The organism is Streptomyces olivaceoviridis (genome assembly GCF_014650115.1).
Classification (GTDB): domain Bacteria; phylum Actinomycetota; class Actinomycetes; order Streptomycetales; family Streptomycetaceae; genus Streptomyces; species Streptomyces olivaceoviridis.
The window spans coordinates 171,335-402,020 of sequence record NZ_BMUI01000005.1 but is presented as its reverse complement, the minus strand read 5'-3'; the positions used below and the strand labels follow the sequence as shown (position 1 = coordinate 402,020).

Below are 230,686 nucleotides of genomic sequence, written 5' to 3'. Positions count from 1 at the left end.
CAGCCCTGGGTCAGCGGCTCCTCCTCGTCCGGCAGCAGCAGCGTGCTGGACAGCAGCGGCTCGCCCAGCTCCGCCAGCAGCGCCTGGGTGACCACGTGGTCGGGGATGCGCACGCCCACGGTCTTCTTCTTCGGGTGCTGGAGCATCCGCGGCACCTCGCGGGTGGCCGGCAGGATGAACGTGTAGCTGCCCGGCGTCGACGCCTTCACGGCCCGGAACACGTCGTTGTCCACCCGGACGAACTGTCCGAGCTGCGCGAAGTCCCGGCACATCAGGGTGAAGTGGTGCCGGTGGTCCAGCCTGCGGATGGAGCGGATCCGGTCGATGCCGTCCCGGCTGCCCAGCCGGCAGCCGAGCGCGTAGCAGGAGTCGGTCGGGTATGCGATGAGCGCCCCCGAGCGGACCGCGTCGGCGACCTGGCCGATGCTGCGCGGCTGCGGGTTCTCGGGGTGCACGTCGAAGTACTTCGCCATCTGCCGAGCTTATGCCGTCCCGGGGCGCCCGACGGATACCTATGACCTCATACCTGTTTGACATGGGTATGAAGCCATACCTATCGTTGCGGTCGTGTCCTCCCTGCCCGGATCCAGCGCTCCCCAGCGGGACGTCGACCGCGTCGCCCCGGCGCTCGCCGACGCCCTGCCCGCGCTGCACCGGGCCCTGGACCGGCTGGTCGCCCGCGACTACGCCCTCCCCAAGCCGCCCGAGGGCCACCTCAACCTGCTGCGCCACGTCGCCGAGCACGAGGGCGCCACGGTCCGCGAGGCCGCCGACGCCCTGCTGATGAAGCCCAACAACGTCAGCGCGCTGGTCTCCCAGCTCACCGAGCAGGGACTGCTGGAGCGCCGGCAGGACAGCACCGACAAGCGTGTCGTCCGCCTGCATCCGACGGCCGTGGCCCGGCGCCGCCTCGGTGAGGTGCGCGCCCTCCAGGTCTCCCATCTCACGGAGGCGCTGCTCTCGCTGACCGAGGGCGAGATGGACGCCCTGGGCTCGGCCCTCGGCGCTCTGCATTCACTGACGCGCGGGCTCCGTTCCGCTGCCCACTGAGCCGTAGCCCCCTACGGCGCCGGCGCCCGTGCGTGCCGTCGCCGATCGCCGGGGCGTAGGCCGTCGTGGGTGTTCTCCGCCGTCACCACCACACCCCTGCACCAGACGAGGCTTCGCCATGCCGTCCACCTCCGTGGATCACTCCGCCGTGCCCGCGTCGCCGGCGCCTTCCGCACCGCCCACGGCGCCGGACACCGCCGCCGCCCGGCGGCGCTCCAACCCCTGGCTCACCCTCTGCGCGGTCGCCTTCGGCCTGTTCATGGTCCAGCTCGACGGCTCCGTCGTCGCGATCGCCAACCCCGAGATCGGCCGCGAACTGCACGCGTCCACCGCCCAGTTGCAGTGGGTGACCAACGCCTACCTGCTCGCACTCGCCGCCACCCTCATCCTCGGCGGCAAGCTCGGCGACCGGTTCGGCCGGCGCACCTTCTACCTCGCAGGCGTCGCCGGATTCGCGCTCTCCTCCGTCGCCATCGGCCTGTCCGGCTCCATCACGGGCGTCGTCGCCTTCCGCGCGCTCCAGGGAGTCTTCGGCGGCCTGCTCATGCCGAACACCCTCGGCCTGCTGCGGGCGGTGTTCCCGCCGCGCAGGTTCGGCATGGCGGTGGGCATCTGGGCGATGGTCTCGGCCGTCTCCACGGCCCTCGGCCCGATCGCCGGCGGTCTGCTGGTGGAGAACGTGAGCTGGGAGTCCGTGTTCTACATCAACCTGCCCATCGGCGTACTCGCCTGCGCCTTCGGCGCGTTCGTGCTGCCGCAGTCGAAGAATCCGACCGGACACCACCGCTTCGACGTCACCGGGGTCGTCCTGCTCGCCCTCGGCCTGCTGAGCGTCGTCTTCGGTGTCGTCAAGGGTGAGACCTGGGGCTGGGCGTCGGCCGGCACGTGGGGCGCGATCCTCGCGGGTCTGCTCCTGCTCGTCGTCTTCGTCCGCCACGAGACCCGTGTCGAGCACCCGCTGCTGCCGATGCGGCTCTTCCGCAGCCGGGACCTGACGGTCGGTGCGGTCATCACCGCCCTCAACTTCTTCGTCATGCTGGGCGTGATCTTCTTCGTCATGCTCTACTTGCAGAACGTGCGCGGCCTGACGCCTGTGCAGGCAGGGGTCCGCACCCTCCCGCTGAGCCTCGCCTCGCTCGTCGCCTCCCCGCTCGGCGCCGCCCTGACCGAGCGCTTCGGCGCCCGCTTCTGCATGCCGCTCGGCATGCTGCTCCAGGCGGCGGCCTGCTTCACCATGCTCAGCTGGTCCGGCGACTCCTCGTACACCACCATGTGGCCGCCGTTCGTCGCGCTCGGCCTCGGCGTCGGCATGGTGCTCTCCGCCTCCTCCGACGCGGTCGTCGGCAACGCGCCGGTACGGGACGGCGGTGTGGCCGGCGGACTCCAGGCCACCACGCTCCAGATCGGCGGCGCCCTCGGCACCTCCGTGCTGGTCTCCGTCATCAGCGCCCGCGTCGGCGCCACGCTGCGGCCCGAGCTGACCGGCGCGGGCGTGCCGCAGGCCCTGGCCGCAAAGCTGGCCGAGGCCAAGGACGCGGTGGCGATGGGGGTGGCCCCCGTCTCCGGCACCATGCCGAACCCTCTCCGGGCGGCCGTGACCGAGGGCAGCGCACGGGCTTTCATGAACGGCCTGCACACCGCCGCGGTCCTCACCGGCACGCTCTGCGTCCTGGGCGCGGCCCTGGCGGCGGCCGGGATGAGGCGCGGGGGGACCGCCGAGGCGGAGTGAGGGTGCGGTACGGCGACGAAGGGGGCGAACGGGGTCGCGCCGGGCGGCCGGACACCGGGGGAGTTCCGGCGGTGGGTCCGGACGTGCCGGGCCTCGCCGGACCGGCCCTGGCAATCAGCCGGGGTTCGTCCGCGTACTTCCCGGATTCCGGGGCATCCGACCTGTGAGTCGCCCAGGGCCTTCCCCCCGCCCCGGGCGCGGCGTCTCCGCCGGCGGCCACCCCCCCCCAGGCCGCCGGCGGAGCCATGTCCGTCGCACCGCCCGGCCGGCCAGGGCCTCTCCCGGCCCTATCCGGCCGCCGGTGCGGCCGGCAGGTCGAACACGTGTCGCGGAGAGATGATCCGCGTGATCGCCCGGCCGAACAGTGTGCTCGGTTCCTGGCCGCGGTGGTCGATGTCGGTGTCGAGGAGGACGACGAGGGTCGTGCGCGTCGCCGGGAGGTAGACGGTCAGCGACTCGTAGCCGGGCAGGGAGCCGTTGTGACCGATCCAGCCCCGTACGTCGAAGATGCCCAGCCCGTACCCGGCGCCCGGGACCGGGGTCGCCGGGGTGATCAGGCGCTGCTTCTGCGTGGCGGGGCTGATCAGGCGTCCGCCGTCGGGCAGTTCGCCGGTGGCGACCGTGGGCGCCCAGACGCGCAGGTCGTCCAGTGTGGAGATCATCGCCCCGGCGGCCCAGCCCCAGGACGGGTTCCAGCCGGCCGCGTCGGCGACCTTCCCGTTCGCCGTCTGGTCGGTGTAGCCCTGCGCGTGCGGGGCGGGGAACTCGCTGCCCCGCGGGAAGAGCGTGTGCCTCATGCCGGCCGGGCCGAGGATGTGCCGCTCGACGTAGTCCCCGAGGTGCCGGCCGCTCTCCCTCTCCACGACCAGGCCGAGCAGAATGAGACTCGTGTTGCTGTAGGAGAACTTCTCGCCCGGCGGGAACAGCACCGGATGCCTGAAGGCGTAGTCGAGCAGCTGCCGAGGTGTGAAGGGGCGTCGCGGGTCCGAGGTGAGCGCCTTGAGGAAGCCGTCGTCCTCCGAGTAGTCGAACAGCCCGCTGCGCATGCCGGCCAGCTGGCGCAGCGTGATCCGGTCGCCGTCGGGCACGCCGCCGACGTACGTGCCGATCGTGTCGTCGAGGCCGACCTTTCCCTGGTCCACCAGTTGCAGCAGCGCTGTCACGGTGAACGTCTTCGTCTCGCTGCCGATGCGCGTGTACAGGTCCGGCGTCATCCTCCGGCCGGTCGCCGTGTCGGCGACGCCGAACGAGCGGACGTAACTCTCCCGGCCCGGTGTCCAGATGCCGACGGTCACGCCCGGCACGTTCGCCTCCCGCATCACCCGCCGCACGGTCGCGTCCAGTTGGCGGGTCACGGCGGGGGAGAGGGCGCGGACGTCGGGCTCCGAGGCCGACAGGCCGGGCGGGACGGCGACGGACGCGGCCGGTGCGGGCCCTGCCGTGAGCGGCGCGCACAGCGTTCCCACCAGTACGGCGACCACGGCTCCCCGGCGCAGGCGTACGGACGTGGGCGGCATGGGCTGACTCCAAGCACGTGGGAGGCGAGACCGTGCGCGGGGCGGACGTCGACGCCCGGACCACCTCAGCATAGGAGCGCCCGGCACGCGGCGCGCGCCGGACGAAGCGCCCCCTGCCCCGGCCCAGGACACCCCGGACCGACGTCATCTTGTCCGACGGGTGGAAGGCCTCGTTCGGGCGATGGAGTCACCCGACCCGGTGAGCGGGCGGTGCGGGGCGTACCGGTGGCGGGTCCCGGGCGTTGCCCCGGCATGAACCGCTTGGACTGGATGGACCGGATGGAGCGCATGGACCGGATGCGCCGGCTGCGTCAGATGGACCGTACCGGGGAGCCGATCTACGCCGGGCTCGTCGCGGAGTGGCGGGCGCAGGGGCGGACCGTCCCCGCCGAGCCCGACGCGCTGTGGGCGGCCCTCTCCGGCCGCACCCACGGCGCCCGGCGCGAAGCCCGGCACTTCTGAGCCGCTACCGGTACTGCCCGCACACCGGCGTGAGCACCGCCAGCGTGCCGTTGGCCTGTTGCAGCGCCTCCTCCAGGGCACCGGGCGCGTGCAGCGTGCCGGTGCCGTCGGGCGGCACGAGCCACTCCAGGGAGCGCGCGGGCCGGTAGGGCGGCGGTGCGGTGACCCAGGAGCCCTTGGTCGCGTACCGCAGCCCGGCGCCGATCCAGCCGCCGGACGGGTCCGGGGGGAGGAAGAACCCGACCCGCCCCGCCGCCGTGTCCACCAGCGTCGGCCCCGGCACCGGCAGGCCGGGCCGCCACAGCAGGTCCAGGGTGAGCAGTCCCAGCCGGTCGGGGACGCTCAGCACGTCCCAGAAGCGGCCCGCCTCCAGCAGTGCGATGCCCTCGCCGTGGTCCCATTCCCATTTGCAGGCGCGCGGGTCGGCCGACGCCGCCGCCAGCCACTCCACGCCCCGCGTCCACATCGTGTTCGTCATGCACTGCTCCGGATGTCCTCGCTCGCCTGCCCGAGGGCAGGGAACGGCCGTGACCGGGCACATCGTGCGTCCGCACACCAACCCGGCATATGCATGGTTGTAGATATTTCTATGTGGCGGAAGGGGTGGCGCGCCCTGGCGTTTGAGGCGGGACGTTCGAACTCCGCGCGTCGGTTCGTCAGTCGAGGCACGGGGACGCGTCACCCGTCCAGGGGGCGGAGCGGACCCGGCGCGCACGATTCGTGTGTTACGGCAATCGAATCGAGCGTCAGCTCTTGAGATCGGCATTGTTTCCGTCGTACGCTCGCGGCATTCCCTCCCCGTCTCTGTCGAGGTGTCCCATGGACCGCACGCGTCTGCCCGCCCTCCTGGCCCGCGAGAGCGCCGAGGCCGAACGCCGCAACCCGCGCTCCCGGGCGGCGTACGCGCACGCCGACCACCTCTTCGGCCGGGTGCCGATGACCTGGATGAACAAGACCGCCGGTGCCTTTCCGCGCTACCTGGCCGGGGCGCGGGGCGCCCGGGTCACCGACGTCGACGGGCACACGTACATCGACTTCTGCCTCGGCGACACCGGCGCGATGGCCGGCCACTCACCCGCCCCCGTCACCGAGGCGGTGCACCACCGGTACGCCGAACTGGGCGGGGCCACCGCCATGCTGCCCACCGAGGACGCCGAGTGGGTCGGCGCCGAACTGACCCGGCGCTTCGGCCTGGCCCGCTGGAGCTTCTCGCTCACCGCCACCGACGCCAACCGCTGGGCGATCCGGCTCGCCCGGGCGGTCACCGGTCGGCCGAAGATCCTCGTCAACAGCTACTGCTACCACGGCAGCGTGGACGAGTCGCTGATCGTCACCGGCCCGGACGGCACCGGCACCGCCCGCCCCGGCAACGTCGGCGCGCCCTGCGACGTGACGCTGACCAGCAGGGTCGCCGAGTTCAACGACCTCGCCGGACTGGAGCGGGAGCTGGCCCACGGTGACGTCGCCGCCGTGCTGATGGAGCCCGCCCTCACCAACATCGGCATCGTGCTGCCCGAACCCGGCTACCTCACCGGCGTCCGCGAGCTGACCCGGCGGTACGGCGCCCTGCTCGTCAACGACGAGACGCACACCTTCTCCGCCGGGCCCGGCGGCTGCACGGCCGCCTGGGACCTGGAACCCGACCTGCTCACCATCGGCAAGGCGATCGGCGGCGGCATCCCGGCCGGCGCCTACGGGCTCTCCGCCGAACTCGCCGACCGGCTGCTCGGCCGCACCGACCTGGATCTCGTCGACATGGGCGGCGTCGGCGGCACCCTCGCGGGCAACGCGCTGTCGGTCGCGGCCACCCGCGCCACCCTGGAGCACGTGCTGACCGACGAGGCGTTCGCCCGGATGGCGACCCTGGCCGAGCGGTTCGAGGCGGGTGTCCGGGCGGGGTTCGAGGCCCACCGGTTGCCCTGGTCGGTCAGCCGGCTCGGCGCCCGCACCGAGTACCGCTTCACCTCCCCGGCCCCCCGCACCGGCACCGAGTCCGCGGCGGCCTCCGACCCGCAGCTGGAGGACTTCCTGCACCTCTACCTCGCCAACCGGGGCATCCTGCTGACCCCGTTCCACAACATGGCGCTGATGTGCCCGGACACCACCGAGCGGGACGTCGACACCCACACCGAGGTGTTCGCCGCCGCGCTCGCCGAACTGGCCGCCTGAGGAAGAGAGCCGGACGGGATGAAGGACATGGACGACATCGACCGGGCCATCCTGCGCGAACTCCAGACCGACGGCCGTATCGCCTACGCCGACCTCGGCCCCAGGGTCGGGCTGTCGGCCTCGGCGGCCCGGCAGCGGCTGCAACGGCTGCTGGACACCAAGACGGTCCAGGTGGTCGGCGTCACCGACCCGATGGCCATGGGCGGACAGGCCATGGCCCTGCTCGGCATCGGCGTCGACGGCGACCCCCGGACCGTCGCCGATACCCTCGCCGAGCGCCCCGAGGTCGTCTACTCGGTGCTCACCTCGGGCGGTTTCGACCTCTTCGCCGAGGTGGTCGCACCCGGCCCCAAGGCGCTGCTCGACTTCGTGAACGACGTGGTGCGCCCCATCGAGGGCGTCCGCGAGAGCCGGTCCTTCCCGTACTTCGGCATCCACACCCACCGCTTCCTGTGGGACGTGGGCTGACCGGCTGGGACGACGAGGTCAGGCGGCGGGCAGCCCGGGCGTCAGCACCAGCATGGTGACGTCGTCGCGGATCGCGTAGCGCCGCCGGGCCAGGTCCGCCCACACCGCGCCGGGCAACTCGGCGGACGGGGTGCCGTCCAGGGCGGCCAGCCGCTCCGGCAGCGGGTAGAAGGCGCCGGTGCCGTCCCGCGCCTCCCACACGCCGTCGGAGGCCAGGAACAGCCGGTCACCCGGTCCGAGCGCCACGGTGGCCCCCTTCGGCGGATCGACCCCCAGGAGCCCGATGCCCAGCGGCGGACCGGGCGCGACGGTCACCTCCCGGGCCCGTCCCTCGTGCAGCAGGACCGGCACCGGATGGCCGCAGGCCACCAGCCGGACCGCGGCCGTGTCCGCCGCGAACTCCAGCAGCAGGGCCGTCGCGAACAGCTCCCCGTCCCGGACGTCCGCCGTGTCCGCCACGAGCCGGCGGTCCAGCCGGGCGGCCACCGACTCCAGGTCCGGCTGGTCCAGGGCGGCCTCCCGGAACGCCCCCAGCAGCGACACCACCGTCGCGACCGCGGCCAGCCCGTGCCCCCGCACGTCACCCATCACCGCGCGCACGCCGCACGGCCCCTTCCGCACGTCGAAGAAGTCGCCGCCCACCAGCGTCCCGTCCTGCGCGGCCCGGTAGAAGGACGCGCACCCGACCCGCCCGACCCGGTCCGGCAGCGGGGGCAGCACGGCCCGCTGCACCGCCTCGCCGATCGCCCGCTCGGTGTCGAGCTGGGCGTCCCGGTGGCTGCGCACATAGGACACGAACACGCTCAGCGCGGCCACGAACGCGATGGTGAGCACATCCGTGTTGCCGGGGAGGTTCAGATGGGTGGCCGGTACGTTCAGCACCACGATCGCGCCCACACCGAGCAGACCGGTCATCACCGGGCCGTAGGACAGGACCGCCAGCGGCGGGATGGCGCCCAGCAGGAAGCCGAGATCGCGCGCGTGCGGCGTGACCAGCGTGGCCGAGCCGACGGCCGCGAGCAGCAGCACGGGCAGCACGCGGACCCACCACGGCGGCGGCGCGCCCCGCAGCCAGCCCCGATCCTCCCGGTCCCCGCGCGGCGACCGGCCGCGCACCGATTCCACATCCCCAAGTTACGCCGCCCCCGGCGTACCGCGCCGCGCGGAGGAACCCGCGGCATGCCGCGCGGGGACGCCCCTCGGAAAAGGGTGGACCCCGGTCGGCCGAACCCCTAGCCTGTGATCATCACGCCCGGGACGGACGGACGAAGGAGGCGAGTGTCATGTGGACCACCACCATCCAGCGCTCCCCCCTCCCCGTGCCGTGGGCGTGTCACGTCTGATCCGACCGGGAGCGCGCACACCGCACGCATCCCGGAGGATTCCTTGACCGACGTGGTCATCCGCACGCTCGACGAGAGCAGTGCCCACCTTTTCCGCACCATGCCCGACCCGCTCGCGCTGAGCGAGAAGCACCGCGGCACCCGCTACCGCCCCGACTGGCAGCGCATCGCCCTGCGTGACGGCCGTACCGTGGCGCGCGCCGCCTGGTGGGGCCGCCCCGAGGACCCCGAGCCGCTCGTGATCAACTGGTTCGACGTCGCCGAGGGCGAGGAGGAGGCGGGTGCCGAGCTGCTGCGGACGGCGCCCTGGACAACACCCGAACTCGAACTCGACCTGCCCACCGGCTGGCGCGACGACCCGCTGCGACGGGACGCGGTGGCCGTACGGGAGAGTGCCGCGCGCCAGGCCGGCTACACCCCCCTGGTGCAGCGCTTCCTCTACCGCTGGACCCCGGACCGGGGACTGCCCGAGCGGCCCGGACGACTCCTGTTCACCGCCGAACCGGACGACGACGTGTTCCTCGACCTGCTGCGCCGCATCAACTCCGGCACGCTCGACGCCCACGCCCGCCGGGCCATCGAGCGGGGCGGCGTGGACCAGGCGGCCCGGGAGGACCTGGAGATCCTGCGCTGGTTCCCGTCACCGCGCGAGTGGTGGCAGATCGCGCGCACCCCGGAGGGCGACCCGGTCGGCATCCACATCCCGGCGCGCAACCCCGGCGGGCCGTGCGTGGCCTTCATCGGCGTGGTGCCGGAGCACCGGGGCCACGGCTACGCCTACGACCTGCTCGTCGAGTGCACCCACTTCCTGGTCGGACAGGGCGCCGAGTTCATCGCCGCCGCCACCGACCAGGGCAACGTCCCGATGGCCGCGCACTTCACCAAGGCCGGCTATCCCGTCGTACGGGAACGCGTCAACTACTGGACCGACCACGAGGCCACGGCCGGGTGACGCGCTGAGGGCGCGGTGACCCGCGGCGCCGGGGAGCGGGACCGGCCCCCTGCCCGGCGCCGCGGCCGGTCATTCCCCGCCGTCCGCCAGCCGTGCCTCCGCCGTGGCCAGGATCTCGGTGACCCGGAGGCCGAACGCGGCGTCGCAGGGGTGCGGCCGGCCCGTGCGGGCCGCCCGCACCAGCGCGTCGGCGGCCCGGGAGAGCGCGGGGACCGCTCCCTCGGAACTCCCCGGCAGGAGCGTCACGCCCGCCTCGCCGCGCAGTTCCACGTCGGCCCCGGCCGCCGCCGGCGGGGCGGTCAGGCTCAGCGTGAGGGTGCTCGACGCGCCGGTGGAGTGGTCGAGCACCAGGTGCACGGTGTCCGCGGGGCCGTGCGCCGCCGCCACGACCTGCCGTACGTCGCCGAGGACCGGCAGCAGCACCGACAGGGCGTGCGGGCCGACGTCCCACAGCGCGCCCTTCTCCCGCCGCCACGGCGAGGCCGCGAACGGGCTGTCGCTCGTGAACACCGCCCCCAGCCACTGTGCCCGTGCCGTGAACCAGCCCGCCACGGCCGCCTGTTCGTCGATCCAGGCCTCCGGCTCCTTCTGGAAGCGCGCGGTGAAGAACACCACCGACGCCACCCCGGCCTTCTCCACCGCCTCCACGACGGCCCGCCCCTCGGCGACCGTCACCGCCAGCGGCTTGTCCAGCAGCAGATGGCGGCCCGCCTGTGCCGCCCGCACCGCCAACTCGGCCTGCACGGACGGCGGCAGGGCCACCGCCACCGCGTCCACGTCGGCCAGCAGCGCGTCCACGTCGGCGTACGCGGCGACGCCGTACTGCTCCGCGAGCTCCGTGGCCGCCTCCGGCCGGCGCCCCCACACCCCGGCGAACTCCAGGCCGGTGTGCCCGGCGAGGGCGGGGGCGTACGCCGCCTTGGCCCACGGCCCCGTTCCCAGCAGTCCGATGCGCATGTCGCGTTCCTTTCTCCGAGCCGGTCCCGGCACCCTCACGATGCCGTGCTCCGGTCGCCGTCCGCGCTCCCGCGGCCGGCATCGCCTTCTTCGGCCAGCCACTGCGCGATGGCCGCGGCGATCGGCTGGCCGGTGTCCATCTCCACGAAGCCGAACTGGCCGGACTGGTTGCACTCCAGGAACCACCAGATCCCGTCGGCGTCCTCCGCGAAGTCGAAGGCGCCGTACGCCAGTTCCGCGCCCGCCATGTAGCGCAGCACGCCCTCGGCGACCCGCGGCGGCACCTCGGCGGGCAGCCAGGGGGAGACCGACGGGGCGAAGCGGACGTCCACGTCGTCCGGACGGGCGTCCGGGTCGGCGGGCTTGCGCGCGGCCAGCAGCGTGTCGCCGACGACGGTGAGCCGGATGTCGGCCCGTTTGGCGATCCGCCGTTGCAGCAGGGTCGGGCCGAAGGCGACCGCCGTGAAGTCGGCGTCCGGCGCGACCCGGCTGGTCGGCACCGCCCTGGGCGGCTCCTGCGGGTGCGCCCCGGAGACCGGCTTGACCACCAGGTCCGGGAAGCGCTCCGCGAACTCCCGAGCCGCCTGGGGGAACGTCGTGATGAGGGTGGCCGGCACCGCGAGGCCGCTGCGCTGGGCCAGACGCAGCTGCCAGGGCTTGTGCCGGGCCCGGCGCGCGGCGTCCGGGTGGTTCATCCAGCGGGCGTCGGTGCAGCGCAGCATGCCGTACAGCGCCTGCGACGACTCCTCGGTCAGCCAGGCGGACGGATGGGCGGCGCGGGCGGCCGGGTCGCCCGGCCTGCGCACCCAGACGGAGCGCAGGCCGTTCATGCTCACCAGGCGCCCGCCGACGGACAGATGTCCCCGGCAGACGCCTCGTACGTACTCGCCCGACAGCGCCACCCCGTTGGTGAGGTCGGCGGGGTCGAGCCGGACGACGGGCACGCCCGCCTCGCCCAGCCGGAGGACCACCATGTCCGCCGTCACGTCCTCTTCACTGGTCAGGATGAGCACGGTCATCTGTGGAAGCCCGTGGTTCAGTCGTCGAAGTGCGTCTTGGAACCGGCGGTCGAGGTCGTGGTCCCGAGTGCTCTGAGGGTCGCGTGGTCGGTGGCGGCGATCCGCCCGTCCGGGAGGACGTTCAACTGCAGTCCGGAGTCGTACGCATACGGAGCGGTGACGTCCAACTGCACTGCGGGCCGCGCGTAGTTGAGCGTGAACGGTTGCATGGTCTCTCCCTGATTCGGCTTTCACGTCCTTATACGAGTCGAACGGGTGATTGGTTTCCTCACGGTGAGTGAGCACCCTTCGGAGGGGTTCCTTCCGGGTCATCGCGCGAGCGCGCCGCGTGCCGCCGCCAGCGCCTGTTCGGCGTAGCCCCGCCCGAACAGCACCGCGTGCACCAGCAGCGGGAAGAGCTGGTGCAGGCCGACCCGGTCCCGCCAGCCGTCGGCCAGGGGCGCCGCCCGCCGATAGCCGGCGAGCACCCGGTCCAGGTACGGGCAGCCGAACAGATGGAGCATCGCCAGATCGGTCTCCCGGTGCCCGCCGTGCGCGGCCGGGTCGATCAGGCGGACCTCGCCGTCGGCGCCCCACAGCACGTTCCCGTTCCACAGGTCGCCGTGCAGCCGGGCGGGCGGCTCGGCCGGCCCCGCCAGCTCCGGCAGCCGTGCGCAGACCCGCTCGAACACCGCCGCCTCGCCCGGCCGGAGCGTGCCGCGGTCGACCGCGCCGCGCACATAGGGCAGCACGCGGTGCTCGGCGTACCAGCGGGGCCAGTCGGTACCCGGTGTGTTGCGCATGGGGGCGAGGCCGATGCGGGCGTCCTCGGGCCCGTCGGGCGGCGGGGCCCCGAAGTGGGGTGCGCCGGCCGCGTGCAGCGCGGCGAGGGCCCGGCCGAAACGCAGCGCCGCCTCGGGGTCCGGAGAGCCGGTGGGCACCCGCTCGGTCACCATCCAGTGCTCGTCGTGCCCGAGTACCGACGGCACCCGGACCGCGTCCGCCGCGGCCAGCCAGCGCAGCCCCGCCACCTCGGCGCGCACCGCCCCGGGGCCGTCGCCACGCTTGACCATGACCGGGGTCCCGCCGTCCAGCAGCACTTCGGCGGGCGAGCCCGACGACCGCCGGGCCCCGCTCACCGGGCGCCCGGTGAGCCGGGCCGCCACCTGTCTTGGATCCTCGTCTCGGTTGACCACGGCCCCAGCGTACGACCCGTGATCGAGGCCGCTCACCTGGCACTTCAACCGTTGACACGACTGTTCTCAGCCGAACCCAGGCGACCGCCACCCGTGCTGATCCGGCACGGCCGCCGCGTGGGTGCCGCGTCGCCACGCCGGGTGCCCGCGGGTGCCGACGCGAACCCGCGCCCGCATCGCCCCGCGGTTCCCGCCCGCCCGCCCGGCAGCCGGGCCCCGCGCTCGCCCTCCCGCCGGGGCGCGTCCTGGGCCCGGTGCCCGGAGCCCCCCTCAGCGGCCGACGGGGTACGTCACCCGGGTCAGCCCCACCGGATTCCCGGCCGGCAGCAGGCCCGACTCCCCGACCGTGCGGGCCAGCGGCTCCAGCAGCGAGGCCAGCCGTCCGCTCCGCTCGGCGCCCAGCGCGGCCCACGGTCCCTCGGCCGCCGCGTCGGTGAGCGCCTCGGCCTCCGCACGCAGGGCCGCGCCCGCCGGCGTCAGCGTGCCGTCCGCCGTGAGCCGGCCGTCCGCGCGCAGCCCGCCCACGGCCGCCGCCCACTCGTCCTGCGGCCACTTCCGGGTCTCGCGCAGGAAGGCCCCGTCGGACTCGCCGGCCGCCGCCTTGAGCACCATGGCCTCCACCGGTCCGAGCCCCAGGCCGACCAGCACCGCCACATGGGAGTCGCCCCGCTGCTCGCGCAGGGTCGTCAGGGCCTGCCACAGACGGGCGGTCGGCTTGGCCGGCCGTTCCAGCGCCTGATTGGCGGCGCCCAGCACCCGGCCCGTGGTGTCCGCGCCCGCGGCGGCCTCCCAGGCGAGGTCCGCGGCCTCCGTGAACGCGGCGGAGCCGACGGTGTCCGCCCCGAACAGGCGGGTCATCGCCGCGTCCATCGCCTCCAGCCGGGCCGTCAGCGCCTGCGCCGGGGTGGCGTACGACCAGGCGTCCGGCAGCGCCCGGGACACCCGGGCCGGGTGGAAGACGTAGAAGCAGCTCGTCACCACGGCCGGGGCCGCGGCGCCGAGCGGGGCGGCGCGCAGCGCGAAGTAGCCCATCCAGAACCCGCGCAGCCCGAGCCCCTCCGCGGCCCGGCGTGCCTCCGGTGCGAAGTACACGAGACCGTGCACCGGTTCGTACCGCTCCCACAGGGCCCGCGCCATCCCGTCCGCCACTGCTTCCTCCCGCCGCCTTGACGTGCTGTCGGCACCAGCCTGCGTTATGACAGTGGTCATAACAAGAGGGTGGCGGGCCGGAAGGGAGGAGGGCGGCCGGGAGGGCTCACCGGGCGGGGACCCGGATCCGGCCGATGGCGTTGCCGAGCAGCTCGGTGAACCACACGGCCCCGCCGGGCCCGGCCGTCAGCCGCAGCGGCACCTTCTCGCCGCCGTCCGGCACCGCGAAGGTGGTGATGGTGCCGGACGCGGTGATCCGGCCGACGCGGCCGGCCTGGTCGGCGTACCAGACCTGCCCGTCCGGCCCGCGCGTGATGCCGCCGGGCAGGCTGTCCGGGCCGGGCAGCGGGAACCGGGTGACGTGCCCGGCGCGGTCGACGCGGACCACCGCCTGCCCGCCGGACGTGGTGAGCCACATGCCGCCCGGCCCGGCGACGATGCCGCCCGGGAATCCGGAGGCCCCGCCGGGCAGCGGGAACTCGGTCAGCTGTCCGGCCGGGGTGATCCGCCCGACCTTGCCGCCGCTCAGCTCGGTGAACCACAGCGCGCCGTCGCCGCCCGCCGCGATGGAGTGGGGGGAGGCGTCCGGCGTGGGCACCGGGTACTCGGTGATCCGCCCCGCGGTCGTGATGCGGCCGATCCGGTTCCCGGTCGCCTCGGTGAACCACAGCGCCCCGTCCGGGCCGGGCACGATCCCGGCCGGGCCGCTGCCGGCCGCCGGCAGCGGCCCGGCCGTGAGCAGCCCGGCGGGGGTGACGCGGCCGATCCGCCCGGCGGTGGTCTCGGTGAACCACAGGGCCCGGTCCGGCCCCTGGACGATCTCGGCCGGGCCGGTGTCCGGGCCCGAGGTCGGGATGTCGGTGACCGTGCCGTCGGCCGCCATCCGCCCGATCCGTCCGGCGCCGTGCTCCGCGAACCACAGCGCGCCGTCCGGACCGGCGGTGATGCCGACGGGCGCGGCACCGGCCGTCGTGGTCACCGGATACTCCGTCACGGTGTCCGCCCCCGCGCGGGCGGGCGCGGCGCCGGCGGTGCCGGCGAGCAGAGCACCGGCCCATGCGGCGGCCGGCCATCGGACCCGTCGCCCGTACCGGGGGTTCGTCGGCATGGAGTGCCTCCTTCGGGCGGCGCTGCACGGGGAGGGGGGGGGAGGGCGTACCCGGCTGCCGTACGACGGGCTCACCCCGGCAGGCGTGGACCGCGTCGGCGATTGACCCGGACGAGGGGTCCCGGAGCCGGTGCGCTGGGGCAGACGGGTGGCGTGGTGACCCGGCTGGGCGGCTCGGATGGTGGGAGCCAGGGGCCTCACTGACGGTGGTTCATGTCGGGGCCGGGTCCATCCAGCTGATGAGGTATCCGCTGCCCGGTCACGGCGGAAGGACATCACTATGCGCTCTGCCCGCATGCTCCTGGCAACGGCGACTGCCGCCGCCGCCCTATCCTTCGCCGCACCCGGCGCCGCGTTCGCCGTAGCGGCCGGGCACGACGGCGGCGGCCGGGACGGCTCCTCGTACAGCAAGGAGCAGGACAGCGAGTCCGACGAGGACGAGGGATCCGGCAACGACGAGGGATCCGGCAACGACCAGGACAAGGACTACGGCAACAAGCGCGGCGGCGGCGAGGAACACGACGGGCCGCGCGGCGGAATGCACACGGGTGGCGGAGCGCTCGCCACGGTGCGCGGCCAGGACTGGGGTTCCAGCGGTGACAGCCGGTTCGACCCCGAGAGCTACCGCGACAAGGACGAGGACGAGGGCGGGGACGACAACGGCGACAAGGGCGACCGAGGCGAGAAGGGCGAACGGGGCGAGAAGGGCGAACGGGGTGAGAAGGGCGAGAAGGGTGACTGGGGCGGCGGCCACGACAAGCCGCGCGGCGGCATGCACACCGGTGGCGGCGCGCTCGCCACGCCCGGTGTCACCGCGGGCGGCCTCGCCGTCCTGGCCGTAGGCGCCACCGGTGCCTACGCACTGCGCCGCAAGAAGGCCGCACAGCCGGCGTCCTGACGGGCCGTACGTCCAGGGGCTGCGGACGCCGCCGGTGCGCCCCGCGCGCCGGCGGCCCGCGCCCCCCGTGCCCCGCCGGGACGCCGGTCCCGGCGCCGTCTTCCCCGCCCTGATCCCCGTGCTGCCGTGCCCGAGTGAGGTGGTGTCCGATGGCAGCAGATCCCTCTTCCCCGACCCCGTCAGGACCGGCAGCGGACGAGCAGCGCGCCGGCTACGGCGGGCGGCTGACGCTGTGGGGTGTGGCGGCCGTCTTCCTCGCCGTCAGCATGTTCGGCGGTCACCAGCAGCCGGACGACAAGCCGGAGGCGCACCGGGCCTCGGGCACCGGTGCCCCGCCGGCGACCGACTCCCGGCAGGCCGACGACGCGCTGCCGAGGTCCGCACCGACCCGGCTGCGCATCCCGAAGATCTCCGTGGACGCCCCCTTCACCTCCCTGGAGCTCGGCGACTCGGGCCAGTTGCAGCCGCCGCCCGCCGCCGACACCAATCTCGTGGGCTGGTACGCCGACGGTGCCGCGCCCGGCGAGCGGGGCACCGCGGTCATCGCCGGACACGTCGACACGGTGACCTCGCCGGCCGTTTTCGCCAACCTCGACGAGCTGGAGCCCGGCGACCGGTTCTCGGTGCAGCGGGCCGACGGGCGCACGGCGGACTTCGTCGTGGACAGCGCCGAGACCTTCGCCAAGGACGACTTCCCCAGCGAACGGGTGTACGCCGACGCGTCGCGCCCCGAGGCCCGGCTCATCACCTGCGCCGGGGACTACGACCGGACGGTGCGGGACTACACCGACAACCTGGTGGTCTTCGCGCACCTGGTGTGAGGGGGTCCGGCGCGAGCCGGGGGACCGGACCCCTCCGGTCAGGCGGCGCGGTCCGCGAAGGGCCCGTCCCCGGCGAACGCCAGCGCCGCGAACCGCTCGCCGATGCGGCGGTGTCCGGCGGCGTCCGGGTGGAGGCCGTCGGGCAGCGGCAGCTCGGCGAAGTCGCCCTCCCCGTACAGCTCGCGGCCGTCCAGGTGGTGCAGGGCCGGGTCCCCGGCCGCCCGCTCGCGCACGATCCGGGCCAGCTCCTGCCGGACGACCCCCAGGGTGAGCTTCCCGGCCGCCCGCTCGGCCGGATCCCCGGCGGCCTGGTACCGCAGGCGCCCCTCGCCCAGGGCGGTCAGGTCCATGACGGTGGGACCGGGCGTGTCCTCGTGCAGCGGGCACAGGACCGGCGAGACGACGAGCAGCGGGGTGTCGGGGTGCCCCTCGCGGACGGTGTCGAGGAAGCCGTGCACGGCGGGGCCGAAGGCGCGCAGCCGCATCAGGTCGGTGTTGACCAGGTTGATGCCCAGTTTGACGCTGATCAGATCGGCGGGCGTGTCACGCAGTGTCCGGGCGGTGAACGGATCGAGCAGCGCGCTGCCGCCGAGCCCGAGGTTGACCAGCTCCACTCCGCCCAGGGACGCCGCGAGCGCCGGCCAGGTGGTGGTGGGGCTCGCCGCGTCCGAGCCGTGGCTGATCGAGCTGCCGTGGTGCAGCCACACCCGGCGGCCCCGGTCCGGCACGGGCGCGACGGGGGCGTCGGCGCGCAGCGCGACCAGCTCGGTCGTCTCGTTGTGCGGCAGCCAGATCTCCACGTCCTTGACGGTGTCCGGGAGGCCGGTGAAGCGCACGGTGCCCACCGGGCCGGGCCGGTGCCGGGCGGAGCCGGTGCCCAGGTCGATGGTGAGGGTGTCGCCCTCGGCGAGGGAGGCGCTGCCGGCCGGGCGTCCGTCGACGAGCAGGTCGTACACGCCGTCCGGACGCGGCGGTGCGCCGACATAGACCCGCTTGGTCGGCAGGGTGTCCAGCTCGACGGTGGTGGCGCGGGTGCGCAGGGCCAGCCGTACGCCGGAGGGCTGGGACTCCGCCAGGGCCAGCTGCGGGTCGGCGCACTGGGCGCGGGCCCGGGCGGGCAGCCGGTGCGGCAGCAGGCCGTGCGCGGTGCGCTCCAGTTCGAGGGCACCGCGTATCAGGCCGGCGGTGAGGGGGATGGTGAGCATCGTGTCTGCCTGCGTTTCGAGGGGGGTGCCGTGGGGGCGCGTGCGGTTCAGGGCTGGGCGGGCCAGTTGCGCAGCAGGGAGTCGAGGGCGTCCAGGATCCGGGTCCACGACTCCTGCGAATCGGGCGCGCTGTGGCTGAAGCCGCCGGCCGTCTCCAGGCTGACGTAGCCGTGGAAGACGCTGCCGAGGAGGCGGACCGCGTGGGTCTGGTCCGGCTCGGTCAGGTCGTAACCGCGCAGGATCGCCCGGGTGAGCTGCGCGATCCGCACTCCCGCGCTGCCGGCCGCCGTCTCGGCGTCCAGCGGGTGGCGGGCCGCCGCGTAGCGACCGGGGTGCGCGCGGGCGTAGTCGCGGTAGACGTGGGCGAAGGCGCCGAGGGCGTCCTTGCCGGACCGGCCGGCCAGCGCCTCGGCGGCACGGTCGGCCAGCTCCGCGAGGGCGAGCAGCGCGATCCGGGTCTTGAGGTCCTGCGAGTTCCTCAGGTGCGAGTACAGGCTCGCGACCTTGACGTCGAACCGCCGGGCCACCGCGGACACCGTCACCTGGTCGAAGCCGACCTCGTCGGCCAGTTCCGCGCCGGCCCGCACCAGGCGTTCGGTGGTCAGCCCCGCACGCGCCATCACTGTCTCTCCCGTCTGTCGAAAGCCATTGTGCATTTTCCTAAGGGTTTTAGGCAAATGGAATCTCTGCTTAGGCAGGCTCGGCCGCCCGTGGACTCCCGGGGCACCAGCGAGAACGGGCCGGTGAACGCCTCCTGGATCGCCCGAGCCCCCTCGGGGCCCGACGTCGCCGCCCGGGAGGGCAGAATGGAACGCTTCGGTCCGCCGGTCGTGAGCACGGCAGGCGACGGCTGAGGCGGACCGGCGTGGTCGGTCCTCGGTGCGCGAGGGTACGGGGGGCCGGAATGGGCGGGGAGTGGAGCGATGGATTTGGAGTTGCGGCACCTGCGGGTGCTGTGCGCGATCGCCGACGCGGGCAGCGTGGGCCGTGCCGCCGCACAGCTCGGCTACTCGCAGCCGGCCGTCAGCACCCAGTTGCGGCGCATCGAACGCCACCTCGGCGAGCCCCTCTTCGAGCGCGGGCCCGGCGGGGTCCGGCCGACCCGGTACGGTGCCGAGGTCGTCGAGCAGGCCCGGGACGTCCTCGCGCGGGCCGCCGCGATCGGGCACCGCCCGCCCGCCGCCCGCCCCCGCGGCACCCTGCGCGTGGCCGCGACGAACTCGCCCATGCTGTCCGGCACGGTCTCCCGGGTCCGTGCGCGGCTGCCGGAACTCTCCCTCTCGGTCACCAGCGTCTACGCGTCCTCGCGGATCGTCGAACTGCTGGAGGAGGGCGCGGTGGACGCGGCCATCGCCGCCGACTACCCGGGCATGGAACTACGGCACTCGACCGCCGTACGGCACCGCGGCATCGTCACCGAGCCCACCTTCGTCGCCCTGCCCGCCCGCCACCGGCTCCGGCAGAGCGCGCAGGTCCAGCTCGCCGACCTCGCCGAGGACGCCTGGTTCGTGACCCCGGACGACGGCGCCGGCTGGCCGGGGGTGTTCTACGACGCCTGCGCCGCGGCCGGGTTCACACCGGTGACCGTCCATGAGTGGCTCGGCGACCAGACGCAGCTACAGAGCATGATCGCCGACGGCCTCGGGGTGTCCCTGGTGCAGCCGACGCTGCGGCCGATCCCGCACGTCACGGTCAAACCGCTGGCGGGCTCCCCGCTCTGGTGCCGCTATGTGCTGGCCTGGCGGCCGGACACCGTCACCGACGACACCGTGGAGACCCTCTTCCGGTCCGCCATGGACGCGTACCGCGACCTCGTCGCCCAGGCCCCGCACCTGCGTACCTGGGCCTCGCGCACCTGGAACGTCACCGGGGCGTAGTGGCGGGTCAAGGATGCGTCGCGGTGTTATGAGCGGCCAGTGCCATGTGCTATGTCACACGCCATTGTTGGGTGCGGGGTGCGCTGGAACAGTGCCTCACACGCCTCGACACCCCACAGAGGCGCATCCCTTCGTGGAGGAATCCCGATGCGCTATCGCTTCACGCTGCCCGGACGCGTGCCAAGGGGCACGGCCGGCCGCATCGCCGGCGCCGCCGCCGTCTGCGTCACCCTGGCCGGCCTGCTGTCCACCCCGGCACTCGCCGCCCCCCGGCCGCACACCGCCACGGCCACCGCACCCCGGGCACACCGCTCCGTGCCGTCGCCCGCCGCCGCGTCCACCGTCGCGACCGAGCGCCCCGCGATCCAGGCCCGGCGGCTCAGCCCGGTCCAACTCCCGCCGCAGCAGCCCCCGTCGACGAAGGACGCCGGGCCGCACACGGCGAAGAGGGCCTCCTGCGTCCCGGCCGACTTCGGCAGCCGTACCGGCTCCGCCCTCGTCTCCTACGTCAGGGCCGCGGCCCCGGACTGCGTCAACACCCTCTTCGCGGTCACCGGCACGGACGCGCGCGACATCTTCCGCCAGGACCAGATGCTCACCGTCGCCCACGCGTTAACCAGCACCGCCGGGCAGTACCGCGGCGACAACTCCGGCAGCCTGCTGCAACTGGTCCTCTTCCTGCGGGCCGGCTACTACGTGCAGTTCAACCACCCGGGCGACGTGGGCGCGTACACCTCCAGCCTCACCACCGCCGTCGCGAGCGGCATGGACACCTTCTTCGCCCGCCCCCACTCCCGCGACGTCACGGCGGCCAACGGCGACATCCTCGGCGAGACCGTCATCCTCACCGACAGCGCCGACCAGCAAGGCCGTTACCTGGACGTCTACCGGCGGCTGCTGAACGGCTACGACAGCTCGTACGACGCGATCGACAGCATGGTCAGGGCCGTCAACGACGTCTACACACCGCTGTGGCGCGGCAACTGGAACCCGGAGTACGTACGCGCGGTCGAGACCGACCCGCGCATCATCGACACCCTGTACGACTTCGCGCTGGCCCACACCGACCGGCTCGGCACCGACCGGGCCTTCCTGGACTCCAACGCCGGGATGAACCTGGCCCGTTACACCGAGCACCCGGGACTGCGGGACACCGTGCGCCCGTTGGCCAAGGACCTGCTGGACCGGACGGGGATCACCGGCCCGACGGCCGCGCTCTGGGTGGCCGTGGCCACCCAGGCGGACTACTACGACCAGGCCGACTGCTCCTACTACGACGTCTGCGGCCTGCCGGAGAAGCTCGACAGGGCCGTCCTGCCCGTCACCCGGCACTGCGACGCGAACGTCACCCTCCGCGCCCAGGCGCTCACCGCCGCCGACCAGGACGCCGCCTGCGCCAGTGTGCTCCGCCAGGACGCCTACTTCCGGTCGGTCGTGGGGGCCCAGGGCGCGATACCCGGCCAGTACGCCTCCACGGTCCGAATCGTGGTGTTCGCGAGCCGCGCCGACTACCAGACCTACGCCGGCGCGATGTACGGCGTCAGCACCGACAACGGCGGCATCACGCTGGGCGGCGATCCGTCGGACCCGGCCAACGAGCCGACGTCGATCATGTACCAGAGGGACTCCGACGACGGCTTCCCGGCCCGGATCTGGAACCTCAACCACGAGTACACACACTTCCTGGACGCCCGGGACGACATGAAGGGCGACTTCGCGCGGCAGATCTCCGTGCCGGACGTGTGGTGGATCGAGGGCCTCGCCGAGTACGTCTCCTACGGCTACCGCGGTCTCGCCGACGACCAGGCGGTCCAGGAGGCCGGCCGGCACACGTACAGGCTGAGCACCCTGTTCGAGAACACCTACGACAACAGCGACGTGACCCGCACCTACCCGTGGGGCTACCTCGCCGTGCGCTACATGGCCGAGCGGCACCCCGACGACATCCGGCGCATGCTCGCCCGCTTCCGCGTCGGTGACTACGCCGGCGGATACGCCGTCTACCACGACGGCGTCGGCACCCGCTACGACGCCGACTTCGACCAGTGGCTCACGGCCTGCGCCGCGGGCGCGTGCGGCAGGCCCGCCCCGGCCTGACCGGACCCGCCCCGCGCAGTGGCCGCCGACCGCGAACCCCGGTCGGCGGCCGTACGCGTACGCGGGACCCGGGCGGTCAGACCGCCGGCGCCGGGTACGTCGGGTACTCCACGCCGGACACGTGCTGGACGACCCGGACGACCTGGCAGGAGTAGCCGAACTCGTTGTCGTACCAGAGGTAGAGGATCGCGTTGTCCCCGTCCACCTTCAGCGCGCCGGCGTCCACGATCGAGGCGTGGCGCGAGCCGATGAAGTCGCTGGAGACCGCGTCGGGCGCCGTGATGAAGTCGATCTGGCGCTTGAGCGACGAGGTCAGCGACACCTCGCGCAGGTGGTCGTGGACCTCCTCGCGGGTGGTCTCGCGGGCCAGCTGGAGGTTGAGGATCGCGATCGACACGTCCGGCACCGGGACGCGGATCGAGCTGCCGCTGATCTTCGCCTTGAGGTCGGGCAGCGCCTTGGCGACGGCGGATGCGGCACCGGTCTCGGTGATGACCATGTTGAGCGGCGCGGAGCGGCCCCGGCGCTCGGACTTGTGGTAGTTGTCCAGCAGGTTCTGGTCGTTGGTGAACGAGTGGACGGTCTCGACGTGGCCGCGCAGCACGCCGTACTCGTCGTCCATGGCCTTCAGCGGCGGCACGATCGCGTTGGTGGTGCAGGAGGCGCAGGACAGGATCTGCTCGTCCGGCTTGATGGTGTCGTGGTTGACGCCGTGCACGATGTTCGGGACGTCGCCCTTGCCCGGCGCGGTCAGCACGACCTTCTCGATGCCGGGGCGCAGGTGCTGGGACAGGCCCTCGCGGTCGCGCCACTTGCCGGTGTTGTCGATGAGGATGGCGTCCCGGATGCCGTACTCGGTGTAGTCCACGTGCGACGGGTCGTCGGCGTAGATCACCTTGATGGCGTTGCCGTTGGCGACGATCGTGCTGCTGCCCTCGTCCACGGTGATCGTGCCCTGGAACTGGCCGTGGATGGAGTCGCGGCGCAGCAGCGAGGCGCGCTTGACGAGGTCTTCGGCGGCCCGGCCGCCGCCGCCGCGCACGACGATGGCGCGCAGCCTGAGGCCGTTGCCGGAGCCGGCCTTCTCGATCAGCAGGCGGGCGACCAGCCGGCCGATGCGGCCGAAGCCGTACAGCACGACGTCACGCGGCTCGCGGCGCTCGATCTTGTCGGCCCCCGTGGCGCCGGCGACCGCCTCGGCGGTGAACTCCGCCACGCTCAGGCCGCGGTCGTCGGCCTTGTAGGTGGTGGCCAGCATGCCGAGGTCGATCTGTGACGGCCCGAGGTCGAGGGCGGTCAGGGCCTGGAGGAACGGCATGGTCTCGGTGACCGACAGCTCGGCGCCGGCGATCTGCCGGGCGAAGCGGTGCGTCTTCAGGATGCTGACCACCGACTTGTTCACCAGGGAGCGGCTGTGCAGCAGGACGGTCACGTCCCGCTCGCGGTGCAGCTTCCCGATGAGCGGGATCATCGACTCCGCGATCTCCTCGCGGATCTTCCAGTTGGTGAACGAGTCGTCGTTGACAGTCACAGATCCATCTTTCGAGCTAGGCAGCGCTCATATGATAACCACACCCTTGTGGGCCCCTTTGAAAGGGTGAGCGGGGCCGGTGACGCGTCCGGACGCGTGAAAACCGGGGGAGGGGCGGCGGAAACCCGGGTCGCGCGTTGCACCTGCCCACCGGCGTGCCCAAGGTCGACGCCGTGAGCACCTCCTCCGTCCCCCGGCCCGAACCGACGGCCCCCTCCGGCCCCCTGAGGCGCCCCCGGCTGCCCCGGCCGACCGGGCCCGGCCGGCCGCAGGGCGTCCTGCCGGCGCTCGCCCTGTTCGCGGCCGTCCGGCTCGCCGGGCTCCTCACGGTGATCCTCACGAACGAACTCCGGGGACAACCGCTGGTCAGGAACCTGGCCCACGCCTGGGACTCCCGCTGGTACCTGCACATCGCCACCCACGGCTACGGCCACCTCGTCTGGATCTCCCCGCAGGGCGCCGTCCAGACCGACTGGGCCTTCTTCCCCCTCTATCCGGCGCTCATCCGAGCACTGACCACCGTCCTGCCCCTCACCCCGGGCCGGTCCGCCCTGCTCATCGCCTGGACGGCCGCGGGCGTGGCCGCGTACGGCGTCTACCTCGTCGGCCACCATCTGTACGGCCGGGGCGTCGCCACCACACTGGTCGCCCTGTGGGCCGCCCTGCCGCACGCCGTCGAACTGACCATCGCCTACACGGAGTCGCTGTTCGCCGCGCTCGCCGCGTGGGCGCTGTACTGCGTGCTCAGGGGCCGCTGGCTGTGGGCCGGAACCCTGGCCGCGCTGGCGGGCCTGGCGCGGCCCAGCGGATTCGCGGTGGCGGTGGCCGTCACCCTGGCCGCCGGGCACCAGGCGGTGCGGCAGCGCGGCCGGGCCCCCGCGCGGCTGTGGGCCGGAGCCGTGCTGGCCCCCCTGGGCTGGCTGGGCTATGTGCTGTGGGTGGGGAGCCGTACGGGAGACCTCCTCGGCGGCTACTTCACCGTCCAGCGCGCCTGGGACTCCCGCTTTGATTTCGGCGCCGGCTCGGTGCGCTTCCTCAAGGCCCTGTTCCTGCACGGCGGGGGCGTCGTCTACCCGGTGGCCCTCCTGGTCGTCGCGTCGGGCGTCCTGCTGTTCGCCCTGCTCTGCCTGGAGCGCCCCCCGCCGGCCCTGGTGGTCTTCGCCGGCCTCCTGGTCCTCCTCGTGGTCGGCGGCTCCGGCTCCTTCTCCTCCAAGCCGCGGTTCCTGCTGCCGGCCTTCCCGCTGCTCGTCCCGGTGGCACGCGCACTCGCCCGCACGTGGTGGCTGCGCCCGCCGGCGGCGATAGTCGTCTACGGCGCCCTCACCCTGGTCTCCCTGCTGTGCGGCGCCTATGTGACGGCGGTGGCCCACTCCCCGCTGTGAGCCACCGGCCCGCGACCGCTGGGGCGGTGCGCACCGCTGGCGCGGCTTTCGGCGCAGCGCGATCGGGCACAGACGGCCGCGCGCGAGACCTCGGACGGGGGAGACACGAGATTTGCAGATTCGGCCGTCTCAGATTGAACTCGAGGGCTAGGGTAGAGACATCCGAACGCATCTATGGATGCGTCAGGGTGAGGTCGGTCAGTGGTCCGACCCGGACGACCCCCGCGCCATGGTGACGGCATCTGCGGGGGCCGCCCTCGACGGGTCAGCGACCGCGCGTGATCCAGACCAGGAGGTCGTGCAAGGTGGTTGCAGCCACCGACGCCGAAAACTGGTCGAACCAGGTCCACGCGCGGTTGCTGGGCCTGGCGGACCGGTACCACGCGCGGACGGCTCGGACGGCTCGGGTACATCGCCGATGTACCTTCGCCCCCGTGGATCGCAGCACCTCACCGAGGTGCAACCATGCGAGCCGCATAGCTCCCCCTTTCTCTCGTTGATAACAAGTCGTCCGAGAGAAGGAGTTGGACCCACCGGAAGTATGTCTCAGTCATCGATCGCCATGGGGCTGTTCGGCAAAACAACCGCCGAACCCGCCTCCGGCGGGTCGCGGACCGTGTCTCAGCAGCGCGGGGCCTGGCGGCAACCGGTCCCGTCCGTGCGGGTGCGGGAGGACATGGCGCCTGGTGATGTCCCTGCTTTCGGGGAGGGGGCGCCGGCCGGGGCTGGGTGACGCAGTTCGATGGGCGGCGGGTCCGGCGGCGTGAACAGCTCCCGGGCTCCGAGGAGGGCGAGCAGCCGGTCGACCATGCGGTTGCCGACGCGGATGACGACCGTTTTGCCCTGGGTGTCGGCTCGCTGTCGAAGCTCCATCAGTACACCGAGGCCGGCGCAGTCGCAGAAATCGAGCCCGCCCAGGTCCAGGTCGAGGCCGTGCTCCGACGCGGCGAGTGCTTGGTGCAGGCCGGGGCGGAGCCGGTCCGCGGAGTCCAGGTCCAGCTCACCCAGGACCTGGACGCGGATCCGGCCCCCGCGCGGTGTGCAGGAGGCGGTCGCCAGGCCGGTCGGCAGGGGCCTGTCCGGGGTCTCCCGGCTTCCCGGGCAGGGCAGGCCGGGCCCGCCGGCGAGCTGGGCCTGGTGGATGCGGTGGTACATGGCTTTCTCCCGCATGTGTGCGCAGGGGGCTGACTCAACGCTGCCCCCTCACCCGGATGTACGTCAACTAATACACGAATCTCAATACGTGTTTTTGAGTGCATGAATGTCCAGTCGCTAGACTCGGGGCATGGATGGAGTGCCTGAGTCGCACAGCGGGTGGACCTTCCTGACGAACCATGCCCGCGTGCTTGCGGCCGTCGCGGACAACCCACATGCGCGCATCCGGGACATCGCCGCGCGCTGTCGGCTCACCGATCGCGCTGTGCAGAAGATCATCGTGGACCTGGAGCAGGATGGTTACCTGTCTCACACCCGGGAGGGGCGCGGCAACACCTACCGGATCGATCCCAGCAGGACCCTGCGGCATCCGGCCGAGGCGGGAATCGGCCTCACGGTGGCCTCGCTCCTGTCGATGCTCGTCCGGGACGAGGCACAGCGTTCGGGGCAGCCCGATTCGACCGGCGCGATGACGGTCTGAGGGCACCCACCGCACGTCGGCCGCCCCGCGACCGGCCAGGAGGACGTCGTCGCGGAGGCGCCGTGGGGCGTGGCGTGCCGGCCTCGCAGAGGATCACCGACCCCCGAAGCCGGCCGACACGCGCGCGGACCGCCCGGATTTCCGCTTTCGCGCGCGGGACGATGGACGCCGGCCGTCCGCCGGGTGTGGAACCCGCGCCGGCCGTGATGACATGATCAGCCGGAGTACGACGGGGGAGGCGCCGCCGATGAGGCTGCACACGCACGAGTGGGGGACCGGCGACCGGGTCGCCGTCCTCGTGCACGGAATCATGTCCGACCACCGCACCTGGCACCGGGTCGCACCGGTCCTCGCCGGCAAGGGCTACCGGGTCATCGGCGTGGACCTGCGCGGGCACGGCGCGAGCGGCCGGGGCGAGTACAGCCCCGAGACCTGGGCGGGCGACCTCGTCGAAACCCTCCCGGAACGGCCGGAACTGGTCATCGGTCACTCGCTCGGGGCCATGGCCCTGGCCGGCGCCGTCGAACGGCTGGCGCCCGCCCGGGCCGTCTACTGCGACCCCGCCTGGGACCTGCGCCGGAAACTGGTCGAGGCATCCGCCTACTTCGCCGCCTTCAAGTCCGCGAACCGCGCGATGGTCAAGAGCCTCAATCCGCGTTGGGACGACGCCGACGTGGACGTGGAACTGGCCACGCTCGCCGACTGGGACCCCGCCTCGGCCCGCGTCCTGCCGGGCATCTACGCGGTCAGCCGCACGCCGGCGCGTCCGGTGGTGCCCTCCCTGGTGGTACTGGCCGGCGTCGGCGAACTCGTACGGCCCGGTCTGGACGAGGAGTTGGTGCGACGGGGCTTCGAGGTCCGGACGGTCGAGGGAGCCGGGCACTGCGTCTACCGTGACGACTTCGACGGCTTCATGGGCGCGCTCGACGGCTGGGTCTGAGGGGGCTCAGGCCCCCGGCGCCGTGGGGATCGGTCGGCGCGGGTCGAAGACCACGCCGGCGAAGCGGGCGTTCGCGGGCGCCGAGCGGCCGGGGGCGAGCCGCAACGCCGACCCCTTGCACCTCTTCTTCGTGTAGACGACGAGCGGATTCTTCGTCCCGTTACGGGCGCCGCGCGCCTCCTGGGCCATGGCGAGGCACTTGCCGTCCGGGGGGTTGTCGATGGCGTACGCCTTGCCCCGGGGCCCGGTCCAGACGAACGTGCCGTCGGCGGCGAGCGCGGAACCCGTGGTGGTCAGGGCGAGGGCGAGACCGCCGAGTACGGCGGCCAGCGGACGGCACAGGCGCAGGGGCGCGGCCGTCCTTGGCATGGGGGAGTCCTTCGGCGCGAGGGAGTCCTTCGTCGGGCGGGGTGGGGAAGAGGCGGACCGAGGGGCCGCAGCCGCAATCTCCCACCCCCGCCGCACCGGGCCCCGGAGCCGACACGGGCACGTCCGCCGTCCGGGGGACGGCGCCCGACGCGGGAGGACGCCCCGCTGTGTGCTGTGCGAAGCCCGCGAATCGGGGTAGACGGGGGACGCCCGAGGAAAGGACCCGTCTCATGACGACCTACGTGATCAGCGTCCCCGGCACCTTCACCACCGGGATCGAGGCCGACACCCGCTCCCGGCTGGCCAGAGCGCTCCGGCCCGCCGATCCGCACGGCACGCACATGGGCAGCGCCGAGGACCTGGACGCGCTCAGCGTCAACGACGACAACACCTTCACCCTGCGTCTGACCGTGGAGGCGGACACCGGCCGGCACGCCGAGGAGGAGGCCCGCAGGCTAGCGGACTCCGCGCTCCAGCAGGCGGGACTGGACGAGCGGACGGCACCGCTCGGGCCCGCGGTGATCACCGGCATCGACTCCGAGGTCCGCTGACCGCGAGCACGGCCGGGACTCCGGTCGGGCCGGGGTCCGGGCCCGGCCGGCCACCCCCGAGGCACGATCATCATATTTAGGTAAAATTTAGACGTTTGCCGAGAATTCAGGCGACCGGCCCTCCGAGGGTCACCCGTCCCGCCGGAAGTGATCGATGCCCCGCAAGCGCACCATGGACGAAGGCGACGAGCTGCTGGCCAGACTCGGCTCGCTCACCGCCCAGGCGCGCCGGCGCGCTGAGCTGCAACGCACCCAGGTCGAGCTGGCCATCGCCCTGCAACGCGGCATGCTCCCCCGGGACCTGCCGACCGCGCCCGGCCTCCATCTCGCGGTGCGGTACGCGCCCGCCAACCTCGGTCTCAACGTGGGCGGCGACTGGTACGACGCCTTCGCCATGCCCGACGGCCGGATCGGGCTGTCCATCGGCGACGTACAGGGCCACAACATCGAGGCCGCGGCCTTCATGGGCCAGGTCCGGGCCGGACTGCGGGCGCTCGCCTCGGTCACCGGCGATCCCGGGGACCTGCTGGCCCGCACCAACGACCTGTTGCTCTCCCTGGGCAGCGATCTGTTCGCCACCTGCACCTTCATGCGGCTCGACCCGGCCACCGGGGTGCTGGAGAGCGCCCGGGCCGGTCACATCCCCTCCGTCTGGGCCACGGCGGACGGGAAGTCCGGCGTGATCGACGACGAGGGCGGACCGCCGCTCGGCATCGGACAGGGCATCGAGTTCCCGGTCACCCGGCACCGGCTCACCACCGGCGGGGTCTTCGTCCTGCTCACCGACGGCGTCGTGGAGGGCCCGTCGCTGAACATCGAGGACGGCCTCGACCAGGTGGTACGGCTCGCCGGTATCGCCGCCGTCGCCGCCCTGGAGGCCCGCGCGCTCGCCGCGGCCGTGATCAAGGGCGCCGAGAGCGTCGGGCACGAGGACGACGCCGCCGTCCTGGTGGTGGGCCTGGACGGCCCCGCCGCACCGGCCTGAGCGGCTCCGTGTCCGGCCGCCATCAGCCATCGGGCCGGGCCGCCGACCGCCTCGCCTCGCCGACCGGCGGCCATCGGTGTGAGATTGCTGCTGTGGTGGGTTTCGAGGAGCTGCGCCGGCCGGGCGTCCGGGTGGTCCGACTGCTTGCCGTCGCCGCCTGCTACTACGCGGCGGCCCGGCTCGGCCTGCTGTGCCAGCTGACCGTCGAGGGCGCCGTCGTCACCCCCGTCTGGCCGCCCACCGGCGTCGCCCTCGCCGCGCTGCTCATCCTCGGCCTGGGCTGCTGGCCGGGCATCACGCTCGGCGCCTTCTTCGCCGTCCTGTCCCTCACCACACCCGAACCCGACGTGCTCGGCATCCTCTTCGGGAACACCGCCGCACCCCTGTGCGCGGCACTGCTGCTGCGCCGGGCCGGCTTCCGCACCGACCTCAGCCGGCTGCGCGACGGCCTCGCCCTCGTGTTCCTGGGCGCGTTGGGCGCCATGCTGGTCAGCGCGTCCGTCGGCGTCGGCGTCCTCGCCCTCACGGGCAGCGTGCCCCCGCACAGCTTCTGGCCCGTCTGGCTCGCCTGGTGGGTGGGCGACGCGATGGGTGTCCTGCTGGTCACCCCGCTGCTGCTGTTGCTGCACGGCGCCCGCAGGCCGCTGCCCCTGCGCCGCTGGAAGGAGGCGACCGCGCTGGCCGTCGTCGCCTGCGCCCTCGTACCGCTGGCCGTGTACAGCTCGCTCAGCCTGCTCTTCCTCGTCTACCCGCTCATCATCTGGGCGGCCCTGCGGTTCCAGCTCGTCGGCAGTGTGCTCTGCGCCCTGCTGACCTCCGTGGTGGCCACCGTCGCCGCCACGGACGGCGTCGGCGCGTTCGCCGGGCTGAGCCGGACCGAGATCATGGTGAAGCTCCAGGCCTTCAACGGGGCCATGGCCCTGACCGCGCTGCTGCTGTCCGCCGTGATCATCGAGCAGCGCAACACCCGGAGCTCGGTGGAGAAGGCATGCCAGGAACTGGTGGAGGTGCTGGAACACCTCACCGCGGGCGAGGCACCGCCGCCCCGGCCGCCGACCGAGGCCGACGACATCGACGACCGGCCGTGGCCCACCGGGACACCCTGACCCTCCGGTGGCCCCGGTGAGCCTTCCGCGGGCCCCTCGCCGCCGTGGCTGTCACCGCTCGGAGCGGTTCACCGGCCCCTCGTCGTCACTGCCCGGTTCCGCGGCCGGCGTCCCCGCCGACGGGGCACGGTGCTCGCGGGACGGCGGGTGGGCGGCACCGGTGGCGCCCACCCGACCGCCGCCGGTCGTGCCGTAGCCGCCGGGAATCCCCGGCGGTGTGTCCGCGGCGGCCTGCGCCTCGCTGATGTGCCGTCGGGCCCGGACGTTCGCCCGGCGCTCCGGGTACGGGTAGTCGAACGGCTCGGATCCGGCGCGCTCGCGGTCCGCTTCGCGCTGCCGGCGCGCGGCCCGCTCGGCCGCCGTCGCGTTCTCGTCCTGTCGCTTGCGCTCGTGGTCCTCCATGCGGCGCCGAGTACCCGGGCGGTGGCCACCGCCAACGTCCGTCCCGGCGTGTCGGACGGCCCGCCGGGGGCACTGGGAGACGATGGGCCGAGTCCGTACGGGCACAGGGCCGGACCGGGAGGACAGGGGCGGCATGGAACAGCGGCCGGTACCAGCAGGGGCAGCCGAGGACGGCACGCTCGGCGCGCCCGTGACCACGGACCCGCCCCGGCAGCGGGACGCGGCCGACGACGCACGCCGCCGCATCCCGCGCACCGACGCCCTCCTGCGCGACCCCCGGCTCGCCGAGGCGGTCGAACGGCTCGGCGCGCACCGGGTGAAGGCCGCCGTACGGCAGGCGCAGGAGCGGGCCCGCGCGGGCGGCATCCCACCGGAACAGGTCCCGCAGACGGCCCTGGACCTGCTGCCCGCCGCCGCGAGCGGCCTGCGCCCGGTGCTCAACGCCACCGGGGTGCTGCTGCACACCAACCTCGGCCGGGCCCCGCTGTCCGCCGCCGCCCGGCAGGCCGTCCAGGAGGCGGCCGGTCCCACGGACGTCGAACTCGACCTGGCGACCGGTGTCCGGGCCCGCAGAGGACGCTCCGCGCTCGCCGCGCTGCGCGCCGGGGTGCCGGCCGCCGGCGCCGCGCACGTCGTCAACAACGGCGCCGCCGCGCTCGCCCTCGCCGCCACCGCCCTCGCGGCCGGCAAGGAGATCGTCGTCAGCCGCGGGGAGATGGTGGAGATCGGCGACGGCTTCCGCCTGCCCGACCTGCTCGTCTCGACCGGCGCACGGCTCCGCGAGGTCGGTACGACCAACCGCACGGCCCCCGCCGACTACGCGGCCGTCATCGGACCGGACACCGGGTTCGTGCTGAAAGTGCACCCGTCCAACTTCCTGATCACCGGGTTCACCCGGTCCGCCGAGGTCGCCGACCTCACGGGCCTCGGCGTGCCGGTCGTCGTCGACATCGGCTCCGGGCTGCTCGCGCCGCACCCGGCCCTGCCCGAGGAGCCCGACGCCGACACCCAGCTGCGCGCCGGCGCCGCGCTCGTCACCGCGAGCGGCGACAAACTGCTCGGCGGACCCCAGTGCGGGCTGCTGCTCGGCCGGGAGGACCTGGTCCGCACCCTCGCCCGGCACCCGCTGGCCCGCGCCCTGCGCGTCGACAAGCTGACCCTGGCCGCCCTGGAGGCCACCCTAACCGGCCCGCCCACCCCCACCGCCCTCGCCCTCACCGCCGACCCGGCCCGGCTCCGGGCCCGCGCCGACCGGCTCGCCGCCGGGCTCGCCGCCGACGGGATCGACGTCCTGGCCGTCGAGAGCGCCGCGACAGTCGGCGGCGGAGGTGCCCCCGGCGTCACCCTGCCCAGCGCCGCCCTCTCCCTGCCCGAACCGTACGCCGCCGCGCTGCGCACCGGCCGTATCCCCGTCGTCGGCCGCCTGGAGACGGGCCGCTGCCTGCTGGACCTGAGGGCGGTGCCCCCGGAGGACGACGACCGGTTGGCCGAGGCCGTACGGTCCGCGCGGCCGGTGACGGAAGGGCGGGGAAAGTGACGGGGGAGGCGTGCGGCGGCGCACGGCATCCGGGGCGCCCCCGGAAGAGCGGGCCGTCGTGGGCGGCACGGTTCGCAGTCCCCGTGGAAGGGCGGACGGTGTGATGCTGGTCCTGGTGGAAGGGCGGGCATGATGCGCGCTCCGCGGGGAACGACGGGCACGACGGGTGGCACCCCGCGACGGACCGGTGGCGGAGTGGGCGGCGCGCTGCCGGGGACCCGTGGCACGGCCGACGGCCTGATGCGGTGCCGGTATGGCGGGGCGGACGGCACGTCAGGCCCCGTGGCAAAGGGGGCGGTATGACGCCGTCCCCCGGTAGCGGCATGGGCGGCACCTTGCCGAGCCCCCGTGGCACGGCCGACGGCCTGACGCCGGCACCCTGCGAAGGGACGGGCACGATGCCGGCGCCCTGCGAAGCGAGGGGCACGATGCCGGCCCCCCGCGGAAGGGAGGCGTGATGCGCGTTCTCGCGACCGCCGGGCATGTCGATCACGGTAAGTCCGCGCTGGTCCGGGCCCTCACCGGGATGGAGCCCGACCGGTACGAGGAGGAGCGGCGCCGGGGGCTCACGCTGGACCTGGGCTTCGTCTGGACCAGGCTCGGCGGAGACCACCTCGCGTTCGTCGACGTACCCGGTCACGAGCGGTTCGTGCCGACCATGCTGGCCGGTGTCGGCCCCGTACCCGCCGTGCTGTTCGTGGTCGCCGCCGACCAGGGCTGGCAGCCACAGTCGCAGGAGCACCTGGCCATCCTCGACGCGCTCGGCGTCCGGCACGCCGTCCTCGCGGTGACCCGCAGCGACCTCGCCGACCCCGAGCCGGTCCGCGCCGACGCCGTCGAGCGGCTGGCCGGTACCTCCCTCGGCAAGGTGCCCCAGGTCGCGGTCAGCGCGGTCACCGGCGCGGGACTGGACGAACTGCGCGCCGAACTGGCGCGGATGGCCGCCGAGTTGCCCGCGCCCGACACGGAAGCCGACGTACGCCTGTGGCTCGACCGGGCCTTCACCGTCCGGGGCCACGGCACCGTGGTGACCGGCACCCTCGGCGCCGGCACCCTGCGTGTCGGCGACCGGCTGGTCACCCCGGACGGATCGGCCGTCCTGCGGGTGCGCGGCCTCCAGAGCCTCCAGGAGGAGCGGACGGCCGTCGGCGCGGTGGCCCGCGTCGCCGTCAACGTCCACGGCCAGGGGGACACCACCCTGGGCCGCGGCCAGGTGCTGCTCACCCCGGACCGCTGGCTGAACACCGAGGTCGTCGACGTACGGGTCACCGGAGAACCGGTGACCGAGCTGCCCCGGTGCGTCACCCTGCACATCGGAACGGCCGCCGTACCGGTGACCGTCCGCCCGCTCGGCCCGGACACCGCCCGGCTCACCCTGCGCCGGGGGCTGCCCCTCCGGGTCGGCGACCGCGCGGTGCTCCGCGAACCCGGCGGCACCCGCCCGCCCCGCGGCGTCACCGTCCTCGACGTACGGCCGCCCCGGCTGGCCCGCCGCGGCGCCGGCCGCGCCCGCGCGGCCGAGCTGGAGACGCTGACCGGCCGTCCGGACGGCGCCGCCGAACTGCGCCGCCGCAAGCTCGTCCGCCGCGCCGACCTGCGGGCGATGGGCGTCCCGGCGCCCGGCGACCCCGTCGCCGGGGACTGGCTCGCCGACGCGGCGCACTGGAACCTCCTCAAGGACCGGCTGGCCGGCCACGTCCTGGAACACGCCCGCGCCCACCCGCTGGACCCCGGCCTGCCCACCGAGGCGGCCCGCCGGCTGCTCGGCCTGCCCGACCGCGCCCTGGTCGACGCGCTGGCGGCGGCACAGCCCCGGCTCCGGGCGCGGCAGGGCCGGCTGTACCCCGCGGACAGCCCCGGGCCCGCCCTGCCCGCACCCGTCCGCGCCGCCGTGGACGCCCTGCGCCGGGACCTCGCCCGTACCCCGTTCCGCGCCCCCGAGGCCGGGCGGCTCGCCGAACTGGGCCTCGACCGCCGCGCGTTGGCCGCCGCGGCGGCAGCGGGAGTCCTGCTGCGGATCGCCGACGGGATCGTGCTGCTGCCCGGCGCGGACGCCGACGCCGCCGCCGCCCTGCGAGCGCTGCCCCAGCCGTTCACGCTCAGCGAGGCCCGGCGCGCGCTCGACACCACCCGCCGCGTCGCCGTACCGCTGCTGGAGTTCCTGGACGCCCGCGGGTACACGGAACGCGTCGACGAACAGCGCCGGCGCTGCCGTACGGGGGAGGGGAACGGAGGCGGACGGGAATCGAACCCGCCTGCCCGAGATCCTCGGGCACCTCGGTTTTGAAGACCGGGAGGGCCACCAGGCACCCACACGCCTCCACCGCTCGTCAGGCTACTGCCCCAGGAGACCACCGGTATGACAACGACACCGGCCCATCAGGCGCCCGTACGGCTCACGCAGTTCGCCCACGGTGGCGGCTGCGCCTGCAAGATCCCGCCCGGGGAGCTGGAGGAGGTGGTCGCCGGGCTGACCGCACCGCCGCTCGCCGGCGGCGACACCCCGCTGCTCGTCGGCCTCGCCACCGGCGACGACGCGGCCGTGGTCACACACCGGGGGACCGCCCTGGTGTGCACGGCCGACTTCTTCACGCCGGTCGTGGACGACCCCTACGACTGGGGCCGGATCGCCGCCGCCAACGCCCTGTCCGACGTGTACGCCATGGGCGGCCGGCCCGTGCTCGCCGTCAACCTGCTCGCCTGGCCGCGCGACCGGCTCCCGTTCGACCTCGCCCGCGAGGTGCTGCGGGGCGGACTGGACATCGCCACCGAGGCGGGCTGCCACATCGGCGGCGGGCACAGCGTCGACGACCCCGAGCCCAAGTACGGCATGGCTGTCACCGGCATCGCCGATCCGGCGCGACTGCTGCGCAACGACGCCGGCCGCCCCGGGCTGCCGCTGTCGCTGACCAAGCCGCTCGGCATCGGTGTCCTGAACAACCGGCACAAGGCCACCGGCGAGCGGTTCGCGCACGCCGTCGCCACGATGGCGGCCCTCAACCGGGAGGCGTCCGAGGCCGCGCTGGCCGCCGGCGCCGAGTGCGCCACCGACGTCACCGGGTTCGGCTTCCTCGGCCATCTGCACAAGCTGGCCCGCGCCTCGGGCGTCACGGCCGTGGTCGACACCGCCGCCGTCCCGTACCTGGAGGGCGCCCGGGAGGCCGTACGGGACGGGTACGTCAGCGGTGGCACCCGGCGGAATCTGGAGTGGGTCGCGCCGCACACCGACTTCGGGGACACCGACGAGGACACCCGGCTGCTGCTCGCCGACGCCCAGACCTCCGGCGGACTGCTCGTCGCCGGAGAGGTGCCCGGAGCACCGGTGGTCGGGGAGCTGGTGCCGCGCGGAGCCCACTCCGTCGTGCTCAGGTAGGACCCCTCACACCGCGAAGCTCACCCCGCTGCCCGCGCGCACACCGCTCACGGCTCCGTGCCCGTGTGCTCGTCGATGCCCGCCCGGATCCGGTAGGCCCGCACCAGCGCCAGGACCGCCGGACCGCGGGGTCGCCGGCCCGGGCGGATGTCGACGGCGAACGCCTTCGTCTCCTGGATGTGTGTGTTCGGGTCCAGGGACAGGTGCAGCAGCTCGTTGGCCGCGTCCCCGGTGCTGTAGCCGTTCGGGCCCCAGTGGTACGGCAGCCCCACCTGGTGCAGCCGGCGGCCGTGCACGGTCAGCGGGGCCATCCGGTCGGTGACCAGCACCCGCGCCTCGACCACGCCCCGCGCGCTGACGATCGTCGCCCAGCCGGTGTGCGCCAGGCCCCGCTCGGCGGCCAGCTCCGGGGACACCTCACAGAAGAACTCCGGCTGGAGCTCCGCCAGGTAGGGCTGCCAGCGGGACATGCCGCCCGCCGTGTGGTGCTCGGTGAGCCGGTAGGTGGTCGCCACGTACGGGAACACCCCGGAGCCGGGCTCGTCGCCGCTCGGCTGGTAGCGGTTGTCCGGGTGCGGCGGCAGCAACTGCCGTACCGGGTTGCGCTGCTGGTCGTACAGCAGGTTCGGGAACGGGGAGTCCTGCGGCTCGTAGTGGGCGGGCAGCGGTCCGTCGGTCAGGCCGGACGGCACGTACAGCCAGGCCTTGCCGTCGGCCTGCATGATGAACGGGTCCGTGCCGGACAGGGCCTCCGGCCCGCTCGCGTCCTCGGGCGGCTCGTGGTCCGGCGCCTTGTCCTTCTTGAAGTCGGGGACGTCGTGCCCGGTCCACTCGCGCTTGTCCGGGTCCCACCACACCAGCGCCTTGCGCTCGCTCCACGGCCTGCCCTCCGGGTCGGCGGACGCGCGGTTGTACAGGATCCGCCGGTTGGCGGGCCAGGCCCACGCCCACTCGGCCGCCACCCAGTCCTGCTCCCGGCCCGGCTTGCGGCGAGCCGCCTGGTTGACGCCGTCGGCGTACACACCGCAGTAGATCCAGCAGCCGCAGGCCGTCGAGCCGTCGGGCTTCAATTGCTCGTAGGAGGAGAGCGGATTCCCCTCGGCGTCGCGGCCGTTGATCTCCGCGAGGACGGCTTCCGCGTCCGGTTCGGCCTGCCGGCCCTTCGTCGGGTAGTCCCAGGTCAGGTCGAGCACCGGCCGGTCCATCTCGTCGCCGGACCCGGCGAGCTTGCGCCGGATGATCCGCCCCAGGTGGTAGGCGAACCACAGGTCGCTGCGCGAGTCGCCGGGCGGTTCGACCGCCTGGTGGTGCCACTGGAGCAGCCGCTGGGTGTTGGTGAAGCTGCCGTCCTTCTCGGTGTGCGCGGCGGCCGGCAGGAAGAACACCTCGGTGCGGATGTCCTCCGTGCGCAGCTCCCCGGTCTCGATCTCGGGGCCGTCCTGCCACCAGGTCGCCGACTCGATCAGGGAGAAGTCGCGGACGACCAGCCAGTCCAGGTTGGCCATGCCGAGCCGCATCAGCTTGGAGTTGGCGTTGCCCACGGCGGGGTTCTCGCCGAGCAGGAAGTAGCCCTTGCAGACGCCGTCCAGCTGGGCCATCGTCGTCTCGTACGTCGAGTGCGAGCCGGTCAGCCGGGGCAGGTAGTCGAAGCAGAAGTCGTTGTCGGCGCTCGCCGCGTCACCCCAGTACGCCTTGAGCAGGCTCACCACGTACGACCGCATGTTGCCCCAGTAGCCCTTGTGCGCGGCCTCGGCCTCGATGAAGGCGTCCAGGTCCTCGTTCTGGTGGGCGTGCGGCATCGGGATGTAGCCGGGCAGCAGGTTGAACAGGGTCGGGATGTCCGTGGACCCCTGGATGGAGGCGTGACCGCGCAGGGCCAGGATGCCGCCGCCGGGACGGCCGATGTTGCCGAGCAGGGTCTGGAGGACGGAGGCTGCCCGGATGTTCTGCACCCCGACCGTGTGCTGCGTCCAGCCGACCGCGTAGGCGAAGGCCGTCGTCCGGTCCCGTCCGGAGTTCTCCGTGACCAGCTCGCACACCTGCCGGAAGACGTCCTGCGGCACCCCGCAGACCTGCTCGACCAGCTCGGGCGTGTAGCGGGCGTAGTGCCGCTTCAGCACCTGGAACACACAGCGCGGGTGGGACAGCGTCTCGTCCCGTTCCGGTTCCCCCTCACCGATCGCCGCGCCGCCGGCGCCGTGGGCCTCGCCGCGCGCCGCCTCGGACACCGATCTGCCGCCCCGGGTGCGCTCCTCGTACTCCTGGTCGCGCTCCCCGGAGGGCGCCTGCACCTCGGTGCCCTCGTACTGCCAGCTGGTGTTGTCGTAGCTGCGGGTGTCGGCGTCCAGGCCGGAGAAGACGCCGGCCAGGTCCTCGGTGCCCCGGAAGTCCTCGCGCAGGATCATCGGCGCGTTGCTGTACGCCACGATGTACTCGCGGAAGTACTTCTCGTGCCGGAGCACGTAGTTGACGATCCCGCCGAGGAAGGCGATGTCCGTGCCCGCGCGCAGCGGCACGTGCAGGTCGGCGAGCGCGCTGGTGCGGGTGAACCGGGGGTCGACGTGGATCACCTTCGCACCGCGGGCCTTGGCCTCCATCACCCACTGGAACCCGACCGGATGGCACTCGGCCATGTTCGAGCCCTGGATGACGATGCAGTCCGCGTGTTGCAGGTCCTGCTGGAAGGTGGTCGCGCCGCCGCGGCCGAACGAGGTTCCCAGACCGGGAACGGTGGAGGAGTGTCAAACACGCGCCTGGTTCTCGATCTGGATCGCACCCAGCGCGGTGAACAGCTTCTTGAGCAGGTAGTTCTCTTCGTTGTCGAGCGTGGCTCCGCCGAGGCTGGCGATGCCCAGGGTGCGCCGGGTGCGGGTCTGGTCGACCTCCCACTGCCAGCCGGACCGGCGGGCCTCGATCACCCGGTCGGCGATCATGTCCATCGCCGTGTCCAGGTCCAGCCGCTCCCACCGCGTGCCGTGCGGGCGCCGGTAGAGGACCTGGTGCTCGCGGGCGTCGCCGGTGGTCAGCTGGAGGCTCGCCGCGCCCTTGGGGCACAGTCGTCCGCGTGAGATCGGGGAGTCCGGGTCGCCCTCGATCTGGGTGACCTTCTCGTCCTGCACGTACACGTTCTGGCCACAGCCGACCGCGCAGTACGGGCAGACGGACTTCACCACCCGGTCGGCCGAGGCGACCCGGGGTGTGAGCCGTGCGCTGCGTCCGCTCTTCGCGGCGGCGCCGCGACCCAGCGGGTCCGTGCCGGTGAGCTGGCGGTACACGGGCCAGGAGTCGATCCAGGTGCGTACGCCCACGGCTCCTCTCCTCCCGCTCGGTCCCCCGATTGTCCCGCAGCCTGGTGGACACGGCATCTTCGGCCGTGATCGGCGACGGGGTACCCCCGCCGGGCCCGGCCAAACGGATCCGGCAGGTGTGAGTCCGGCGTCCCGGGGGACTCCGCGCGTGCGGGGTGTCGGCGGACGGACCGGACAGGGTGCCCGTAATGTCCGGGTGGTCACGGTCCCGAGCGAGTGACGGGTGCCCGACAGGGGCGCGGGGGGCGTGCTCCCCGGGGCGATCGGCCTGCTGCCGGCCGCGCTCTGCCTGGTCTACGGCCGCTGGCTGCTCGTCGTGGCCGTGCCGCTGCTGATGCTGTCCGTCGCCCTCGCGGTGCACGGGACGACGGCGCGGGAGAAGTGAGGTGTCATGGAGCACGCGGCGCACGCGGCGCCCGCCTCCGTGGCGGCGACGGCCTGGCCGGCCGTCCTCGTCGCCGCGGTGGTCCCGGCGGCCGTCCGTTGCCCGCGCCACTCCCCGCTCCGGGAGCGGATCGGCGTTCCCGCGGGCGTGGCCCTGCCCCTGCCGGTCCTCACGCACGTCTGGGCCGTCCTCGGCGAGCCGTGTGCCTCGCACCACCCCGCGGGGCACTGGTCACCGAACCCGTCCTGCTCGCGACCGCGGTCCTGTTCCGGCTGCCGGCCGTCGCCCGCACCCGGCACGGCTGGACGGCCCGGGCCGCTGCCTCTACCTCGTCCTCGCCGCGCCGGTGCTCGACCTCCCGGCGGTCGGCATGGTCGCCACCGGCCACACCGCCGCCGGGCTCGCCATGATCGTGGGCATGCTGCCGGTCGGCATCGCGGTCGTGGCGGTCACCTGGTCGTGGGTGAACCGCGAGGAACGCGAGGCCCTGGCCGACGAGGCCGCCCACCTGGGAGGAGGAGATCCCGTTGCCTGGTGACGGACGCCCCCGCGTCCTCCTGTTCGACGTCAACGAAACCCTCACCGACCTGACCCCGCTCGCGGCCCGGATGGCGGAGACCGGGCTGCCGGAGCAGTCGCTCCCGGCCTGGTTCGCCGGTGTGCTGCGGGACGGGATCGCCCTGAGCCTGGCCGGGGGCCACGCCCACTTCGGCGACGTGGCCCGCGACGGACTGCGGACGCTCGCGGCCTCGGCACAGGGCGTGGCCGACCCCGAGGCGGCGGCGGACCACGTCCTCGCCGCGCTGCCCCGGCTGCCCCTCCACCCGGACGTCCCCGACGGCGTCCGGGCCCTGCGCGCCGCCGGGTACCGCCTGGTCACCCTCACCAACGGCTCCGCCGGCACCACCCGCGCGGTCCTCGACCGGGAAGGACTGACCGACTGTTTCGAGACACACCTCGACGTCGAGGCGGTGGGCCGCTGGAAGCCCGCCCGGGAGTCGTACGCCCACGCCGTGACAGCCGTGGGCGTTCCGGCCGACGAGGTCGTCCTGGTGTCGGTGCACCCCTGGGACATCGACGGCGCGGCCCGCGCCGGCCTCGCCACCGCCTGGCTGCGGCGCACTCCCCAGCCCTATCCGGCCACCCGGCTCCCCGCGGCCATCGAGGCCACCGGCCTGCGCGACCTGGCCGAACGGCTCGGCGCCCAGGGGCGGCTGATCGACGGGGAGGGCATCGGCTGAGGCCCGGCCGCCCGTGCGGTACGCCACGGGCGGCGGACGGCACCGTCAGCGGCCCCGCGCCCGGAGCCTCTCCCGCTGCGGGACGACCGTGTACCGGGGATCCTCCGCGGAGGCCACCCCGGCGTGGAAGACGCCGAAACGCAGCGCCGCCGAACCGGTGAGGAGGGCCGCTCCCGCCGCGACGGCCGGACGCCGGTCGCGCACCCGGGCCGAGAGCAGGGCCAGCGCGGCTCCGCCCGCCGTCAGCGCCTCCGACGCGCGCAGCAGCCGATGCGCCCTTCCCTGTTCGAAGGGCTCCGCGGTCAGCCCCATCCGCCGCTTCATCACCTGGAAGGTGCCCAGTTCCAGCACCGCTCCCAGCGCCGCCATCCGCCGCGCCGGTCCGGCCTGTGCGGTGGGCACCGCCAGCAGGGCGAGGCCGGCGGCCGACGTGGCCGCCGAACCCGCGAACACGAACGGCAGCTGCCGGTAGCCCTCGTGCCAGGACGGCACCGCCGTGTCCGAGAGCAGCACCGCGGTGTAGGTCGCCACGGCCGGGCCGAGAACGGCGGCACCCGCGGTGGCGGCCGAGCCCACCAGCCGGTACCGGCCCGCCACCTCGGTCGCCGCAGCCGCCAGGGTCAGCGGCGCGTACCCACTCAGGATCCAGGAGCCGACGCTCATCGGCGACGTGGGCTTGAACACCCGGAGCATGTTCAGGAACCGGGCCGGGCGCCCCAGGTCGTGCACCAGCGCCGCCAGCGACAACGTGATGGCACCGGCCGCGCCCAGCTTGGCCACCCTGCCGAGTTCCGCCCGCCCCGTGGCCGCGGCTCCCGCCGCCAGCAGCGAGGAGGCTCCGGCCAGCCCGCCCAGGTACAGATACCCGGCGATGTCCAGCGGCTTCCAGGTCGGCTTGTTGAGGACGGGCCTGCCGTAGTACGACGAGAACTCGGCATCCGGCACCATCGGCTGCTCGCCCCGCCCGCGCCGCCGCCGGCGACGCCCCGCGCGCACTCCCGTCGGTGCCTGACGGCCGGGCCGCGCGTGCCGCACCCCGTCCCGGGTCACATCGGATTCGCTCATCGCGGCCTCCGCACGAAGCTGCCGGCGGCGAGCGCGACCAGCGAGACGGCGGCCAGCGCCGCGTGCCGCCACATGGCGGGCAGGTCCCGGGTGGTGACCACCGGGTCCGGTGGCAGGCCGTACACCTCCGGCTCGTCCAGCAGCAGGAAGAACGCGCCGTCGCCGCCGACCCCGTCCTGCGGGCTCTCGCCGTACAGGCGGGCGTCGGTCACGCCGGCCGCGTGCAGTTGTGCCACCCGGGCCCGCGCGCGCTCCCGCAGCTCCTCCAGCGGGCCGAACTGGATGGAGTCCGTCGGGCAGGACTTCGCGCAGGCCGGTTCCATGCCGACGCCGAGCCGGTCGTAGCACAGCGTGCACTTCCACGCCCGGCCGTCGTCCTTGCGCTGGTCGATCACGCCGTACGGGCAGGCCGGCACGCAGTAGCCGCAGCCGTTGCAGATGTCCTCCTGGACGACGACCGTGCCGAACTCGGTCCGGAACAGCGAACCCGTCGGGCACACGTCCAGGCAGGCGGCGTGCGTGCAGTGCTTGCACACGTCGGACGCCATCAGCCAGCGCAACTCCGTCCGCCCGTCGGGGGAGACGGGCGAGATCTCCCCGGCGGGCGCGCCTTCGGCAGCCCGGTCCGGCGGGGGAGCGGTGGCGCCCGGCCCCGGGGAGGCGGCGCCGGTGCCGAGCCGGGACGCGGCGGCGAAGACGTCGATGTCGTCGTGGTCGTCGTGGTCGTCGTGCGCGACACCCGGCTCCTGCCCGGCCAGCGGCTTGCGCTGCTCGATGAAGGCCACGTGCCGCCAGGTGTCGGCGCCGAGGCCCTGTGTGTTGTCGTAGGACATGCCGGTCAGCAGGAGCCCGTCCTCCGGGACGGCGTTCCACTCCTTGCACGCGACCTCGCAGGCCTTGCAGCCGATGCACACCGAGGTGTCGGTGAAGAAGCCCATGCGCGGCGGGGCGTCCGGATAACCGGCCGCCCCGGCCACGTCCGGCTGCGGCCCGTACAGGAGGTTCCCGTGGCCCTCAACGCCGTCGCTCATGCGGTGCCTCCTCGTTCATGACTCGTCACCTTGCCCGGGTACCTCGCCCGGCGCGGTCCGCACGACCTCGACCCGGCGTTTCTCCCAAGCGGTGGCCGGCATCTCCACGCTCTTGGCGAAGTACCAGCGGCTGGGGGCGTTGCGCGGCCGGTGCCGGTGGAACCGGCGCCAGGACTCCCCGCCCTCGGCGCGCGGCCGGGGCGTGTCCCGCAGAGGATGTGGCAGGCCTCCTCGCGGGACTGCGGCGTGTGCGCCTCCTCGTAGCCGCCGCCCGCCGTGCGCCGCACCTCGCCGGCCGCCCCGCCTTCCAGGATCCTGCGCCGGTCGGCCGCTTGCAGCCCCAGACGGGCCCGCTTGGTGACGGGGTAGGTCACGAACGGCACCACGAACAGCGTGGTGCGGAACATCCGGGCCGGCAACTCCACCTCGCCGCCCCGGCGCCCCGGACACCGCCCGTCGCCCGGCCCGTTCCGCCGCCCCCGCGGCCGCCCGCCGAGGAGGACCTGCGGCGCGCGGCCGATGTGCTCGACGGCGCCGGGAAGGCCGTCGTCGTCGTGGGGGACGCGGGCCGCCCGGCGTCCCGCCAGGCGGTCGAAGTGGTCCGGCTGCTGGGCGCCGGGGTCGCCACGACGGCCCTGGCCCGCGACGCCCTGCCCGACGCCCTGCCGTACCTGGCCGGTGTGGCGGGCCCGCTCGGCAGCGAGGCCGCCGCGACCCTGCCGCGGGAGTGCGACACGCTGCTGCTCGCCGGCGCCGAGGACCTGGGCCCCGCCGTGCTCCCCGGTCCCGGCCGGTGCCGGATCGTCACCGTGGACCGGGAGCCCGATGACTGCCCGCTGGAAGGCGGGGCACCGGCCGTACGGGTGACCGGCGACGTCACGGCCTGCCTGGAAGCACTCGCCCCGCTCCCGCGCCACACCGCGGACCGCGCCTGGCGCACCCGGGCCGAGCGGCTCGTGGGGGCCTGGCGGGATGAGGGGGCGGCCAGGTCCCGCCGCTGCTTCGGTACGTCGGTGGCCCCCGCCCGGTCGTCGCCGAGCTGTCGGACCGGTTGCCCGACCGGGCCGTCGTCACCGACTCCGGCACCTCACTGGACTGGTGGACCCGCCACCTCCGGCTGCGGCCCCGCATGCGGTCCCTGCTCTCGGGCCACCTCGGCCTGCCCGGCGCGGCCGTCCCCTACGCCGTGGCGGCCCGGTTCGCCGCCCCCGACCGGCCGGTGATCGTCCTGGTCGGCGACGGCGCCCTCCAGGGCGGCGGCCTGAACGAACCGCTCACCGTGCGCCGCCATCTCGACCGGCTGGCCGCCCTGCCCCGCTCGTGTTCTGCGTCTTCGGCAACGGCGATCCGAACCGGCTCACCTGGCAGCGCAGGGCCGCGGCCGGCGATCCGCTGGTCCCGCTCTCCGCCGAGGTCCCCGCCCTGCCGTACGCCGAATGCGCACGCCTGGCCGGACTGCCCGCCGTCCGCCGCGACCGGCCCCGGTACGGCGGCTCGGTCTGGGCCGACGTGGTCGCCGGACGCGGACCGCTGCTGCTGGAGTCCGTGGTGGACGGCGAGACGCCGGACTGGGCGGCCGGGGTGGGCACGGCGGACCACTCCCGCCCGGCCCCGCTCCGCACGCCCCCGGCGACATTCCTGCGCGTGTCCGGCTGAGCGCACCCGCGGCCAAACCGCTGCGAGTACCCGGTTGACGCACCTTCACACCTGTGAGCGGCCGGTGAATTTCGTGGTCGCCGGAGGTCGGCCGGATGCTTTGTCCGAGGCCGTGAAGGTGGGTTAGCCTGCGGCGTATTTTTCTCATCATGCAAATCCGTGAACTGCGGAAATGCACACACCAACGGCCGGGCGGCGCTGTGCTCCCGGCCGCGGTTCCGAGCCCTCGCCGCGGGGGCTCTTGGGGAGCGGATCGAGGGTGCGCATGGCCGGCAAGGCGACCGGGACGACCGAGGCTGTCCCGGGTGACCACGAACTGAGAATGCTGCTCGCGGGGCTGACCGCCGTGCGCGACGGGGACTTCGGCACCCGGCTGCCGGACGACTCCACCGGGCTCATGGGCGACATCGCCACCGTCTTCAACGGCATGGTCGACCAGCTGTCCGTGTTCACCTCCGAAGTCACCCGGGTGGCCCGCGAGGTCGGCACCGAGGGCACCCTCGGCGGTCAGGCCCAGGTGCCCGGTGTCTCCGGCACCTGGGCCGACCTCACCGACTCCGTCAACGCGATGGCGGGCAACCTCACCACGCAGGTGCGCGACATCGCGCAGGTCGCCACCGCCGTGGCCAAGGGCGACCTGTCCCAGAAGAACGACGTGCCCGCGCGCGGCGAGATCCTCCAGCTGAAGGAAACCGTCAACACGATGGTGGACCAGCTCTCGGCGTTCGCGGACGAGGTCACGCGGGTGGCCCGCGAGGTGGGCACCGAGGGCCGGCTCGGCGGTCAGGCCCAGGTCCCCGGGGTCGCGGGGGTCTGGCGGGACCTGACGGACTCGGTCAACTTCATGGCCGGGAACCTGACGGCGCAGGTGCGCAACGTGGCCCAGGTGACGACCGCGGTGGCGCAGGGTGATCTGTCGCAGAAGATCACGGTGGACGCGCGGGGCGAGATCCTGGAGCTGAAGAGCACCATCAACACGATGGTGGACCAGCTCTCGGCGTTCGCCGACGAGGTGACACGGGTGGCCCGCGAGGTGGGTACGGAGGGCCGGCTCGGCGGCCAGGCGGACGTCAAGGGCGTCAAGGGCACCTGGCGGGACCTGACGGACTCGGTCAACTTCATGGCCGGGAACCTGACGGCGCAGGTGCGCAACGTGGCCCAGGTGGCCACCGCGGTGGCGCAGGGTGATCTGTCGCAGAAGATCACGGTGGACGCGCGGGGTGAGATCCTGGAGCTGAAGAACACCATCAACACGATGGTCGACCAGCTCTCCGCGTTCGCCGACGAGGTCACGCGGGTGGCCCGCGAGGTGGGTACGGAGGGCCGGCTCGGCGGGCAGGCCCAGGTGCGCGGGGTCGCCGGCACCTGGAAGGACCTCACCGACAACGTCAACGTGATGGCCTCCAACCTCACCGGCCAGGTCCGCTCCATCGCCCAGGTCGCCACCGCCGTCGCCAAGGGCGATCTGTCCCAGAAGATCACCGTCGAGGCCAAGGGCGAGGTCGCCGCCCTCGCCGATGTGATCAACACGATGGTCGACACCCTGTCGGCGTTCGCCGACGAGGTGACCCGGGTGGCCCGCGAGGTGGGCACCGAGGGCCGGCTCGGCGGCCAGGCGCACGTGCCCCATGTGGCCGGCACCTGGAAGGACCTCACCGACAACGTCAACTCCATGGCCAACAACCTCACCGGCCAGGTCCGCAACATCGCGCTGGTGACCACCGCCGTGGCCAAGGGCGACCTGTCGAAGAAGATCGACGTCGACGCCCGCGGCGAGATCCTCGAACTGAAGACCACCATCAACACGATGGTCGACCAGCTCTCCGCCTTCGCCGACGAGGTGACCCGGGTGGCCCGCGAGGTGGGCACCGAGGGCCGGCTCGGCGGACAGGCCGAGGTCGAGGGCGTCTCCGGCACCTGGAAGCGGCTCACCGAGAACGTCAACGAACTCGCCGGCAACCTCACCCGTCAGGTTCGCGCCATCGCCGACGTCGCCAGCGCCGTCGCCGAGGGCGACCTGACCCGCTCCATCACCGTCGACGCCTCCGGCGAGGTCGCCGACCTCAAGGACAACATCAACTCCATGGTGGAGTCCCTGCGCGAGACCACCCGGGCCAACCAGGAACAGGACTGGCTCAAGACCAACCTCGCCCGGATCTCCGGCCTCATGCAGGGCCACCGCGACCTGCCCGTCGTCGCCGAACTCATCATGGACGAGTTGGTGCCGCAGGTGTCCGCCCAGTACGGTGCCTTCTACCTCGCCGACGAGAGCGACTCCGGACCCGAGCTGCGGCTTGTCGGCTCCTACGGCCGGCCCGAGGAGGACACCCGGCCCGTCCGCATCACGTTCGGCCGCTCCCTGGTCGGCCAGGCCGCGCGCAGCCGCCGTACCATCGGCGTGGACGAGCTGCCGCCCGGATACGTCACCATCTCCTCCGGGCTCGGACAGGTAGAGCCGACCGCGCTGCTGCTGCTGCCGATCGTCTTCGAGGAGCAGGTCCTCGGCGTCATCGAGCTGGCCTCCGTCACCCCGTTCACCACCGTCCAGCGGGACTTCCTCCAGCAACTGGTGGACACCATCGGGGTCAACGTCAACACCATCGTCGCCAACGCCCGCACCGACGAACTGCTCCAGGAGTCGCAGCGGCTGACCAGCGAACTCCAGTCCCGCTCGGCCGAGTTGCAGGCCCGGCAGGAGGAACTCCAGCGCTCCAACGCCGAACTGGAGGAGAAGGCCTCGCTGCTGGCGGAGCAGAACCGGGACATCGAGGCGAAGAACCTCCAGATCGAACAGGCCCGGCAGGAACTGGAGGCACGCGCCCAGCAGCTGTCGCTCGCCTCCAAGTACAAGTCCGAGTTCCTCGCGAACATGAGCCACGAACTGCGCACCCCGCTCAACAGCCTCCTTATCCTCGCCCAGTTGCTGGCCCAGAACCCCTCCCGCAACCTCACCCCGAAGCAGGTCGAGTACGCGGGCATCATCCACTCGGCCGGCTCCGACCTGCTCCAGCTCATCAACGACATCCTGGACCTGTCCAAGGTCGAGGCCGGCAAGATGGACGTCAGCCCCGAACGGGTCCCGCTGCGGCAGCTCATCGACTACGTCGAGGCCACCTTCCGCCCGATGACCTCCCAGAAGAGCCTGGACTTCACCGTCACCACGGCCCCCGGGGCCCCCGCCGACCTGCTCACCGACGACTCCCGGCTCCGGCAGATCCTGCGCAACCTGCTGTCCAACGCGGTGAAGTTCACCGAGCAGGGCGGTGTCGAACTGCGCGTCGAACCCGTCGGCGACGACGAGGTGCCCGCCGGCGTCGTGCGCGGCGGCGCGGTCGTCGCCTTCCGGGTGAAGGACACCGGCATCGGCATCCCCGAACAGCAACTGGAGACGATCTTCGGCGCGTTCCAGCAGGCGGACGGCACCACGAGCCGCAAGTACGGCGGCACCGGGCTCGGTCTGTCCATCACCCGGGAGATCGCCCACCTGCTCGGCGGCGCCGTCACCGTGGACAGCACCCCCGGCAGGGGCAGCACGTTCACCCTCTTCCTCCCGGTGGCCCGGCCGGACTTCGACGAACTCCTGCGCAACGGCCGCTCCGTCCTGAAGACCGGACAGGAGGCCGTGGACGAGCCGGACGGCCCCGTCCAGCAGCGTCCGCCGGTCCTCGCGCGGCGGGAGCGGCCACGCCGCCTGCTCGTCGTCGAGGAGCGCCCGCGCGGACTGCTGACGCTCGTCGCCGAGAGCGTCGTGCGGGATCTGGAAACCGGCCGCACCGACGGCGACGGCACTCCCGTCGACATCATCACCGCGGTCGGCGCCCAGGAAGCGGCCGGTGCCCTCGCCGCCGAACCCTGCCACTGCGTCGTCGTGGACCTGGGCGTGCCCGACGGGGAGTCGGCCCGGTTCCTGGAGGCGCTGCGCGCCGACTCGGCCCTGACCGGTGTCCCGGTGCTGGTGCACGGCTCGCACCGTACCGAACCCCTCGCCGAGGACGCCGCGGGCGGTTCGCTGGAGTACCTGTTCAGCCTGGACGAGCTGCGCGAACGGATCGCGCTGCACCTGTCCGCCGAGGAGCCCGGCGAGGTGCTCACCCTCGTCCGCGGGGACGAGACCCAGCACACCGCGCCCCACCTGATCGACGAGCACACCCGGGGCCGTACCGTCCTCGTCGTCGACGACGACGCCCGGAACCTGTTCGCGCTCAGCGGCATCCTCGAACTGCACGGCTTCCGCGTCCTGCACGCGGAGAACGGCCGCAAGGGCATCGAGACACTGCTGCACAACCCGGACGTCGAACTCGTCCTGATGGACGTGATGATGCCCGAGATGGACGGCTACACCGCCACGGCCGAGATCCGCAAGATGCCGCAGTACGCCGACCTGCCGGTCATCGCCGTGACCGCCAAGGCCATGCAGGGCGACCGGGAGAAGAGCCTCGCCTCCGGCGCCAGCGACTACGTCACCAAACCGGTCGACACCCATGACCTCATCGCCTGTGTCCGGCGCTGGCTCCCCGCATGATCACGGCCATGAGCACGGCACAGTGCGCCCGCCCCTTCGCAGGCCGAGGAGTACCGATCCGGTGAACGCGTACGAACCGGGCACGCCCGCAGGCGTGCCCGCCCCGCTCCCCGCCGCCGACGCGGTGTCGTCCGGCGTACCCGCCACCTCCCCGGTCGGCCGGCTCGCCGCCACCGTGGACCGGCTGCGCCGCGAGGTACAGGTGGCGCAGGCCGAGGCGGAGGGCCGGGCGCTGGTCGAACTGGCCAAGGGCATCCTGGTCGAACGCCTCGGCTGCGGCCCCGCCCAGGCCGCGCGTCAGCTCGCCGAACTCACCGAGCAGGCGCAGGTGACCCCGCTGGAGTTCGCGGTGGAGGTCATCAACCAGGCGGCCCGGGACCGCGTCGCGGAGGTCACCGAGGCGTTCCTGTCCGTCGCCGCGGACCCGTCCGGGCCCGTCGCGGAGTCCGCCGCCGTACGGCTGCGCGCCGCCGAGAGCGGTCTCCTGGCCGCCCACGACACCCAGGCGATGGCCGACTCCCTGCTCGACCACGCCCTGCGCCCGCTGGGCGCGGTCGCCGTCGCCATCTGGTCGGCCCGCTCCGACGGCTCGCTGACCCTCGCGGGCAGCGCCGGTTTCCCGCCGGGCGAGGCGGCCCGCTGGCACTACGTCCCGCCCGACGTGGCCACCGTGGCCCGGCGGGGCCTGACCGAGCCCGACGGGCAGTGGCTGCCGTCGCTCGCCGGGTCCGGGCTGCCCACCATCGGCCGCCGCGAGTACGCCGACGGCGCCCGCATCGCCGTACCCGCCGGGGCGGGCGGCCGGATCCACGGCGTCCTGGAGATCGCCTGGCCCAAGCCGGAGGAACCGCTGCCGCGCCCCGTCCTCCGGCAGGTGGAGGCCCTCGCCGAGCTGTGCGCGCACTCCCTGGAGAGCTTCGTGCCGCCGCCCGGCACCGGACCGGAACCCGGGCTGCTGCCCGACGTGGTCGAGCTGATGGACCTGGCCGACGGGCTGCACGACCCGGCCCTGGTGCTCGTGCCGCACCTCGACGACACCGGACAGCTGGTCGACTTCCGCATCCAGCACGTCAACAGCCGCTTCCTGGACCCGGCGGGCCGGCCCCGGGCGGTCGTGGGCGGCGCCCTGCTGCTGGAGGCCTACCCGATGGCCGCAGGCGACAGCGAGCTGTTCCAGCGGGTGGAACGGGTCTACGCCACCGGCGAGCCGTTCCGCGCCCGCCGGATGCGGCTGACCGCCCTGGTCGACCAGGTACCGCTGTCCGCCGTCGCCGACATCAGCATCAGCCGGCACGGCTCCGCCGTGCTGCTGATCTGGCGGATCGAGGACGAGACCGCGCGGCTGGCCAGCCTGCTCCAGCACGCCCAGCGGCTCGGCCGGATCGGCGGTTTCGAGGAGAACCTGCTCACCGGCGAGATCACCTGGAACGGCCAGCTCTTCAGCCTGTACGGCCGCCCGCCCACGAGCCCCCCGGTCGCGCTCCAGGACCTGCCGGCCCACGCCCACCCCGACGACGCCGTCATCCTCGGCCGCTTCCTGCGCACCGTGCTGCACCACCGCAGGCCCGCCTCCGCCGCGTTCCGGCTGCTGCGCCCGGACGGCGTGACCCGGCACATCCGGGTGGTCGCCGAACCCGTCCTCGACACCGGCGGCCAGCTCTTCGGCGTCCGCGGCGCCTACCAGGACATCTCCGCCCAGCACTGGACCGAGGTCGCCCTCGCCGCCACCCGCGACCAGCTGGCCCACACCGAGCAGCAGGCCGTGGAGCGCAACCGGCTCACCCTCCAGCTCCAGCACGCCATCATGCCCCCGGCCCAGGCCCCGCTGCGGGTGCCCGGCCTCCAGGTGGCGGTGCGCTACCGGCCCGCCGAGACCGAGCACCTGGTCGGCGGCGACTGGTACGACGCCGTGGTGCTGCCCTCCGGACTGGTCCTGCTGTGCGTCGGTGACGTCGCCGGGCACGGTATCGAGGCGGCGACCAGCATGGTCGTCCTGCGCAACGCGCTGCGTGGCCTCGCGGTGACCGGCGCCGGCCCGGCGCAGCTGCTGTCCTGGCTGAACATCGTCGCCCACCATCTGACCGGCGCCGTCACCGCGACCGCCGTGTGCGGCCTGTACGACGGCGAGCGGCGGACCCTGCGCTGGGCGCGGGCGGGCCATCTGCCGCCGGTGCTGGTACGGGAGGCGGACGCCACCGCGCTGCCCCCGGTCAAGGGGCTGCTGCTGGGCGCCGTCCCGGAGGCGCGGTACGAGGAGACGGAGGTGCAGCTGGCCGCCGGGGACACCCTGCTGATGTACACCGACGGCCTGATCGAGCGCCGGGACCGCTCGGTGGAGGAGTCGCTGTCGCATCTGCTGGACACGGCGCGCGCGGCGCCCAGCACCCTGGACCAGAAACTGGACCGGCTGCTCACCTACAGCAGGTCGGACACCGACGACGACACCTGCATCGTCGGCATCAGGGTCGCCTGACGCTCCCGGCCCGGCGGGTCAGCCGGCGTCCGGCGCCACGAGCGGCACGGTCGCGGTGACCCGCTTGCCCCGGGACAGCCAGGTCACCTCCAGGCCGCGGGAGACCATCGCCACGAGGTGCAGACCGTGGCCGCCGACCCGCCGGGGATCGGGGGGACGCCGGCGCGGCGGCTCCTCGGAGGTGTCCGTGACGGAGATGCGCAGCGCGGTGGCGTCGGGCAGCAGCTCCAGGCGCAGCGCGCACGGGCCGGGCGCGTGCTTGGCCGCGTTGGTGACGAGCTCGCTGACGACGAGCTGGGCATCCTGCACCGGCCGGCGCCCCGGTGTGGGCCGCGCCCGCGCCAGCAGGGCCGCGACGGCGTCTCTCGCCTCGGCGATGCTGGAGACGCCGGTGTCCCAGGTGCGGCTGTAGCGCAGGGGCGCGGCGCGGTCCTGCGTCGTCGCGTGGGTCCTGAGCGGGATGTCCATACCTCGTTGCCCTTTTTCCTCTGGGGTCAGGGGCCCTTCCTGTGCACAGGGGGGTCGTTGCCGTCCCTGCCCGCTTACCCGCAGGACGGCCGGTCAAGGGGACGTCACCGAGGAATCCTCCGGATGCTCACGAAGCCCTGCTGAGGGGTGGCGCGGCGGTGCGGGAACACAGCGGAACGGGCCCGGGAGGCCCGCTCGCGCGGGATCTCCGGACCCGTTCCGCTGCCGGATCGCTCTTCGGTCCTGCTCAGCGCTTGAAGACGTCCTTGGCCTTCTCCTTGGCCTGCCGGGCGTCACCCTTGGCGCCCTCCATGCGGCCCTCGGCCTCCACGCTCTCGTTGCCGACGGCGCGGCCCGCGGCCTCCTTGACCTTGCCCTTGGCCTGCTCAGCCTTGGCCTTCGCCTTCTGGTTGCCGGCCATCACCTGTCACATCCCCACATCGACGCGGTCTCTGGTCGCCATCCGAATTACCGCTGTGCGGCCGTCCAAACCACTGTCCGCATCAGGGCTCGCGGCGGCGCCGCACGAGGTGCCGTACGACGAACGCCGCGAGGAGGACGGCGACGGCGATGAGGACGTACAGCTGGTAGCGCCGGATCTCGTCGTAGATCGCGGTGACGTGGCTGCCCGCGAGGTAGGCCAGGGTCGTCCACAGGCCGACCCACAGGGCCGCGCCTAGGGCGTTGAAGGCGAGGAAGCGGCGCCAGTGCATGCCGGTCGTGCCGGCGATGACGCCGTTGGCCTGGCGCAGGCCCTCGACGAACCGGGCCACCGTCACGATCTTGCCGCCGTGCCGGGTGAAGAACGCCTCGGCGGCCTCGAACCGCTTGGGCGTCAGGAAGACGTACTTGCCCCACCGGTGCACGAAGGCCCGCCCGCCGAACCGGCCGATCAGGTAGCCGAGGTTGTCCCCGGCGACGGCCGCGGCGAACGCGATGACCGCCACGGTCACGACGTTCAGCCGCCCCGTGCCCGCGTACACCCCCGCCGCGAGCAGGATGGTCTCGCCGGGCGCGGGGACGCCGAAGTCCTCGACGAAGACCACCGCCCCCACGGCCCAGTAGCCGTAGTGGCCGAGCAGTGGCTCCAGGTGGGCCAGCGGTCCGGGAAGCGGAGGCGACATGCCTCCACGGTACGTCGGTGCGGCGGTGCGGTGATCAGGGCCGGCTGACCGAGGCTGCCTGGTCCTGCTGGTCGTGGCTGTCCCGCTGGTCCCGCGCGGTGGTTTCCGGGCCGGCCTCGGCCTCCGGTGCCGTGTGCCGGTCCCGGCGGCCGGTCAGGCGCCGGGCGAGCGGCTCGGTGTACCGGGCGGTCAGCGGGCCGAGCACGACCAGGAGCAGCACGTAGGCGGTGGCCAGCGGGCCGAGGTCGGAGTCGATGCCGGAGGTGACGGCGAGCCCCGCGATGACGATGGAGAACTCGCCGCGGGCGACCAGGGTGCCGCCGGCCCGCCACCGGCCCCGGGCCGAGATGCCCGCGCGGCGGGCCGCCCAGTAGCCGGTGGCGACCTTGGTGAGGGTGGTGACGACGGCCAGGGCGAGGGCGGGCAGCAGCACCGGCGGGATGCTGGCCGGATCGGTGTGCAGTCCGAAGAAGACGAAGAACACCGCCGCGAACAGGTCCCGCAGCGGGGCGAGGAGATGGTGGGCACCCTCGGCGACCTCCCCGGACAGGGCGATGCCCACCAGGAACGCGCCGACCGCCGCCGAGACCTGGAGCTGCTGGGCGACACCGGCCACCACCAGCGTCAGCCCGAGCACCACCAGCAGCAGCTTCTCGGGGTCGTCGGTGGAGACGAACCGGGAGATGTGCCGGCCGTAGCGGACCGCGACCAGCAGCACCAGGCCCGCCACGCCGAGCGCGATGGCCAGCGTGACGCTGCCGGCCGCGAAACCGGTCCCGGCCAGCAGGGCCGTGACCACGGGCAGGTAGACGGCCATGGACAGGTCCTCCAGCACCAGGATGCTGAGGATCACCGGCGTCTCCCGGTTGCCGATCCGGCCGAGGTCGCCGAGGACCTTGGCGATGACGCCGGAGGAGGAGATCCAGGTGATGCCGGCCAGGACGACGGCGGCGATCGGGCCCCAGCCCAGCAGCAGGGCCATGGCGGCGCCGGGCAGGGCGTTGAGGGCGGCGTCGACGATCCCGGCCGGGTACTGGGTCTTCAGGTTGGAGACCAGATCGCCGGCCGTGTATTCGAGCCCCAGCATGAGCAGCAGCAGGACCACGCCGATCTCGGCGCCGATCGCGACGAACTCCTCGCTGGTGCCGAGCGGCAGCAGACCGCCCTCGCCGAAGGCGAGTCCGGCCAGCAGATACAGCGGGATGGGCGAGAACCGCAGGCGGGCGGCGAGCCGGCCCAGCAGCCCGAGGCCCAGGATGATGGCGCCGAACTCGATCAGGAAGACCGCGGAGGAGTGCATCCGGATCACTCCCGCCCGAGTATCGCGGCGGCGGCGTCGACGCCCTCGCGGGTGCCGATGACGATCAGGGTGTCCCCGCCGGCCAGCCGGAAACCGGGGCCGGGGGAGGGGATCGCCTCGGCGCGGCGCAGGACGGCCACGATCGACACGCCGGTCTCGGTGCGCATCCGGGTCTCGCCGAGCAGCCGTCCGTTCCAGTGCGAGGTCCCGGACAGCTCGATCCGCTCGGCCACCAGGCCCAGCTCCGTGGTGGAGAGCAGGGTGGGGCTGTGGTGGGTCGGCTTCAGCGCGTCGACCAGCGCCTCCGCCTCCTGGCCGGTGAGATGGACCGACAGGGCGCAGGCGTCCGGATCGTCACGCTGGTAGGCGCTGAGCGTGCGTGAACCGTCCCGGTGGGCCACCACCGACAGGTGGCGGTGTTCGCGTGTCGTCAGGTCGTACCGGACGCCGATACCCGGCAACGGTGTCCTGCTGGTGCGTGCGGCGCTCATGGTGCCCCCCTGCCCGGCTTGAATGTTTCTTGGTGAAACTTTTAGCCGAACCCTACCCCGAAGGGTGATCGTCCGGGGGAGGGGGCGGAGCGGGCGGGGGGCGGGGTGCTATGAACCGGAGACGGCGGCCCCCTCGTCGACGGCGGAATCGGGCTGGCAGGAGTGGCACAGCTCGTGGTCCCCGTCGCGGGTGACGACGGTTCCCCAGCCGAGGCACTGCTCGCAGTCGCGGGCGAGGGCCAGATCAGGGCGGGGCGGGTTGCGGTGGGCTCCGTGCGCCATACGGTGAGCGGCTCCTTGCGGTCGCGGGGCGTGGTGCGCGGGATGCGGGCGATCGGAATGACGTCCGTTATGTCCCACTTATTCCCCCATGTCAGTGATAAATGTCATGGGTGCCACCGCGATGTCATGCAGTGCCGGTCAGCCGAGGTTCCCGAGCCGGGCGTCGCGCCACAGGTCCACGCCGCCCTCGGTCGCGTACCGGTCGATCTCGGCCAGCTCCTCGTCGCTGAAGGACAGGTTCTCCAGCGCGGCGACGTTCTGCTCCAGCTGTTCGACCCGCGAGGCGCCGATGACGAGCGAGGTCACCCGCTCGTCCCGGAGCGCCCAGGCCAGCGCCAGCTGGGCCGGCGTCTGCCCGCGCCGGGCCGCGATGCCGTTCAGGGCGCGCAGCCGGTCCCGCAGGTCGTCCGTCAGCCAGGAGGCGTCCAGGGACGTGCCCCGCGCGGCCCGCGAGTCCGCCGGGACGCCGTCCAGGTAGCGGCCGGTGAGCAGGCCCTGGGCGAGCGCCGTGAAGCCGATGACGCCGAAGCCCTCCTCCTGGGCCGCGTCCAGCAGGCCGTCGGTCTCGATCCAGCGGTTGAGCATGCTGTACGACGGCTGGTGGATCAGCAGCGGGGTGCCGAGCTCGCGCAGGATCGCGGCGGCCTGCCGGGTGCGTTCGGCGTCGTAGGAGGAGATGCCGACGTAGAGGGCCTTGCCCTGGCGGACGGCGGTGTCGAGCGCGCCCATGGTCTCCTCCAGCGGCGTGCTCGCGTCCAGCCGGTGGGAGTAGAAGATGTCCACGTAGTCGAGGCCCGTCCGGGCGAGCGACTGGTCCAGGGAGGCCAGCAGGTACTTGCGGGAGCCGCCGCCCTGCCCGTAGGGGCCGGGCCACATGTCCCAGCCGGCCTTGGTGGAGATCACCAGCTCGTCGCGGTAGGGCGCCAGGTCGCGCTTGAGCAGCCGCCCGAAGTTCAGCTCCGCCGCGCCGTAGGGCGGGCCGTAGTTGTTGGCGAGGTCGTGGTGGGTGATCCCGAGGTCGAAGGCGCGCAGCGCGATCTCGCGCTGGGTCTCGAACGGGCGGTCGTCGCCGAAGTTGTGCCAGTAGCCCAGGGACAGGACCGGCAGGTCCAGTCCGGAACGGCCGGTGCGCCGGTAGCGCATGGTGCCGTCGTAGCGAGCGGGGTCCGCGACGTACGTCATCGGGTCTTCTCCGGGTGGTGCCGTAGGGGTGCCCCGCGTGTGCGCGCGGGCCCGTCCACCCTGCTCCGGGGCGCCGCGCAAGTCCAACCGCCGTCCCGGATGGGATTGAGCGGTTCCGTTTCTGAATCGGACACAGGGGCAGGCGGTGATCAACGGAGCGAGAGCAAGGAGGCGCTCATGAGCGGTGCGCGGCCCGGCGGCGAACGGGAGGACCAGGAGGGGCGGCGGGTACCGGGGGCGGTGGCGCGGCTGCCGCGTCAGGTCCGGGAGGAGCTGACCCGCAGGCTGCGCCGCAAGCGGGGCGCCTTCCGCCCGGACGACGTCCAGGTCGTCGAGCCCCCGCTGCTCCGGCGCGCCGTCGGCGCCTCCGCGCTCGGCAACTGCATGGAGTGGTTCGACTTCGGCGTCTACAGCTACCTCGCCGCCACCATCGGCAAGGTCTTCTTCCCCGGAGCCTCCCCGGCCGCCCAGGTCATCTCCTCGTTCGCGACCTTCGCCGCCGCCTTCGTCGTACGGCCCCTCGGCGGGCTGGTCTTCGGTCCGCTCGGGGACCGGATCGGGCGGCAGAAGGTGCTCGCCACCACCATGATCATGATGGCGGCCGGCACCTTCGCCATCGGTGTGATCCCCGGCTACTCCACCATCGGCCTCGCCGCGCCCGTGCTGCTCCTGCTGGCCCGCATGGTCCAGGGCTTCTCCACCGGCGGCGAGTACGGCGGAGCCACCACCTTCGTCGCCGAGTACTCCCCGGACCGCCGGCGCGGCTTCCTCTCCAGCTGGCTGGACTTCGGCACCTTCACCGGCTACGCCCTCGGCTCGGCCCTGGTCACCCTGCTCAACCTGGCCCTGACGGACGAGCAGATGCTCTCCTGGGGCTGGCGCGTGCCGTTCCTGATCGCCGGGCCGCTCGGCGTGATCGGCCTCTACATGCGGCTGAAGCTGGAGGAGTCCCCGGCCTTCCAGCAGCAACTGGACGAACACGAGAAGACGCTGGCGCAGGAGTCGGCGGGCGGCGAGTTCAAGGACATCATCAGGAACCACTGGCGGCCCCTGCTCGTCTGCATGGGCCTGGTGCTGCTCTACAACGTCACGAACTACATGGTCACCGGCTATCTGCCGACCTACCAGACCGAGACCCTGCACCGCTCCAGCGGTTCCGCGGACGTCCTGGTGCTCGTCGGGATGGTGTGGATCGTCGTCCTGATCACCTTCCTCGGCCGGCTCAGCGACCGGGTCGGCCGGCGCCCGCTCTACGCCGTCGCGGCGGCGGCGATGATCGTGCTCGCCGCCCCCGCCTTCCTGCTCATCAAGGCGCACGGCACCTGGCCGCCGATCCTCGGGGTGCTGCTCCTGGCCACGCTGCTGGCCTGCTTCGCCGCCCCCAGCGCGGCCACCCTGCCGGCCCTGTTCCCGACCGCCGTCCGCTACGCGGCGATGGGCATCGGCTTCAACATCGCCGTCGCCGCGTTCGGCGGCACCACCCCGCTGGTCACCGCCGCGCTGGTCGACCTCACCGGCGACGACCTCATGCCCGCCTACTACCTGATGCTGGCCGGCGCCATCGGCCTGCTCACCGTGCGGTTCCTGCCCGAGAGCGCCCAGGTCCCGCTCAAGGGCTCCCAGCCGATGGTCGGTTCGCGGGAGGAGAGGCGCGAACTCATCAGCGCCTCCCAGGAGTTGTACGCCCTCGCGCGGGAGCGGGGTGAGGCGCGGCGCGGCTGAGCCACGGCCGCGCCGGGAGGCTTGTCCGATCCTACGAACTTCCGGTCTGCCGGGTTACCGGCCCGCACCGCGTTTGATAGGAAACTTTCCTACCAGTACTGGTGCGGACCAACTTCCCACCCCCCACTCCCCCTTGGAGCCCCTGTGGTGTACGCAGACCGCGAAGCGGAAACCCCGGCGAGCCCCGCCGGCCTCTCCCGTCTCTCCCGCCGGACCGTCGTCGCCGCGTTCGGCGCCGTCGCCTCGGGCGCCCTGCTCGGAGTCTCCCGCGCCGGCACGGCCTCGGCCGCCGCGCCGGGGCTGGACGACCCGGCGAAGAAGGAGATCGCCATGAAGCTGGTGTCGAGCGCGGAGAACTCCTCGCTCGACTGGAAGGCCCAGTACAAGTACATCGAGGACATCGGCGACGGCCGCGGCTACACGGCCGGCATCATCGGCTTCTGCTCCGGCACCGGTGACATGCTCGACCTCGTCCAGCTCTACGCCGACCGCAAGCCCGGCAACGTCCTGGCGAAGTACCTGCCCGCCCTGCGGAACGTCAACGGCACCGACTCGCACCAGGGCCTGGACCCCAACTACCCCACGGACTGGCGCAAGGCCGCCCAGGACACCGCCTTCCAGCAGGCCCAGAACGACGAACGCGACCGCGTCTACTTCAACCCCGCCGTCGCCCAGGGCAAGACGGACGGACTGCGCGCGCTCGGCCAGTTCATCTACTACGACGCCATCGTCATGCACGGCGACGGCGACGACCCGACCAGCTTCCGCAACATTCGCAAGCGCGCCCTGCGCAGCGCCAAGCCGCCGGCCCAGGGCGGCGACGAGACGACGTACCTCAACGCCTTCCTGGACGCCCGGGTGTGGGCCATGAGGCAGGAGGAGGCCCACAGCGACACCAGCCGCGTCGACACCGCGCAGCGGGTCTTCCTGCGCAAGGGCAACCTCGACCTGAACACCCCGCTCGACTGGAAGGTCTACGGCGACAGCTACCACATCGGCTGACCTCCGCCAGGAGGCGTACGGCAGGCCGGCGGGCACGGACTCCGGTACCGGAGAACGCGGCCCGGCGGCCCGCCGTGCCGTGACGCGCTGGATCACGGTGGCGGCCCGCCCGGCGGCCCCCGTGGCCCCCTGTCCCGGCCACGCCGACGGACCTGCCTGCCGGACGGGCGGCACGCGCGGACGCGGGACCGTGGCGACCAGCGGAGGTCCGGACCACGGGCCCGGCGGGCCAGGGACGTCCCGGCCGGTGGGGCGCACTCGCATGGCATGCCCCCGGCGAGGAAAGATGGGCGGTGAGCGAACGACCCACCGAAGCGGAGGAACGGACTCATGGCGCACGAGCGCGCCGGCCGGCCGGCCGGTCCCGAGGACCTTGTCGACGTGGCCCGGCTGGTCACGGCGTACTACACGCTGCACCCCGACCCGGCCGACCCGGGACAGCGGGTGGCGTTCGGCACCTCGGGCCACCGCGGCTCGTCCCTGGCGAGCGCCTTCAACGAGGACCACATCGCCGCCACCAGCCAGGCCATCTGCGAGTACCGGGCCGCCCAGGGCACCGACGGACCGCTCTTCCTGGGCGCCGACACCCACGCCCTGTCCGAGCCGGCCAGGGCCACCGCGCTGGAGGTGTTCGCCGCCAACGAGGTGACCGTCCTCATCGACAGCGCGGACGGCTACACGCCCACGCCAGCCGTCTCGCACGCGATCCTGACGTACAACCGGGGCCGCACCAGGGGCCTCGCCGACGGTGTGGTCGTCACCCCGTCGCACAACCCGCCCGCCGACGGCGGCTTCAAGTACAACCCGCCGAGCGGCGGCCCGGCTGCCTCCGACGCCACCTCCTGGATCCAGGACCGCGCCAACCAGATCATCACGGGCGGCCTGAAGGACGTACGCCGCCTGCCGTACGCCCGCGCGCTCGCCGCGGACACCACCCGGCGGTACGACTTCCTCGGCACGTACGTCACCGATCTGCCCGGCGTCCTGGACCTGGACGCCGTCCGCGCGTCCGGCGTGCGCATCGGCGCCGACCCGCTCGGCGGCGCCTCCGTCGCCTACTGGGGCCGGATCGCCGAGCAGCACGGCATCGACCTGACCGTGGTCAACCCGCACACCGACCCCACCTGGCGGTTCATGACGCTGGACTGGGACGGCCAGATCCGCATGGACTGCTCCTCGCCGTACGCCATGGCCTCCCTCATCGAGCAGCGCGACCGCTTCCGCATCGCCACCGGCAACGACGCCGACGCCGACCGGCACGGCATCGTCACCCCGGACGCGGGCCTGATGAACCCCAACCACTACCTCGCCGTCGCCATCTCCTACCTCTTCCGGCACCGCGACCAGTGGCCGGCCGCGGCGGGCATCGGCAAGACGCTTGTCTCCTCCACCATGATCGACCGGGTCGCCGGGGACCTCGGCCGCCGGCTCGTCGAGGTACCCGTCGGCTTCAAGTGGTTCGTGGACGGACTGGTCGGCGGCGACCTCGGATTCGGCGGCGAGGAGTCGGCCGGCGCGTCCTTCCTGCGCCGGGACGGCTCGGTGTGGACCACCGACAAGGACGGCATCATCCTCGCCCTGCTCGCCTCCGAGATCACGGCCGTCACCGACAAGACCCCCTCGGAGCACTACGCCGACCTGACCGCCCGCTTCGGCGCACCCGCCTACGCCCGCATCGACGCCCCCGCGACCCGCGAACAGAAGGCGCTGCTCGCCAAGTTGTCGCCGGCGCAGGTCACCGCGGACACGCTGGCCGGGGAGGCGGTCACGGCCGTGCTCACCGAGGCGCCCGGCAACGGCGCCGCGATCGGCGGCATCAAGGTCACCACCGAGAACGCCTGGTTCGCCGCCCGGCCCTCGGGCACCGAGGACGTCTACAAGGTGTACGCCGAGTCCTTCCTCGGTGCCGACCACCTCGCCCGGGTGCAGGAGGAGGCCCAGGCCGTGGTGCTGGGAGCGCTCGGCGGCTGAGCGGGCGGCGGGGCGGTCTCCCGGTCCCGGGCCGCCCCGCCGCTCCCGGCTCAGTTCCGTCCGCGTCCCCGGTCCAGGCGGTCCAGCACGGCCTCGGCCATGGCGGCTTCGCCCTTGGCGTTGGGGTGTGCCGGGGCGGCGGGGGAGGACGGTTGCAGCGGCTCGATCCAGCGGTCCGCCGGCGCCTTGCACATGTCGTGGCCGACCGTGGGGCCGTACGTGTCCACGTACTCGGCCCGGTTCACGCCGGCCACCAGCCGCAGCATCAGGTTCAGCCGCTTCTCGGTGTCCCGCAGGTAGGCGAAGTCCTGCTGGGCGAAGGGGACTTGCGGGAAGCAGCCGCTGCCGTCGTCGGGCAGGAGGTCCGGGTAGCCGACGACGACCACCCGGGCGTGCGGCGCCCGGGCGTGCACGGCCCGCAGCACCCGGCCGATCTTCGGCGCGGTCCGCACGACGGTGAGGGCCAACTGGTCGTGACCGGAGGCCGTGTAGGAGCGCTCGCAGGGGTTGCCCGCGGGGTCCTGGGCGGCCAGGCGGGCGCAGGTGGTGATGATGGAGCCGAAGCCGACGTCGTTGCCGCCGATCTGCACCGTCACCAGGTCCGTGTGCCGGTCCAGGGCGTCGAGCTGGGGCGGGTTGGTGCCCTGCGCCTGCCACATCTCGGCGGTCGTCGCCCCGCCGCAGCTCACGTCCGTGAAGGCGGCCACCTGCCGCCGGGCGGCCACGAGCGAGGGGTAGTTGCGGTCCGAGCGCGCGCAGTCGGCGTCCACCTGCCGGGGGATTCCGGGGCCCGAGGTGTAGGAGTCGCCGAGCGCGACGTAGGCGCTCGCGCGGCCGGGTCCGCCGGGGTGCGCAGCGGCCGGTGCCGTGCCGGCGGCGACGAGGGCGCAGCCGCCCAGTGCCGCTCCGAGCACGGCGCTCCGCCGCCGGCCTCTCGCCCCGCCCGCCGGATGCCTGCCGTTCGCCATGAGTCCTCCCCCTGAGCCCGCTGCGGCGCGCGGCGGCACCACCGAAGAGCGGCCCTCGCGCGTTCGACCGGGCCTGTATACCGTCCGGTAGGTCCCGCCGACCAGAAGCGGGACGCGACGAGTTCAGGGGGGAGGGGCGGGCGACAGCCTTGGGGAGGGGACGGTTCAGACCCCGGACACCTGTTCCGCCGGGGCAGACGTCTGGAGCGGGGACGCCGGCTGGAGCGCGGCCGTCGTCTGGAGCGTGGCCGTCGTCTGGAGCAGGGAGTCGTCCTCCGGGCGCGCGCCGGAGAGGCGGTGGCGGGCGGCGATGAGGGCCATGTCGACATCCCGGGTGCCGGTGGCCACGCACAGCGTGTAGGAGATGTCCGCCAGCCGCTGCCGGGCCTCTGGAGTGCTCTCCTCGGCGCCGAGCAATGTGAGGGCCTCGTACTGGGCGATGAGGTCCTCCAGTACCGCGGGGTGGGCCATGAGCATGCGATCCGCCTCTCTGATGGGTCGCCGATGTACGAAGTCGCAGCGCGAATACCCGCGCATCCGCCGCGCATTCCCCCAGGCGCCCCTTGAGGCACAGTGGTGTGAGCGACTGGATACTCACATGAAGCCAAGGCGGGCCGGCATCTCGCAGGCGTACGTCTGCTGGCTCTTCCCGAACAAGGAGCTGCTGTTCACCGCCGTGGTCGAGCACTGCTTCGTGCGGGCGCGGACCTGTCCGGAGCGGGCCGCGGCCGAGGCGCGGGGCTGCTCCCCGGAGGCGGTGCTCGGCGCCATGGGGGACGCCTACGCGCGGCTGGCGGAGTACGGGCACGGCGCCTCGGGCGGCGGCGAGGAGCAGGTCCGGGAATTCTTCGCACGGGGCATGCTGTGCCACCTGATTCGGCGCACGGCGGTGTGCCCCTGCGTCACCCGGTCGGGTGCTCTCCGCCCGGGATGTGCCGGATCAGGGCACGCCGCCGTGATCTTTCCGTGATCATGCCCCCTGTGAGTCTGCAACGTCGAAGTGCCCTGAGCCGGCGGGTCGTTCCGGCCGTACTCGGCACCCTCAGTGTCCTGTCCCTGCTGTCCGCCCTGCCCGCCGCAGCCCAGCCGGCGCGGCGGGACCACCGGCCCGCCGCACCACCGCCCCGGCAGGTCACCGCCGCGGAGGCGCGCACGGACGCCCGTCTCCGCTCCCTCCGCGACCGGCCCGCGGCCCTGCGGGAGTTCTTCCGGCAGCTCCCCAAGGGCGGAGACCTGCACAACCACCTCTCCGGCGCGGTGTCCACGGAGTACCTGATCGAGTTGGCCGCCGAGGACGGGCTGTGCGTCGACACCGCGACGCTGACCGCGGTCACCCCGCCCTGCGGCGCCGGAACCCGGCCCGCCGCCGACGCGCGCACCGACCGCGCCTTCCACGACGCGCTGGTGCGCGCCTGGTCCATGCAGGACTTCCCGCCCGACGAGAGCGGGCACGACCACTTCTTCGACACCTTCGGCAGGTTCGGCGAGGTCACCTGGCGCCACCGGGGCAAGCTGCTCGCGGAGGTCGCCGACACCGTCGTCCGCAACAACCAGTCCTATCTGGAGACGATGGTCACCCCGGCCTCCGACGGCGCGAAGAAGCTCGCCGCCGAGGTCGGCTGGGACGACGACCTCGCCGCGCTGCACCGCGAACTGGTCGCGGGCGGCAAGCTGGACAAGCTGGTCGCCGAGGCCCGCGAGGAGGCGGACGACGGCGACGCCGAGTTCCGCGCCACCGAGCGGTGCGGCACCCCGCAGGCGCGGCCCGGCTGCGGCCTCACCGTCCGCTGGATCTCCCAGGCCTCCCGGGGCAGCGCCCCGGAGCGGGTCTTCACCCAGCTCGCCCTCGGCCTGCGGCTGGCCGAGGCCGACCCGCGGTTCGTCGCCGTGAACCTCGTCCAGCCCGAGGACTCGGACACCTCCCTGCGCGACTACAGCCTCCAGATGCGCATGGTCGGCTACCTGCGCACCCAGTACCCGAAGGCGCACGTCACCCTGCACGCGGGCGAGCTGTGGCCCGGGCTGGTCAAGCCGCGGGACCTGAAGTTCCACATCCGTCAGGCCGTGGACGTCGCCCGCACCGAGCGGGTCGGGCACGGCGTCGACCTGGTCCACGAGGACGACTGGCGGCGCACGGTCCGCACGATGGCGGACCGTCAGGTGGCGGTGGAGGTGCCCTTCTCCAGCAACGCCCAGATCCTCGGCGTCAAGGGAGCCGACCACCCCTTCACCACCTACCGCCGCTACGGCGTCCCCGTCGTCCTCGCCACCGACGACCCCGGGGTGTCCCGGATCGACATCAGCCACGAGTACCAGTACGCCGCCGCCACCTACGGCCTGCGCTACCCCGAGCTGAAGGACCTGGCCCGCGCCTCCCTGGAGTACGGCTTCCTGCCGGGCGCGAGCCTGTGGCAGGGCAACCCCACCGCCAAGGGGTACCAGCCGGTCCCGGCCTGCCGTGCCGAGCACCCCGGCCTCCCCGTGCGCGGCGCGGCCTGCCGGCACCTGCTCGCCGACAGCGCCAAGGCCCGCCTCGAATGGCACCAGGAGGCCGCCTTCGCCGTCTTCGAAAGGACGCACAGGGGCTGATCCCGGTGCCCGGTGCCCGGTGCGTCGGTGGCGGAGGTCGCCGACGTGCCGGTGCCGCGCCGGCGCCGGGTGGCCGGCTGGGCCGAGGGCACCGCGGCGGACTACCGGGAGGGTGTCCTCGTGGCCCGGTCCCGGACGCCGTGGTCGGCCGCCGGTCGCGCCGGGGGGACCAGCCGTCCCCGATCGGTCCTCGTCCCGCCCCCGTACCGGGTCGGATTCCAGCGGTGGCCGGTGGGAACGGTGTGGAAAGCTGGGCGGGTCCGCGTCCGCGCAACGGGAGGCAACCACCCGCATGGCCGTCATCCACCACACGACCCTCAAGCCCAGCAAGACGGAACTGCTCGCCGACTGGCTGCCCAGCCGCCCCTGGTACCGCGGCGGCCCGGCGGCGCCCGTGCTGGAGAAGTCCGGCGGCTTCCGGCTGGACGACCCCGAGGGCGAGGTCGGCATCGAGTTCATGGTGGCCACCGACACGTCGAGCCCCGGGCGTACGGCCTATCTGGCACCGCTCACCTACCGAGGGGCGCCGCTGGAGGGCGCCGAGCACGCGCTCGTCGGCACGATGGAGCACGGGGTGCTGGGCACGCGCTGGGTGTACGACGGCTGCCACGACCCGGTGCTGGTCACCGAGTTGCTGGCGCTGATCGAGGGCAGGGCGCGGGCGATGGCCCAGAGCATCACGGACACCCCCGACCACGAGGTGACCCGCTCCTACGGCGGCGCGGCCCTCGGCCCGCACCGCTTCACGCCCGAGCCGGCCGACGGCGAGGACGGCACCCGACTCCCGGTGCCCGGGGGCCTGTCCCTGCACGTCCACCGTGTCCTCACCCCCGTCGCCGAGAACCCGCCGCTGCCGCCGCGGGACGCCCTCGGCCATGTGGCGACCGGCTGGCCGGGCCCCGACGGCACCCGTCTGCGGGCCGTCTTCATGACGCTGCGCACCCTCTGATCCCGGCGGGCGCCGCCCGCGGGCCGGCGGGCGGCGCCCGTGACACGTCACGCAGCGGGCACCCCGCCCGCTGGTCTGGCATGGACCGGTCAAATCTGTCACTCTTTCGGCAGCCCGCGCCCCGACCCACAGGGGCGCGCGCCGCACCTGAGCACAGCGATCGCGCGAGCCCCACCCCGGCCGCCCCGGCGCACCCCAGCCGGCCGGGCGGTCCTTCGAGCAGGCCGGACCCCGGCCGCCGCAAAGGAGTAGCGTGTGAGACCGACCCCCCACAGGGCCCTCGGCGTCGGCGCGGTCACCGTCGCCGCGCTGGCCGCCCTCTTCCTCCCCGGCACCTCCGCCGCCGCCCGGCCCGCCACTGCTCCCGCCGCCTGCACCCCGGCGCAGGTGGTCGCCAACGGCGGCTTCGAGAGCGGCACTTCACCGTGGACCCAGTCCGCGTCCACCGTGATCACCAGCCGCTCCGGGCAGACCGCCCACGGCGGCAGCTCCTACGCCTGGCTGGACGGCGCCGGCGGCACCCGCACCGACACCCTCGGCCAGAGCGTGACCGTCCCGTCCGGGTGCGGCGCCGCCACCCTCACCTTCTGGCTGCACATCGACACCGCCGAGACGACCTCGTCCACCGCCTACGACAAGCTCACGGCCAAGCTCGGCGGCACCACGCTGGCCACCTACTCGAACCTGGACGAGAACACCGGCTACGTGAAGAAGTCGATCGACGTGTCCTCGTTCGCCGGCCAGACCGTGAACCTGTCCTTCACCGGCACCGAGGACTCCAGCCTCCAGACGAGCTTCGTCCTGGACGACATCGCCCTCGACACCTCGGACGGCACCACACCACCGCCGGCCGACTCCGCACGGACCCCGGCGGCCCCGTCGTACACCGTGAACCTGAGCAGCGACACCAGCGGCACCGTCTGGACCGGGCGCGAGAGCGTGACCTTCACCAACGCCTCCGCCACCGCGCTCGGCGAGGTCTACCTCAGGCTGTGGGACAACTACCACGGCAGCTGCGACGCGATGCCCGTCAAGGTCGGCAACGTCACCGGCGGCACCGCCGGCGCCCTCTCCGTCGCCTGCACCGCCCTGGAGATCGACCTGCCGAGCCCGCTCGCCCAGGGCCAGAGCGCCACCATCGGCTTCGACCTCGGCATCACCGTGCCCAGCGGCGCCGACCGCTTCGGCCACGACGGCGCGTTCAGCTTCGTCGGCAACGCCCTGCCCGTCCTCGCCGTCCGCGACGGCGCCGGCTGGCACCTCGACCCGTACACGAACAACGGCGAGTCGTTCTACTCCCTGGCCGCCGACTTCAAGGTCACCCTGGACCACCCCAGCACCCTGCTGGTCCCGGCCACCGGCACCTCCACGGACACGCCCGGCTCCAGTGGCCGTACCGTGACCACGGCCACCGCCTCCAAGGTCCGTGACTTCGCCTGGGCCGCCGGCCCCTTCACCAAGATCTCCGGCACCTCGGCCGCCGGCGTCCCGGTGAACGTCTACTCCGTCTCGGGCATCAGCTCCACCAGCGCCCAGTCGATGCTCAGCACCGCCAGGACCGCGGTCGACGCCCACGCGGCCCGGTTCGGCGCCTACCCGTACGGTGAACTGGACGCCGTCATCGACAACAACTACTGGTTCGGCGGCATGGAGTACCCCGGGTTCGTGCTCGACGTGGTCAGCACCACCGCGCTCACCCACGAGATCGCCCACCAGTGGTGGTACGGCATCGTCGGCGACGACGAGTACACCAGCCCCTGGCTGGACGAGTCGTTCACCGACTACGCCACCGACCTCGCCCAGGGCAAGACCGGGAGCAACTGCTGGAGCGGCGTCTCCTGGGCCTCCAGCGCCGAGAAGATCACCAACTCGATGGCGTACTGGGACGCGCACTCCTCCCGGTACTCCACCGTCGTCTACGGCTACGGCAAGTGCGCCCTGCACGACCTGCGCCGCGTCCTCGGGGACACCGCCATGGCCAAGCTGCTCAAGGACTACGCGACCGCGCACTGGTACGGCGTGTCCACCACGGCCGAGTTCAAGGCGGCGGCCCAGGCCGCCACGAGCACGGACCTGACCTCCTTCTGGACGCAGCACCGCATCGAGGGGTGACGGGCACCCACACGGGTTGAAACCGGCCGCGGACAGCCTCGTTGGGCGCAGCCCGGAGTGCGCGAGGGCCCGGCCCCGGGTCGGATGGATTCCGTGCGAATCCCCGTACTCCGCTCCCGTGGCCGGTCCCGCCTGTGCCTCGCCGGCACCCTGACCTGCCTGCTGCTGTTCCTGTCCAGTCCCCCGGCCGCGTCCGACGCGACCGGGGGAGCGCCCGTGCGCGGCAGCGCCTACATGGGCATCGGCGTCCTCGCCCACGACGGCGAGTCCGGCGATCCGCCCCCGGACCCCCGCGCCTCCCAGACGGAGGGAGTGGACGTCTCCAGCCACCAACTCGACGTCGACTGGCCGACGCTGTGGAACGACGGCACCAAGTGGGCGTACACCAAGGCCACCGAGGGCACGTCCTACACCAACCCCTACTTCACCCAGCAGTACGACGGCTCGTTCGACATCGGCATGGTCCGCGGCGCCTACCACTTCGCCACCCCGGACACGGCCGGCGGCGCCGCCCAGGCCGACTGGTTCGTGGAGCACGGCGGCGGCTGGTCGAACGACGCCCGGACCCTCCCCGGCGCCCTCGACATGGAGTGGAACCCGTACGGCGACTCCTGCTACGGCAAGTCCAAGAGCGGCATGGTCAGCTGGATCCGGGACTTCCTGGAGCGCTACAAGTCCCGCACCGGCCGGGACGCGGTCATCTACACGGCGACCAACTGGTGGGTCGAGTGCACCGGTGACTACGCCGGCTTCGGCGAGACCAACCCGCTGTGGATCGCGCGGTACGCCTCGACGGCCGGGCCGCTGCCGGCCGGCTGGACGTCGTACACGATGTGGCAGTACACCTCCAGCGGCAAGACGGTCGGCGACCACGACCGCTTCAACGGCTCGCAGGACGGGCTGCGGGACTTCGCCACCGACGACACACCGGACGCGCAGGCGCTGCGGACACCCGGTTCCGGGGCGGTGGCACGGTCCTGATCCCCGGGTGACGGACGGACCGCCGGGCACCGGGCACGGGCCGGCGCTGGTTAGGCTCGACGCGTGCCGCATGTCGAGATACTCCAGTTGCTGGTGTCCCCGGTGCACCGCCTCGCGGGCCGGCCGGGCGACGGCCTGCCCGAGCTGCCGTCCGGTGAACTCGTGACGACGGCCGAGGTCCGCGCGGGCCTCGGCATCGTCGGGGACCGGTACTTCAACCACCCCGCCCACCGCAACGCGTCGATCACCCTCATGGCCGCCGAGCGACTGCCGCAGCCGGGGCCGTACCCGGCCGACCTGCTGCGGACCCGGCGCAACGTCCTGCTGCGCGGGGTCGACATCGACGCCTACATCGGCAGGACCGTCTTCCTCGACTCCGGTTCCGGACCGGTCGAACTGGAGGTGCGCAGCGCCGCCCGGCCCTGCGCCTGGATGAACACCACCCTCGGGCCCGGCGCCCAGCGGGCCCTGCGCGGCGGCGGGGGAGTGCGCTGCCGGCCGCTGACCGACGGCGTCCTCACCGTGGGCCCGGCCGTGTTCGGGGTGCGCGAACCAGGGGGCCCGGCGCCCGGCGCATGAGCGCGACGACCGAGTGCGGCCCTGGGGAGGGCGCCGAGGCGGCGACTGACCGGGGCCGCGCTCACCTGCCCGAGGCGGCCAACTGGTCGGCCAGCCGGTGGGCCTGGGCGAGCAGCGCGCCGTAGGTGGCGACCTCGTCGGGGTCGTCCGTCGTGGAGCGGACCAGGTCCCGGCGCAGGTCGCCGAGCGTGCCGCGCAGCCGCGCCACCGCCTCGCGCAGCTCGTCCTCGCACTCGTCGCCGAACCGGCTGTGGCTGTAGAGCCGCAGCGCACGGGCGGTCTCGCACAGGAACTGCGCGTACTTCTTCGCGAGCCCCGGGTGCGGCCGGGACGCCGAGCGGTCCTCGGCGGCGGCCTCCAGCACCGTGCGGGTCACCCCCGCGGTGTGCACGGCCGCGTAGTCCAGCACCACCAGCGCGTCGTCGTACCCCTTCCCGGGCAGCGGCAGGGCCGGCTTGCGGCGCCCGCGCAGGTTGACGCGCAGGCTCTCCCGGCTCCACTCGACCGCCGAGCGGGCCCGCTCGACCAGTCCGTGCAGCCGCAGCGCGCGCTGGTGCCAGGCGTCGGCCTCCTCCGCGTCCCAGCGGCTCTCGGCCAGTCCGCCGGCCACGTCCCGCAGGATGTCGTGGGCCTCCTCGGTCGCGTCCCGCAGCACGGCACGGGTGTCGCGCAGATACAGCGGCGGCCGGACCAGCGCGTTGACGGCGATGCCGACCACCGCCCCGAACAGGGCCTCGGTGAGCCGGGCCGTGGAGGTGGCGACGGTGACCGAGCCGTTGGTGAGGACGAACAGGGCGCCCGTGGCCGCGTAGATGCCCTGACTGCCCAGCCTGCGCCACTGGCCCAGCAGCATCACCAGGGGGAGTACCACGGCCATCGCGGCCACCGTGCTGTGCATCAGCAGTCCGACCGCGGTCGCCGCGACCGTGCCGGCCGCGATCGCCGCGAGCTGTTGCAGGCCGTGCGCGATCGACCGGTACACCGTCGACTCCACCAGGACGACCGCGACCCACGGCGCGACGAACGCGACCGGTGCCCGCAGCCACCAGCCCGCCACCGCCCACGCCACCCACGCGGCCAGCGCCGCCTTCACCGCCTGGACGGTCAGGTCCCGCTCCCGGCACGGTCCCGCGCAGGCCCGCCGCACCGCACCCGCCACGCCCGCCACGCCACGCCGTACTCCTTGCCAGGTCAGTCGTATCCCACGCACGGCGCCCCGGGTGCCACCGTTGGCGCCGCCTCATGCCACCGGGACCGGAACGGGTCAGGCGCGGTCGGGGGCCGTCCGTGCCGCCTCGCTCCAGGCGGCCTCGCGCAGCAGGCGCAGACCGTTCAGGCCGACGAGGACCGTGGAACCCTCGTGGCCGAGGACGCCCAGCGGCAGCGGCAGCGTGCCCGCGAGGTCCCAGACGACCAGGCCGGAGATGAACACCGCCGCGACGACGAGGTTCTGCACGACCAGGCGGCGGGCGCGGCGGGAGAGGGCCACGACGGCGGGCACCGCGGCCAGTTCGTCGCGCACGATCACCGCGTCGGCGGTCTCCAGCGCCAGATCGGAACCGGCGCGGCCCATCGCGACACCGGTGTGCGCGGCGGCCAGCGCGGGCGCGTCGTTGACGCCGTCCCCGACGACCAGCACCCGGCGGCCGGCGTCCTGCCGCTCCCGCACGGCGGCCACCTTGTCCTCGGGCAGCAATCCGGCCCGGACGTCGTGGATGCCGACCTCGCCGGCGAGCCGGGCGGCGGCGCGCGCGTTGTCCCCGGTCAGCAGCGTCGGGCGGGCCCCGGTCAGCGCGGTGAGCGCGGCGACGGTGACGGCGGCGTCCGGCCGCAGCCGGTCCGCGACCCCGAGCACCCCGGCCGGAACGCCGTCCACCACGACCAGCACGGCGGTCCGGCCACCGGTTTCGAGCCGCGCGACGAGGGAAGCGGCGGCGCGGTCCGGTGCCTGCCGAGTGGTGACCGGGGAAGCGGTGGCGGCGGAGTCGTACCGGTCCGCGTGCGACGGCCCGGTCGGCGTGCCGTCGTCCGGCGTCTCGCTCGTCCCGTTCAGCAGACGGGCGGGCGCGCCCACCGCGACCGTGCGGTCCCCGACCGCCGCGGTGACGCCGACGCCCGGTGCGGACCGGAAGCCGAGGGCGGTCGGGACGGCGAGGTCACGGGCGCGCGCGGCGTCCACCACGGCCCGGGCCAGCGGGTGCTCGCTCGGATGCTCGGCCGCCGCCGCGAGCGTGAGCAGTTCCCGCTCGCCGAGACCGGCACCGGGCAGCGGTACGACGTCCGTCACCCGTGGCGTGCCCTCGGTCAGGGTGCCCGTCTTGTCCAGCGCCACCGCGTCCACCTGCCCGAGGCGTTCCATCACCACCGCCGACTTGACCAGCACCCCGTGCCGGCCCGCGTTGGCGATCGCCGACAGCAGCGGCGGCATGGTCGCGAGCACCACCGCGCACGGCGAGGCGACGATCATGAAAGTCATGGCCCGTAGCAGCGACCCGGTCAGCGCGGCACCGAAGGCGAGCGGCACCGCGAACACGGCGAGCGTCGCGGCGACCATGCCGAGCGAGTAGCGCTGTTCGACCTTCTCGATGAAGAGCTGGGTCGGCGCCTTGGTCTCGGACGCCTCCTCCACCATGCGCACGATCCGGGCGATCACCGAGTCGGCGGCGTCCCGGCCGACCCGCACCCGCAGCGCGCCGGTGCCGTTGAGGGTGCCGGCGTACACCTCGTCGCCGGGCTCCTTGGCGACGGGCAGCGGTTCACCGGTGATGGTGGCCTGGTCGACCTCGCTCGTCCCGTCCAGCACCCGGCCGTCGGCGCCGATCCGCTCCCCGGGCCGCACCAGCACGGTGTCGCCGACGGTGAGGTCCGCCGGCGCGACCGCCTCCTCGGTGCCGTCCGCGCGCAGCCGGGTCGCGGTGGCGGGGGCGAGGTCGAGCAGGCCGCGCACCGAGTCGGCGGTCCGGACGGTGGCCAGCGCCTCCAGCGCCCCGGAGGTGGCGAAGATGACGATCAGCAGGGCGCCGTCCATCACCTGGCCGACGGCCGCCGCACCGAGCGCCGCCACGACCATCAGCAGGTCGACGTCCAGGGTTCGGTCGGCCAGCGCCCGCAGCCCCGCGCGCGCAGGCTCCCAGCCGCCGGCCGCGTAGGCGAGCGCGTACGGCACGCCCCAGGCCCAGCCGGGCGCGCCGGTGAGCTGGAGGGGCAGGGCGAGCAGGAACAGCACCGTGGCCGCCGCCGCCCAGCGGGCCTCGGGCAGTGCGAGGACCCGGGTGCGGCGCCGGGGTGCGGCGGGCTCGGCACGGGCGGCCCCGGTGGACAGGGGGCGGCGGTCGGCGAGGACGGAGGGCATGGCGGGGGGACCCTTCGGCGGGGTGGACGACGGGGCAGCGGGGCCCACCATACACGTACATATGAAGAACCTTTCAAGTGTCGTCTGTATGATGACTGCCATGGGCCATGGAGCAACTCCCGCGCGGACGGCGGTTCCCCGTACACGCCTGGACGCGGACAGCGCCACGCGCGTGGCGACCACGCTCCAGGCCCTCGCCACTCCGTCCCGGCTCCTGATCCTGTCCCGGCTGCGCGAGGGCCCGTGCGCGGCCACCGAACTCGCCGCCGAGGTCGGCATGGAACAGTCCGCGTGCTCGCACCAGTTGCGCCTGCTGCGCAACCTCGGCCTGGTCGTCGGCCGCCGCCAGGGCCGCTCGGTTATCTACGCCCTGTACGACGGCCATGTCGCCGAGCTCCTCGACCAGGCCGTCTACCACATCGAGCACCTGCGGCTCGGCCTGAGCGACGGTGCGGACGCCGGCCTGCCGGAGGAGACGCCGTCCGGCACCGCGCGTTAGGGGTTCACCGGAAGGTCTCCGCGGGAGGTCTGCGCGGCGCTTCCTCGTCCGCTTCGGCGCGGCCCATCGCCCGACTCGCGGAACGGGCCGCCACAGGGCCGGCCAGGTGCAGCCAGTGGACGGTGGGGCCGTGGCTGTTCCGGCCGTAGGACGTGGTCTCCGTCCGCTCGGTGACGGTCGGTTCGGGCCGGGTGAGGGCGTGGGTGCGGGCGGGTCGAGAGGCCGACGCCGAAGACCGGGCGGAGCGGCGCGGGCATCGGCGACACGCAGCCCGACCCGGTGATCCGGGCTCCCGATGAGCTGTCTCCATCCGTGCGACGGCCGAGCGGACCGGTACCTGACCGGCTGAACCGGCGCCGGGACAGGCGTGCGGGCCCGCCTGCTGTCCGAGCTGGGACGAGGCGGCTGCCCGTCACCCCAGGCTCGGCGGCGTCCAGTCGGCGTGACGCAGGATCGCCCGCGTCGTCGCCCGGGACGGGGCGAGGCGCAGCCCCGTGTCGCGCAGGGCGACGGCCAGGGGGTGGGACAGTTGCTGGCCGAGCCGGCCGGCCTGCCGGGCGGCTCGGGCGACCGCCTGGGCGCGGGGGCGGCGCTCGGCGTCGTACCGGGTCAGCGCCGCGCCGACCGAGGCATCCCCGGCCAGCGCGGCGGCCAGGGTGACCGCGTCCTCCAGGGCCTGGCAGGCGCCCTGGCCGAGGTGCGGCGTCATGGCGTGCGCCGCGTCGCCCAGCAGCGCCACCCGTCCCGCGGTGAACGACGGCAAGGGTGTGGCCAGTTCGTGGATGTCATGGTGCAGCACGGCCTCGGGCCGGGTGGCGGCCAGCAGCGCGGGGACCGGGTCGTGCCAGTCGCGGAAGCGGTGGCGGAGCATGCCGAGCGGGTCGGCGTGGCGGACACCGGGCGGCGCGTTGAGCACCGCGTGCCATTCGGCGCGGCCGTCGGTGAACGCGATGTGCCCGAACTCGGCCCCGGCGCCCCAGGTCAGCTCGAAGTCGGTGGCCACCTCCAGCGGGCCTTCGGTGAGGGCCCGCAGCACCGTCGAACCGGCGTACACGGGACCGGGATGGTCCGGGAACAACTGCCCGCGCAGCCGGCTGTGCACGCCGTCCGCCGCGACGACCAGGTCGGCCTCCAGGACGCCGTCCCCGGCCGGCACGCCCACCCGGCCGGGGGCCGAGAGGTCGAGCGTGTCCACGGTCGCGCCGACGAGCAGGCACTCCTCGGGCAGTGCCGAGCGCAGCAGACGGTGCAGGACGGCGCGCGGGATGCCGACGATGGGGGAGCCCAGCTCGCGCTCCAGCAGGGCGCCGTCCATGCGCGACAGCCACCGGCCGGCCGGGGTGCGCGTACCCCCGGTGTACTGCGGGCGCGCCGCCGCCCGGACCGCCGCGCCGACGCCCACCGCGTCCAGCGCGCGCAGCCCGTTGGCGTGCAGCGAGATGCCCGCGCCCGCGTCGGCCAGGACGGCGGCCCGTTCCACCACCCGGACCTCCCAGCCGATCCGGCGCAGGCCAAGTGCCGCGGCCAGCCCGCCGATACCGCCCCCGACCACCACCGCCGTGCCGCCCATGCCGGCCCCCTCCCATGGGTTTCTACATCTGTAGAAGCACCCTAGCGCGCTGTTCTACGGATGTAGAAGGCGGGTGCAGAAAGCGGGTGTAGAAAGAGGGGGTGGCCACAGACCGACGTACTCTCCTCGCCGACACGGCGATCACCGTGCTCGCCGACAGCGGCATGCGCGGGCTGACGCATCGCGCCGTGGACCGCGCCGCCCAGCTCCCGCCCGGCACCACCTCCGCGTACTACCGCACCCGGCAGGCCCTCCTCACCGCGCTGGTCCGGCGTCTGGTGGTGCTGGACCAGGCGGAGCTGGAGGAGAGGGGCGCCGCCACGCCCGTACCGCGCACCGCCGACGAGCTGACGGCCGGCATCGCCGCGCTGGTCGCGCAGCGGCTCACCGGCGAGGGGCGCCGGCGCTCCCTCGCCCGCTACGCCTGCGCCGTCGAGAGCGCGCACCACCCGGAACTGCGCCAGATCCTCGTGCCGCGCGAGAACCAGGGGCGGCGGGTCGTGCGCGCCTTCCTCGCCGCGCAGGGCGTCGCGGACCCGGAGGAGCGCACGGTGACCCTGCTGACCTGCGTGGACGGGCTGGTCTTCGACCGCCTGGTGCACGGCGGGAGCGTCCGGGAGGAGGAGATCCGCGGCCTGGTCGCGGGCGCGCTGCGCTGAGCCGTACGGCGACGGCGCCGGGCCTTCCCCAGCGGCCACCGCGGGGCCCGTCACGTCACGGAGGCACCGCGCGCAGCGCCCGCAGGACCGCCCAGACGACCGAGACCAGCGGGACCGCGACGACGGCGCCGATCACCCCGGCGACGATGCTGCCCGCGATGACCGACACGGCCACGACGAGCGGATGCAGCCGCACCGCCCAGCTCATCACCACCGGATGCAGCACATGCCCCTCCAACTGGCCGATCACCACGATCAGCACCAGCACGCCGACCGCCGTCAGCGGACCCCGCCCGGCGAGCGCGACGATCGTGGCGACCCCCAGCGCCACCGGCGAGCCCACCAGCGGCACGAACGCCGCGAAGAACTCCAGCAGGGTCAGCGGCAGCGCGAGCGGCACCCGCAGCACCAGCAGGACCACCCCCACCAGGACGGCGTTGGTGGCGGCCACGATGATGATGCCGCGCGTGTAGCCCGCGAAGGTCCGCCAGGCCGCCCGTCCCGCCCGGTCCCACACCGGGCGGGCACCGCTCGGCAGCAACTGGTCCCGCGCCCAGCTCCACAGCTGCTCGCCCGAGTACAGGAAGAAGACCGAGGCGAACAGCGCCAGCGCGGCGCCGGTGACCAGCTCCACCACCCGGCCCAGCTCGCTGACCGCGCTGCTGAGCAGAGCCGCCCGGTGTGTGGAGACGTAGTGCGTCACCTGGCGCTGGAGCCCGGCGAACGCGTCCGCGCTGAGCCGGAACGGCGGCCGGTGCAGCCACTCCTCGATGCGGTGGACACCGCCCCGGAACTCGTCCGCCAGCCGGGCGGACTCACCCGCCACCGCGCTGCCCACCAGCGCGAGCAGGCCCAGCAGCAGCACCAGACTGCCCACCAGCGCGATCGCCACGCTCAGCGGCCTCGGCAGGAACCGGCTCAGCAGATCGGTCGGCGGGCGCAGTACGGACGTCACGACCAGCGCGAGGAACAGTGCGACGGCGATGAGCTGGAAGCTGCCGAGGAGGCTGAAGACGCCGTACACGACGGCCCCGACGAGGATCAGCCGCCAGGCGTAGGCCGCGGCGACCCGCAGCCACGGCACCGTCCGCTCGGCCGGCGGCACCGGCGGCTTGGGGCGGGTGACGGACGGCAGCCGAACGGAGTACGCCGGCCGGCTGCCCGGCACCGCGCGCCCGGCCCGGCGCCCGCCGCCCGGCCTGACCACCCGCCGGCGCGCGTCGCCCACCACCGCTCCCACCTCCGCTCCGCCCTGCGAGGCACCCCCGCTGACAGCCGGTCACCTCCACAGCACCGTAAGCACAGGACGCGGAAGGGGCGCGCCGAACGCACCCGGGAGCCGCGGCGGCAGGGCTCGCGCGTGCGCTGCTCGCGGTGCTCAGTCCGCCGCGGTACGGGCTGGACCGGGCCGAGGTCCGGCGGCTGGTGCGGCCCCGGGCGGCCCGTCGTGCACGGCACCGTCGGCCGGGGCGGGCAGGCCGTCACCGAGCGCCAGGGGCTCCTCGCTCCGGCGGTAGCGGACGATCGCCTTCCCGAGCTCGATCCGCTCCGGTTCGGGAAGCGTGCCGCCCTGGGCGTAGGCCAGGATGTGCTCCGCGACCGTGCGCAGTTCGACGTTCGTGCGCTGGGAGACGTCCCGCAGCGCACGCCAGGCCTCCTCCGGGGCCATCCCCCCGAGGACGACGACGGCACCGATCGCCTGGTCGATCACGGCGTGCGAGGTCACGGCGCGCTGAAGCTGCCGGTTCTCTTCCTGCAATCGGTGGTACTCCGACGTCAGCTCGGTGGCCGAGAGCAGGACCAGCGGCTGGTGCCGGGAGAGGGCGAAGAAGGCCATGGAGCACCTTTTCGGGTGGGGGCGTCACAGCTACGCCTGCCCCCGGTGGGCGCTTGCACACGAATCGATCCAGCCCCGCGCACCCCGGTCACGCTGTGCGCGCGGTGCGGCGCACCCGGCCCAGGACACCCGTCACCCGGCGCCGTCCCGACGGCTGTGAGCCCGGCTCCCCGTGGGCCCGGCTCCGCATGACGGCCCCCTGGGCCCGGCCCTCCGCGGGCCCGGCTCCCCGTGGGCCCGGCCCCCCGTCAGCCCGCTGCTCGTCACTCGGGGTGATCCCGGCTCCCCGTCGGCCCGGCCCCGCGTCCGCCCGCGCCTGCTCCGGCACCTGCGTCAGTCCGGCCCCCCGGTGTCCTGGACCGCGCGCTCCACCGGCAGCAGCTCGCGGATGTCGGCCGGCAGTGCCCCGTCCATCCGCTCGGTCAGCTCCGGCGCGAGGGCGGCGTCGAGTACCTCCATCACGGCGGCGGCCTCCCGCAGCGCCGTCTCCTCGTCGGTGCCTGCCCGGGCGGCGACGCGTCCGGCGAACGCCGTCAGCCCGAACCGCTCGGCCGCCGTACCGGAGTCCGGCCCGGCGGACGCGTCGACCGCCTCCCGCATGGCCGCCGCCATGTCCGGCGGGAGCTGGGCGGCCACATGCCGGGCCAGCCCGGCCGGCAGCCGTTCCGCCAGTGTGGCCACGACCGCGTGCGCGGCCCGCTCGGCCGTCCCCCGGTCGGGCAGCTGGGCCAGCGCCTGCACCTTTCCGATCATCTCGTCGTGCCGCATGAGACCGGTCCCTTCCGCACGAAGTGCCGACGGTACGCCCGCCCGTCCCCCGGCGTAGCGGCACCGGGCGAGTACCCCGCACCCGCCGGACTACAAGGCCGTCACCGCCGTGGTCCGGCCTCAGCTCTCCGTGGCCCGCTGGGTCCACGTCCACGCGTACTGGAGCCAGTCCGCCACGGTCAGCGCGCCGAAGCCCCCGCACACCAGCCGGGTGAGCCGGGGCGACGCCGCGTAGGAGCACACCAGCGCCCCGGTGGTCCAGGCGGCGACGCAGAACGGGCAGGACACCAGGTCACCGACCGCGCGCCGGAGGCCGTCGCCGCGGGGCTCGTCCATGACCTCGCTCGCCTCGCCCTCGTCCGCGCGCCGGGTGAACGGCGCCCGCAGAAAGCTGGTGATCTTGTCCTTGGCCAGGACCCGCGACGTCTTGTACGCGGCGGCGCCCAGCAGCGCGACGTCCCAGGGCGGCACCTGCTGCGGCAGACGGACACCCCGGCGCCGGGCCAGCACCGCGAAGGTGCCGGTGCCCGCCAGGAACACGGAGGCGAGGGCGGCGTAGCCCCCCAGGGGGACCTCGTCCTGGTCGTCGTAGCGTGCGGCGTCCGTGGCCATGCGACCTCCCAGCCTCGCGGTGCGTCGTGCGCCCTGCTCAGGGCGCGCGACGAGTTCCCCGGTCCGCCGCTCCGACACGTGACGTTCCGCCCCGCGGGGAGTATCGTATTCATCGCATGATGAATTACTGCTCTCGACGAGGAAGGGCAGAACCGCCATGGAGAAGACCACCTGCTGTGTCGTGGGGGGCGGCCCCGCGGGCATGGTGCTCGCCCTGCTGCTGGCCCGGGCCGGGATCGCGGTGACCGTACTGGAGAAGCACGCCGACTTCCTGCGCGACTTCCGCGGCGACACGGTCCACCCGTCGACCTTGGCGCTGCTGGACGACCTCGGTCTGGCCGGGGAGTTCGCCCGGCTGCCGCAGCGCCGGGTCCGCACCGTCCAGCTGCCGCTGGGTGCCGGCCGCTCGCCGGTCACCGTGGCGGACCTCTCCACGCTGCCCGGTCCCCACAACTACGTGGCGATGGTGCCCCAGTGGGACCTGCTCGACCTCCTCGCCGACCAGGCCCGCCGCGAGCCGACCTTCGAGCTGCGGACGAACACGGAGGCCACCTCCTTCATCGTCGAGTCCGGACGGGTCACCGGGGTGCGCTACCGCGGCTCCGACGGCCGCACCGGCGAACTGCGCGCCCTCCTCACCGTCGCCTGCGACGGACGCGGATCACTGGCCCGCGCCCTGCCCGAACTGGGCCTGCACCACTTCACCTGCCCGATGGACGCCTGGTGGTTCCGCCTGCCGCGGCGCGAAGGCGACCCGAGCGGGCTCGTCGGCGGGGCCGGTGCGGGGTTCCTCACCGCGATGATCGACCGCGGTGACTACTGGCAGTGCGCCGCGCTCATCCCCAAGGGCACCGACGCCGAGCGCCGCGCCGCCGGCCTGGGCCGCTTCCTCGCCGCCTTCGCCGAGGCCGTCCCCTGGATCGCCGACCGGACGCACACCCTGCGCTCCTGGGACGACGTCAAGCTCCTCGACGTCCACCTGGACCGGTTGCGCCGCTGGCACCGCCCCGGTCTGCTGTGCATCGGCGACGCCGCGCACGCCATGTCCCCGGTCTTCGGCATCGGGATCAACCTCGCCGTGCAGGACGCCGTGGCCACCGCCCGCCACCTGGTCGGGCCCCTGCGCCGGGGCGCCGTGGGGCTGCGTGACGTACGCGGTGTGCAGCGCCGCCGCCGCCCCACCACGGTCGTCACCCAGGCGCTGCAACGGGCGGCCCACGCCCGCGTCATCGCGCCGGTCCTGAGCGGCCGGCCGCCCCTGGGCGGCGCGCAGCGGGCCCGGCGCCTGGCGGGCCTGCTCAGCGACTCGCCGTGGCTGCGCCGCCTCCCCGCCTACTTCATCGCCTACGGCGCCCTCCGGGAGCGCCCGCCGGAGGAGGCGGTGCGCCGGCGGACGGCGGGCGGAGGCCCCCGGTGAGCGCGGGGGGCGCGAGCGGGTTCTCCCGGCGAGTGGGTCACGTCACATATGACCTGGTACGCACCCCCTCCCGGCCGTGCCCGGCGCGGGGCTACCGTTGCGAGGAGCCCCTGTACCCCCCTCGCACCTCGGACGGCCCGGCTGTGCTCACTGATCTGTCCCCCCTGATAGCCGCGACGGCACGCTGGCTGACGGTCGCCTACCCGCCGTGCGGCGGCGCGCTGGCCTCCGCGCTGTGCGAGGCGCAGGCCCGGCAGGCGGTGACGGTCGCCGCCTGGCTGCGGTACCCCACGGCGATCGACGCCGGCCTCGTCACCATGGCGGGCCCCGGAGGCGCGGCCCGCCTCGACTGGATCGCCGGCGCCGAGCGGGCCGGCGAGCACCCGGCCGAGGACTGGGCCTGGCGCACCTGGGTGGACGAGGTCGTGGCCAGCTGGGCCGCCGCCCTGCTCACCGACCCCGAGCTGGCCGAGCTGGCCGTCGCCGCACTCGCCGGGAGCGAGCACGCCGCGACGCCGACCGAGTTCCGCCGGCTGCTCACCCCCGACGACGGCGACCGCGGCGCGGCGGCCCTGCTGCGCCACCCCGACCTGCTGTGGCCGGTGGCCGAGCTGCACCACGACCAGCTCGTGGACCGCCTCGCCCCCGGGGAGACCCTCGCGGCCTGAGACGGCGGGGCCGGCTCACCGGCACCGTACGACACCGGCCGGTCCCGGTGTCGTACGCCCCGCCCAGGGGTACTCGCGCAGCCGATGCGGGAGCCGCCCGTCGCGGGAAGGGCCCGGCCATGACCTTCAAGAACCCCGTCCAGCGCGGCGGCCCGCGCCGCGGCCGGTTCGAGCAGCTCGCCGAATACGCCTCGAACTTCACCAGCTCACCGCTGTTCTTCCTGTTCTGCCTGCTCCTCGTCAGCTTCTTCGCCGCCTCCCACGTCGCCCATCTGCCGCTTGAGGTGCTGCTCCTCGCGGGCGAGTCCATGACCGCGGTCACCCTGCTGCTCCTGGCCCTGCTGAAGAACTCCGAGATGCGCGCCGAACACGCGATCCAGCGCAAGCTCGACGCGATCGCCGCCGCCCTGCTGGAGGCCCACCAGGACAACCGGAGCCAGGCCTTCGAGGACCTGCGGAACGCCATCCGGATGGAGGAAGAGACCTGACCGGGGCCGGCGAAACGCCGCAGCGGTCCTTCCCGGCACCCGGACGAGCGACGACCATGCCGTGTCATGAACATTCTGCTCGTCGCCAGCGCGTTCAACAGCCTCTCCCAGCGCCTGTACGCCGAACTGTCGGACCTCGGGCACCAGCTGGACGTCGTGCTCGCCGCGCACGGCCCCGACCCGGTCCGGGCCGCCGTGCGCGAGCTGCGCCCCGACCTGATCGTCGCGCCGATGCTCAGGACGGCCCTGCCCGAGGACGTGTGGCGGGAGCACACCTGCCTGATCGTGCACCCCGGCCCGCCGGGTGACCGGGGCCCGTCCTCGCTGGACTGGGCCATCGCCGACGGGGCCGAGCGGTGGGGCGTGACCGTGCTCCAGGCCGAGGCGGCGATGGACGCGGGCCCGGTCTGGGCGGCCGAGCCGTTCCCCGTCCCCCCCGTCGGCAAGAGCGACCTCTATCGCAACGAGACCTCCGACGCCGCCGTCACCGCCGTCCTGACGGCCGTACGGCGCTACGCCGACGGCGCGTACAAGCCCCTGCCGCAGACCGACGAGTCGGTCACCGTCGTCTGGCGCGACGGCTTCCGGCAGGAGCGGCGGCGGATCGACTGGGAGCACGACGACACCGACACGGTCCTGCGCAAGCTCCGCGGCGCCGACTCCCAGCCCGGCGTCCTGGACGAACTCCTCGGCCACGAGGTGTTCCTGCACGGCGGGCACCCCGAGGACGAACTGCGCGGCCGTCCCGGCGCCCTGCTGGCCCAGCGCGCGGGCGCCGTCTGCCGGGCCACCCGCGACGGCGCGGTCTGGATCCCGGAACTGCGCCCCCGCAGGAACTCCGGCGACCCGGCGCCCTTCCGCCGCCCGGCGGCCTCGGTCCTCGCCGCGTACCGGTCCGGCCTCGCCCTCCCGGAGGTCTCCGCCCCACTGGACCTCCCGCCCGGCCGGCGCACCTGGACCGACATCCGCTACCGGCAGCACGGCGACACCGGCTTCCTCGCCTTCTCCTTCCCGGGCGGCGCGATGAGCACCGACCAGTGCCGCAGACTGCTCGCCGCCTACACCGAGGCGCTCACCCGCCCCACCCGCGTCCTCGTCCTCGGCGGCACCCGCGACTTCTTCTCCAACGGCATCCACCTGAACGTCGTCGAGGCGGCCCCCGACCCGGCCCAGGAGTCCTGGACCAACCTCAACGCCATGGACGACCTGGTGGAGGCCGTGCTGCGCACCACCGACCGGCTGGTGGTCGCCGCGCTCGGCGGCAACGCGGCGGCCGGCGGCGCCATGCTGGCCCTCGCCGCCGACCAGGTGTGGTGCCGCACCGGCGTCGTCCTCAACCCGCACTACCGGCGCATGGGCCTGTACGGCTCCGAGTTCTGGACGTACACCCTGCCGCGCCGCGTCGGCCCGGAGCAGGCCGAGCGGCTGACGACCCAGGCCCTGCCGGTCAGTGCCGCGACCGCCGCCCGGCTCGGCCTCGTGGACCGGCTGGTGCCGGCCGCGCCGCGGGACTTCACGGCCGAGGTCGAGCGACTGGCGACCGGGCTCGCCGCCGTCCCGGACCTGCACCGGCGGATCGCCGCCAAGGCGGCGGCCCGCGCCGCCGACGAGCGGGAACGTCCCCTCGCCCGCTACCGGGAGGCCGAACTGGCCCGTATGCACGCCCTCTTCTTCGACCCCGAGGCCCCCTACCACGCCCTGCGTTCGGCCTTCGTCCGCAAGACCCCGGGCGGCTCCGCCCGGCCCCTCGCCCAGGCCATCGGAGGCACCCGGTGACGCCGCGCCTCCTGGTGGCCGGCGTCGGCAACATCTTCCTCGCCGACGACGCCTTCGGCCCCGAGGTGATCCGCGCGCTGGAACACCGCCCGCTGCCGCCCGGGGCCCGGGTCCACGACTACGGCATCCGCGGCCTGGACCTCGCCTACGACCTGCTGTCCGGCTGCGCCACCGCCGTCCTCGTCGACGCGGCCCCGCGCGGGCACCGCCCCGGCACCCTCTCCCTGATCGAGGCCGAACCCCCCGACGGGACCGTCGCGCCCGAGGCCCACGGCATGGACCCGGCGAAGGTGCTGGCCCTGGCCGCCCACCTGGGTGACGAGCCCCTGCCCCGGGTCCTCGTCCTCGCCTGCGAACCCGGCGTCCTGCCGGACGACGACGACCTCCTGCCCGGTCTCAGCGCGCCGGTGCGGGAAGCCGTCGACCGGGCCGTCGACGCGCTGCACGCGCTCGTCCCCGCCCTCCTCACCGACCCCGCCGGCCCCCTGCCCCCGTTGGGCTGCCCGGTGGAATCCGGGACCCCGCACCCGGCTGCGCTGCCCGGCACGGCGCCTTGGGCGGCCGAAGATCGGTGAGACCCCCGGGCCGCACCGGACGCGGCCCGGGCACCACCGCACCCGAGGAGCAGCGCCCATGTGCCGGTCCGACGTCAAACAGGCCGTCCTGGCGAAGAACGACGGCCTGGCCGCGAGCCTGCGCGACGACCTCGCCCGGCAGGGCGTCACCCTGGTCAACCTGCTGTCCAGCCCGGGCAGCGGCAAGACCGAACTCCTCGCCCGGGTGCTGGCCCGCGCCGGGGAGCGGGGCGTCCCGGTGGCCGCGCTCACCGCGGACCTCGCGACCGAGAACGACGCCGTCCGGCTCGCCCGGTCCGGCGCGCCCGTCCAGCAACTGCTCACCGACGGGCTGTGCCACCTGGAGGCCCGTCAGGTCGGCGCCCGGCTGACCGGCTGGCTGCCGCCGGACACCTCGGTGCTGTTCGTGGAGAACGTCGGCAACCTGGTCTGCCCCGCCGCGTACGACCTCGGGGAGACCCTGCGGATCGTGCTGATGGCGGTCACCGAGGGCGAGGACAAGCCGCTGAAGTACCCGACCGCGTTCGGCTCCGCCCACCTCGTCGTGATCACCAAGACCGACCTCGCAGGGCCGGCCGGCTTCGACGAGAGCCTCTTCCACGAGAACGTGCACCAGGTCAACCCGGGCGTGGAGATCATCCGCTCGTGCGCCCGCACCGGCACCGGCGTCGGCGCCCTGCTCGACCGCGCCCTCGCCGCCCGCGACGGCGCCCCGCCGCACCGCCCCCCGCTCGCCCCGCACCCGCACCACCACCCCGCCTCCGCCCCCGCCTCGTGACCGCGCCCGTCACCCGCCCGGTCCGCCGCCGGATCACCGTGCGCGGCACGGTCCAGGGCGTCGGCTTCCGGCCGTACGTGCACCGGCTGGCCGCCGGGCTCGCGCTGACCGGGTTCGTGAGCAACACCGCGGACGGCGTCCTCATCGAGGTCGAGGGCCCGCCGGACGACGTGGACCGGTTCGCCGGCCGGCTGACCGAGCAGCCGCCCCCGCTCGCGACCGTGACCGGCGTCGGCTGCGAGGACGTCCCCGCCACCGGCGCCACCGGCCCCTTCACCATCCGCCCCACCGAGCGCTCCCCGGGCCGCACCCAGCTCCCGCCCGACACCGCGACCTGCGCCGACTGCCTGCGCGAACTCGCCGACCCCGGCGACCGCCGGCACCGCCACCCCTTCGTCACCTGCACCCACTGCGGCCCCCGCTTCACCATCGCCACCGGGATGCCGTACGACCGGCCGGCCACCACCATGGCCGGCTTCCCGATGTGCCCCGCCTGCGCCCGCGAGTACGGCGACCCGGCCGACCGGCGCTTCCACGCCCAGCCCGTCGCCTGCCCCGACTGCGGCCCGCGCCTCACCCTCGTCCCGGCCGCGGGCCTCGGTGTCCGCCCGGCCCGGGACGCGGAGGCCCTCGCGACGGCACGGGCGCTGCTCGCCGCCGGGCGCATCGTCGCCGTCAAGGGCGTCGGCGGCTACCACCTGGCCTGCGACGCGACCGACGCACGGGCCGTCGCCACCCTGCGCCGCCGCAAGGAGCGGGGCGGCAAGGCCTTCGCCGTGATGTGCGCCGACCTGGAGACGGCGGAACGCCTCGCGGTGCTCTCCGCCGCCGAACGGGCCGCGCTCACCAGCGCCCGCCGCCCCATCGTCCTGCTGCGCCGCCGCACACCCGCGGACGGTGTCCGCCTCGCCGACCAGGTCTGCCCGGACAGCCCGCACGTCGGCCTGCTGCTGCCCTACACCCCCGTGCACACCCTGCTCCTCGGCCTGCCCGGCGACCCGCCCGGCCCCCGGGTCCTGGTCATGACCAGCGGCAACCGCTCCGGCGAGCCCATCGTCACCGACGACGCCGAGGCCCTGACCCGGCTGGCCGGACTCGCCGACGCCTGGCTCACCCACGACCGGCCCATCGCCTCCCCCTGCGACGACTCCCTGCTGCGCGTCCGGCCCGACGGCACCGAACAGGTCCTGCGACGCTCCCGCGGCTACGTCCCCCGCCCCCTGCGCCTCCCGCTCCCGGTCCGCCCCACCCTCGCCACCGGCGGCGACCTGAAGAACGCGCTGTGCCTCGGGGAGGGCGACCAGGCCTGGTTCGGGCCGCACATCGGCGACCTCGGCGACCTGGCCGGCCTCGCCGCGGCGGAGCGCGCCGAACGGCACCTCACCCTCCTGACCGGGGTCACCCCCCGGCTGGCCGCCGCCGACCGCCACCCCGGCTACCACTCGACCCGCCGGGCCGCCCGGCTCGGCCTGGGCGAGCCGGTGCTGGTCCAGCACCACCACGCCCACATCGCCTCGGCGATGGCCGAACACGGTCTCGACGGCCGCACGCCCGTGATCGGCGTCGCCTTCGACGGCACCGGCTACGGCGACGACGGCACGGTGTGGGGCGGCGAGATCCTGCTCGCCGACTACACCGGCTACCGCCGCCTGGCCCGGCTGACCCCCGCCCCGCTGCCCGGCGGCGACACCGGGGTCGCCAACCCCTGCCGGCTCGCCCTGGCCCGGCTGTGGGCGGCGGGACTGCCGTGGGAACCCGGACTGCCGAGCGTCGAGGCGTGCACCGAGACCGAACTCGCCGTGCTACGGCAGCAGTTGACGCGCGGACTGGCCTGTGTGCCGACCTCCGGCATGGGCCGGCTCTTCGACGCCGTGTCCTCCCTCGTGGGGCTGTGCCACCGCGCCGGCTACGAGGCACAGGCGGCGCTGGAACTGGAGGCGGCGGCGCTGGACGCATGGGACGCGGACAAGGGCGCCTACCCGTTCGGCCTCACCCCGCTGTCCGGCACCGGGGGCGGAACCCCGTGGCGCCGGTCGCCCGGCCGACGGATCCCGGCGGCCGGCTGGGAGATGAACCCGGCCCCCGTCCTGCGCGCCCTGCTGCGCGACCGGGCCCGCCACACCCCCGTTCCCGTCCTGGCCGCCCGCTTCCACCGGGGCGTCGCCCGGGCGGTGGCGCACCTGTGCCGCCGGACCCGGGCGCGGACCGGCCTCACCACCGTCGCCCTCACCGGCGGCGTCTTCGCCAACGCCCTGCTGGAGGAGGAGACCGCCGCGCTGCTCACCACGGCCGGCCTCACCGTCCTGCGGCACGGCGAAGTCCCCCCGAACGACGGCGGTCTGGCGCTCGGCCAGCTGATGGTCGCGGGAACAGCAGCCCACCACGAGACGGAGTGACCCATGTGTCTGGCAGTGCCCGGCAAGGTCGTGTCCATCGACCACCGTGCCGACCCGCTCACCGGCCTGATCGACTTCGGCGGCGTACAGAAACAGGCGTGTCTGGAGTACCTGCCCGACATCCAGGTGGGGGAGTACGTCATCGTCCACGTCGGGTTCGCGCTCCAGCGCCTGGACGAGGAGTCGGCCCGCGCGTCCCTGGAGCTGTTCGGTCAACTGGGGCTGCTGGAAGAGGAGTTCGGTGACGCCTGGGAGCAGGCGGCACGACAGGAGAGCGGGACGGAGGCCCGGTGAAGTACATCGACGAGTTCAACGACCCCGATCTGGCGCGCCGGCTGCTGGACGAGATCCACGCCACGGTCACCCGGCCCTGGGCCCTGATGGAGGTCTGCGGCGGCCAGACCCACTCCATCATCCGCCACGGAATCGACCAACTCCTGCCCGAAGAAGTGGAGTTGATTCACGGCCCCGGCTGCCCGGTGTGCGTGACCCCCCTCGACGTCATCGACAAGGCCCTGGACATCGCCGCGCGCCCCGACGTCGTCTTCTGCTCCTTCGGGGACATGCTGCGCGTGCCCGGAACCGACCGCGACCTGTTCCGGGTCAAGGGCGAGGGGGGTGACGTACGGGTCGTCTACTCACCGCTGGACGCCGTGGAGCTGGCCCGCAGACACCCCGACCGGCAGGTCGTGTTCTTCGCCATCGGCTTCGAGACGACCGCCCCCGCCAACGCCATGGCCGTCCACCAGGCCCGCCGCCTGGGCCTGGCCAACTTCAGCCTGCTGGTGTCGCACGTGCGGGTCCCCCCGGCGATCGAGGCCATCATGGCCGCCCCCGCCTGCCGGGTGCGGGGCTTCCTCGCCGCCGGGCACGTGTGCAGCGTGATGGGCACCGCCGAGTACCCGGACCTCGCCGCACGGCACCGCGTCCCGATCGTCGTCACCGGCTTCGAACCGCTGGACATCCTCGAAGGCGTCCGGCGGGCCGTCCACCAGCTGGAACGCGGCGAGCACCGGGTGGAGAACGCCTACCCCCGCGCCGTGCGCGACCAGGGCAACCCGGCGGCCGTCCGCATGATCGAGGAGGTCTTCGAGGTCACCGACCGCAACTGGCGGGGCATCGGCAGCATCCCGGCCAGCGGCTGGCGGCTGTCCGAGGCGTTCCGCGCGTACGACGCCGAGCACCGCTTCGACGTCACCGGCATCCGCACCGAGGAGCCCGCCGTGTGCCGCGCCGGCGACGTCCTGCAAGGGCTGATCAAACCCACCGAGTGCGCGGCGTTCGGCACGGCCTGCACCCCGCGCACCCCGCTCGGCGCCACCATGGTCTCCAACGAGGGCGCCTGCGCGGCCTACTACCTGTACCGCAGGATGACCGACAGCCCGGCACCACAGGGATCCCGTATCCCGCGCGAGGAGATGAACCCCGTTGGCTGACCTCGCCACCACGGACACCGCCCCCGTCGACCCCGCGACCTGGACCTGCCCCGCACCCCTGCGCGACCAGCCGGTCGTCGTCATGGGCCACGGCGGAGGCGGCGCCCTGTCGGCGGAACTGATCGAGCAGGTCTTCGCCCCCGCCTACGGCAACCCCACGCTCGCGGCGCTCACCGACTCGGCCGTCCTCGGCCTCGGCGGCGCCCGGCTCGCCTTCTCCACCGACTCCCACGTCGTACGCCCCCTGTTCTTCCCCGGCGGCAGCCTCGGCGACCTCGCCGTCAACGGCACGGTCAACGACCTGGCGATGAGCGGCGCCCGGCCCACCCACCTCTCGGCGGCCTTCATCCTGGAGGAGGGCGTGGAACTGGCCGTCGTCGGGCGCGTCGCCCGCGCCATGGGCGACGCGGCCCGGGCCGCCGGCGTCACCATCGCCACCGGCGACACCAAGGTGGTCGAGTCCGGGCACGGAGACGGCGTCTACGTCACCACCGCCGGCGTCGGCCTGGTCCCCGAGGGAGTCGACATCCGCCCGCAGCGCGCCCGGCCCGGCGACGCCGTCCTCGTCAGCGGACCGATCGGCCGGCACGGGGTGGCCGTCCTGAGCGTCCGCGAGGGCCTGGAGTTCGGCGTCGAGATCACCTCCGACACCGCACCGCTCGCGGACCTGGTGGCCGCCATGCTGGCGGTCACCCCGGACATCCACGTGCTGCGCGACCCCACCCGAGGCGGCCTCGGCGCGTCCCTCAACGAGATCGCCCGCGCCTCCGGCACCGGCGTACGGCTGCGGGAGCGGGCCGTGCCGATCCCGGAGGAAGTCGCGAACGCCTGCGGCTTCCTGGGCCTCGACCCGCTGTACGTCGCCAACGAGGGCCGGCTCGTCGCCTTCGTGCCCCCCGAGCACGCCGAGGCCGTCCTGGCGGCCATGCGCGCCCACCCGCAGGGCACGGGCGCCGCCCTCATCGGCGAGTGCGTCGCGGAGCACCCCGGCATGGTCGTCGTCGCCACCGGTCTCGGCGGCACCCGGGTGCTGGACCTGCCGCTCGGCGAGCAGCTGCCCCGGATCTGCTGAGAGAAGCCCCCGGCCCCGCCGTCAGGCCGGGGCCGGGACCGGCCGCACGTCCGTGATCTCCAGCTCCCGGCCACCGCGCAGCTCCTGCGAGGGCCGGTCGCAGCGCGGGCACCAGAAGAACGGCGGCATGCCGACCGCGAACTCCTCGGCACACCCGGCGCACCAGGCCCGCGCCGTCACCTGCTCCACGACCAGCCGGGCCCCGGCGAGCGCCGTGCCGTCGCGGGCCACCTCGAAGGCGAAGTGCAGCGCGTCCGGCACGACACCGGCCAGCTCCCCGACCCGGACGGTCACCGACGCCACGCCGGCCGCACCGTCCGCGCGGGCGATCTCCGCCGCCTGTTCCACGATCGCGGTCGCGATCGACAGCTCGTGCACGGCCGGCTCAGCGCGGACGCTTGGCGCCGGACCGCAGATTGATCATGCGCCAGATGCGCACCTCCCGGACGATGCCCGGCAGTTCGAGGACGAGCAGCCCCAGCGTGAGGGCGCCGAGCGCGACACCCTGCGCGATCAGCACACGCCGTGCCGTCGTCCCGGTCCGCGCCGGCGCGCCCGTCCTTCCCGCCGGCCGCATCCTCATCGCGAAGCCCTTGTGGTGTCTCATCCTGTTCCTCATCCCGGGGAGATGTTCGGCATGATCTTCATGATGGCGTTGTGCCGCTTCCAGTGGATCCCGGTGGAACGGCGCGCGTCGGAGGTGCCGTCCTCGTGGTGTCCGGTCTGGTGCTTGTACGGCCCCCTGTTGCCCTGGTGCAGCCCGCGCACATGCACCGGTGTGTCGGGCTTCGCCTGGGGGCGGCCCACTCGGATGGCGCTCATCGCTGTCGTCCTCTCGTCAGGCCCTCACGACCGCTCGGTGAGCTCCGTGAAGAACCGCTCCACGGCCGGCCAGACCCGGCCGCCTCCGGCGAGGCCGCGCCACTCCCGGCGGACCAGCGCGACCATCCGGAAGCAGTCGTCCACCGGCACGATCCAGTGGTGGTCCAGGCCCCGCACGGTGTTCACCAACAGAGCCTCCACCTCGGGCGCCATGGTCGCCAGCGGAGGACACGCGGCGCACATCCGGGCCCAGCGGTCCGCCTCCACCTCCCAGCGCATCGCCCCGGCCGGGCTCGGCCCCTGCGCGGTGACCGTCCCGTCCGCGCGCGGCACGAAGAACACCAGCCCGACCGGCACCCCGAGCGGCCCGGTGTCCACCGGCTCCAGCCGCACCCGGCGGCTCGGCACCAGCAGATACCGGCCGCCGCCCGCACCCTCACCGGCGAACAGCACCGCGCACGCCCCGCAGGCGCACAGCAGTTCCTCACGGTCGGCGGCGTACAGATGGCGGTGCTCCTCCGGCACGGCCTGCGCGCACAGGTCGCACCGCTCGGGGCCGTCCCGCCCGGCGGCCGAGCGGATGACCCGGGCCAGCGCACCGTCCGCCCTCACCGCGCCTCCCGCACCAGCAGCGAGTCCAGCGGTACGAAGGCGGGGGCGGCCGGCGCGGACAACTGCTCGACCGCCGTCAGCTCGGGGGCGGCCGTCAGTACGGCCTCCCGTACGGCGTCGGCGACCGTCGGCCCGCCGCCGCAGCCGGACCCGCAGCCACCCGCCTCGGTGACCCGCACCCGGGCCACCTGCCCGTCGACGCCGACCAGTTCGACGTCGCCGCCGCGCTCGCGCACCGCCGGCCGCAGCCGGTCGACGGCGCGCTCGGCCCGCCGCGCGGGCGGCTCGGGGTGCAGGTCGTGCAGCACCAGCAGATGCCCGAGCAACTCGTCCTCGGCGAGCCGTGCGGCCGGCCGCGCACCGGCCAGGTCGAGCATCCGGGCCAGCGCCTCGCCGTAGATCTCGGTCAGCACCCGCACGGCCTCCACGGCGGTGGCCGCCGCGGGGCCGGGCGCGGACTCCAGCCCGGCCAGCAGCTCGTCCAGCCGGGCCAGCCGCGCCTCGACGGCCGGGTCCGCGAGTCGGCCTGCGTCAGCCATGGTTCGCCCCGTACGTCGGCGAGTGCACGGTGGACAGCGTCCTGCCCTTGCCCATGTACATGTGCACCCCGCACGGCAGACAGGGGTCGAAGCTGCGCACGGTGCGCATGATGTCGACGCCCTTGAAGTCGTCGGGGCCGTTCTCCTCGAAGATCGGCTGGCCCTGGACGGCGTCCTCGTACGGGCCCGGGGTGCCGTAGATGTCGCGCGGGCTGGCGTTCCACGGGGTGGGCGGGTACGGGTGGTAGTTGGCGATCTTCTGGTCCCTGATCACCAGGTGGTGCGAGAGGACACCGCGCACCGCCTCGTGGAAGCCGCAGCCGATCGCCTCGTCCGGCACCTCGAAGTTCTCGAAGATCTTCGTCTCGCCGGCCCGCAGCAGCTCCATCGACTCCTCCAGGAACTGGAGGGCCATGGCGGCGGCGTAGGCGACGAAGTAGGGCCGGGCGCGGTCCCGTTCGATGGTGTTGCTCCACTGGGGGATGCGCCACTCCAGGGTGGTCTCCGGCAGCTCCTCCCCCCTGGGCAGGGAGATGCGCACGCTGTTGCCGGTGGCCTTGACGTACGGCGTGTCGACCAGGGCGCTCAGCGCGGTCGACCACAGCCGGGCGAGCGGGCCGCCGCCGGTGTCCAGTGCCAGGTGCTGACCGGTCTCGGGGTGGTACCAGCGCGGGCTCATCACCCAGCTGTAGTTGCCGGCGAAGTCCCGCTTCTGCGGCACCGGGACGGTGGTCTGGTTCCACGGGTGCCGCATGTCGACGGGGTTGCCCAGCGGGTCGTGGGTGACGAACGGCTGCTCGTTGACCCAGTCGTCGTAGAAGGAGCTGCCCAGCAGGACGCGCAGGCCGAGGTTGATGTCGATCAGGTTGTTGGTGACCAGCTTGCCGTCGACGATGATGCCGGGGGTGACGTACATCGCCTTGCCCCAGCGGTTCATGTTCTCGTACCGGTAGTCGACCACGTCCGGGTTCTGCCAGGCGCCCCAGCAGCCCAGCATGATGCGGCGCCTGCCGACCTCCTCGTAGCCCGGCAGGGCCTCGTAGAAGAAGTCGAAGACGTCGTCGTTCATCGCCACCGCCTTCTTCACGAAGTCGATGACGCGCATCAGCCGGGCGAGGTAGTCGGTGAAGGTGTTCGGCTGCGGCATCGTGCCGACGCCGCCCGGGTACAGCGTGGAGGGGTGGACGTGCCGCCCCTCCATCAGGCAGAACATCTCCCGGGTGACCCGGCTGACCTTCAGCGCCTCCTTGTAGACCTCGCCCTCGAAGGGGTTGAAGGCCCGCATGATGTCGGCGATCGTCCGGTAGCCGTGGATGTCCCCGCGGGGCGCGTCGGTGCGCTCGGCGCGGGCCAGCACACCGGGGTTGGTGGCCTTGACCATCGCCTCGCAGAAGTCCACGAAGACCAGGTTGTCCTGGAAGAGCGTGTGGTCGAACATGTACTCGGCCGCTTCGCCGAGGTTGGTGATGTTCTCGGCCATCCGCGGCGGCTTGACGCCGTAGGCCATCTGCTGGGCGTAGTTGGAGCAGGTGGTGTGGTTGTCGCCGCAGATGCCGCAGATCCGGGAGGTGATGAACCCGGCGTCGCGCGGGTCCTTGCCCTTCATGAACACCGAGTAGCCCCTGAAGAGCGACGAGGTGCTGTGGCACTCCACGACTTCCTGGTTGGCGAAGTCGATCTTCGTGTAGATGCCGAGGTTGCCGATGATCCGGGTGATCGGGTCCCAGGACATGTCCACGATCTGCGCGGGCTTGCGCCCCGTGACCCGGGTCGGGTCCTCGGTGGTCGTCATGTCGCTTCCTGCCCCTCGTTCGTCGTAGGCGTGGGTGGGGTGGGTGCCGGCGCTCAGGCACGCCAGTGCGGGTCGTAACCGGTGGTCAGTTCCGGTCCGTTGTGGCGCCACTTGGGTTCGCGGTTCACCGCGACGCTGGTCAGACCGCGCAGCCGTCGGATGACGGCGCCGTACGGCTTGAGCAGCGCGGACGACAGGGCACCGCCGGTCGGCTCGTCCATGAACGGCATGAACGCGTCCGGGAAGCTCGGCATGGTGCAGCCGATGCAGATGCCGCCGACGTTCGGGCAGCCGCCGATGCCGGCCATCCAGCCGCGCTTGGGCACGTTGCAGTTCACAACCGGCCCCCAACAGCCGCTCTTCACAAGGCACTTGGGGGAGTTGTAGTCCTTCGCGAAGTCCGCCTGCTCGTAGTACGCGGCCCGGTCGCAGCCCTCGTGCACCGTCTTGCCGAACAGCCACTGCGGACGCAGCATGTGGTCCAGCGGGGGCGGCGGCGCGGCACCGGCCGCGTGGTAGAGCACCCAGATGAGGGTCTCCATGAAGTTCTCCGGCTGGATCGGGCAGCCCGGCACGTTCACCACCGGCAGCGCGCCCTGCGACCTGAAGTCCCAGCCCAGATAGTCCGCGAGGCCCATGCAGCCGGTGGGGTTGCCCGCCATGGCGTGGATGCCGCCGTACGTGGCACAGGTGCCGGCGGCCACCACCGCCCAGGCCTTGGGCGCCAGTTGGTCGATCCACCAGTTGAGGGTCTGCGGCTCGCCCGTGTCCGGGTCGTTGCCGAACGAGGTCCAGTAGCCGTCGCCCTCGATGATGTTCTGGTTCGGGACCGAACCCTCGATGACGAGGATGAACGGCGACAACTCCCCGCGCGCCGCCGCCCGGTAGGGAGCGAGGAAGTCCTCGCCGCCCAGGCTGGGGGAGAGGACCTTGTTGACCAGGTTCACTCTCGGCAGGCCCGGGATGAGTCCGGCGACCAGGTCCTCGATGCCGGGCTGGCCGGCGGCCGTCATGGACACGGTGTCGCCGTCGCAGCTCATGCCCTCCGAGATCCAGAGGATGTAGATCTCGTCGAACCCGTTCCCGCGCGCCTCGGACCGGCCGGGTTCACGCGTCACTTCGGTGGTGCCGCTCTGAGTGGTCATGTCGTCGGCCTCCGCTGGAGTCGGTCTCGGAGTCGGTCGTAGGCCGCGGCCAGGGGAGCCGCGAGGGTCAGGGCGGGTGGCTGGTCGGGGGCGTGCGGGTGCGGGCGGGTCGGCGCGCCGGCCTTGGCCTGCCCGATCAGCTCGCCCAGCCGGTCCAGTTCCTGCTGGGAGACGGCCTGCCGCAGCCGGGGCATGAGGGTGCCCTCCTCCTCCTGGATGTGCTCCGTCACCTCACGGCGCAGTTCCGCCACCAGTTCGCCGGTCCGCCGGTCGCCCTCGCCGAGCCGGTCGAGCGCGAGGAGGGTCTGCTTCACCCCCATGTGCTCGCTCAAGTGCTCGTCGATCTCCCGGTCGCCGTCCGGCAGCACCTTCCTGGCCAGCGGATACAGGAGCATCTCCTCCAGGGCCGCGTGCTTGGACAGTTCACGCACCAACAGCTCCACGACACCGCGCCGCTGCCGGTCGGAGGCCGCGGCCTCGTAGTCGCGGAACAACTGCTCGACCATCCGGTGGTCGTGCTTGAGGACGTCAAGGGCGTCCATCGAACCGTCCCTCCTCCGGCCCGCCGGCCGGACGCTCGGGTGGCCGCGGGGACTGCGGCCGGATCGGCCGGCCCGGACCCGGTGGGGCGTCGGGGCCGAGCGTCTCGACCTCGTCGGGCCGGAAGTAGTGGAAACGGCCGTACCAGCCGTGGAGTTCGGCGGCCGGATCGTCGTCGACCGTGACCGCCAGGTGCGTGCTGCCGTCCACGTCGTGGAAGACCGCGGCCACCCGCGCGGTGCGCCCGGCCAGGAACATGTCCTGGGCGTCGGCGCCCCGGCCGCGCGGACACAGCCGCACCCGGCTGCCGCCGCCCACGGGCACGCCGTCCACCAGCACGGTGTCCGTCGCCGGGGACAGCCCGTCGTCGCCGCCCTCCTGCCACCAGACGGGCCGTTCGGCGGCAGGGGCCGGAGGCCGTTCGGCGGCGGGGGTCCGCGGGGTCAGGGAGCGGATGGCGCCGTGCAGCCGGGAGAAGACCTCCCGGGGCAGGGTGTCCACCCGGTCGAGGATCCGCGCGGCCCGCGGGTCGGTGGCCCGGGCCTCCGCCTTCTCCTCGTCGGTCAGCAGCATCGTGCGCAGCGTGAGGATCTCGTCGATCTCCGCCGCGTCGTGCAGATCACCCGGGCTCTCCGGCGCCACCTGGGGGTGGTCGGGGAGGATGATCGGCGCGGAGAGCAGCAGCGTACCAGTCGCCCCGTCACCGCTCGGGGACCGGGGCGGGGCCCCGCCCAGCACCGGGAACGTGAACGCGTTGCGGCAGCCGCGGACCTGCTCCGCGAGGGCGGCCGGCGGATCGATCAGCGACACGAACTCCACCCCGTCACCGGTGAGGAGGGTGTGCGTGGCGAGCAGCGCCTGCCCCAGCACCGCGTTCCGGGGCGCCCGCGGGTCCGGCGCGTCACCGGTGTTCTCGGTACGCACCCGCAGCCGGTACAGCCCGGGCCCGAGCGGCTCGGCCGTGACCGTGGTCGCGGCCCGCACCTCCCGGCGCCGGCGCACCGTCCGCCCCGCCCCCGCCGGCAGCGGCTCGTACTCCGCCCCGGCCGGCGCTCCCACGGCGACCGCCCGGCCCTCCCGCGACAACTCCTCCAGCGGCAGCACCAGTTCGGTCTCGCGGGGTACGGCCTCCTCGAACGACAGGTGGGCGGTCCCGTCGGCCGTCCGCAACGACTCGACCGGGCGGTGCGCCCCGTCCCCGTCGGCCGCCTCCACCTGCTTGTGCTGGAGTTGCAGGTACCGCACGCGCACCCGCACGGCCGCGTCGGCGCGCCGCACCCGCAGCAGGCACTCGGTCCGCTGGTACCAGGAGTCGGCGGAGCCGGAGACACCGGGCGTGACCGGCCCGTCCCGCTCCACCCAGTTCCGGGGCGGCAGCACCCCGAACTGCCAGCGGACCCGGTTCTTCGCCGAGGACCGGCGGTACGGATAGAGCAGATAGCCCTCGTACAGCACGGCGTCCGCGACGGCACTCAGCTGCGCACAGGCCCCGCCGGTTCCGTTCGCCATGCCCTCTCCTCGCCACTGGTGTGTCCGTGGACCCCACCCCCACGGTCACACCGGTCACGCCCGCCCGCCCCTCCGGCGCACCGTCATTGCGCCGTACAGGGGAGAACACCCGTCCGTCACGTGGTGCGGGCCAGGTCCAGGCAGCAGCGGACGAAGTCCCGTACGACCGGGTTCCGGTCGTCGGCGGGCGCCCAGGCCACGGCGACCCGGGTCGGGCTCACCCCGGTGACCGGGCGGTAGACCACGACGGGTCGGGCGTAGAACCGGGCGGCGGACGCGGGCGCGAGGGCGATGCCGTACCCGCCGGCGATGGCGCTCAGCCACTCGTCGGGCTGCTCGGTGACCGCGCCGATCCGGACCGGACGGCCCTCGCGCTCACCGGCGGCCAGCCAGTGGTCGCGCCAGGCCCCGGTCTCCGCCGGGGCGGCCACGAACGGCTCGTCCCACAGCTCCCGGAAGGCGATCTTCGCCCGCTCCGCGAACCGGTGCGTGCTCGGCAGCGCCACCCAGCGCTCCTCGTCGAACAGCACCTCGACCCGCAGCGTGTCCTGTCCCGGGAACGGCAGCCGCAGCAGCGCCGCGTCCACCTCGCCGTCGGCCAGACCCGCGCTCGGGTTCGTCCAGGCCGCCTGCCTCAGCTCGGCCCGCCATCCGGGCCGCCGCCGGGCGAACTCGGCGACGATGCCCGGCGTCGCCTCGTTGGCCGCGCTGGCGACGAAGCCCACGCGCACCACCCGGGCCGTGTGCCGCCCGGCGGCCCGCGCGGCGCGCAGGGCGTCGTCCCAGGCCGCGAGGACGTCCGGGGCGCGGCGCGCGAGTTCCCGACCCGCGTCCGTCAGCGCCATGCCGGTGCGCGAGCGCTCGAAAAGGCGTACTCCGAGCCGGCTCTCCGACTGCCGGATCTGCTTGGTCAGCGCCGGCTGGGACACGTACACCCGTTCGCGGCGCGGACGAGGCTGCCCTCCTCGGCGACCGCCAGGAAGGAGCGCAGCAGACGGGAGTCGACGTCCATTCCAGAAGGTTGTGGACGCTGGTATGGGACGTCGCGGCGACCCTCCGGCGAGCGTGGGGAGCATGAACCTCGCCTGGCTCACCGTCACCTGTGTGACCGTCCTGGCCAACGCGGGCATCGCGGCGGCCGACCTCGCGAAGGCACCGTTCGTCCTCGCCAACTCGGCCCGGGTCGGCGTGTCGATCCGCCGGCTTCCGGCTCTGGCGCTGCTGAAGGCCGCCGGAGCGGCCGGGCTGCTGCTCGGGCTCCTGGGCGTACGACCTGTGGGCATCGCCGCCGGTGCCGGCCTGGTGCTGTTCTACGTCGGCGCGGTGGCCGCCCATGTCCGGGCCCGGGTGTTTCGCACCATCGTCTTCCCGGGCCTGTTCCTGGCGCTGGCGGCCGGGGCCCTGGCCCTGACGGCGGCCCGCTGAACGGGCGCTCGGCGCAGCAGGGCCCGGCCCGGCGCAGCGGTGGGGCCTGGCTCAGTGCAGCAGCAGATACCGGGTGACGAGGGACCGCGCCCGCTCGGCGTCGATGCCGAGGGCCCGGCCGAGGGCCTCCCAGCGCTGCTCGCCGTCCTCCTCGATCATCCAGGCCGCCTCCCGCCCGGCGCGCCGGCTCAGCCGGTCCAGCGCGGCCACGGCCCGCAGGGCGGCGGCCGGCGCGTCCTCGGCCAGCGTGCACAGCTTGTCCTCCAGGGCGCTCAGCAACTGGGCCAGGTCCTCCGGCAGCGGCACCGTCCGCCGCTCGACCGTGCGGATGTGCTCGCTCCAGTCGCGGCGCGGCCCCGAGACGTCCAGCTCCTCCAGACCGTCCCCGTCCAGTTCGTCCCACGGGACGGGGACGCCCGGCCCGCGCCAGCCGCAACTGCACGCGGCGCGCACCGCCGCCGCCCGCGGCCTGCGCATCCTGCCGTCGTACGCCCACCACTCGCTGGTCCGGTACATCTCGGCGCCGCTGCCGATGTCGAAGTACGCGGGCTTCGGCTCGCTGCCGTCCTCCAGGACGGCTCCCACGATGCCCTCGTGGGACTCCCCGAACTCCTCGGTCGTCCATCCCACGGCCGCCTCCCTCCCCTCGCCGGCTCTGTCCGGCCCATCATCGGCGACGCCGTGACCGGCCGGAGAGCGGACGGGAAAAGGGGGCCGAAAGGGGGCTGTCGGCGGTGCTGTGGGAAAGGGCGGGTGTTCGACCCTCTGTCCGGTATGCGCTCGCGCCCGTACACTGCCAATCCACAGACATGTGGGCGGAGTTGACCGGGGGGAGCCATCATGTCCGGAGGTCCGTACGGTCCGGGTCAGGGTTTCGGCGGGCCGCCGCTGCCGCCCATGCCGCCGGGTCCGCCACCCAGACCGGCGGCCCCGCCGCCCGCGCCGCCGGACGCCTGGCGGGCCATCGCGGTCGCCCTGCTCAACCTGAGCGGGCTGGGCCTCGGTTACGCGCTCCTGCGCCGCTGGGTGGCGATGGCCGTCTGCTGGGTCGCGACCGGCGTGCTCCTGATCGTCGCGCTCCCCGCCGACGCCGACGGTCTCCCCGGAGCCGTGCCCGCCGGCTACGCCGCCCTGCTGCTGGTGGCGGCGGTCCACGGCGCGATCGTTGGACTGCGCACCCGGCTCGCCCGGCCGGCCGGCGCGCCGCTCGCACTGCTGCTGGGCGTGGTGCTGCTCGCCGTACCGGCCGGCGGCGCCCTCTGGTACGAGGACGCCCACGACGAGGCCGTGGAGCAGGCGCTCCTCGGCCGCCTGGAGCGCGCCGACGACCTGGTGGCCGACAGCGGCCGTCGGTCCTTCGGCGCCGCGCGGCCCGACTACGGGACGGCCCTCGGGGTCTACCGCGACATCGCCGTGCACCACGCCGGTTCCCGTGCGGCCCGGCAGGTTCCCGACCGGCTGCGGACCTACTACACGACGGTCGGCGCGGCCTACGGCCACCGGGAGTACTGCGACGCCGTAGAGCCGCTGAAGTACCTCCGAACCGTCCCGGACACCATGCCGGAGGAACAGCTCGGCTCGCTGGCGCGGTGGCCCGACGACCGGCTCGCGACCGCCCTGTACGAGTGCGGCGCACAGCACCTGGCGAGCGGCGACACGGACTGGGTGAACCGCTTCGGCGACCTGCTCGACACCTTCCCGCGGTCCGGTGCGGCGGCCAAGGTGGTGCCCGCAGTCGACGCGGCGGTGGCGAAGACGGAGAAGGCCGTCGGCGGGGACGAACCCTGCGCGGCCGTCGAGAAGTTGCGCGACCTCGACACCCGGATCGCCGACCTGTCCAGGTCGGCCGGTGACACGGACGGCCGGCTGGTGAAGGCCGCGAGCCGGGCCGGCCGCAGCGGCGACGCCGGCGGGTACGCCTGCGGTGTCGACCAGTACCGGGACGGGGACTTCGCCGCGGCGCAGAAGACCATGGAGCAGTTCGCCGCCGGCCACAAGCACGACAAGAACCGCCCCCGCGCCCAGAAGATCGCCATAGCCGCCGAGGTCGCCCAGACCCTCCCGGCGGCCGGCAAGAAGCTGCCCACCCTGGCCTCCGGCGGCAGCATCTCCGTCACGGTCGAGAACGACAGCCCGGACGACATCACCGTCCTCTACACCGGCCCGGTCACCGGCAGCTTCACCCTCAAGGGCTGCGGCGGCTGCAAGGCGTACACGTTCGCCGACACGGCGTTCTCCACGTTCAAGCCCTGCAACGACAGCGGCCGGAACTACCCGCAGCGCACCATCAGCCTGCCCGTCGGCACCACGTACTTCGTGCACAAGCCCCACGGCGACAGCACCGCGACCCCGGCCTCGGACACCGCCAGGCTCCGGTCCGGCTACATCTACACGGAGTGCGCCTACTCGACCCAGCGGCTGGGCTCCGGGTACTGACCGGCGTGCCACACCCCGGGGCACGCCGCCGGGTTCGGGCACGACGACCACCTCCTGGTCCCGCGCCCCGGGCCCGCGTCCGCCCGTGACGGGCGAACGCGGGGGAGAGGCCGCCACGGCCGGGTACTCGCGCGACAGCCCGAGCATGACACCCGGAGGTGGGGACCGTGAGCGACGACGACCGCATCGGCGATCCCTGGGGTCCCCGGACCCCGTACGACCGAGGGACGCCCTGGCCGGTCCGCACCCACCTGCACCTCGCGCCCGGCCTCACCGAGGCGGACGTGGAGCGCTGGGTGCCGTCCGCCTCGGTGCTGCACTCCAACGGCGACGCCATGGACATCGCCGTACGGCACGGACGCGTCGTCGGCGTGCGCGGGCGCGCCACCGACCGGGTCAACCGCGGCCGGCTCGGGCCCAAGGACCTGTACGGCTGGCAGGCGAACGGCTCCCCGGACCGGCTGACCAGGCCGCTCGTCCGTGAGAACGGCCGGCTGGTGCCCTGCGACTGGGACACGGCCATGGGCCGGATCGCGTCCCGCAGCCGGAACCTGCTGGACGCGCGCGGTCCCGGCTCCGTCGGCTTCTACACCACCGGCCGGCTCTTCCTGGAGGAGCACCCGGACGGCAAAGCGGTCCTCAAGGCCGCCGCGTACCTGCCCCCGCACGAGGACACCTCCGCGGACTTCCCGCTCCAGCTCATCACCGGTCATACCGTCCACCACTTCCACACCCGCACCAAGACCGGGCGCGCACCCGAGCTGAACGCCGCCGCCCCCGACGTGTGGGCCGAACTCTCCGGTGCCGAGGCCGCCGGCCTGGACCTGCACGCCGGCGACCTGGTCGAGGTCGGCACCCCGCGCGGCGTCGTACGGGCCCGGCTGCGGATCACCCCGATGCGGGACGGCGTGGTGTTCGTGCCCTTCCACTACGGCTACTGGGGCACCCCGGGCGGACACCGCCCCGCCGGCGACGGCCCCGGACGCGCCGCCAACGAGGGCACCATCACCGCCTGGGACCCGGTGTCCGAACAGCCCCTGCTCAAGACCTGCGCGGCCCGCGTCACGCTCGTGGAACGCGGCGCGCCGACGGCGCACGCCCGCGCCGGCACCCCCTGGGGAGCGCCCGGTGAACGCCCTCGGCCTCACCCTGCGCACCCTGCACGACGGCGAACGGCACCTGGAGAAGGCCCTCATGGCCGCCGCCGAGCGGCACCGCACCGAGCACGAGATCCACCATGTGGCCACCGACCTGGCCCGCTGGTCGCACGAGCACAGCGCCCGCCTGGCCGACACGAGCGCCGGGCACGAGCCGTGCTCAGAGCCCCTCGCCGAGGGCGGCGATCACGGCCGGGCCGTGGCCGGCGGCCGTCAGCGGGGCCCGGATGTCGTCATCGAGGTCGGGGACGTAGCCGAACAGGACGTCGGCGGGCCCGCTCACCCGTACCTCCCCGAGCGCGGCCGGCAGCAGCAGGGTCCGCGCCCGGCCGAGCCGGCCGGTCCAGCCGCCGCAGGTGACGGTCACCGGGGCGCCGGCGTTGCTGAGGACCTGCGCCGTCGCGAGCGTACGGGCGAGGGGGGGCGGTGCTGCCGGCCGTCCAGCGTTCCAGCGCGAAGTACGGCCCCGCGCACGGCACCGTGCGCACCACCGAGTCGTCGACCGGCACGCTCAGCCCCGGCTGGAACCGCGGCCGGGGCTCCGGCCGCCACTCGTCCAGCAGCCGCTCGATGTTCGCCTCCCGCTCCCGCTCGGCCAGCGGCGAGCCGTCCTCCATCCCCCAGGGCATGGCGTGCTGCTGGATGTCGGAGGTCTGCTCGATCTCGTACACCAGGGTGCCCGGCCCGAAACTGTGCAGGGTCCCGCCCGGTACGTACACGGTCTGCCCGGCGCGCACCGGCAGGCGGCGCATCACCGCGTCGAAGTCCTGCGCGAGCAGCGCCCGGCGCAACCGCTGCCGGTCCACCCCGGGCCGCACGCCGACCAGGGCGGTGGCGCCGGGTACGGCGTCCAGCACGTGCCACGCCTCGGTCTTGCCGTTCGGCTCGCCCTCCAGACGGCGGGCGGTGGCGTCGTCGGCGTGCAGGTGCACGGGCAGCGCGCGCGTTCCGTCGATGAACTTGGTGAGCAGGGGGAACGCGGTCCGTGCGGGCGGTCGCCCAGCAGGCCGCCGGGGTCCTTCGCCATCAGCTCCCGCAGCGACCGCCCCGCCGCCGGGCCCTCGGTCACCACGGCGCCCTCCCCGTCGACGTCGCTGACCTCCCAGGTCTCGGCGACCGGGCCGTACGGCAGCCTCGTCCGGCCCTGCCGGTCGGCCAGGGCCCGGCCGCCGAAGACATGCTGTTCGACGGGCGTGCCGAGGCGCAGCGGGGACCAGCCCACCGGGGGCGTCATGTCAGCCGGCCGCGTTGTCGACCCGCATCCGCACCTGTTCCTCCAGCCGGCGCAGGCTGCCGTCCAGGGCGTCGCTCACCGCCCGTTCGCCCGGGTCGTGACCCTCCTCGAAGAAGGACAGGTGCACGGTCACCTCGCTGGCTCCGCTGCCGATGCCGGCCACCTGGAGCCAGCCCGCGTAGGCGCCCTGCTCGCGCGTGCCCCACTCCAGGCGCATCTGGTCCGGCTCGGACCGCAGCAGGGCGGGCGTGTCCTCGCCGGAGCGGTCCTCGTGGACGGTCACGGCGGGCGGATCCTGGACGTCCACGTGCAGCTCGCCCGGGAGCCAGGCATCGAGCTGGGCGGTGTTCGCCGCCTGGTCGAAGACCTGCTCGGGCTGCGCGGGCATCGTGCGGGAACGTTCGTACTCGGCCATCGTGGTCTCGCCTCTCCGGTCGGAAGCAGTTCCCCGACCGCGTGCCCCTTCCACGGCGACCGAAAAGCCCCGGCGGCACCTTGCTCCGCCGGCGCCCGGCTGATCACAGGCCAAGGGCGACGGCCGCGCCCTGGGCCCGGGGGGTGTGACCGCCGTGCGGGGGACCGCTCACCCCACGGCCGCGCGTGCCGTCCGCTCCACCAGGGACACGCCGTCGCTCATGGAGGCGCTGCCGTCCGACAGCACCGCGACGAGGTACCGGTGCCCCTTGACGGTGATCCGGCCGACGCTGTTGACGTCCCACAGGCCCGTCGTGTCGCGCTGGAGCCAGCCGTTCTTCAGGGTCTTCCCGGAGCCCTCGGCGCCGGCCGCCGGGACGCCCCAGGTCTGCTCGGGCACGACCCGGCTCATCAGGGCGCGGATGTAGGCGCGGGAGTCCGCGTCGAGTCCGCCGGAGCCCGCGTGGACCGTTCCGCCGGTGCCGAACACGGCCCGCAGCAGCCGTATCTGGTCGCGCGCGGTCGTCCGGGTCAGGCCCCACTTGGCGCCGGGCCCGCCCGTCGTCGAGGTCAGGCCCAGGCGCTTGTTGGCCGCCGCCAGCCCGGGGGCCCGGCCGATCTGCCGCCACAGGGCGTTGGCCGCCGCGTTGTCACTGCGCCGGATCATCGGCTCGGCGCGCTCCCGTTCCCGCGCGGTGAGCCCCCGCCCGGCGTCCTGTGCCTGGAGCAGCAGCGCCGCGAGGATGTCGACCTTGACGATGCTGGCGGTGTCGTACGCCCTGTCCTCGCCGCGGACCACGGGTGTGGGGTCGGTGCCGTCCAGGTCGAGCACGGCCGCCGTGGCCTGTGCCGAGGCGGCCGCGGCCGGAGTGGGGTGCAGGAGCCCGGTGGCGAGGAGGGCGGTCGCCGAGGCCACGAGGGCGCAGGCCTTGGCGCGTGCTGTGCGGGAGAGGCGGGACGACATGGGTCACGAACGTAGACAACCGTGGCGCCCGGCGACGTGGCGCCCGTCACCTCAGGCCCCGTTCGGCCCGAAATGTGAGAAGAGCCACCGAGGGGACGCGCCGTTCCGACCGGGTCGCTTCGGCAGCGGCGCGTACGCGCGGCGGCGTGTACGCGCGGCCGGGCCGTGCTCGTCGCTTATCGTCGGCCAGACACCGACATCCGGAGTGAAAATGGACAAAGCGGATGAGCTGGTTGGTGTGACGGAGGGCGTGGCGGCCGTGCCCCACCCCGATCCGCCCGTGCGCCGCATCCGGCCGTGGCCACCGGGCGCCCGCCCGAGACCCTGGCCGCCCGGCGCCGTCCCCCGGCCGTGGCCCCTCGGTGCCGCCCTCACCGTCGCGGCCGTGCTCCTCCTGGTCGGCACGCCGTGGCTGAACCACCCCGCCGTCCAGGCCTGGCGCACCGTCTGCCTGGCCATCACCGTCCAGGCGCTCCCCTTCCTGCTCCTCGGCACCGCCCTGTCCGGCGCCATCAACGCCTTCGTGCCGGCCGACCTGTTCACCCGGGTGCTGCCGAAGCGGCCGGCCCTCGCCGTCCCGGTCGCCGGCGTCGCCGGCGCGGTCCTGCCGGGCTGCGAGTGCGCCTCCGTGCCCGTCGCGAGCAGCCTGATCCGCCGGGGCGTGACCCCGGCCGCCGCCTTCGCCTTCCTGCTCTCCGCGCCCGCGATCAACCCCGTCGTCCTCACGGCCACCGCCGTCGCCTTCCCGGGCGACCCCGCGATGGTCGCCGCCCGGCTGCTCGCCTCCCTCGCCACGGCGGCCGTCATGGGCTGGCTGTGGCTCTGGCTCGGCAAGGAGACGTGGCTGCGCCCGCTCCCGCGCCACCGGCACAGCGGCCACCGGCACGGCCACAGTCGCCGGACCGAGTTCCGGCTCGGCTTCCAGCACGACTTCCTGCACGCCGGCGGCTTCCTAGTCGTCGGCGCCATGGCCGCCGCCACCTTCGACGTCACCGTGCCGGGCTCCGTCCTCGACGCCTTCTCCGGCTCGCCCTGGCTCTCGGTGCTCTTCCTGGCCGTCCTCGCCGTACTGCTGGCCGTCTGCTCGGAGGCCGACGCATTCGTCGCGGCCTCGCTCACCGGCTTCTCGCCGACCGCCCGGCTCGCGTTCCTGGTGGTCGGTCCGATGGTCGACCTGAAGTTGATCGCGCTTCAGGCGGGCACCTTCGGCCGCGCCTTCGCCTGGCGGTTCTCCACGGCGACCACCGTCGTGGCCGTCACCGCGAGCGTCCTGATCTCAGGGGCACTGCTGTGAAACGCCCCCTCCAGGCCCTGCTCCTGGCGCTGACCGGCACCGGACTGCTGCACACGGCCCTCCTCACCGACACCTACCTGCGCTACGTCAAGGCCGGACTGCGCCCGGCACTGATCGTGTCCGGCGCCGTCCTGCTGCTGCTCGGCCTGGCGGCAGCGATCACCCGGGACCGGCGGCACACGGCCGACGACACCGGGCACGGCCACGACCACAGCGGCACCCCGCGCGTCGCCTGGCTGCTGTTCCTCCCCGCGCTCAGCCTGCTCCTCCACCCCCCGCCCGCGCTCGGCGCGTACACCGCGGCCCGCGCCGACACCAAGCCCGTCGCCGTGCAGAAGGGGTTCGCGCCGCTGCCCGCGACCTCGCCGCTGCCGCTGACCCTGACCGACTTCACCAAGCGGGTCCAGCAGGACCGCGGCCGGGCCGTCGAGCACCGCACCGTCCGGCTGACCGGATTCGTCACCCCGGCCGGCGGGGGCGACGGCTGGTACCTGACCCGGATCGTCTTCTCCTGCTGCGCGGCGGACTCACAGACGGTCAAGGTGCGCGTCTACGGCAGCGGGGCACCGCCCGCCGACACCTGGCTGGAGGTGACCGGAACCTGGCACCCGCACGGCACCCTCGGCACCAGGACGGCGGAGGCGGCGCTCGACGCCAGGGGCGTCCGACCCGTCGCCCCGCCGGTGAACGCCTACACCGACGACCTGCCGCTCAGGCCCTCCCAGGAGGGCTGAGGGCCGCCGGTCGGGCGGCGCGGTGGGCCGGGGCGCGCCCGATCCGGAAGAGAGGCCCGGCCCGCGGCGGACGACCGGCCGGGAGAGGTGCAGGATGGTGTCATGACCCTCGCTCGGGCGACCGGGTCCGGGAGACCGCGGGGGCCGCTGCGGGTTCCGGCCGCCGGTGGGCGCAAGGAGGCGGTGACGATGACACGGACACCTCCCACGACGGTCACCCGGGTACGGCTGTGGCGGTGGCGGCGCAACCCGCTGCGGCGGCACAGCGATGTCGTCGAGGCATGGATCGTCCTCGCCGGCTGGGTGCTGGCCCTGGTCGTCGGGGTCGTCGCGGGCCTGTGGGCGGCCCAGGTCTCCGAGTCCGCGTTCGCGGCACGGCTGACCCACGTGCACCCGGTGTCCGCGGTGCTCACCGACGACGCGGCGCGAACCCCCGACGCCGGCAGCGGCTACGACGACGGACGGGTCTGGGCCGCCGTGCGCTGGACGGACCAGGACGGTTCGGCGCACACCGACCGGGCGAAGGTCTTCCCGGGCGCCCCGGCCGGTACCCGGGTGACGGTGTGGACGAACCAGGCGGACCGGGTCGTGTCCGCCCCCGTCACCGGAGTGGCGGCCGACCTCCAGTCGGCGCTCACCGGCGTCCTCGTCGCCCCGGCGGCCGGCGCGCTGGTCTGGGGCGCCGGCCGGCTGGTCCGGGGCCGGCTCATCCGGCGGCGCCTGGCCGAGTGGGACGAGGAGTGGAGGCAGATCGGACCCCGGTGGGGGAACCTCAGCGGCGGGCGGGGCTGACGGGCCCGCGACCGGCGCGCGCCCCTTGCGCCTACCACGGGGGTTGTACACCGGTCCGGCCCTACCGCGGCCGTTGGAGCCGGGCGTCAACTCCCGGGTTGGCGACGTGCGGCCCCCCGGCACGTAGCTTGTGTGCCGTGCCGAGAGGCACTCGTCAACCAGGGGGAAACACATGCGGACGAACATCTTCACCAGGACCTTCCTCGCCACCGCGACCACGGTGGCGCTGGCCGCGGGCAGCCTCGCCGCCGCGGGCACGAGCTTCGCGGCGCCCGCGACGGTCCATCCGGCGGCGGCCACCGAGGCCGTCACTCCGCAGGCCGTGACCAACCTCGGCCTGAACGCCACCGAGGCGAAGAAGGTCCAGCGCTGGCTGAAGACGTACTGGAACTACCGGAACTCCATCGACGGCAAGCTCGGCACCAACAGCTGGAAGGCCTTCCAGCGCTGCCTGAAGAAGTACTGGGGCTACACCGGCCCGATCGACGGCGTCGTCGGCAAGGGCACGATCAAGGCGCTCCAGCGGCTCCTGAAGGACAGCTACGGCTACCGCGGCCCCATCGACGGCATCGCCGGCTCCGGCACCAAGGCCGCGTTCAAGCGGTTCGCCAACGCGCACTGAGCCCCGGCACGGCGGCTCGCCCGCACGCCCTCCGCCCCGCCGCCGGGCGGAGGGCACCGGGTGGGGGAGGCCCCGGGGCCTCGACGGGTGAACCGGGGGCGTGATCACGCCCCGTGGGGTTACCCGACGGACATGGCGAAGCTGCACGTACCAGGGCGGCACCACAAGCAGGCCGCCGACGAGACCCCGGAGACGCGGATCCCCGCGCCGGACGAGGCCGGACCCGACGAGGACGTCGAGCGCAGGGCGCCGGACACCCCGGTGAAACTGCCCCGGCGCGCATGGCCGGCGGTGTTCAAGGGCTCGCTGCGCGAGTTCCGCGACGACGAGCTCACCGACCGGGCCGCGGCGCTCACCTACTACGCCGTCCTGTCCCTGTTCCCGGCCCTGCTGGTGCTGGTCTCCCTGCTGGCCGTCGCCGGCCGGTCGGTCACGGACAAGGTTCTGGCCAACCTGCGGAACCTCGCCCCCGGTCCCGCCCGCGACATCATCACCCGGGCGGTTCAGCAGCTCCAGAACGGCACCGGAACCGGCTCCCTCGTGGCCGTCCTCGGCCTCGTGCTGGCCGTGTGGTCGGCCTCCGGCTACGTGGCCGCGTTCATCCGCGCCGCCAACGCCGTCTACGACATGCCCGAGGGCCGCCCGGTGTGGAAGCTCCTCCCCGTGCGCGTCGGCGTCACCGTGGTCCTGATGGTCCTCGCCGTGGCCAGCGCGCTCATCGTGGTCTTCACCGGCGGCCTGGCCCGCCGGGCCGGGGACGCGCTCGGGCTCGGCGACACGGCGCTGACCGCGTGGTCCATCGCCAAGTGGCCCGTGCTGGTCCTGCTCGTCACCGTGATGATCGCCATCCTGTACTGGGCGACCCCGAACGCCAAGGTCAAAGGGTTCCGGTGGATCACCCCCGGCAGCGTCCTCGCCCTGCTGATCTGGATGGCCGCCTCCGCCGGCTTCGCGTTCTACGTCGCCAACTTCGCCTCCTACAACAAGACCTACGGCACCATGGCCGGCGTCATCGTCTTCCTGGTCTGGCTGTGGATCACCAACCTGGCCGTCCTGCTGGGGCTGGAGTTCGACGCGGAGACCGTACGGCAGCGGGCCATCGCCGGTGGCCACCCGCCCCGGGCCGCGCCGTACACCCAGCCCCGCGACACCAGGAAGTGGGACGAGGAGGACGTACGCCGCCTGGACGAGACCTGACGCGCCCGCCCTCCCCGCTCCGTCACGCCGCGTACCCGCCGTCCACCGAGAACTCCGCGCCCGTCACGTACGCCGCGTCCGGCCCCGCCAGGAACGCCACCATGGACGCGACCTCCTCGGCCGTACCGAACCGGCCGAGGGCGGTCACGGCCGCCTGACCGGACGCGTACGGGCCGTCCGCGGGGTTCATGTCCGTGTCCGTCGGCCCGGGGTGCACCACGTTCGCCGTGATCCCGCGCCCGGCCAACTCCCGCGCCAGAGCCTTCGTCAGCCCCACCACGGCGGACTTGCTCATCGCGTACAGCGTGGCCCCCGGACCCGGCACCCGCGCGGTGACACAACTGCCGACCGTGATGATCCGCCCGCCGTCGCCCATCACCGCGGCGGCGGACCGGGCGGCCAGGAACACCCCGCGCACGTTCACCGCGAGGAGCCGGTCGACATCGGCGAGGGACAGGCTCTCCAGCGGCCCCATCATCCCGACGGCCGCGTTGCCCACCAGCACGTCCAGCCCGCCCAGTTCCTCCGCCGCGCGCCGCACCGCGTCCGCCGTCTGCGCCGCGTCCGCCGAGTCCGCGCGCAGGGCCACCGCCCGCCGCCCCAGCGCCTCGATGTCCCGCACGACCTCCTCGGCCGCGTCCTTGCCCCGCACATAGGTCACGGCCACGTCCGCGCCCTCCCGCGCCAGTCGCCGTGCCGTCGCCGCGCCGATGCCCCGGCTGCCACCGGTGACCAGTGCCGTCCTGCCCCGCAGATCCGCTTGTGAAGTCATGTGCCCATCCCAGCCGACGGCCCGGGGGAGCACCGGCGGCGAACGGACATCGACCTCGGCGGTGCGGTGTGCGGTCGGCCCTGCCGGACGCAGAAGCCGGTCCTGCCGCGAGCCGATGGCGCGTTCCGGTGTCTTTGGGCAGGCTGACGCCATGACACAGTCACAGCCCCTGCTGTTGCCCCCCGCGCAGGCACAGTTCACCGAGCAGCTCCCCTACCACCGCCTGGCCCGCCTCTCACCGCGCTACCGGTGGTGGCGCCCCCTGCTCGGGACCCTGGTCGTGGCCGTGGCGTACATGATCACCGTGGTCGTCCTCATGCTCCTCGTCGCGGCCCTGGGCTCGGGCCTGGGCTACCCCCAGGACGACGACGGCTGGCCGGAGTTCGGCCCCGTCTCCGAGACCGCCGTCGACCTGCTCTGCATCGCGGTCGGCATACCCGTCCTGCTGCTGGTCGTGCGCTGGATCGGACGGCGCCCCGCCGGCACGGTGTCCTCCGTGACCGGCCGGCTGAGATGGCGCTGGCTGCTGCTGTGCGTGCTGACCGCCCTACCGATCGTGGGCCTCGCGATGGGCTGTCTGTTCCTGCTCCCCGCAGACGGCGAGCCGGACAGCCAGTGGGTGGGATGGCCGGCCTTCGGACGGGCCCTGGTCATGCTGGTGCTGCTGGTGCCGGTGCAGGCCGCCGCCGAGGAGTACGTGTTCCGCGGCTGGCTGACGCAGACCGCCGGGGCGTTCCTGCGCTCGCCGTGGGCCGCGCTCGTGCCCCAGGCGTTCCTGTTCGCCGCCGCCCACGGCTGGGGCACGCCCTGGGGCTTCGCCGACCTCGTGGTGTTCGGCGTGGCCGCGGGCTGGCTGACCTGGCGCACCGGCGGACTGGAGGCGTCCATCGCCCTGCACACCGTCAACAACCTGTTCGCCTTCGGCGTCTCGGCCGCCGTCGTGGACGGGCTCACCAGCGACGAGACCGCCGCCGACGCGAGTTGGCAGCTCGTCGTGCTCGACGTGCTGAGCATCGCGCTGTACACGGCGGCCGTGGCGTGGTGGCTGCGCCGCCGCCGACTGGACCGCACGGCTCCGGCACCCCAGCCACCGGCTCTCCCGCCGGGCTACCCGTACGGCAACGGTGTTCCGGTGCCGCGGCAGTGGACGGGGCAGCCGGGATGGGGTCCGGGGGTGGTGGCTGCTCCGCCGTGGGCGGGGCAGCCGGGGCCGGGCGCGGGGGGCGTCGGGCCGTGGGCGGGGCAGCCGGGGCCCGGTGCGGTCGGTGCCGGGCCCTGGGCCGGTCAGGGCGGACCGGGTGCGGGCGTTCCCCTGACCGCACCGGACGGGACCGTCCCGCCGCCACCCCCGGCCGGTCGACCTGAGACCGGTACGGACCTTCCGCCCACCCCTCCGGGCGCCGGGGGAGACGGCACGGACCGTACGTAGGCCGCGGCCGGCTCGCGCACGCCGCCGGCCCCCGGCTCAGGCGGTGTGCGGGGCCGAAGCCGTGGATGATGGCCCGGGGTGGGGCGCGCGTCGACCCCGGCCCTTGGGTGTGCCCTTCTCAGGGCTCCGCGTCCTCGGCGAGGTCGGCGGCCAGGGCCGCCAGCGGGAAGTCCCTGCGGCTCGCCGCACGTGCGGCCACGAGGGCCAGCGCGGAGGGCAGCCGGCCGCACCGGCGGACGATCTCCCTCACGGCCTCCGGTTCGGCGGCCGGCCGCGCGGCACCGATCCGCCGGGCGAGCAGGTCACGGGCGTCCGCCTCGGAGGGCAGACCCAGGTGCAACGTGCGCAGGCCCCCGGTGGTCTGCTCCCGGGACCCGGACAGCCCGAGCCGTCCCGCCGGCCCGGCGGGTTCGGCCACCGGCCCCGGTCCGATCGGCCCGCCCCGGCTCGTGACCACCGTCAGGCAGCCCGGCACCTCGGGCAGCAACGGGCGGAGCTGTGCGAGGCAGACGGCGTCGTCCAGCAGGACGAGCAGTCGGCGTCCCGCCAGCGCACCGCGGTACCGCGCGGCGAGGGCGGTCACGCCCGCGGGCATGTTCCGCGTGGACACGCCGAGGGCCCCGAGCAGCCGGCGCAGTGCCTCGGCCGGCTCCGGAGCGGCCTGGTGGGGAGCCGATCCGCCCAGCTCCAGGTGGAGCTGACCGTCCGGGAAGCGTTCGGCGACCCGGTGCGCCCAGTGCACCGCCAGCGCGGTCTTGCCGACACCGGCCGGACCGCTGATCAGCACACCCGACGCGGGGCAGGCGCCGGTCGAGGGGGCCGACGCGGCCGGTACGGGCTTCCCGCCGATCCAGATGACCAGCGCGTCCGGCACGGCTTCCGCGCCGCGGAGGGCATCCGGCGTCACCCGCAATGTCCCCGCGGTCTCCCCTTCCAACAGCGCGTCCAGCGCCGTCAGTTCGCGGTTGCGGCCCGTGAAGACAGGAAGGTCCGGGGGGAGTTGGGCCGGGCGGATGAAGGGGCGTGCGGGGTCCGCCGGGGCGGTGGGGAGCCGGTGCCGGGCGGGGCGTATCTGCTGGCGCAGGACGCGGGCCTGGGCCGCGGCCAGTTCGGCGCCGGGAGCCACCCCCAGCTGTGCGGCGAGGTCGCGGCGCGCGTCCTCGTAGGTGGCCAGCGCCTCCGCCTGGAGCCCGCACGCCGCCAGGGACAGGATCAGGCGGGCCAGCAGCGGCTCGTCGAGCGGGTTCAGCGCGACGGCCCGGCGCACGCTCGGCAGCACCTGATCCGCGCGCCCGCACAGCAGCGCGGCGTCCGCCGCCATCCGCGCCGTGCGGAGGATCTCCCGGTCCACGGCCGCGAAGTGCGGGTGCGCGCGCACCGGTCCCGGCAGATCGGCCGCCACCGGGCCGCGCCACAGCCGCAGGGCCCCGGCGAAGTGCCGTACCGCCTGCTCGGGGCGCGCGGTGGCGGCGGCCCGCACGCCCCGCCGGCTGAAGGCGCGGAAGCGCGGCAGGTCGGCCTCGTCGGCCGCCGCCTCCAGCAGATAGCCGCCGGTACGGCCCAGCAGGCGCCGCCCGGATGCGCGCGGGGGCAGTCCGGGCTCCAGCAGTCTGCGCAGCGTGCCGACGTGGCGCCGTACCGCGTTCGGCGCGTCGGCGGGCGGCCGGCCCGGCCAGAGGACGTCGACGATCGTGCTCATCCGCACGGGCCGGCCCGGCCACACCAGGAGCACGCCGAGCAGGGCCCGCGCCTGCGGATACCCGAGATCCAGCTCGCTCCCCGCGCGCAGCACCCGCAGCGGGCCGAGCACCTCGAACCGCAGCACCTCGGACCGTGCCACGTCGCCGAGCCCGTCGGGCACGCGGACCCCCCCGTCGCCGTCAGCCGACGCGGGCCGCGATGGTCCGCGCGCACATCAGGGACTCGGTGTGGGTGGTGTCCACCTCCAGGTCGTACGACACCCCGTCGTGCACCACCTCGGCCTGGGCCGCCGCCATGCCCCGGGTCCGGTCTCCCCGCGCGATCTCCCGTGCCGTGGCGACCTCAGCGTCGCACCGCACCCCCACCCACAGGACGTCCAGTCCGGCGAGGGCCTTCCGCCACCGCTGCTGGGAGGCCGCTCCGCCGAGGAAGACGTCGTCCACGACGATCCGGGCGCCCGCGCGGGCCGTCGCCGCGACCCCCTCCATCCAGGCGGCCTCCAGCGCCCGGAAACCCGCACCGACCTCGACCCCGCCGTCCTCGGCGAACTCGATCCCGCCGTCGGCTCCTTGGAGTCCCGGGGGCAGCGCGTCGACCAGCGAGTCGATGCCGAACACCAGCCAGGGGTCGGGCAGTACGGCTTGCAGGCACCGTCCGATGCCGGACTTCCCCGCGCTGGAACCACCGTTGAGAAGGATCACCTGAGTTGTCACCGTGCCACCCTACGGAGCCGTCCGGCCATGCGGCCAACCCGCTTCGCGCCCCGGACCCCGGGCGCCGTCATCCCGCACCGGACCGCTCCTCCCGCCCGGCGAGCCGTTCCCGGACCTGTTCCGCGTCCGGATGACCGAGCCGGGTGAGCAGGGCGAGGGCCTGCTCCCAGGCGGCCCGCGCGCCTTCCCGGTCACCGGTGGCCAGGTGTGTGTCGCCCATGCGGGTCAGCGTGCCGGCCTCCGGGTACGGGACGCCGAGCGCCCGGTACAGCGTCAGCGCGTTGCGGTAGCCGAGCAGGGCGTGCGGATGCCGGCCGAGGCAGTGGTAGGCGTAGGCGATGCTGTCCCAGGCCGCCGCCTGGCCGTACCGGTCGCCCAGGTCCTGGAGCAGGGTGAGGGCCTCGAAGCAGCGCGCGAGGGCCGGCCGGTACTCGCCGCGCAGCGCGTGGTACCAGCCGACGGAGTTCAGGACGCTGGCCTGCGCCGGCCGGGACCCGGCGGTGCGGTACAGCTCCAGGGCGAGCTGGTTGTGCCGCAGGGCCCCCGCCAGGTCGCCCTCCTGCTCGCACGCCCAGCCCAGACTGCGGTGGGTGCCCGCCCGGCCGACGGTGTCGCCGGCGAGGGTGAACAGCGTGAGTGCCCGGTCGAGGTGGGCCCGGCTCTCGTCGGACAGGCCCAGCCTGCCCTCCGCCCGGGCGAGCCCGCGCAGGGCGCGCGCCTCCAGGGCGGGGTCGGCGAGCCGCAGCGCGGCGTCGAGCGCGGTGCGCTGGGCGGCCAGTCCGTCGTGCCAGTGGGCGCGCCGCTCGAAGTACGGCTCCAGGGACCAGGCCAGCAGGCACGCGTACCGGTCGTGGCCGGTCGTGGCCGCCGCCCGGAGGACGGCCGGCAGCGCCGGGTGCTCGGCGGTGAGCCAGGCGAGGGCCGCGCTGTCGTCGGCGAACGGCACGGCCCGCGCGTCCGGCGGCGCGGGCGGCAGCGCCGGGACGTCACCGCTGGGGTCGAGCAGCGTGCCGGCGGCGTGGGCGCGCTCCACGTAGTGCCGGAACAGCCGGTCGCGGGCCTCCTGCCGCTCGGCCTCGGTGTGGTGCTCGGCGAGGAGGTCACCGGCGTGGGCGCGGAGCAGGTCGTGGAAGCCGTAGCGTCCGGGCGCCGGTTCGGTGACGAGGTGGACGGCGGCGAGTTCGCCGAGCAGCGAGCGCGCCCGGCGCGGCGGCAGCCCGGCGAGCGCGGCGGCGGTGGCCGCCGACAGGTCCGGGCCGGGGTGCAGGGCGAGCAGCCGGAACAGCCGGGCGGCGGCGGACGACACGGCCCGGGTGGACCAGGAGAAGACGGTGGCGACGTCCACCGGGGTGCCGGGCCGGGTGAACGCGTCGAGGCCGCCGCGGGCCTCGCGCAGTTCGGCGGCCACGGCCGCCAGCGGGAAGTCCGGGCGCAGGGCGGCGCGGGCGGCCACACAGGCCAGGGCGAGGGGCAGTCCGGCGCACCGGGCGACGATCTCGTCCACCGCCCGTGGCTCGGCGGCGATCCGTCCGGCGCCGAGCCGTCCGGCGAGGAAGTCCCGCGCCTGGCCGGCGTCGAACGGCCGCAGGGTCAGCGAACGGGCGCCGTGCGCGGCCACCAGCCCGGTCAGGTCGTCCCGGCTGGTGACGATGGCGAGGCAGCCGGGCGTGCCGGGCAGCAACGGCCGTACCTGCTCGGCGTCCCGCGCGTTGTCCAGCAGCACGAGCACCCGGCGCCCCGCCAGCACACTGCGGTACAGCGCGGCCTGCGCGGCCAGGCCTTGGGGGACGTGTTCGGGCGGTACCCCGAGCGCGTGCAGGAAACCGCGGACGGCCTCACCGGGGTCGGTGACCGCTCCGGAGGCGGCGAAGCCGCGCAGGTCGACGTAGAGCTGCCCGTCCGGGTAGCGGTCGGCGACCCGGTGGGCCCAGTGGACCGCCAGCGTGGTCTTGCCCACCCCGGCCATCCCGCCGAGCGCCGAGACCAGCACCGTCCCGACGGGCTCCCCACCGGCGAGCGGGTCCAGCAGCTCGGCCAGTTCGGTGTGCCGACCGGTGAACGCGGGCAGGTCGTGCGGTAGTTGGGCGGGTACGACGGGACGCGCGACGACGCCCTCCGCGGGCGGCGGCTCCGCCGGGTCCCCGTCCCCCGTCCCGCCCAGCGCCGTCCGGTGGGCCTCCTGGAGTTCGGGCCCGGGGTCGATGCCCAGTTCCTCGGCGAGCCGGCGGCAGGCGTCCCGGCAGGTGGCGAGCGCCTCGGCCCGCCGGCCGGTGGCCGCGAGGGCCAGGACCAGCCGGGCCAGCAGGGGCTCGTCCAGCGGGTGCGCGGCGGCGGCCTGCCGCAGCCGGGCGAGGACCGCGCCGGGCACGGCCGCCTGCAAGGCCGCGTCGGCCGCCTCCCGCAGCGCGGCGAGCCGCTCGCGCTCCAGCCCGTCCGCCCCGAGCCGTTCCCGCACGTCCGGGGCGACCCCGGAGGCGACGGGGCCGGCCCACAGCGTCAGCGCCCGGCCGAGCAGTTCCACGGCCCGTCCGGGCACACCCTCGGCGACGGCCCGCCGGGCCTCCTGCCGCAGTGCCCGGAACCGTGCGAGGTCCACGTCGACCCCGTCGGTGACGAGCCGGTAGCCGCCCGCGCCGCGCACCAGCCGGCGCCCCGGCGTCCGGGCGGGCAGCCCCGGCTCCAGCAGCCGGCGCAGCGAGCCGACGTGCCGGCGGACCACGTTGAGGGCGGTGGGCGGCGGACCCGGCCCCCACAGCACGTCGACGATCTCGGGCACGGGCACGGGCTGACCCGCCCGGAGCAGCAGCAGGGCCAGCAGCGCCCGCGCCTGCGGCCCGCCGGCGTCCAGCTCTTCCGCCCCCCGCCAGACCCGCACCGGTCCCAGCACCGCGAACCGCACCGACACCCCTTGTGGCATCCCGCTCCCTCCGCTCACGCCTTCGGCCCCCGACTGTACGTGTCCGGGGGAAACCGGCAGGAACGGCGGACTCCGGAAGCAGCGGCTCGCGCTACCGGTCCCGGGCGGCGCGCCGGAGGGTCTCCCGTACCCGGCGCACGTCGGGGTTGGTCTCCGCACCGGGGCGCTGGGCGAGGAACAGGGTGTTCAGCGGCGCCACTTCCGGTTCGTGCAGCAGGGCGAGCCGGCCGGAGTCGAGGTGTTCCTGGCACAGGGAGCGGGGCAGCACGCTGTGACCGGCGCCCGCGGTGACCGCCGAGAGGACCGCGTACAGGTTCGGCACGGTGACCGCGGCACGCGCGGTGTGCTGCTTGCCGAAGACGGTCCGCCGGTAACGCCGTACGAGGGGCAGGTCCTCGGCGTAGGTGACCAGGGGTACCTCGCGCAGGGCGGCGCACAGGTCCTCCGCCCGAGGGTGCGCGGCGGCGCGCTCGGCCCAGGCGGGTGCGGCGACCAGCAGGTGGTCTTCGTCGGCGAGCGGCACCGACTCCAGGGTTCCCCGTGGGCGCCGGCCCGGGTGGTGGAGTTCCAGGCGCCGGCCGAGGGCGTCCCGGGCCGGCTGTCCTGGACGGCCCGGCAGGACGGCACGCCGGAGGAGCGGCTCGACGTGCCGCACGCCTGGCTGGTGGAAGATCTCCCTGGCGGCCGGGTCCGTATCCTCACCCAGGAGACGCGGATCGGCCGGCCGCCGAACTGGTCCGGCAGACGCCGAACCCGATGCTGGGCGGCCATCAGGCGTGGCTGGACGGCCTGGTCCGCGCCGCCGAAGCCGCATAGTCCCCCTGGGAGTTGACGTCATGACCGACAAGCTCACCGTGAGTGTCCTGGGCACCGGCATCATGGGTGCCGCGATGGCCCGCAACCTCGCGCGGGCCGGACACACCGTCCGCGTCTGGAACCGCACCCGCGCCAAAGCCGAACCGCTCGCCGCCGACGGCGCGCACGTCGCCGGCACGCCCGCCGAGGCCGTCGAGGGCGCCGACGTCGTCCTGACCATGCTCTACGACGGCCCGGCCACCCTGGACGTCATGCGTGAGGCCGCCCCCGCGCTGCGCTCCGGTGCCGCGTGGGTGCAGTCCACCACCGCCGGTGTCGAGGCCATCCGTGACCTGGCCGCCTTCGCCCGGGAACACGACCTCGTCTTCTTCGACGCGCCGGTACTGGGCACCCGCGAGCCCGCCGAGGCCGGCCAGCTCCTCGTCCTCGCCGCGGGCCCGAGCGAGCACCGCGCGGCGGTCGCCCCGGTGTTCGACGCGGTCGGGTCCCGCACCGTGTGGACCGGCGAGGACGGCGCGGCCGGTACGGCGAGCCGCCTCAAGCTCGTCGCCAACAGCTGGGTCCTCGCGATCACCGCCGCGGCAGGCGAGGTGCTGGCCCTGGCCCGGGGGCTCGACGTGGACCCGCAGAACTTCTTCGACGCGATCGAGGGCGGCCCGCTGGACATGGGGTACCTGCGGGCGAAGTCGAAGCTGATCCTCGACGGCCCGTTGACCCCTGCCCAGTTCGCGGTGGCCACGGCGGCCAAGGACGCCCGGCTCATCGTCCAGGCGGGTGAGCAGCACGGCGTGCGCCTCGACGTGGCCGCCGCGAGCGCCGAGCGCATGGAGCGTGCCGCCGAACAGGGCCACGCCGACGAGGACATGGTCGCGGCCTACTTCGCCAGCTTCGGCTCCGACGACCGGTGAGGGCCTCTCCGTGCCCCTGCGACGCACCGGTGTCCACACCGGGGTCGAGCGCCGGCACGGCGGGCGCACGCTGAAGGACCGCGAGCATGTCCGCGTCCAGCGACCGGCGGCCCGGGGCGAGGAGGCCGGCCGAGGCGCGGACCTCCGCGTGGCCTCGCTCGGCCGCCGCCGGCCGCTCGGCGCGGCGGGCGCTCACGCGCCCGTCTCGGCGCCCTCCGTCGTCTCCCGCGCCGATTCGCCCGGCACGACGTAGAAGACGGACGTGCCCTGCTTGGTGCGCTGGGCGCCGTTCTTCGCCACGAGGTTCTCCAGCGTGGTGCGGACGACCTTCCTCTGGATCCCGCGCTCGGGATACGCCTGGACCAGTGCCTCGCTGACCTCGGCGGCGGAACGGGGCTCCGTCTGCTCCGCCAGGTGCCGGCGGACGAGTTCGATCAGGGTGGGCTGAGCGGGCTCGGACGGCGACGCCTTCGTGGCCGCCGGTTTCGCGGCGGTCGCCTTCGTCGCCGCCTTCGTCGCCACCGGCTTCTTCGTCGCGGTCTTCTTGGCCGCCGGCTTCGCCGCCGCGGGCTTCTTGTCGTCGGCGCGGCGCGTGCCGCCGCTCTTCTTGCGCGGGGCGGGTACGACGGCCCGCCCGGCCGGTGCGGCGAGGCCCAGTGCCTGCTGCATGTTCAGCAGGGTGCCGTGGTCGTGCTGAAGGGTGGCCAACTGCTCCTGTAGAACGGCGATTTCAGCCGTGATGCGTTCCTGCTCCTTGAGGTTGTGTTCGAGGTCGTTGGTCACCTGGCTGACGTACTGAGAGGTCAATTCGGTGACGGGCCCGGCGCTTTCCGGCATCAGTTCCTCCGCTCCTGACGGTGCGATACCTGGATGATACGGGTCGGTCAACCCGTTTTCACCGTTGGCGAGGTGGCAGCGGCTGACCGACAACCCGCTCCGGGCCGCTACCGGGCGCGCCAGCATACCGCCGGTGAGGGCAGGTATGAGTCCGGTCGGACCGGCGGGCCGTCACGTGGGTGTCACCGTCAGGGTGAGCCCGACCGGGCGCAGTCCGGGCGCCCGCGCGACCTGGGTGACGCGGCCCGACCGTGCCAGGTGTGGCGGCGCGGCTGCCGGAAACCGTCCCCGTTGTGCGGGTTGCCGTCGGCTGCGCAGCGCCGCCGGAGCGCCCACCGTGGTGAGGGACGTCCGGCCGGTCTCCCCGCCGTCCCGGCGGGCGACCGCCGTCAACCCGCCCGGCCGGTACGGCACCGCAGTCGCCCTGAAAGTAGGGGTACGCCATGACCGAAGCCGCCCCCGGGAGTGGTGCAGCGTACGGGCGCGGCGCCAGCCGGGCGGCACGCGCCGGTCGCCGATGTCCGCCGCCGTGCACTCCGGAGCCACGGATGTCCCACCGATGCCGGATTCACCCGGGTGGCCCCAGGCGGCCAGACAGCCGCTGCCGGGGCCCCGCCCCCGGGCGCGCCCGGCCCCGTGACTACGATCCCTGCCCATGCCCGTACGTGAACCCAGCGGTACCTCCCGGCCGGGACGGCTCACCCGCACGGCGTTCCTGCTGGCGGGCGGGCTGTTGCTCCTCGCCGGCGGCGAGGACTGCCTGGGCGGGCCCCCGCCGCGCCCGACGGGACCGCCCGCCGTCACCGCCTGCCTGACGCGATCGGGGGACCTGATCGCCGACGTGAACAACGACGGTCTGCCGGACCGGATCACCGACCCGTCCCACCGGGGTGCCCGGGCGGCCATCACCTTCGGCATCGGCTCGCCCCGCGAAACGACGGTCGGGGCACGGGGGTTGGCCGACCGCACCGCCGGCCGGCAGGAGTACGTGAGCGCCGCCGTGGCGGACTTCGACCGGGACGGCTGGACCGACCTGGTCGTCGTGGCGGGCCAGGAGCAGGGCGGCGACGACCCGGTCCGGCCCCGGGTGGCCGAACTGAGGCTGGGACCCTTCTCCGACACCGGCCGCAGCCGGCGGACCGTCCCCCTCGACCTGGGGGCCACGAAGGACATCGCGGTGGCCGACTACAACCACGACCGGTATCCCGACCTGACGGCGTACACGTACTCCGGAGACGGCACCTACGAGATCCAGGCCCGCCTGGGCGACCCGCACCGGGGCCTGTCGCCCGACACCCGCGCCTACACGACGGACGCCCCGGCCACGGGCTACGACCCCCCGTCGCCGCTGCCCCACGCGGGGCAGGCCCCGTTCTACCCGCCCTGCGGGACACGGGAGAGGCGGTCGGCCACGGTGAGGACCATGTCCTGCGCACGCGGCGATGTCACATGCAGGCGGGCCGGCCCGTCGTAGAGGGCGTACGAGCGAGAACCGACCCGAGGACTCGCGCCGACCCGAGGAGCCACCCCGTGCCGACAGCCCAGGAAGCACGCAACAAAGCGACGTTCCGCCGCCTGCACGACGCCGTCCACACCGGTGACCTGGAGACCGTCTCGAAGGCGATCGACGAGATCGTCGCGCCGGACCTGCTGTTCCACGCGCCGGTGCCGATGGGGGCGACGGGCGCGCAGGCACTCAAACGCGTGTGGGAGGTGCTTCTGCGCGCGTTCCCCGACCTGCGCGTCGAGATCGAGGACGAGATCGCCGAGGGGGACAAGGTCGTCTTCCGGAACACGGTCACCGGTACGCACCAGGGGGAGTACCAGGGCCTCCCGGCCACCGGGAAGACCGTCAGGTACGACGAGATCTTCGTCCTCCGGTTCGCGGACGGCCGCGTCGCCGAGATCTGGGGTGTCGTCGACGTCCTCGCGCAGATGCGGCAACTGGGCATGCTCCCCGGCGGCCCGTCCTGACCGCGCGATGTGTGCGGGAGCCATGAGTTCCCCGTGTCCGAGCGGACGGTCGCCGGGTGGCGACAGGCGGACGACGCCGAGGAGGACGAGGCCGAACGGGCGCGGATCACCGTGGCGCCCGGGGCCCGTGGGACGGGGCTGGGCCGCGTGCTCGTCCAGGGCCTGCTCGCGCGGGCCCTCCGGGCCGGCTTCACGGATGTCCACCCGCGGGCGCGCCCCGGCGACGACCGGGCGCTCGGGTGTGACCCGGTCGCCGGGTTCCGTCCGGTCGCCCCCGGCCTCGCCGAGAGCTGGACCACCGCTCAGCCGGTCGGCCACGTCTGGCTCCGGCACGACTCCGGTGCCCCCCGGCGTTGACGGAGTTCACACTGATGAACTGTGCACACATGGGTGTACACGGTCGTGGCCGGTGTGCAAAGCTCGGCCAACTTCTCTTGTCCACAGTGGAGTTGGAGGGCGAGCATGAGCGTTTCCCGGCGTGCGTTGCTGGCCACGGCGGCCGGTGCGGCGGCCGCAGGGACCTCCGCGGTGCCTGCCGCGGCGGCGTCGGACCGGCAGCCATCAGGAGCGACCACGCGGACACTCCGCGCGGCGGCGGACTACGCCGTGGAGAAGGTCCGTAGCGTCGCGCCCGGAGTGACGGGCTTCCCGGTCGGGACCAGGTTCGAGAAGTGGACGTACTCGCGCAACGGCGACTGGGTGGGCGGCTTCTGGCCCGGAACGCTGTGGATGGCCTGGCTGTACAGCGGGGACGACGCCTTCCGCGCGTGGGCGGTCGAGTCGGCCCGGAACCTCGCCCCCCGGCAGGACGACACGAGCACGCACGACCTCGGTTTCCTCTTCTCCCCGTCCTGGGTCACCGCCTGGCGCCTGACCGGTGACGACGAGTGGCGGACGGGCGCGATACGGGCGGCCGACTCCCTGATCCAGCGGTACAACCCACGCGGGAAGTTCATCCGGGCCTGGGGCGCGCTGACGGACCGCGCCAACGCGGGCCGCGTCATCATGGACACGATGATGAACCTCGATCTGCTGGCGTTCGCGAGCCGGCAGACCGGCGACGGCACCTACCTGGACATCGCCGTCGAGCACGCGCGGACCGCCCAGCGCGTCTTCCCCCGCCCCGACGGATCCACCCCGCACGTGTTCGACTTCGACCCGGACACCGGCGCCCCCGTCGGCCCCAACACGGTGCAGGGCTACAGCCCCACCTCCTGCTGGTCGCGCGGGCAGGCCTGGGGCATCTACGGTTTCACCACGATGTACCGGCGGACCGGGCACAAGGAGTTCCGGGACACCGCGCGCCGACTCGCCGACTTCGCCATCGGAGCGCTGACCCCGGACCACGTGCCGGTGTGGGACTACCGCGCACCGCAGCAGCCGCACGACATCAAGGACGCCTCCGCCGGCGCCATCATGGCGTGCGGCCTGCTCGACCTGCACGCGGCCACGGGCAGACACACCTACCGGGAGGTGGCGCTGCGGCTGCTCACCGCGCTCGCGGACACCTGCCTGACGAGGAACTCGGCCCGCGCCGACGCGGTCGTGGCCCGCTGCACCCGCAACCGCCCGGCCGAGGACGGCATCGAGGTCTCCCTGCCCTACGCGGACTACTACCTCCTCGAAGGCATCCTGCGCGTGCTCCGGCCCGAGGCCGTCGACCGGGCGATCGACCTGTCGCAGCCGGCCTGAGCCGGCTGCGCGGCGACCGGGGGGACGTCCTCGCGGTCGCCGTCCGCACCGGCACGGACCGGCCGCCGCCGGCCCGCCTCGTCGACGCGTGTCCGGCCGTACGGGCCGGCGGGCGGCGGGCCCCGGCGGCGGATGTCCGGATCCATGGGTTGCCTGTCTCCATGGACATGGTGCCGCCCGCGGCCGCGGGCCGACACTGAGGTCACAGCGCGATGGCGCGCGAACGACTGGCAAACACGAGGTGCAAAGATGGCTGACGAGTCCGTGGCCGGCGGAATCACCGTGCCCGACACCAAGCTCGCCCGGGAGGCGACCCAGCTCGTGCGGGACGAGACGAGCGATCTGATCTACCACCACTCGCGCCGCGTCTACCTGTTCGGCGCGTTGCGGGGCCGCCGGCGCGACATCGGCTTCGACCCGGAACTGCTGTACATCGGCGCCATGTTCCACGACCTCGGCCTCGGCGCGCGCTTCCACGGCAGCGGCCGGCGCTTCGAGGTCGACGGGGCGGACGCGGCCCGCCGGTTCCTGCGGGAGCACGACGTGCCCGAGGACGCCATCCGCCGGGTGTGGACGGCGATCGCCCTGCACACCACGCCCGGCATCCCGGAGTTCATGGAACCCGAGGTGGCGCTGGTCACCGCCGGTGTGGAGTACGACGTGCTGGGCATCGGATACCACGACATCGCCCCCGCAGACCGCGCGGCCGTCGTCGCACTGCACCCCCGCCCCGACTTCAAGCGGCAGATCCTCGACGCCTTCGCCGAAGGCATCCGTCCCAAGCCCGAGACCACGTTCGGCAACGTCAAGGCCGACGTCCTGGAGCACTACGTGCCGGGGTTCGAGCGAGGCGACTTCGTGCGGACCATCCTCGAATCGCCGTGGCCGGAGTGAGCCCCGCGCGCCCGCGGCATGTCGTGGCCGTGCTGACCTTCCCCGGTGTCCAGCTGCTGGACGTGGCCGGACCCGCGGAGGTCTTCACGACCGCGAACGCCTACGGGGCCCGGTACGACGTGCGGGTCGTGTCCGCCGCCGCGGGGCCCGTGGCCACCTCCGCCCAGGTACGGCTGGACACCGCCGGCAGCTGGGAGGACCTGCCGCGCGGTTGGGAACGCTCGTGGTCCCGGGCCGGCGGGACTGGCGGGAGGCCGTCGCCGACCCGGCGCTGGTGGCCGGGACGGCGGCACTGGCCGGGCGGGCCCGCCGCGTGGCCTCGGTGTGCGCCGGCGCCTTCATGCTGGCCGCGGCCGGGCTGCTCGACGGGCGGCGGGCCGCCACGCACTGGCGCCTGGCCCGGGAACTGGAGGAGGAGGTGCTGGGGCACCTCGGCCCCGAGGTGTCCGTCGCCGCCGTCAACGGGCCCCGCGCCGTCGTCGTCTCCGGCACCGAGGCCGCCGTCGCCGCCGTCGCCGGGGCCTTCTCCGGCCGCCGCACCAAGCGGCTGCGGGTCAGCCACGCCTTCCACTCCCCGCTGATGGACCCGATGCTGGCGGAGTTCGAGAAGACGGCCCGCGAACTGCGGTACGCGCCGCCCGCGATCCCCGTCGTCTCCGACGTGACCGGCGCACGCGCGAGCGAGGACGAGCTGTGCGCGCCCGAGTACTGGGTCCGGCACGTCCGTGAGGCGGTCCGCTTCGGCGACGGCGTCCGCACACTGGAGGCCGACGGCGTGCGCACCTTCCTCGAACTCGGCCCCGACGCCGTCCTGTCGGCCATGGGCGCGCAGGCCGTCGCCGACACCGAAGAGTCGGCGTTCGTCCCCGCGCTGCGCCGTGACCGCGACGAGGAGCGGACCTTCGCGACGCTGCTCGGCGCCGCCCATGTGCGCGGCGTGACCGTCGACTGGCAGCGGGTCTTCGCCGGTACCGGGGCCCGCCGCACCGATCTGCCGACCTACGCCTTCCAGCGGCGGCGGCTGTGGCTGGACGACGGGCCCGGCGCGGTCACCGACGCCGGCGGGCTGGGCCAGGCACCGGCCGGGCACCCGCTGCTCGGCGCAGCCCTGGAACTCGCCGGCGACGACCGGGTGGCCCTCACCGGCCGGCTGTCCCTCGCCACCCACTCGTGGCTCGCGGACCACGCCGTGGCCGGGGTCGTGCTCGTCCCGGGCAGCGCCTTCGTGGAACTGGCCGTGCAGGCCGGCGACCGCACGCACTGCCCGCGCGTGGAGGAACTCACCCTGGAACGGCCCCTGGTTCCTCCCGAGCGGGGCGCCGTCCACCTCCAGATGGCCGTCGCGGCCCTCGACGCCGACGGGCGCCGGCGGTTGACCGTGCACGCGCGTCCGGAGGGCGCGGACGGCGAGTGGATCCGGCACGCCACCGGCGTCCTCGCTCCGCACACCGCCCCCGAACCGGCCCCGGTGACCGACTGGCCGCCTGCCGGAGCCGTACCCGTGGACGTCACCGGCACCTACGACCACCTCGCCGGACAGGGCTACCACTACGGCCCGTCCTTCCGCTGCCTGCGCGGCGCCTGGCGGCTCGGCGAGGAGGTCTGGGCCGAACTCGCCCTGCCCGACGCCGAGGCGGCCGACGGCTTCGGACTGCACCCCGCGCTGCTCGACGCCACGCTGCACGCCATCGACCTGCTCGACGGCCAGGACCCGACCGTGATGACCCTGCCCTTCTCCTGGGAGGGCGTCACCCTGTACGCCACCGGCGCCACGGCCGTCCGGCTGCGCCTCACCCCGCACGGCACCGACCACATGACCCTGCGCCTGTACGACGGCACGGGCGCCCCCGTCGCCGAGGTGACCGCGCTCCGCGTCCGCCAGGTGACCACCGAGCAACTGAACGCGGCCACACCGGCCCCCGGCGACCTGTTCCGCGTGCGCTGGACCGAACTCCCGCTCACCCGCACCGACTCGGCACCCGAGCCCCGTACCCTCACGGTGACCGCGGACGGAACCTTCGGCCCCGACTCGGCGGACGGTTCCGGTTCCACGCCCGCGCCTCGCGTGGTCACCGTGACGGCGGAGGGCGACCCAGGTGACGACCTGCCCGCGCTGGCCCGTCGTACCGCCGTGCGGGCCCTCGCCGCGCTGCGGCAGGACCTCGTCGACGTGCCGGACGGCGCGCCGCTGGTGGTGGTGACCCGGTCCGCCGTCGCCGTCCACGCCGACGCCGTGCCCGACCCGGCGCAGGCCGTGCTCTGGGGCATGGTCCGGGCGGCGGCGGTCGAGCACCCCGGCCGGTTCGTGCTCGTCGACACCGACGACGACCCGGCCTCGGCCGCCGTCCTCCCGGCCGCCGTCGCCACCGGCGCACCCGAACTCGCCCTGCGGGCCGGCACGGTGTACGCGCCGGAACTGGCCAGGGCCACGGACGCGGAGCCCGGCCCGGCGCCCGCGCTCGACCCGGACGGCACCGTGCTCGTCACCGGCGGCACCGGCAGCCTCGGCCGGCTGCTGGCCCGGCACCTGGTCACCCGGCACGGCGTACGCCACCTGCTGCTCACCGGCCGGGGCGGGCGGCTGCCCGAGCCCGGCGCCCTGGACGACCTGGCCGCCCTCGGCGCCGAGGTGACCGTCGCCGCCTGCGACGCCACCGACCGGGACGCGCTCGCCGCCCTGCTGGCGTCCGTGCCGGCCGAGCACCCGCTGACCGCCGTGGTGCACGCGGCCGGCGTCCTGGACGACGGGCTGCTCACCGACCTCACCCCCGAGCGGCTGGAGGCGGTGATGCGCCCGAAGACCGACGCCGCCTGGCACCTGCACGAGCTGACCCGTGACCTCGGCCTCGCCGCGTTCGTCCTGTTCTCCTCCGCCGCCGGCACCCTGGGCGCGGCGGGACAGGCCAACTACGCGGCCGGGAACGCCTTCCTGGACGCCCTCGCCGCGCGGCGCCGTGCCGAGGGCCTGCCGGCCCTGTCGCTGGGCTGGGGGCTGTGGGACACGGGGGAGGGCATGGCGGCCGGTCTCGGTGGTTCGGATGTCCGCGGCTTTGCTGGTGAAGTACCGAATAAAGATTAGGTGCTCATAGCAGGCAGAAACGCTATCTGTCTGTTAAAGAAAGGGGCCGGGCGCGGTCAATCGTGACATCGGTCACGGGAAAACGCTTCCGCTGCCCGTTCGGGCAAGGTCATTGCCCGGGGGCCTGTGAACCCTTTAGGCCGGAGGCGGTATACGAAGGAGCACGCCTCCGGCCACCACCGGCCCGCCGTCCACCGGCCCGCCGCCCGGCCTGGCCGGACGGCGGGCCGGCCTGCCCCAACCGACGACCGCGCACCGGCCCTCGGGTCAGGGACTCGTGAGGACGACCAGTTGCCGGGTCGCCCGGGTCATCGCCACATAGTGGTCGACCGCCCCTTCGACGCCCTCGCCGAACCTCTCCGGGTCGACGAGGACGACCAGGTCGAATTCGAGTCCCTTCGACAGCTCCGGCGTCAGGGAACGGACGCGGGCGGTCGGCCGGAACGCGGGATCGCCGATGACACAGGCGATCCCGTCGGCGTGCGCGGCGAGCCAGCTGTCGAGGATCGAACGGAGCTCGGAGACCGAGCCGTGGACGACGGGGACGCCGTTGCTGCGGATGGACGTCGGCACGTTGGCGTCCGGCAGCACCGCCCGGATGACCGGCTCGGCCTCCGCCATGATCTCCTCGGGCGTCCGGTAGTTGACGGTCAGGGACGCCAGGCGGATCCGGTCGAACCCCACCCGGGCGAGCCGCTCCCGCCACGACTCCGTGAACCCGTGCCGGGCCTGGGCACGGTCCCCGACGATGGTGAAGCTGCGGGACGGGCACCGCAGGAGCAGCATCTGCCACTCCGCGTCGGTCAGTTCCTGCGCCTCGTCCACGACGATGTGCGCGAACGGCCCGGCGAGCAGGTCGGGGTCGGCGGCGGGCAGGGCGCTGTCGTCGACCAGGGAGTTGCGCATGTCCTGCCCGTGCAGCATGACCAGCACGCCTTCGCCGTCGTCATGGGTGTGCGCTTCCAGCAGGTTGTCGACGACCCTGTCCATGCGCTCGCGTTCGGCGGCGAGGACGGCGGCGTGACGGCGATTTCGCCGAGCCGCCTCCGGGTCGCCGAGCCGCTGCCGGGCAGCGTCCAGGAGCGGCAGGTCGGACACCGTCCAGGCCTGGGCCTCCGCGCGCTGCAACAGCCGCACCTCCTCGCGGCTCAGCCACGGGGCGCACATCCGCAGATACGCCGGTACCGACCACAGGTCTCCGACGAGATCGGCCGCCTCCAGCAGCGGCCAGGCACGGCCGAAGGCCGCGAGCAGCTCCCGGTTGCGCAGCAGCGACCTGCGCAGCAGTTCGGGCGGGGCGTCACCGTCGTGCTTGTCCACCAGGATCGTGAGCAGTTCCTCCCACACCTGCTCCCGTGCCTCGTTGTGCGGAGTACCGGGTTCCGCCGCCTCGAACGCCACGGCCCAGTCGTCGGCGCTCAGCCGGATGTCGGACCAGTGCGTGGTGACCGTCATCCCCTCGGCGGGCGGCTCCTCGTAGAACGCGACGGCCTTCTCGATCGCCTTCACCATGTCGGCGGACGACTTCAGCCGGGCCACCTCCGGATCCGCCTCGGCCACGGCTCCGGCGCCCTCGGCGACCAGGTCCCGCAGGGTGCACGTCTGCACCCCCTCCTCGCCGAGGCTGGGCAGGACGTCGGCGACGTAGGCCAGGTACGGCCGGTGCGGACCGACGAACAGGACGCCGCCCCGGCGGTGACCCAGGCGCGGGTCGGCGTGCAGGAGGTAGGCGGAGCGGTGCAGGGCGACGACGGTCTTCCCCGTACCCGGACCGCCGTCCACGACGAGGGCACCGCGCGAGCCCGCCCGGATGACGGCGTCCTGGTCGGCCTGGATGGTGCCGAGCACGTCCCGCATCCGCGGCGACCGGCTGCCGCCCAGACTGGCGATGAACGCGGACTGGTCGTCCAGCGCGGCATGCCCGACCAGCCCGTCCGGGGTGAACACCTCGTCCCAGTAGTCGGTGATCCGGCCATCGGTCCAGCGGTACCTGCGGCGGCTCGCCAGACCCATCGGGCGGGCGTGGGTGGCTCCGAAGAACGGCTCGGCGGCGGGGGAGCGCCAGTCGACCAGCAGCCGGCGGCCCGCGCTGTCGGTGAGCCCGAGCCGGCCGACGTAGACGGGCTCCTGGCTGTCCGCGCCGACCATGCGTCCGAGGCACAGGTCCAGTCCGTAGCGGCGCAGGGCGCGCAGGCGACCGGTCAGCCGGTGGATCTCGGCGTCCCGGTCCATCGCCTGCCGGCCCTTGCCGCCCGGCGCCCTGCGCTCGGCGTCGAGACGGTCGGAGAGTTCGGCGATCGACTCCTCAAGGCGCTCCGCGATGGCCGCGAAGTGCCGCTCGTCGTCGGCGATCAGCGCCGGGTCGGCCTTCGCGGCGAGGCGGTCGGGGAGGTCGAAGGCACGGGTGGGCAGGGGAAGTTTCACGTCAGGGGCTCCCTTGTGAGGCCGGTTACGGCCGTGGCAGGCGGCAGGCGGCAGGCGGCAGGACGGCAGGACGGCAGGACGGCAGGACGGCAGGACGGCAGGACGGCAGGACGGTGGGACGAGGGGACGGGGCGACGGGGCGACGAACTCGCGGCCACGGGGTGCGGTGTTCCGTGTGCCGCGTGGCCGCTCTCGGTTCGGGCCGGCGGGCTCAGCCGTGCGCGTCGAGCAGCAGCCGCGCGGCCACCGACGTCCCGTCGGTGCGGACGCGGCCGGCCACGGCCGCCGCTCGTCCGCGGATCTTCGGGTCGAGGGCCGTCCGCAGAGCGGCCGACAGGGACGCGAACGTCGGCGTGGGACCGTCGTGCGCCGCGCCGATGCCCAGCTCCCGCCACCCGGCCCGCCCAGTACGGCTGGTCCGCCAGCTGGGGCACGACCACCTGGGGCACGCCGGCCCGCGCCGCGGTCGTCGTCGTACCGGCGCCGCCGTGGTGCACGACGGCGGCCACCCGGCCGAACAGGGCCTGCTGGTTGACCTCGCCGACGACGAGGCAGTCGTCCCGGTCGTCGACCGGGGCCAGACCGGCCCAGCCCCGGGCCACCACCACGCGCCGCCCCTGCGCGCGGACCGCCTCGACGGCGACCTGGCCGATGTCCGCCGCCGCGTGCAGGGGCATGCTGCCGAAACCCACGTACACCGGTGGTGCACCGGCCTGAAGGAACGCCGTCAGGTCGGCCGGCAGCGGGCGACCGTCGGGCAGGAGCCAGGCGCCGGTCTGGACGACGTCGAGGTCCGGGCTCTTCCGCCAGGGGTCCAGCACCGGGTCGGTCGCCAGCCACGGCCGGTCGCCGACGACGTAGTCGCGCACGTTCTCCACCGGGGGCAGGCCGACCGACGCCCGGCTCGTGTTGAGCGCCTCACCGAACAGCGCGTCGGCGTTCCGGGCGTCCAGCTCCCACAGCGCCTCGTTGTCGGTCACCTCAGGCGGGAGCGGGCGGCCCGGGTACGCCAGCGGCCGGCGGTGCGGCGCGGGCAGGGTGAGCTGCTGGAAGGTCACGGACACCGAACGGACGCCGAGCTTCTCCGCCACCGACAGCGCGCCGGCCGCGGCGGGCAGCGCGCCGGTCGCCACCAGCACCTCGCAGCCCTGCGCCGCCTCGGTGACCGTGTCGAGCTGACCGGCGATCAGCTCGGCCGCGCGCCGGGGCAGGGACGCGGGCGGGGGCGCCGCCTTCGTCAGCGCGCGCGCCGACGGGCCGACCGGGATCAGCGGGACGCCGACCTCGGCCAGCCGCTGCGCGAAGTCCTCGTCCGGCGGCGCGCACACCCGCACCTGAGCGCCGAGCCCCCGCAACCGCGCCGCGAGTCCCGCCAGGGGTTCGACGTCCCCACGCGATCCATATGTCGACAGAAGTACACGCACTTCGTGCATCACCTATTTCCGCAGCTTCCTGACCTCGGCCGGCAATTCTGCGGTACGACGGGGGCCTTGCCGCAAGCCCCCCGGTGCGCTATAAGTTAAGAGTGGCGAGGAGTGGCTGACTCCTCGCCTTCGTGTTTGTGCCCAGGCGATTCGCCTCGGCGACCCCCTCGGCGACCCGCCTGCCCAGTGACGTGCCGGATGCCCCGCGGTGGGTGATTCTGGAGGAGTGTGGGGTGAGCGAGGTGCGCGGCTCCAGGCGGCCTACGCCGCCTCCGGCCGTCGTGCGCTGCGTGTGACACTCGTGGCCGCGGCCGGCTTCTACGCCTTCCGCTACGGCTTCGGCCGTCCCGTGGCGGCGACCTACGCGCTGTTCACCGTGGTCGCGCTGGGCGGGCTGGCCAGGATCCCCGGTACCGGGCGGCAGCGCGCGGCGTTGATGACGCGCCTGCTGCCGGTGTGCTGGGTGCTGGTGGCCGCCGGCACCTATCTGTCGGTGCGGACCTGGAGCGCGGTCGTCGGCATGCTGGTGGTCGGCTTCACACTGGCCTTCGCCGCCGTCGGCGGACCCCGCCCGGCGGGCGCGGCGCCGGGCCTCCAACTCCTCTACATCCTCCCCTCCTTCCCGCCCTACGACCCCGGCTCGTTGGGCGACCGGCTGATCGGTACGACGACGGGGCTGGCCTTCTTCGCCGCGGCCGAGGCGCTGCTCTTCCGGGAGCCCGCTCCGCTGACGTACCGGGAGCGGGTCGCCCGGGCGGCGGTGGTCGCCGAGCGGTGCGCGGCGAAGCTCGCGGCACACCGGGACGCCCTGTCCGGCACCGACATCCTGGCGGCCCAGGAGGTGAGCCAGTCGCTGCGGTCGCTCAGCGTGCCCGAGGCGGAGCGGCCGGCGGGGCCCGGGGTGCGCGCCCGCGCCCTCGCCCACACCGGCCTGGCCACCCGTACCCTGCTCGGCAGGCTCGCCGAGCTGCCCGCCCTGCCGCACCAGGGCCCGGCACCCGAGGTGACCGCCGTACTGCGGGCGGTGGCGCGCACGGCCACGGCGACCGCGAGCTGCCTGCGGGCCGGGACCTCCCCCGCGGCACGGCAGAAGGAGCTGACCGCGGCACGCGCCCACCTGTCCGCCGTGTCCGCGGGCCCCCCTGCCCTCCCGGCCGGCGCCCTTCTCCCGCCCGCCGTCCTGCGCTGCCACGCCGCCGTGCTGGAGATCGCCGACGCGGCGCTGGCCATGGGCGCGGCGGCCGATCTGGCGGTGCGGGGCCGGCACGCCTCGGTGGAACTCCAGCCCGGCCGGTTCTGGTACGCCACCGCCTGGGCCCCCGTCCTGTGGTGGCACCGCCTGCGCGGCCACGCCGGGCGCCGCTCGGTGTTCTTCCAGAACGCGGTGCGCATCGCCCTGGCCCTGACGGCGGCCCGGCTGGTGGCCGGGGTGGACACACTGCCGCACGGCTTCTGGGCGATGCTGGCGACCCTCACCCTGACCCGCACCACCATGGGCGAGACCTGGAGCACCATCCGCCTGGCGCTGGTGGGCACGCTGGCCGGGGCCCTGCTGAGCGCCGGCATCCTGATCTCCGTGGGCTCCGACACCACCGTGTACGCCGTCCTCCTGCCGCTGTGGATGCTGCTCGGCTTCACGGTGGGGCCGGTCAGGGGCGTGGGATGGGCGCAGGGACTGTTCACCGTGCTCGTGGCGCTGGTCTTCGCACAGCTCGCGCCGCCGACCTGGCGGCTGGCGGAGGTCCGCGTGCTGAACGTGCTGATCGGCAGCGCGATCGGCGCGGTCTTCGGCGTGCTGGCCTGGCCCCGGGGCGGCCATGAGGAACTGCGCCGGACGGCGGCGGACCTGCTGCGCAGGGCCGCGGAGATCGTCGTGGCCACCAGTGCCTCGGTGGCGTGCGGCACGGTGTCGCCCCCGCTGTCCAGGGCGCCCCATCACCGCTGCCTGCAACGTGCCATCGTCCTCGCGGAGTCCGCGTACGCGCAGGTGCAGAGCGAGCCGACACCGCCCTTCGGCGGCAGCGGGCGCCGGGTGCGGCCACCCGCCCTGGACTGGCAGGCGACGCTGATCGCCGGGCATCACACCCTGTGGGGCTCGACACGGCTGCTGGAGCCGCCGCTCACCCCGCTGAACCCGGCGGCGGCCCTGTCGGCCGGCATGCTGGGGGAGCGGGTGGCGGGCCGGATGCTGCTGGTCTCGGCGGCGCTGGACCCGGGGGACGACACCCCCGTCGCGGCGACACCGCTGATCGATCCGGCCCTCCCCGGCCTCACCGCCGAGCCGCCCGGCGCTCCCCGCCGGTACTACGCGACCGTCGCGTGGCTGGACTCCCTCATGACCGACCTGACACGCATCACGTACGCCGTCCCGTGGCACGCGCCGGCGCGGACGACGGCCGACACCTCCTGAGCCGGGCGCCTGGCGTGGCGCCCGGAGGAGGTGTCGCGCCCGCGGCTACCGGTTGAGGGTGATCGAGTTGTACGGCGTCAGGTTGAAGCTCCCGATCTCCTGCTCCAGGAGCGCCAGATGGCACCCGGCGCCGTTGTAGCTGGTGCACAGGCTCATGCTGGCACCGCCGTACTGGTTGTTGAAGACGTAATGATCGCCGTACTGGTTGCTCAGGTTGTGCGCGCCGTAGCTCCAGTACACGTTGGTCGGGTGCGGGTCGAGGTACGGGTTGCGGTCCTGCCCCCAGATGCAGACGGCCCCGTACGGGCAGCCGTTCCAGTCACCCGCGGCGGGCCGCGCCTGCGCCGCGCCGCTCAGCGCCACGACGGAGGCCGCGGCGGTCACCGCTACGGCGAGGCTTCGCGAGATCTTGTTCATGTCATCCCCCTGTCTGAAGCGGGCTCGCGCTCAACACTGCGCCGAAGCGGGCAGGTTGGCGTACGCGTCGCCCTTGAAGTACACGGCGCTGCTGTAGCCGTCCGCGAAGCCGATCCAGATGTCGTTGGTGTAGCCGTTGTCGGTGATGGTCTGACCGTGTGTCCAGCAATAGGCCTGGTAGGTCTGGCCGGCGGTGAGCGTGGCCAGATACGCGCTGTCCTTGGTCGGCAGCTTGCGGACGTTCACGTTCTCGTACGGCACCACGCTGTACGACGTCTCGTCGGCCGCCGCGGCGGCTGTCCCCACCGGTGCGACGACCACCGCCGCGGTGAGGACGCCGAGGGCGGCGAGCACGCGGGTACGACGCATGTGGATTCCCCCAGTCTCAGCGCAGCAGGCGGTCGGTGACGCGGTCATGTCCTGCTGCTGTCCTCGGACCATGCTGCCCGCCGTCCCGGCGACCGGGACAGGGACGGTCCGTAGGAGAAAGGGCGATGCTTCGATAGCCTTTTGACTATGGTCCCTGCTCAAGGACGTCGCGGGAAGGTGCGGGAGCCGAGCGTCCATCAGCTGCGCCTGCTCCTGGCGGTGGCAGAGGAACTGCACTTCAAGCGGGCAGCCGCGCGGATGTTCATCTCGCAACCGGCACTCAGTCAGCAGATCCGGGCGCTGGAGGAGCGTCTGGGGATCGGCCTGGTCGAGCGCGGAAGCGGCGGTGCGCGGCTGACGACCGCCGGTGCGGCCGTCGTCGAGGAGGCCAGGGCCGTCGTCGCGGCGATGGAACGACTGCTCCGGGTGTCCGACGCGCATGCCGACGCCGTCCGGGGGGAGTTGTGCGTCGGCTCCCTCGGCGCCGAGGCGGCCATGCCGCACGCCAGGGCCGTCCTCGCCCACCTGCGTGACCACCACCCGCACCTCCAGGTCGAGGTGCGCAACCTGAACTTCGTCGAGCAGTTCGAGGCACTGGCGAACGGGGAGGTCGACGCGGCCTTCCTGCGCGGCCCCCTGCCCCCGGGCCTCCAGAGCGTCCGGCTGGCCAGTGAGCCGCGGGTCGTCTGCCTCCCGGCGGACGACCCCCTGGCCGGCGAGACCACGCTCACCCTGGCCCAGCTCGCGGACCGCACGGTGGTCGACATGCCACGCGACGTCCCGCGGCTGTGGTGGGACCACCTCACGGTCAATCCACGACCGGACGGTACGCCGGTGCGGTTCGGCCCCGTCGTCCGGGACACCGAGGCCATGGTGCTCGCCGTGCTCCAGGCACGGGCCATCACCTTCCTCCCGGCAGCCGCGCGCCAGCTCTACCCACGACCGGGCCTCGTCTACGTGGACGCGCCCGAGCTGGGCGAATCGGAGTCCTACCTGGCATGGCTCCCGGCACACCGGGACGTGCTCGCCGTACGCGCCCTGCGCGACGCGGCCCGCGCCACCGCACAGGAGTGTGAACAACTCCCGTGACACTCCGCCCCGGTCACTGGCCCACCCGTCCGTCGACGCACTCGCGCAGCAGATCGGCGTGCCCGCAGTGACGGGCGTACTCCTCGATCCTGTGCACCAGCAGCTCGCGCACCGCGATCCTGTCCTTCCCCAGCCGCTCACCCAGATCGGGGTGCTCGGCCAGCGCCGCGTCGGTCGCGGCCTGCTCGCGCTCCGGATCGGCGTACGCGGCGTCGACCACGGCCCGCTCGGCGACGGCTCCGAGGAAGTCCCCGTCCGGCTCGCCGTACAGCTTCGGCGGCGGGTCACCGTCGCTGATCCAGCCGCGCCAGTCCCGCTCCACCTCGGCGAGGTGGCGCAGCAGGCCGAGCAGCGACATGGTCGACGGCGGTACCGACCGGCGGGCGAGCTGCTCCGGGTCCATGCCCTCGCACTTCATCCGCAGGGTGGTGCGGTACCCCGTCAGGAAGTCCTCCAGGGTCGCCGACTCACCCTCCGGACCGGCTCCCTCGCTGTGCCGGGGATCGTCCGCGGGGTCGACCCACATGTCGGGGTGGACGGTTGCCTGGCTCCAGCGCGCGGGTTGCTCACTCATGCGTGCCATGGTCGTCCCGCTCCGCCTGAGTCCGCCAGTGTCAGGTCATGTCTCTTCCGGGGCGCCCGCCGCCTCCCCGGAACCGGTCTGGGGAGGCGGCGGGGCCGTCCGCGTCAGGTGGTGCTGACGCAGCCGATGGAACCGGCGGGGACGTTGTTGCCGGTCGACGTGGCGGTGAAGCCGAAGGTGACACTGCCGTCGGCGGGCACGACCCGGTTGTGGTCCACGTTGCGGACCGTGACCGTGCCGTCGGTACCGGTGGACAGCGTGCCGTTCCACACGCTGCTGATCCTGGTGCCCGCCCCGGGCTGCCAGGCCACGGCCCACCCGTCGAGCGGCGCCGTGCCGTGGTTCATGACCTCGACGGAGGCCTGGAAGCCACCGCTCCAGGAGTTCACCACGGAGTACGTGGCCATGCAGGAACCGGTGTGCGGATCCGTGGGTGTCGGCGTGGGCGTGGGCGTGGGCGTCGGCGTACCGCCGGAGGTGCGGATGCCCGTGACCTCGCCGTGGCCGCCGTCGAAGACGATGTCCGAGCAGGAGAAGAAGTTCTCCTGGCTGTCCGAACGGACCCACTGGATGAACAGCAGGGCGTCACCGGACCGCCCGGAGGGCAGCTTCAGGTCCCAGTAGTAGTGGCCGCCGTCGGTGCCCGGCGACCCCTGCTGCGGCGGATTGGTGACCGTCTGGACCAGGTCGAGGTCGGCCCAGCGCAGGGCGGAGGTGGGCGACCAGCCCTGCTTGGTGACGTAGACGCGGAAGTCACCCGGGTGCGCCGCCCAGTTGCTGTACTGCGCCTGGATCGTCGCCCCGCTGGTCAGATGGGTGCGCGGCCAGTCCGAGCGCGCCGCGTTGTAGGCGCGGAAGTCGTACGGCGACCGGTCACCCGCGCTGCACAGGGTGCCGTCCGGGACGTAACCGGCGCCCCGGCCACCGGCGTTGGAGTCGAGCACGGCGAACCAGTTGTACAGCGCCGTCGCACCGCTCTTGGCCAGCGCGTCCCGGCACGCCGGGTTGGTCGGGTCCAGTCCGCCGGTCGTCGTGTGCGCGTCCAGGTAGCACAGGTAGGTGCGGGATCCGGGCAGCATCGCCACCCCGTGCGCCTGGGCGTTGGTCTGCCCCAGGAGGGTGAGGGCGAGTGCCGCCAGCAGCGTCGACAGAGCCGCTGCCACCGACATCAGTCTGTTGCGTCGAGCCACGTTCAGCTCCTTCCGATTCGGATCAGACGGGCGGTAAACCCCGGGCGGGCGTCGTACCGGAGTACGCCGGGACCGCCGGGGCGTCGGTGTACGTCACGCCGGCGCCGAGCGGGCCGGCGAACGGGGTGCCGGCGCTGGTCTCGACGGCGGGGTGCGCGGTGAGCTGCCCGGTCAGACCGAGCGCCAGGGTGGCGAACATCGCGCCCAGCGAGGCCGCCCGGTGCCGCCGGCGCCCCGGTCTCGGCCGGTGCGCGGGTGTCCGGCGGGTGGGGTGTGTCATGCGTCCTCCTGGTGCGGGGTTGCGGGTGGTAGGGGACAGGTGCGGTCGACGGGCGCGTCCTTCAGCTCCCGGCGCGGTGCGGGGCGGGTGTGCCGGGGGCGCCCTCCGCGGTGAAGCCGAACGTCGTGGTGCCGCCGGGTCTCAGGGAGCCGTTGAAGGCGGCGTCGCGGACGGTGGCCCGGCCGCCGCCCGTGGTGAGCGAGCCGTAGGCGGCGAGGTCGGACCGCGGGACGAGGGCGTCCTGCTCGATCTGCGTCATCTGGCCGAGCTTGTCGTCCAGGGGCATCCGCGCCGGCAGATCGGTGACGCGGTCCGGCACGGGTGCGGACGGGTCCTGGTACGGCAGGACCGCGGCCGGGGAGGCGCCGGCGGGCTCCGGTGCGGCGGCGGCCGACGCGGTGAGGGCCAGGGCCGCGGCACACACGGCCAGGGCCGTCACCGGGCGGCGGCGGGCGAGCGGGAGGCTCATGCGGGCGGGCCTTTCCTGGAACGGTCCGGGAGCGGGGCGGGGCTGGGACGGGTCCGTCGAGCGGGGCGGCGCCGGGAGGTGGAGCCGGGACCCGCCCGATCGGCCGGTGCGAGACGGGCGGGTCCCGGAGCGGGTGGGTGTGTCACACGGACGGTGCGCGGGTCACGCGGTGGCGCACGCGGCCCCGTTCAGGCTGAATCCGGAGGGCTTGGCGAACGTGCCGCCGTAGCCGCCCTGGAACCCGAAGGTCACCTGACCGCCGGGCGCGATCTGTGCGTTGTAGGTGAGATCGCTCGCCGTGACCGCCCCCCGAGGACGGCGTCACGGCGGCGCCCCAGGCACTGGTGACGCGCTGCCCCGCGGGCAGGGTGAAGGCCAGCCGCCAGCCGCTGACGGGGGAGGAGCCGGTGTTGGTGACGGTGACCTCGGCGGTGAAGCCGTCCTGCCAGACGTTGGTCCCGTAGGCCACCTTGCAGGCCGCCGGGTTCCCGGGGCCGCCCGGGTCGCCGCTGCCGGTGTCGACGGTGGAGGAGAACGAGGTCACGGCCAGGCCGGCGCCGTTCTGCCAGGGCTCGAAGCCCGCCTGCACGCTGGTCAGGTACCAGCTGTCCTGCGCGAGCCCGCGGGACACGGCCTGCCGGACGAAGTCCATGACGTCGAAGCTCCAGCTGGTGATCGCCGACGGCGCGACGAAGGACAGCACGTCGTTTCCGCCGTTGTTGCCGGACCACACCTGCCACTGACGTCCGGCCACGGTCGCGGTGCCGACCTGTGAGCCCACCGGCTGGATGGAGCCCACCTTGTTGAACCACACCATGATCTCGGTCTTGTTGACGCCGTCGGTGCGGGGCGTGGGGTCGAGCCAGATGTCGTAGGCGGCGTCGTACACGGCGTTGCTCACATAGCCGTAGGAAATGCTCGTGGGAGCGCGGGAGATGCTGCCGAGCCGGGCCGGAAGGTTCGTCCCGGGCGAGCAGTTGGTGTAGTGACAGCCGTTGTAGACGGACGGGTAGGACTTCGGGGCGCCGTTCGTCGGAACGGAGCCGTCGGCCTGGGTGACGCGGAATCCGGAGTCCGTGACGTCGATGCACTGGGTCTCGCCGGTGCCCCAGCGGTTGTTCTGGACGACGTAGCGGTCCTGGATCGTCGTCGAGCCGTACTGTTCGCAGATGGTGGTGCCGGCCTGGGCCGCGGGAGCGACGGTGAGCAGCGCCGCCAGGGCGGCGAGCGCGGTGAGCAGTGCGCCCAGCAGGCCGCGCGCTCCACGGACAGGGTGCTTGTACGGTCGCATGCGGGTCCTCTCCATGACGGTGAGGGGAGTTCGGGAGCGCTCCCGGGCGCAGCTGGATGGGAGCGCTCCCATTCCCTCCGTTGGGCAGGGACTGTAGGGAGAGTTCATGTCCCTGACAAGGCTCCGTGCGGGGTCAGTGTCGAAGAAGTCTCGAAACCGCAGGTCGGAGGCGGCCCGGTCGGCGCGGCTGCCGTCGCCTGGGAGCGCTCCCGAAGCGGGGACCGGCCGCAGCGCACCGGGCACGCCCGACGGCGCTACGCCGACTCGCGCACCACCAGCTCCGTACGGAGGATCACGTGCCGCCACGCCACGGACGACTCCTCCATCTCCTCCAGGAGCAGCCGCACCATGGCCCGCCCGATCTCCTCCAGCGGCTGTCGCACCGTGGTCAGCCGCGGCTCGGTCCGCTCGGCCAGCGGGAAGTCGTCGAAACCGATGACGGCGACGTCCTCCGGCACCCGGCGTCCCGCCGCGCGCAGCGCCTCAAGGGCGCCGGCGGCGGTGGTGTCCGAGGCGGCGAGCACACCGTCGATCTCCGGGTGCCGTTCGATCAGCCGGGCCATGGCGCGCCGGCCGCTCTCCGCGGTGAAATCGCCCTCCGCGACCCAGGACGGCGGGGCGTCCAGCCCGGCACGGGCCAGGGCGTCGCGGTAACCGCGCAGCCGGCACCGGGTGACGTACATGTCGAGCGGCCCGGTGATCGTGGCGATCGTGCGCCGGCCCTTGTCCAGCAGATGGGCGACCGCGCTGCGGGCGCCGCCGACGTTGTCCGCGTCGACATAGCTGACGTGCTCGTCGGCCGAACGGCGGCCCAGCAGGACGGTCGGCAGCCGGGCCGCGGCGAGCATGTCGGGCAGCGGATCGTCGGCGTGCACGGACATCACCAGCACCCCGTCGACCCGGCCGCCGCGGGCGTACTCCAGGAAGCGCTCCCGGTCGGTGTCCGAGCGGACCAGGGTGAGCAGCAGTTGCATCCCGGTGTCGGTCAGGGCGTCGCCGAGCGAACGGACGATCTCGGAGAAGAAGGGCTCCGCGAACTTCCGCCAGTCCGGCTCCGTCATGACGAGCGCGACCGCGTCGGCCCGTCGCCCGGCGAGTGAACGGGCCGCGAGATTGGGGACGTAGCCCAGTTCCGCGATGGCCTGCTGCACGGCCCGGCGTGTCGACTCCTTCACGCCGGCCGCGTTGTTGACGACGCGGGAGACCGTGCCCCGGCCCACGCCGGCGTGAGCGGCCACCTCCTCCAGCGTCGGCGAGCCAGGGCGCCGCTTGCCCATGACCACCTCCCCCAAGAGATCACCGATATTACGGGTCCGGCGACGGCGGACCCACGGAAAGTTTCGAACGGGCTGCCGGGCGGGCGTCGCGACCGGTCACCCCCATGCCCCGCTCACCGTCCCAGCCCGCGCCCCTCTGGGGTGCATATGCCATATTGCGGGTAATCCCGACGAAAGGTGTGTCATGAAGGTGGCAGTCATCGGCGGTACCGGGCTGATCGGGTCGCAGGTCGTCAGGAATCTGAAGGCCGCGGGGCACGAGGCGGTGCCGCACTCGCACTCCACCGGGGTCGACGTCATCAGCGGCCAGGGGCTGGACGCGGCCGTGGCGGGAGCCGATGCGGTGGTCAACACGACGAACTCCCCGACCTTCGACGCGGCCTCCCTGGCGTTCTTCCAGACCTCGATGGACAACCTCCTGGCCGCGGCCCGGAAGGGCGGCGTCGGCCACATCGTGATCCTCTCGATCGTCGGCGCGGACCAGGTGCCGGAGCTGGACTACTACCGGGCCAAGGTGCTCCAGGAGAACATCCTCGCGGCCGGTGGCGTCCCGTACTCGATCGTCCGCGCCACGCAGTTCATGGAGTTCATGGACGACGTCCTGTCCTGGACCACCGACGGCGACACCGTCCGGCTGCCCGCCACGCCGATCCAGCCGATCGCCGCCCGGGACGTGGCCGACGCGGTGGCGGAGGTCGCGGTGGGCGCCCCGCTGAACGGCATCCGCAACATCGCGGGCCCCGAGGTCTTCACCCTGGACGAGCTGGGCCGCACGACCCTGTCCCGCAGGGGCGACAACCGCGGCGTCGTCACCGATCCGACCGCCGGCATGTTCGCCGTCGTCAAGGGGGACGCGCTCACCGACCCGCAGGCCCGGCTCGCCCCCACCCGCTACGAGGACTGGCTCTCCTGACCCGCCTCCGGAGCCGGGCCGGGACGTCAGACGCCCAGCACGTCCAGGAGGGCCGAAGGGTCCGGTTCCGGGACGCCCTCCAGCCGCTGCTCCGCCCAGATGACCTTGCCCCGCGGCGCGTAGCGCGTCCCCCACATGTCCGCGAACTGGGAGACCAGGAACAGACCGCGGCCCCCTTCGTCGGTGCTGGCCGCGCGCCGCAGCCGGGGTGAGGTGTTGCTGCCGTCCGCCACCTCGCACACCAGGGTGCGGCCCAGCAGCAGCCTCACCCGTACGGGCGGAGCGCCGTAGCGGATCGCGTTGGTCAGGAGTTCGCTGAGGATCAGCTCCGTGCCGAACGCCGTCTCCTCCAGCCCCCAGTCGGCGAGCCGCCGGCTCGCCTCGCCGCGTACCCGGGACACGGCCTCCACGTCGAAGGGGACGTCCCAGGTCGCGACGCACGCCGGGTCGAGCAGCCGGGTCCGGGCGACCAGCAGTGCCACGTCGTCACTGGGATGCCCGGGCAGCATCGTCTCCACGAGGGCGCGGCAGGTCTCCTCCGGCGTCCGGTCCGCGTCGGCGATGGCCGAGGACAGCATCGCCAGGCCCTCGTCGACGTCCCGTCCACGGTTCTCGACCAGCCCGTCGGTGAACAGGACCAGGCGACTGCCCTCGGGCAGCTCCAGCTCCCCGGCCTCGAAGGGATGACCGCCCACCCCCAGAGGCGGCGACAGCGGGAGGTCGGGGAAGGACACCCTGCCCTGCGGATCCACCACGGCGGGTGCGAGGTGCCCGGCGCGGGAGAGGGTGCAGTGCCCACCGACCGGGTCGTAGACGGCGTAGAGGCAGGTGGCACCGGTGAGCGGTACCCGGTCGTCGTCGGCGGCGGTCGCGCTCGGGGTGTCCAGCTGGGTGTCCAGCCGGGTCACCATCTCGTCCAGGTGCCCGAGCAGTTCGTCCGGGGCCAGGTCCAGCGAGGAGAAGTTCAGCACGGCCGTGCGCAGCCGTCCCATGGTGACCGCGGCCTGGAGCCCGTGCCCCACGATGTCCCCGACGACCAGCGCCACCCGGAACCCGGGCAGCGGGATGACGTCGAACCAGTCGCCGCCCACGCCCGACTCCGCCGGCAGATAACGCGAGGCGACCTCCAGCGCGTCCTGGTCCGGCAGGCCCAGCGGCAGCAGATTGCGTTGCAGCGTCACGGCGAGCGCGTGTTCACGGGAGTACCGGCGCGCGTTGTCGATCGCGACGGCGGCGCGGGCCACCAGCTCCTCGGCCACGGCGACGTCCTCCTCCTCGAACCGGGGGAAGCGCGCACCACGCCAGAAGTTGACCATGCCGAGGACCACCCCGCGCGCCCGGAGCGGCACCGTGATCAGCGAGTGGATGCCGTAGTCCAGCGCCCGCCGCGCCCCCTCGGGGTCCTGCGCCCGCCAGTCCTCGGCGGAGTGCAGGTCCGGGACCAGGACGGCCTTGCCCCGCCGCAGCGCCGCCGCCATCGGCGTGTCGGACACCAGGAACCGGATCACCTCGCCCACCGGCTGCAAGGGGTGTCCGCCTCGCGTGGCCCGCAGCGCGGTACGGCGCATCTCGCGGACCGCGCTCGTGGGCTCCTCACCGCGCAGCACGGAGTCGAGCAGTTCCACGGTGACGAAGTCGGCCATGCGGGGGACCGCCACCTCGGACAGCTCCTCCGCCGTACGCCGTACGTCGAGTGTGGTGCCGATCCGCACCCCCGCCTCGTACAGGAACGACAGCCGGCTCCGCGCCACCTCGGCCTGCCCGGAGAGCGCCCTCAGCTCCGTGGTGTCACGGAAGGTGGCGACCAGGCCCGGGGCGCCGCCGTACGGGGCGGTGGGCCGGATGTTCACCGCCAGCAGCCGGTCCCCGGCCGGGACGACCTTGTCGGACGCCGTCTCACCCGACAGCAGCAGCCGCGCCAGGGCCGGCCCCAGCCCCAGCTCCCGCACATGCCGCTGCTCGGCGTCCCCGGGCAGGCCCAGCAGCCGGTGTGCCTCGTCGTTGGCCAGCACCACGCACCCGTCGCCGCCGACGATCACCACCCCCTCGCGCACCGCGTGCAGCACGGCGTCGTGGTGCTCGTACATCCGGGTCATCTCGGCCGGCCCGAGCCCGTGGGTCTGCCGCAGCAGCCGCCGGCTGACCAGCGCCGCGCCCCCGGTCGCCAGCAGCAGCGCCCCCGCGGCCATGCCGAGCAGCAGGGGCAGCTGCTGGTTCAGCACCTGGCCGACGTTGGTGTACCGGATCCCGGCGGTGACCACGCCGACCACGCGCCTGCCGGGGTCCGTCACCGGTACGACGGCCCGCACGGCGTCGGCGGGTGGGCCGTGGAACGTCTCGGTGTACATCTCGCCCACGAGGGCCCGGCCGACGCCCCCGGCCTTCGTGCCGATCAGGGTGGGGTCGTTGTCGGTGATCCGGGTTCCGTGCCGGTCCAGGACGCTGACGAAGTCGACGCCGGCCCCCTTCTGCACCTGCTCCGTCGCCGGCTGCAACTGGGCGGCCGGATGCGGCGACCGCAGCGCGGTCGCCGTTCCGGGCGCGTGCGCGAACGTCTCCGCCACGGCCAGGGAGCGGTCCTCGGCGGTGCGCTGGGCGTCGTACCGCCCCTGCACCACCAGGGCGGTGGCCCCCGCCGCGACCAGCATCAGCATGATCAGCGCTTGCAGCACGAAGACCTGCGCGGCGAGCGTGCGGACGCTCAGGGACGGCGAAAGACGGCGTCTGCGTGGCGGCCAGGGCCCGCGGTCACGGGTCGGACCGGATGACCCCCGTGAACCGGGCGGCGACGCCGCGCTCGCCCATGGCCAGCGGGAACGTCCGCTCATCTCCCTTTTCTAGCACTGCGCCTCCACGCTCGGCGACCGGTGCGTCCGCCGAGGGGTGGGGGCGGGGTGCGGTGTGCCGGGGTGGGCGGGCGGCCGGGTCTGTGTGTCGGCTGTGGTCGGAAGGGGGCCGTGTGATGTCGGGGGTTGCCGGTGGTGCGATCGTGCGCTCGGCGACCGGTGCGTCCGCCGAGGGGCGGAGGCGGGGTGCGGTGTGCCGGGGTGGGCGGGCGCCTGGCCCGTGATGTGGCCGCCGAGGGGATCGAGCCCGGGGCGGTTGTGTGCTCTGCCGGGTCTCGGCGGCCAGGTTCGTGGGCACCCTGGACCCGCCCGTCGGCGGTTCCGGGTCGCCGGCCGCCACCGCCTCGACGACCCGTGCCGGGCGGTCGTGCGCGGCCCGGGGTCCTCGAACGGCCCGGCCGGCGCGGCACGTTCGGCGATCAACGCACCGATACCGCGGCGGGCCTCGAAGACCTCACCGATCCCATCCGGTCGGGGCTGTGGCGTACGAGCATGGCAGCGGATCGGTTCCGCCCCGGCGCAGGACGTCCCGTACGCGCGTGGCCACCCAGGGAACATGCCGCTGAGTGGAGCAATCACGGCGCGTCGCGACCCCGCGCACCAGGCTGGACGTCTTGTCGAGTTCCTGTGACAGGAGTCCGTGTGCGAAGACCACGTATGCCGAAGCCCGGACATACCGGTCGGGATCCGGAGGACGGAGCCGGTGCGCGGACGCGGTTGTCGGCCCCTCCGGCATGGATGCGATGGCTACCGGCCCTGTACGTCGCGGCCCTTCTGCTGCTGGAACCCGCGACGCCCGTGGAGTGGCCGGTCAGCTTCGTGCTGATCGCCCTGCCCCTCGTGGCCGCCTTCGCCCACGGCCCGGCCGTCGTCGGCGGCGCCACCGTGTTCGCCGTCGTCCTGGAAGGGGTGCTGGCCGGCACCCCGTGCTGTGCGGGCCGTGAGGTCGGCTACCTGTGGGACCGCCACTACGTGGCCTCCTACATCTGCACCGGCCTGGTCGGCCTCCTCGGCATGATCCTGGCCGCGCACCGCATCCGCCGTGAGCGCACACTGGCCGACCTGCGCTTCGTGGCCGACATCGCCCAGCGGGTCCTGCTCCGGCCGGTTCCGCACCAGATCGGCAGCCTCCACCTGGAGAGCCTGTACCGGTCCGCCGCCGCGGAGGCACGCATCGGCGGCGACCTGTACGAGGCCGTCCCCACCCGGTACGGCGTCCGGCTGCTCATCGGCGACGTCCGGGGCAAGGGGCTGCTCGCGGTGGAGACCGCCGCGGCCCTGCTCGGCGCGTTCCGCGAGGCGGCGCACGACGAACCCGCTCTGCCCGCCCTGGCCGACCGGGTGGAGACGAGCATGAACCGCAGGGCCGTGCTGCTGGGCGGCAGCGAGGTGGGCGAACGGTTCGTCACCGCGGTCTTCGCCGAGATCCCCTTCGCGGAGCCGCTGATCCGCGTCGTCAACTGCGGCCATCCGCCCCCGGTCCGCATCCGCTCCGGCGAGGTGTGCGAACTCGACCGGGGGCGGTCGGCGCCCCCGCTGAACCTCGGGGTGCTGCTGAGGGAGCCGTACCACGTGGACGCCTACTCCTTCCGGCCCGGTGACCAGCTCCTGCTGTACACGGACGGCATCACGGAGACGCGTGACGCGGCCGGCGCCTTCTACCCCCTGCTCCAGCGCCTGCGTTCCTGGTCCGCCCTGCCGCCCCGGGAGCTCCTGGAACGCCTCCACCGAGACCTGCTGGCCTACAGCGGCGACCGGCTCCAGGACGACATCGCGGCGCTCGCCGTCCGCCTCCCGGCCGGTGAACCGGTCGTACCGGCCACGCCACCGCCTGGCTGAGCACGGCACGCGGCGCCCCGGGCCGCCACCGGATCAGAAGGGCGGCGGAGGATCCGCCGCCGCCCCGCGCACCGCCGCCCGCTCCGGCTCGGACTCGGTGTCATCGCCGGCCGGGAGCCGTACGCGTCCGGCCGTACCCGCCACCGCCCACCGGCCGTGCCACCGGGGCCCGTGCACCGGCGGCGCACCGCCGCAGGACGGAAGCGCACTCACGGAATGCGGGCCACCGCCGCGTAGATCCCGCTTCCCTCCGGCACCGCGTCCGTACCCGACACGCCCCACTCCGTGGCGGTCACCAGGCCGGGCGGCACGAGATCCAGGCCGTCGAAGAAGCGCTCGACCTCCGGGCGCGACCGGAAACCGAGCTGGATGCCGCCCTTGGCGTACTCGGCCGTGACCTGCGCGGCGAGTTCCGGGTAGAGGTCGGACGCGGCGTGCGACAGCACCAGGTGACTGCCGGAAGGCAGCGTGGCGATCAGGTTCCGGACGATTCCGTGGGCGTCCTGCTCGTCGGTGACGAAGTGCATCAGCGCGATCAGCGACAGCGCGATCGGCCGGTCGAAGTCCAGGATCCGGCGGGCGTGACGGACGATGGAGTCCGGCTCCCGCACATCGGCCTGGATGTAGTCGGTGACACCGTCGTCGCTGCTGATCAGCAGCGCCTCGGCGTGGCGCAGGACGATCGGGTCGTTGTCGGTGTAGACGACCTTCGCCGTCGGCACGATCCCCTGGACGATCTGGTGCAGATTGGGCTGGGTGGGGATGCCCGTACCGATGTCCAGGAACTGGTCGATTCCCTGCTCGGCGAGCCAGGCGGCGGCCCGGTGCATGAACTGGCGGTTCTGCCGCGCCGCGTCCCGCGCCTCGGCCGGCAGCCGCTCTCCCACGGCCTCGTCGACCGGGTAGTTGTCCTTGCCGCCCAACAGCCAGTCGTAGACCCGCGCGGGGTGCGCCCTGCTGGTGTCGATCTCCAGGGGCGGCAGTGAATCGGTCGTCATAGCAGCTCCGTTGCGCGGGTGAGCGGTTCAGGCCATGTGTTCGATCATCCTACTCGCGCCCCGGCCGTGCCTCGCGCCGCGCGAGGAACGGGAGTTGAAGCGGACCCCGGCCGTCCGCGACACCCCGGCGACTTTCGATGCCCTGGGCCGAAACCGGGGACCCGGACGGCGGTTGCGCGATAGCCTCGGGGGGTGACGGTCCGGTACTACGTGTACATCAGCGACGCCAAGGTCGACATGCTGCTCTCCCAGATCGACCCCGCTTTCGGCCGCAGGAGCACCACCGAAGCCGGCGTGAGCGTCAAGCTGTTCAGCGTCAGGCGCAGTGTCGAAGCACCGGCGCCGGACCGGACGGCCAAGCTGGAGCGCGTCCTGCGGCACCTGGAGGAGACCGGGCAGACCGGATCGGTGGACGACCCGGGACCGTACTTCCGCGGCAGCCTGCCCATGCAGTGGGGGCCCCTGAACGGCGAGAACGGCGGGTCACTGGTGTACTTCGGCGGCCGGACCGAGCAGACGATCCTCGGTCTCGGCGGCGCCAGTGGCCATGTGCTCGGCGCGAGCGCCCCGCAGGCCCAGGAGTTCGCGCCCTCCTCGGTGCCGACGCTCCTGGCCGGCCTTGCCTCGGCGTTCGCCGCCGACAGTGCCGAGATGCCGGCCGAGCAGTCGTCCCTGGCCTGGGTGCACACCGCCGGACGCCTGCTGCGCGGCCCCCGGCAGCAAGTGGAGTTCGTCGCCCGGCGCCTGCTGTCCGGCCCCAGCCCCTACCCCGAACTCGACGCCCGTCCCGGCATGCGGGTACTGCTCGGCAGCCCCCTGTACGTGGCCCTGGCCGACTGACGGCGCGGCGATGGCCCTCGGCACCTGGCGGCCCGGCGAGGTGGTCCTCGATCTGTACGAGGTACTCGACGACGTGCGCAGCGGCGGCATGGGCGTGGTCCACCGCGTCCGGCACCGCGGCTGGAACGTGCACCTCGCGGTCAAGACGCCCCGCCCGGAGCTGGTCGCCTCCGAGACGGGCAGGCGCCGGTTCGAAGCCGAAGCCGGCACCTGGGTGAGCCTGGGCCTGCACCCGCACACCGTCAACTGCGCCTACGTCCGCACGGTCGACGGCGTGCCCCGTGTCTTCGCCGAGTGGGTCGACGGCGGCAGCCTCGCCGAGGCGATCACCGGCGGCAGCCTCTACGAGGGCGGTCCCCGGGCCGCCCTCGCCCGCGTGCTGGACGTCGCCGTCCAGACCGCGTGGGGCCTCCAGCACGCCCACGACACCGGCCTGGTCCACCAGGACGTCAAGCCCGCCAACGTCATGCTCGAACCCGACGGAACCGCCAAGGTCACCGACTTCGGGCTGGCCGGAGCGCGTTCGGCCGACACCGACGGGACGCCCGCCGCCCCGTCCACCGTCACCTTCGGCGGCATGACCCCGGCCTACTGCTCCCCCGAGCAGGCGCTCGCCGCGGCCGGACGCCGGGAGATCCGGCTGACCCCCGCGACGGACGTGTGGTCGTGGGCGCTGACCGTGCTGGAGATGTTCACCGGACGCCGTCCCACCCGGTACGGCCAAGCCGCCGCAGCCGTACTCGAAGCGCTGTTGGACGCCGGCCCGGCCGACCCCCGCGTGCCGCCCATGCCGCCGGCGGTCGTGGGACTGCTGCGCCAGTGCTTCCAGACCGAGGCGACGGCGCGGCCGGCCCGGCTGGACGAAGTCGCCGACGTGCTGCGCGCCGAGTACGGCGACCTCACCGGCACACCGTTCCCGCGGCGGGCTCCGCAGGCCGCCGCCCTGCTGGCGGACGGGCTCTCCAACCAGGCGCTGTCCCTGCTCGACCTCGGCCGGACCGAGGAGGCCGAGGCGCGGTGGCGGGAGGCGATGACGGCGGAGCCCCACCACCTGATCGCGACCTTCAACTTCGGCCTGCACCGCTGGCGCACGGCGCAGAAGACCGATCTCGACCTCGTCGCCGAACTGGAGTCCGCTCGTGAGATCAGCGGGGACGACGCCCTGGGCACGCGGCTGATCGGCCTGGTCCACCTTGAGCGCGACGACCGCGAGCGCGCCGCCGAACTGCTGCGCCCGGCGGCCCCGGGCGAACCGGACCCGGCCGAGACCGAGGCCGCGCTGGCGGAGTTGACGCGCGATCCGGGGACGCGCCCCGTGGTCCTCGCCGGCCACGAGGCCGGCGTGAGCGCGGTGGCGGTGTCGGCCGACGGGGGCCTGGTGCTGTCCGGCGACCATCGAGGCAGCCTGCGGGTGTGGGAAACGGCCGGAGGCCGCTGCCTGCGGGAGCTGACGTCCGAGGGCCCGGCCGTCGTGGTGACCGCCATGGACGCCGAGGGGCGGATCGGCCTGGTCGGACGCGAGCAGGGTCCGCCGGAGGCGTGGGACCTCACGCACGGCGAGCGGCTTCCCCTTCCGCCGGGCCCCGTTGCCGCCGGCGTCACCATGGTCGCGCTCAGCGGTGACGGGTCGGTCGGCGCCACCGGGCACGCGGACGGCACCCTCCTGTTCTGGCACCTGCGCACGGGGCGAGTCCTGGGGCCGGTGCGGAGCCAGGTGGAGCTGATGACCGTGCTGGAGCTCAGTGACGACGGCGCCGTCGCCCTTACGGCCGGCGACCTGCGGGACGACAAGGTCCGCCTGTGGGACGTCGCCACGGGCGTCTGCCGGGCCGTCCTCACCGAGCCGCGGGCCAATCCCCTCCACTCGGCCTGGGGAGGCTTCGTGCGGAGAGCCGCCGCGGCCCCGGGCGCGCGGTACGCCGTGCAGGTGTGGGGCGGGCCGATGGTGCTGTGGGACGTGCGGACGGGCCGGATCGCCACCCAGGCGCCTCACCACCTGACGGATGTCACGGCGCTCGCCCTCACCCCCGACGGCTCCCTCGCCGTCGTCGGGAGCGGCAACCCGCTTCAGGTGGTGCAGACGGCGACCGGCCGCTGCCTGCACACGCTCGACGACGGCACGGCACGGCACGTGCACCACCTGGCGGTGAGTGCCGACGGCCGCTACGCCGTACTGCGCACGACAGACGGCGTGCGGATCAGGGTGCAACCCCTTCCGGTCCCGGGCTACCGTGCGCCGTGGGCGTACGCCCGGCCCCGGGCCGCCGGCGAACTGTCCGATCACGCCGGGCGGTTCCGGGCGGCCATGCGCGAGGGCGAACGGCACCTGGACGCGGGCCGCTACGCCCGGTCGGCCGCCTGTCTGCGCACCGCGCGGGCGGTGCCCGGCCACGCACGCCATCCCGACCTGCGGCACGCGTGGAACGCGCTGGGCCGGCACGGGCGCCGTACGGGACTGCTCGGTGCGTGGCAGACGTTCGACTTCACCGGCAGAGTGGCGCACCCTTCGGCGCTCGCGTTCGTCGGGGACACGAGCCTGTTCCTCGCCGCGCTGCACGGCGACAGGTTCCTGCTGTGCGACGCCGCCAACGCACGGCAGTACCGCGTGATCGCCTCGACGGCCACGGCCGACGTGGCCCTTGTGGTGACCGGCGACGGCACCCGGGCCGTCGTCCACGGCATGGGAGAGGCGGCCCTGCTCGATCTGCGGGACGACAGGACCGTCACACTGCCGCACGACGACGTCAGGGCCGTGGCATTGGCCGACGACGGCGGATGGCTGCTGACCGGCGACGACAGCGGACACCTGTGCCGCTGGGACATCGAGGACGTGGCGAGGCGCCACGATCACGCGAAGCCCTCTCTCGCGTTCCGTGCCCACCAGGGGCAGGTGGAGTCGGTCGCGATCAGCCCCGATGGCCGGTACGGCGCGTCGAACGCTTTCGCCGGCGCCGAAGAGGACCGGCGGCGGCGCTACGACCAGGACGAACTCTGCGGGTGGGACCTGGCCTCGGGGCAGCGTCTGTGGCGGCACACCGGGCGCCCCGGCCGAGCCGGCCTGCGGTTCACCCCGGACGGCCGGACCCTGCTGGAGTACGGCCTTTCCAGCGTGCACTCCTACGACGCCGCGAGCGGGCGCCGGATCCGCACGGTGGACGGCCCCTACAGCGTCAGGACGCTGGTGACCTCCGCGGACGGCCGGCGCGCGGTGTTCGCCGGATACGGGACCCTGGTCGTCCTCGACCCGGCCACGGGCCGCGTGCTCCGGGAGATCCGCGACCCCGGCCTGATCAACACCCTCACACTCACCTCCGACGGCCGGTTCGCCCTCACCGGCCTCGCGCACGAGGAGGTACACGTGTGGGACCTCGACCAGGGGCGGCGGCTGCGCGTCCTGTCAGGACACCAGGGCCAGGTCTTCGGCCTGGCCCTGAGCGCCGACGCCCGCCACCTGCTGGCAGCCGGGGTCGACTCCGTGCGCTGCTGGGAACTCGACTGGGACTACGACTGGTGACATGCCGTCCTCCGTCACCCTGACCCCCGACGGCGCGCCCACGGCCGCGGCGTACGTCTTCACCCACCGCACCACCTGCCTGGTCGGCCGGGCGAGCGAGTGCGGGATCCGGCTGGCCCGCACCGAGACGAAGGTCTCCCGGCACCACTGCCTGCTCGACGTCAATCCCCCGCACCTGCGCGTGCGGGACCTCGGCAGCCGCAACGGCACCTACGTCAACGGCGAACGGCTGGCGTCGGGCGCGGCCGGGCGGGACCTGGCCGACGGCGACGAGATCCGCGTCGGCGGCGCGGTACTGCGCGTCTCCGTCCAGGCGGGGGAGCCCTCGCCGGCGCACACCGACGCGCGGGACCCCGTCGACGCACTGCACACGCTGCTCGACGCGGCCGAGGCCGGAGAGCCGGGACTCACCGGCATCCGCGGCTACCGGCTGCTCCAGGAACTCGGCCGCGGCGGACAGGGCGTCGTCCACCTCGTCCGGAACGAGGAGACCGGCGAACTCCTCGCCCTGAAGACCCTGCCGGCCCACCGTGCCGTCGACCCCTCCGCCCGCGACGGCTTCCTGCGCGAGTTCGCCTGTACGCGCGCCCTGCGCCACCCCCACGTCGTCGCCTTCCACGGTGGCGGCGTGCACGACAGCACCTTCTACTTCACCTGCGAGTTCTGCCGGCTGGGCAGCGTCGCCGACCTCGTGGCCCGCGCCGGCGGCGGACTCGGCGTGGACCAGGCGGTGGGTGTGACCCTCCAGGCGCTCCGGGGACTGCACTACGCGCATGCGGCCAAGGTGCCGGTACGGCTGGCCGACGGGACCTCGGCGACGCACCGGGGACTGGTGCACCGCGACATCAAGCCGCAGAACCTCCTGCTCACCGGGGCCAGGGACCGCGCGACCGTCAAAGTCGCCGACTTCGGCCTGTCCAAGGCGTTCGACAGCGCCGGCCTGTCCGGCCACACCCTCACCGGTGCGATGGGCGGCAGCCTGGCCTTCATGCCGCGGGGCCAGGTCATCGACTTCAAGTACGCGCTGCCCGAGGTCGATCTGTGGGCGATGACGGCCTGTCTGTACTGGATGCTCACCGGCTCGCCGCCACGGGACTTCCCGGCCGGTGCCGATCCCGTCGCCGTAGTCCTGCGCGAGCCGGTCGTGCCCGTACGCGACCGGCTGCCCACCCTGCCCCGCCGACTCGCCGCGGTCATCGACACCGCTCTCGTCGACGCGCCCCGCATCACCCTGACCAGCGCGGCCGACCTGGCACGCGCCATCCGTCAGGCGCTGTGAACGAATCACCGCCCGTGGGCGGGTGCCGCGACGAGGGCCGCCCCGATGCGGTGTCCGCGGCTGCGCGGCGGACGTGGCACCGGGGCGGCGGTGTCCGGCCAGGGGGCGGGACCGGGGGCCGAATGATCAGGACTGGGCGGCCAGTTGGAAACTCTGGGCGGCGGAGCCGTCACATGTCCGCTGGGTGAGCTGGACGCTGTCGGCGGCCGTGCCGGACGCGGTCAGGCACTTTCCGCTGTGCCGGGCGGTGAAGTGGTACCGCCCGGTGGCCTCTTTCACCGGCAGCCACTGCTGGTTGGTGCCACCACCGTAGGACCACAGCTGCAAGGGCGCGTTGTCGGCTGTGGAACGGTCGACGACGTCGATGACCTGCTGCGGATTGCCGCGAGCGGCGATGCGCGTGTAGCCGCTGTCGGTGGAGCGGAACTGGAACTGCTGTGCCGTCGTGGAGTTGCAGGTGTATTGCTGGATGACGGTCCCGTTGGCCGTGCCGGCGGCGCGGGCGTCGACACACCTTCCGTTCCCGGCGTTGCTCAGCGTGTACCAGGCGGTCTCGGAGATGCCGTCCGCGGGCGGCTGGGACGATGCCGCTCCGCCCAGCCACTTCAGCCCGTCCAGGATGAACTGGTTCTGCGTGGCGCTGGCGAAGGTGGACGACAGGGCCGTGTTGGTGTCGTAGTTCATCGCGTTGTGGCCGAAGTTCGCGTACAGCATCTTGTACTTGGTGTTCGTCCACAGGATCGGGTAGTACCCGCTGTACCAGGTCTGGTTGGGGTCCGTGCCGAGCGGGAAGCTGCTGGGGTCGACGGAGGCCAGGATCTTGATGTCGGGGTTCTGGCGCAGGTCGTTGGACCAGCTGTACCACTCGCTCACCGACGAGGTGAAGGTGGCGGGCAGGTTCCGGGTCGAGGGGTGCGTACGATCCTCCACGCGCAGGACGGCCGTGGTCGGCCCCCAGGTGTTCGAGACGAAGTTCCCGCTGCCCAGGAACTGGTTGTGGTACCAAGGCCAGCTCTGCGCGTCGGTGGTGAAGGCGGAGACGTGGAAGCCCATCCATGCGCCGCCGTTGCGCATGTACTGCTCGAAGCCCGCTCGCTGGGCGGCCGACTGGGGCAGGTCGTCGAGGAAGAGGACCACCTGGTAGTTGTTGACGCCGCCGTTCGCCAGGAGGTCCCAGTTGTTGCTGGCGGTGTAGGTGAAGCCGTTCGCGGCTGCCTGCTGCGGGAACCACTGGTTGGCTTCGTGGACGAAGCTGATGTGTGCGGCGTCGTAGGTGCCGTTGTACAGCGCCAGTACGCGGAAGGGCTCCGCGGCCGGTGCGGCCTGGGCGGGTGGCTGTGCTGTCAGGCTGACCAGGGCCGCGAGGAGAAAGGCCAGCCACATGGGGATGCGTGCCGCGCCGGATCTCACCTGTTGCATCCGATGCTCCCTTCTCGGCCGGGCCCGGGAAGGGGGCCAGGCATGAACGAAGGCGTTCATGAACGTGAGTGCTGGTCGTATGCGTAGATGCTGTTGGCCGGTGAACCTAAAGGTCTGGACCAGACCAGTCAAGAGCCGACGACAAGAATGTCCCTGGCAGACCAGATGCGTTAAGCACTTGTAGCCAACGGAAATGGATAGGCTGCGACAACTTCACTGTTGAGGAGGCGATGTGACGGATCGTGAGAACCATGCCGAGTCGGTCGAATCGATGGAGCAGCTCGCCGTGGTCTGGCGCTCCATGGTGCTCGACCGAGACGCGGACGCCGATGTGCGGGACCTCCCGGGCATCGCCGTCCGCTGGGCCGACTGCCGGTTCTCCTTCTGGAACTGCGTCACCTTGACGGACGTCGACGCGGACACGGCCCTGGTCCGGGAACGCCTGGGCCGGGCGGCGGACATCATGCGCGCGAAGCGGCACCCGGGATTCCTGTGGCTCTTCGAGGACCTCCTCGGCGACGAGGCGCGCGCGGGCGTACGGACCGCGGCCGAGGAGGCGGGTCTCGCGTACGCCTTCCCCGGCACCGGAATGGCCGGCGACCTCCTCCCGATCCCCGAGCCGTCCCACCCGGACCTGACGTTCGTACGCGTGAGCACCGAGGAACACGTGCGGGCGTACGCGGACCTGAACTCGCGCGCGTACGGCTTCCCGCTGGAGGACGGCCGCGACGGACTCCTCGGCTCGGCGCTGTGGAAGCACCAGGTGCACGCCTACCTGGGGCTGCGGGACGGTGTCCCGGTGGCGTGCGCCGGAGCCGTCGAGGCGGAGGGCCGCCTGTTCGTCGTGCTGGTCGCCACCTCGCCGGACTGGCAGCGCAGGGGCTACGGGGAGGCGGTGACGCGCAAGGCTCTGTACGAGGGCTCCCGGGCCACCGGCCTGACCCGCGCCACACTGCACGCGACCGAGGCGGGAGCGCCGGTGTATCCCCGCATCGGCTTCAGGCCGAACTCGCCGATCCACTTCTACACACTGAAGCAGTGACCGGCCTCCGCGCCGGGTGCCGGCGTCAGTCCAGTGCGACGAGGGCCGTGACGATGCCGGCCGGCTCCGCGCGGCTGGTGCAGTCGGTGTCCGCCCGGTCGATCACGTACGTCGCCGGCAGCGGCAGGGTCTCCAACGCGCACGCCGGCGCCGGGAACGGCGACCCCGGCGTCCGCGCGCTCCTCGACCAGCACCACCAGGAGTCGCGGGACGCGATGTACACGGCGCTCGTCACGGCCCGGACCCACGGGCAGCTCGCCACGGAGGCCGATCCGGCAGCCGCGGCCGACCTGCCGGCCCTGCTCGCCTGCGGACTGAACCTGCGCTCCCGCGCGGGCGCCGACGCCCAGGCGCTGAAGCGGACGGTGACGGCGGCACTGGACTTCACCGGCCGACGACCCGCGGCGTGAGGAGAGCGGCCCCTTCGTCCGGCGGCCTGGGGCAGTTCCGGGGCGCGCGTCCGGATACGTGACCCGGATGGCCTACCGAGGAAATGATTCGGCGGGTGAATCCGGAGGGCAGAGGCGTACCGGGCCGCCGCGGTCCGTGAGCATGGGCGCGTGCCCGACCGGGCGGCCCCGCCGTCCCGGCGGCACGTCTTCTTCCCTCCCGCATCCCACGAGGAGTTCGTCGTGCGTGTCCGTCGTCAGCTCATCAGCACTCTCGGTTCCTTCGCCCTCGCGTTCGCCTTCCTGGGCGCCGGCACCGCCACCGCGACCCCGGCCGCGGCCGATCCGTGCGGCTTCTACGAGACCGGCTCCGACGCCTACTACAACCACTGCACCTCTGACGGCTCCCACGTGGTGATCAAGGTCGAGGTGGCCTTGGCGCCCGACTACGAGCGGTGCGTCGCCCCGGGCAAGACCTGGCTGGGCTCCGCCACCAAGATCCAGGGCGCCCACTACGTGGGCCGCACCTGCTGACTCTGGCGCGTCACTCCGGCCCCGTGTCCTGCGAGCGCACCGGAAGTGTCCCGTGAGTGCACTCTTGCGCGGGTGCCGGCCGACCTGCCACGGCAAGAACACCGGCCCTTCTGTGCGCCCGGGGACCAGGGGCGGTGCGCTCTGAGGCAACCACCCGGCGTTTCCCCGCCCCGGCGGGGCCGCCGACGCGTCCGTACGCCTCCGTACCGCCTCCACCCGGCAGCTCCCGCGGCCTTCGGCAAGGTCTTCCGCATCTTGTTGAACATTTGAACCTCCCCTTCCACGGCTTGTAGAAAGACCGGGGCAGAGGGAGGGAGACGCCATGGCCGAGCGACGACTGCGCGTCCGGGTGGGCAGCGACGCACTCCAGGAACTGATCGAGGAACTCGCGGAACGGCTGGAGCGGTCCGTGGTCGTCGACGATCCCCTGGTACGGCTGATCTGCTCCAGCCAGCACTTCGGCGACGAGGACCCGGTCCGCATCCGCAGCCTGCTGCGGGGCCGGGCCGACGACGTCGCCATCCGGTACGTCCTCGACCAGGGCGTCGCCCGCTGGACGAAGCCGGGGTTCATCCCGGGCCGCGACGACCTGGGGCTGCTCACCCGCTACTGCGTTCCGCTGCGTGAGCGCGGCGAGCTGCTCGGCCTGCTGATGGTCGTCGCGCCGGAGGGAACGCTCACCCGCGAGGAGACCGACCGTGTCGCGCAGGCGGTGCCGGCGATCAGCGCCCAGCTCCGCGCGGACCAACTGGCCGCCTCCGCCGACGAGGTGGACCTGCACGAGACACTGCACTCCCTCTTCGGCACCGGCGAGGCGGCCCGTGCCGCGGCGCGCCGGCAGATCCTGGACGGCGGCGTTCTGCCCGACGCCCCGCACGCGGTGGTGAGCGTCGTCCAGGTCTCCCGCTCGGTGGAGCCGCCGGGACAGGTGGAGATCGCGCTGCGCGCGTCCCTGGAGCGGTTCCTGCGCACTCGCTCGGCGGACGGCGCCATGGCCGCCACGCCGGACGGCGCGGTCCTTCTCCAGGTCTCGGCCCGGCCGTTGACGGCACAGGAACTGGCAGACCAGGCCACGGCCGTCCGGGAGGCACTCGCCGCCTACCTGGAAGCCTCGGCCGCCCCCGTCCTCGGCATCGGCGGCACCCAGGACGGCCTCGCCGACGCCTGGACCTCGCACGCGCAGGCCCTGGTCGCGTCCCGCGCCGCGCGCCGGCTGCCCCACCTCAAGGGCGTCGGCGCGTGGGAATCGCTGGGCGAACTCGCCGTACTCCTTCAAGTACCCGACCACGCCCTGACCCCGTCACTGGTGCCCACACCGCTGCACCGGCTGCTGGACAGCCCCGGCGGCCAGCGGCTGGTGGACACACTGCGGTGCTTCCTCGAACACGCCGGGTCCATCCCGCGCACGGCCGAGGCCCTCCAGATCCACCGCACCTCCCTGTACTACCGGCTGCGCCAGATCCAGGAGATCACCGGCCTCGACCTCGACAGCGGCGGCGACCGCCTGGTCCTGCACCTGGGCCTGCGCACCCTTGAGCTGCTCCAGGCGGAGACCGATGTCCAGGCAGCCGTCTGACCGGGCCGCCTCCCGGTGCGGGAGAACGCGGGACCCCACCGGTGCCGGCCGGAACCGGGCCCGCCCTACAGAGTGAGGAAACGCGCGCCGCCCGATCACTACGCGGCGCCGGGGTGCGGTACCAGCCCCCTACAGAATGACGAAGATTCCGCCGGTCGATCACTACGGAGCGCGGTGGTGCGCGAGGTGTCGGGTGGCACAGAATTCCGGTATGCGGGAGCCGTGCTGAGGCCGGGCCCGTGAAACAGAACCGTAACTCGCCGACGCGGAGCACGCCGTAGCGGTGGAGTACGAGGAAGGATTGACGTGGGGGCCGTGGAACAGCTGACGACCGGCGACGGAGTGCGCCTGGTGTACCGGGACAGCGGGGGAGAGGGATTTCCTCTGGTCATGCTGCACGGCTGGGGACAGACGCAGGAGATGTTCCGTCACCAGGTGCGGGGACTTCCCCCCGCGCACCGCGTCATCACCCTGGATTTCCGGGGGCACGGGGTGTCCGACAAGCCGCACCACGGTTATCGCATCGCTCGTTTCGCGGCCGATGTGCTGGACCTCGTCGACCACTTGGGTCTCGACCGGTTCGACGCCCTGGGCTGGTCGATGGGGGCCTCGGTGTGGTGGAGCTTCGTCGACCAGTACGGCACCGGCCGTCTGCGGCGCTTCGTCGCCGTGGACCAGCCCGCGGCCGTCGCCGCGGTGCCGTGGATGTCGGTCGAGGAGCAACGGCAGTCGGGTGCCATCTTCGATGTGGCCGGTCTGCTCGCGCTCGGTGCGGAGCTCGCCGGTCCGGGCGGTGAACAGGCGCGATACGAGTTCGTCCGCGGCATGTTCTCCGGTGACCCCGACCCCGGGATCCTCTCCTTCGTGGCCGAGCAGATCAGAGCCACCCCCGCGCACGCGGGAGTGCCGCTGCTCTTCGACCACTGTGCCCAGGACTGGCGGGACGTGCTGCCCCGTATCGATGTGCCGACGCTGGTCATCGGATGCGACGGCAGTCATGTCCACCCGCGCTCGCAGCAGTTCGTCGCCCAGCGGATCCCGGGCGCGCGACTCCATGTCTTCCCGGCCACGGTGGCCAACTCGCACTTTCCCTTCCTGGAGAATCCGCCGGCCTTCAACGACGTCGTCGGCCGATTCCTCTCCGAGCGGCCGGATCCAGTGGATCACACCGACGTGAACGTCTGAATCCGGCTTCCGGTTTCGTCTTTGGAAAACCGAACATGAAAAAGAAGCGACGGGAGCCCGATGTGACCCGGTCGATCACCCCTGCCATGCCCGAAACCCCCGAACACGAGCCGTCCACCACGGCCCCGGGAAATGATTCAGGCCCTTTCATCAACCTGCCCTGGCCGACCGTCGGCGACGACGACCACCTGTATCTGGCCGTCAACGTCTCCGACGAGACGGTGATTTTCCCGCACGATTCCCTTCTGCGGTTGGAGCCCGGTGACATCGTCATCGGCGCCGCCTTCCGCCGCCCCCAGCTCCTTTCCCCCGGCGAGAAGCTGGCCCTCTTCCGTATCCCCCTGTGCCTGCTGGACGCGTCGGCGGCCGATCTGCACGAGGTCTCGCACACGCACCTCAGCGGTCGGAGCGGCCTGACGTCGCTGGTCTCGCAGTTCCTGACCGCACTCGCCAGAACGCCGCGCCACCAGCGCCTGACCGGCGGCCGTCGCCTCGCCCTGAACACGGCCGACCTCGTGGCCCTCCTCGTCGGGGACGTCCTCCAGACGCGCGGCCGGCGCTCCGCCCCCGGGGCCCAGGAGATGCTGGCGCGGATCCAGCAGTACATCCAGGACAACCTCATGGACCCGGACCTCGCGCCCGAGTCGATCGCCCGGGCACACCACATCTCGGTGCGCTACCTGCACAAGCTCTTCCAGTCCGGCGGCACCACCGTGAGCGCCTGGATACGGCAGCGCAGACTCGACGCCTGCCGCGCCGAACTGCGCGGGCGGCGCCGTACCGTGGCCGCCGTGGCCAACAGCTGGGGCTTCGCCAGCCCCTCCCACTTCAGCCGTCTCTTCCGGCAGACCTACGGCATCACCCCCAAGGAGTGGCAGGCCGCCGTGTCCTGCGACGCCTGAGCCGCCCACCCGCCACCGCCAGACGCACCCGCCGGCCCGTCCGCCGGCATCTCCCGCCGCCGCGGCCCCGCATCCCACCACCGCTCACGAGGCCACCCATGCGAAGCCGTAGAGGCCGCCGGGCACGCCGACGTCCGCCCCCTGGCCGGCCACCCCTCGCCGACACCCCCGTGAACCGGGAAGGAACACCGCCATGCCCCCACCCCCCACCGTCGTCCTGGTTCACGGAGCGTTCGCCGACACGGCGATCTGGTTCGGCGTCGTCGCCGAGCTGCACAGCTACGGCATCCCGGTCGTCGCTCCGCCGAACCCGCTGCGCGGCCTCGCGGCCGATGCCGCGCGCATCGCGTCACTGGCCGCGCAGATCGACGGCCCTGTCGTCCTGGTCGGGCATGCCTACGGGGGCGCGGTGATCACCGTCGCGGGCACCGCCGACAACGTCGTCGCCCTGGTCTACGTCGCCGCCCATGTGCCGGAGGAAGGGGAGAGCCTCCGCGAACTCCAGGGCCGTTTCCCCGCCGCCGGACCGGCGGGCGACCTCCGGCGGTGGAGCTACCCGGTCCCCGGTGGCGGTGCGGGCGTCGAAGTCACCCTCGGCGTGGAGGCGTTCGCGGCCGTGTTCGCCGCCGATGTGTCGGCCCCGGTCGCCGAGGTGCTCGCCTCCTGTCAACCTCCGCTGGCCCTGGCCGCTGTCGAGGAGAAGGCCACTGCCGCCGCGTGGCGGACCAAACCGTCGTGGGCCCTCGTGGCCGGCGCGGACCGGGTGATCACCCCGGATGCGGAGCGCTTCGGTGCCGCGCGGGCCGGGGCGACGGTGGTCGAGATCGACGGTGCCTCGCACGCCGTCACTCTCTCGCAGCCCACGGCCGTGGCCCGGCTCATCCGCGACGCCGTCCACGCGGTGAGCTGACCCCGCACGCGACCGCCCGCACGCCCCCGGTACCAATCCCCCCGTATGAGACCGCAGCCGAAAGGAAGCACCAGCCGATGACGACGCAGCTCAAGCCGCTTCTGCGGACGTGGGAATGGCAGGCCGAGGCCGCCTGCCGGGGCATGGACAGCTCGGTGTTCTTCTCACCGCCCGGTGAGCGGGGCTCCGCGCGGCGCCGGCGCGAGCAGAGGGCGCAGGAGATCTGCCGGCAGTGCCCGGTGCGCGTTCCGTGCGCGGGATTCGCCGCGACGTCCGAACAGCGGTACGGCGTGTGGGGCGGCAGCACGGAGGCCGATCGCCGCGCCGCCCCCACCACCCCGGACACGCCGAACCCCTGAACCCTCCCGCCTCGGGCCTGGGCCGTCGGTAGCACGGAGGCGAGACGCCCGGATCCGCGCGGGGAGGCCGGCCGGCGCCGGAAGCGGTCCCGGTGGGCCGGGCTGCCCGAGAAGGCCACGGGCACCCCGGCCGTGGGTCAGCTCACCGGACGACGACCCCGGTACGACCCGTGACACCGCCGGCGGTCACCGAGACGGTGACGGTGCCGGGGCGGTGGGCGGTCAGGGCGCCGGTGGCGGGATCCACCGAGGCGACCTCGGGATCGCTCGACGTCCAGACGTGGGAGACCGGGTCCGCGACCGGGATCGTGAGCGGCGCGATGTCGTCGCCGCCGATCTGCTCGCCCGTCGCGCTCAGGGCGATGTGGTCGCCCTTGGCGACGGGGTCCTTCGGACCGTGGACCGTGATCGACGCGAGCGCCGGCTCCACGGTGTACTGGAGGTCACCGTCGTCACCGATCCGGATCAGCCCGAAGTGGTAGATGCCGCCCTGGTCGGCCGGCGCGTAGGCCGGCGTGCCGAGGTCGGCGAAGGTGAACTGCGGGATGCCGCCCTCGTCGGCGGTCACGCTCCGCCCCTCGGGATCGAGGATCTGCTCGGCGAAACCGCGGGCGTGACCGTACATCATGATCACGTGTTGCTCGGGGTGCGCCTGCTGGTAGCGCTGCACCAGCCGCAGATACATGCGGGCCTCCCAGCGGTCCGTGAACTGGCTGTTCGCGGCCCGGTGCGGATCGTAGGCGGGCATGTGCGTGACGACCAGTACGTCCTTGGCGGTGGTGTCCGTCAACTGCTGGACCAGCCACGGGTACTGGGCGCCCTCCGGGTCCTGTAACGGGTCCGAGGACTGAAGGCTTCCGTGCGAGTTGTCGGTGACGATCAGCCGTGCCGCGCCCTGGGTGTAGGCGTAGTGGGTGTCGCCGAACGTGTCACTGTAGTTGCCGTTCTCGGCGTCGGCGCCCTGGGTGATCTCGTGGTTGCCGACGATGTCACGCTCGGGAATGCCGAGCGCGTCCATCTTCGACTTGGCGAACCGCAGATCCGGGAGCTTGCCGTCGTCGGCCATGTCGCCGAGGAACTGGGCGGCGTCCGGCCGGGCCTGCGGGGTGAGCGTGGGCAGCCAGCCGGCGATCGAGTCCATCACGTTGCTGCTCACCGACCCGGGGTCGGAGGCGAGCAGATGGGCGTCGTCACCGGTGAGGAGGGTGGTGCCGCGCCTCGCGAAGTCCGCGGAGTCCTCCTCGAAGGAAAGCCAGGCCGGATTCTCCGGGACGGCGTGGTACGCGGGCGCTGTGACGGGCCGCGGAGAGTACAGGGCCTGGAGGCCCGCGACGTTGAGCGAGCCGCTGTAGGGGGTGCCCGGGCTGATCGCCAGGAAGTCGATGAAGCTGATGGTCAGCGGGAACTGCATGCCGGCGGGCAGCTGGGCGACCGCCAGGTGCCAGTCCTTCCAGGTGACGTACGTCGGGTAGAGCGTGGTGGAGGAGCCGTTGACGCCGATGTACTTCTCGGCGAGTTCGATGCCGTTGCCGTCACCCTTGATCCACACACCGATGCCGGTGGGGACCTGGCCGCTGTTCGTGTCGGTCTTCAGGGTGGTCTTCGGGGAGAGCACCAGCTGCTTCACGCCGGACCCGGCGGGCATCGAGTAGTCCAGCCTCAGCGATCCCGGCTCGTCGGATCCCGGCGGTACGACGCCCGGGTCGACGGCCAGGGTGGCGGGCTTGCCGGTGGTGTTGTTGCCGAGCCGCCAGACGTCCAGGCTGGTCATGGGGTCGATGACCTTGCGGACGCTGCCGACGGCGATCGACGTGCTGCCGGTGGCGCCCGCGACCGTCGCGGTCACCTCGGCGAGCCCGTCGGCGTCGGCGTCGGCGGTGAACAGGCCGTGGGCGTCGACGCTGCCGAGACCCGCCGGGTTCACCTTCCAGGTGGCGGCCTCGGCGGGGATCCGCACCTGGTCGCCGTCCTTGTCGGTGGCCGACAGGGTCAGCTGCTGGGTGGCGCCGTTGTCGAGGTCGGCCTTGTCGGGCGAGACCGTGAGGGTCTTCAGTCTGCCGACCACCTCCAGTTTCCCGGAGGTGGAGGCCGTGCCGTCGGAGGCGATGATCCGGCCCGTGCCGGTGCGGTGCGGGGTCAGCACGCCGTTGTCGTAGGTGGCGAGGTCGGCGGGCTCGACGCGGACCCGGACGCGGCCGGCCGCCGGGTTGGCGAACCGGTCGACGGCGTACACCGGAAGCGGGACGGAGCCGCCGGCGACGGTGGTGAGTGTCTTCCCGCCGTTCACGACGACCTCGGCGGCCGGTCCGGGCTCCTTGGCGGTGGAGTAGAAGAAGATGCCGTTGGCGACCGGGCGTTCGGTGTTGCCGGGCAGGTCGGACGGCGTGTTGACGACCTCGGCCCGGTCGGCGCCAGGAGCACGGCTGACCATGGTGGTGGAGCCGCCGCCGTCGAACAGCATGGCGGTCCGGGCGCCGTGGGCGACCAGGTAACCGGCGACCTCGTCCCTGGTCACGCCGAAGGCCGTGGCAGCGCCGCCATGGCCGTCGACGGCGACGACGACGGCGTGCCTGCCGTCCTTGGTGATGCCGACGGCCGTCTCCGGGTTGGCGCCGCTCGGCGGGGTGCCGGTCGGGTCCCGGTAGACCTTGCCGTCCTTGACCAGGGTGTCGACACCGCTGATCAGCTGGGTGACATCGTTGTCGGGAGAGAGGTGGGTGGCGATGCCGACCGTGTCACCGGTGTGCAGGCTGTCGGTGAGCCACTGCCCGCCGTCGCCGGCGCCCAGCAGGCCGAGCCGGCCCTCGGCCAACCGTGGCACGGTGGTCACGCCGGTCCGCACACCGTCCACGACGAAGCCGCCGTCCGTGGCCCGGCCGAGCACCAGCGTGGACGGCTTGGCCAGGTCCGGGGTCTCGCCGAGATCGGGGGTGACCTCGGTGATGCCGCCGGTGGACACGTCGTTCACCGTGTTCACCGAGGTGAGCGAGCGGGTCGCGGAACCGGCCGTGACGGTGCCGGAGAACGTCTCCGGGCCCATCACCATGGTGCCGTCGGGCTTGACGCCCAACTGGGAGGCGAAACCCGGCTTGGGGCTCTTCAGCATGTGCCCGTCGGAGACGATGCCGCCGAGCGGGCGTCCACTGGCGTGGATCTCGAAGTAGTCGCCGTTGGCGCCGGCCACCGCGCCGGTGCGCCGGGCCATCGAGGACGGCGTCTCGTCCGCCGGGTCGGTGAGGGTGTCGCCGGCCTCAACCATCCCGACCCGGAGATTCGGATCGGTCAGATCAGCCGTGAGCACCTGCATGTGCTGGCGACCGCCGACGGTGTCGTAGGTCTCGCTGTAGTGCCGCAGCCCACGGGTGACGGTCTCGGCCGGTGTACGGGTGTGGTCCACCACCACCGGCCAGTTCTGCGGTGTGTCCGGCAGCCAGTCACGGTGCGCCGTGTGCCGGGACGCGGCCGGGTCGGCGGCGGAGCCGAAGGCGGTTCCCGCCCCGCCCACGGCACCGGCGAGCGCCAGCGCCAGCGCCGCCGCCACCGCGGTACGGCGTGAGCCGGCCGCCACGGGTCTCTTGTTGCGAAGTGTCATCACGTGTTTCCTCGAAGACGTGCGCGCCGATGGTCACCGACGCGCACGACCACCGCACACCGGTTCGGCGGAGCACAGGTGTCCGGACCCGGTGGCGGGGATGACCATCAGGAGCGCGTCCACGGACCTTCGGTCACACGGCGTTCACCATCGAGGTGTGGGCGCCGAGGCGGGTGTCGGTGTTCTGCCGGAACGCTGCCGGTGTCGCGCCGCGAGCGGTGTGCCGCCGGCCCGGCCGCACCCACCCCGGTGTCGGGCCTCCCAGATGCACAACGCGCCCCGCACGGCAAGGATCGCTTGTGGGGCGTGCGTGCTCCGTGCTGGTGCGCGGCGCGCGCACCCACCCGTCATCGGTCGCTCGGCATCCGCGCGAGCTGGGGGAAACGCCCGTTTCGGCGCTCCAACCGGACCATTGTCATGTTGATCAAACGCATCCTGAACCGTTCTCCTCAGTCCCCGCAGCCGGCCGCGCACCCCACCGCCACGGCGCCCTCGGCGAGGGCCACCGGGCCGATGGTGACCGCGGCCGACTGCGGGCTGCTGCTCCTCCGGCTGACCTTCGGCCTGTTCATGGCCGCGCACGGCGCCCAGAAGGTCTTCGGTCTCTTCGGAGGTGGCGGCCTGACCGCGACCGGCAAGGCCTTCGAGTCCCTGGGGTATCGCCCGGGCAAGCTCTTCGCCGTGATCGGGGGCCTGTCGGAGCTGCTCGGCGGTCTCGGCCTGGCGCTGGGGCTGCTGACCCCGCTCGCCGCTGCCGCCCTGATCGGCGTCATGATCAACGCGATGGTCACGGTGACCGCCGCCCACGGCCTGTGGGACACGTACGGCGGTGTGGAGTACAACGTGGCGATCGCCGTCGCCGCCTTGGCCGTCGCCGCCATCGGCCCCGGCCGGCTGGCCGCTGACCGCTTCTTCCCCTGGGGCAGGGGCGGCTGGACGGAGGCGGCCGTCGCCCTCGGCCTGGGCGGCATCGGCGCCGCGATCTCACTCGGCGTCTGACGCCCCTGCGGGGCGGCTGCGCAGGGGATGAGCGGGCCCTGCCGGCGGAAGGCGCGATCGAGGACGGCTCGGTTGTCGAGTCGGCCACACGGCCGAGGGGCGACCGCCCTGACAGTCGTCCGGCCCCAGCCGTGAGAGCCGGTGATCCCGTCCAGGACCAGCCGTGGACCCGCGTCGGACGTCGCCGTCGGATCGGTGGGGTCGGCCTCGCTGACGAAGCGGCCCGGCCGCGGATATCGCCCGGTCGCCGGCGTCCGGGTGGGATACGCGCCGGACCCGGCCCGCCGACGGCTGTCGTCCTGTCCGATCTCGCGCCGGATCGCGCCGGATCGCGCCGGTCGCGTAGACGCTCACCGCTTCTGCGGCCCGCGCCACGGCGCCGACGTCGGGCACGCCCGCGGCCAGGGCGGCGAGGGTGGTCTCCATGGGGGCCGGTGCCTGCGGCCGAGGTGGGGTCGGCGGCCGAGCAGGCCGACGGACCAGGGGTGGTGCGGCGCGGCGGCCCGGGTGCCCCGCGCGATGCCCTCGGCGGTGGGAGCAACTACCGGAGGATCGGCGGAGACCGCTCGCCGGCGGCTCAGCGCGACGACGGCCGCGTCCGGGTCTGCCTCTCCTTCCGTACCCCCGCGGACCGGCTCGCCACCAGCGGTCTGCCGTCCACCGAGCCCGCCGCCTGCCGCGCTGTTCCACGACTGGGCGGCGCCCCGGATCACCGGTCTGATCCCGGTCCGTGACGGGAGCATCACGCCGCGCGCGTCACCATGCCGCCGGTCGGCTCGGCCTGGCCGGCCCACCCGGAGATCACCCCGCTCGGCGATCACGGACTCGCCGGTGGCCGCCGCGGTGCGCCCGGTGTGAAATTCGGGGACAGGTGGTCAGCGGTGTGGTTACGATGCCGGAGATGAAGAACTCCTCCTCGTACGGATTGGGGGACTCGTTCGCGCAAGGTGAGTGCTGATGGCACATCACTTCGCGAACGACATCCCGTCCCGCCTGTTGATGTGGCAGCGCGTACGCGAGTACGCCGTGCCACTGTCCATGATCGAGACCGCGACCGCGCGTCGTGCGGTCGGTGACTGGTCGGGGGCCTGCGCCGCCGCCCGCATCGACATCGATCTCGATCTGCGCGCCGTGCGCAAGCGTCACGGCACCGATGCCGCCACTGTGCTCCGTGCGGATCTGCGCCGGCTGGCGCCGGACCTGCTCCGCTGGCACATGCCCCGGATCGCCCCCGACGGGCGGCTCCGGCCCGGTCTCACCCTCTCCCTGGCCCGTTACGGCAGTTCGGGCGGCACGCCGCTGCACCTGGTGGTGCGGACACCACCGACCTGGGCGGACGCCGGGCAGCGCATGTCGCTGGCCCTGTGGGAGGGGCCCGGAAGCAGCGTCCCGGGGCACCACCCGCACCCCCACCCCGACCGGCGTCACCGCCTCGACCTGCACCGGCACCTCTGGGACGCCGGACGAAGCGGCGAACTCGCGCAGCGATGCGGGGCGGACGGCGCACCGCCGATGGTGCCGTCCGGCCGCTCCGCCGGACCCCGCCGTCCCGCCCCTCCGGATCTTCCGGACCGTCCGCATGATCCAGGTGATCCGGACCGGCCCAGCGGCGGCGACGCGTCGTGGGCGGTCTCCCGCTGGGCCGCCGAGGCGGAGGTGCTGTTGCGGGCCGAGGGCCGCCGCCCTCGCGGCGCCTTCACCGTGCGGCTCGGTGCGCGCAGCCGCGCCGTGCTCGAACTCGTCGCGCCCGACGACAGCCACGCCCCGACGTTCCGGCCGCTGCGGGAGCCGCTGCCGACGCAGCAGGTCGCCGCGCTTCCGGTGCTGCCGGAGGCGGCGGCCCGCGTCCTGCCCGATCTGGAACTGCTGCGCGCCGGGCTCGTCGCGGCCGAACGCCTGCATCCGCTCGTCGCCGCGGCGCTGGCGGAGCCGAACCCGGCAGCAGCGACCGGACCGGCCCCCGAACCCGGCGATCCGCACCGGGTGCGGTGCCGGGGCGAGGTCCACCGGATCGCGCTGCGGGACGGGGTGCTGACGGCGATCGACCACGATCCGGCGGAACTGCGGCGGGAGAACCTGCTGGTGGGGCTCGGCGGGCCGGCGCTGCCCTGCCTACGGGCCATCGACGCGGTGCACCGCAGCCCGGAGGCACTGCCCGCGGTCCGGGAGCGGCTGCTCCACGGTGACGTCGCCGGAGCGCTGACCGTGGTCGAGGGACTCCTCGGCCCCGGCGCCCTCCTGCCCGACGGGCCGCTCCGGCGGGAACTGGAGTCGGCCGCGACCCGACGCGTCGACCACGGCCTCTTCCGCTCGGGGCTGGTCACCGTGCACCCCGCCGCCCGTGCCGCGGGAGGCGGGAACGCCTCGGACGCGGAACACGCCGACGCGAGTCGTCGCCCCCGGCCCGACCGCCGTACCCCGCACGCCATGCTCCGCAAGCGGAGCAGCCGGGCCCGGCCACGCACCGGCCTCATGCGCTGACCGGTCGTCCTCCGCCCGCCCCGCCCACCGGCGCCGCACCTTCGGCGCCCCATGCCCTCATGACATCCGGACGGGCCGCCCCGTCCCCTCGTCCCACCCAGGTGATGCCCATGACCTCCAGCACCCTCGCGCGGACCGCGGCCCCGGCCGTCGGCGCGCCCGCACCCCTGCCCGCCGGCCCGTCCGGCACCCGCGCCCAACTCGCCGTCGCCGACGACCTCCTGAAGCTCCTGCGGACCACCACCACCGAGCCCCGCCCCGATGACCAGCTCGAAGCACTCACCCTTGCCGTCGCGGCCGACCTGCCCGTACTGCTCTGGGGTGAACCGGGCATCGGCAAGACCGCGGCCCTGACACAGCTCGCCCACTCCCTCGGCCTGCCGCTGACGACCGTGATCGCCAGCGTCCACGAGCCGTCCGACTTCTCCGGGCTGCCCATCGTGGGCGACGACCCGGCGGTGCGGGGTGTGCCGATGGCGCCGCCGCAGTGGGCCGTGGAACTGGTGCGGGCCGGACGGGGGCTGCTCTTCCTGGACGAACTCTCCACCGCCACCCCCGCCGTCCAGGCCGCACTGCTCCGGGTCGTCCTGGAGCGGAAGGTGGGCGCCCTCCAACTACCGCAGGGAGTGAGGATCGTCGCCGCCGCCAATCCCCGCGCTTCCGCGGCGGACGGGTGGGAACTGAGCCCGCCGCTCGCCAACCGGTTCGTGCATCTGCACTGGGTGCACGATCCGGAGGTGGTGGTGCGCGGGCTGGGCGGGGTCTGGCCCCGGGCGGAGCTGCCCCGGCTGGTGCCCGAGCGGCTGCCGGAAGCGGTGGCCCACGCCCGGCGCGCGGTCTGCGGCTTCCTGCGGGCCCGGCCGACGCTGATCCACCGGCTGCCGAGCACGGAGACACGACGCGGCGCCGCCTGGCCCTCGCCCCGCAGCTGGGACGCCGCGCTGACCCTGCTGGCCTTCGGCACGGCGGCCTCCGTCTCCCGGGAGGTGCTGGCACTGCTGGTACGGGGCGCGGTGGGGGACGGCCCAGGGCTCGAACTCCTCGCCCACCTGGACCGGATGGACCTGCCGGACCCGGAATCGCTGCTGGCCGATCCCGCCTCCGCCGAACTGCCCGTGCGGGGCGATCTGCGCCAGGCGACGCTGGAGGCGGTGGTGGCCGCCGTCGGAGCGCGACCGGAGCGGCGACGGTGGGAGGCGGGCTGGGCGGTACTGGTCCGGGCCCTGGAGACCGGAGCCCCCGACCTGCTGGTGGCCCCGGCGGCCACACTGGCGGCGCTGCGGCGCGACGACTGGGAGGTGCCGGACGCGGTGGAGCGGCTGGCCGGGGTGGTCGACCTCGCCCGACGGGCGGAACAGTCGGTGGGACGGGCCACGGCGGCCGGCGCCGGGCGTACCCCGGGAACGCGTCGATGACGGGGCACTCGAAGCGCCCCGGGCCGCTGCCACGTCCCCTGCCCCGGCCCGCGCCGCCCCGCCCGGTACGGGCCACGGTGCCGCCCCCGCCGGCCGCCTCCGGTGGGCCGTACGACCGTCCCGGACTGTCGCTGGACCAGGAGAAGTTGCTGGCCGCCCGGCTGCACGCCGTGAAGGTCCGACCCTATCTGGCCGCCGCCCTCTTCGCGCTGCACGTGGTGGAGGACCGCTCGGTGCCGACGATGGCGGTGGACGCGCACTGGCGCTGCTACGTCTCACCCGGCTTCGTGGCGCGCACCCCGGTGGAGGAACTGGCGGGCGTCTGGGTGCACGAGGTCTCCCACCTGCTCCGCGACCACCACGCGCGCGGCGAGCGGTACGCGCGGGAGCACGAGAAGCAGGAGCCGGGCGAGCGAAGCGAGACGGGGGTCCCCCCGACCGAAAGCCCCGGGCGGCTACGGCGGAACATCGCCGCCGACTTCGAGATCAACGACGACATCTACGGCGACGGCCTGCCCCACCCCCTCGGAGCGGTGCACCCGTCGATGCTGCGGCTGCCCGAAGGACTCCTCATGGAGGAGTACCTGCGCACGGCGTCGTTGTCCGGGCTCACCGCGGACCTGGCATGGCTGGACTGCGGCAGCGGTGCCGACGGGCAGGCCCGGCCGTGGGAGCTGGGACCCGGCGGGGCACACGGGCTGAGCAGGCAGCAGCGGGACGCGGTCCGCTTCCGGGTGGCCGAGGGCATCAAAGGCCGGCCCGGCCACGCGCCGGAGGGCTGGCGCCGATGGGCCGAGGAGGTGTTCCATCCGCCGCAGCCCTGGCGGCAGTTGCTCGGAGCGGCGGTCCGCTCGGCGACGGGCGCGCCGGGGGCGGGGGAGGACCACAGCTACCGGCGTCCGTCCCGGCGCTCGGCCGGCGTCCCCGGAGTACTGCTGCCGAGCCTGCGCCGCAAACCGCCCCGCGTCTGCGTCGTGATCGACACCTCCGGGTCGGTGAGCGACGCCGAACTGGGCGGCGCGCTGCTGGAGGTCGCGGCGATCTCGCGGGCGGTGGGCGGACGGCGCGACCTGGTCTCGGTGATCTCCTGCGACGCGGCGGCCGGGGTCGCCGTCCCCCTCTGCCGCGCCGAGAACATCGCACTGGTCGGCGGCGGCGGAACCGATCTGCGCTCCGGTTTCACCCGGGCGCTGCGCTCCCGTCCCCGCCCGGACGTGGTGGTCGTCCTCACGGACGGACAGACGCCGTGGCCCTCCACCCAGCCGCCCTGCCGCACCGTCGTCGGCCTCTTCCCACGCCCCGCCCACGCCGTGGACGAGGAAGACCCCGACCACGTCCCGGACACCCCACCGCCCTGGGCACGGGTCGTCACGATCGGCTGAGACCGCGACCGGTACCGGGCGGCCTCGTCGTTGGTGGGGTCGCGGAGGGCGGAGGTGTGAAGGGCCACGCCCGGACCGTGCCGAGGTGCGCCGTCCGTACCTCTCCCTGCACTACGGCACCGGGCCACCGGCGCCTGAGGCCGAGCCCGGTGAACCCGGCCGGTGTCTCCGGGGGATCCGGAGTGGCTTCTCGTGCGATCCTCAGCGTTGCGGCGGCTGTTCCCCGGTCCGGGGCCGGCCGAGGGTCTCCGCCGCGGCCTCGGCGAAGTCGTGGACGAGGGGCGAGCGCCGGGACGCCACCCATGCCAGGGCCACCTCGTTGGGACCGATGCCCTCCACGGGCAGCGGGATCACATCCGGGCGGGTGTAGAAGGTGGCGGTGGACAACGGGAGCACGCAGATGCCCGCACCGGAGGCCACCAGTTCCAGCTTCTCCTCCACCTGGTGGATCGCGGGCACCTCGGGGCGCCGCCGCTCCCGCAACTCCACTGCCACGTCGCGCCATTCGGGTACGGCGTCCGGGTCCTGGAGCAGGTGCTCGGAAGCGAGGTCGCCGACGGTCACCGACGCCCTGTCCGCCAGACGGTGTCCCGCCGGCAGCACGACGACTCGGGGGTCCCGGAAGAGCGGTCGCACCTGAAGGCCCCGCTGGTCGATGGGCAGCCGTACGACACCGATGTCCGCCCGGCCGTCCTGGAGCACCTCCACCTGGTTGTCCCAACTGGTGCGCAGCAGACGCACGTGGACGCCGGGGCGGCGGGCGGTGAAGACGGCCGTGGCCGGGGTGACCGTGATGCCGGGCATGAACCCGATGGTCAGCGTGGGGGTGCCGCGCGCCGCCGCCCTCACCCGCCGCAGCAGCGCCTCGGCCGAGGCGAGCAGTGGGACGGCGTCCTCCAGCAACTGCTCCCCGGCCGGTGTGAGCAGCGTGCCGCGCCGGTCCCGTGCGAAGACCTCGATGCCCAGGTCGTCCTCCAGGCTCCGGATCTGCCGGGACAGCACGGGCTGCGCGATGTGCAGCCGCTCGGCCGCGCGCCCGAAGTGGAGCTCCTCGGCCACGGCCACGAAATACCGGAGCTTCCGCAGGTCAAGATCCACCCGGGCTCACCGCTCACTCTCTCCGAGGCGACGGCCCGGCCGGGCGGTCGGCTCTTCCTGGAACGACTCCTCGATCACCTCGTAGGACGATCCAGGCAGTCGCGCACGAATCTACCCGTTCCGGCTACGGCGAGCCGTCACGGAAGGTGCCCGCCGCCTCCGCGGTCGGGTGCCCGTCTTGTCCTTGACCGGGATCACCGCTCGCCGGCGAGGACGGCCAGCGGGTCGGTGTGCGCGGGGGTCCATCCCAACTCGGCCTCGGCGCGTGCCGGAGTGAGCCGCTGGTCCAGGGCGAAGGCGTCCGCTACCGGGCCCATCCGCTCACGGGCCCGCTCCAGCGTGATGGAGGCGACCTTGCCGTCGAGGCCGACGGAGCGGGCGACGGCCAGCGAGCACTCCTTGGCGGTGGGGCTCACGCCGCCCACACCGACGTACACGGAACCGGGCTTCGCCTTCAGGGCGGCGGCGTACAGCTCCGCGATGTCCTCGATGTGCACCAGCGCCCAGCGGTTCGCACCGTCGCCGATGTACGGAACGGCGCCCGCCTCCTTGCCCGGGACGGCGTAGAAGAGGTCGATCAGGCGGTTCTCGCCGCCGTACAGCAGACCGGGCCGCACCAGGACGGGACGGCCGCCCTGCTGCGCGCGCCCCAGGACGGCGTCCTCCACCGGCTTGCGCCAGGCGACCAGGGACGGCGGGTTCCAGGGGGCGGTCTCGTCCACGACCCCGTCCGTGTCGCCGTAGACCCAGGTGCCGCCGGTGTGCACGTAGGTACCTGCGCCGATGCCGTCCTGCATGGCGGTGGCCGCCGCGAGGTCCTCGTCCCCGGTCCCGGCCTGCGCCAGGTGGACGACCGCCTCCGCGCGGGCCGCCGCGTTCAGCACACCGAGATCCCCCAGCCCGCCGCGCACAGGCGTCGCCCCGAGGGAGGCGACGGTTTCGGCGGCGCGGTCGGTGCGGGCCAGCGCCTCGACGGTGTGTCCGTGGCGGATCAGCGCACTGATCGTGGCCTTGCCGATGTATCCGGACCCGCCGGTGAGGAAGATCTTCATGGCCATGGCTCCTGTCTCCGTAGCTCGCTCGCTGACTTCGCTGACCAGCCTGAGCCCGGGGACGGATGCCCGTCCAAGACCTCTTCCGCCGTCTGTGATACCCGATGGGCATGAACTGCCTCGGGGCGTCTGCGTCGACTGGTGCCCGTCAGGCACCACCGGCGCCGGCCATCACGGCGGCTCCCGCGCGCCCTGACCCTGCTCCTCCCGGTGGCCACCGGTGCGAGCACCGTCAAGCCGCGCCGGACGCGTGGCCGCCGCCCGGACCCGGCGGAGGCCGGGTCCGGGCGGCGGCCCGGTGCGCGCAGTGGCTCAGCCGCGCAGCGTCGCGGCCGGGCTGTTGTACGCCTCGGCCGTCAGCACCGGGCGCCGTGCCGAGCTGGCCCCCTTCGGCCAGGACAGCCGGACGGTCCGGGACTCGCCGGGCAGCAGCCACAGGTAGTTGTCGCTGTACAGCGTCGGCAGCACCCGGCGGCCGTGCGCGTCCTCCAGCAGCGACAGCCGGACCATGGCGGCCACCGCCGAGCCCTGGTTGCGGATCACAGCCGTCAGCTCCTGGCGGTCGCCGGAGCGCGACCAGCCGGTGATCGCACCCGTGAGCTTGACCTGCTTCACCTTGTTCAGCCCCCGCAGCGCGGCGGCCTCGCGGTAGCGCCAGTAGGTGTTCCGCGACAGTTCCCTGCCCCGGGAGTCCTCCAGCGTCAGGCGCAGCAGGTGCAGGTCCGGCAGCCCGTCCGTCCACGCGGCGGTGAACGCCTCGGCGGTGGCCGCCCGTTCCACGTCCACCCGGGCGGTCCTGCTGCCGCCGAGCTGCCGGCCGGACAGGTCGTACAGCCGGGCGGTGACGGTGGCGCCCCGCAGGTCCGCCGACGTGTGGTTCACCGCGATGACCCGCCACTTCACCGGATCGGCCTGCACATGCAGCGGCTCGCAGGCCGAACGGGCGCCGTAGTAGGTGCCGTTGACGTCGAAGTCGTAGTCGTACGTCTGCCAGACCGTGCTGTGCCAGGCCGGGTGGGACATCCACAGCATCAGACCCGAGGCGTTGTCCCACAGGTTGGCGTTCCACGCCTCGAACATGGCGCGGGTGTTCTCGTAGTTGACGAACTGCGCCTTGCGGGCGAAGTCGTCCAGGTCGCCGGACTCGCCCAGGCGGGCCTCGATGGCGGCCTTGTAGTTCTGCGGCGCCTGGTTCCCGCGCTCGCTCCAGTCGTGGTAATACCACGCACCCCGGATCGGCCATTCCGGCTCGTCGCCCGTCATGTTGCGGGTGCTCTCCGCCGTGGAGACGACGGGCATGCCGATCTCGGTGTGGAAACCGAAGTCATGGCTGCCGTACGTCATCGGGTCGAAGTACTTCTCCGGTTCCACCCAGCCGTAGGGGCCGCCGCCCGTGATGATGCCGCCCGCCGAGTTGTTCTGGTAGAGCACGCCGGGCACCTGCTGCTCCACCGCCTCGCGCATCCCCTTGTCGATGGCGGCCGGGGGATTGCCCTCGTTCGCGCCGCACCAGATCACCACGGACGGGTGAATGCGGTACCGCAGCACGGTGTCCCGTGCGATCGCGTTGAAGGCGTCGTGGTCCGGCGGGTCCATGCCCCACGCGTTGGGGAAGTCGTTCCACACCAGGATGCCGTGCCGGTCGCAGGCGGCGAAGAACTCCTCCCGGTCGCTGCTGCCGAGCCAGTTGCGGATCATGGTGAAGTTCATGTCCCGGTGCATCCGCACCGCCGCGTCCATGCGCTCCGGCGGCATCCGGCGCAGCAGTTCGTCCCAGCCCCAGTTGCCGCCGCGAGCCAGCACGCGCACGCCGTTGACGCTGATCTTCAGCGGGTCCGGCGTGTTCGACACGGACTTGACGTCGGTCCACCGCTCGCCGTCGTCGGACACCTGGATCGTGTACGACTTCGGGTACGCGGTCTCCCAGACGACGGCGACACGGTCGAACGTCCGCGGGGAGCCGAGGTCCACCTCGATCCACTGGTGGTCCTCGTAGGCGGACGACCAGCGGGTGTTCGGGTCCCCGTCGGTGGCGTTCGACGCCGGGTGGTCGGACTCCTCCGTGGAGGCGGTGGCCTTCTGGCGCAGGGCGAGGTCGGTGCCGGGCTCACTGCGGTCGACGACGGAGAGCGACCACAACGAATTGCCCCAACTGGTATTGCGGAGCCCGCAGTCGAGGCGGACATAGCGTGCGGTCCGCCGGTCGAAGTCCTCGATCTGGAGGCTGGCGTTGCCGTTGTTGAACGGCAGCGGCACCGCCCCGTTGTCCACCGACTTCACATCGGTCCAGTCCGAGCCGTTCGAGGAGACCTGGACGACGAAGGTCTTCGCGTACGCCTGCTCCCAGGTGAGGTCGACCCGGTCGAAGGACTGGACGGAGCCGAGGTCGACGCTGATCCACTGGTCGTCCTCGTAGGCGGAGGACCAGCGCGTGCCGGCGTCACCGTCGGTGGCATTGGCCGCGCGGTTGCTGTCCTGATCGGTGCTGGACGCGTCGGCGTGGGCGTTCAGCGCGAGGTCGGTGCCCGGCTGGGTGCTGTCCCGCACGGACAGGGTCCACAGGGAGCTGCCCCACGAGGTGGCCCGCGTCAGGCAGCGGATGCGGACGTGCCGGGCCTGCTGCCGGTCGAAGGTCACGGTCTGCGTGTAGGCGTCGCCGGACGCCGTGAACGCGAGCGGTACGTCGTACTCGTAGCCGAACTGGCGGATGCCGAAGCGGGTGGTGCGATGGTCGCTCTCCTGGCCGCCGACCGAGGCGGTGAGCGTGAGGTCGTGCAGGTGGGACTCGCCCAGGCCGTTCGGCCACCACAGCCGGGGGTCGCGCAGCCTCAACTGGCCGAAGGCGTCAGGGGCGAAGACGACGTCCAGGCTCTCGCCCGCCTTCACGGTGACCGTCTTCGACACCCGTACCTTGTCGAAGGCGGCCGTGACCGTCGCCTGGTGGTCGGCGGTGTCCGCGTTGCGCACCGGCACCACGACGGTCAGCTCGGCCACCGAGACATCCGGCAGGGAGGGCAGGACGGTGTCCACGCGAGGGTCGCCGATGACGACGTGCCCGGTCGATCTCAGCCGGACGTGGTTCCAGATGCCCGCCGCGCGGTCGCGTACGGCCGGCATCCAGTCCCAGCCCGAGGACGCCAGGTACGTCGGGGAGTTGAGGTTCATCTGCGGCGCGCCGGCGTCCACCCAGGACTCGCCCAGCGGACCCTTGTCACCGGGGCTGCCGGGGACCGGCATCGGCGTGATCCTCACCGCGAGCGCGTTCTCGCCGCTCTCGGCGAGCTGCCGGGTGACGTCGAAGGCGGCCCGCGCGAACGGGTAGGTCAGGTCGCCCACCTGCTTGCCGTTGAGCCACACGTCGGCCTTGTGGTTGACGCCGTCGAACTCCAGCCAGACGTGCCGGCCGGCGCCGGTGCGCAGACCACGCGGCAACGCGAAGTCCCGCTTGTACCACCAGGAGTGGCGCGACAACGCCTCCGGTATGTGCAGGTTGTTCAGACCCGCCACCGGGTCGGGCAGCTTGCCCTGCTCCACGAGCGAGCCGAGCACGGTGCCGGGAACGGTCGCGGGCAGCCAGCCGCTGGTGTCGACGGACGTCTTCGACAGGCCGGCGCCGTCCGTGCCGGCCCAGTCGTCCATGGTGAGCCGCCAGCCCGACTCCACGGGCACGGTCCCGTCGTCCGCGACCGTGAGCGCCGGTGCCTCGTCGTGCCGGGTGCCCCAGTCGGTCCAGCCGGTGGCCGAGGGACGGTGGCCCTTGGCGGTGCCGTACACCTCGAAGCCGTTGAGGCCGAGGGGCAGCGGACTGGAGCGCTTCCGCGAGGTCATGCGCACCCAGCGCGCGGACACCGGGCGGGGAAGAGGGACGTCCACGACGCCACCGGTCCCGGACGTGGTGCTGTACACCGTCGTCCAGGACTCGTGGTCCACGGACGTCTCGACCACGAAGACCAGCGAGAAGCTCGACTGGATCTCGTCTCCGGTGGTGCCGCTGTGCACATTGCCGGTGGTCGGCGGCGTGTACACCGGGTCGGAGGCGTCGGCCTCGAAGGTGAGGCGGACCCGCGTGACCTCGCAGGCCGCCTGGAGGTCGACGGCTATCCACTGCGGATCGCCGCCCTCGGCACGCCAGCCGCTGCCTTTGACACCGGGGGAGGAGAGGCGGTCGACGACGAAGGACCCGGGGGTCGCGGCGTAGGCCGTCGAAGAGGCCGAGACCGGCCGGTGGAGCGCCAGCTCACCGGGGGAGGCGGCGGAGCCCACCGGCGCGCCGTCGGGCGCGGCGACGGCGGTCGCGGCGGGAAGCACGGAACCCAGGCCGAACCCGGCCAGCAGGGTGGTACCCGTGGTGACGATGGCCCGTCGCGACGGATGGCGCGACGGATCCGACTGATCTGTCATGAGCGTGACGTCCCATCAAAAGCGGTGCAGTCCGGACCTCTCCGGGTCTGCCGCAGAAGCAATGACAACGTTGCCAAAGGCTCGATGGCGCAGCGGCTCATGTCAACCCCTGATACATGGATCGATGTCCGACCGCTTCCGCCGTCTTGTGACGGGTTCTGGTGGATCATGGCTGGAGCGAATGAGGGAAGTGTGCGGTCGTCATACGTGTGCGTGCGGGTGGCTCGGGGGTGCCGCGTGGGGACTGTGCGGGTGTGGAGGGCTTGAACGGGGGTCCTACGGCGGCGAGATCCCGCCATGCGGCACTCCTGCGGCGTGGCACGTCGGGTCGGCCGACCGTGGCGAGGTGGGTGGGAGCTCGACCCGAATCCGCAGGGTAGTTGCAGATGTGATCGGTGTCGGACGGCGATGGGCGAACGTCACGCCGCCGCGCCGGGAATGGCCGGTGCCGTCGACGGTGGTGTCCGGCGCGGGGATCTCCTGGCTCACAGGGCTCATCGACGGTAGGCGCTGGCGGCGACGGCGGGCAGGAGGGCGAGGGAGAGGAGGCCGCCGGTGAGGGCGAGGGCGGGGTAGCCGGCGGCGGCGACCATGATGCCGGAGGCCATGCCGCCGGTGGCGCCGGCGATGGCGAGGGAGACGTCGACCACGCCCTGGGTCCTCGCGCGGGTGGCCGGCGGCACGGTGTCGGTGATGATCGCCGTACCGGAGACGAGGCCGAAGTTCCAGCCCAGTCCCAGCAGGGCCAGTGCGAGCGCCAGGAGGGCCACGGAGTCACCGGGCGCCGCGGCGGCGAGCACGCCGGCCGCCAGCAGGGTGATGCCGGAGGCGGCGGCGACCTTCATGCCGCCGTAGCAGTCGACGAGCCGGCCGGTCAGCGGCGACGGCAGGTACATCGCGCCGATGTGGAGGGCGATGACGAGGCCGGAGGTGGCGGTGCCGTGCCCGTGGTCGTGCATGTGGACCGGCGTCATGGTCATGATCGCCACCATGACGAGCTGGGTGAGGACCATGACCAGCGCGCCGAGGACGACGCCTCCGCGCCCCTCGCCCCGGTCGACGGCCTCCGCGGCGGCCGGGTGCGCGGGCGCACCGGCTTCCTCGGCCACGGCGACCTCGCGGGCCAGGAGCAGCGGGTCGGGGCGCAGCCGGAGGGCGAGAACGAGCGCGGCCAGCGCGTAGGCGGCGCCGGACAGCATGAAGGGGCCGGCGAGGTTCGGGATGCCGAGGTGTGCGGCGAACGTGCCGGTCGGAGCGGCGAGGTTGGGACCGGCGACACCGCCGAGCGTGGTCGCGACCAGGACCGTGGAGACGGCCCGGGCCCGGTGACCGGGGTGGGCGAGGTCGGCTCCGGCGTAGCGGGCCTGGAGGTTGGTGGCGGAGCCCGCGCCGTGGACGAAGAGGGCGATGAACAGCAGGACGGGGTTGTCCAGGACGGCGGCGGTGATGACGCCGGCCGAGCCGACGGCACCGGTGAGGTACCCGGCGGCGAGACCGGGACGGCGGCCGTGCTTGTCGGAGACGCGGCCGACGGCCACCGCGGTGAACGCGGATCCGGCGGTGAGCAGGGCGCTGGGCAGACCGGCGAGGCTGGTCGAACCGAGCATGTCCTGGGCGAGGAGGGCACCGACGGTCACGCCGGCGGCGAGGCCCGCGCCGCTGAGGACCTGGGACGCGACCAGGACGCGCAGGATACGGCGCTGTGCCTGCGCGGGGTCGCGTATGTGGGCCGTCGTACCGGCGGGTGCGGTGCTGGTCATGTCTCTCCCGGGGTGATGTGTCGCCGTGCACGGGGAAGGCCGGGCACGGCCGGACAGGGCTTCGTACGGTGCGTCGGAAGGGGTTCCCGCGGTGCCGTACGAAGGGCTTCGTACGAGGGGGCCGAGGGGCGGCCTGCCGCTGACAGCCTCGCCGCCGCCCGCTAGCCGTACACGTTCCTTACAGGCAGATTCACCGGGATCCTCTACCGGCCCCGCCCTGGAGTGCCTAACGTGGCAGGCACGTCGCGGGGAACACCGCGCCGCTCCCGTCCCGCTCATCGAGTAAGGCACCACCACGGCGACATCCTGGCCTCCTCAGCACCCCGGACAGCGCCCCCCCCGCGCCACCGTGGCGAGCGGGTCAAGACCCACCCCTCCTCCCGAGAACACCGACTGGTGGATCCATGCACGAACTCAACGCACTGCTGCGCGAGTACGACCGCGCCCGTGCCTACACCGACGAGTTGTGGAAAGACCTCACCCCCGACGAGGTGACCTGGCGTCCGCACGAGAACTCCAGTGCCATCGGCTGGCATCTCGGCCATCAGGCGCACGTCGCCCACTTCATGATCCGCAACCTCACCGCCGCCGAGCCCAGCCCCGACCCGGAACTGGACGGGCTCATGGACTCGGCGAACCCGGAGAAGTTCCGCGGCGCGCTGCCCACCGTCGAACGGCTCACCGCCTTCCGTGACACCGTCGCCGAACGCGTCCACGCCCGCCTCGGCGACATCGCCGCGGGCAGGGTCGGCGCCCCCGCCCAACTGACCGTCGTCGCGTACCACTTGCTGGTCGCGCTCATCAATCACGAGTACCAGCACGACCAGTGGATCAGCGAGGTCCGTGCCGGCAACCTCGGCCACGCGCTTCCGCCCGACCCTTCCTCGGACCGGCTCGGCCGCATCGACGGCTACCTCGTCCTCAACCCCTACGCCTGACCACCGCCAGGCTCATCGAACCGGGAGCACCACTTCACCGGTCACGAGGTCGTCGTCATCGGCGGCACCAGCGGCATCGGCCACGCCGTCGCCCACCACGTCCTCGGCGCCGGCAGCACCGTCGTCACCGGCCGTACGCAGGCCCGCGCCCAGGAGGCGGCAGCCACCCCGGCCGCCCACGGCGAGGCCGTCGGGTTCAACACCTTCCACCCCCTGGGCCGCACCGGCACCCCCGACGACGTCGCCGCCACCGTCGCCTTCCTCCTGTCGGACCAGACCGACCGGGTCACCGGCGCCGTCCGGGACGTCGACGGCGGCGTCATGGCCGGACACAACTGACCCGTCCCGGCCTCGCAGCCACGACCACAGCCGGTCGCGGCGGGCGGGGCGGGCGAGGCGGGCCGGGCGATCACCCGGCCGGCGGTGGCAGAGGGCACTCCCTGGACCCGGCATCCGTCAGCCGGCCGGCAGAGCGGCCTCGTCCGGTCGCCGGAGCGAGCCTTCACCCAGCCGCTCCTCCAGCCACGCCGCATCCGGTACCGGTGGAACGTCGTCGCTCTGCACCGTATGGCCCCAAGGACTGCGCATCGTTCGATCCGTGCCGGCCCCAGCCAACCGCACGGCCGACCGGCGAACGGCAGGGCGGCCCACCGAGCCCTGTCGTTCGGATCATCCCGGCGTCGCGGGGCGAGGCGTGGGCGAGGCGTCGGTGAGGGACGTCCAGTGCCGGACCGTCTCCTGGTGGGAGCCGGTCGCCGTGCCCGCGGTCACCGCCTCCGCGTCGGCGACGCGGCACGGCACCCCCGCACGGGTCAGCAGCACGAGCGGCCACTCGGGGCCCGCGCCGGCTCCCGCTCCGTCGAAGGCGGTCCAGTCCCACGGCCCGCCGAACCGCCAGGCCCGCCCCGCGGCGTCGGCGACCTCGTCGCCCGGCCGGAGAAACGCGTACGGCCGCATCAACAGCTCGAAGGAGAACGGGATACCGTCGCCCGGCTGAAGGGTGTACCCCGAACCATCGAGGTGGCTCTCGTCCGGGAACTCCCGATGGGACAGCCCCCGGCGCAGCACGCTCACGGTCAGCCGGGGGCGCGGTAGCCAGCCCGTCTCCAGGGGCGGGTCGTGGTGGTCGACGGCGGTGACGTGAACCACGGTCGGCGGCACTCCGACCCGGCAGATGTCTCCCGCCTTCAGGTGCTCGGGCGGCGGGTCGGTCCGGAACAACTCCGACTCCGTCTCAGGGCCCGCGTACCCGCCGGTGTCCACCCCCAGGGCGACGACCCCGTTCCAGTGGAAGAACGCGCTGCCGGTGTCGACGCGCCACCATGGCCACCGCACCGACACGTGTCCCCAGGCAAGGCCCCGTTCGACTCTGGCCGGTGTGAAGGCGCAGGCCACCGACAGTACGTCACCGACCCGGAAGTCCCCCTCGTGCGCCATGGGCCCAGGCTGGTACCGGCACCGCTCGCGGTCCCCACGGGGCCCCGCCACGGCCTCGGACCGGTCACGGCCCGGCACCCCGCCGGTTCACCCCGTACGTGCTCCACGCGCCGCCCCGGCACCCCCATGTACGATCTTCAACCGTTGGATTCCGAGATTCCGGGAGGCGTCCGTGGCGCTGGAGGTGGCTGGCGTCCCGCCCGAGGAGGAATCCCTCTACCAGATGCTCGTGACGTCCGGTCGGGCCACCAGCGAGGACATCGCCCAGCGGGCCGGCCTGACCGACGCGGAGACCGGGCGGATCCTGGACTCACTCGTCGCCAAGGGCCTCGCCACCCATACGGACGGCACACCCCGGGTGTTCCGTCCCGCTCCGCCGGAGGTGGCACTGCTGCCCCGGCTGAAGCGCAGCGCCGACGCGCTGGACGTGGCCCGGTTCGAGGCCGCACGGCTCATCGAGTCCTACCGGGAGACGATGCGCAGGCATGACGCCGGCCAGTTGCTGGAGGTGATCACCGGGGCGGAGGCCCTGCGCCAGCAGCTCCGGCAGATCCAGTCGAGCGCGCGCCACGAGATGCTGTGGTTCTGCAAGGCCCAGTACGTGGCCATGCCGTCGGGCACCAACGCCGAGGAGTTCGAGGCGCTGGCCCGGGGCGTGCGCTACCGAGTGCTGTACGAGAAGGCGTTCTTCGACGACGAGGGTGCCTTGGAGAACGTCGTGGCGGGTGTACGGGCCGGCGAGGTGGCTCGTGCCGTACCGCACCTGCCGCTGCGCCTGGCCATCGCCGACCGCTCCGTCGCCGTCTTCCCCCTCGTGGCCGGTGGGCCGCACGGCAGCCCGGAAGAGCCGACCACGGCGCTGGTCAGGGACAGCAACCTGCTCGCGGCCCTCCTCGCCCTGTTCGACCGCTACTGGGAGGACGCCGTCCCCCTGGACATCGACGGCACCGGCACGCTCGCCGGGACCGACGGGGCCGGTCCGGGCGACTCGCTCTCGGCCACCGACCGCAAGCTGTTGTCGCTGCTCGTGGCGGGGGTCGCCGACAAGGCGATCGCCTCGCAGATGGGGCTGAGCCGCCGGACGGTCCAGCGCCGCATCCAAGGCATGATGGAGCGCGCCGGCGCGGTGACCCGTATGCAACTGGCCTGGCAGGCGTCGCGACGCGGCTGGCTGTGAACGGGCCCGCCCGGAGGTCCAGGACACCGGTACGCGCCCCATGGGCCCGCCGTTCACAGGCGGGCGCCGATCGCTGCCACGGTGAAGTCGTCCCGCCCCTGCACCGGCGCGGCGGGTGCCAGGCCCACCATGGGCATGGCACCCGCCGCGCCGACTGACCGCACGAGCGGGTCAGCCGCGTCCGCGCGTCACGCCGTACCGCGGTGCAGGTACGCCCGCTCCACGGTCTGGCGCACGCTGTCGCCGGCGGAGTCCGTGGCGGTCACGCGGAGTGTCACGTAAGCGTCACCGCGTCCCTTCGACGGCCGCTCCACGGTGGCCGTGAACTGCCGGCCGTCGCCGTGCCGTTCGGTGCGCGCCGTGGTCCAGGTCTTCCCGTCGTCGTACGACGCCTCGGCCTTCAGGCGCACGCCGCGCGGGGCGGCCATGCCGTCCTGCATGCGGACGGTGAGGCCCAGTCGATGTGCGCGTGCCCGGCTCACGGCACCCTGCGCGTCGACCGGTACGTCGTAGTCGAGCTGGAGCAGCGGCAGCGGGGCGGCATCGGCCGTGGTGTCCGAGCGGAACGTCCACGAGGTGCGCGTGCGCACGCCGAGGTGCCAGTCGTCCGAGACACGGGCGGTCGTCAGGTCCAGCCGGTACCGGGCATCACCCGGGGCCACTTCGAAACTGCCCCACGCTCCGTCGTCGGAGACCGCGGTCTGCTCGCCGTTCCGGTACAGCACCGCCGATGCGACGTCGTCGGCGGCGGTCGCCCGGCCGACGCCGAAGCCACTCGTCTCCGCGAACGACCAGTGGCCGGCGTCGGAATCGGTGAACTCCGGGACGTACACGGTCAGGGTGTCGCCGTTGCGGACCGACGGCCGGGTCCAGCCGCGGGGGATGGAGGGGCGGACCGGCGCTCCGAACCACCGCTCCGTGACGTGCCGGCCGGGACGGTAGGTACGCGGCGCGTTCCGCATGCCGGCCGCCAGCGGCAGGTCGGGGACGTCGACGACGTCGTGGTGCACGACGTGGTTCCACAGGGTGTCCCCGCCGGTCACGTACTCGACGCGTTCCCGGCCCACCGGGACGTAGCGGCTGTACTGGTTCCACGCGGTCTCTTGGTACGGCCGCCACCCGAAACGCTGCTCGCTGGCCCACAGCGCGGCACCGGTGCGGGTGTACGTGCTGCGCACCACGGCGCTCTCCCGCTCCGAGACGGTGTGCACGACCTGCTTGGGGACCAAGTCCTTCGACACCTGCATCACGTCGTACAGGTACGGGCTGCGCACCGTGCCGGAGAACGCCACCGTCGTGGTGCCCTTCTCGACGCGCTCCAGCAGGGCGGTGCCGTCCTTCCAGGAGGCCCGCATGCTGGGCAGAGCCGTCCGGTCACCGGTCGGCTGCCACCGGGTCCAGGCGCTGGCCTGCTCCTCGGGCCACACCATCAGCAGCGCCTTGGCCCCGGCCTTCGCGGCGGACCGGGCGAGTTCCGGCTCGGTGACGGAGAAGTCGTACCGTACGACGGCGAGTTTCCCGCGTGCGTGGCGGAAGTCGGGCGCCGACGACGTGCCCGCGTCCATGGCGGTCAGCCGTGCGCCGCGGTCCGGGAAGACGGAGGAGTCGGGCTCGTAGAACGGGACGAACTCCCGGGAGCCGCCGGAGACCTTCGCCCGCAGTTGCGGGGCAACCATCTGCCAGCGCGAGGAGAACTCGAAGGCGCCGTCGGTCACCCGGGAGGTCGGGCTGACGTAGAGGCGTGTGACGTCGTCGAAGTACATGACTCCCTGGACCAGTCCGTGACCGTCGATCCGGCGGTACACGGTGGTGCTGAGGATGCCGTGCTGCTCGGCCGGGCGTGGTGTGCGGATGTGCACCTGGGTGGCCTCGGCGGCGTTCAGTGTCACCGTCCGGTCCTTGGTGACCTTGACCTCGGGGGCGACGACGGTGCCCGCCTCGCCGCCGTGATCGGTCATGTCGGAGAAGGCCGAACTCACGTAGTACGTGCCCTCCTCCACGAGGGCGACGTGGGCCTGCCTGTCCGCGTAGTCCACGAATCCGTCAGGGCCCCAGATCATGGGCAGCCAGTCCGGCATCACCTTGCCGTCGCGGTCGCGGTAGAACACGGTCAGCCGGTGCCGCGGGGCGTGGACCGCGAGGGAGACGGTGGTGTGGGTGAGTACGGCGCCGTCCGCCGACTTCGCGGTGAGGTACCCGTAGTAGTTGCCGCGGACCGCGTTCCGGGCGTCGGTGCTCAGCGGCACCTCGGCCGTGGCGCCGGGGCCGAGCCGCACCGTGTCGGAGCCGAGGCCCACCACCCCGTCCGGCAGCGCGCGCCCGGATTCGGTGGCCAGGCCGAGGGCCAGGGAGAGCGTGACCGGGCGGTCGCCGGAGTTGGTGTAGCGAACGGTGGCCGCCTGCTGCCGCCCTCCCGAGCCGCCGGTGGTCAGCGGGGCGAGGGAGACGGAACCGCCGGCCCGGACAGGACCCATGGCCGTGGCCACGTCGATACGGCCGCCGCCCTGTTCGGTCACCTGGGTGTGGGGCACGGTGTGCGCGGTGCTGATCAGGGCGTCCTTGAGCTGCTGGGCGTCCCAGTCCGGGTGCCGCTGGGCCAGGAGCGCGGCGGCGCCGGCGACGTGCGGGGTGGCCATGGAGGTCCCCGACAGGGCGACGTAGTGCGCGTCGACCGGGTCGCCCAGCGTGGTGCCGGACGCGCGGGCGGCGATGATGCCGACTCCGGGGGCGGTCACGTCGGGCTTGACCGCGCCGTCGCCCAGGCGCGGGCCGCGGCTGGAGAACGGGGCGACGGAGTCGTCACGGTCGACGGCCCCCACGGTCAGCGCCGCGTCGGCCGCACCCGGCGAGCTGACACTGGACGGACCTGTCTCCCCCTCGTTGCCCGCCGCGACGACGAAGAGCGTGCCGCTGGACGCGGTCAGGGAGTCGACAGCCTGGCTGAGCGGATCGGTGCCGTCGGTCGGAGACCCCGACCCCAGGCTCATGTTGACGACCTTGGCGTGTTCGCGCGTCGCCCACTGCATGCCGTCGATGACGGCCGACTCGGTGCCGTAGCCGTCGTCGCCCAGGACCTTGCCGATGAGGAGGTCGGCCCGGGGCGCCACGCCCCGACGGGTCCCGCCCGACGCGGCGCCGCTGCCGCCGACGATCGAGGCGACGTGCGTGCCGTGCCCAAAGTGGTCGTCCGTGTTGGCACTGTTGGAGAAGTCCACGGCTTCCGTGATGCGGCCGGCGAGATCGGGATGGCTCGCGTCGACACCCGTGTCGAGCACGGCCACCTTGACGCCCTGGCCCTCGTCACCCGCCTTCCAGGCGGTGGGGGCGTTGATCTGCGCGGTGCTGCGGTCCAGCACGGCCTTCACCCTGCCGTCCAGCGACACCCGGGGGGTCAGCGCGGCACGGGCGACACCGGCTTCGCCGCCGGGGTTCAACGTCTTCCAGAAGGCCCCCAGTCGGCGGTCGGCGACCCGAAGCGACCGTGCGTGGATGCTCGGCAGGTTCCGGGAGGGGGTCCCCGGGGTGTTGAGCGCCACGAGCCGGTCGGCGGTGGCCGCCGCGGCCCGTGCCGCCTCGGCGGTGACCCTGGCCCCCTCCCGGGACGGCTCGGAGGAGACGATCAACGGCAGCGCGGAGGTGTGTGCCTCGTCGTAGCCCTGCGAGATCAGCGCGGTCACGTCGAACAGCCGGCGGTCCAGCGTGCCCGCGGACACCAAGCCCTCGGCGTCCCACGGGAGCACGGTCAGCGACTTGTCGTCCTCTTCGAGCGTCTCGAAGGGGATGTGCTCGCGACCGGGGCCGGGCCGCACCGACGCGGTGCGCCGTCCGCCGGGCAACGACGTCACGGTCACCTGGTCCCCGGTGATCAGCCGTACGGTCGTGGAGCGAGCCCCCGCCTCGGACGCGGGACGAGCGACGGTACCGCTGGTCGCCGTCCGCGCCACGGCGGTGGTGGGTACGACTCCAGCGAGCAGTATCAACCCTGTTGATATCACCGCCATGGGGCGGAACTTTGCCATCGGGGAAACACCTTTCGAACAGCCGTAGATCACAACTGTCCGAAATCATTTGGTGAGAAGGCCGGAGCTGTCACGGGCATGAGCTGTCACAGCTGCGACATGTCCCAACGGCGACACGCAGGAGCTTCTCGGGTGCGCGCGGCTGGTGCCGCCGCGTCGCCCCTCAGGCGGTGCGGAACCGGAAGGCGCCGCTCCCGCTGCCCAGGGTCAGCCAGATGTGATCCTCCTCCTTGACCAGGCGCAGCGCGACATAGGCGCATCCCGGGCAGCGAGCGGTCATCCCTGGTTCCGGGCCGTAGAGGTGCAGTTGCGCCAGAGTCCCGGACCGCCGGCAGTTCGGGCACCGCCACCAGGCCGTGGTGGGCTCCACGGAGAGGATCTCCGACAACGGACCGGCAAGACTGTTGCCGTCGAGGAAGGCGGCGGGGTCTGACATGAGAATCTCCCCTGTCCTGAGCAGAAGGGTCAGCCGAAGCGTTCGGTGCGGATGGTCGCGGGTTCCTTCCCCTGGCCGGCGAACAGTTCGACGAGCAGCTCGCCGACGGTCTCCACGAATCCGGTGGGACCGCAGACGTAGACGGGGCTCACCGGATCCAGGCGGGCCGTCGGCTCCCGCAGGTCCGCCGCCGTGATGCGGCCGGGCGCGCGGGAGGTGCCGGGCGGGGTCCGACGGGTGTGGATGAACCGGATGTCGAGGGACGGGCCGCCGTCGGCGAGTTCTTCCCGGTACCAGACGTCCTCGGGATCGCGCACGGAGTACACCAGTTGGAAGAGGCCGCGCGAGCCGGCCGAGCGGTGGGCGCGGATCATGGACATGAGCGGTACGACACCGGAACCGCCCGCCACCGAGAGCACCGGTTCGGTCCGCTCCGGGTGCCACACGAACCAGTTGCCGAGCGGTCCGCGCACCTCGACCTCCTCGCCCGGCGGCAGGTGGTCGGCCAGGTAGGGCGAGACCTCGCCGTCGGCCACGGCCTGCACGCCCAGTTCCAGCCGGTCGTCGTCGGCGGGCGCGGCCAGGGAGTAGCTGCGGACGGCCTGGTAGCCGTCGTCGGCCGTGAGACGCACGTCGACGTGCTGGCCGGGCAGGTGGCCGGGCCAGCCGGGCACGGTGAACACCAGGGTGCGGGCGGTCGCGCTCTGCGCGCGGCGCCCGACCAGCCGTGCCGGCAGCCAGGCGAGAGCCATGGTCAGTCGCCCCAGTGACGCTGCTCGCGCCAGGGGTCGCCGTAGTTGTGGTAACCGGCGGACTCCCAGAAGCCCGGGTCGTCCTCGTGCGCGAACCGCAGTCCGCGCACCCACTTCGCCGACTTCCAGAAGTACAGGTGCGGGACCAGCAGCCGCGCCGGCCCGCCGTGCTCGGGTGAGAGCGCGTAGCCGTCGTAGGTGTGGGCGATCCACGCCCTGCCGCCGAGAAGGTCGGCGAGCGGAAGGTTGGTGGTGTAGCCGCCGTAGCTGTCGGCCACCACGTGTGCCGCGGTCGTCTCCAGCCCTTCGAAGAAGGCGTCGAGTGACACCCCGCGCCAGCGCGTGTCGAACTTGGACCAGCGGGTGACGCAGTGGATGTCCGTCACCGTGTCCTGCTGGGGCAGGGCCATCATCTGGTCCCAGGTCCAGCTGCGCGTCTCGCCGAGCTCCGTGGTGACGGTGAACGACCAGTTCTCGGTCGGCACCCGCGGAGTGGGACCGGCCGACAGGACGGGGAACGACTCGGTCGGATACTGGCCGGGCGGCAGCCGCTCCGTCAACGCGCGGGGTCGCCCTCGGAAGCCGGGTGAGAAGGAAGTCAACGTCATCTCCTGCGCGATATGACCCGCCGCCGGAGGAGCAAGGGGGCTCTTCCTCCAGTCTCGGGCCACGGCGGGGGCTTGACCACTCGGGCCGGGGCCGGGCGGAACCGCTGGAAAAGCGGGGGCAGGGACATGACCCGCTCTTGGGTGGACATTCCAGCCATCACGGGTCAGGGTGGGCCCAATGCCGGCCGCAGCCTCCTGTTCACCGCACGACCTGTTGAGGAAGATCGATGCCCGTCATTGTGTCCACCGCGGAGCTGTCCGCCGCCGACCGGGTGGAGAGCTGGCACGAGGCGGTGACGAACACCTTCATGCCGCTCGGTGTCGATCTCCTTGAGGAGGAGCCGTCACCCGGCGACATCGTCAGCGACCGGCTCGGCGTCCTGCGGATCTCCCGTGTCCGGGCGGGGCCGCAAACGGTGACGCGGAGCAGCCGCCTGATAACCGGCGAGGATCAGGAATTCATCATCCTCACTCTCCAGGAGCGCGGTACCGCGATGAAAGAACAGGACGGGCGGCAATGCGTGGTCCGGCCCGGCCAGTTCTCCCTCTCGGATTCCTCCCGCGCGTTCAGGAAAACGCTCCACGAGCCCTTCGCTTTCACATCCTTCCATTTTCCTCGCGAAGTGCTTTCCGTGCGGCACGAGGACCTGCGGTCGCTGACCGCGACCACCTTCACCGGCAATGAGGGGAGTGCGGCCGTCCTGGCCCAGTACGTCGCGGGCCTGGCGCGCGTGGCGGCCGACGTCGACGACGCCGTCGGCCGCCGGCTCGCCGTCACCGCGCTGGATCTGCTGGCCCTGCTCGTCGACGAGCGCCGCGGCCGTCTGTCCCGGCCGCACTCGGCGACGGCCGCGGCCACGCTGGTGCGCGTCAAGGACCACATCATGAGGAACCTCGCCGACCCCGGCCTCTCCCCACGCACCATCGCCGCCGTTCACTTCATGTCGGTGCGCTACCTGCACAAGATCTTCGAGCAGGAGGGAACCACGGTGGCCGGATGGATCCGGGCGCAGCGCCTGGAGCGGTGCCGCCGTGACCTCCTGCGCCCCCGCGCACTGGAGACCGGAGTGGCGGTCATCGCGCGGCGGTGGGGCTTCGTGAGCGCCGCTCACTTCAGCCGTGCCTTCCGTGACGCCTACGGGATGACACCCCGCGAGTGGCTGGTGCACGGGCTGTCGGACGCACGGCGGCCAGCGGGAGACATGGCCGCCTGAGGTCCGCTCGGTGGCCCGAAGCAGGTTCGTGCGGCCCGGCGAACAGACAACCGGTTGCCGGTCGGCGGCGGTGGTGGATGCACTGCCCGGCATGGACACCCGGGGGCGCCGGCCACGGCGAGACGAGACGGCCGCGAATCACCAGGCATTGCGGCTCCGCGACGACCCTGCTCCTCCTGGTCGGCCACCCGGAGCCGGCGGTGCCGATCGTCGAGTCCGTCCGCCGCGACCGGCGCCTCTCCGGGATGACGATCGGCGCTCCGGCCGGGCAACCGGAGTCCGCCGGATGGGCGACGTCGCTGGGCGAGGACGGCGCCGGGATCCCGTTCCCGCGGTACCTGCCCGAGTGCCTGACCCCGCTGGGCGCACGCGTCGGGAGGGCCCTGCGCGAGCGGCCGGCCGAACCGCCCTCCTTCGTCGCCTTCGAGGGCTACGACACGGTCGTCGTCCTGGCCGATGTGCTGCGCTCTCTCCCGGCGCGGACCGGACGCGCACCGCCGAATCATCAGCGTGTGGCAGTGGGACGGGGCGCCCATCCAAGTCGTCGACCGGGACCCGGCGCACCCCGACCGCTTCCGTGTCCTCCGCACTGGTTGAAAAGCAGACAGCACCGCAGGGATCGAGCCAACCCCTTGTTCCTCAGGCGTTACTCACGTACCACAGGGTATGGTCCTAGCGCCCGATCTCGAACAATCGTACGGATGAACGTCGCGCTCGCGGCGAACGTGCCTATGTCTCGGGAAATCGGGCGGACAGTACGGGGGCGCAGGTACGGGGGTACAGGCACGGGGGTCCAGGCACGGGCGTGCACGGGGAAACGTCCCCGTGCGTCTTCTTCACGCCCCGAATCCCGCCGAACTCTCCTCCAGCCGCCTCTGCCGGGCCTCGGCCCCATTCCGAGGGCGGGGCATGCGACACGAAAAGGAGTCGACGGTTTCATGACGAGTTTTCCGCGACGGAATCGTTTACACATCCGGGCCCGGGCCTTTCTGGCCGCAGGGGCCGTTCTGCTTCTCGCGGGGTGGTCCCTCCCCGACCGGAGCGAGGTCTCAGACATGCCAGCGGACATCCTGGCCAAGAAGATGTCGCAGGCTGTGACCGGTGAGAAGGCCTGGCGTCACCTGGAGGCCATATCCGAGGCCACGGCGGCGAACGGCGGGCACCGGGCCGACGGCTCACCCGGGTACGACGCGTCGACGGAGTACCTGACCCGCACGCTGACCGCCGCCGGCTACCAGGTCAAGCGGCAGGAGTTCTCCTTCCTCGACTACGAGATCTTCTCGGAGAAGGCGTCGGTCACGGCGCCGAATCCCCGGACGCTGACGCCGATCATCGCGCGCTTCTCGATCTCCACGCCCGAAGGCGGACTGACGGCCCCCGTCGTGGTCCCGTCGGGCAAGTCCACCGGCTGTACGGCGAACGACTACGCCGGTCAGGACGTCAAGGGCAAGATCGTCCTGGTCGACGTCAACGACTGTTTCATCACCCAGAAGCAGATCACGGCGTCGGAGATGGGCGCGGTGGCCGTGCTCATGAACGTCAACGCTCCGAACCCCCAGCTGAACCTGCGCTACCGCATGGTGCCGCCGGAGGACGCCCGTATCCCGATCGCGACGCTGAACCGGGGTGAGGCCGAGCAGCTGAAAGCCGACATCGCGGCGGGGCCCGTCACCGTGAACGTCGATCTGCGGGGCCGGAACAAGATGACCAAGACCTACAACCTGCTGGCCGACACCCCGTCGGGCCGTGCGGACAACACCGTGGTCATGGGCGCGCACATCGACAGCGTGGACACCACCCCGGGCATGAACGACAACGCGGCCGCCTCCGCGATGCTGCTGGAGACGGCGGTGGAGATGGCGCCGTACTGGAAGCACGTCAAGAACCGGGTCCGCTTCGCGTGGTGGGCCGCCGAGGAGAAGGGGATCTCCGGCTCCCAGTACTACGTCGACCAGTTGAACGACGCGGACAGGAGCGGGACCGCCCTCTACCTCAACCTGGAGATGATCGGCTCCCCGAACTTCCTGCGGCAGGTCTACAACGGCCGGACCGCGGACGGTCCGGGCCCGGCGGGGTCGGACCGGATCTCCGGGCTCATCGGCGGATACTTCGCCGACCGGGGACTGCCGACCGCGGGACTGGTGCTGGACGGCCGGTCCGACCACTCGCCCTTCATCGCCGCCGGCATCCCGGCGGGCGGGGTCAACGCCGGCTCCGACGCGGTGAAGACTCCCGAGCAGGCCAAGGTGTTCGGCGGCACGGTGGGCGAGATGCTCGACCCCTGTTACCACCAGGCGTGCGACACGCTGGCCAACGTCAACAGGACCATCTTCGAGCAGAACGGCCGGGCCATGGCCTGGGCGGCCGGCCGCTTCGCCGTCGACACCTCGGACGTCAACGGCAAGTGAGGACGGGCGCGGCCCGGGGACGGCCACGGCGACCCGGCACGCCCCCAGGTGAATGACCGGACGGTCCGCCCGCGGCTGTACGCGGGCGGACCGTCAGGGTGCGACCACCGGTGTCGTGCCGGGGGCCCCGTCGGGGGCGGTCAGTGATCGTCCGCCGTCTCCGCCGCGGTCACCGTCTCGGGCACGGTCTCCTCATGGGTGACGAACCCCATCGTGCGCACCTCGCGCAGCGCCAGCAGGCCGAGGCTGCCGGCGCCGACCAGGACGGCCGCCACCACCAGAACGGCGGCGTTGCCGGTCGTGGCCGCGACCGGGGCGGCCAGGGCCAGGCCGAGCGGGCGCGCGGCGAAGGAGAGCAGCGCGTCGTAGGAGTCCGCACGGGCCAGGGTGTGCGGCTCGAACTGCTGCTGCATCACGGTCTGCCACACGGTGTTCAGGATGCCGAGACCCAGCATCGCCACGAAGTACGCCGCCGCGTTCACCGCGGTCGGAGCGGGCACCGCGAACGTGAGCAGCGGCAGGGCGAAGACGGCGCCGCCGAGCGAGGTCGCGACCAGCGGCCGTGGGATGGACAGCCTGGGCGCCAGATAGGCGCCGAGCAGCAGGCCGACCATGCCGCACTGATAGGTGACGACCCAGGAAGTGTCACCCCCCAGTTCACGGACCGCGATGAGCGGACCGAGCGTCATCAGCACACCCGCGGTCAGGTTGGAGATGCCGTGGCCGACGAGGTTGGTCCAGAACCAGCGGTGCGAACGGACCACCTGCCAGCCCTCGGCCAGGTCCTTGAGGAAGGTGCTGTGGCCGGCCGGGCGCTCGTGCCGGGTCACCTTCAGGCCGCCCAGGGTGGTGGCGGCGACGAGGAACAGCACCGCGGTCAGCACGAACGACCAGCCCACCCCGATGGTGACGACCATGACACCGACGATGCCGGGGCCGGCGACCAGCGCGATGCCCCGTGCGGTGCCGAGGTGGCTGTTGGCGCGGAGCCGGGCCTCCGGCGGAACCACGGCGGTCACCAGCGGCGACACCGTGGGAGTGCCGATGGCGACGGCGGCGCCGGTGATGACGGAGAGGACCGAGAGGTGGGCGATGTTCACGGTCCCGGCCAACAGCTCGATGCCGATGGCCAGTTGGACCAGGCCACGCACCAGGTCGGCGGCGAACGCCACCCGCTGGGGCGGCTGCCGGTCGGCCAGGACGCCGCCGATCGGCAGCAGCACCAGCTGCGGGATCAGTTCGCAGGCCAGCACCAGCCCGAGGTCGCCCGCCGAACCGGTCGAGTGGATGACGGCCAGGGTCAATGCGGTGGGAATGAGACAGGTGGCCAGCACGGACAGCGTCCGTCCGGTCAACAGGCGCCGGAATCCCGGGACACGGGTCAACGCGGTCGTAGGGGGAAGGGGCATGTGGTCAGAGTCCGCCGTTCACAGGGTGAGTTGAAGCCGTTGGGAGAGGTGACGTGCTCACCCGAACGGCTCTGCGGAGCACAGGCGCTCCGTCAGTGTGGTGAGGAGTTCGGAGGGAGCGTCGAGGAACGCGTGGTGGCCGCCCTCCAGAGTCGTCTCGGCGTACCGCCCGTCGTCCGCGTACGCGTGCCAGCCGCCCATCTGCTCCGGGCGGATCTCCTTGTCCTCGCTCCATCCGATCACGTGGACGGCGCAGGGCAGAAGTACCGGTTCGGTCAGGTGGTACCGCTGGTTGGCGGTGATGTCGGCCCGCAGGACACGCAGGCTCATCTGGATCATGTCCGGGCTGGGAGTACCTCCCATGGCCCTCGTCAACTCGGCCAGTTCGATGGCGAGTTCCGAGTTGGTGAGCTGGAGGAACCGCCCGAAGGGGCCGTCGTGCGGAGCGACCTGGGAGGAGATGAACAGCGTGTGCGGGGTGGGCAGCCCGGCGCGCGCCAGGTGCAGTGCGGTGGCGAACCCGGGCAAGGCGCCGCCGCAGTGGCCGAAGAAGGCGAAGGGCCGGTCGAGGTGCGGCAGCAGCGCCTCGGTGACCTGCTCGGCCAGTTCCTCGTAGGTGCCGTAGTGGGGCTCGCGGTAGCGGTTCTCGCGGCCCGGGGGCTGCACGCGGCAGATCTCCACCCCGTCCACCTGGTCGGGCCACTTGTTGTACATCGACGCGCCCAGGCCGGAGTACGGGAAGCAGAAGAGCCTCGCTCCGCTGTCCTGTTTCGGCGGACGCAGGAGCATCTTGTTCGGGCGGCTGCCGGGAGGCATGGACCACATCGCTTTCTCGGAGGTGGGAGGAAGGGCCGCGCGGGCGTCAGGCCGGCACCGGGCCGTCCGCCGCGACGGCTTCGGCCAGCGTCCGCGCGGCGCCCTCGCGCAGGGTCGCGGTGAGGGGCATCCGCTTGATCCCCGCCACGAAGTTGGAGGTGAGGTGTTCGACGGGGCCGGCGGGAGCGAACGCCTCGACGAGGGCGACGATCTCCTCGAACAGCAGCCGCAGCGCGATGCGCGCCAGGGGCGCCCCGATGCAGTAGTGGGGCCCGAACCCGAAGGCCACGTGACGGTTCGGGGAGCGGGTCACATCGAAGCGGAACGGGTCGGGGAAGACCTCCTCGTCGCGGTTGGCCGAACCCAGCCAGGCCACCACCGCGTCCCCGGCCTTCAGCTCCTGGCCGCGCAGGGTGATGTCCTGGGTGACGTAGCGCATGAAGTGGTTCGCCGGCGAGGCCCAGCGCAGCCCTTCCTCGACCGCGCCGGTCGTCAGCGACGGATCGGCCAGCAGCCGCCGGTACTCCTCGGGATGCTCCATCAGCGCGAGGACGGTGGCGGCGATCGCGTGCGGCGTCGTGACGTTGGCGCCCAGGAGCAGGCTGTAGCAGTTGTAGACGATCTCGTCGTGGCGCAGCCTTCTGCCGCCGGCCTCCAGTTCCGTCAGGAAGCCGATCAGGTCGTCCTCGGCGAAACCGTGCCGGACGCGTCGCTTGACCTGGCCGGAGAAGTACGCGAACAGCTCGTGGTGAGCGGCGGTCAGCGTGCTGTCTCCGGTGGTCTCCCGGAAATCGTGGTCCTCCGGGGCGACAGCCATCGTGGTCAGCCGGGTGAGCCGTGGCCAGTCGGCCTCGGGCAGTCCCATCAGCGTGCCGGTGAACGCCATCGGGAAGCCGGCGGAGGCCGCGGCCACGTCCCAGGTGCCCCCGTCCAGCAGCGGGGCGAGCAGCCGGTGCACCACCCGGCGGATCTGCGGCTGGCGGGACTTCAGGGCCCGGTGCGAGAGCACCTTGTTCAGCGGTTCACGCATCGCGGTGTGCACGGGCGGGTCGCTCGCCGCCATCATCTTGCCGCCCGCCGGGTCGGTACCGCCCAGGATGGACAGCAGTGTGCCGCGGTTGGACGTGAACCGGGTGTGGTCGCGCAGGACGTCGTTGACGTCGTGGTACTTCGTCACCGACCAGAACGACCGGCCGTCGGGGAGGGTCTGGCGGTGCACCGGGGCACGTTCCCGCATGACCGTCCAGATCGCGTGCGGGTCGCCGACGGCGTACAGCTCGGGGTCGAACAGGTCCACCGCGTCCAGATCGATGCCGCTGCCGGGGCCGCCCGGGTGGGGGGTGCTGATTCTCATCGGTCTCGCTCTCTCCAGGGGGAAGAGGTCACCCGGCCTGCGTGCCGTCGCTCTCGGGGTCGGTCGTCAACGTGGTGAGGTAGGCCGCCAGTTCGTCGATCGTCGGGTGCTCGTAGAAGGCCACCGGGGGCACGTTCACGTCGTACTCGGCGCTGATCTCGCCGGTGATGCGCGCCGCCATCAGGGAGTGGCCGCCGAGTTCGAAGAAGTCGTCGTCGACTCCCACCGGGGAGAACCCCATGAAGTCGGCCCAGAGTTCGGTGAGCCAGGTCTCCATCTCGGTGGCGGGGGCGCGGTACTCGCTGATCATCTCGGGGCGTTCGGGCCGTGGCATCGCGGCGAGCCGCGCCCGGTCCACCTTGCCGTTGGAGTTCAGCGGGAGCGCGTCGAGCCGGACGAAGAGAGCCGGGATCATGTAGGCGGGCAGGCCGCGCCCGAGGTCACGGCGCAACTCGGCCGTGGTGACGACCTCTTCGCTGACGTAGTACGCCGTCAGCCGGCGTTCCGTGTCCGACGCCGGCTGCGCGACGACCGCGGCGTCGGTGATCTCGGGGTGAGCGCGCAGCGCGGCCTCGATCTCGCCGGGCTCGATGCGGAAGCCCCGGATCTTCACCTGCTGGTCGGCCCGGCCGTGGAATTCGAGCGTGCCGTCGGGCCGGCGGCGGGCCAGGTCGCCCGTGTCGTACATGCGCGCGCCCGGCACGTCGGAGAAGGGGTCCGGCACGAACCGTTCCGCGGTGAGCGCGGGGGCGTTCAGATAGCCGTGGGCCAGTCCGAGTCCGGCCGCGTAGAGCCGGCCCACCTCTCCGTCCGGAACGGGCTCGTAGGCGTCGTCGAGCAGGTGCACGGTGGTGCCGCGGATGGGCCGCCCGATCGGTACGGGGCCGTCCGCCACGGGACCGGTGAAGGTGTGGCAGGCGGTGAAGGTGGTGTTCTCGGTCGGCCCGTAGCCGTTGGTCAGGGTGGTCTGGGGCAGTTCGCCCAACGCGCGGTCGACATGCGCGGCGGAGAGCACGTCGCCGCCGGCCACCAGGTGACGCAGCCCGCGCAGGTTCTGGGTGCCGGACTCGACCATGGCGTGGAACAGACCCGCGGTCAGCCAGGCCACGGTGATCTGGTTCTTCCGGATGAACGCGGAGAGGTCCGCCGGCGTGATGTCGCCCGGGGGTGCCACCACGAGACGGCAGCCGTTGAGCAACGCGCTCCAGATCTCGAAGGTGGACGCGTCGAAGGCGACGGGAGCGAAGTGGAGGAAGACGTCGTCGGGCCGGACCGCCAGGAATCCGGAATCCGTCACCAGGCGGAGGATCCCCTGGTGGGGCACACAAACACCCTTGGGTTTTCCGGATGATCCCGAGGTGTACGCGATATAAGCGGTGTTCTGCGCGGACGTCGCGGGATGCGGTGATGTCGCGGGCGGCGTGGGAGTGGGCGCGGGGGCGGCGTCGAGGAGGAGCGTGGTGGCCGAGTGGCCGAGCCGTTCGACGAAGTCGGATGTCGTGATGACGACCTTCGCTCCCGAATCCTCCAGGAGAGCGATGTGGCGTTCCCGGGGCTGTTTGGTGTCGAGCCCGAGATAGTTTCCGCCGGATTTGAGAACGGCGAGCAGGGCCACTATCAACCCCGCTGAACGTTCCAGACAGATTCCTACGGTGTCCTCCGTGCCGATCCCCGCGGCACGGAGCCGGTCGGCCAGGATGCCGGATCGGGAATCCAGCTCGGCGAACGTGAGTTCCTCGTCGTGCGCACTGATCGCCACCGCGTCCGGATCCGCAGCAGCTCGCTGCGCGAATAAGCCGTGAACGGATTCCGTGGCCACAGTACCGGATGATCCTTTGGTTAGGGTTTCCGTCGACATTCTCCGTCCGTTCTGTGAGTTCTTGCGCACCACCGAGTTCTTGCGCACCACCGCGGAAAAGGAGGGCAGCACGGCGGGACCGGTGCGAGGGCGGGCTGCTGGATTGTCGGGGCGGGGCGGGGCGCCTGTCAGGCGGAGGCGGGCAGTCCTTCGGGCACTGCCACCCAGACCGCCGACGCCCGGCCGGCCTCCCGGCCGGACGCGTCGAAGAGGGCCGTGTCCACGACGGCCGTCCTGCCCTGTCTGCGCCGCAGGACGCCCACCACGACGCAGGGGTCCCCCGGGACCGGCCGACGGCTGATCACCGCGGTCATCCGGTTGAGCACCATGGGCTCGGTCCGCGGGTCGCAGGTCCACCCGCCGGGGCAGTCCAGCACGCTCCAGACCAGCTCGTCGGGGATACCGCCGTCGCCGGACGCCTGCTCGTCCGTGGGTGTCCACAGGCAGGCGACGGTGCCCGGACGTCCCTCCACGGGCCCGGGGGTGAGGGCGAGTCCGTCGCCGGCGGGACGTTCGTGGCCGCAGACGAAGCAGGTGGGGAAGGGGTGACCGGTGAATCCCTGGAAGGCGTGGGAGGCCTGCTCGGCCTCGGCCGGGGAGAGCGGGTCGATCACGGCCGGTTCACCGGCGGCCTCGGCGACGGTGGCGATGAGTTGTCCGTCCCGTTTGACCTGCGATCTGCGGGGGCCCCGGTGGAATTCGAGGGGTACGCCGAGAGGTGGGGGAGACAACAGTGTCACGGCCGCCGCGGAGCCCTGGGACGGCGTGACGAGACCGGCGAACAAGCCGCAGGCATAACCGCCCTGAGCTGAATTGGGTGGTCCGTTGTGACGGTAATCGATGACCGGGCTGATGTGATCCGACACGTTGAACAGGATCCCCCTCCGTGCATACCGCGACAAGGGCGGAAGGGTCTCTTCCGGCCTTCGTACCGCCGACTCCCTCGACCCGGCCTTACCGGGGAGGAAGAGTTCGGATCTGCAGGCTCACGCTGTCCGTTTCCTTGATCAAACGAGCAGAGCCTAACTCAAGTCTGTACGGCGGGCAACTTTTTCAAAGCGTTTCACGTTCCGGGTAAAGTGGGCAAGAAGGGCATTTCCTCTTTTATGGATTGGATGATTGAAAGCAGTTTTTTCGGGGAAAGCGAACAGCCAGAAGATGATCAGTGCTGGCGTGATTCGGATGGCCGTGCTTTACTGCCCGATGCGGCGGCATTGGAAGCTGCTGGTCCCGGCTGCGCACGTCCGGGACATCGATGGCTGAAAGTTCTCCATCGAGCTCGCACGCCGTCCTGCGAATTCGGCCGAAGATCTTCTCTCCCCCCGGAGGGACCCCGGCTGTCGTCCTCACACCTCCCACCCGGCCACCCCGGCCAGCTAAGGAGCGCTCGTGTACGCCGCACCACTGACGCCTCCGTCCGAGTTCTCGTCCGACCACCGATCGGTCGCCTCCCTCTTCCACGAGGTGGCCGAGCGGTACGGGGTGCGCCCAGCCGTACGGCACGGCGACACCGAACTGAGCTACCGGCAACTGGCGTCGGCCGCCGGCGGACTGGCGTCCTGGCTGCGGGAGCAGGGCATCGGACGCGGAGACGTGGTGGCCACCCTGGTGGACCGCTCGGTGTGGTCCGTGGTGTCCATCCTCGGCGCGTGGTCGGCCGGCGCGGTGCACGTGCACCTGGAGCCCACGGACCCCGACACCCGGATCGCGGCACTCCTGACCGCGACCGGCGCACGAGCCGTACTCGTGGACGAGCGCAACCGGTCGCGTTTACCCCGACGGACCCCCGTGCTGCGGGTGCTGGACGGCTCGCTGCCCACCGCTCCGTACGAGCCGGCCCCCGAGACCCAGCCGCAGGACTCGGCGTATCTCGTGTTCACCTCCGGATCGACGGGCGTGCCCAAGGCGGTCGAGGTTCCGCACGGGCCCGTGCTCAACCACCACGTGGGCTTCTGGCGCTACCTCGCGCCGATCACGACCCCGCGGAGCTTCGCCATCGCCACGACCTTCGCCGCCGACCTCGGGCTCATCTCCGCCTTCGGCGCCATCCTCAGCGGTGCCCGTCTGGACATCTACGACCGCCACACCACGCTCGACGCCGACGCCCTCGCCGCCGAACTCGACAAGCACCCGGTGGACGCCGTCACCTACACCCCCTCCCTGCTGGAGGCGCTGGCCGCGGAGCGGGACATCGCGTCGCTGCTGCCCCGCCGCATGGCCGTCGTCGCGGGCGAGGCGTTCCCGCCGCGGCTGGCCGCCGCCATGCTCAAGGCCCGCCCGGACCTGCATGTCTTCAACGCTTACGGTCCTTCCGAGGCGACTATCGAGATGATGCTGCACCATGTGCGGGAGGAGGACACCCGGCGAGCCCGCATCCCCGTGGGCAAGGCCATCGACGGTGTCTCGCTGCGCCTGCTCGGTGAGGACGGCGAGCCCGTGCCCGACGGGGCCCCGGGCATCCTCTACGTAGGAGGCCGCTGCCTCGCCCACGGCTACCGCGGCGACCCGGAGCTGACCGCGCGCAAGTTCGTCCGCGACGCCGACGGCGAACGCTTCTACCGCACCGACGACCTGATGGTCCGCGACAGCGAGGGTGTCTACGAGTACCTGGGGCGGGCCGACCGCCAGTTGAAGGTCCGCGGCAACCGCGTCGAGCCCGGCGAGATCGAATCGGCGCTGCTCACCGTGGCCGGCGTCCAGCAGGCCCTGGTCGTCGGTGAGGAACCCGCCCCCGACGCACCCACCGAACTCGTCGCCTACGTCGTGACGGCCTCCGCGATCACACCGGAGGAGATATCCCGCCACCTGCGCGAGCGCCTGACGCAAGCGCTCGTCCCGAGCCGCATCAGCATCGTCCCCGCCATCCCCGTCACCGTGAACGGCAAGGCCGACCTCGCCGCCCTGCGCGCCACGGCCGCGCACCCCGCCGCCCCCGACCGGCCCGCCGGCGACCTCCCGCGCACCGACACCGAGCGATTCGTGGCCGCGCTGTGGAGTTCCGCGCTGGGACGGCCCGAAGTCGGCCGTGACGAGCGGTTCATGGAGATCGGCGGAGACTCCTTCAAGGCGCTGCGGGTCTTCGCGGGCCTGCGCCGCACCTACCCCGCCATGACCATCGACCAGCTCTTCCAGCATCCGACCGTCGCCACGCTGGCCGCCGCCCTGGACGGCGGGAACGCCCGGGGAACCGAGCCGTCCGCCACGACCGTCGAGCTGTGAAGGGCCCCATGGACACCGAAGACGACACCACCGCGGTGGCCGTGGTCGGCCTGGCCTTCGAGTTCCCCCAGTGCGACGACTGGGACACGCTCACCGAGATCCTGCGCGCGGGACGCGACTGCCTGGGACCGATGCCCGCCGCCCGTGCCCGGGCCACCGGGGTCATGCGCTCCGACAGCGACCAGGAAGGCGGCTGGATCGACGACATCACCGGCTTCGACCACCGTGCCTTCGGCCTGTCCCGCGCCGAGGCCGAGCTGATCGACCCCCGGCAGCGCAAGATGCTCCAGCTCGCCGTGCGCGCGATCGGCCATGCCGGTTACGCCCCGGCGGAGCTGCGCGGCCACGACGTCTGCGTCTACACCGCCGGGTACGGCGGACCGGAACCGACCCTGTACGAGCTGCTGGACGAGACGGGCCGCCGCCATGGCGCCGCCCTCACCGGCAGCATCCGGGCCTTCGCCGCCGGCCGCATCGCCTACCACCTCGATCTGCGCGGAAGCGCGATGGTCGTGGACACCGCCTGTTCCTCCTTCCTGGTCGCGCTGCACGAGGCGCGCCGGAAACTGGCGTACGGCGAGTGCGCGTCGGCCCTGGTCGGCGGCTACGAACTCGTCCTGGGCCGGCCCCCGTCCCGGCCGGAGGGCGCGGACGGCCTGGGGGTGCTCTCCGCCACCGGCCGCTGCCGCCCGTTCGACGAGAAGTCGGACGGCACGACCTTCGGCGAGGGCGGCGGCTTCGTCCTGCTCAAGCGGCTGGCGGACGCGCTGCGTGACGGTGACACCGTGCACGCGGTGATCCGTGGCAGTGCCGTCAACCAGGACGCCGGGCGCAGCAACGGTCTGACGGCGCCCAGCCCGGTGGGCCAGGCCCAGGTGATCGCCGCGGCGCTGAGGGACGCCGCCGTGGACCCGGCGACCATCGGCTACGTCGAGGCGCACGGCACCGGCACCCGGATCGGCGACCCGATCGAGATCCAGGGGCTGGCCGCCGCGCTGTCCGAGGTGGCGGCGGACTTCCCGGCCACCGTCCGGGCCACCGCGCTCCCGGTGTCCTCGGCCAAGGGCAACTTCGGTCATCTGGACTGCATGGCGGGCTTCGCGGGCCTGGTGCGCATCATCGCGCAGTTCCGTGCCGGAGAGATCTTCCCCACGGCGCACTTCACCGCGCCGAACCCGCTGCTCGGCCTGGACGGCACCGCGCTGCGCGTCGCCGACCGGTGCGAACCGTGGCCGACGGGTGCCCTCCCACGGCGCGGTGGCCTGAGCAGCTTCGGCCTCAGCAGCACCAACGCGCACGTCATCGTCGAGGAGGGCACCGCCGCCCGGCCGGCGGTGCGGCCCGCGGCCCCGGGCCGCACCGACCACGTCGTCGTACTGTCCGCGCGCGACGCGTCCGGACTGCGGCGCTACGCCGCGCGGCTCCGGCAGGCCGTCGCAGCCGACCCGCGGCGCTTTCCCCTCGCGGACGCGGCCGACGTCCTGGCGCTCGGGCGCGACCACGGGGAGCGCTTCGCCCACCGCCGGGCCTGGGCCGTGACCGACACCGCCCACCTGCTGGGCGAGCTGGACGGCTTCCTGGCCGCCACGGACCCCGCGGCCACCGACGAGGCCGGCACCGGAACGACGGTCCGCGCCCCTCTCGTCCTGGCCCTCGGCTCCCCCCGGGACACGGCCGCGGACCTTGACGCGGCCCACCTGTCGGACCTGGCGGAGGCGTTCCCCGGCTTCGCCCGTGTACTGGACGAGGCGCGGCGCCACGTGCCGGCCCAGCGCTGGACCGCGGGGCAGCGGCACCTGCTCCGCCTCGCGGGAGTGCGGGCGCTCCTCGCCGATCTCGCGGTCACTCCCGACCTCGTACTGGCCCACGGGACAGGGGCGTTGGCGGACCGGTACGCACGCGGCACGGTGGACCTGCCCACCGCCCTGGCCCAGGCGGACGACGAAGCGCACACCACGGCACCCGACGCGGGCCGGCTCAGGGCGGCGCTCGCCGGATTCGCCGGCACCACCGTCGTCGTCGACCTGGCACCGGACAGCGCCCTCTCGCGCCTGCTGCGTGAGGAGGCCGGCTCCCGGTTCGAGACCGTGACCCCGCGCTCTCCCGCCGAACTGCTCGCCGCCTGCCACCGCCGGGGGTTCCCCCTGGACTGGCACACCGGCCTGGGGCGCGGGCCGGGGCGCCGGATCGAGCTGCCCACCGCCCCGTTCGCCGAGGAGCACTGCTGGCCGGACACCGCGCTCGCCGCCCCGGTGGCAGAGGGCCCGTCGGACGCCCCGGCCGACGCCGAACCGGAGCGGACCGCCACCGACACGACACCCGCCGCCCTGGTGCTCGAACTGGCCCGGGACGTTCTCAAGGAGCCCGGACTGGGCCTGGACGACGACTTCTTCGACGCGGGCGGCAACTCCCTCAACGGCGTCCAACTGATCACCAGGCTGAACGACCGGCTCGGCACCGACCTCGACGTCATGGACCTCTTCGACTTCGCCTCCCTGGGCGAACTGGCGGCCTCGCTCGGTACGGAACCCCCGGTCGGAACGGCGGCCCCGACCGCGACCGGCGGGAGCGCCGCCACCGTGAGTGGCGGAACGGCCGTGACCGCGACCGGCGGGAGCGCCGTCACCGCGACCGGCGGGAGCGCCGAGACCGCCGTCCCCGCCGCGACCGAAGGACCGCTCTCCGGGCAGCAGGCCGCGATCTGGGCAGCCGTCCAACTCGCCCCCGAATCCGCCGCGTACAACGTGGCCAGCGCCTTCCTCCTCGACGGCCCGGTGGATCCGCAGCGGCTGACCCGGCGGCTGGAAGCACTGGTACGCCGCCACCCCATGCTCCGCGTCACCCTGCACGACGGCGCGGACGGACCCGTGCAGGTGATCAGCCCGCCCGAGGAGGCCCGGCTCACCCTGGAGCGCCTCACCCTGGAGTTCCCCGGGACCACGGCCGCAGACGGCCGCGACCGGCTGCTGGCCCGGCTGAAGGACCTGGTGGCCGAGCCGCTCGACCTCTACGGCGACACACCGGCCCGCTACCAGCTCGTGCGGGCCCGGTTCGGCGACCGGGACCAGCACGTCCTCGTGCTCACCTTCCACCACCTGTTCTTCGACGGCTGGTCGTGGCGGATCCTGATGGACGACCTGAGCAGCGACACCGACCGACCCGCGCCCGCCCGCACCTATCTCGACTACGTCCGGGAGCAGCGGGAGCTGCTGGACGGCGAACGCGGCCGGCAGCTGGTCGAGTTCTGGAGGAAACGGCTCGCCGGAGTGCCTGCCGTGACACTGCCGGCCGACGTCGCGGACGCAGATCCCTCCCGGCTCCCGGACCGGGGTGCCGATCTGCCGTTCCCGATCGAGCCCGAACTCGCCGCCCGGCTGCGCGCCCTCGCCCGTGAGGCGCGGGGCACGCTCAACATGGTGCTGCTCGCCGGATGGATGGCGCTGCTCTGGAAGATCGGCGGCAGTCGTGACGTGTCCGTCGCGAGTGCGGTCACGGGCCGGGTGTCCGGCCACGACGACGTGATCGGCTGCTACGCCAACACCGTCGTGATCCGGGCCGCCCTGGTCCCCGAGGAGCCGTTCTCCGCCTTGCTGGCGGCCGTCCGTGACGCCCAGCTGTCCGCGCTGTCGCACGGAGACCTGCCCGCCGACCGGATCGTACGGATCGCCCGGCCGCACTCGGCGGAACCCGCCGCGACCACCAATTTCAGCTTCCACAACGCGGTCGAGCCCCTGCGCGGCCTCGGCCCCGAAGGCCCGGCCGTGGAACTGCTCGACGTCGACCCCGCGGCGCCCACGTTCCCGCTCAGCGTGTCGGTCATGGAGTACGGGGACGCCCTCTGGGCCGGCCTGAAGTACGCCACGGACCTGTTCCGGCCGGAGACGGTGGCCGCCTGGCTCGACGAGTACCGCACGCTGCTGCGCAACCTGGCCGAGCGGGGCCCCGGCGCCACCTTGTTCGACCTGTTCGACGCGCCGTCCCGGACAGTCGGAACGCCGGACGTGCCGGACTTCACGTTCTGAGGCCGAAGGTCTGCCAAGAGGAGAACCCCCACGTGAACACCACCACCGACTCCGCCGGCCTCGCCTCCCGCGAGTTCTGGCTGCGCCACCGGGACGACCTGCGCGCGGGCTCCCTCGCCACGGCGCAGGCCCTGGGCGGCGGTTCGCACGAGACCACGCCCGGCGCACCGACCACCGCGCGCGCTCCTCTGACCTCCGCCACCCGTGCGCACCTCGACCGCGTCACCGGCGGTGAGCCTCTCCTGCGCTGGACCGCCGTCGCCGCCGCCACGGGCCTCGTACTGCGCCGCTTCGGCGCGGAAGGTGCCGTCACCCTGCTGGCCGGTGCCCCGCTGGAGCACGGGCTGCCCGCACTGCTGCGCCCCGACCCCGCGGCGACCTTCCGGCAGTGGCTGGGCAGCGTACGGTCCCTGGCCGCGCAGATCCTCGAACACGGCGATGTCGACGCGGGCACGCACCGCGGCCTCCTGGAGGAGGACATCGTGCTCACGGTCGGCGTCGACGGACCGGACACCGGGGGCCCCACCGCCGAGGCCGCCGCGTCCCTGCGCCTGGGCACCGCGGAGGTCACCGTGACCTCGCGGCTGCTGCCCGCCGCACGGCTGAGCGCGCTGGCGACGGGCGTGGCCACCGTGCTGGAGCAGGGTCTGGCCGACCCCGGCCGGCGTCTCGCGGACCTCGGCGTCCTCGACGAGCCCACCCGCCACCAAGTGCTCACCGCCTTCAACGAGACCGCCCCCCTGGACAACAGCCGGCCCTACCGGGAGCTCCTGCTGGCCCAGGCCGCACAACGCCCCGACGCCGTCGCGATCCACGACGGGACGGATACCTTCACCTATCGGCAACTGTGCTCCCACGCCACCGCCGTCGCACTGAACCTGCGCGCGGCGGGCGTCGGCAGGGAGAGCCAGGTCGCCCTGGTCGCCCAGCGCAGCGCGTGGTTCCTCGTCATGGCCGTCGGTGTCCTCTTCGCGGGCGGCGTGTACGTCCCCCTGGACCCGACGATGCCCGCCGGGCGCCGGGACCGGCTGATGCGCGGCGCCCAAGTCGTCGTCGCGGGCCCGGAAGTGGAACTCCCACAGGACCTCGACGCGCCCCGGCTGCTCCCGGAACACCTGCGCAAGGAGGCCGAGTCCACCCCGGGGCCGCACGCCCCCGAGACGGTGGCGCAACTCCTCGGCCCGCCGGCGGCGCCCACCGACCTCGCCTACATCATCTTCACCTCCGGTTCCACGGGCACCCCGAAGGGAGCCGGCGTCGAGCACCACTCGTTCCTCAACCTCCTCGCGACCCGGGTGCCGGACTACGGCCTGCGCCCCGGTGTGGAGGTGCCGCAGACCGCGCCGCTCACCTTCGACCTGTCCATCTGGCAGATGTTCGCGGGCCTGACGGCCGGCTCCACGGTCTGTGTCGTCCCCGACGACGTGGTGCGCGATCCCGCGGCACTCGCCGCCATGGCGGTGGAGCACCGGTTCGGCTGTCTCGCACTGGTACCGACCTTCGTCGCCGTGCTCCTGGAGCACTTCGAGGCCGCACCCGACTCGGCCGCGGCCGTCCGCTCGACCCTGGGCCGTCTGATCGCCACAGGGGAACCGCTCAGCGGCGAACTGGCCCGCCGGTGGCACACCGTCATGCCCGGCGTGGAACTGCTCAACGCCTACGGACCCGCCGAGGTCGCCGACGACAGCACGGGCGGCCCCGTCACCGCCGACGAGGGCATGTACACCTCCATCGGCAAGGTGCTGCCCAACGTCCGCGTCCATGTGCTCGACGCGGATCTGCAACCCGTGCCCCCGGGCGTCACCGGCCAGGTGTACATCGGCGGCGAGAGCGTGGGCCGCGGCTATGTGGGCCAGCCCGCGATGACGGCGGGCGCGTTCCTGCCGGACCCGTTCGCCACCGAACCGGGACGGCGCATGTACCGCACCGGAGACCTCGGCCGGTGGCGTACGGACGGATCCGTCGAACTGCTCGGCCGGGCCGACAACCAGGTCAAGCTGCGCGGACGCCGCGTGGAGCTGGGCGAGATCGAGCACGCCGTGGAGAGCCACCCGCAGGTGGCCCGGGCCATCGTCGAACTCCTCAAGGACGACGGCCTGGAACGGCTCGTCGCCTTCGTCACGCCCACGCCCGGTAACGCCCCGACCGACCGGCAGATCCAGGAGTTCGTCGCCGGCCGGCTGCCCGCGTACATGGTGCCGAACGAGGTGCTGACACTCGACGAGCTGCCCCGCAACCGCAACGGCAAGGTGGACCGCGCGGCGCTGCGCGCCCGCGCCGCCGAGCGGACCGTACCGACCGCCGCGTACACGGCGCCGCGCACGTCCCTCGAAGCCGATCTGTGCGAGCTGTGGGCCACCGTCCTCAAGCTCGAACGCGTCGGTGTCACCGACGACTTCTTCGCGCTGGGCGGTGACTCCATCACCGGCATCCGCATCGTCCAGGCGGCCGGGCGCCGTGGCATCGAACTGCGCCCCCGGCACCTGCTGGAGCACCGCACCGTCCAGGAACTGGCCGCGGTCGCGCGACGACGGCCCGCCGGCACCACGGGCCGCCGAACCGCCCCACGCCCCGGAACCGGCACGGACTCCTCGCCCGCCCCGCTCACCCCCGCCCAACGGAGCTTCTTCGCCCGTCGGGTACCCCGCCCGGACTACTGGAACCACGGGGTCCTCTACGCCGTACGGCGTCCCGTCACCACCGACGAGGCCGAACGCGCCGTTCACCTGCTGGCCGGGCGCCACCCGATGCTGCGCGCCCGCATCGACTCCGTGGACGGCGCACTGGCACAGACCGTCTCCGACGTACCCCCGCCCCTCACGGAGTTCGACCTGAGGGACGTGGCGGCGGACGAGCTGGAATCCCGGATGCACGCCTCGGCGACCCGGCTGCACGCGGCCCTCGACCTTCGTGCGGGCCCGGTGTGCCGGGCCGGGCTGCTCCGGCTCCCCGAAGGACAGCACGACCGGCTGGTCATGGTCGTCCACCACGCGGTCGTGGACCTCTACTCCTGGAACGTGATCACCGAGGACCTCTCCACGATCCTGCGGGACGGCGGCACCGAGGCCCTGGACCCCGTCGGCACTCCCTACACCGAATGGGCCCGGCGCCTGGTGGAGTTCGTACGCGACGAACCGGAGCGCCTGAACACCGAGTACTGGCTGACCCGCGACTGGAGCCGCTGCGTGCCGGTCACGGACGCCGGCTCCCCGGGGACCGAGGGCAACACACGGGAACACACCTCCACCTTCGACGAGGACTTCACCCGCCGGTTCGTCGAGGGAACGGCACGCCGCGGACTGACCGTGTACGAGAGCCTGCTGGCCGCGGTCGGCGCGGGCTTCCGGGAATGGCTGGGCGTCCCCGCCGGTGACCTCCTGGTCCAGCTCGGCGGCCACGGCCGGGAAGACCTGTTCGACGACGTCGACCTGAGCCGCACGGTCGGCTTCTTCAACACCGCCTACCCCTTCGCCCTGCCCATGCCCACCGACCCCTCCGACGTGCGACAGGCCCGCGCCGTGGCCGAGCTCGTCAGGAACATCCCGGGCCGGGGCATCGACCACGACCTGCTGCGCCACCTCCACCCCGATCCGGCGCTGCGCGCCCGGATCGCCGCCATCCCCGCGCCCCAGGTGCTCTTCAACTACTGGGGAGAACCCGGGTATCTGCACGCGGACGGCGACGGCGGAGACGGCGACGGCGAGGGCCGTACGCCGGGACCGCTCGCGGACGTACGCATCGACATCTCCGGGGACGACCGGCCGGCGGACATGCCCCGCTCCCACCCCATCGAGATCTACCCCAGCATCGTCGACGGCCGTCTGCGCATCCTGTGGCGCTTCAGCGGCGAGGTCTGTGCGGCACCCCGCAGGAGCGCGCTCGTCGCCTCCTGTGCCGAAGCCCTGCGCGCCGCCGTCGCCGACGCATCCCCTCGTCCGACCAGTGAGGAGACCACCCGATGACCTACACCGTTGTGGTGAACGACGAAGAGCAGTACTCCCTGTGGCCCGAGGCCAAGACCCTGCCGGCCGGCTGGAGGACGACCGGCTTCAGCGGCAGCCGGGAGGAGTGCCTGGACCACGTCGCGACGGTGTGGACCGACATCCGCCCCAAGTCCGTGGCGCCCGCCGCGTCGTGAAACGCACCGAACCCACCCCGCTGCTGTGGCACTACGGCGCGGCAGCGGGCACCCGCACCTACGTCCTGGCCCCGTTCGCCGGAGGCAGCGCCTACTCCATGGGCGACTGGCCCGCACACCTCCTGCGCGCAGGCGAGAGCGCCCTCGTCCTCCAGTATCCCGGCCGGGGCCCCCGCGCCGCCGAAGGGCTGCCGACGAGCCTCGGCGAGCTGGCCGCCGAGGCCGGCCGGGCGGTCCAGCGGCATTCCACGGGACCGGTGGTCATCGTCGGCCACAGCCTCGGCGGTGTGCTCGGCCACGCGCTGGCCGTACACCTGGAGAACGCGGGCCGCGAGGTGGAACTGCTCGTCGCGTCCGCGGCCCGCACACCGTCCTCGCCCCGCCTGGACGCCGGACAGGTCCTCGCCATGACCGACGCCCAGTGGATCCAGGAGATCACCCGCTACAGCACGTTCGATCCCGAGCTGCTCGACGACTCCGCCGTCCTGGACCTCATCGTGCCCGTCCTGCGCGCCGACTACCTGATGCTGGCCCGCCACACCCCCGAACCCCGCGTCCTCTCCTGCCCGTTGCTCGCGATCGGCGGCGCGGACGACGCCTGGGTGCGCGCCGAGCACCTGGAGTCCTGGGCCGAGTACACGGCCGCGGACCTGACCACCCGCACCCTGCCCGGAGGCCACTTCTACTTCCGGGACGACCTGACCCGCGTGATCGAGCTGATCCACACCGTCCTGGACGGCGACCGGGCACGAAAGGAGCATCGGTGAAACCACTGATCGTGGTGTACGACTTCGGTGCGGCGCAACCCGGCGACATCGCCGTGGGGTTGGGCGACTGGGCCGCGTGGGTCTTCGCCGCGGAACGCAACGAGCACACCCGGGGGATGGAGCCGCTGCTCGCCCAGTTCGCGCCCATCGTGTGGATCGACGACCTCGACCAGGCAGTGGCCCAGCTCGGCGCGCACAGCCCCGGCGGCATCGTCACGTTCAGCGAGAAGGCGCTGCGCCTCACCGGCCAACTGGCCCACCGGCTGGGGCTGCCGCAGCACTCACCGGCCACCACCGCGCTGCTGACCGACAAGTGGAACCAGCGGAGCGCCTTGCGCGCGGCGGGAGTCGACTCGGTCCGCTTCCACCGGATCGACACCGTCGGGCAGTGGGCGGACGCGGTCGCGCACGTCGGTCTTCCCGCGGTCCTCAAGCCCGCCTTCGGCGGTGCCAGCCGCAACACCTTCCTCATCGAGGACGAGGCCGACGGCCGCCGCACCGTCGAACGGCTCCTGGCCGCGGGGCCCCCCGGATACGACCCCGAGGGCGCCCTCGTACTGGAGGAGTACCTGGTGGGGCGGGACTGCGCGCCCTTCGGCGACTACGTCTCCATCGAGCAGCTCGTGCAGCAGGGGGAGGTCACCGACATCGCCGTGACCGGCAAGTTCCCCATGGTGCCCCCCTTCCGGGAGACCGGCAGGTTCTGGCCCTCGCCCTTGGACCCGGAAGAGACGGAGCAGGTCTTCGACCTGGCCCGGCGGGCCGTCACGGCACTGGGCATCACCACGGGCCTGACCCACACCGAGGCCAAACTCACCCCCGAGGGGCCCCGGTTCATCGAGGTCAACGGGCGGCTCGGCGGCGGCATCAACGAACTCTCCCGCCGGGCCATCGGCACGGACCTGATCGAGCTGGCCGGCCGGATCGCCCTCGGCGAGCGCGTCGACGTCCCTCCGCTTCCCCCCGGCCGGACGGTCTACCAGATCATCCATCCCGCTCCCCGCGACGCTTGCGAACTGGTCGCGGTGGAAGGCACCGACGAGATCCGGGCCCTGCCCGAGGTGACCCTCTACCGTCCCTACGCCCGACCGGGCGCCCGGCTGGAAGGCGGCGTGCACACACGGGAACTCGACGTCGTCATCGGCGAGACGACCGGACTGGCCGAACTGGCCACGGCCTTCAAGGACGTGGAGTCCAGGCTGCGCTTCACCTTCGCCTTCCCCGGGGAGCCCGGTGTCCGGACGGTCACCGGAGCCGAACTCGGCCGGCTGTGACGCCGATCCGCCCACCCCCGTACGTCCAGCACAGCCCCGCACCTTCAGCACGGCCGTACGTCCACGGCGTTCCGTACCCCCACCACAGTTCGTACGCCCCACGAGAAGAAGGAACGGATAGTGAGTGAGACTGCCACCGACGCGTCGCCCCAGCAGGGAGGGATCTCCGACGCCGCCGTCCTGGCGCGCGTCTGGGAGGAGATCCTCGGAGTCGACGGCGTCGGCCCGGACGACGACTTCTTCTCCCTCGGCGGGGACTCGCTCCTCGCCGTCCAGGTCGTCGGCGTGGCCAAGGAACGCGGGCTGCGACTGACACTCCTGGACCTGTTCAAGAACCCCACACCACGTGGCGCCTGCACCGGCTCCACGACCGGTGCGCAGGAAGAGGGAGTGAGCGAGGAGCTTCTCACCCCCGAGGACCGGGCGCTGGTCCCGGACAGCGCCGAAACGGCGTACCCCGCCACCCGGCTGCAACTCGGCCTGATCTACGAGAACCTGCTGAGCGGGGGCCGCCTCTACATCGATGTGGTGTCCCGCGCGGTCACGCTCCCGCTGGACCCGTCCGCGCTGCGACGGGCCGTCGACCGCGTCACCCTGCGTCACCCGATGCTGCGGACCCGCTTCGACCTGACCACCTTCAGCGAGCCCATGCAGGTGGTGGAGCGGGACGTCGACGTCCCGGTGGAGCTGGCGGACTGGTCGGATCTCGGCCCGGCCGCGAAGGCCGAGCGGTACGACGAGGTCATGCGGAGCCTGCACGCCCCCTTCGACCCCGAGCAGGCACCGCTGTGGCGCGTGCACGCGGCCCGCACGGGCCCCTCGGAATTCCAGCTCGCCTACGCGTTCCACCACGCGGCACTCGACGGCTGGAGCGAGACCGTCCTCGCCAGCGAGCTGATCCGGCTGTACGCGGCCGTACTGCGCGGCGAGAACCTCGAACTCGCCGAACCCGCGCCCGCGGAGGAGTACGTACGCCTGGAGCGCGCCGCGTTGCGGAACGACGCGTCCCGGCGGTTCTTCGAGGACCTGGGCACCGGGCCGGCGGCGACGCTGCCGGAGCGGGGTGACGGCACGGGCGACCCCTACCGCAAAGCCACGGCCCGGATCCCCGACGACGACATCCGGCGCATCCAGCAACTCGGCGCCGAGTGGGGCATTCCGGTGAAGAGCCTGTACCTGGCCGCGGACTGCACGGTCCAGGCAGCCCTGGCCGGCGCCACCGAGGTCACGGTCGGGCTGACCGTCAGCGGCCGGCCGGAGACCGTGGGCAGCGAACTGACCCTCGGGCTGTTCCTGAACACCCTGCCCCTGCGCCTGGACGTGGCCGAGGTGTCCTGGCACACCGTGGCCAGGCGCGCCTTCGAGGCGGAGAACGGTCTGCTGGGCCACCGCCGCTTCCCGGACGCCGAAGTGCGCGCGCTGCTCGACGGGATCCCCTTCCCCACCGTCTTCAACTACGTCCACTTCCACGTCCGCGACCGGCTCCTGGACACCGGCCTGGTCACCACCGACGAGGACCTGAGGGACACATCGAGCTTCCCCGTCCGCGTCGAGGTCATCGACGACCCGCGCGGTCGCGGCCGGCTGCTGGAGGTCGTCGTCGACGAGACCCGGTACGGCCGGGGAACCGCGGAAGAGCTGCTCCAGCACGTGCTGGCCGCGCTGCATCAGATGGCCGAAGGCCCCGAAGAGCCGGCCCTCGCCGGCCTCCTGGAACGAGGAGGTAGCCGATGACCATGTCCTCCAGCCCTCTGGCCACCTATGCGCAGCTCGGCTTACGTCAGCTGCACGACCAGGACCCCGAGCTGTACGACCTGCTGGAGCGCGAGCAACGGCGCCAGTCCGAGACCCTCGCCATGATCGCCGCGTCCAGCGTCGCGCCCGCCTCCGTGACCGCCTGCGAGGGAACGGTCCTCGGCAACGTCACGACCGAGGGGTACCCCGGGGCCCGCTTCCACGCGGGCTGCGAGGTGGTGGACGAGGTGGAGCGGCTGGCGGTCCGCCGTGCCAAGGCCGCCTTCGGCGCCCGGTACGCCAACGTCCAGCCCCACTCCGGCAGCACGGCCAACCAGGCCGTCATGTTCAGCCTGCTCCAACCCGGTGACGTGCTGCTCGGCATGGAGCTGAGCGCGGGCGGCCATCTCACCCACGGCTCGCGCGCCTCGGTGTCCGGCAACTACTTCACGTCGATCGGCTACGGCACCGACGCCTCCGGCTGGATCGACATGGACGAGGTCGAACGCCTCTCCAAGGAACACCGGCCCCGGCTGATCGTCTGCGGGGCGAGCGCCTACCCCCGCGAGATCGACTTCGTCCGGTTCCGGGCGATCGCCGACGAGGTGGGAGCCTTCCTGCTCGCGGACATCTCCCACATCTCCGGCCTGGTCGCGGCGGGCCTGCACCCCAGCCCCGTCGACGTGGCACACGTGACCACGACCAGCACCTACAAGCAGCTCTACGGCCCCCGTGGCGGCCTCGTCCTGATGGGCAGGGACGCCGACACCCCCGTACCCGGCTCACGCAAGACCCTCGCCGAGACCCTTCAGAGCGCGGTCTTCCCCTATGTGCAGGGCACCCCGCAACTCCAGGCCGTCGCCGCCAAGAGCAGAGCGCTGGCACTGGTGGCACAGCCCGCATTCCGGGAACTGGCCCGGCGTATCGTCTCCGGAGCCACGGCGCTGGCCGCGGCACTGTCCGCCGCCGGCTACCACGTCCTCACCGGCGGCACCGACAACCACATGGTGCTCATCGACGTCAGCCGCAAGGGACTGACCGGACTGGTGGCGGAACAGGCACTGGAGTCCTGCGGAATCATCGTGAACAAGAACAAGATCCCCGATGACCCGCACGGCCCCCGGGTGACCAGCGGTCTGCGGCTCGGCACGAACCACCTGGCCGCACGCGGCATGGACACCGACGCCGTCCGCGAGTGCGCCGCGCTGGTCGACCGCGTCCTGTCCTCCGTACGGGCCACGGACACCCACACCTGGCACCTCGACGAGCCCGTCCGCTCCCAGGCACGCGCGGACGTGACCAGCCTGTGCGCCCGCTACCCCCTGCCGGACCTGCCGCTGGAGGCCACCGTGTGAGGCCTCAGCAGGCGACGGTCGGATGCAGCGGGCCGGAGGAACCGGACGTCGGGGAGGGGAGCGCACGCACGAGCGACGGCCGGCACCTCGGCCGCCGCCGCGCGGTAGCAGGCCCTCTGCTCCGCCAACAGGACGTCGTCGTCACTGCTCATGCCAGGAGGATCAGGTCTGCCCGGGGATCAGGGGCGTTGTGCGAGGAAGACGAACTCCCTGCCCGGTCGGTCGGGTGCGTCGCGGACCTCCCGCACCACGTAGCCGTGCGCGACCAGGTCCGACTCGACCTCGTCCCGATCCCGGAAGCGCAGGGTCGAGTCCGACGTCAGTACCTGACCGTCCGCCGCGAAGGCGTAGGTCCCACGGAAGGTCACGAGAGGCCCGCTCACCTCGATCAGCTCGACCCAGCTCTCGACGGAGCCGACACCCGGGATCTCCGTCACGCGGAAGGAGTTCTCGCGGGTCCACTCTTCCCAGGCGCGTCCGGCCGGATCACGGGTCTCGAAGACCAGGTGCCCGCCGGGCCGCAGCGCCGCGTGGGCTCCCCGCAGCGTCATCTGCCATGTACGCGGATCGGCGATCGCCTGGGCGACATTCGCCGTCATCGTCGCGAGGTCGGCCTGGAGCGACGGGAGGGCCGTCACGTCACCGCAGAACCACCGCACGCGGTCACCGCCCGGTTTGGCCCGTGCGACGTCGATGGAAGCCCGCGCGGGATCGACGCCGACGACCTCGATCCCGCGTTCGGCCAGGAGCAGAGCGAACACCCCTGTGCCGCAGCCGATGTCCAGTACCCGGCGCGCCCCGAACTCCTCCGCGATCCCGAGGTAGGCATCGAGATCACCGCGGTCGGGGTCGAGCGGATCGTAGATCGCGGCGAGTCGTGGATGCGCGAAGCATGCGTCGGTCATGCGGCCGAACGTACGCGGAGCCTGCCCCGAAGAGCCACCGAGTTTCACCGGATTCAGCCGGCCTGGGTTTTCGGGGTGTCCTTCGCTGCCACGGGAGAACCGCCGGCCTCACCGCAGACGGCCGGGCTGTGGCCCAACTCGCACCCGTACAGGTCGACTTCAGCGGCAGGCTTCCCGTACGGATCCCCACGCCACCGGGCGGCCGGCCCTCCACCGCGTTCACGCCGTACGGACCCGCGGACGCGTGTTCACTGCGCCACGCCGTAGGGCGTTCCTTCCGCGACATCTCGTGGAAGGAACGCCCGGTCGCGCGCGGCGCTCACACGTGGCAAGCCGCGCGTCAGATGTGTCAGGCGAGGCCGGCCTTCAGGGCGGCGGCGACCTGGACCACACGCTCGGCCTGGTGACGGGCCGCGTTGCGGGTCTGCTCGCCGACCGGGTTGTTGCCCTGGGCGTCGACGTGCGACGTGCCGTACGGGTTGCCGTCGACGAACTTGACGGGGTCGGTGTAGCCGGGGGACACGATGATCCCGCCGAAGTGGTGGATGGAGTTGTACAGGGCGAGCAGCGTGGACTCCTGGCCGCCGTGCGCGGTGGCGGTGGTCACGAAGCCGCTGTAGACCTTGTTGGCCAGCTTGCCCTGCGCCCACAGGCCGCCGAGGGTGTCGATGAACTGCTTGAGCTGCGACGAGATGTTGCCGAAGCGGGTCGGGGTGCCGAAGACGATCGCGTCCGCCCACTCGACGTCGGCGGTCGTGGCCTCGGGTACGCCCGCGCTCTCCGCGGCGTGGGCGGCCCACGCCTGGTTGGAGGCGATGGCGGCCTCCGGAGCCAGCTCGGCGGCCTTCAGCAGGCGCACCTCGGCGCCCGCCTTCTCGGCCGCCTCCGAGATCTCCTTGGCGATCTCGGCCGAGAAGCCGGTGGAGGAGTAGTAGATGACGGCGAGGCGGACAGGGGTGGTCATGGAGTCGTCTCCGATCCTGGGAATACGTGCGGTGCGCCGTGGCGGACGCAGGTCACCCAGGGGTACGGGTGCCGTGCGGACGCGTTGATCGACGCGATAGGTGAATCTTAAACGAGTTCGTTCAATCGTCAACCACCGGCATCCTCGCCACGGACGTACGCACGCAGGCCCGAGCCCGGGGCCTCGACGTGTACGGGTCGGCCGCTACTCGGCCTGTGCGCGGCGAGCGGTGGCGAACCGGCGCTGGTAGGCGGCGGGGGAGATGGACAACTCCCGCGCGAAGACGCGGCGGAGACTCTCGTAACCGGGGAAGCCGGACAGGGAGGCCGCCTGCGTCGCGGTGTACCCCTGGTCGAGCAGTGACTTCGCGATGTCGAACCGGATCGACTCGACGTACCGGGCCGGCGTGGTGCCCAGTTCCTCCCGGAACAGCTCGGTGAGGTGGCGCGTGCTGAGGTGGAGGTGCCCGGCGAGCTCGGTGAGGGAGTGGTTGCCGGTGGGATCCGCGGTGACCAGGTCGACGACCCTGCGCAGGGCGGGCGACCGGGGCGGCGGCCCTTGCAGGGGAGCGGAGAACTGCGACTGGCCGCCCGCCCGTTGCAGGTACATCACCAGGGAGCGGGCCACCTCCCGGCTGACGTCGGGACCGTGATCCTCCTCCACGAGGGCGCGCGCCAGGTCGATGCCGGCGGTGACTCCCGCCGAGGTGTACGTGGTGCCGTCGCGCACGTAGATGGCGTCGGGTTCGACGCGGGTCTTCGGGTGCCGGGCGGCGAGTTCCCCCGCGATCTTCCAGTGGGTGGTCGCCCGCTTGCCGTCCAGAAGGCCCGTCGCGCCCAGGACGAAGGCACCGGAGCACACGGAGGCGACCCGGCCGGAACGGACCGCCAGATCCCTGGCGGCTTCGACCAGATCGCGCGTGACCGGGGTCCTGGGGTAGGCGTCTCCGCCCGGCACCAGGAAGGTGTCCGGGTCCGGCTCCGTGGCGGCGCTGCCGTCGACGGCGATCCGCATGCCGACCGAGGAGGCGACATCGGCGCCCGTCGTCGACATCAGGGCGATCCTGTAGTCGGCACCGAGGAGATTCGCTTCCCCGAAGACCTCGGCGGGGCCGGCGACGTCCAGCAGTTTGACCCCGTCGTAGACGAGGATCGCTACACGATGCGTGTCGGAGCTCACAGAGCCATCCTGAGGTGACTGGATCCGAGTGGTTCATGGCCGGACCGAGGCGGCGCCGGAGGCCGCATGGTCGGCACCGTGGAGAACGGACGCACGCTCCACTCGTAGCACATCGCACCGGAAAGCACGGACACCATGACCGACATCCTCGCAGGCGTGGAAATACCCGAGACCTCGGCTGTCGCGGAGGCCACGGAATTCCTCCGGGAGCGGACGAATCCCTTGATCTTCCACCACTCCCGGCGGGTATTCCTCCTCGGTTCCCTGCACGCGCGGAAGCTGGACCTCCGGCCCGACCCCGAGCTGCTCTACATCTCCGCGATGTTCCATGACACGGGCCTCTTGATCCCGTTCTCCGACACACAACAGCGCTTCGAGGTGGACGGCGCCGACCACGCGCGCAAGTTCCTGCTCGACCGCGGGTTCTCCGAGAGCGCCGCCGAAGTGGTCTGGCTGGCGATAGCCCTGCACCCGACGCCGGAAATCCCCGGCCGCATGGGCCCCGAGATCGCCGCCACCGACTACGGCGTGCTGACCGACGCGATCGGCTGGGGCATGGACAGACTGGAAGGCGACCAGCTGGACGAGATCGTCACCGCTCATCCGCGCGGGGATTTCAAGAAGAAATTCTTGCTGGCATTCCTCGACGGCCTCAAAGACCGCCCCGACACCACATACGGCACCATCAACGCGGACATCCTGGAACACTTCGTCCCCGGATTCCGCCGTGCGTCCATGGTCGAGCGCATCAACGACGCTCCCTGGCCGCGGTGACCCGGCAGCGGCCGGGCCCGAAGCGGTGCGACCGCCGCGTCATCGCCGCACTCCTCGTCGTCCGAGCCGACGTGCCGCCTTCAGCGTGCCGACGGTCACCACCGTCGTACTGATGGCGACCGCGAGCGCACCCTCGCCGGTCTATCCCTTGTACCGGGAGCGCTGGGACTGGCGTCGCCACCGGAACCGCCCCTCGGAGGGCCGGCCGCCGGGCTCGTCGATTTCTCCCTCGTGGGGCGCCCGCACGCGGGGACCACGGTGACGGCGGTCGGAACGAGCGCGGGCCTGGCCGTCGGCGCCGCCGTGGTGGGACTTCTGGTCCAATCGGTCGCCCACCCGGACACCTACGTCTTCTCCGTCCTCACCTGCGTCTTCCTGCTCCTCGCGGTGGCGGTGTGATACCTCTCCGAGACGGTCCCACGGCCGAAGGGCGGGCCGATCCGGCTCCGCCCGAGGGTGCGGATCCCGCCCGGCTCCCGGCCGCCGTACCCGCCCCCGTGGCGGGCTGGTCCCTCACCGGGCTGTTCCTCGCCCTGACCCCCTCCGTGGTCGCCGGTGTCCTCCACGTCACCTGGGCAGCCACAGGCGGGCTCGACATCGCCGCGCTGTTCCTGGCCGGAGGTGTGGGCGGCGTGTGGTCCGCCCGGCACTCGGTGCGGCGGGCCATGCTGCTGGGCGCCGTCCTGCTGACCCTGGGATCGGCAGGACTGGCCGTGGCCATCGCCCTGCCGTCCCCGGTCGTCTACGGGTGCGGGGCCGTCGTGGCGGGGTCGGACGTCGGCCTGACCTGCAACGGCAATCTCCGCGCCATCGGCGAGGTCACCTCCGCGCGGTCACGAGCGGAGGTGTTCTCGGCCGTGTACGTCGTCAGCTATGCGGCGCTGAGTCTTCCCGCCCTCGCGGCCGGCCTCCTGGCACCGGCATGGGGCCTGCGGACCACCAGCCTCCTCTACGTCGCGTTCGTCGGCTCCCTGTCGCTGCTCGCACTGGCCCGCGCGGCCCGGTCAGAGGCCGACGGGCCCACCCGGACGCGGCACCGCATCCCCACGCCATGCCGACGCTCCCACCGCCCGCGCCGGCCGTTCCGGTCGGGCGGGGTCGGCTGTCGCACATCGCCCACCCACGAGCGGCGACGCTTCCCCGCCGAAGAACCGCTGAAGTCCTCCACCTCGCAGCACAGATGGAGTGCTCGAGCGAGCCGTCACCGTTCGGAACCGCGAAGCCGGGTCACGGGACGGACCTTGGAAGACGTATCCAACCCCACGCCGCCGAGAACGACGGCATCGTGCGGGTGCACGCGTCTTCGGACTGACCGGCTGGCCCCAGCAACGGCTTGCTCGCCGAGTACGTCGCCGGGGAGGCCCGCAACCCCGCGCCGCCGTTCGCCAACGGGTGCCGCGACCGTAGGCGCACGTGGCAGGGGGTCAGGTCTGGGGGACGTCCCTGACGAACACGATGCCGTCGGTGCCTGCCAGATGGGCCGGGTCGAGCGGGGAGTAGCCGAACCATGGGGACACGCGGGGCACGGGCCGCGTGTCGCCCAGGGCGGTGACCAGACGGGGGACGTCGATGACGCAGCGGTCCTCCGGGAGCGCGTACAGGAGTCCTTCGAGGGTGCCCGGCGGCGGGGCGCCCACTCCCCGGTGCCGGATCGTGCCGAGGGCCGTGGCCACGAAGGCGTACTCCTCGCCGAGTTCGGCGCTCACCAGCGCACCGGCGCTCCACCACTCCACCGGACCCTCCCACATCTGCATCGTGCTCTTCTCCCGCTGGAAATGGGAGTTGTGGGCGTGGAGGAGTGCCGGACCCCGGGCCGCGACGGCGAGGAGGTTCTGAGCCATCATCACGTCCCGCAGCGCGCACAGCCGCGTCATCCGGGCCGGTGAGGTGTCGGCCATCCAGTAGTGGTAGCGCAGCAGGCCGGTGGCGGTGCGCCCGTACAGACGCGCCCGGTCCCACTCCTCCCGCGAGGTCGCCGTGATCAGGTGCGGGGCCTGCGCGTCGAGCAGCGTCACCAGATCGTCGGCGAGCAGCCGCAGCTGACCGGCCTCGGCGGACTGCCCCACGGACCGGGCCGGGTCCATCATCGCGGCGGGATCGGTCCACCGGTCGTCGGCGCCGAGCAGGCGGTCGAGTGTCTCCCCCGTGCAGGGGAGCAGTTCCGCGTCCACCCAGGCCGCGAGGTAGCCGTGGAGCGCGGTGAGGGCCTGGCGGGGACTCGCGGCGTCGGTGATCTCCAACGGGCCGTCGAAACCGGAGAAGCGGAGCCGCTCGGACGCGGGCCGGCCGTCGTTGTAGGCGCGCATCCAGCGCACGAGCTCGCGGTTGGCCGCGGAGGTGCCCCAGCCGTGGCTGAAACCGCGCTCCATGACCTCGTCGAGCGTGCCCGTGCCCGAGGTGACGTAGTCGTCCACGACCAGGCCCCTCACGCAGTCGCTCTCGATCGCGATCGTCCGGTAGCCCTCCTGCTCGACGAGCTGCCGGAAGAGCTCGTTGCGCAGGTCGAGCAGAGTGTCCTCACCGTGGGTGGGCTCGCCCAGGGCGAGCAGCCGCGGCCGGGCGGGGAGCAGTCCCATGACGGCGACCGCCTCGACGGCATGGACGGTGCCCTTGATGTCAGTAGCCATGCCTTAAACGGTATCTTTGAACCCTCGGTAGAAACTTTTGTGCGATTTCGGCGGTCTGATGGGGCGAAACCTTCAAAGCGGTGGAAGACTCAGGCCGGTTGACCTGGCCCGTGGAAGCGGTCTGTCCACGCAGGCGATCAGGAACTACGAGGAGGCCGGCATCCTTCCGGGCGCCGACCGCACACCCCACGGCCACCGCGTCTACACCCCACTGCACGCCCAGGCCCTGCGCGCGTTTCTCGCCTTGCTACCCGGCCACGGCCACCAGACGGCGACGTCGATCATGCGAGCCGTGAACCAGGACACGGTCGACGAGGCGTTCCGCCTCATCGACGGGAGCCACGCCCAACTCCTCGACGACCGGCGGACCCTGCAAGCCGTGGAGAACGCCCTCCGCGAACTGGCGTCCACCGTGTCGCCCGAGCCTGATACGGGGGCCGAGCCGGCCGCGGTCTCCAGGCCCGGCGGCACGTTCATCGGGCCACTGGCAGTCAAGCTCGGCATCCGGCCCGCGACCCTGCGCAAATGGGAGCGCGCCGGACTCGTACGCCCGTGCCGCGACCCGCGGACCGGATACCGCGTCTACGACGCCGCCGACGTACGGGACGCGAGGCTGACCCACCAGCTCAGGCGGGGCGGCTACCTCCTGGAACAGATCGCCCCGCTGATCGCCCAGGTGCGGGCGGCCGGCGGACTGGAGCCACTGGAGACCGCACTGTCCGACTGGCACGGCCGGCTGTCCGCCCGCGGGCGCGCGATGCTGACCGGGGCCGCCGAGATGGAGGCCTACCTCCGAGAGCGCGCACCCACCATGCCCTGACCCGCGTCCCCACGCGCGAATGTCCTCGCAGAGCGGGCGCATAGGATCGCCGGCATGGCACTGCGACCTGTTCAGGTGAACATCAAGGCCCTCGACGCCTCGGCGGTCGGCCGGTTCTGGGCGGAGGCGCTCGGCTGGAGTGCCTACAGCCCCGGCGTGACGACCTACGTCGGCCCCGCCAGCGGCCCCGTCTGGCCGGACCCGTTCGCCGTCTGCGTCGACGTCGTTCCCGTCCCGAACGCCAAGACAATGACGAAGAACCGTGTACACCTCGATCTCGCCACCACCTCGACGTCCCATCAGGCGGAGCTGATCGCGCGCCTGAAGGCTCTCGGCGCGACGCCCGCCGACGTGGGCCAGGGCGACGTCCCGTGGACGTGCCTGGCCGACCCGGAGGGACACGAGTTCTGCGTCCTCGCCCCGTCCTGACGCGGAGCCTTGACGCCATCTGGACAAGTGGGCCGCGTGGGCTCGTGCCTATGACCACCGCCTCGGTCCGGAATCACCTCGGTTGGACATCGCGCTGGCCGGCCCTCTCCACCACGGACCTTGTTCAGCGCACGGTCACGCCACGCATGGCGAAGCGCAACTCCTCGAACAGATCCTGGATCCCGGTCGTCTCCTGCGGCCCGGCTGACCGCACGTCAGGCCTGTACTGGGACGCGGCCACCGGATTCCTGGGCTGCTGGTCCCGTTACGACGATGACCCCGGTGACGTACTGGACACGCTCGTCACCTACCTGGAAGAGGCTGCCGACATGCTCGAAACCCCCGCCTTGGCCACGCGGGACCAGCCCGGCTTGATCGGCGGGACGCCGATATGGCTCGGCAGCGTCGATCCCGCGCGGGAAGACCAATGGCAGCCCCTGACCGGCTGACCACAGCCGACGACGCCGGGCTGTACCCGTTGCGGTCCCCGGCCACTCAGGAGGACGGCCGCCACAGGTGACAATCAGATGCTGCCAGCAGTGGCCGACGTGACCTTCCCTCTCGGATCACCCTCACGGCCGAGCGATAGGTTGCCCATCATGACTCAACTCGGAGCCGTCGCCTGGCCACCTGACCCGATAAGGACCGAACGGCTCGTGCTCCGCGAGTCCGAGGCCCGGGACCGGGCGGCGTTCATCGAGCTGTTCGCATCGCCAGAGGTGGGCACCTATATCGGTGGGCCGCGACCGCGAGATGAGCTTGAGCGCGCGGTGCCTGAGGTGCCAGGGCGGCGTCCCGGCCTCTTCGTGGTTGATCTCGACGGAGCGATGATCGGCGTGATCACGCTCGATAGGCGCGACGCAACACGTCCGGGTCACGTCCGCCCCGATGCCGGGGAGGCCGAACTCGGCTACATGTTCCTGCCGGAGGCGTGGGGACGCGGGTACGCGGCAGAGGCGTGCGCAGCGGCACTCGACTGGTTCGCCGACGCGTTGCCCGGTGAGCCGGTGGTGCTCTGCACCCAGACCGCCAACGGCCGCGCGAGGCGCCTCGCGGCGAAGCTGGGGTTCACCGAGGTGGAGCGGTTCGAGGAGTACGGCGCCGAGCAGTGGTTCGGTGTGCGGTCCTCGGTCCCACCGTCCGGTTGAGCGGCCGTTTCCTTCAGGGCATCCGCTGATCGAGCGAGGAGAACGACCATGGCCCGCCTCGCCGGCACCCCCGGCGCTGAGTCACCTACTCGCCGGCGCGGGCCACGAGCAGCAGCTGGAAGAAGCCTGTCTCCCGCGGCATCCGCCGCCCCGGGTCGACAAACCCGGCATCGGCCGCGAGGTCGGCCGGCCGCCTCTGACCGAGCGCCCAGTAGGTGGTCCGGCGGACCTCGACGCGCCATTCTCCGCCTGGACAGCGCGGGCGGCGGCGCGGGGGCTGAGGTCGGTTCCGGTGACGCTGTGTCCGCGCAGCGCAAGGCCGATGGCCTGCGTGCCGATGCTCCGGGAACAGTCGAGCACCGCCGCGCGCCCCTGGCCGATCAGGGCTTCCAGATGATCACTTACTTACGAGAACGCTGCCCGACCCAGCCGGTTGCGGCCACCACCTCCCGCGCGATGTCGACGACAGACCGCAGGTCCGTCCTCACCCGCACCGTCCCCGCGGTGGCCCGCTCGTCCAGGAGCCGTCCTTTACGGATACCGCCTGCCAGCTCCTTCTCCAGTTCCGAGCCGAGTTCCCGGCCCACCAGCCGCTCGCGAGCGGTGGCGTCGGAGGCGGTGAGCAGGACCCGCGTCATCCGCACATTCGCCCCCATGGCGCGCTCGAACATGCCCGTCGCCTCAGGCAGCACACTCGCAGTGTTCGTGTAGATCAGACGCCGGTAGTCGAGCCGGGCGAAGTTCTCCCATACGGCCGTCAGATTCCGCTCAGTGATTTCCGAACGGTGCGGGTCCCCCTCCGGCGCCGGATGCACCTGCCCCATGAAGTCGCCCTCGATGACCGCGTGGGGGACCGCCGCAGCGCGCAGCAACGCCGACACCTCCCACCCCACCGTCGTCTTGCCGACCCCTGCCCGTCCGCCGATGAGTAGTGCTTCCGCGTGATCCATGGCGGCAGCGTGCCAGTCGGCGACCGCCTCACGCGATCCCATAGCGTGATGACGCGCGGGCGACGCGGGCATGGCCTACGAACGGTGCCGCTTGCCCGGGGTGCGTGAGCAGGCGACACGTGTGAACGCTTGGGGGAACGGGATGCTGACGGGGATCGTGATCGACGCGCTGGATGTCGCGCGTATGGACCGCTTCTGGTCGGAGGCGACACGGGGCCGGACGGACGGCCTGCACCTGCGGTTCGTACCGACCGCGAAGCCGAAGACGCCGTACAAGAACCGGCTCCACCTCGACTTGGCCGGGGGTCCGGACTGGGAGGCCGAGGTGGCGCGCCTTCTCACGCTCGGTGCGACGCGGGTCGACATCGGCCAGGGGGACGTCTCGTGGGACGTGCTGGCCGATCCGGAGGGCAACGAGTTCTGCGTGCTGCGTCCCGGTCACCCCGGTGTGCGTGCCGACTGCGGCCTCGTCGCGATCTGCCTCGACGTCGCGGAGGAGGATCGTTACGCGCAGTCGGCCTTCTGGCAGTCCCGGGCCGACTTACGAATTCCATGTGACGGGGTGATGGTCCTCCGCCTCCCCGGTCTGTTCTGCTGATCGCTCGCGGGCAGGGTCGGTTCGGCCGGTTACGTCACCGCGGTCAGCGTCGCGTAGACCACGACGTTGCCCAGGTAGCCCGTGCGCTTGGTGTAGCCGCCCCCGCAGGTGATCAACCGGAGCTCGGGTCGGCCGGAACTGCCGTAGACCTTCTTGCTCGGGAACTCCTTCCTGTCGTAGAGCTCGACGGCGCGGACGGTGAACACCGCTGTCCGCCGGTCGGTCCGGCTGATCTCGATGGTGGCTCCCTCGGTCAGGGCGCCGAGGTCGTAGAAGACACCTGGGTCGCCGTCGGGTGTGTCCACATGCCCGGCGGCGATGGCGGTGCCTGCCGAGCCGGGAGGTGTGCCGTCGCCGTACCAGCCGGCGTAGCCGGGTTTGTCAGGCGGGGGAGTCCGCAGTGCTCCTGCGGCATCGAGGCCCACTCGTGTCATCGGGGCGTTCACCCCGATGGCGGCGATGCGGAGCCGGACCGGATCCGCGGGGGGCAGCGGGTGGACGGTGGGGCGGGCGGGGGCTGCGGGAGTTGAGGAGGAATGGGCTGCCGGTGGCTGTGGGGGTTGCTCCCCGTCATGCATCCCGCTGATCAGCAGCACCACACCGGCCGTCATCATGCAGGTCGGAAGGAGCACCGCCGGGATGAACGGACCTCGGGAAGCGGGGGAGTGGTGTCTGGGTGCCATCGCGGTTGGGTCCTTTGGTCCGGTGAGTCTCTTGGTCCGGTCGCAGGCCGACGTGGGCGGGGCCGGCCGACGTGGACGGGGCCGGCCGACGGGGTGGGGCGATCAGGTTCGGTTGTCGTTCGGGCGGCGGTACAACCAGACCGCACCCCCGGCGGCGGCCGTGGCGAGCAGCCCGCCGGCCAGGGCGAGCCCCGTACCTGTGTCTTCGGCCGGTCCGAAGCCGGCGTCGACCGAGCCGCTCGGAGGGCGTCCGGTGACCCGGTACGTCTCCGTGACCTTGGTCAGCGGCGGACATTTCACGGTGACTGTGTCGTCGCCCGGCCGGGTTCCTTCCGGGATCTCGAACTCGCCGGTGAGCACCCCCTCCTCGTCGCCTGCGAAGAGGTGGAACTCTCCTCCTACCTCCGACCAGCCCTTGCCATAGTCCGCGTCAGCGTCGCAGGCCCTCGTGCTGACCGTGACCGTGGAACCCGGTGGGGCATTCCAGGGGTCGATACGGACATCGGAGTCATCAGCGGCGGCAGCGGCCGGGATGTGCAGCCCGAGGGCACCGAGGACCAGGCCGATACCCGCACCCATGTGTCTGTAGCGCATGCGAATCCTCCCACGGAACAGTGTCCGGCCTGCTGCGCGGCACATCTCGTGTGTTCCGCTCACGAGGCAACCGACAGTCCGTCAGTTCCGCAACCCGACGGATCGCCGGACATGTCACCCGGTCGGCCGCACTGGCGTTTCTCCCTGATCGCTCACGCAGGTCACCGACGCGGAGATCACCCATACTCATCACCCACCGCCCCGTCCCCATAACGGTGACAGCCGACCGGGCTGTCCTGCACGGTGTGGTCTGCCCGACGCACCCCCGCCGGGGGCCACCCACCCGTCCCCGCGGGCAGGGCGCCGGTCACGGCACACCCGCCGACGTCACCCTCACGGCGCTCCCCGGTGCACGACGAGCGGGGCGGTCCGGTGGCGGTCCGGCCGTGGGTGGTCCGGGGCCAGGCGGGCATCGGCGACGGCTACCGGCCCGTGAAGCGCTCTCCTGGAATCGGTGCCTGGCTGCTGGTCGGTACGGTGGCGCGTGGACGGGCCACGCCGCGCGCGACCCTGCTGGCCGGGACCAGCGACGGGGACGCGTCGCCGCCGCCGCCCACCCGTATCCGTCGCCGACCTCGGCGATCCGGCCTTCTCGGCGCCGAGCTACGCTCTTGCGCTGCTCGACCGCGTACGGCCCGCCCCGTCGTCATCCCACGCCTCGACGCCGCGATCCCCTCGCACCGCGGCAGCACCGGCACAAGCTGCCTCGCCTGGTGGCCGGCGCCAACCGGATGCCGGACATGGCTTTCCCGGCATGTTCGAACCCGTCCCGGCTGTGCACCGTACGCGGCCGGCCCGCCCCTGGCAGAGGGGCGCCGACGGGGATGAGTGACCCGTCGGCCTGACCGTGTCAGTTCGTCGTGGCGGGCGGCGCCGTGAGGCGCTGGTACAGCTCCGTGCCGCGCCACGGCGCACCTCAGCGGCATGTCGTGGCCCCGCTGAGCGGGTCACCACAGCGTGACGATCCGCCCGATGGCGGTAGCGCCGCCCCCCGTCCCCGCGCGGGCCGCTCGTGCGGGGACCGTTTCCCGGTCGAGGCTCAGGTCCGGAGCGGGTCCGGTACGTCGACGGGGATGCCCAGTCGGTCGGCCACGGTGGTGAGGGCTCTCCCCAGCGGCAGTGCGACCCGGGTGAGGGCGTGCCGGTCGCCTCGGGTCTGGTCGCGGTTGATGACGAGTACCGGCGTCCCGGCCTGGGCCGCCTGGCGGACGAACCGGAGCCCGGACATCACTGTCAGTGAGGAACCGAGGACCAGCAGTGAGGTTGCCTCACGGACCATCTCCCGGCACTGCTCCACCCGCTGTGGGGGAACTGCCTCGCCGAAGAACACGACGTCCGGTTTGAGAATGCCGCCGCATATCACGCAGGGCAGTACGCGGAAGTCCTCGACCTGTTCGTCGGTGAGGTCGGCGTCACCGTCCGGGTTGATCCCCGCCGCCACCGGATCGAAGTCCGGATTGGCCGCTTCCAGGCGTTGGGCGAGTTCGTGGCGCGGGCTGAAGGCGCCGCACCCGAGGCAGACGACCCGGTCCAGGCTACCGTGGAGTTCCACGACGCCCTCGCTGCCGGCGGCCTGATGCAGGCTGTCCACGTTCTGGGTGATCACGCCGGACAGCAGGCCGTGCCGTCCGAACGCGGCCACGGCCCGGTGCCCGGCGTTGGGGCGGGCACGGCCGAAGGTGCGCCATCCGAGGTGGCTGCGCGCCCAGTACCGGCGCCGGGCCTGGGCGTCGGCGGTGAACTCCTGGTAGGTCATCGGGGTGTGCCGGCTCAGGCTCCCGCCCTCGCCCCGGTAGTCGGGGATGCCCGACTCCGTGGAGATGCCCGCCCCACTGAGCACCAGCACACCGCCGGCCCTCAGCGCATCGGCGACCGGCTCCAGATCCGTGGTGCCGGGCGGCAGGTCCTCGGTAGGGGTCCAACTCAGAGTGGGGCGCATACGCATGCCGCAAGAGTACGAAACCGGCTGCCGCCGGGGAGTCCGGTACGGCGTCCCCCAACTCTTGCCGCGCCGAGCCGCGACTACCGGGTTCCGGGTCCGCGTCGCCGCCATGGCCGGCTCCTTCCCGCGCCGGACAGGTCGAGGCCGGTCGCGTGCCGCCGCGGCGGCCGGCGGGTGCGGGCCCCGCCCGCCTCACCGCGGACGGGCGCGGACGTCGGCGTGCCCACAGGTGAGCTCCGGCCCACGAGCGGAGGGCTGAGCCCCGTACACCGTGGCGCAGGGGCTCAGGAGCGCACCGGCTTCCCGCATCCCTCAGGTCCCGGGCGCTCGTCCGGGCGCATCGTCCCGGACCCTCACCAGTTCATTCCGGCATGAGGGCACGATCGGATGCGCGGCAGGCGGACGAGCAGCAGGGCTTCCACCCAGGTGAACGGGCTCCGCGAGCGACTCGGGACGTGCGCGGGGACGGGCGGCTGGGAGAGGGCGGCTGCCGGGCGTGCCTCCGACGGCGCGGCCTACCCCCCGCGCGGACCACCAACCCGGAGAGAGGGGTCACCCAGCGCGCCGATGCGGTCGGCGTCCACCAGTTCGTGGGCGCTGGGCGGGGAAGGACCGTGCGCGTGCCGCTGAACTGTTCAGGGTGGTCGCCGATGCGACGTCCGGCCGGGAACCGATCCGCGGCACACGTCACGGACCGCCCGGGTCGGACGGCGGGCCGTGGGTCGCCGCGACGGCGCCCCATGGTCGTGACGATCAGCAAGAGGCCAGGTCCAGAGAGTGGGACGCTCCGCCGCCGACGGCTCGGTCAAGGCCGTCGCGGCCGAACTCGGCACCACCGCCACGGACGCCCGGGCGCAGCTCGCCCAAGGTGTCTTCCTCACCGCGGAGCAGGTGGCTTCCGCCGACTGGCCGGGCACCGACGGCAACCCCGGCAAGCTGCTGTCGTACGTCACCGACACCGGCCGGTTCCTGGCCGGCCGGCAGCAGATCGACGCCGCGCCGTCCGAGGACGCCGTCCGCAAGGCGTTCTACCTCAAGGGGCTGCCCGATGTCCTCAAGTGAAGCCCCGCGTACGGCAGTCGAGGACAGCGGGACGGACAGCTCGCGTGCCGGATCCGTGCGCCTCGACCACGTCACCCACCAGTACCGCCGGGGCGGAGAGACCGTCACCGCCGTCGGGCCGGTCGACCTGACCGTCCCCGCCGGCGAGTTCCTGGTCCTGGTCGGTGCCTCCGGCTGCGGCAAGAGCACGCTGTTGCGGCTGGTCGCCGGATTCGAGCAGCCCACGCACGGCTCGGTGCGGGTGTCCGGTGCCGAGCCGCGGCCGGGCGAGTCGGCCGGCGTGGTGTTCCAGACGCCTCGGCTGTTCCCGTGGCATACCGTACGCGGCAGCATCGGCCTGGCACTGCGGTACGCCGGGGTGAACCGCAGGCAATGGCCCGAGCGGCGGGCGGAGTTGCCGGCACGGGTGGGTCTCGAAGGCACCGTCGACCGGCGGTACCTGGGAGATCTCCGGCGGCCCGCGGCAGCGGGTCGCCATCGCCCGCGCGCCGGCCGCCGAGAACCCGCTCTTCCTGCTCGACGAGCCGTGCGCGGCGCTGGACGCGCTGACCCGGGAACGGCTCCAGGAGGACGTCCGCCGGGTGACCGCCCAGACCGGGCGGACCACGGTGTTCGTGACGCACTCGGCGGACGAGGCGGTGTTCCTCGGCTCCCGCATCGTGGTGCTGACGAAGGGGCCGGGGACCGTGGCCCTGGACCTGCCGATCCCCCTGCCGCGTGGCGATGCCGATGCCGAAGAGCTCCGGAATCCCGCAGCGGCACGGCTGCCGTCCATGACGTTCACGCATACCAGTGGTGCCGAACTTTCGTTGGACTCATGGTGGCGCGCTTTCTAGCGTGGCATGCGTGAACATTCCCCGTATCGCCCTCGTCACGGGCGCCAACCAAGGACTCGGCCGCGCCCTCGTCGAAGGACTGGCGGCCCGCATGGACTCGCGGGACCTGGTCCTGCTCACCGGCCGCAGCCACCGGCGCGTGACGGACGCCGTACACGAGGTCGGCCGGCTGTCCGGCACCCGCGCCCGGGTCGAGGGCCGCGTCCTGGACGTCACCGACACCGACGCCATCGCCCGCCTCGCCGAGGATCTCCGGGCCCGGTACGGAGGTGTCGACGTCCTCCTCTCCAACGCGGTGGCCCGCGTGCTGCCCGAGGAGTCACAGGCCGAGCGGGCCGACGAGTTCATCGACGTCTCCAACACCGCCACGCACGCGATCCTGCGCTCCTTCGGTCCCCTCCTGCGCCCGGGCGGCCGGCTCCTCGTCGTCGCCAGCAGCCTGGGCACCCTCGGTCACCTGGATCCCCGGCTGCACCACCTCTTCGACGGCGCGAGTCTCGACCAGGTCGAGTACGCCGTCGAGTCGTGGCGCGGTGCGATCCACAACCGGACCGCGCAGGAGGCCGGCTGGCCGATCTGGCTCAACGTCCCCTCGAAGGTGGCCCAGGTCGCCGCCGTCCGCGCCGTCGCCGCCGAACGCCGCGCGGGCGATCTCGCCGACGGCACACTGATCGCGGCCGTGTGTCCCGGCATGGTCGACACCGCCACCTCCCGCCCCTGGTTCAGCGACTACAGCCGGGCCCAGTCACCGGCGCGGGCCGCCGAAGCCGTGCTCGACCTGGTCCTCGCCGACCACGTCGAGCCCGCCCTCTACGGCGAACTCGTCCGCTTCGGCAAGGCCCTGGACTGGTACGACGGCACACCCCCGGTGGAGCAGGACCGCATGCTCACGCCCTGAACACCCAGGGCCGTCGCACACACGTGAAGGCACGGCAAGGAGTTCGACGAGAAGAACGGCATCACCTTCGAGCAGGCCGCAGCCGCACGGCAAGCCGCCTCCGGTGACCACAACCGGCCGGAAACCCCGCTGTTCGCCGCGAGCATCGCGCCCCACGCCCTCGCACGGAGCTCGTGACGTCCACGCGGCCTGACATGGATCGACGGCCGCCGGGGTGACCTCGGCCGGCGGCTCACGGGGCCTGCTCATCCGCGGTGAACGCGGCGAACAGGCCCTGGGGTGTGTCGGCGCCGAAGAGCAACTCGTGGAGCTGGGCGCCTTCGGCGGCGGCTTCGGCGCCGCGGGGGAACATGGCCCGCTCGTACTCGGCGAAGGCGGCTTCTGTGTCGCCGGGGTGTGCGGCGAGGGCCTTGCCGAGTTCGGCGCCGTCGTACAGGGCCAGGTTGGCGCCTTCGCCGTTGGGAGCGGCGAGGTGGGCGGCGTCGCCGAGCAGGGTCACCCCTGGCACCCGGTCCCACCGGTGCCCGATCGGCAGGGCGTACAGGGGGCGGGGCACCAGCGGGGTGTCACTGTCGGTGATCAGTGCGGTGAGCTCCGGTGCCCACCCGTCGAACTCCCGCGCGATGCGTGCGGCGGCAGCGGCGGCATCGGTGAAATCGATGGCGGCGAACCAGTCCTGCGACTCGGTGAGCGCCACATAGGTGTGCAGGGTGTCGCCCTTCTCCCGGTGGGCCTGGATGCCCTTTCCCGGGGCGAGCGCGAACAGCGACCCGCCGCCGACCGCCTTCGAGGCGGCAGGGTGTCGGGTGTCGCTGTCGAACAGGCAGGTCTCGACGAACGACCTGCCGGTGTACTCGGGCACCGCGTCGGAGAGCAGCGGCCGGATGCGTGACCACGCGCCGTCCGCGCCGACCAGCAGGCTGGTGACGACCACGGTGCCGTCGGCGAGGGCGACCTCGTGGCGCCCCCCGCCGAGAGGACGGACGCCGCTGACCTTGCGCCCCCACCGGACGGTGCCGGCCGGGAGCGAGTCGAGCAGGATCCGTCGCAGCTCACCGCGCTGCACCTCGGGCCGGCCCCCCGTGCCGTCGTCGGCCTCTTCGAACAGGACGGTCCCGTCCCGGTCGAGGATCCGTGTCGCCTGGCGGCCCTCCAGGACGAGGCTGCGGAACTCGTCGGTCAGACCGGCCGCCTGCAAAGCCAGTTGGCCGTTGTGGTCGTGGATGTCGAGTATCCCGCCCTGCGCGCGGGCCAGCGGTGAGGTCTCCGCCTCGTACACCGTGGCCGGGATGCCGTGGACGTGGAGGACACGGGCGAGGGTC

General features: G+C 73.3%; 188 protein-coding genes, 1 tRNA gene and 9 pseudogenes (2 of these 198 cut by a window edge). 105 read left to right on the top strand and 93 right to left on the bottom strand.

The window, feature by feature from the left end:
• Positions 1 to 473, bottom strand: partial view of an L-threonylcarbamoyladenylate synthase gene (locus tag IE273_RS13080; protein ID WP_189815283.1) — the 5' portion only. 148 nt of this gene lie to the left of the window's left edge; the window shows 473 of its 621 coding nt (coding positions 1-473); its start codon is at positions 471 to 473; its stop codon lies beyond the left edge, outside the window.
• A gap of 103 nt (positions 474 to 576) precedes the next feature.
• Here IE273_RS13080 and IE273_RS13075 point away from each other — a divergent pair, with 103 nt between their 5' ends.
• Together IE273_RS13075 and IE273_RS13070 are read left to right on the top strand one after the other, a co-directional pair.
• Positions 577 to 1,050 (top strand): MarR family winged helix-turn-helix transcriptional regulator, encoded by a 474-nt coding sequence (locus IE273_RS13075; RefSeq protein WP_189815363.1) that lies wholly within the window; start codon positions 577 to 579, stop codon positions 1,048 to 1,050.
• Positions 1,051 to 1,168: 118 nt separating this feature from the next.
• Positions 1,169 to 2,779, top strand: a complete 1,611-nt coding sequence (locus IE273_RS13070) for an MFS transporter (protein WP_189815282.1) — start codon at positions 1,169 to 1,171, stop codon at positions 2,777 to 2,779.
• Between the two features lie 287 nt (positions 2,780 to 3,066).
• Here the strand turns inward: IE273_RS13070 and IE273_RS13065 are convergent, their stop codons facing one another.
• Positions 3,067 to 4,296: a serine hydrolase domain-containing protein gene (locus IE273_RS13065; protein WP_189815281.1), complete on the bottom strand. Its 1,230-nt coding sequence runs from the start codon at positions 4,294 to 4,296 to the stop codon at positions 3,067 to 3,069.
• 252 nt (positions 4,297 to 4,548) lie between these two features.
• Between IE273_RS13065 and IE273_RS13060 the strand changes: the two genes are divergently transcribed.
• Positions 4,549 to 4,758: a hypothetical protein gene (locus tag IE273_RS13060; RefSeq protein WP_229887211.1), complete on the top strand. Its 210-nt coding sequence runs from the start codon at positions 4,549 to 4,551 to the stop codon at positions 4,756 to 4,758.
• A gap of 4 nt (positions 4,759 to 4,762) precedes the next feature.
• On the opposite strand, the gene IE273_RS13055 is transcribed toward IE273_RS13060, so the two are convergent.
• Positions 4,763 to 5,236, bottom strand: a complete 474-nt coding sequence (locus IE273_RS13055; RefSeq protein ID WP_189815280.1) for a hypothetical protein — start codon at positions 5,234 to 5,236, stop codon at positions 4,763 to 4,765.
• Positions 5,237 to 5,577: 341 nt separating this feature from the next.
• Between IE273_RS13055 and IE273_RS13050 the strand changes: the two genes are divergently transcribed.
• Together IE273_RS13050 and IE273_RS13045 are read left to right on the top strand one after the other, a co-directional pair.
• Complete coding sequence (locus tag IE273_RS13050; RefSeq protein WP_189815279.1) at positions 5,578 to 6,927, top strand: transaminase; 1,350 nt, start codon at positions 5,578 to 5,580, stop codon at positions 6,925 to 6,927.
• Positions 6,928 to 6,954: 27 nt separating this feature from the next.
• Entirely contained in the window at positions 6,955 to 7,395 is a 441-nt protein-coding gene (locus IE273_RS13045) for an Lrp/AsnC family transcriptional regulator (RefSeq protein ID WP_189815361.1), read from the top strand.
• A gap of 18 nt (positions 7,396 to 7,413) precedes the next feature.
• Here the strand turns inward: IE273_RS13045 and IE273_RS13040 are convergent, their stop codons facing one another.
• The gene (locus IE273_RS13040; protein ID WP_189815278.1) at positions 7,414 to 8,520 is read right to left on the bottom strand and encodes a PP2C family protein-serine/threonine phosphatase; all 1,107 of its coding nucleotides are present in this window, start codon (positions 8,518 to 8,520) and stop codon (positions 7,414 to 7,416) included.
• Between the two features lie 261 nt (positions 8,521 to 8,781).
• Here IE273_RS13040 and IE273_RS13035 point away from each other — a divergent pair, with 261 nt between their 5' ends.
• Positions 8,782 to 9,690: a GNAT family N-acetyltransferase gene (locus tag IE273_RS13035; protein WP_189815277.1), complete on the top strand. Its 909-nt coding sequence runs from the start codon at positions 8,782 to 8,784 to the stop codon at positions 9,688 to 9,690.
• A gap of 69 nt (positions 9,691 to 9,759) precedes the next feature.
• Here IE273_RS13035 and IE273_RS13030 read toward each other — a convergent pair whose 3' ends face one another.
• The 6 genes from IE273_RS13030 to IE273_RS13005 form a co-directional block, all read right to left on the bottom strand.
• Positions 9,760 to 10,647, bottom strand: a complete 888-nt coding sequence (locus tag IE273_RS13030) for a Gfo/Idh/MocA family protein (RefSeq protein WP_189815276.1) — start codon at positions 10,645 to 10,647, stop codon at positions 9,760 to 9,762.
• A 35-nt stretch (positions 10,648 to 10,682) separates the two neighbouring features.
• A complete protein-coding gene (tgmB, locus tag IE273_RS13025; RefSeq protein WP_189815275.1) occupies positions 10,683 to 11,666 on the bottom strand; it encodes an ATP-grasp ribosomal peptide maturase in 984 nt (327 codons plus the stop codon).
• A 17-nt stretch (positions 11,667 to 11,683) separates the two neighbouring features.
• The gene (gene tgmA, locus IE273_RS13020) at positions 11,684 to 11,875 is read right to left on the bottom strand and encodes a putative ATP-grasp-modified RiPP (protein ID WP_014670659.1); all 192 of its coding nucleotides are present in this window, start codon (positions 11,873 to 11,875) and stop codon (positions 11,684 to 11,686) included.
• A 99-nt stretch (positions 11,876 to 11,974) separates the two neighbouring features.
• Positions 11,975 to 12,811 (bottom strand): fructosamine kinase family protein, encoded by an 837-nt coding sequence (locus tag IE273_RS13015; protein ID WP_189815360.1) that lies wholly within the window; start codon positions 12,809 to 12,811, stop codon positions 11,975 to 11,977.
• Positions 12,812 to 13,111: 300 nt separating this feature from the next.
• Positions 13,112 to 14,050, bottom strand: a complete 939-nt coding sequence (locus tag IE273_RS13010; RefSeq protein ID WP_229887210.1) for an SCO6745 family protein — start codon at positions 14,048 to 14,050, stop codon at positions 13,112 to 13,114.
• Between the two features lie 46 nt (positions 14,051 to 14,096).
• A complete protein-coding gene (locus tag IE273_RS13005; protein WP_189815274.1) occupies positions 14,097 to 15,098 on the bottom strand; it encodes a Vgb family protein in 1,002 nt (333 codons plus the stop codon).
• 280 nt (positions 15,099 to 15,378) lie between these two features.
• Between IE273_RS13005 and IE273_RS13000 the strand changes: the two genes are divergently transcribed.
• Both IE273_RS13000 and IE273_RS12995 read left to right on the top strand, forming a co-directional pair.
• Entirely contained in the window at positions 15,379 to 15,996 is a 618-nt protein-coding gene (locus IE273_RS13000) for a hypothetical protein (RefSeq protein WP_189815273.1), read from the top strand.
• A gap of 149 nt (positions 15,997 to 16,145) precedes the next feature.
• Entirely contained in the window at positions 16,146 to 16,817 is a 672-nt protein-coding gene (locus IE273_RS12995; protein WP_189815272.1) for a class F sortase, read from the top strand.
• A gap of 38 nt (positions 16,818 to 16,855) precedes the next feature.
• Here IE273_RS12995 and IE273_RS12990 read toward each other — a convergent pair whose 3' ends face one another.
• Together IE273_RS12990 and IE273_RS12985 are read right to left on the bottom strand one after the other, a co-directional pair.
• Positions 16,856 to 18,022, bottom strand: a complete 1,167-nt coding sequence (locus tag IE273_RS12990) for a GDSL-type esterase/lipase family protein (RefSeq protein ID WP_189815271.1) — start codon at positions 18,020 to 18,022, stop codon at positions 16,856 to 16,858.
• 47 nt (positions 18,023 to 18,069) lie between these two features.
• Positions 18,070 to 18,642 (bottom strand): TetR/AcrR family transcriptional regulator, encoded by a 573-nt coding sequence (locus IE273_RS12985; protein WP_189815270.1) that lies wholly within the window; start codon positions 18,640 to 18,642, stop codon positions 18,070 to 18,072.
• A gap of 303 nt (positions 18,643 to 18,945) precedes the next feature.
• On the opposite strand from IE273_RS12985, the gene IE273_RS12980 reads away from it, so the two are divergent.
• Together IE273_RS12980 and IE273_RS12975 are read left to right on the top strand one after the other, a co-directional pair.
• Complete coding sequence (locus IE273_RS12980) at positions 18,946 to 19,899, top strand: LysR family transcriptional regulator (RefSeq protein ID WP_189815269.1); 954 nt, start codon at positions 18,946 to 18,948, stop codon at positions 19,897 to 19,899.
• Positions 19,900 to 20,046: 147 nt separating this feature from the next.
• Positions 20,047 to 21,996: a collagenase gene (locus tag IE273_RS12975; protein ID WP_189815268.1), complete on the top strand. Its 1,950-nt coding sequence runs from the start codon at positions 20,047 to 20,049 to the stop codon at positions 21,994 to 21,996.
• A gap of 76 nt (positions 21,997 to 22,072) precedes the next feature.
• Here IE273_RS12975 and IE273_RS12970 read toward each other — a convergent pair whose 3' ends face one another.
• Positions 22,073 to 23,527 carry a glyceraldehyde-3-phosphate dehydrogenase gene (locus tag IE273_RS12970; RefSeq protein ID WP_189815267.1) on the bottom strand — a complete coding sequence of 485 codons (1,455 nt, stop codon included), beginning with the start codon at positions 23,525 to 23,527 and terminating at the stop codon, positions 22,073 to 22,075.
• Between the two features lie 155 nt (positions 23,528 to 23,682).
• Between IE273_RS12970 and IE273_RS12965 the strand changes: the two genes are divergently transcribed.
• Positions 23,683 to 24,909, top strand: coding sequence for a putative hexosyltransferase (locus IE273_RS12965; RefSeq protein WP_189815358.1), 1,227 nt, complete (start codon positions 23,683 to 23,685; stop codon positions 24,907 to 24,909).
• 621 nt (positions 24,910 to 25,530) lie between these two features.
• Here the strand turns inward: IE273_RS12965 and IE273_RS12960 are convergent.
• Positions 25,531 to 26,064, bottom strand: coding sequence for an STAS domain-containing protein (locus IE273_RS12960; protein ID WP_189815266.1), 534 nt, complete (start codon positions 26,062 to 26,064; stop codon positions 25,531 to 25,533).
• A gap of 130 nt (positions 26,065 to 26,194) precedes the next feature.
• Between IE273_RS12960 and IE273_RS12955 the strand changes: the two genes are divergently transcribed.
• Together IE273_RS12955 and IE273_RS12950 are read left to right on the top strand one after the other, a co-directional pair.
• Positions 26,195 to 26,545, top strand: coding sequence for a helix-turn-helix transcriptional regulator (locus IE273_RS12955; RefSeq protein WP_189815265.1), 351 nt, complete (start codon positions 26,195 to 26,197; stop codon positions 26,543 to 26,545).
• Positions 26,546 to 26,792: 247 nt separating this feature from the next.
• A complete protein-coding gene (locus IE273_RS12950) occupies positions 26,793 to 27,485 on the top strand; it encodes an alpha/beta fold hydrolase (RefSeq protein WP_189815264.1) in 693 nt (230 codons plus the stop codon).
• A gap of 6 nt (positions 27,486 to 27,491) precedes the next feature.
• On the opposite strand, the gene IE273_RS12945 is transcribed toward IE273_RS12950, so the two are convergent.
• A complete protein-coding gene (locus IE273_RS12945; RefSeq protein ID WP_189815263.1) occupies positions 27,492 to 27,854 on the bottom strand; it encodes a hypothetical protein in 363 nt (120 codons plus the stop codon).
• A gap of 230 nt (positions 27,855 to 28,084) precedes the next feature.
• Between IE273_RS12945 and IE273_RS12940 the strand changes: the two genes are divergently transcribed.
• The 3 genes from IE273_RS12940 (at position 28,085) to IE273_RS12930 (ending at position 30,496) form a co-directional block, all read left to right on the top strand.
• Positions 28,085 to 28,405, top strand: coding sequence for a hypothetical protein (locus IE273_RS12940; RefSeq protein ID WP_014670642.1), 321 nt, complete (start codon positions 28,085 to 28,087; stop codon positions 28,403 to 28,405).
• A 154-nt stretch (positions 28,406 to 28,559) separates the two neighbouring features.
• Positions 28,560 to 29,390, top strand: a complete 831-nt coding sequence (locus IE273_RS12935; protein ID WP_189815262.1) for a PP2C family protein-serine/threonine phosphatase — start codon at positions 28,560 to 28,562, stop codon at positions 29,388 to 29,390.
• A 92-nt stretch (positions 29,391 to 29,482) separates the two neighbouring features.
• Entirely contained in the window at positions 29,483 to 30,496 is a 1,014-nt protein-coding gene (locus tag IE273_RS12930) for an MASE1 domain-containing protein (RefSeq protein WP_189815261.1), read from the top strand.
• Between the two features lie 51 nt (positions 30,497 to 30,547).
• Here the strand turns inward: IE273_RS12930 and IE273_RS12925 are convergent, their stop codons facing one another.
• Entirely contained in the window at positions 30,548 to 30,898 is a 351-nt protein-coding gene (locus tag IE273_RS12925) for a hypothetical protein (RefSeq protein WP_189815260.1), read from the bottom strand.
• A 133-nt stretch (positions 30,899 to 31,031) separates the two neighbouring features.
• Between IE273_RS12925 and selA the strand changes: the two genes are divergently transcribed.
• Positions 31,032 to 32,435, top strand: coding sequence for an L-seryl-tRNA(Sec) selenium transferase (gene selA, locus IE273_RS12920; protein ID WP_189815259.1), 1,404 nt, complete (start codon positions 31,032 to 31,034; stop codon positions 32,433 to 32,435).
• Positions 32,436 to 32,892: 457 nt separating this feature from the next.
• Positions 32,893 to 34,650: pseudogene (locus IE273_RS12915) on the top strand (SelB domain-containing protein); the annotation flags it as partial.
• 14 nt (positions 34,651 to 34,664) lie between these two features.
• Here IE273_RS12915 and IE273_RS12910 read toward each other — a convergent pair.
• Positions 34,665 to 34,757, bottom strand: a tRNA-Sec gene (locus tag IE273_RS12910).
• Between the two features lie 37 nt (positions 34,758 to 34,794).
• Between IE273_RS12910 and selD the strand changes: the two genes are divergently transcribed.
• Positions 34,795 to 35,808 (top strand): selenide, water dikinase SelD, encoded by a 1,014-nt coding sequence (gene selD / locus IE273_RS12905; RefSeq protein WP_189815258.1) that lies wholly within the window; start codon positions 34,795 to 34,797, stop codon positions 35,806 to 35,808.
• Positions 35,809 to 35,855: 47 nt separating this feature from the next.
• Here the strand turns inward: selD and fdh are convergent, their stop codons facing one another.
• The gene (gene fdh, locus IE273_RS12900) at positions 35,856 to 39,116 is read right to left on the bottom strand and encodes a formate dehydrogenase (RefSeq protein WP_229887208.1); all 3,261 of its coding nucleotides are present in this window, start codon (positions 39,114 to 39,116) and stop codon (positions 35,856 to 35,858) included.
• A gap of 223 nt (positions 39,117 to 39,339) precedes the next feature.
• Here fdh and IE273_RS12890 point away from each other — a divergent pair, with 223 nt between their 5' ends.
• The 3 genes from IE273_RS12890 (at position 39,340) to IE273_RS12880 (ending at position 40,742) form a co-directional block, all read left to right on the top strand.
• Positions 39,340 to 39,501, top strand: a complete 162-nt coding sequence (locus tag IE273_RS12890; RefSeq protein ID WP_189815256.1) for a hypothetical protein — start codon at positions 39,340 to 39,342, stop codon at positions 39,499 to 39,501.
• Positions 39,502 to 39,847: 346 nt separating this feature from the next.
• Positions 39,848 to 40,039: a hypothetical protein gene (locus IE273_RS43465; protein ID WP_229887207.1), complete on the top strand. Its 192-nt coding sequence runs from the start codon at positions 39,848 to 39,850 to the stop codon at positions 40,037 to 40,039.
• Entirely contained in the window at positions 40,029 to 40,742 is a 714-nt protein-coding gene (locus IE273_RS12880; protein WP_189815255.1) for a haloacid dehalogenase type II, read from the top strand. Before IE273_RS43465 ends, IE273_RS12880 begins: the two co-directional genes overlap by 11 nt.
• 45 nt (positions 40,743 to 40,787) lie before the next feature.
• Here IE273_RS12880 and nrfD read toward each other — a convergent pair whose 3' ends face one another.
• Together nrfD and IE273_RS12870 are read right to left on the bottom strand one after the other, a co-directional pair.
• Positions 40,788 to 41,807, bottom strand: coding sequence for an NrfD/PsrC family molybdoenzyme membrane anchor subunit (nrfD, locus tag IE273_RS12875; protein ID WP_189815254.1), 1,020 nt, complete (start codon positions 41,805 to 41,807; stop codon positions 40,788 to 40,790).
• Positions 41,804 to 42,838, bottom strand: a complete 1,035-nt coding sequence (locus IE273_RS12870; protein WP_189815253.1) for a 4Fe-4S dicluster domain-containing protein — start codon at positions 42,836 to 42,838, stop codon at positions 41,804 to 41,806. The genes nrfD and IE273_RS12870 overlap by 4 nt, the downstream gene beginning before the upstream one ends.
• Positions 42,839 to 43,086: 248 nt before the next feature.
• Between IE273_RS12870 and IE273_RS43460 the strand changes: the two genes are divergently transcribed.
• The 4 genes from IE273_RS43460 (at position 43,087) to IE273_RS12855 (ending at position 51,489) form a co-directional block, all read left to right on the top strand.
• Entirely contained in the window at positions 43,087 to 44,061 is a 975-nt protein-coding gene (locus IE273_RS43460) for a hypothetical protein (protein ID WP_229887206.1), read from the top strand.
• Positions 43,968 to 44,621 (top strand): thiamine pyrophosphate-dependent enzyme, encoded by a 654-nt coding sequence (locus IE273_RS43455; protein ID WP_229887205.1) that lies wholly within the window; start codon positions 43,968 to 43,970, stop codon positions 44,619 to 44,621. The genes IE273_RS43460 and IE273_RS43455 overlap by 94 nt, the downstream gene beginning before the upstream one ends.
• Before the next feature lie 138 nt (positions 44,622 to 44,759).
• Positions 44,760 to 49,016 carry a HAMP domain-containing protein gene (locus tag IE273_RS12860; protein WP_189815252.1) on the top strand — a complete coding sequence of 1,419 codons (4,257 nt, stop codon included), beginning with the start codon at positions 44,760 to 44,762 and terminating at the stop codon, positions 49,014 to 49,016.
• 61 nt (positions 49,017 to 49,077) lie between these two features.
• The gene (locus IE273_RS12855; protein WP_189815251.1) at positions 49,078 to 51,489 is read left to right on the top strand and encodes a SpoIIE family protein phosphatase; all 2,412 of its coding nucleotides are present in this window, start codon (positions 49,078 to 49,080) and stop codon (positions 51,487 to 51,489) included.
• Positions 51,490 to 51,507: 18 nt separating this feature from the next.
• Here IE273_RS12855 and IE273_RS12850 read toward each other — a convergent pair whose 3' ends face one another.
• The 7 genes from IE273_RS12850 to mgrA form a co-directional block, all read right to left on the bottom strand.
• A complete protein-coding gene (locus IE273_RS12850) occupies positions 51,508 to 51,957 on the bottom strand; it encodes an ATP-binding protein (RefSeq protein WP_189815250.1) in 450 nt (149 codons plus the stop codon).
• Positions 51,958 to 52,204: 247 nt separating this feature from the next.
• Positions 52,205 to 52,378 (bottom strand): CsbD family protein, encoded by a 174-nt coding sequence (locus tag IE273_RS12845; protein ID WP_189815249.1) that lies wholly within the window; start codon positions 52,376 to 52,378, stop codon positions 52,205 to 52,207.
• Between the two features lie 82 nt (positions 52,379 to 52,460).
• On the bottom strand, positions 52,461 to 53,081 hold the full coding sequence (locus tag IE273_RS12840) for a DedA family protein (protein ID WP_189815248.1): 621 nt from the start codon (positions 53,079 to 53,081) through the stop codon (positions 52,461 to 52,463).
• A gap of 34 nt (positions 53,082 to 53,115) precedes the next feature.
• Positions 53,116 to 54,381: a cation:proton antiporter gene (locus tag IE273_RS12835; protein WP_189815247.1), complete on the bottom strand. Its 1,266-nt coding sequence runs from the start codon at positions 54,379 to 54,381 to the stop codon at positions 53,116 to 53,118.
• A gap of 5 nt (positions 54,382 to 54,386) precedes the next feature.
• Complete coding sequence (locus tag IE273_RS12830; RefSeq protein WP_189815246.1) at positions 54,387 to 54,872, bottom strand: cation:proton antiporter regulatory subunit; 486 nt, start codon at positions 54,870 to 54,872, stop codon at positions 54,387 to 54,389.
• 108 nt (positions 54,873 to 54,980) lie between these two features.
• Positions 54,981 to 55,154, bottom strand: coding sequence for a hypothetical protein (locus tag IE273_RS12825; protein ID WP_189815245.1), 174 nt, complete (start codon positions 55,152 to 55,154; stop codon positions 54,981 to 54,983).
• Between the two features lie 138 nt (positions 55,155 to 55,292).
• Positions 55,293 to 56,336 carry an L-glyceraldehyde 3-phosphate reductase gene (gene mgrA, locus IE273_RS12820; RefSeq protein ID WP_189815244.1) on the bottom strand — a complete coding sequence of 348 codons (1,044 nt, stop codon included), beginning with the start codon at positions 56,334 to 56,336 and terminating at the stop codon, positions 55,293 to 55,295.
• A 177-nt stretch (positions 56,337 to 56,513) separates the two neighbouring features.
• Between mgrA and IE273_RS12815 the strand changes: the two genes are divergently transcribed.
• The 3 genes from IE273_RS12815 to pgm all read left to right on the top strand — a co-directional run bounded on the left by IE273_RS12815 (position 56,514) and on the right by pgm (position 61,031).
• Entirely contained in the window at positions 56,514 to 58,058 is a 1,545-nt protein-coding gene (locus tag IE273_RS12815) for an MFS transporter (protein ID WP_189815243.1), read from the top strand.
• A 144-nt stretch (positions 58,059 to 58,202) separates the two neighbouring features.
• On the top strand, positions 58,203 to 59,060 hold the full coding sequence (locus IE273_RS12810) for a chitosanase (protein ID WP_189815242.1): 858 nt from the start codon (positions 58,203 to 58,205) through the stop codon (positions 59,058 to 59,060).
• Positions 59,061 to 59,390: 330 nt separating this feature from the next.
• The gene (gene pgm / locus IE273_RS12805; protein ID WP_189815241.1) at positions 59,391 to 61,031 is read left to right on the top strand and encodes a phosphoglucomutase (alpha-D-glucose-1,6-bisphosphate-dependent); all 1,641 of its coding nucleotides are present in this window, start codon (positions 59,391 to 59,393) and stop codon (positions 61,029 to 61,031) included.
• Between the two features lie 50 nt (positions 61,032 to 61,081).
• Here the strand turns inward: pgm and IE273_RS12800 are convergent, their stop codons facing one another.
• Together IE273_RS12800 and IE273_RS12795 are read right to left on the bottom strand one after the other, a co-directional pair.
• Complete coding sequence (locus tag IE273_RS12800; protein WP_189815240.1) at positions 61,082 to 61,999, bottom strand: SGNH/GDSL hydrolase family protein; 918 nt, start codon at positions 61,997 to 61,999, stop codon at positions 61,082 to 61,084.
• A 258-nt stretch (positions 62,000 to 62,257) separates the two neighbouring features.
• Positions 62,258 to 62,476 (bottom strand): annotated as a pseudogene (locus IE273_RS12795) (DUF5133 domain-containing protein); the annotation flags it as partial.
• A 121-nt stretch (positions 62,477 to 62,597) separates the two neighbouring features.
• Between IE273_RS12795 and IE273_RS12790 the strand changes: the two are divergent.
• The 6 genes from IE273_RS12790 (at position 62,598) to IE273_RS12765 (ending at position 69,209) form a co-directional block, all read left to right on the top strand.
• Positions 62,598 to 62,969: a TetR/AcrR family transcriptional regulator gene (locus tag IE273_RS12790; protein WP_189815238.1), complete on the top strand. Its 372-nt coding sequence runs from the start codon at positions 62,598 to 62,600 to the stop codon at positions 62,967 to 62,969.
• Positions 62,970 to 62,971: 2 nt separating this feature from the next.
• Positions 62,972 to 64,588 (top strand): adenosine deaminase family protein, encoded by a 1,617-nt coding sequence (locus IE273_RS12785; protein WP_373309331.1) that lies wholly within the window; start codon positions 62,972 to 62,974, stop codon positions 64,586 to 64,588.
• A 292-nt stretch (positions 64,589 to 64,880) separates the two neighbouring features.
• Positions 64,881 to 65,537: a maltokinase N-terminal cap-like domain-containing protein gene (locus IE273_RS12780; protein WP_189815236.1), complete on the top strand. Its 657-nt coding sequence runs from the start codon at positions 64,881 to 64,883 to the stop codon at positions 65,535 to 65,537.
• A gap of 255 nt (positions 65,538 to 65,792) precedes the next feature.
• A complete protein-coding gene (locus IE273_RS12775; protein ID WP_189815235.1) occupies positions 65,793 to 67,649 on the top strand; it encodes a M1 family aminopeptidase in 1,857 nt (618 codons plus the stop codon).
• A gap of 84 nt (positions 67,650 to 67,733) precedes the next feature.
• Complete coding sequence (locus IE273_RS12770) at positions 67,734 to 68,630, top strand: lysozyme (RefSeq protein WP_229887204.1); 897 nt, start codon at positions 67,734 to 67,736, stop codon at positions 68,628 to 68,630.
• 63 nt (positions 68,631 to 68,693) lie between these two features.
• A complete protein-coding gene (locus IE273_RS12765) occupies positions 68,694 to 69,209 on the top strand; it encodes a molybdenum cofactor biosysynthesis protein (RefSeq protein WP_189815233.1) in 516 nt (171 codons plus the stop codon).
• Between the two features lie 61 nt (positions 69,210 to 69,270).
• Here IE273_RS12765 and IE273_RS12760 read toward each other — a convergent pair whose 3' ends face one another.
• Together IE273_RS12760 and IE273_RS12755 are read right to left on the bottom strand one after the other, a co-directional pair.
• Entirely contained in the window at positions 69,271 to 70,377 is a 1,107-nt protein-coding gene (locus IE273_RS12760; protein WP_189815232.1) for an FUSC family protein, read from the bottom strand.
• A 96-nt stretch (positions 70,378 to 70,473) separates the two neighbouring features.
• Positions 70,474 to 72,561, bottom strand: coding sequence for a heavy metal translocating P-type ATPase (locus IE273_RS12755; RefSeq protein ID WP_189815231.1), 2,088 nt, complete (start codon positions 72,559 to 72,561; stop codon positions 70,474 to 70,476).
• A 100-nt stretch (positions 72,562 to 72,661) separates the two neighbouring features.
• Between IE273_RS12755 and IE273_RS12750 the strand changes: the two genes are divergently transcribed.
• Complete coding sequence (locus IE273_RS12750) at positions 72,662 to 73,060, top strand: ArsR/SmtB family transcription factor (protein ID WP_063823243.1); 399 nt, start codon at positions 72,662 to 72,664, stop codon at positions 73,058 to 73,060.
• A gap of 412 nt (positions 73,061 to 73,472) precedes the next feature.
• On the opposite strand, the gene IE273_RS12745 is transcribed toward IE273_RS12750, so the two are convergent.
• A complete protein-coding gene (locus IE273_RS12745; RefSeq protein ID WP_189815230.1) occupies positions 73,473 to 74,630 on the bottom strand; it encodes an FAD-dependent monooxygenase in 1,158 nt (385 codons plus the stop codon).
• A gap of 101 nt (positions 74,631 to 74,731) precedes the next feature.
• Between IE273_RS12745 and IE273_RS12740 the strand changes: the two genes are divergently transcribed.
• On the top strand, positions 74,732 to 75,289 hold the full coding sequence (locus IE273_RS12740) for a TetR/AcrR family transcriptional regulator (RefSeq protein WP_189815229.1): 558 nt from the start codon (positions 74,732 to 74,734) through the stop codon (positions 75,287 to 75,289).
• A gap of 55 nt (positions 75,290 to 75,344) precedes the next feature.
• On the opposite strand, the gene IE273_RS12735 is transcribed toward IE273_RS12740, so the two are convergent.
• The 4 genes from IE273_RS12735 to IE273_RS12720 all read right to left on the bottom strand — a co-directional run bounded on the left by IE273_RS12735 (position 75,345) and on the right by IE273_RS12720 (position 78,506).
• Positions 75,345 to 76,517: an AI-2E family transporter gene (locus IE273_RS12735; protein WP_373309334.1), complete on the bottom strand. Its 1,173-nt coding sequence runs from the start codon at positions 76,515 to 76,517 to the stop codon at positions 75,345 to 75,347.
• Positions 76,518 to 76,667: 150 nt separating this feature from the next.
• Positions 76,668 to 77,126, bottom strand: coding sequence for an ANTAR domain-containing protein (locus IE273_RS12730; protein WP_189815227.1), 459 nt, complete (start codon positions 77,124 to 77,126; stop codon positions 76,668 to 76,670).
• Positions 77,127 to 77,459: 333 nt separating this feature from the next.
• The gene (locus IE273_RS12725; RefSeq protein ID WP_189815226.1) at positions 77,460 to 77,894 is read right to left on the bottom strand and encodes a DUF2267 domain-containing protein; all 435 of its coding nucleotides are present in this window, start codon (positions 77,892 to 77,894) and stop codon (positions 77,460 to 77,462) included.
• A 120-nt stretch (positions 77,895 to 78,014) separates the two neighbouring features.
• Positions 78,015 to 78,506 carry a DUF1360 domain-containing protein gene (locus IE273_RS12720; RefSeq protein WP_189815225.1) on the bottom strand — a complete coding sequence of 164 codons (492 nt, stop codon included), beginning with the start codon at positions 78,504 to 78,506 and terminating at the stop codon, positions 78,015 to 78,017.
• Positions 78,507 to 78,663: 157 nt separating this feature from the next.
• Here IE273_RS12720 and IE273_RS12715 point away from each other — a divergent pair, with 157 nt between their 5' ends.
• The 10 genes from IE273_RS12715 to hypE all read left to right on the top strand — a co-directional run bounded on the left by IE273_RS12715 (position 78,664) and on the right by hypE (position 89,112).
• Positions 78,664 to 79,923 carry an FAD-dependent oxidoreductase gene (locus tag IE273_RS12715; RefSeq protein ID WP_189815224.1) on the top strand — a complete coding sequence of 420 codons (1,260 nt, stop codon included), beginning with the start codon at positions 78,664 to 78,666 and terminating at the stop codon, positions 79,921 to 79,923.
• Between the two features lie 143 nt (positions 79,924 to 80,066).
• Positions 80,067 to 80,591 (top strand): hypothetical protein, encoded by a 525-nt coding sequence (locus IE273_RS12710; RefSeq protein WP_189815223.1) that lies wholly within the window; start codon positions 80,067 to 80,069, stop codon positions 80,589 to 80,591.
• 119 nt (positions 80,592 to 80,710) lie between these two features.
• A complete protein-coding gene (locus tag IE273_RS12705) occupies positions 80,711 to 81,079 on the top strand; it encodes a hypothetical protein (RefSeq protein WP_189815222.1) in 369 nt (122 codons plus the stop codon).
• 66 nt (positions 81,080 to 81,145) lie between these two features.
• The gene (locus tag IE273_RS12700; protein WP_189815221.1) at positions 81,146 to 82,855 is read left to right on the top strand and encodes a hydrogenase maturation protein; all 1,710 of its coding nucleotides are present in this window, start codon (positions 81,146 to 81,148) and stop codon (positions 82,853 to 82,855) included.
• Entirely contained in the window at positions 82,852 to 83,430 is a 579-nt protein-coding gene (locus IE273_RS12695; RefSeq protein WP_189815220.1) for a hydrogenase maturation protease, read from the top strand. The genes IE273_RS12700 and IE273_RS12695 overlap by 4 nt, the downstream gene beginning before the upstream one ends.
• Positions 83,431 to 83,488: 58 nt before the next feature.
• Complete coding sequence (gene hypB, locus IE273_RS12690) at positions 83,489 to 84,208, top strand: hydrogenase nickel incorporation protein HypB (RefSeq protein ID WP_014670587.1); 720 nt, start codon at positions 83,489 to 83,491, stop codon at positions 84,206 to 84,208.
• Positions 84,205 to 86,604 carry a carbamoyltransferase HypF gene (gene hypF, locus IE273_RS12685; RefSeq protein ID WP_189815219.1) on the top strand — a complete coding sequence of 800 codons (2,400 nt, stop codon included), beginning with the start codon at positions 84,205 to 84,207 and terminating at the stop codon, positions 86,602 to 86,604. Before hypB ends, hypF begins: the two co-directional genes overlap by 4 nt.
• 3 nt (positions 86,605 to 86,607) lie before the next feature.
• On the top strand, positions 86,608 to 86,898 hold the full coding sequence (locus IE273_RS12680) for a HypC/HybG/HupF family hydrogenase formation chaperone (RefSeq protein WP_058079171.1): 291 nt from the start codon (positions 86,608 to 86,610) through the stop codon (positions 86,896 to 86,898).
• Positions 86,895 to 88,040: a hydrogenase formation protein HypD gene (gene hypD, locus IE273_RS12675; RefSeq protein ID WP_189815218.1), complete on the top strand. Its 1,146-nt coding sequence runs from the start codon at positions 86,895 to 86,897 to the stop codon at positions 88,038 to 88,040. Before IE273_RS12680 ends, hypD begins: the two co-directional genes overlap by 4 nt.
• Positions 88,033 to 89,112: a hydrogenase expression/formation protein HypE gene (gene hypE / locus IE273_RS12670; protein WP_308437034.1), complete on the top strand. Its 1,080-nt coding sequence runs from the start codon at positions 88,033 to 88,035 to the stop codon at positions 89,110 to 89,112. Before hypD ends, hypE begins: the two co-directional genes overlap by 8 nt.
• Positions 89,113 to 89,133: 21 nt before the next feature.
• On the opposite strand, the gene hypA is transcribed toward hypE, so the two are convergent.
• The 10 genes and pseudogenes from hypA to IE273_RS12620 all read right to left on the bottom strand — a co-directional run bounded on the left by hypA (position 89,134) and on the right by IE273_RS12620 (position 97,083).
• Positions 89,134 to 89,490 carry a hydrogenase maturation nickel metallochaperone HypA gene (gene hypA, locus IE273_RS12665; protein ID WP_189815217.1) on the bottom strand — a complete coding sequence of 119 codons (357 nt, stop codon included), beginning with the start codon at positions 89,488 to 89,490 and terminating at the stop codon, positions 89,134 to 89,136.
• 7 nt (positions 89,491 to 89,497) lie between these two features.
• Positions 89,498 to 89,719, bottom strand: a complete 222-nt coding sequence (locus IE273_RS12660) for a hypothetical protein (protein WP_189815216.1) — start codon at positions 89,717 to 89,719, stop codon at positions 89,498 to 89,500.
• Between the two features lie 8 nt (positions 89,720 to 89,727).
• Positions 89,728 to 89,934, bottom strand: a complete 207-nt coding sequence (locus tag IE273_RS12655; protein ID WP_189815215.1) for a hypothetical protein — start codon at positions 89,932 to 89,934, stop codon at positions 89,728 to 89,730.
• A gap of 24 nt (positions 89,935 to 89,958) precedes the next feature.
• Positions 89,959 to 90,546, bottom strand: a complete 588-nt coding sequence (locus IE273_RS12650) for a DUF5947 family protein (RefSeq protein WP_189815214.1) — start codon at positions 90,544 to 90,546, stop codon at positions 89,959 to 89,961.
• Positions 90,543 to 91,085 (bottom strand): NifU-related iron-sulfur-binding protein, encoded by a 543-nt coding sequence (locus tag IE273_RS12645; protein ID WP_189815213.1) that lies wholly within the window; start codon positions 91,083 to 91,085, stop codon positions 90,543 to 90,545. Before IE273_RS12645 ends, IE273_RS12650 begins: the two co-directional genes overlap by 4 nt.
• Positions 91,078 to 92,877, bottom strand: coding sequence for a nickel-dependent hydrogenase large subunit (locus IE273_RS12640; RefSeq protein WP_189815212.1), 1,800 nt, complete (start codon positions 92,875 to 92,877; stop codon positions 91,078 to 91,080). The genes IE273_RS12645 and IE273_RS12640 overlap by 8 nt, the downstream gene beginning before the upstream one ends.
• Before the next feature lie 53 nt (positions 92,878 to 92,930).
• Positions 92,931 to 94,022 (bottom strand): NADH-quinone oxidoreductase subunit B family protein, encoded by a 1,092-nt coding sequence (locus IE273_RS12635; RefSeq protein ID WP_189815211.1) that lies wholly within the window; start codon positions 94,020 to 94,022, stop codon positions 92,931 to 92,933.
• Positions 94,019 to 94,564, bottom strand: coding sequence for a hemerythrin domain-containing protein (locus IE273_RS12630; protein WP_189815210.1), 546 nt, complete (start codon positions 94,562 to 94,564; stop codon positions 94,019 to 94,021). The genes IE273_RS12635 and IE273_RS12630 overlap by 4 nt, the downstream gene beginning before the upstream one ends.
• On the bottom strand, positions 94,551 to 96,071 hold the full coding sequence (locus IE273_RS12625) for a hypothetical protein (RefSeq protein WP_189815209.1): 1,521 nt from the start codon (positions 96,069 to 96,071) through the stop codon (positions 94,551 to 94,553). Before IE273_RS12625 ends, IE273_RS12630 begins: the two co-directional genes overlap by 14 nt.
• Positions 96,072 to 96,187: 116 nt before the next feature.
• Positions 96,188 to 97,083 (bottom strand): annotated as a pseudogene (locus IE273_RS12620) (LysR family transcriptional regulator).
• Between the two features lie 62 nt (positions 97,084 to 97,145).
• Between IE273_RS12620 and IE273_RS12615 the strand changes: the two are divergent.
• A complete protein-coding gene (locus tag IE273_RS12615; protein WP_189815208.1) occupies positions 97,146 to 97,496 on the top strand; it encodes a DoxX family protein in 351 nt (116 codons plus the stop codon).
• Positions 97,497 to 97,547: 51 nt separating this feature from the next.
• Here the strand turns inward: IE273_RS12615 and IE273_RS12610 are convergent, their stop codons facing one another.
• Positions 97,548 to 98,126, bottom strand: coding sequence for a hypothetical protein (locus IE273_RS12610; RefSeq protein WP_189815207.1), 579 nt, complete (start codon positions 98,124 to 98,126; stop codon positions 97,548 to 97,550).
• A 267-nt stretch (positions 98,127 to 98,393) separates the two neighbouring features.
• Between IE273_RS12610 and IE273_RS12605 the strand changes: the two genes are divergently transcribed.
• A complete protein-coding gene (locus IE273_RS12605) occupies positions 98,394 to 99,932 on the top strand; it encodes a hypothetical protein (RefSeq protein ID WP_189815355.1) in 1,539 nt (512 codons plus the stop codon).
• Positions 99,933 to 100,090: 158 nt separating this feature from the next.
• Positions 100,091 to 101,038, top strand: a pseudogene (locus IE273_RS12600) (molybdopterin dinucleotide binding domain-containing protein); the annotation flags it as partial.
• A gap of 284 nt (positions 101,039 to 101,322) precedes the next feature.
• On the opposite strand, the gene IE273_RS12595 reads toward IE273_RS12600, so the two are convergent.
• The 3 genes from IE273_RS12595 to IE273_RS12585 all read right to left on the bottom strand — a co-directional run bounded on the left by IE273_RS12595 (position 101,323) and on the right by IE273_RS12585 (position 103,701).
• Entirely contained in the window at positions 101,323 to 102,021 is a 699-nt protein-coding gene (locus tag IE273_RS12595; protein WP_229887203.1) for a class I mannose-6-phosphate isomerase, read from the bottom strand.
• A 303-nt stretch (positions 102,022 to 102,324) separates the two neighbouring features.
• Positions 102,325 to 102,738: an SRPBCC family protein gene (locus IE273_RS12590; protein ID WP_189815206.1), complete on the bottom strand. Its 414-nt coding sequence runs from the start codon at positions 102,736 to 102,738 to the stop codon at positions 102,325 to 102,327.
• A 168-nt stretch (positions 102,739 to 102,906) separates the two neighbouring features.
• Positions 102,907 to 103,701, bottom strand: coding sequence for a serine hydrolase (locus IE273_RS12585; RefSeq protein ID WP_189815205.1), 795 nt, complete (start codon positions 103,699 to 103,701; stop codon positions 102,907 to 102,909).
• A 211-nt stretch (positions 103,702 to 103,912) separates the two neighbouring features.
• On the opposite strand from IE273_RS12585, the gene IE273_RS12580 reads away from it, so the two are divergent.
• The 5 genes from IE273_RS12580 (at position 103,913) to IE273_RS12560 (ending at position 108,340) form a co-directional block, all read left to right on the top strand.
• Entirely contained in the window at positions 103,913 to 104,995 is a 1,083-nt protein-coding gene (locus tag IE273_RS12580) for a permease (RefSeq protein WP_229887202.1), read from the top strand.
• Complete coding sequence (locus IE273_RS12575; RefSeq protein ID WP_189815204.1) at positions 104,992 to 105,729, top strand: TIGR03943 family putative permease subunit; 738 nt, start codon at positions 104,992 to 104,994, stop codon at positions 105,727 to 105,729. The genes IE273_RS12580 and IE273_RS12575 overlap by 4 nt, the downstream gene beginning before the upstream one ends.
• A 189-nt stretch (positions 105,730 to 105,918) precedes the next feature.
• Positions 105,919 to 106,521: an Rv1733c family protein gene (locus IE273_RS12570; RefSeq protein WP_189815203.1), complete on the top strand. Its 603-nt coding sequence runs from the start codon at positions 105,919 to 105,921 to the stop codon at positions 106,519 to 106,521.
• A gap of 172 nt (positions 106,522 to 106,693) precedes the next feature.
• On the top strand, positions 106,694 to 107,143 hold the full coding sequence (locus IE273_RS12565; RefSeq protein ID WP_189815202.1) for a peptidoglycan-binding domain-containing protein: 450 nt from the start codon (positions 106,694 to 106,696) through the stop codon (positions 107,141 to 107,143).
• A 132-nt stretch (positions 107,144 to 107,275) separates the two neighbouring features.
• Positions 107,276 to 108,340 carry a YihY/virulence factor BrkB family protein gene (locus IE273_RS12560; protein ID WP_189815201.1) on the top strand — a complete coding sequence of 355 codons (1,065 nt, stop codon included), beginning with the start codon at positions 107,276 to 107,278 and terminating at the stop codon, positions 108,338 to 108,340.
• Positions 108,341 to 108,362: 22 nt separating this feature from the next.
• Here IE273_RS12560 and IE273_RS12555 read toward each other — a convergent pair whose 3' ends face one another.
• On the bottom strand, positions 108,363 to 109,112 hold the full coding sequence (locus tag IE273_RS12555) for a 3-oxoacyl-ACP reductase family protein (protein ID WP_189815200.1): 750 nt from the start codon (positions 109,110 to 109,112) through the stop codon (positions 108,363 to 108,365).
• Positions 109,113 to 109,263: 151 nt separating this feature from the next.
• Between IE273_RS12555 and IE273_RS12550 the strand changes: the two genes are divergently transcribed.
• The gene (locus IE273_RS12550; RefSeq protein WP_189815199.1) at positions 109,264 to 110,541 is read left to right on the top strand and encodes a CPBP family intramembrane glutamic endopeptidase; all 1,278 of its coding nucleotides are present in this window, start codon (positions 109,264 to 109,266) and stop codon (positions 110,539 to 110,541) included.
• A gap of 118 nt (positions 110,542 to 110,659) precedes the next feature.
• Here IE273_RS12550 and IE273_RS12545 read toward each other — a convergent pair whose 3' ends face one another.
• The 4 genes from IE273_RS12545 to IE273_RS12530 form a co-directional block, all read right to left on the bottom strand.
• The gene (locus IE273_RS12545; protein WP_189815198.1) at positions 110,660 to 112,402 is read right to left on the bottom strand and encodes an AfsR/SARP family transcriptional regulator; all 1,743 of its coding nucleotides are present in this window, start codon (positions 112,400 to 112,402) and stop codon (positions 110,660 to 110,662) included.
• A 19-nt stretch (positions 112,403 to 112,421) separates the two neighbouring features.
• Positions 112,422 to 112,955, bottom strand: coding sequence for a chloramphenicol phosphotransferase CPT (gene cpt / locus IE273_RS12540; RefSeq protein ID WP_189815197.1), 534 nt, complete (start codon positions 112,953 to 112,955; stop codon positions 112,422 to 112,424).
• Between the two features lie 67 nt (positions 112,956 to 113,022).
• Positions 113,023 to 115,872: an AfsR/SARP family transcriptional regulator gene (locus tag IE273_RS12535; RefSeq protein ID WP_229887201.1), complete on the bottom strand. Its 2,850-nt coding sequence runs from the start codon at positions 115,870 to 115,872 to the stop codon at positions 113,023 to 113,025.
• 91 nt (positions 115,873 to 115,963) lie between these two features.
• Positions 115,964 to 116,527 carry a LysR substrate-binding domain-containing protein gene (locus tag IE273_RS12530; protein ID WP_229887200.1) on the bottom strand — a complete coding sequence of 188 codons (564 nt, stop codon included), beginning with the start codon at positions 116,525 to 116,527 and terminating at the stop codon, positions 115,964 to 115,966.
• A gap of 181 nt (positions 116,528 to 116,708) precedes the next feature.
• On the opposite strand from IE273_RS12530, the gene IE273_RS12525 reads away from it, so the two are divergent.
• Complete coding sequence (locus IE273_RS12525) at positions 116,709 to 117,596, top strand: NAD(P)-dependent oxidoreductase (RefSeq protein ID WP_189815195.1); 888 nt, start codon at positions 116,709 to 116,711, stop codon at positions 117,594 to 117,596.
• A 192-nt stretch (positions 117,597 to 117,788) separates the two neighbouring features.
• On the opposite strand, the gene IE273_RS12520 is transcribed toward IE273_RS12525, so the two are convergent.
• Positions 117,789 to 118,433 carry a hypothetical protein gene (locus tag IE273_RS12520; protein ID WP_229887199.1) on the bottom strand — a complete coding sequence of 215 codons (645 nt, stop codon included), beginning with the start codon at positions 118,431 to 118,433 and terminating at the stop codon, positions 117,789 to 117,791.
• Between the two features lie 655 nt (positions 118,434 to 119,088).
• Here IE273_RS12520 and IE273_RS12515 point away from each other — a divergent pair.
• The 6 genes from IE273_RS12515 (at position 119,089) to IE273_RS12485 (ending at position 126,072) form a co-directional block, all read left to right on the top strand.
• The gene (locus IE273_RS12515; protein WP_229887198.1) at positions 119,089 to 119,907 is read left to right on the top strand and encodes an FG-GAP repeat domain-containing protein; all 819 of its coding nucleotides are present in this window, start codon (positions 119,089 to 119,091) and stop codon (positions 119,905 to 119,907) included.
• 56 nt (positions 119,908 to 119,963) lie between these two features.
• Entirely contained in the window at positions 119,964 to 120,407 is a 444-nt protein-coding gene (locus tag IE273_RS12510; RefSeq protein ID WP_189815194.1) for an ester cyclase, read from the top strand.
• Between the two features lie 33 nt (positions 120,408 to 120,440).
• Positions 120,441 to 120,764: a GNAT family N-acetyltransferase gene (locus tag IE273_RS12505; protein ID WP_189815193.1), complete on the top strand. Its 324-nt coding sequence runs from the start codon at positions 120,441 to 120,443 to the stop codon at positions 120,762 to 120,764.
• Positions 120,765 to 120,869: 105 nt separating this feature from the next.
• Entirely contained in the window at positions 120,870 to 122,099 is a 1,230-nt protein-coding gene (locus IE273_RS12500) for a glycoside hydrolase family 88 protein (RefSeq protein WP_189815192.1), read from the top strand.
• Between the two features lie 249 nt (positions 122,100 to 122,348).
• Positions 122,349 to 122,993, top strand: coding sequence for an HD domain-containing protein (locus tag IE273_RS12495; RefSeq protein ID WP_189815191.1), 645 nt, complete (start codon positions 122,349 to 122,351; stop codon positions 122,991 to 122,993).
• Between the two features lie 211 nt (positions 122,994 to 123,204).
• The gene (locus IE273_RS12485; protein WP_229887197.1) at positions 123,205 to 126,072 is read left to right on the top strand and encodes an SDR family NAD(P)-dependent oxidoreductase; all 2,868 of its coding nucleotides are present in this window, start codon (positions 123,205 to 123,207) and stop codon (positions 126,070 to 126,072) included.
• 267 nt (positions 126,073 to 126,339) lie between these two features.
• On the opposite strand, the gene helR is transcribed toward IE273_RS12485, so the two are convergent.
• Positions 126,340 to 128,496: an RNA polymerase recycling motor ATPase HelR gene (gene helR, locus IE273_RS12480; protein WP_189815190.1), complete on the bottom strand. Its 2,157-nt coding sequence runs from the start codon at positions 128,494 to 128,496 to the stop codon at positions 126,340 to 126,342.
• A 211-nt stretch (positions 128,497 to 128,707) separates the two neighbouring features.
• Positions 128,708 to 129,929 (bottom strand): annotated as a pseudogene (locus tag IE273_RS12475) (glycosyltransferase).
• Positions 129,930 to 130,146: 217 nt separating this feature from the next.
• On the opposite strand from IE273_RS12475, the gene IE273_RS12470 reads away from it, so the two are divergent.
• Positions 130,147 to 132,330 (top strand): FUSC family protein, encoded by a 2,184-nt coding sequence (locus tag IE273_RS12470; RefSeq protein ID WP_229887196.1) that lies wholly within the window; start codon positions 130,147 to 130,149, stop codon positions 132,328 to 132,330.
• A gap of 45 nt (positions 132,331 to 132,375) precedes the next feature.
• Here the strand turns inward: IE273_RS12470 and IE273_RS12465 are convergent, their stop codons facing one another.
• Both IE273_RS12465 and IE273_RS12460 read right to left on the bottom strand, forming a co-directional pair.
• Positions 132,376 to 132,747 carry a hypothetical protein gene (locus IE273_RS12465; protein WP_189815189.1) on the bottom strand — a complete coding sequence of 124 codons (372 nt, stop codon included), beginning with the start codon at positions 132,745 to 132,747 and terminating at the stop codon, positions 132,376 to 132,378.
• Between the two features lie 30 nt (positions 132,748 to 132,777).
• Positions 132,778 to 133,116, bottom strand: a complete 339-nt coding sequence (locus IE273_RS12460) for an SH3 domain-containing protein (protein WP_189815188.1) — start codon at positions 133,114 to 133,116, stop codon at positions 132,778 to 132,780.
• Positions 133,117 to 133,293: 177 nt separating this feature from the next.
• Here IE273_RS12460 and IE273_RS12455 point away from each other — a divergent pair, with 177 nt between their 5' ends.
• The gene (locus IE273_RS12455; RefSeq protein WP_189815187.1) at positions 133,294 to 134,205 is read left to right on the top strand and encodes a LysR family transcriptional regulator; all 912 of its coding nucleotides are present in this window, start codon (positions 133,294 to 133,296) and stop codon (positions 134,203 to 134,205) included.
• A 13-nt stretch (positions 134,206 to 134,218) separates the two neighbouring features.
• Here IE273_RS12455 and IE273_RS12450 read toward each other — a convergent pair whose 3' ends face one another.
• From IE273_RS12450 to IE273_RS12425, 6 genes and pseudogenes are all read right to left on the bottom strand, one after another.
• Positions 134,219 to 134,779 (bottom strand): DinB family protein, encoded by a 561-nt coding sequence (locus IE273_RS12450; RefSeq protein ID WP_189815186.1) that lies wholly within the window; start codon positions 134,777 to 134,779, stop codon positions 134,219 to 134,221.
• A 113-nt stretch (positions 134,780 to 134,892) separates the two neighbouring features.
• Positions 134,893 to 135,978 (bottom strand): lytic polysaccharide monooxygenase auxiliary activity family 9 protein, encoded by a 1,086-nt coding sequence (locus tag IE273_RS12445; protein ID WP_189815185.1) that lies wholly within the window; start codon positions 135,976 to 135,978, stop codon positions 134,893 to 134,895.
• A gap of 22 nt (positions 135,979 to 136,000) precedes the next feature.
• The gene (locus IE273_RS12440; protein ID WP_229887195.1) at positions 136,001 to 136,177 is read right to left on the bottom strand and encodes a hypothetical protein; all 177 of its coding nucleotides are present in this window, start codon (positions 136,175 to 136,177) and stop codon (positions 136,001 to 136,003) included.
• 142 nt (positions 136,178 to 136,319) lie between these two features.
• Complete coding sequence (locus IE273_RS12435; RefSeq protein WP_229887194.1) at positions 136,320 to 136,727, bottom strand: cellulose-binding domain-containing protein; 408 nt, start codon at positions 136,725 to 136,727, stop codon at positions 136,320 to 136,322.
• Between the two features lie 162 nt (positions 136,728 to 136,889).
• A pseudogene (locus IE273_RS12430) lies at positions 136,890 to 138,018 on the bottom strand (glycoside hydrolase family 12 protein).
• Positions 138,019 to 138,272: 254 nt separating this feature from the next.
• Positions 138,273 to 139,295, bottom strand: coding sequence for a LacI family DNA-binding transcriptional regulator (locus IE273_RS12425; RefSeq protein WP_189815183.1), 1,023 nt, complete (start codon positions 139,293 to 139,295; stop codon positions 138,273 to 138,275).
• Positions 139,296 to 139,479: 184 nt separating this feature from the next.
• Between IE273_RS12425 and IE273_RS12420 the strand changes: the two genes are divergently transcribed.
• Entirely contained in the window at positions 139,480 to 140,208 is a 729-nt protein-coding gene (locus IE273_RS12420) for an SDR family oxidoreductase (RefSeq protein ID WP_189815182.1), read from the top strand.
• Positions 140,209 to 140,234: 26 nt separating this feature from the next.
• Here the strand turns inward: IE273_RS12420 and IE273_RS12415 are convergent, their stop codons facing one another.
• The gene (locus IE273_RS12415; RefSeq protein ID WP_189815181.1) at positions 140,235 to 142,880 is read right to left on the bottom strand and encodes a SpoIIE family protein phosphatase; all 2,646 of its coding nucleotides are present in this window, start codon (positions 142,878 to 142,880) and stop codon (positions 140,235 to 140,237) included.
• A gap of 912 nt (positions 142,881 to 143,792) precedes the next feature.
• Between IE273_RS12415 and IE273_RS12410 the strand changes: the two genes are divergently transcribed.
• A complete protein-coding gene (locus tag IE273_RS12410) occupies positions 143,793 to 144,893 on the top strand; it encodes a PP2C family protein-serine/threonine phosphatase (protein ID WP_189815180.1) in 1,101 nt (366 codons plus the stop codon).
• 209 nt (positions 144,894 to 145,102) lie between these two features.
• Here IE273_RS12410 and IE273_RS12405 read toward each other — a convergent pair whose 3' ends face one another.
• On the bottom strand, positions 145,103 to 145,891 hold the full coding sequence (locus IE273_RS12405; RefSeq protein ID WP_189815179.1) for an SAM-dependent methyltransferase: 789 nt from the start codon (positions 145,889 to 145,891) through the stop codon (positions 145,103 to 145,105).
• Between the two features lie 192 nt (positions 145,892 to 146,083).
• Here IE273_RS12405 and IE273_RS12400 point away from each other — a divergent pair, with 192 nt between their 5' ends.
• Genes IE273_RS12400 through IE273_RS12390 form a run of 3 tightly spaced genes read left to right on the top strand, consistent with a single transcriptional unit; the run spans position 146,084 to position 151,524 of the window.
• A complete protein-coding gene (locus tag IE273_RS12400; protein ID WP_189815178.1) occupies positions 146,084 to 146,731 on the top strand; it encodes a DUF7019 family protein in 648 nt (215 codons plus the stop codon).
• Positions 146,732 to 146,741: 10 nt separating this feature from the next.
• Entirely contained in the window at positions 146,742 to 150,245 is a 3,504-nt protein-coding gene (locus tag IE273_RS12395) for a WD40 repeat domain-containing serine/threonine protein kinase (RefSeq protein WP_189815177.1), read from the top strand.
• 1 nt (position 150,246) lies between these two features.
• The gene (locus IE273_RS12390; RefSeq protein ID WP_189815176.1) at positions 150,247 to 151,524 is read left to right on the top strand and encodes a protein kinase domain-containing protein; all 1,278 of its coding nucleotides are present in this window, start codon (positions 150,247 to 150,249) and stop codon (positions 151,522 to 151,524) included.
• A gap of 126 nt (positions 151,525 to 151,650) precedes the next feature.
• Here the strand turns inward: IE273_RS12390 and IE273_RS12385 are convergent, their stop codons facing one another.
• The gene (locus IE273_RS12385) at positions 151,651 to 152,943 is read right to left on the bottom strand and encodes a ThuA domain-containing protein (protein WP_189815175.1); all 1,293 of its coding nucleotides are present in this window, start codon (positions 152,941 to 152,943) and stop codon (positions 151,651 to 151,653) included.
• A gap of 271 nt (positions 152,944 to 153,214) precedes the next feature.
• On the opposite strand from IE273_RS12385, the gene IE273_RS12380 reads away from it, so the two are divergent.
• From IE273_RS12380 to IE273_RS12345, 8 genes are all read left to right on the top strand, one after another.
• On the top strand, positions 153,215 to 153,985 hold the full coding sequence (locus tag IE273_RS12380) for a GNAT family N-acetyltransferase (protein ID WP_189815349.1): 771 nt from the start codon (positions 153,215 to 153,217) through the stop codon (positions 153,983 to 153,985).
• A 47-nt stretch (positions 153,986 to 154,032) separates the two neighbouring features.
• Positions 154,033 to 154,395, top strand: coding sequence for a TetR family transcriptional regulator C-terminal domain-containing protein (locus tag IE273_RS12375; protein ID WP_189815174.1), 363 nt, complete (start codon positions 154,033 to 154,035; stop codon positions 154,393 to 154,395).
• A 222-nt stretch (positions 154,396 to 154,617) separates the two neighbouring features.
• Positions 154,618 to 154,908, top strand: coding sequence for a DUF6355 family natural product biosynthesis protein (locus tag IE273_RS12370; protein ID WP_189815173.1), 291 nt, complete (start codon positions 154,618 to 154,620; stop codon positions 154,906 to 154,908).
• A 322-nt stretch (positions 154,909 to 155,230) separates the two neighbouring features.
• On the top strand, positions 155,231 to 156,484 hold the full coding sequence (locus tag IE273_RS12365) for a PucR family transcriptional regulator (protein ID WP_189815172.1): 1,254 nt from the start codon (positions 155,231 to 155,233) through the stop codon (positions 156,482 to 156,484).
• 315 nt (positions 156,485 to 156,799) lie between these two features.
• Positions 156,800 to 157,669, top strand: a complete 870-nt coding sequence (locus tag IE273_RS12360; protein ID WP_229887193.1) for an alpha/beta fold hydrolase — start codon at positions 156,800 to 156,802, stop codon at positions 157,667 to 157,669.
• Positions 157,670 to 157,755: 86 nt separating this feature from the next.
• Entirely contained in the window at positions 157,756 to 158,571 is an 816-nt protein-coding gene (locus IE273_RS12355) for a helix-turn-helix domain-containing protein (RefSeq protein WP_229887192.1), read from the top strand.
• Between the two features lie 193 nt (positions 158,572 to 158,764).
• The gene (locus IE273_RS12350; protein WP_189815170.1) at positions 158,765 to 159,481 is read left to right on the top strand and encodes an alpha/beta fold hydrolase; all 717 of its coding nucleotides are present in this window, start codon (positions 158,765 to 158,767) and stop codon (positions 159,479 to 159,481) included.
• Between the two features lie 77 nt (positions 159,482 to 159,558).
• Positions 159,559 to 159,840, top strand: a complete 282-nt coding sequence (locus tag IE273_RS12345; protein ID WP_189815169.1) for a WhiB family transcriptional regulator — start codon at positions 159,559 to 159,561, stop codon at positions 159,838 to 159,840.
• A gap of 142 nt (positions 159,841 to 159,982) precedes the next feature.
• Here IE273_RS12345 and IE273_RS12340 read toward each other — a convergent pair whose 3' ends face one another.
• Positions 159,983 to 163,432 carry a phosphodiester glycosidase family protein gene (locus tag IE273_RS12340; protein WP_189815168.1) on the bottom strand — a complete coding sequence of 1,150 codons (3,450 nt, stop codon included), beginning with the start codon at positions 163,430 to 163,432 and terminating at the stop codon, positions 159,983 to 159,985.
• 417 nt (positions 163,433 to 163,849) lie between these two features.
• Here IE273_RS12340 and IE273_RS12335 point away from each other — a divergent pair, with 417 nt between their 5' ends.
• The 4 genes from IE273_RS12335 to IE273_RS12320 all read left to right on the top strand — a co-directional run bounded on the left by IE273_RS12335 (position 163,850) and on the right by IE273_RS12320 (position 169,709).
• Complete coding sequence (locus IE273_RS12335; RefSeq protein ID WP_373309329.1) at positions 163,850 to 164,431, top strand: DoxX family membrane protein; 582 nt, start codon at positions 163,850 to 163,852, stop codon at positions 164,429 to 164,431.
• Between the two features lie 957 nt (positions 164,432 to 165,388).
• Positions 165,389 to 166,912, top strand: coding sequence for an amino acid adenylation domain-containing protein (locus IE273_RS12330; protein WP_189815167.1), 1,524 nt, complete (start codon positions 165,389 to 165,391; stop codon positions 166,910 to 166,912).
• A 110-nt stretch (positions 166,913 to 167,022) separates the two neighbouring features.
• Positions 167,023 to 168,327, top strand: coding sequence for an AAA family ATPase (locus IE273_RS12325; RefSeq protein WP_229887191.1), 1,305 nt, complete (start codon positions 167,023 to 167,025; stop codon positions 168,325 to 168,327).
• The gene (locus IE273_RS12320) at positions 168,324 to 169,709 is read left to right on the top strand and encodes a vWA domain-containing protein (protein WP_229887190.1); all 1,386 of its coding nucleotides are present in this window, start codon (positions 168,324 to 168,326) and stop codon (positions 169,707 to 169,709) included. The genes IE273_RS12325 and IE273_RS12320 overlap by 4 nt, the downstream gene beginning before the upstream one ends.
• A 201-nt stretch (positions 169,710 to 169,910) precedes the next feature.
• On the opposite strand, the gene IE273_RS12315 is transcribed toward IE273_RS12320, so the two are convergent.
• The 4 genes from IE273_RS12315 to IE273_RS12300 all read right to left on the bottom strand — a co-directional run bounded on the left by IE273_RS12315 (position 169,911) and on the right by IE273_RS12300 (position 178,020).
• Positions 169,911 to 170,807, bottom strand: coding sequence for a LysR family transcriptional regulator (locus IE273_RS12315; protein WP_189815166.1), 897 nt, complete (start codon positions 170,805 to 170,807; stop codon positions 169,911 to 169,913).
• A 194-nt stretch (positions 170,808 to 171,001) separates the two neighbouring features.
• Positions 171,002 to 171,859: an NAD-dependent epimerase/dehydratase family protein gene (locus IE273_RS12310; RefSeq protein ID WP_189815344.1), complete on the bottom strand. Its 858-nt coding sequence runs from the start codon at positions 171,857 to 171,859 to the stop codon at positions 171,002 to 171,004.
• 312 nt (positions 171,860 to 172,171) lie between these two features.
• Complete coding sequence (locus IE273_RS12305) at positions 172,172 to 176,260, bottom strand: discoidin domain-containing protein (RefSeq protein WP_189815165.1); 4,089 nt, start codon at positions 176,258 to 176,260, stop codon at positions 172,172 to 172,174.
• A 494-nt stretch (positions 176,261 to 176,754) separates the two neighbouring features.
• A complete protein-coding gene (locus tag IE273_RS12300; RefSeq protein ID WP_189815164.1) occupies positions 176,755 to 178,020 on the bottom strand; it encodes an MFS transporter in 1,266 nt (421 codons plus the stop codon).
• A 404-nt stretch (positions 178,021 to 178,424) separates the two neighbouring features.
• Between IE273_RS12300 and IE273_RS12295 the strand changes: the two genes are divergently transcribed.
• Both IE273_RS12295 and IE273_RS45105 read left to right on the top strand, forming a co-directional pair.
• Positions 178,425 to 178,958 (top strand): DinB family protein, encoded by a 534-nt coding sequence (locus tag IE273_RS12295; RefSeq protein ID WP_189815163.1) that lies wholly within the window; start codon positions 178,425 to 178,427, stop codon positions 178,956 to 178,958.
• Between the two features lie 57 nt (positions 178,959 to 179,015).
• Positions 179,016 to 179,297, top strand: coding sequence for an SDR family oxidoreductase (locus IE273_RS45105; RefSeq protein ID WP_373309333.1), 282 nt, complete (start codon positions 179,016 to 179,018; stop codon positions 179,295 to 179,297).
• A 330-nt stretch (positions 179,298 to 179,627) separates the two neighbouring features.
• Here the strand turns inward: IE273_RS45105 and IE273_RS12280 are convergent, their stop codons facing one another.
• Positions 179,628 to 180,395, bottom strand: a complete 768-nt coding sequence (locus IE273_RS12280) for a hypothetical protein (protein ID WP_189815162.1) — start codon at positions 180,393 to 180,395, stop codon at positions 179,628 to 179,630.
• A gap of 172 nt (positions 180,396 to 180,567) precedes the next feature.
• On the opposite strand from IE273_RS12280, the gene IE273_RS12275 reads away from it, so the two are divergent.
• On the top strand, positions 180,568 to 181,572 hold the full coding sequence (locus IE273_RS12275; RefSeq protein WP_189815161.1) for a helix-turn-helix transcriptional regulator: 1,005 nt from the start codon (positions 180,568 to 180,570) through the stop codon (positions 181,570 to 181,572).
• Between the two features lie 188 nt (positions 181,573 to 181,760).
• Here IE273_RS12275 and IE273_RS12270 read toward each other — a convergent pair whose 3' ends face one another.
• From IE273_RS12270 to IE273_RS12255, 4 genes are all read right to left on the bottom strand, one after another.
• Complete coding sequence (locus tag IE273_RS12270) at positions 181,761 to 185,591, bottom strand: S8 family peptidase (protein WP_229887188.1); 3,831 nt, start codon at positions 185,589 to 185,591, stop codon at positions 181,761 to 181,763.
• Between the two features lie 163 nt (positions 185,592 to 185,754).
• On the bottom strand, positions 185,755 to 186,027 hold the full coding sequence (locus IE273_RS12265) for a DUF6510 family protein (protein WP_014670476.1): 273 nt from the start codon (positions 186,025 to 186,027) through the stop codon (positions 185,755 to 185,757).
• Between the two features lie 29 nt (positions 186,028 to 186,056).
• Positions 186,057 to 186,779, bottom strand: a complete 723-nt coding sequence (locus tag IE273_RS12260) for a ferredoxin reductase (RefSeq protein WP_189815160.1) — start codon at positions 186,777 to 186,779, stop codon at positions 186,057 to 186,059.
• Between the two features lie 2 nt (positions 186,780 to 186,781).
• Positions 186,782 to 187,387 (bottom strand): sulfite oxidase-like oxidoreductase, encoded by a 606-nt coding sequence (locus IE273_RS12255; protein ID WP_229887187.1) that lies wholly within the window; start codon positions 187,385 to 187,387, stop codon positions 186,782 to 186,784.
• 227 nt (positions 187,388 to 187,614) lie between these two features.
• Here IE273_RS12255 and IE273_RS12250 point away from each other — a divergent pair, with 227 nt between their 5' ends.
• Both IE273_RS12250 and IE273_RS12245 read left to right on the top strand, forming a co-directional pair.
• Positions 187,615 to 188,601 carry an AraC-like ligand-binding domain-containing protein gene (locus IE273_RS12250; RefSeq protein WP_189815159.1) on the top strand — a complete coding sequence of 329 codons (987 nt, stop codon included), beginning with the start codon at positions 187,615 to 187,617 and terminating at the stop codon, positions 188,599 to 188,601.
• A gap of 1,055 nt (positions 188,602 to 189,656) precedes the next feature.
• Positions 189,657 to 191,009, top strand: coding sequence for a M28 family peptidase (locus IE273_RS12245; protein ID WP_189815158.1), 1,353 nt, complete (start codon positions 189,657 to 189,659; stop codon positions 191,007 to 191,009).
• Positions 191,010 to 191,149: 140 nt separating this feature from the next.
• Here IE273_RS12245 and IE273_RS12240 read toward each other — a convergent pair whose 3' ends face one another.
• From IE273_RS12240 to IE273_RS12220, 5 genes are all read right to left on the bottom strand, one after another.
• Positions 191,150 to 192,418 carry an MFS transporter gene (locus IE273_RS12240; RefSeq protein ID WP_229887186.1) on the bottom strand — a complete coding sequence of 423 codons (1,269 nt, stop codon included), beginning with the start codon at positions 192,416 to 192,418 and terminating at the stop codon, positions 191,150 to 191,152.
• Positions 192,419 to 192,475: 57 nt separating this feature from the next.
• A complete protein-coding gene (locus tag IE273_RS12235) occupies positions 192,476 to 193,234 on the bottom strand; it encodes a thioesterase II family protein (RefSeq protein WP_229887185.1) in 759 nt (252 codons plus the stop codon).
• A 46-nt stretch (positions 193,235 to 193,280) separates the two neighbouring features.
• Positions 193,281 to 194,588 carry a cytochrome P450 gene (locus IE273_RS12230; RefSeq protein WP_189815156.1) on the bottom strand — a complete coding sequence of 436 codons (1,308 nt, stop codon included), beginning with the start codon at positions 194,586 to 194,588 and terminating at the stop codon, positions 193,281 to 193,283.
• Positions 194,589 to 194,616: 28 nt separating this feature from the next.
• A complete protein-coding gene (locus tag IE273_RS12225; protein WP_268257502.1) occupies positions 194,617 to 196,446 on the bottom strand; it encodes a non-ribosomal peptide synthetase in 1,830 nt (609 codons plus the stop codon).
• A gap of 128 nt (positions 196,447 to 196,574) precedes the next feature.
• Positions 196,575 to 197,177, bottom strand: coding sequence for a hotdog fold domain-containing protein (locus IE273_RS12220; RefSeq protein WP_229887183.1), 603 nt, complete (start codon positions 197,175 to 197,177; stop codon positions 196,575 to 196,577).
• Between the two features lie 658 nt (positions 197,178 to 197,835).
• Between IE273_RS12220 and IE273_RS12215 the strand changes: the two genes are divergently transcribed.
• From IE273_RS12215 to glyA, 8 genes are all read left to right on the top strand, one after another.
• The gene (locus IE273_RS12215) at positions 197,836 to 199,665 is read left to right on the top strand and encodes a non-ribosomal peptide synthetase (protein ID WP_189815154.1); all 1,830 of its coding nucleotides are present in this window, start codon (positions 197,836 to 197,838) and stop codon (positions 199,663 to 199,665) included.
• Between the two features lie 8 nt (positions 199,666 to 199,673).
• A complete protein-coding gene (locus IE273_RS12210) occupies positions 199,674 to 203,687 on the top strand; it encodes a condensation domain-containing protein (protein WP_189815153.1) in 4,014 nt (1,337 codons plus the stop codon).
• Positions 203,688 to 203,719: 32 nt separating this feature from the next.
• Positions 203,720 to 207,649, top strand: a complete 3,930-nt coding sequence (locus IE273_RS12205) for a non-ribosomal peptide synthetase (protein ID WP_189815152.1) — start codon at positions 203,720 to 203,722, stop codon at positions 207,647 to 207,649.
• Positions 207,646 to 207,825, top strand: coding sequence for an MbtH family protein (locus IE273_RS12200; RefSeq protein ID WP_014670462.1), 180 nt, complete (start codon positions 207,646 to 207,648; stop codon positions 207,823 to 207,825). Before IE273_RS12205 ends, IE273_RS12200 begins: the two co-directional genes overlap by 4 nt.
• Positions 207,822 to 208,592, top strand: a complete 771-nt coding sequence (locus tag IE273_RS12195; protein ID WP_189815151.1) for a thioesterase II family protein — start codon at positions 207,822 to 207,824, stop codon at positions 208,590 to 208,592. The genes IE273_RS12200 and IE273_RS12195 overlap by 4 nt, the downstream gene beginning before the upstream one ends.
• Entirely contained in the window at positions 208,589 to 209,866 is a 1,278-nt protein-coding gene (locus IE273_RS12190; RefSeq protein ID WP_189815150.1) for an ATP-grasp domain-containing protein, read from the top strand. The genes IE273_RS12195 and IE273_RS12190 overlap by 4 nt, the downstream gene beginning before the upstream one ends.
• A 120-nt stretch (positions 209,867 to 209,986) precedes the next feature.
• Positions 209,987 to 211,600: a condensation domain-containing protein gene (locus IE273_RS12185; protein WP_189815149.1), complete on the top strand. Its 1,614-nt coding sequence runs from the start codon at positions 209,987 to 209,989 to the stop codon at positions 211,598 to 211,600.
• Positions 211,601 to 211,602: 2 nt separating this feature from the next.
• Entirely contained in the window at positions 211,603 to 212,955 is a 1,353-nt protein-coding gene (gene glyA, locus IE273_RS12180; RefSeq protein WP_189815339.1) for a serine hydroxymethyltransferase, read from the top strand.
• Positions 212,956 to 213,134: 179 nt separating this feature from the next.
• On the opposite strand, the gene IE273_RS12175 is transcribed toward glyA, so the two are convergent.
• From IE273_RS12175 to IE273_RS12165, 3 genes are all read right to left on the bottom strand, one after another.
• Positions 213,135 to 213,860, bottom strand: a complete 726-nt coding sequence (locus tag IE273_RS12175) for a class I SAM-dependent methyltransferase (protein WP_189815148.1) — start codon at positions 213,858 to 213,860, stop codon at positions 213,135 to 213,137.
• Positions 213,861 to 214,209: 349 nt separating this feature from the next.
• Positions 214,210 to 214,824 carry an NAD(P)H:quinone oxidoreductase gene (wrbA, locus tag IE273_RS12170; protein ID WP_103815451.1) on the bottom strand — a complete coding sequence of 205 codons (615 nt, stop codon included), beginning with the start codon at positions 214,822 to 214,824 and terminating at the stop codon, positions 214,210 to 214,212.
• A gap of 204 nt (positions 214,825 to 215,028) precedes the next feature.
• Positions 215,029 to 216,003 (bottom strand): GlxA family transcriptional regulator, encoded by a 975-nt coding sequence (locus IE273_RS12165; RefSeq protein WP_189815147.1) that lies wholly within the window; start codon positions 216,001 to 216,003, stop codon positions 215,029 to 215,031.
• A 135-nt stretch (positions 216,004 to 216,138) separates the two neighbouring features.
• On the opposite strand from IE273_RS12165, the gene IE273_RS12160 reads away from it, so the two are divergent.
• Together IE273_RS12160 and IE273_RS12155 are read left to right on the top strand one after the other, a co-directional pair.
• Positions 216,139 to 216,777, top strand: a complete 639-nt coding sequence (locus IE273_RS12160) for an HD domain-containing protein (protein WP_189815146.1) — start codon at positions 216,139 to 216,141, stop codon at positions 216,775 to 216,777.
• Positions 216,778 to 217,035: 258 nt separating this feature from the next.
• On the top strand, positions 217,036 to 217,176 hold the full coding sequence (locus tag IE273_RS12155; RefSeq protein ID WP_189815145.1) for a hypothetical protein: 141 nt from the start codon (positions 217,036 to 217,038) through the stop codon (positions 217,174 to 217,176).
• A 1,025-nt stretch (positions 217,177 to 218,201) separates the two neighbouring features.
• On the opposite strand, the gene IE273_RS12150 is transcribed toward IE273_RS12155, so the two are convergent.
• Positions 218,202 to 219,404 carry an erythromycin esterase family protein gene (locus IE273_RS12150; protein ID WP_189815144.1) on the bottom strand — a complete coding sequence of 401 codons (1,203 nt, stop codon included), beginning with the start codon at positions 219,402 to 219,404 and terminating at the stop codon, positions 218,202 to 218,204.
• 58 nt (positions 219,405 to 219,462) lie between these two features.
• On the opposite strand from IE273_RS12150, the gene IE273_RS12145 reads away from it, so the two are divergent.
• The 4 genes and pseudogenes from IE273_RS12145 to IE273_RS12130 all read left to right on the top strand — a co-directional run bounded on the left by IE273_RS12145 (position 219,463) and on the right by IE273_RS12130 (position 221,801).
• Positions 219,463 to 220,224 (top strand): TioE family transcriptional regulator, encoded by a 762-nt coding sequence (locus tag IE273_RS12145; RefSeq protein ID WP_189815143.1) that lies wholly within the window; start codon positions 219,463 to 219,465, stop codon positions 220,222 to 220,224.
• Positions 220,225 to 220,278: 54 nt separating this feature from the next.
• Positions 220,279 to 220,647: pseudogene (locus IE273_RS12140) on the top strand (VOC family protein); the annotation flags it as partial.
• Positions 220,648 to 220,703: 56 nt separating this feature from the next.
• Positions 220,704 to 221,102 (top strand): hypothetical protein, encoded by a 399-nt coding sequence (locus IE273_RS12135; RefSeq protein WP_189815142.1) that lies wholly within the window; start codon positions 220,704 to 220,706, stop codon positions 221,100 to 221,102.
• 150 nt (positions 221,103 to 221,252) lie between these two features.
• Positions 221,253 to 221,801, top strand: coding sequence for a GNAT family N-acetyltransferase (locus IE273_RS12130; RefSeq protein ID WP_189815141.1), 549 nt, complete (start codon positions 221,253 to 221,255; stop codon positions 221,799 to 221,801).
• Positions 221,802 to 222,202: 401 nt separating this feature from the next.
• Here IE273_RS12130 and IE273_RS12125 read toward each other — a convergent pair whose 3' ends face one another.
• Positions 222,203 to 222,751 carry an ATP-binding protein gene (locus tag IE273_RS12125; protein WP_189815140.1) on the bottom strand — a complete coding sequence of 183 codons (549 nt, stop codon included), beginning with the start codon at positions 222,749 to 222,751 and terminating at the stop codon, positions 222,203 to 222,205.
• A 142-nt stretch (positions 222,752 to 222,893) separates the two neighbouring features.
• Here IE273_RS12125 and IE273_RS12120 point away from each other — a divergent pair, with 142 nt between their 5' ends.
• Positions 222,894 to 223,349 (top strand): VOC family protein, encoded by a 456-nt coding sequence (locus IE273_RS12120; RefSeq protein ID WP_229887181.1) that lies wholly within the window; start codon positions 222,894 to 222,896, stop codon positions 223,347 to 223,349.
• A 29-nt stretch (positions 223,350 to 223,378) separates the two neighbouring features.
• Here the strand turns inward: IE273_RS12120 and IE273_RS12115 are convergent, their stop codons facing one another.
• The 3 genes from IE273_RS12115 to IE273_RS12105 all read right to left on the bottom strand — a co-directional run bounded on the left by IE273_RS12115 (position 223,379) and on the right by IE273_RS12105 (position 226,571).
• Entirely contained in the window at positions 223,379 to 223,963 is a 585-nt protein-coding gene (locus IE273_RS12115) for a class F sortase (protein ID WP_189815338.1), read from the bottom strand.
• Between the two features lie 171 nt (positions 223,964 to 224,134).
• Complete coding sequence (locus IE273_RS12110) at positions 224,135 to 224,626, bottom strand: sortase (protein ID WP_189815139.1); 492 nt, start codon at positions 224,624 to 224,626, stop codon at positions 224,135 to 224,137.
• Positions 224,627 to 225,665: 1,039 nt separating this feature from the next.
• Entirely contained in the window at positions 225,666 to 226,571 is a 906-nt protein-coding gene (locus IE273_RS12105) for an NAD-dependent protein deacetylase (RefSeq protein WP_189815138.1), read from the bottom strand.
• A gap of 789 nt (positions 226,572 to 227,360) precedes the next feature.
• On the opposite strand from IE273_RS12105, the pseudogene IE273_RS12100 reads away from it, so the two are divergent.
• The 3 genes and pseudogenes from IE273_RS12100 to IE273_RS12090 all read left to right on the top strand — a co-directional run.
• A pseudogene (locus IE273_RS12100) lies at positions 227,361 to 227,630 on the top strand (ABC transporter substrate-binding protein); the annotation flags it as partial.
• Positions 227,617 to 228,466: pseudogene (locus IE273_RS12095) on the top strand (ABC transporter ATP-binding protein). The pseudogenes IE273_RS12100 and IE273_RS12095, both read left to right, overlap by 14 nt.
• A 10-nt stretch (positions 228,467 to 228,476) precedes the next feature.
• The gene (locus IE273_RS12090; RefSeq protein WP_189815137.1) at positions 228,477 to 229,364 is read left to right on the top strand and encodes an SDR family NAD(P)-dependent oxidoreductase; all 888 of its coding nucleotides are present in this window, start codon (positions 228,477 to 228,479) and stop codon (positions 229,362 to 229,364) included.
• 232 nt (positions 229,365 to 229,596) lie between these two features.
• Here the strand turns inward: IE273_RS12090 and IE273_RS12085 are convergent, their stop codons facing one another.
• Positions 229,597 to 230,686, bottom strand: the 3' portion of a protein-coding gene (locus IE273_RS12085) for an FAD-dependent oxidoreductase (protein ID WP_189815136.1). The gene runs 44 nt beyond the window's last position; the window shows 1,090 of its 1,134 coding nt (coding positions 45-1,134); its start codon lies beyond the right edge, outside the window; the stop codon is at positions 229,597 to 229,599.

Coding starts and splice junctions, on each gene's coding strand:
- IE273_RS12255 (WP_229887187.1), bottom strand. CDS start 187,387: ATGACGTTGACTTCCTTCTCACCCGGCTTCCGAGGGCGACCCCGCGCG.
- IE273_RS12840 (WP_189815248.1), bottom strand. CDS start 53,081: ATGTCGCCTCCGCTTCCCGGACCGCTGGCCCACCTGGAGCCACTGCTC.
- IE273_RS43455 (WP_229887205.1), top strand. CDS start 43,968: ATGCGGTCCCTGCTCTCGGGCCACCTCGGCCTGCCCGGCGCGGCCGTC.
- IE273_RS12460 (WP_189815188.1), bottom strand. CDS start 133,116: ATGCGTCGTACCCGCGTGCTCGCCGCCCTCGGCGTCCTCACCGCGGCG.
- IE273_RS12425 (WP_189815183.1), bottom strand. CDS start 139,295: ATGGGCAAGCGGCGCCCTGGCTCGCCGACGCTGGAGGAGGTGGCCGCT.
- IE273_RS12705 (WP_189815222.1), top strand. CDS start 80,711: ATGACCTTCAAGAACCCCGTCCAGCGCGGCGGCCCGCGCCGCGGCCGG.
- IE273_RS12350 (WP_189815170.1), top strand. CDS start 158,765: ATGCCCCCACCCCCCACCGTCGTCCTGGTTCACGGAGCGTTCGCCGAC.
- IE273_RS12270 (WP_229887188.1), bottom strand. CDS start 185,591: ATGGCAAAGTTCCGCCCCATGGCGGTGATATCAACAGGGTTGATACTG.
- IE273_RS12955 (WP_189815265.1), top strand. CDS start 26,195: ATGGATGGAGTGCCTGAGTCGCACAGCGGGTGGACCTTCCTGACGAAC.
- IE273_RS12250 (WP_189815159.1), top strand. CDS start 187,615: ATGCCCGTCATTGTGTCCACCGCGGAGCTGTCCGCCGCCGACCGGGTG.
- IE273_RS12715 (WP_189815224.1), top strand. CDS start 78,664: ATGGAGAAGACCACCTGCTGTGTCGTGGGGGGCGGCCCCGCGGGCATG.
- IE273_RS12770 (WP_229887204.1), top strand. CDS start 67,734: ATGGATTCCGTGCGAATCCCCGTACTCCGCTCCCGTGGCCGGTCCCGC.
- IE273_RS13070 (WP_189815282.1), top strand. CDS start 1,169: ATGCCGTCCACCTCCGTGGATCACTCCGCCGTGCCCGCGTCGCCGGCG.
- IE273_RS12725 (WP_189815226.1), bottom strand. CDS start 77,894: ATGCGGCACGACGAGATGATCGGAAAGGTGCAGGCGCTGGCCCAGCTG.
- IE273_RS12295 (WP_189815163.1), top strand. CDS start 178,425: ATGCACGAACTCAACGCACTGCTGCGCGAGTACGACCGCGCCCGTGCC.
- IE273_RS12125 (WP_189815140.1), bottom strand. CDS start 222,751: ATGGATCACGCGGAAGCACTACTCATCGGCGGACGGGCAGGGGTCGGC.
- IE273_RS12845 (WP_189815249.1), bottom strand. CDS start 52,378: ATGGCCGGCAACCAGAAGGCGAAGGCCAAGGCTGAGCAGGCCAAGGGC.
- nrfD (WP_189815254.1), bottom strand. CDS start 41,807: ATGAGCGAATCCGATGTGACCCGGGACGGGGTGCGGCACGCGCGGCCC.
- selD (WP_189815258.1), top strand. CDS start 34,795: ATGACAACGACACCGGCCCATCAGGCGCCCGTACGGCTCACGCAGTTC.
- IE273_RS12830 (WP_189815246.1), bottom strand. CDS start 54,872: ATGAGCGCCGCACGCACCAGCAGGACACCGTTGCCGGGTATCGGCGTC.
- IE273_RS12835 (WP_189815247.1), bottom strand. CDS start 54,381: ATGCACTCCTCCGCGGTCTTCCTGATCGAGTTCGGCGCCATCATCCTG.
- IE273_RS12550 (WP_189815199.1), top strand. CDS start 109,264: ATGACACAGTCACAGCCCCTGCTGTTGCCCCCCGCGCAGGCACAGTTC.
- IE273_RS12755 (WP_189815231.1), bottom strand. CDS start 72,561: ATGCCCTCCGTCCTCGCCGACCGCCGCCCCCTGTCCACCGGGGCCGCC.
- IE273_RS12260 (WP_189815160.1), bottom strand. CDS start 186,779: ATGGCTCTCGCCTGGCTGCCGGCACGGCTGGTCGGGCGCCGCGCGCAG.
- IE273_RS12940 (WP_014670642.1), top strand. CDS start 28,085: ATGACGACCTACGTGATCAGCGTCCCCGGCACCTTCACCACCGGGATC.
- IE273_RS12405 (WP_189815179.1), bottom strand. CDS start 145,891: ATGACGACCGATTCACTGCCGCCCCTGGAGATCGACACCAGCAGGGCG.
- tgmB (WP_189815275.1), bottom strand. CDS start 11,666: ATGACCGTGCTCATCCTGACCAGTGAAGAGGACGTGACGGCGGACATG.
- wrbA (WP_103815451.1), bottom strand. CDS start 214,824: ATGACCACCCCTGTCCGCCTCGCCGTCATCTACTACTCCTCCACCGGC.
- IE273_RS12640 (WP_189815212.1), bottom strand. CDS start 92,877: ATGACGACCACCGAGGACCCGACCCGGGTCACGGGGCGCAAGCCCGCG.
- IE273_RS12110 (WP_189815139.1), bottom strand. CDS start 224,626: ATGCGCTACAGACACATGGGTGCGGGTATCGGCCTGGTCCTCGGTGCC.
- IE273_RS12245 (WP_189815158.1), top strand. CDS start 189,657: ATGCCAGCGGACATCCTGGCCAAGAAGATGTCGCAGGCTGTGACCGGT.
- IE273_RS12790 (WP_189815238.1), top strand. CDS start 62,598: ATGAAGCCAAGGCGGGCCGGCATCTCGCAGGCGTACGTCTGCTGGCTC.
- IE273_RS12560 (WP_189815201.1), top strand. CDS start 107,276: ATGGCGAAGCTGCACGTACCAGGGCGGCACCACAAGCAGGCCGCCGAC.
- IE273_RS12625 (WP_189815209.1), bottom strand. CDS start 96,071: ATGGCGAACGGAACCGGCGGGGCCTGTGCGCAGCTGAGTGCCGTCGCG.
- IE273_RS12870 (WP_189815253.1), bottom strand. CDS start 42,838: ATGAGCGACGGCGTTGAGGGCCACGGGAACCTCCTGTACGGGCCGCAG.
- IE273_RS12335 (WP_373309329.1), top strand. CDS start 163,850: ATGTTGATCAAACGCATCCTGAACCGTTCTCCTCAGTCCCCGCAGCCG.
- IE273_RS12585 (WP_189815205.1), bottom strand. CDS start 103,701: ATGTCGTCCCGCCTCTCCCGCACAGCACGCGCCAAGGCCTGCGCCCTC.
- IE273_RS12175 (WP_189815148.1), bottom strand. CDS start 213,860: ATGACCGACGCATGCTTCGCGCATCCACGACTCGCCGCGATCTACGAT.
- IE273_RS12330 (WP_189815167.1), top strand. CDS start 165,389: ATGGCACATCACTTCGCGAACGACATCCCGTCCCGCCTGTTGATGTGG.
- IE273_RS12135 (WP_189815142.1), top strand. CDS start 220,704: ATGACCACCGCCTCGGTCCGGAATCACCTCGGTTGGACATCGCGCTGG.
- IE273_RS12860 (WP_189815252.1), top strand. CDS start 44,760: ATGGCCGGCAAGGCGACCGGGACGACCGAGGCTGTCCCGGGTGACCAC.
- IE273_RS12120 (WP_229887181.1), top strand. CDS start 222,894: ATGCTGACGGGGATCGTGATCGACGCGCTGGATGTCGCGCGTATGGAC.
- IE273_RS12975 (WP_189815268.1), top strand. CDS start 20,047: ATGCGCTATCGCTTCACGCTGCCCGGACGCGTGCCAAGGGGCACGGCC.
- IE273_RS12420 (WP_189815182.1), top strand. CDS start 139,480: ATGAAGGTGGCAGTCATCGGCGGTACCGGGCTGATCGGGTCGCAGGTC.
- IE273_RS12495 (WP_189815191.1), top strand. CDS start 122,349: ATGGCTGACGAGTCCGTGGCCGGCGGAATCACCGTGCCCGACACCAAG.
- IE273_RS12300 (WP_189815164.1), bottom strand. CDS start 178,020: ATGACCAGCACCGCACCCGCCGGTACGACGGCCCACATACGCGACCCC.
- IE273_RS12160 (WP_189815146.1), top strand. CDS start 216,139: ATGACCGACATCCTCGCAGGCGTGGAAATACCCGAGACCTCGGCTGTC.
- IE273_RS12150 (WP_189815144.1), bottom strand. CDS start 219,404: ATGGCTACTGACATCAAGGGCACCGTCCATGCCGTCGAGGCGGTCGCC.
- IE273_RS12355 (WP_229887192.1), top strand. CDS start 157,756: ATGCCCGAAACCCCCGAACACGAGCCGTCCACCACGGCCCCGGGAAAT.
- IE273_RS12745 (WP_189815230.1), bottom strand. CDS start 74,630: ATGGGCGGCACGGCGGTGGTGGTCGGGGGCGGTATCGGCGGGCTGGCC.
- IE273_RS12390 (WP_189815176.1), top strand. CDS start 150,247: ATGCCGTCCTCCGTCACCCTGACCCCCGACGGCGCGCCCACGGCCGCG.
- IE273_RS12660 (WP_189815216.1), bottom strand. CDS start 89,719: ATGAGACACCACAAGGGCTTCGCGATGAGGATGCGGCCGGCGGGAAGG.
- IE273_RS12850 (WP_189815250.1), bottom strand. CDS start 51,957: ATGGACATCCCGCTCAGGACCCACGCGACGACGCAGGACCGCGCCGCG.
- IE273_RS12280 (WP_189815162.1), bottom strand. CDS start 180,395: ATGGCGCACGAGGGGGACTTCCGGGTCGGTGACGTACTGTCGGTGGCC.
- IE273_RS12985 (WP_189815270.1), bottom strand. CDS start 18,642: ATGGCGCGTGCGGGGCTGACCACCGAACGCCTGGTGCGGGCCGGCGCG.
- IE273_RS12730 (WP_189815227.1), bottom strand. CDS start 77,126: ATGGCCTTCTTCGCCCTCTCCCGGCACCAGCCGCTGGTCCTGCTCTCG.
- IE273_RS12980 (WP_189815269.1), top strand. CDS start 18,946: ATGGATTTGGAGTTGCGGCACCTGCGGGTGCTGTGCGCGATCGCCGAC.
- IE273_RS12780 (WP_189815236.1), top strand. CDS start 64,881: ATGGCCGTCATCCACCACACGACCCTCAAGCCCAGCAAGACGGAACTG.
- IE273_RS12310 (WP_189815344.1), bottom strand. CDS start 171,859: ATGAAGATCTTCCTCACCGGCGGGTCCGGATACATCGGCAAGGCCACG.
- IE273_RS12325 (WP_229887191.1), top strand. CDS start 167,023: ATGACCTCCAGCACCCTCGCGCGGACCGCGGCCCCGGCCGTCGGCGCG.
- IE273_RS12615 (WP_189815208.1), top strand. CDS start 97,146: ATGAACCTCGCCTGGCTCACCGTCACCTGTGTGACCGTCCTGGCCAAC.
- IE273_RS13010 (WP_229887210.1), bottom strand. CDS start 14,050: ATGACCACTGTCATAACGCAGGCTGGTGCCGACAGCACGTCAAGGCGG.
- IE273_RS12240 (WP_229887186.1), bottom strand. CDS start 192,418: ATGCCCCTTCCCCCTACGACCGCGTTGACCCGTGTCCCGGGATTCCGG.
- IE273_RS12320 (WP_229887190.1), top strand. CDS start 168,324: ATGACGGGGCACTCGAAGCGCCCCGGGCCGCTGCCACGTCCCCTGCCC.
- IE273_RS12925 (WP_189815260.1), bottom strand. CDS start 30,898: ATGGAGGACCACGAGCGCAAGCGACAGGACGAGAACGCGACGGCGGCC.
- IE273_RS12105 (WP_189815138.1), bottom strand. CDS start 226,571: ATGCGTATGCGCCCCACTCTGAGTTGGACCCCTACCGAGGACCTGCCG.
- IE273_RS12960 (WP_189815266.1), bottom strand. CDS start 26,064: ATGTACCACCGCATCCACCAGGCCCAGCTCGCCGGCGGGCCCGGCCTG.
- IE273_RS12825 (WP_189815245.1), bottom strand. CDS start 55,154: ATGGCGCACGGAGCCCACCGCAACCCGCCCCGCCCTGATCTGGCCCTC.
- IE273_RS12700 (WP_189815221.1), top strand. CDS start 81,146: ATGAACATTCTGCTCGTCGCCAGCGCGTTCAACAGCCTCTCCCAGCGC.
- IE273_RS12115 (WP_189815338.1), bottom strand. CDS start 223,963: ATGATGACGGCCGGTGTGGTGCTGCTGATCAGCGGGATGCATGACGGG.
- IE273_RS12515 (WP_229887198.1), top strand. CDS start 119,089: ATGCCCGTACGTGAACCCAGCGGTACCTCCCGGCCGGGACGGCTCACC.
- IE273_RS12565 (WP_189815202.1), top strand. CDS start 106,694: ATGCGGACGAACATCTTCACCAGGACCTTCCTCGCCACCGCGACCACG.
- IE273_RS12535 (WP_229887201.1), bottom strand. CDS start 115,872: ATGCCACAAGGGGTGTCGGTGCGGTTCGCGGTGCTGGGACCGGTGCGG.
- IE273_RS13060 (WP_229887211.1), top strand. CDS start 4,549: ATGAACCGCTTGGACTGGATGGACCGGATGGAGCGCATGGACCGGATG.
- IE273_RS12525 (WP_189815195.1), top strand. CDS start 116,709: ATGACCGACAAGCTCACCGTGAGTGTCCTGGGCACCGGCATCATGGGT.
- IE273_RS12200 (WP_014670462.1), top strand. CDS start 207,646: ATGACCTACACCGTTGTGGTGAACGACGAAGAGCAGTACTCCCTGTGG.
- IE273_RS12935 (WP_189815262.1), top strand. CDS start 28,560: ATGCCCCGCAAGCGCACCATGGACGAAGGCGACGAGCTGCTGGCCAGA.
- pgm (WP_189815241.1), top strand. CDS start 59,391: ATGGCGCACGAGCGCGCCGGCCGGCCGGCCGGTCCCGAGGACCTTGTC.
- IE273_RS13065 (WP_189815281.1), bottom strand. CDS start 4,296: ATGCCGCCCACGTCCGTACGCCTGCGCCGGGGAGCCGTGGTCGCCGTA.
- IE273_RS13005 (WP_189815274.1), bottom strand. CDS start 15,098: ATGCCGACGAACCCCCGGTACGGGCGACGGGTCCGATGGCCGGCCGCC.
- IE273_RS12345 (WP_189815169.1), top strand. CDS start 159,559: ATGACGACGCAGCTCAAGCCGCTTCTGCGGACGTGGGAATGGCAGGCC.
- IE273_RS12230 (WP_189815156.1), bottom strand. CDS start 194,588: ATGAGAATCAGCACCCCCCACCCGGGCGGCCCCGGCAGCGGCATCGAT.
- IE273_RS13050 (WP_189815279.1), top strand. CDS start 5,578: ATGGACCGCACGCGTCTGCCCGCCCTCCTGGCCCGCGAGAGCGCCGAG.
- IE273_RS12555 (WP_189815200.1), bottom strand. CDS start 109,112: ATGACTTCACAAGCGGATCTGCGGGGCAGGACGGCACTGGTCACCGGT.
- IE273_RS12605 (WP_189815355.1), top strand. CDS start 98,394: ATGCCGCCGGGTCCGCCACCCAGACCGGCGGCCCCGCCGCCCGCGCCG.
- IE273_RS12635 (WP_189815211.1), bottom strand. CDS start 94,022: ATGACCACTCAGAGCGGCACCACCGAAGTGACGCGTGAACCCGGCCGG.
- tgmA (WP_014670659.1), bottom strand. CDS start 11,875: ATGCAACCGTTCACGCTCAACTACGCGCGGCCCGCAGTGCAGTTGGAC.
- IE273_RS12380 (WP_189815349.1), top strand. CDS start 153,215: ATGGAGCAGCTCGCCGTGGTCTGGCGCTCCATGGTGCTCGACCGAGAC.
- mgrA (WP_189815244.1), bottom strand. CDS start 56,336: ATGACGTACGTCGCGGACCCCGCTCGCTACGACGGCACCATGCGCTAC.
- IE273_RS12305 (WP_189815165.1), bottom strand. CDS start 176,260: ATGACAGATCAGTCGGATCCGTCGCGCCATCCGTCGCGACGGGCCATC.
- IE273_RS12265 (WP_014670476.1), bottom strand. CDS start 186,027: ATGTCAGACCCCGCCGCCTTCCTCGACGGCAACAGTCTTGCCGGTCCG.
- IE273_RS12340 (WP_189815168.1), bottom strand. CDS start 163,432: ATGACACTTCGCAACAAGAGACCCGTGGCGGCCGGCTCACGCCGTACC.
- IE273_RS12580 (WP_229887202.1), top strand. CDS start 103,913: ATGGACAAAGCGGATGAGCTGGTTGGTGTGACGGAGGGCGTGGCGGCC.
- IE273_RS12235 (WP_229887185.1), bottom strand. CDS start 193,234: ATGCCTCCCGGCAGCCGCCCGAACAAGATGCTCCTGCGTCCGCCGAAA.
- IE273_RS12225 (WP_268257502.1), bottom strand. CDS start 196,446: ATGTCGACGGAAACCCTAACCAAAGGATCATCCGGTACTGTGGCCACG.
- IE273_RS12395 (WP_189815177.1), top strand. CDS start 146,742: ATGGCCCTCGGCACCTGGCGGCCCGGCGAGGTGGTCCTCGATCTGTAC.
- IE273_RS13000 (WP_189815273.1), top strand. CDS start 15,379: ATGCGCTCTGCCCGCATGCTCCTGGCAACGGCGACTGCCGCCGCCGCC.
- IE273_RS12950 (WP_189815264.1), top strand. CDS start 26,793: ATGAGGCTGCACACGCACGAGTGGGGGACCGGCGACCGGGTCGCCGTC.
- IE273_RS12720 (WP_189815225.1), bottom strand. CDS start 78,506: ATGGCCACGGACGCCGCACGCTACGACGACCAGGACGAGGTCCCCCTG.
- IE273_RS13030 (WP_189815276.1), bottom strand. CDS start 10,647: ATGCGCATCGGACTGCTGGGAACGGGGCCGTGGGCCAAGGCGGCGTAC.
- IE273_RS12680 (WP_058079171.1), top strand. CDS start 86,608: ATGTGTCTGGCAGTGCCCGGCAAGGTCGTGTCCATCGACCACCGTGCC.
- IE273_RS12520 (WP_229887199.1), bottom strand. CDS start 118,433: ATGCCGGAAAGCGCCGGGCCCGTCACCGAATTGACCTCTCAGTACGTC.
- IE273_RS13045 (WP_189815361.1), top strand. CDS start 6,955: ATGGACGACATCGACCGGGCCATCCTGCGCGAACTCCAGACCGACGGC.
- IE273_RS12750 (WP_063823243.1), top strand. CDS start 72,662: ATGGGCCATGGAGCAACTCCCGCGCGGACGGCGGTTCCCCGTACACGC.
- IE273_RS12945 (WP_189815263.1), bottom strand. CDS start 27,854: ATGCCAAGGACGGCCGCGCCCCTGCGCCTGTGCCGTCCGCTGGCCGCC.
- IE273_RS12130 (WP_189815141.1), top strand. CDS start 221,253: ATGACTCAACTCGGAGCCGTCGCCTGGCCACCTGACCCGATAAGGACC.
- IE273_RS12645 (WP_189815213.1), bottom strand. CDS start 91,085: ATGGCTGACGCAGGCCGACTCGCGGACCCGGCCGTCGAGGCGCGGCTG.
- IE273_RS12210 (WP_189815153.1), top strand. CDS start 199,674: ATGGACACCGAAGACGACACCACCGCGGTGGCCGTGGTCGGCCTGGCC.
- glyA (WP_189815339.1), top strand. CDS start 211,603: ATGTCCTCCAGCCCTCTGGCCACCTATGCGCAGCTCGGCTTACGTCAG.
- IE273_RS12800 (WP_189815240.1), bottom strand. CDS start 61,999: ATGGCGAACGGCAGGCATCCGGCGGGCGGGGCGAGAGGCCGGCGGCGG.
- IE273_RS12465 (WP_189815189.1), bottom strand. CDS start 132,747: ATGAACAAGATCTCGCGAAGCCTCGCCGTAGCGGTGACCGCCGCGGCC.
- IE273_RS12630 (WP_189815210.1), bottom strand. CDS start 94,564: ATGGACGCCCTTGACGTCCTCAAGCACGACCACCGGATGGTCGAGCAG.
- IE273_RS12440 (WP_229887195.1), bottom strand. CDS start 136,177: ATGTTCGCCACCCTGGCGCTCGGTCTGACCGGGCAGCTCACCGCGCAC.
- IE273_RS12655 (WP_189815215.1), bottom strand. CDS start 89,934: ATGAGCGCCATCCGAGTGGGCCGCCCCCAGGCGAAGCCCGACACACCG.
- IE273_RS12385 (WP_189815175.1), bottom strand. CDS start 152,943: ATGCAACAGGTGAGATCCGGCGCGGCACGCATCCCCATGTGGCTGGCC.
- IE273_RS12365 (WP_189815172.1), top strand. CDS start 155,231: ATGGCCGAGCGACGACTGCGCGTCCGGGTGGGCAGCGACGCACTCCAG.
- IE273_RS12145 (WP_189815143.1), top strand. CDS start 219,463: ATGGGGCGAAACCTTCAAAGCGGTGGAAGACTCAGGCCGGTTGACCTG.
- IE273_RS12990 (WP_189815271.1), bottom strand. CDS start 18,022: ATGCTCACCATCCCCCTCACCGCCGGCCTGATACGCGGTGCCCTCGAA.
- IE273_RS13055 (WP_189815280.1), bottom strand. CDS start 5,236: ATGACGAACACGATGTGGACGCGGGGCGTGGAGTGGCTGGCGGCGGCG.
- IE273_RS12590 (WP_189815206.1), bottom strand. CDS start 102,738: ATGGCCGAGTACGAACGTTCCCGCACGATGCCCGCGCAGCCCGAGCAG.
- IE273_RS12435 (WP_229887194.1), bottom strand. CDS start 136,727: ATGAGCCTCCCGCTCGCCCGCCGCCGCCCGGTGACGGCCCTGGCCGTG.
- IE273_RS12450 (WP_189815186.1), bottom strand. CDS start 134,779: ATGAGTGAGCAACCCGCGCGCTGGAGCCAGGCAACCGTCCACCCCGAC.
- IE273_RS12995 (WP_189815272.1), top strand. CDS start 16,146: ATGGCAGCAGATCCCTCTTCCCCGACCCCGTCAGGACCGGCAGCGGAC.
- IE273_RS12410 (WP_189815180.1), top strand. CDS start 143,793: ATGCGATGGCTACCGGCCCTGTACGTCGCGGCCCTTCTGCTGCTGGAA.
- IE273_RS12785 (WP_373309331.1), top strand. CDS start 62,972: ATGCCCCCTGTGAGTCTGCAACGTCGAAGTGCCCTGAGCCGGCGGGTC.
- IE273_RS12500 (WP_189815192.1), top strand. CDS start 120,870: ATGAGCGTTTCCCGGCGTGCGTTGCTGGCCACGGCGGCCGGTGCGGCG.
- selA (WP_189815259.1), top strand. CDS start 31,032: ATGGAACAGCGGCCGGTACCAGCAGGGGCAGCCGAGGACGGCACGCTC.
- IE273_RS12570 (WP_189815203.1), top strand. CDS start 105,919: ATGACACGGACACCTCCCACGACGGTCACCCGGGTACGGCTGTGGCGG.
- hypB (WP_014670587.1), top strand. CDS start 83,489: ATGTGCCGGTCCGACGTCAAACAGGCCGTCCTGGCGAAGAACGACGGC.
- IE273_RS12815 (WP_189815243.1), top strand. CDS start 56,514: ATGAGCGGTGCGCGGCCCGGCGGCGAACGGGAGGACCAGGAGGGGCGG.